Annotated in this window: 216 protein-coding genes, 4 tRNA genes and 1 riboswitch (1 of these 221 cut by a window edge); of the genes, 57 read left to right on the forward strand and 163 right to left on the reverse strand. The window is 61.0% G+C overall.

Annotated elements, in window-relative coordinates; genetic code table 11:
* From M5B44_RS28890 to M5B44_RS00040, 6 genes are all read right to left on the reverse strand, one after another.
* Window positions 1–3327 (reverse strand): DUF6531 domain-containing protein (locus tag M5B44_RS28890; RefSeq protein ID WP_412546955.1); only part of this gene is annotated, 3327 nt, incomplete at its 3' end.
* A 225-nt stretch (window positions 3328–3552) separates the two neighbouring features.
* Window positions 3553–3960: a sel1 repeat family protein gene (locus M5B44_RS00020; protein ID WP_248737893.1), complete on the reverse strand. Its 408-nt coding sequence runs from the start codon at window positions 3958–3960 to the stop codon at window positions 3553–3555.
* Window positions 3961–4332 carry a hypothetical protein gene (locus M5B44_RS00025; RefSeq protein WP_003223109.1) on the reverse strand — a complete coding sequence of 124 codons (372 nt, stop codon included), beginning with the start codon at window positions 4330–4332 and terminating at the stop codon, window positions 3961–3963.
* Window positions 4329–4670, reverse strand: coding sequence for a helix-turn-helix domain-containing protein (locus M5B44_RS00030; RefSeq protein WP_007950435.1), 342 nt, complete (start codon window positions 4668–4670; stop codon window positions 4329–4331). The genes M5B44_RS00025 and M5B44_RS00030 overlap by 4 nt, the downstream gene beginning before the upstream one ends.
* A gap of 114 nt (window positions 4671–4784) precedes the next feature.
* Window positions 4785–5240: a YkvA family protein gene (locus M5B44_RS00035; RefSeq protein ID WP_085732321.1), complete on the reverse strand. Its 456-nt coding sequence runs from the start codon at window positions 5238–5240 to the stop codon at window positions 4785–4787.
* 294 nt (window positions 5241–5534) lie between these two features.
* Complete coding sequence (locus tag M5B44_RS00040; protein ID WP_201227346.1) at window positions 5535–6251, reverse strand: FKBP-type peptidyl-prolyl cis-trans isomerase; 717 nt, start codon at window positions 6249–6251, stop codon at window positions 5535–5537.
* Between the two features lie 270 nt (window positions 6252–6521).
* Here M5B44_RS00040 and M5B44_RS00045 point away from each other — a divergent pair, with 270 nt between their 5' ends.
* A complete protein-coding gene (locus M5B44_RS00045) occupies window positions 6522–8330 on the forward strand; it encodes a di-heme-cytochrome C peroxidase (RefSeq protein WP_248737894.1) in 1809 nt (602 codons plus the stop codon).
* A 26-nt stretch (window positions 8331–8356) separates the two neighbouring features.
* Window positions 8357–9493, forward strand: coding sequence for a catalase family protein (locus M5B44_RS00050; protein WP_248738401.1), 1137 nt, complete (start codon window positions 8357–8359; stop codon window positions 9491–9493).
* 145 nt (window positions 9494–9638) lie between these two features.
* On the opposite strand, the gene M5B44_RS00055 is transcribed toward M5B44_RS00050, so the two are convergent.
* The 4 genes from M5B44_RS00055 to M5B44_RS00070 all read right to left on the reverse strand — a co-directional run bounded on the left by M5B44_RS00055 (window position 9639) and on the right by M5B44_RS00070 (window position 10173).
* Window positions 9639–9715, reverse strand: a tRNA-Asp gene (locus M5B44_RS00055).
* Between the two features lie 19 nt (window positions 9716–9734).
* Window positions 9735–9810, reverse strand: a tRNA-Val gene (locus M5B44_RS00060).
* 191 nt (window positions 9811–10001) lie between these two features.
* A tRNA-Asp gene (locus tag M5B44_RS00065) sits at window positions 10002–10078 on the reverse strand.
* Between the two features lie 19 nt (window positions 10079–10097).
* Window positions 10098–10173: transfer RNA gene (locus M5B44_RS00070), tRNA-Val, on the reverse strand.
* Between the two features lie 159 nt (window positions 10174–10332).
* Here M5B44_RS00070 and rdgC point away from each other — a divergent pair.
* The 3 genes from rdgC (at window position 10333) to sugE (ending at window position 12729) form a co-directional block, all read left to right on the forward strand.
* Window positions 10333–11253 (forward strand): recombination-associated protein RdgC, encoded by a 921-nt coding sequence (rdgC, locus tag M5B44_RS00075; protein ID WP_007950430.1) that lies wholly within the window; start codon window positions 10333–10335, stop codon window positions 11251–11253.
* A gap of 74 nt (window positions 11254–11327) precedes the next feature.
* Window positions 11328–12293, forward strand: a complete 966-nt coding sequence (locus M5B44_RS00080) for a bile acid:sodium symporter family protein (protein WP_248737895.1) — start codon at window positions 11328–11330, stop codon at window positions 12291–12293.
* Window positions 12294–12414: 121 nt separating this feature from the next.
* A complete protein-coding gene (gene sugE / locus M5B44_RS00085) occupies window positions 12415–12729 on the forward strand; it encodes a quaternary ammonium compound efflux SMR transporter SugE (RefSeq protein ID WP_085682912.1) in 315 nt (104 codons plus the stop codon).
* Between the two features lie 42 nt (window positions 12730–12771).
* Here the strand turns inward: sugE and M5B44_RS00090 are convergent, their stop codons facing one another.
* The 4 genes from M5B44_RS00090 to M5B44_RS00105 all read right to left on the reverse strand — a co-directional run bounded on the left by M5B44_RS00090 (window position 12772) and on the right by M5B44_RS00105 (window position 17553).
* Complete coding sequence (locus M5B44_RS00090) at window positions 12772–14646, reverse strand: MFS transporter (RefSeq protein WP_248737896.1); 1875 nt, start codon at window positions 14644–14646, stop codon at window positions 12772–12774.
* A gap of 98 nt (window positions 14647–14744) precedes the next feature.
* A complete protein-coding gene (locus tag M5B44_RS00095; protein WP_248738402.1) occupies window positions 14745–15896 on the reverse strand; it encodes a TDT family transporter in 1152 nt (383 codons plus the stop codon).
* 105 nt (window positions 15897–16001) lie between these two features.
* Window positions 16002–16313: a cupin domain-containing protein gene (locus M5B44_RS00100; RefSeq protein ID WP_085710604.1), complete on the reverse strand. Its 312-nt coding sequence runs from the start codon at window positions 16311–16313 to the stop codon at window positions 16002–16004.
* A 52-nt stretch (window positions 16314–16365) separates the two neighbouring features.
* On the reverse strand, window positions 16366–17553 hold the full coding sequence (locus M5B44_RS00105) for an MFS transporter (protein ID WP_248737897.1): 1188 nt from the start codon (window positions 17551–17553) through the stop codon (window positions 16366–16368).
* Between the two features lie 91 nt (window positions 17554–17644).
* Between M5B44_RS00105 and M5B44_RS00110 the strand changes: the two genes are divergently transcribed.
* Together M5B44_RS00110 and M5B44_RS00115 are read left to right on the forward strand one after the other, a co-directional pair.
* The gene (locus M5B44_RS00110; RefSeq protein WP_248737898.1) at window positions 17645–18187 is read left to right on the forward strand and encodes a TetR/AcrR family transcriptional regulator; all 543 of its coding nucleotides are present in this window, start codon (window positions 17645–17647) and stop codon (window positions 18185–18187) included.
* 136 nt (window positions 18188–18323) lie between these two features.
* Window positions 18324–21794, forward strand: a complete 3471-nt coding sequence (locus tag M5B44_RS00115; protein ID WP_248737899.1) for a hybrid sensor histidine kinase/response regulator — start codon at window positions 18324–18326, stop codon at window positions 21792–21794.
* Between the two features lie 9 nt (window positions 21795–21803).
* Here M5B44_RS00115 and rmuC read toward each other — a convergent pair whose 3' ends face one another.
* Window positions 21804–23168, reverse strand: coding sequence for a DNA recombination protein RmuC (gene rmuC / locus M5B44_RS00120; protein ID WP_170931591.1), 1365 nt, complete (start codon window positions 23166–23168; stop codon window positions 21804–21806).
* 175 nt (window positions 23169–23343) lie between these two features.
* Window positions 23344–23667: a sel1 repeat family protein gene (locus tag M5B44_RS00125; protein ID WP_248737900.1), complete on the reverse strand. Its 324-nt coding sequence runs from the start codon at window positions 23665–23667 to the stop codon at window positions 23344–23346.
* A gap of 952 nt (window positions 23668–24619) precedes the next feature.
* Between M5B44_RS00125 and M5B44_RS00130 the strand changes: the two genes are divergently transcribed.
* The 3 genes from M5B44_RS00130 to M5B44_RS00140 all read left to right on the forward strand — a co-directional run bounded on the left by M5B44_RS00130 (window position 24620) and on the right by M5B44_RS00140 (window position 27021).
* Window positions 24620–24844, forward strand: coding sequence for a hypothetical protein (locus M5B44_RS00130; protein ID WP_007950419.1), 225 nt, complete (start codon window positions 24620–24622; stop codon window positions 24842–24844).
* Between the two features lie 276 nt (window positions 24845–25120).
* Window positions 25121–25603, forward strand: coding sequence for a hypothetical protein (locus M5B44_RS00135; protein WP_085710598.1), 483 nt, complete (start codon window positions 25121–25123; stop codon window positions 25601–25603).
* Window positions 25604–25749: 146 nt separating this feature from the next.
* The gene (locus M5B44_RS00140) at window positions 25750–27021 is read left to right on the forward strand and encodes an OmpP1/FadL family transporter (protein ID WP_085710597.1); all 1272 of its coding nucleotides are present in this window, start codon (window positions 25750–25752) and stop codon (window positions 27019–27021) included.
* 97 nt (window positions 27022–27118) lie between these two features.
* Here M5B44_RS00140 and M5B44_RS00145 read toward each other — a convergent pair whose 3' ends face one another.
* From M5B44_RS00145 to cobO, 14 genes are read right to left on the reverse strand one after another with little or no spacing between them, the layout of a single operon-like run.
* On the reverse strand, window positions 27119–27679 hold the full coding sequence (locus M5B44_RS00145; RefSeq protein ID WP_085710596.1) for a glutathione peroxidase: 561 nt from the start codon (window positions 27677–27679) through the stop codon (window positions 27119–27121).
* Window positions 27680–27731: 52 nt separating this feature from the next.
* Window positions 27732–27857: a hypothetical protein gene (locus tag M5B44_RS28835; RefSeq protein ID WP_256576024.1), complete on the reverse strand. Its 126-nt coding sequence runs from the start codon at window positions 27855–27857 to the stop codon at window positions 27732–27734.
* A complete protein-coding gene (locus M5B44_RS00150; RefSeq protein WP_248737901.1) occupies window positions 27854–29062 on the reverse strand; it encodes an MFS transporter in 1209 nt (402 codons plus the stop codon). The genes M5B44_RS28835 and M5B44_RS00150 overlap by 4 nt, the downstream gene beginning before the upstream one ends.
* 54 nt (window positions 29063–29116) lie before the next feature.
* A complete protein-coding gene (locus M5B44_RS00155; protein ID WP_065260433.1) occupies window positions 29117–29521 on the reverse strand; it encodes a MarR family winged helix-turn-helix transcriptional regulator in 405 nt (134 codons plus the stop codon).
* A 56-nt stretch (window positions 29522–29577) separates the two neighbouring features.
* Complete coding sequence (locus M5B44_RS00160) at window positions 29578–30309, reverse strand: adenosylcobinamide-GDP ribazoletransferase (RefSeq protein WP_248737902.1); 732 nt, start codon at window positions 30307–30309, stop codon at window positions 29578–29580.
* Between the two features lies 1 nt (window position 30310).
* On the reverse strand, window positions 30311–30886 hold the full coding sequence (gene cobC, locus M5B44_RS00165; protein WP_248737903.1) for an alpha-ribazole phosphatase family protein: 576 nt from the start codon (window positions 30884–30886) through the stop codon (window positions 30311–30313).
* On the reverse strand, window positions 30883–31938 hold the full coding sequence (gene cobT, locus M5B44_RS00170) for a nicotinate-nucleotide--dimethylbenzimidazole phosphoribosyltransferase (protein WP_248737904.1): 1056 nt from the start codon (window positions 31936–31938) through the stop codon (window positions 30883–30885). The genes cobC and cobT overlap by 4 nt, the downstream gene beginning before the upstream one ends.
* On the reverse strand, window positions 31935–32456 hold the full coding sequence (gene cobU, locus M5B44_RS00175) for a bifunctional adenosylcobinamide kinase/adenosylcobinamide-phosphate guanylyltransferase (RefSeq protein WP_248737905.1): 522 nt from the start codon (window positions 32454–32456) through the stop codon (window positions 31935–31937). Before cobU ends, cobT begins: the two co-directional genes overlap by 4 nt.
* Window positions 32444–33910, reverse strand: a complete 1467-nt coding sequence (locus M5B44_RS00180; RefSeq protein ID WP_248737906.1) for a cobyric acid synthase — start codon at window positions 33908–33910, stop codon at window positions 32444–32446. The genes cobU and M5B44_RS00180 overlap by 13 nt, the downstream gene beginning before the upstream one ends.
* On the reverse strand, window positions 33907–34917 hold the full coding sequence (cobD, locus tag M5B44_RS00185; protein WP_248737907.1) for a threonine-phosphate decarboxylase CobD: 1011 nt from the start codon (window positions 34915–34917) through the stop codon (window positions 33907–33909). The genes M5B44_RS00180 and cobD overlap by 4 nt, the downstream gene beginning before the upstream one ends.
* Window positions 34910–35818, reverse strand: a complete 909-nt coding sequence (cbiB, locus tag M5B44_RS00190; RefSeq protein ID WP_248737908.1) for an adenosylcobinamide-phosphate synthase CbiB — start codon at window positions 35816–35818, stop codon at window positions 34910–34912. The genes cobD and cbiB overlap by 8 nt, the downstream gene beginning before the upstream one ends.
* Window positions 35815–36465, reverse strand: a complete 651-nt coding sequence (gene bluB / locus M5B44_RS00195; protein WP_085710584.1) for a 5,6-dimethylbenzimidazole synthase — start codon at window positions 36463–36465, stop codon at window positions 35815–35817. Before bluB ends, cbiB begins: the two co-directional genes overlap by 4 nt.
* Window positions 36462–37757, reverse strand: coding sequence for a cobyrinate a,c-diamide synthase (locus tag M5B44_RS00200; protein ID WP_248737909.1), 1296 nt, complete (start codon window positions 37755–37757; stop codon window positions 36462–36464). Before M5B44_RS00200 ends, bluB begins: the two co-directional genes overlap by 4 nt.
* Entirely contained in the window at window positions 37754–38365 is a 612-nt protein-coding gene (cobO, locus tag M5B44_RS00205; RefSeq protein WP_248737910.1) for a cob(I)yrinic acid a,c-diamide adenosyltransferase, read from the reverse strand. Before cobO ends, M5B44_RS00200 begins: the two co-directional genes overlap by 4 nt.
* Window positions 38366–38445: 80 nt before the next feature.
* A riboswitch (cobalamin riboswitch) is annotated at window positions 38446–38672 on the reverse strand.
* Window positions 38673–38838: 166 nt separating this feature from the next.
* Here cobO and M5B44_RS00210 point away from each other — a divergent pair.
* Both M5B44_RS00210 and M5B44_RS00215 read left to right on the forward strand, forming a co-directional pair.
* A complete protein-coding gene (locus M5B44_RS00210) occupies window positions 38839–39423 on the forward strand; it encodes a hypothetical protein (protein ID WP_085710581.1) in 585 nt (194 codons plus the stop codon).
* Window positions 39424–39489: 66 nt separating this feature from the next.
* A complete protein-coding gene (locus M5B44_RS00215; RefSeq protein WP_248737911.1) occupies window positions 39490–40803 on the forward strand; it encodes a PQQ-dependent sugar dehydrogenase in 1314 nt (437 codons plus the stop codon).
* A 68-nt stretch (window positions 40804–40871) separates the two neighbouring features.
* Here the strand turns inward: M5B44_RS00215 and M5B44_RS00220 are convergent, their stop codons facing one another.
* The 5 genes from M5B44_RS00220 to M5B44_RS00240 all read right to left on the reverse strand — a co-directional run bounded on the left by M5B44_RS00220 (window position 40872) and on the right by M5B44_RS00240 (window position 45548).
* Window positions 40872–41408 (reverse strand): C40 family peptidase, encoded by a 537-nt coding sequence (locus tag M5B44_RS00220; protein ID WP_085732293.1) that lies wholly within the window; start codon window positions 41406–41408, stop codon window positions 40872–40874.
* 218 nt (window positions 41409–41626) lie between these two features.
* Window positions 41627–42244 (reverse strand): C40 family peptidase, encoded by a 618-nt coding sequence (locus M5B44_RS00225; protein ID WP_248737912.1) that lies wholly within the window; start codon window positions 42242–42244, stop codon window positions 41627–41629.
* A 214-nt stretch (window positions 42245–42458) separates the two neighbouring features.
* On the reverse strand, window positions 42459–43163 hold the full coding sequence (hda, locus tag M5B44_RS00230) for a DnaA regulatory inactivator Hda (protein ID WP_025111852.1): 705 nt from the start codon (window positions 43161–43163) through the stop codon (window positions 42459–42461).
* Window positions 43164–43382: 219 nt separating this feature from the next.
* Window positions 43383–44456: an AI-2E family transporter gene (locus tag M5B44_RS00235; RefSeq protein WP_085710575.1), complete on the reverse strand. Its 1074-nt coding sequence runs from the start codon at window positions 44454–44456 to the stop codon at window positions 43383–43385.
* A 36-nt stretch (window positions 44457–44492) separates the two neighbouring features.
* Window positions 44493–45548, reverse strand: a complete 1056-nt coding sequence (locus M5B44_RS00240) for a DUF2066 domain-containing protein (RefSeq protein ID WP_248737913.1) — start codon at window positions 45546–45548, stop codon at window positions 44493–44495.
* A gap of 375 nt (window positions 45549–45923) precedes the next feature.
* Between M5B44_RS00240 and purM the strand changes: the two genes are divergently transcribed.
* From purM to M5B44_RS00255, 3 genes are read left to right on the forward strand one after another with little or no spacing between them, the layout of a single operon-like run.
* Window positions 45924–46982 carry a phosphoribosylformylglycinamidine cyclo-ligase gene (gene purM, locus M5B44_RS00245; RefSeq protein ID WP_248737914.1) on the forward strand — a complete coding sequence of 353 codons (1059 nt, stop codon included), beginning with the start codon at window positions 45924–45926 and terminating at the stop codon, window positions 46980–46982.
* The gene (gene purN, locus M5B44_RS00250; RefSeq protein ID WP_065260452.1) at window positions 46982–47632 is read left to right on the forward strand and encodes a phosphoribosylglycinamide formyltransferase; all 651 of its coding nucleotides are present in this window, start codon (window positions 46982–46984) and stop codon (window positions 47630–47632) included. Before purM ends, purN begins: the two co-directional genes overlap by 1 nt.
* A gap of 8 nt (window positions 47633–47640) precedes the next feature.
* Window positions 47641–48354 carry a DUF3108 domain-containing protein gene (locus tag M5B44_RS00255; protein WP_085710569.1) on the forward strand — a complete coding sequence of 238 codons (714 nt, stop codon included), beginning with the start codon at window positions 47641–47643 and terminating at the stop codon, window positions 48352–48354.
* 53 nt (window positions 48355–48407) lie between these two features.
* On the opposite strand, the gene M5B44_RS00260 is transcribed toward M5B44_RS00255, so the two are convergent.
* The 5 genes from M5B44_RS00260 to M5B44_RS00280 form a co-directional block, all read right to left on the reverse strand.
* The gene (locus tag M5B44_RS00260) at window positions 48408–49058 is read right to left on the reverse strand and encodes a TetR/AcrR family transcriptional regulator (RefSeq protein ID WP_114881947.1); all 651 of its coding nucleotides are present in this window, start codon (window positions 49056–49058) and stop codon (window positions 48408–48410) included.
* Window positions 49059–49169: 111 nt separating this feature from the next.
* Window positions 49170–50528 carry an MFS transporter gene (locus tag M5B44_RS00265; RefSeq protein WP_248737915.1) on the reverse strand — a complete coding sequence of 453 codons (1359 nt, stop codon included), beginning with the start codon at window positions 50526–50528 and terminating at the stop codon, window positions 49170–49172.
* Window positions 50529–50713: 185 nt separating this feature from the next.
* Window positions 50714–51571 carry a sugar phosphate isomerase/epimerase family protein gene (locus tag M5B44_RS00270; RefSeq protein WP_248737916.1) on the reverse strand — a complete coding sequence of 286 codons (858 nt, stop codon included), beginning with the start codon at window positions 51569–51571 and terminating at the stop codon, window positions 50714–50716.
* On the reverse strand, window positions 51559–52617 hold the full coding sequence (locus M5B44_RS00275) for a Gfo/Idh/MocA family protein (protein ID WP_248737917.1): 1059 nt from the start codon (window positions 52615–52617) through the stop codon (window positions 51559–51561). The genes M5B44_RS00270 and M5B44_RS00275 overlap by 13 nt, the downstream gene beginning before the upstream one ends.
* Before the next feature lie 349 nt (window positions 52618–52966).
* Window positions 52967–54592 carry a methyl-accepting chemotaxis protein gene (locus M5B44_RS00280; RefSeq protein ID WP_248737918.1) on the reverse strand — a complete coding sequence of 542 codons (1626 nt, stop codon included), beginning with the start codon at window positions 54590–54592 and terminating at the stop codon, window positions 52967–52969.
* A 377-nt stretch (window positions 54593–54969) separates the two neighbouring features.
* Between M5B44_RS00280 and M5B44_RS00285 the strand changes: the two genes are divergently transcribed.
* Window positions 54970–55386, forward strand: a complete 417-nt coding sequence (locus M5B44_RS00285) for an OsmC family protein (RefSeq protein WP_065260454.1) — start codon at window positions 54970–54972, stop codon at window positions 55384–55386.
* A 61-nt stretch (window positions 55387–55447) separates the two neighbouring features.
* Window positions 55448–56338: a pirin family protein gene (locus M5B44_RS00290; protein WP_248737919.1), complete on the forward strand. Its 891-nt coding sequence runs from the start codon at window positions 55448–55450 to the stop codon at window positions 56336–56338.
* A gap of 42 nt (window positions 56339–56380) precedes the next feature.
* Here M5B44_RS00290 and M5B44_RS00295 read toward each other — a convergent pair whose 3' ends face one another.
* The 4 genes from M5B44_RS00295 to M5B44_RS00310 form a co-directional block, all read right to left on the reverse strand.
* Window positions 56381–57109 (reverse strand): dienelactone hydrolase family protein, encoded by a 729-nt coding sequence (locus M5B44_RS00295; RefSeq protein ID WP_248737920.1) that lies wholly within the window; start codon window positions 57107–57109, stop codon window positions 56381–56383.
* 68 nt (window positions 57110–57177) lie between these two features.
* Entirely contained in the window at window positions 57178–59082 is a 1905-nt protein-coding gene (gene htpG / locus M5B44_RS00300; RefSeq protein WP_248737921.1) for a molecular chaperone HtpG, read from the reverse strand.
* An 81-nt stretch (window positions 59083–59163) separates the two neighbouring features.
* Complete coding sequence (locus M5B44_RS00305) at window positions 59164–59616, reverse strand: PaaI family thioesterase (RefSeq protein WP_248737922.1); 453 nt, start codon at window positions 59614–59616, stop codon at window positions 59164–59166.
* Entirely contained in the window at window positions 59613–60089 is a 477-nt protein-coding gene (locus tag M5B44_RS00310; protein WP_085732282.1) for a PaaI family thioesterase, read from the reverse strand. The genes M5B44_RS00305 and M5B44_RS00310 overlap by 4 nt, the downstream gene beginning before the upstream one ends.
* Before the next feature lie 158 nt (window positions 60090–60247).
* On the opposite strand from M5B44_RS00310, the gene M5B44_RS00315 reads away from it, so the two are divergent.
* The gene (locus tag M5B44_RS00315) at window positions 60248–60484 is read left to right on the forward strand and encodes a hypothetical protein (protein ID WP_011333123.1); all 237 of its coding nucleotides are present in this window, start codon (window positions 60248–60250) and stop codon (window positions 60482–60484) included.
* A gap of 77 nt (window positions 60485–60561) precedes the next feature.
* Here the strand turns inward: M5B44_RS00315 and M5B44_RS00320 are convergent, their stop codons facing one another.
* The 12 genes from M5B44_RS00320 to sdhC form a co-directional block, all read right to left on the reverse strand.
* Window positions 60562–60963, reverse strand: coding sequence for an MAPEG family protein (locus M5B44_RS00320; protein WP_248737923.1), 402 nt, complete (start codon window positions 60961–60963; stop codon window positions 60562–60564).
* Window positions 60963–61700 carry a DUF599 domain-containing protein gene (locus tag M5B44_RS00325; protein ID WP_248737924.1) on the reverse strand — a complete coding sequence of 246 codons (738 nt, stop codon included), beginning with the start codon at window positions 61698–61700 and terminating at the stop codon, window positions 60963–60965. The genes M5B44_RS00320 and M5B44_RS00325 overlap by 1 nt, the downstream gene beginning before the upstream one ends.
* Window positions 61701–61850: 150 nt before the next feature.
* Window positions 61851–63164, reverse strand: a complete 1314-nt coding sequence (gene brnQ, locus M5B44_RS00330) for a branched-chain amino acid transport system II carrier protein (RefSeq protein ID WP_085710552.1) — start codon at window positions 63162–63164, stop codon at window positions 61851–61853.
* Between the two features lie 329 nt (window positions 63165–63493).
* Window positions 63494–64378: a succinate--CoA ligase subunit alpha gene (gene sucD / locus M5B44_RS00335; RefSeq protein ID WP_011333119.1), complete on the reverse strand. Its 885-nt coding sequence runs from the start codon at window positions 64376–64378 to the stop codon at window positions 63494–63496.
* The gene (sucC, locus tag M5B44_RS00340) at window positions 64378–65544 is read right to left on the reverse strand and encodes an ADP-forming succinate--CoA ligase subunit beta (RefSeq protein WP_007959029.1); all 1167 of its coding nucleotides are present in this window, start codon (window positions 65542–65544) and stop codon (window positions 64378–64380) included. Before sucC ends, sucD begins: the two co-directional genes overlap by 1 nt.
* 199 nt (window positions 65545–65743) lie before the next feature.
* Window positions 65744–67180: a dihydrolipoyl dehydrogenase gene (lpdA, locus tag M5B44_RS00345; protein ID WP_093224724.1), complete on the reverse strand. Its 1437-nt coding sequence runs from the start codon at window positions 67178–67180 to the stop codon at window positions 65744–65746.
* A gap of 97 nt (window positions 67181–67277) precedes the next feature.
* Window positions 67278–68498 (reverse strand): 2-oxoglutarate dehydrogenase complex dihydrolipoyllysine-residue succinyltransferase, encoded by a 1221-nt coding sequence (gene odhB, locus M5B44_RS00350; RefSeq protein WP_114881938.1) that lies wholly within the window; start codon window positions 68496–68498, stop codon window positions 67278–67280.
* Window positions 68499–68540: 42 nt separating this feature from the next.
* Window positions 68541–71372 (reverse strand): 2-oxoglutarate dehydrogenase E1 component, encoded by a 2832-nt coding sequence (locus M5B44_RS00355; protein WP_085710549.1) that lies wholly within the window; start codon window positions 71370–71372, stop codon window positions 68541–68543.
* Between the two features lie 272 nt (window positions 71373–71644).
* Entirely contained in the window at window positions 71645–72349 is a 705-nt protein-coding gene (locus M5B44_RS00360; protein ID WP_065260469.1) for a succinate dehydrogenase iron-sulfur subunit, read from the reverse strand.
* A gap of 11 nt (window positions 72350–72360) precedes the next feature.
* On the reverse strand, window positions 72361–74133 hold the full coding sequence (gene sdhA, locus M5B44_RS00365) for a succinate dehydrogenase flavoprotein subunit (RefSeq protein WP_248737925.1): 1773 nt from the start codon (window positions 74131–74133) through the stop codon (window positions 72361–72363).
* A gap of 3 nt (window positions 74134–74136) precedes the next feature.
* Entirely contained in the window at window positions 74137–74505 is a 369-nt protein-coding gene (gene sdhD, locus M5B44_RS00370; RefSeq protein WP_085710546.1) for a succinate dehydrogenase, hydrophobic membrane anchor protein, read from the reverse strand.
* A complete protein-coding gene (sdhC, locus tag M5B44_RS00375; protein WP_011333113.1) occupies window positions 74499–74873 on the reverse strand; it encodes a succinate dehydrogenase, cytochrome b556 subunit in 375 nt (124 codons plus the stop codon). Before sdhC ends, sdhD begins: the two co-directional genes overlap by 7 nt.
* A 364-nt stretch (window positions 74874–75237) precedes the next feature.
* Between sdhC and gltA the strand changes: the two genes are divergently transcribed.
* Complete coding sequence (gene gltA / locus M5B44_RS00380; RefSeq protein WP_007959044.1) at window positions 75238–76527, forward strand: citrate synthase; 1290 nt, start codon at window positions 75238–75240, stop codon at window positions 76525–76527.
* An 840-nt stretch (window positions 76528–77367) separates the two neighbouring features.
* Here gltA and M5B44_RS00385 read toward each other — a convergent pair.
* From M5B44_RS00385 to M5B44_RS00395, 3 genes are all read right to left on the reverse strand, one after another.
* A complete protein-coding gene (locus M5B44_RS00385) occupies window positions 77368–79026 on the reverse strand; it encodes a cation acetate symporter (RefSeq protein WP_085710542.1) in 1659 nt (552 codons plus the stop codon).
* Window positions 79023–79334 (reverse strand): DUF485 domain-containing protein, encoded by a 312-nt coding sequence (locus M5B44_RS00390; protein WP_085710541.1) that lies wholly within the window; start codon window positions 79332–79334, stop codon window positions 79023–79025. The genes M5B44_RS00385 and M5B44_RS00390 overlap by 4 nt, the downstream gene beginning before the upstream one ends.
* 230 nt (window positions 79335–79564) lie before the next feature.
* A complete protein-coding gene (locus M5B44_RS00395; RefSeq protein ID WP_085710539.1) occupies window positions 79565–80416 on the reverse strand; it encodes a glycine betaine ABC transporter substrate-binding protein in 852 nt (283 codons plus the stop codon).
* Window positions 80417–80703: 287 nt separating this feature from the next.
* On the opposite strand from M5B44_RS00395, the gene M5B44_RS00400 reads away from it, so the two are divergent.
* On the forward strand, window positions 80704–82299 hold the full coding sequence (locus M5B44_RS00400) for a beta (1-6) glucans synthase (RefSeq protein WP_248737926.1): 1596 nt from the start codon (window positions 80704–80706) through the stop codon (window positions 82297–82299).
* A gap of 122 nt (window positions 82300–82421) precedes the next feature.
* On the opposite strand, the gene M5B44_RS00405 is transcribed toward M5B44_RS00400, so the two are convergent.
* Complete coding sequence (locus M5B44_RS00405) at window positions 82422–82790, reverse strand: hypothetical protein (RefSeq protein ID WP_134825917.1); 369 nt, start codon at window positions 82788–82790, stop codon at window positions 82422–82424.
* A gap of 223 nt (window positions 82791–83013) precedes the next feature.
* Between M5B44_RS00405 and M5B44_RS00410 the strand changes: the two genes are divergently transcribed.
* Both M5B44_RS00410 and M5B44_RS00415 read left to right on the forward strand, forming a co-directional pair.
* The gene (locus M5B44_RS00410; RefSeq protein ID WP_085710535.1) at window positions 83014–84312 is read left to right on the forward strand and encodes a serine/threonine protein kinase; all 1299 of its coding nucleotides are present in this window, start codon (window positions 83014–83016) and stop codon (window positions 84310–84312) included.
* Window positions 84305–85093 carry a VacJ family lipoprotein gene (locus tag M5B44_RS00415; RefSeq protein ID WP_085710534.1) on the forward strand — a complete coding sequence of 263 codons (789 nt, stop codon included), beginning with the start codon at window positions 84305–84307 and terminating at the stop codon, window positions 85091–85093. Before M5B44_RS00410 ends, M5B44_RS00415 begins: the two co-directional genes overlap by 8 nt.
* 64 nt (window positions 85094–85157) lie before the next feature.
* Here M5B44_RS00415 and M5B44_RS00420 read toward each other — a convergent pair whose 3' ends face one another.
* From M5B44_RS00420 to M5B44_RS00440, 5 genes are all read right to left on the reverse strand, one after another.
* Window positions 85158–86072: a DUF808 domain-containing protein gene (locus tag M5B44_RS00420; protein WP_134825915.1), complete on the reverse strand. Its 915-nt coding sequence runs from the start codon at window positions 86070–86072 to the stop codon at window positions 85158–85160.
* 66 nt (window positions 86073–86138) lie between these two features.
* Window positions 86139–87575, reverse strand: a complete 1437-nt coding sequence (locus M5B44_RS00425) for an efflux transporter outer membrane subunit (RefSeq protein ID WP_248737927.1) — start codon at window positions 87573–87575, stop codon at window positions 86139–86141.
* On the reverse strand, window positions 87576–90698 hold the full coding sequence (locus tag M5B44_RS00430; protein ID WP_248737928.1) for an efflux RND transporter permease subunit: 3123 nt from the start codon (window positions 90696–90698) through the stop codon (window positions 87576–87578).
* Window positions 90688–93771 (reverse strand): efflux RND transporter permease subunit, encoded by a 3084-nt coding sequence (locus M5B44_RS00435; RefSeq protein WP_248737929.1) that lies wholly within the window; start codon window positions 93769–93771, stop codon window positions 90688–90690. Before M5B44_RS00435 ends, M5B44_RS00430 begins: the two co-directional genes overlap by 11 nt.
* 12 nt (window positions 93772–93783) lie before the next feature.
* Complete coding sequence (locus M5B44_RS00440; RefSeq protein ID WP_248737930.1) at window positions 93784–94911, reverse strand: efflux RND transporter periplasmic adaptor subunit; 1128 nt, start codon at window positions 94909–94911, stop codon at window positions 93784–93786.
* Window positions 94912–95104: 193 nt separating this feature from the next.
* Here M5B44_RS00440 and M5B44_RS00445 point away from each other — a divergent pair, with 193 nt between their 5' ends.
* A complete protein-coding gene (locus M5B44_RS00445) occupies window positions 95105–95710 on the forward strand; it encodes a TetR/AcrR family transcriptional regulator (protein WP_085710525.1) in 606 nt (201 codons plus the stop codon).
* 79 nt (window positions 95711–95789) lie between these two features.
* Here M5B44_RS00445 and M5B44_RS00450 read toward each other — a convergent pair whose 3' ends face one another.
* Together M5B44_RS00450 and M5B44_RS00455 are read right to left on the reverse strand one after the other, a co-directional pair.
* Window positions 95790–96860: an alpha/beta hydrolase-fold protein gene (locus M5B44_RS00450; protein WP_248737931.1), complete on the reverse strand. Its 1071-nt coding sequence runs from the start codon at window positions 96858–96860 to the stop codon at window positions 95790–95792.
* A gap of 95 nt (window positions 96861–96955) precedes the next feature.
* The gene (locus M5B44_RS00455) at window positions 96956–97396 is read right to left on the reverse strand and encodes a GlcG/HbpS family heme-binding protein (protein ID WP_248737932.1); all 441 of its coding nucleotides are present in this window, start codon (window positions 97394–97396) and stop codon (window positions 96956–96958) included.
* Window positions 97397–97664: 268 nt separating this feature from the next.
* Here M5B44_RS00455 and gcl point away from each other — a divergent pair, with 268 nt between their 5' ends.
* The 8 genes from gcl to M5B44_RS00495 all read left to right on the forward strand — a co-directional run bounded on the left by gcl (window position 97665) and on the right by M5B44_RS00495 (window position 107051).
* Window positions 97665–99440 carry a glyoxylate carboligase gene (gene gcl / locus M5B44_RS00460; RefSeq protein ID WP_134825910.1) on the forward strand — a complete coding sequence of 592 codons (1776 nt, stop codon included), beginning with the start codon at window positions 97665–97667 and terminating at the stop codon, window positions 99438–99440.
* Between the two features lie 107 nt (window positions 99441–99547).
* Window positions 99548–100330 (forward strand): hydroxypyruvate isomerase, encoded by a 783-nt coding sequence (gene hyi, locus M5B44_RS00465; RefSeq protein ID WP_248737933.1) that lies wholly within the window; start codon window positions 99548–99550, stop codon window positions 100328–100330.
* A gap of 43 nt (window positions 100331–100373) precedes the next feature.
* Entirely contained in the window at window positions 100374–101267 is an 894-nt protein-coding gene (locus tag M5B44_RS00470) for a 2-hydroxy-3-oxopropionate reductase (protein WP_047292610.1), read from the forward strand.
* Window positions 101268–101355: 88 nt separating this feature from the next.
* A complete protein-coding gene (locus M5B44_RS00475) occupies window positions 101356–102630 on the forward strand; it encodes a glycerate kinase (RefSeq protein ID WP_114881924.1) in 1275 nt (424 codons plus the stop codon).
* Window positions 102627–104042, forward strand: coding sequence for a pyruvate kinase (gene pyk / locus M5B44_RS00480; RefSeq protein WP_085710519.1), 1416 nt, complete (start codon window positions 102627–102629; stop codon window positions 104040–104042). Before M5B44_RS00475 ends, pyk begins: the two co-directional genes overlap by 4 nt.
* A gap of 145 nt (window positions 104043–104187) precedes the next feature.
* Entirely contained in the window at window positions 104188–105102 is a 915-nt protein-coding gene (locus tag M5B44_RS00485) for an urea transporter (RefSeq protein WP_248737934.1), read from the forward strand.
* A gap of 21 nt (window positions 105103–105123) precedes the next feature.
* Window positions 105124–105948 (forward strand): ion transporter, encoded by an 825-nt coding sequence (locus tag M5B44_RS00490; protein ID WP_248737935.1) that lies wholly within the window; start codon window positions 105124–105126, stop codon window positions 105946–105948.
* A 104-nt stretch (window positions 105949–106052) separates the two neighbouring features.
* Window positions 106053–107051, forward strand: a complete 999-nt coding sequence (locus tag M5B44_RS00495; RefSeq protein ID WP_085710515.1) for a sulfate ABC transporter substrate-binding protein — start codon at window positions 106053–106055, stop codon at window positions 107049–107051.
* A 55-nt stretch (window positions 107052–107106) separates the two neighbouring features.
* Here the strand turns inward: M5B44_RS00495 and M5B44_RS00500 are convergent, their stop codons facing one another.
* A complete protein-coding gene (locus M5B44_RS00500) occupies window positions 107107–107727 on the reverse strand; it encodes a DUF5666 domain-containing protein (RefSeq protein ID WP_248737936.1) in 621 nt (206 codons plus the stop codon).
* Window positions 107728–107970: 243 nt separating this feature from the next.
* Between M5B44_RS00500 and M5B44_RS00505 the strand changes: the two genes are divergently transcribed.
* The gene (locus M5B44_RS00505; RefSeq protein WP_248737937.1) at window positions 107971–109158 is read left to right on the forward strand and encodes an MFS transporter; all 1188 of its coding nucleotides are present in this window, start codon (window positions 107971–107973) and stop codon (window positions 109156–109158) included.
* 37 nt (window positions 109159–109195) lie between these two features.
* Here the strand turns inward: M5B44_RS00505 and M5B44_RS00510 are convergent, their stop codons facing one another.
* Window positions 109196–109600, reverse strand: a complete 405-nt coding sequence (locus M5B44_RS00510) for a type II toxin-antitoxin system HicB family antitoxin (RefSeq protein ID WP_114881918.1) — start codon at window positions 109598–109600, stop codon at window positions 109196–109198.
* Window positions 109600–109812: a type II toxin-antitoxin system HicA family toxin gene (locus tag M5B44_RS00515; RefSeq protein WP_065261097.1), complete on the reverse strand. Its 213-nt coding sequence runs from the start codon at window positions 109810–109812 to the stop codon at window positions 109600–109602. Before M5B44_RS00515 ends, M5B44_RS00510 begins: the two co-directional genes overlap by 1 nt.
* A gap of 174 nt (window positions 109813–109986) precedes the next feature.
* Here M5B44_RS00515 and M5B44_RS00520 point away from each other — a divergent pair, with 174 nt between their 5' ends.
* The gene (locus tag M5B44_RS00520) at window positions 109987–110874 is read left to right on the forward strand and encodes a LysR family transcriptional regulator (protein WP_248737938.1); all 888 of its coding nucleotides are present in this window, start codon (window positions 109987–109989) and stop codon (window positions 110872–110874) included.
* Between the two features lie 44 nt (window positions 110875–110918).
* Here M5B44_RS00520 and M5B44_RS00525 read toward each other — a convergent pair whose 3' ends face one another.
* From M5B44_RS00525 to ccmA, 10 genes are all read right to left on the reverse strand, one after another.
* The gene (locus tag M5B44_RS00525) at window positions 110919–111326 is read right to left on the reverse strand and encodes a hypothetical protein (RefSeq protein ID WP_085710507.1); all 408 of its coding nucleotides are present in this window, start codon (window positions 111324–111326) and stop codon (window positions 110919–110921) included.
* A 25-nt stretch (window positions 111327–111351) separates the two neighbouring features.
* Window positions 111352–112551, reverse strand: coding sequence for a c-type cytochrome biogenesis protein CcmI (gene ccmI / locus M5B44_RS00530; RefSeq protein ID WP_248737939.1), 1200 nt, complete (start codon window positions 112549–112551; stop codon window positions 111352–111354).
* Window positions 112548–113018, reverse strand: coding sequence for a cytochrome c-type biogenesis protein (locus tag M5B44_RS00535; protein WP_085682970.1), 471 nt, complete (start codon window positions 113016–113018; stop codon window positions 112548–112550). Before M5B44_RS00535 ends, ccmI begins: the two co-directional genes overlap by 4 nt.
* The gene (locus tag M5B44_RS00540) at window positions 113015–113551 is read right to left on the reverse strand and encodes a DsbE family thiol:disulfide interchange protein (RefSeq protein WP_248737940.1); all 537 of its coding nucleotides are present in this window, start codon (window positions 113549–113551) and stop codon (window positions 113015–113017) included. The genes M5B44_RS00535 and M5B44_RS00540 overlap by 4 nt, the downstream gene beginning before the upstream one ends.
* The gene (locus M5B44_RS00545) at window positions 113548–115536 is read right to left on the reverse strand and encodes a heme lyase CcmF/NrfE family subunit (protein ID WP_085710503.1); all 1989 of its coding nucleotides are present in this window, start codon (window positions 115534–115536) and stop codon (window positions 113548–113550) included. The genes M5B44_RS00540 and M5B44_RS00545 overlap by 4 nt, the downstream gene beginning before the upstream one ends.
* Window positions 115537–115539: 3 nt before the next feature.
* Entirely contained in the window at window positions 115540–115995 is a 456-nt protein-coding gene (ccmE, locus tag M5B44_RS00550) for a cytochrome c maturation protein CcmE (protein WP_065261104.1), read from the reverse strand.
* Window positions 115992–116168, reverse strand: a complete 177-nt coding sequence (gene ccmD / locus M5B44_RS00555) for a heme exporter protein CcmD (protein ID WP_011333085.1) — start codon at window positions 116166–116168, stop codon at window positions 115992–115994. Before ccmD ends, ccmE begins: the two co-directional genes overlap by 4 nt.
* Window positions 116165–116920, reverse strand: coding sequence for a heme ABC transporter permease (locus tag M5B44_RS00560; protein WP_085733725.1), 756 nt, complete (start codon window positions 116918–116920; stop codon window positions 116165–116167). The genes ccmD and M5B44_RS00560 overlap by 4 nt, the downstream gene beginning before the upstream one ends.
* A 78-nt stretch (window positions 116921–116998) precedes the next feature.
* A complete protein-coding gene (gene ccmB, locus M5B44_RS00565) occupies window positions 116999–117667 on the reverse strand; it encodes a heme exporter protein CcmB (protein WP_085710502.1) in 669 nt (222 codons plus the stop codon).
* Window positions 117664–118299, reverse strand: coding sequence for a cytochrome c biogenesis heme-transporting ATPase CcmA (gene ccmA, locus M5B44_RS00570; RefSeq protein ID WP_248737941.1), 636 nt, complete (start codon window positions 118297–118299; stop codon window positions 117664–117666). Before ccmA ends, ccmB begins: the two co-directional genes overlap by 4 nt.
* A 198-nt stretch (window positions 118300–118497) precedes the next feature.
* Between ccmA and M5B44_RS00575 the strand changes: the two genes are divergently transcribed.
* Window positions 118498–120072 carry a flagellar hook-length control protein FliK gene (locus M5B44_RS00575; RefSeq protein ID WP_248737942.1) on the forward strand — a complete coding sequence of 525 codons (1575 nt, stop codon included), beginning with the start codon at window positions 118498–118500 and terminating at the stop codon, window positions 120070–120072.
* The gene (locus M5B44_RS00580) at window positions 120069–120398 is read left to right on the forward strand and encodes an EscU/YscU/HrcU family type III secretion system export apparatus switch protein (RefSeq protein WP_085710498.1); all 330 of its coding nucleotides are present in this window, start codon (window positions 120069–120071) and stop codon (window positions 120396–120398) included. Before M5B44_RS00575 ends, M5B44_RS00580 begins: the two co-directional genes overlap by 4 nt.
* 54 nt (window positions 120399–120452) lie before the next feature.
* Here M5B44_RS00580 and M5B44_RS00585 read toward each other — a convergent pair whose 3' ends face one another.
* The 14 genes from M5B44_RS00585 to flhA all read right to left on the reverse strand — a co-directional run bounded on the left by M5B44_RS00585 (window position 120453) and on the right by flhA (window position 134869).
* Window positions 120453–120848 carry a DUF2802 domain-containing protein gene (locus M5B44_RS00585; protein ID WP_085710496.1) on the reverse strand — a complete coding sequence of 132 codons (396 nt, stop codon included), beginning with the start codon at window positions 120846–120848 and terminating at the stop codon, window positions 120453–120455.
* Window positions 120849–121334: a chemotaxis protein CheW gene (locus M5B44_RS00590; RefSeq protein WP_007959223.1), complete on the reverse strand. Its 486-nt coding sequence runs from the start codon at window positions 121332–121334 to the stop codon at window positions 120849–120851.
* Window positions 121335–121419: 85 nt separating this feature from the next.
* On the reverse strand, window positions 121420–122373 hold the full coding sequence (locus M5B44_RS00595) for a CheW domain-containing protein (protein ID WP_248737943.1): 954 nt from the start codon (window positions 122371–122373) through the stop codon (window positions 121420–121422).
* A 2-nt stretch (window positions 122374–122375) separates the two neighbouring features.
* Entirely contained in the window at window positions 122376–123164 is a 789-nt protein-coding gene (locus M5B44_RS00600) for a ParA family protein (protein WP_007959220.1), read from the reverse strand.
* 43 nt (window positions 123165–123207) lie between these two features.
* Window positions 123208–124098 carry a flagellar motor protein MotD gene (motD, locus tag M5B44_RS00605; protein ID WP_248737944.1) on the reverse strand — a complete coding sequence of 297 codons (891 nt, stop codon included), beginning with the start codon at window positions 124096–124098 and terminating at the stop codon, window positions 123208–123210.
* A 12-nt stretch (window positions 124099–124110) separates the two neighbouring features.
* Entirely contained in the window at window positions 124111–124851 is a 741-nt protein-coding gene (locus M5B44_RS00610) for a flagellar motor protein (protein ID WP_085710490.1), read from the reverse strand.
* Window positions 124851–125987: a protein-glutamate methylesterase/protein-glutamine glutaminase gene (locus M5B44_RS00615; RefSeq protein WP_114881910.1), complete on the reverse strand. Its 1137-nt coding sequence runs from the start codon at window positions 125985–125987 to the stop codon at window positions 124851–124853. The genes M5B44_RS00610 and M5B44_RS00615 overlap by 1 nt, the downstream gene beginning before the upstream one ends.
* 49 nt (window positions 125988–126036) lie before the next feature.
* Window positions 126037–128322: a chemotaxis protein CheA gene (locus tag M5B44_RS00620; RefSeq protein ID WP_248737945.1), complete on the reverse strand. Its 2286-nt coding sequence runs from the start codon at window positions 128320–128322 to the stop codon at window positions 126037–126039.
* A gap of 39 nt (window positions 128323–128361) precedes the next feature.
* Window positions 128362–129150, reverse strand: a complete 789-nt coding sequence (locus M5B44_RS00625; RefSeq protein WP_007951961.1) for a protein phosphatase CheZ — start codon at window positions 129148–129150, stop codon at window positions 128362–128364.
* 17 nt (window positions 129151–129167) lie between these two features.
* On the reverse strand, window positions 129168–129539 hold the full coding sequence (locus M5B44_RS00630) for a chemotaxis response regulator CheY (RefSeq protein WP_003183998.1): 372 nt from the start codon (window positions 129537–129539) through the stop codon (window positions 129168–129170).
* A gap of 167 nt (window positions 129540–129706) precedes the next feature.
* Window positions 129707–130447, reverse strand: coding sequence for an RNA polymerase sigma factor FliA (fliA, locus tag M5B44_RS00635; RefSeq protein ID WP_007951959.1), 741 nt, complete (start codon window positions 130445–130447; stop codon window positions 129707–129709).
* Window positions 130444–131274: a flagellar synthesis regulator FleN gene (fleN, locus tag M5B44_RS00640; protein WP_003222917.1), complete on the reverse strand. Its 831-nt coding sequence runs from the start codon at window positions 131272–131274 to the stop codon at window positions 130444–130446. Before fleN ends, fliA begins: the two co-directional genes overlap by 4 nt.
* 113 nt (window positions 131275–131387) lie before the next feature.
* Complete coding sequence (gene flhF, locus M5B44_RS00645; RefSeq protein ID WP_085710485.1) at window positions 131388–132728, reverse strand: flagellar biosynthesis protein FlhF; 1341 nt, start codon at window positions 132726–132728, stop codon at window positions 131388–131390.
* Between the two features lie 11 nt (window positions 132729–132739).
* On the reverse strand, window positions 132740–134869 hold the full coding sequence (gene flhA, locus M5B44_RS00650) for a flagellar biosynthesis protein FlhA (protein ID WP_085710483.1): 2130 nt from the start codon (window positions 134867–134869) through the stop codon (window positions 132740–132742).
* Window positions 134870–135396: 527 nt separating this feature from the next.
* Here flhA and M5B44_RS00655 point away from each other — a divergent pair.
* Complete coding sequence (locus M5B44_RS00655; RefSeq protein ID WP_248737946.1) at window positions 135397–135771, forward strand: DUF6124 family protein; 375 nt, start codon at window positions 135397–135399, stop codon at window positions 135769–135771.
* Window positions 135772–135880: 109 nt separating this feature from the next.
* Here the strand turns inward: M5B44_RS00655 and flhB are convergent, their stop codons facing one another.
* The 54 genes from flhB to M5B44_RS00925 form a co-directional block, all read right to left on the reverse strand.
* Window positions 135881–137020 (reverse strand): flagellar biosynthesis protein FlhB, encoded by a 1140-nt coding sequence (gene flhB, locus M5B44_RS00660; protein ID WP_248737947.1) that lies wholly within the window; start codon window positions 137018–137020, stop codon window positions 135881–135883.
* Window positions 137021–137023: 3 nt separating this feature from the next.
* The gene (fliR, locus tag M5B44_RS00665) at window positions 137024–137809 is read right to left on the reverse strand and encodes a flagellar biosynthetic protein FliR (protein ID WP_114881905.1); all 786 of its coding nucleotides are present in this window, start codon (window positions 137807–137809) and stop codon (window positions 137024–137026) included.
* 3 nt (window positions 137810–137812) lie between these two features.
* Entirely contained in the window at window positions 137813–138082 is a 270-nt protein-coding gene (fliQ, locus tag M5B44_RS00670; protein ID WP_085710476.1) for a flagellar biosynthesis protein FliQ, read from the reverse strand.
* A complete protein-coding gene (fliP, locus tag M5B44_RS00675; RefSeq protein WP_085710474.1) occupies window positions 138079–138837 on the reverse strand; it encodes a flagellar type III secretion system pore protein FliP in 759 nt (252 codons plus the stop codon). The genes fliQ and fliP overlap by 4 nt, the downstream gene beginning before the upstream one ends.
* Window positions 138837–139322, reverse strand: coding sequence for a flagellar biosynthetic protein FliO (gene fliO, locus M5B44_RS00680; protein WP_248737948.1), 486 nt, complete (start codon window positions 139320–139322; stop codon window positions 138837–138839). Before fliO ends, fliP begins: the two co-directional genes overlap by 1 nt.
* Complete coding sequence (gene fliN / locus M5B44_RS00685) at window positions 139323–139781, reverse strand: flagellar motor switch protein FliN (protein WP_085710472.1); 459 nt, start codon at window positions 139779–139781, stop codon at window positions 139323–139325. It abuts the gene before it with no gap.
* A gap of 56 nt (window positions 139782–139837) precedes the next feature.
* Window positions 139838–140806 carry a flagellar motor switch protein FliM gene (gene fliM, locus M5B44_RS00690; RefSeq protein WP_003222890.1) on the reverse strand — a complete coding sequence of 323 codons (969 nt, stop codon included), beginning with the start codon at window positions 140804–140806 and terminating at the stop codon, window positions 139838–139840.
* Between the two features lie 9 nt (window positions 140807–140815).
* Window positions 140816–141319, reverse strand: a complete 504-nt coding sequence (gene fliL, locus M5B44_RS00695; RefSeq protein ID WP_065260765.1) for a flagellar basal body-associated protein FliL — start codon at window positions 141317–141319, stop codon at window positions 140816–140818.
* Window positions 141320–141464: 145 nt separating this feature from the next.
* On the reverse strand, window positions 141465–142841 hold the full coding sequence (locus tag M5B44_RS00700) for a flagellar hook-length control protein FliK (RefSeq protein ID WP_248737949.1): 1377 nt from the start codon (window positions 142839–142841) through the stop codon (window positions 141465–141467).
* 105 nt (window positions 142842–142946) lie between these two features.
* Window positions 142947–143294 (reverse strand): Hpt domain-containing protein, encoded by a 348-nt coding sequence (locus M5B44_RS00705; RefSeq protein WP_085710468.1) that lies wholly within the window; start codon window positions 143292–143294, stop codon window positions 142947–142949.
* 30 nt (window positions 143295–143324) lie between these two features.
* Entirely contained in the window at window positions 143325–145028 is a 1704-nt protein-coding gene (locus M5B44_RS00710; RefSeq protein WP_248737950.1) for a fused response regulator/phosphatase, read from the reverse strand.
* 5 nt (window positions 145029–145033) lie between these two features.
* Window positions 145034–145339 carry an STAS domain-containing protein gene (locus M5B44_RS00715; protein ID WP_248737951.1) on the reverse strand — a complete coding sequence of 102 codons (306 nt, stop codon included), beginning with the start codon at window positions 145337–145339 and terminating at the stop codon, window positions 145034–145036.
* A 101-nt stretch (window positions 145340–145440) separates the two neighbouring features.
* Window positions 145441–145890: a flagellar export protein FliJ gene (gene fliJ, locus M5B44_RS00720; RefSeq protein ID WP_248737952.1), complete on the reverse strand. Its 450-nt coding sequence runs from the start codon at window positions 145888–145890 to the stop codon at window positions 145441–145443.
* Window positions 145891–145896: 6 nt separating this feature from the next.
* Window positions 145897–147255 (reverse strand): flagellar protein export ATPase FliI, encoded by a 1359-nt coding sequence (gene fliI / locus M5B44_RS00725; protein WP_085710464.1) that lies wholly within the window; start codon window positions 147253–147255, stop codon window positions 145897–145899.
* Window positions 147245–148051, reverse strand: a complete 807-nt coding sequence (gene fliH, locus M5B44_RS00730; RefSeq protein ID WP_248737953.1) for a flagellar assembly protein FliH — start codon at window positions 148049–148051, stop codon at window positions 147245–147247. Before fliH ends, fliI begins: the two co-directional genes overlap by 11 nt.
* Window positions 148052–148055: 4 nt before the next feature.
* A complete protein-coding gene (fliG, locus tag M5B44_RS00735; RefSeq protein WP_007958288.1) occupies window positions 148056–149075 on the reverse strand; it encodes a flagellar motor switch protein FliG in 1020 nt (339 codons plus the stop codon).
* On the reverse strand, window positions 149068–150855 hold the full coding sequence (fliF, locus tag M5B44_RS00740) for a flagellar basal-body MS-ring/collar protein FliF (RefSeq protein WP_085710461.1): 1788 nt from the start codon (window positions 150853–150855) through the stop codon (window positions 149068–149070). Before fliF ends, fliG begins: the two co-directional genes overlap by 8 nt.
* 15 nt (window positions 150856–150870) lie before the next feature.
* Window positions 150871–151200 (reverse strand): flagellar hook-basal body complex protein FliE, encoded by a 330-nt coding sequence (gene fliE, locus M5B44_RS00745; RefSeq protein WP_085710460.1) that lies wholly within the window; start codon window positions 151198–151200, stop codon window positions 150871–150873.
* Between the two features lie 128 nt (window positions 151201–151328).
* Window positions 151329–152720, reverse strand: coding sequence for a sigma-54-dependent transcriptional regulator (locus M5B44_RS00750; protein ID WP_248737954.1), 1392 nt, complete (start codon window positions 152718–152720; stop codon window positions 151329–151331).
* Between the two features lie 5 nt (window positions 152721–152725).
* On the reverse strand, window positions 152726–153937 hold the full coding sequence (locus M5B44_RS00755) for a sensor histidine kinase (protein WP_119428823.1): 1212 nt from the start codon (window positions 153935–153937) through the stop codon (window positions 152726–152728).
* Window positions 153938–154047: 110 nt separating this feature from the next.
* Window positions 154048–155523, reverse strand: coding sequence for a sigma-54 dependent transcriptional regulator (locus tag M5B44_RS00760; protein WP_003222863.1), 1476 nt, complete (start codon window positions 155521–155523; stop codon window positions 154048–154050).
* A 172-nt stretch (window positions 155524–155695) separates the two neighbouring features.
* Entirely contained in the window at window positions 155696–155992 is a 297-nt protein-coding gene (locus M5B44_RS00765; protein ID WP_085710457.1) for a flagellar protein FliT, read from the reverse strand.
* A gap of 10 nt (window positions 155993–156002) precedes the next feature.
* Entirely contained in the window at window positions 156003–156401 is a 399-nt protein-coding gene (fliS, locus tag M5B44_RS00770; protein ID WP_085710456.1) for a flagellar export chaperone FliS, read from the reverse strand.
* Between the two features lie 129 nt (window positions 156402–156530).
* A complete protein-coding gene (gene fliD, locus M5B44_RS00775; protein WP_248737955.1) occupies window positions 156531–157994 on the reverse strand; it encodes a flagellar filament capping protein FliD in 1464 nt (487 codons plus the stop codon).
* An 80-nt stretch (window positions 157995–158074) separates the two neighbouring features.
* Complete coding sequence (locus M5B44_RS00780) at window positions 158075–158431, reverse strand: flagellar protein FlaG (protein WP_085710453.1); 357 nt, start codon at window positions 158429–158431, stop codon at window positions 158075–158077.
* Window positions 158432–158502: 71 nt separating this feature from the next.
* Entirely contained in the window at window positions 158503–159354 is an 852-nt protein-coding gene (locus M5B44_RS00785; RefSeq protein WP_007920059.1) for a flagellin domain-containing protein, read from the reverse strand.
* A 244-nt stretch (window positions 159355–159598) separates the two neighbouring features.
* Window positions 159599–159865: a hypothetical protein gene (locus M5B44_RS00790; protein ID WP_248737956.1), complete on the reverse strand. Its 267-nt coding sequence runs from the start codon at window positions 159863–159865 to the stop codon at window positions 159599–159601.
* Window positions 159862–161154, reverse strand: a complete 1293-nt coding sequence (locus tag M5B44_RS00795; RefSeq protein WP_248737957.1) for a motility associated factor glycosyltransferase family protein — start codon at window positions 161152–161154, stop codon at window positions 159862–159864. Before M5B44_RS00795 ends, M5B44_RS00790 begins: the two co-directional genes overlap by 4 nt.
* Before the next feature lie 86 nt (window positions 161155–161240).
* A complete protein-coding gene (locus tag M5B44_RS00800) occupies window positions 161241–162167 on the reverse strand; it encodes a ketoacyl-ACP synthase III (RefSeq protein WP_248737958.1) in 927 nt (308 codons plus the stop codon).
* A gap of 226 nt (window positions 162168–162393) precedes the next feature.
* The gene (gene pseI, locus M5B44_RS00805; protein WP_248737959.1) at window positions 162394–163446 is read right to left on the reverse strand and encodes a pseudaminic acid synthase; all 1053 of its coding nucleotides are present in this window, start codon (window positions 163444–163446) and stop codon (window positions 162394–162396) included.
* A complete protein-coding gene (gene pseG, locus M5B44_RS00810) occupies window positions 163443–164945 on the reverse strand; it encodes a UDP-2,4-diacetamido-2,4,6-trideoxy-beta-L-altropyranose hydrolase (RefSeq protein WP_248737960.1) in 1503 nt (500 codons plus the stop codon). The genes pseI and pseG overlap by 4 nt, the downstream gene beginning before the upstream one ends.
* Window positions 164942–165637, reverse strand: coding sequence for a pseudaminic acid cytidylyltransferase (gene pseF / locus M5B44_RS00815; RefSeq protein WP_248737961.1), 696 nt, complete (start codon window positions 165635–165637; stop codon window positions 164942–164944). The genes pseG and pseF overlap by 4 nt, the downstream gene beginning before the upstream one ends.
* Window positions 165634–166254 carry a pseudaminic acid biosynthesis-associated methylase gene (locus M5B44_RS00820; protein ID WP_248737962.1) on the reverse strand — a complete coding sequence of 207 codons (621 nt, stop codon included), beginning with the start codon at window positions 166252–166254 and terminating at the stop codon, window positions 165634–165636. Before M5B44_RS00820 ends, pseF begins: the two co-directional genes overlap by 4 nt.
* 31 nt (window positions 166255–166285) lie before the next feature.
* Complete coding sequence (gene pseC / locus M5B44_RS00825; RefSeq protein WP_248737963.1) at window positions 166286–167443, reverse strand: UDP-4-amino-4,6-dideoxy-N-acetyl-beta-L-altrosamine transaminase; 1158 nt, start codon at window positions 167441–167443, stop codon at window positions 166286–166288.
* Window positions 167440–168441, reverse strand: coding sequence for a UDP-N-acetylglucosamine 4,6-dehydratase (inverting) (gene pseB, locus M5B44_RS00830; protein ID WP_248737964.1), 1002 nt, complete (start codon window positions 168439–168441; stop codon window positions 167440–167442). Before pseB ends, pseC begins: the two co-directional genes overlap by 4 nt.
* A gap of 22 nt (window positions 168442–168463) precedes the next feature.
* Window positions 168464–171379, reverse strand: coding sequence for a glycosyltransferase family 2 protein (locus M5B44_RS00835; protein ID WP_248737965.1), 2916 nt, complete (start codon window positions 171377–171379; stop codon window positions 168464–168466).
* Window positions 171380–171433: 54 nt separating this feature from the next.
* Window positions 171434–172171 carry a cephalosporin hydroxylase family protein gene (locus M5B44_RS00840; protein ID WP_248737966.1) on the reverse strand — a complete coding sequence of 246 codons (738 nt, stop codon included), beginning with the start codon at window positions 172169–172171 and terminating at the stop codon, window positions 171434–171436.
* 17 nt (window positions 172172–172188) lie between these two features.
* Window positions 172189–173262 (reverse strand): class I SAM-dependent methyltransferase, encoded by a 1074-nt coding sequence (locus M5B44_RS00845; protein ID WP_085699495.1) that lies wholly within the window; start codon window positions 173260–173262, stop codon window positions 172189–172191.
* A complete protein-coding gene (locus M5B44_RS00850) occupies window positions 173259–174110 on the reverse strand; it encodes an NAD-dependent epimerase/dehydratase family protein (RefSeq protein ID WP_248737967.1) in 852 nt (283 codons plus the stop codon). Before M5B44_RS00850 ends, M5B44_RS00845 begins: the two co-directional genes overlap by 4 nt.
* Window positions 174107–175333, reverse strand: coding sequence for a class I SAM-dependent methyltransferase (locus tag M5B44_RS00855; RefSeq protein WP_248737968.1), 1227 nt, complete (start codon window positions 175331–175333; stop codon window positions 174107–174109). Before M5B44_RS00855 ends, M5B44_RS00850 begins: the two co-directional genes overlap by 4 nt.
* Window positions 175330–175890 (reverse strand): dTDP-4-dehydrorhamnose 3,5-epimerase, encoded by a 561-nt coding sequence (gene rfbC, locus M5B44_RS00860; RefSeq protein WP_085710436.1) that lies wholly within the window; start codon window positions 175888–175890, stop codon window positions 175330–175332. Before rfbC ends, M5B44_RS00855 begins: the two co-directional genes overlap by 4 nt.
* Window positions 175887–176969 (reverse strand): CDP-glucose 4,6-dehydratase, encoded by a 1083-nt coding sequence (rfbG, locus tag M5B44_RS00865; RefSeq protein ID WP_085710435.1) that lies wholly within the window; start codon window positions 176967–176969, stop codon window positions 175887–175889. The genes rfbC and rfbG overlap by 4 nt, the downstream gene beginning before the upstream one ends.
* The gene (gene rfbF, locus M5B44_RS00870; RefSeq protein ID WP_085605742.1) at window positions 176951–177724 is read right to left on the reverse strand and encodes a glucose-1-phosphate cytidylyltransferase; all 774 of its coding nucleotides are present in this window, start codon (window positions 177722–177724) and stop codon (window positions 176951–176953) included. Before rfbF ends, rfbG begins: the two co-directional genes overlap by 19 nt.
* A 247-nt stretch (window positions 177725–177971) precedes the next feature.
* Window positions 177972–179726: a calcium-binding protein gene (locus M5B44_RS00875; RefSeq protein WP_248737969.1), complete on the reverse strand. Its 1755-nt coding sequence runs from the start codon at window positions 179724–179726 to the stop codon at window positions 177972–177974.
* A gap of 109 nt (window positions 179727–179835) precedes the next feature.
* Window positions 179836–183477 (reverse strand): beta strand repeat-containing protein, encoded by a 3642-nt coding sequence (locus M5B44_RS00880; protein WP_248737970.1) that lies wholly within the window; start codon window positions 183475–183477, stop codon window positions 179836–179838.
* 217 nt (window positions 183478–183694) lie between these two features.
* Window positions 183695–187288 carry a glycosyltransferase gene (locus M5B44_RS00885; RefSeq protein ID WP_248737971.1) on the reverse strand — a complete coding sequence of 1198 codons (3594 nt, stop codon included), beginning with the start codon at window positions 187286–187288 and terminating at the stop codon, window positions 183695–183697.
* A gap of 116 nt (window positions 187289–187404) precedes the next feature.
* Window positions 187405–188976, reverse strand: a complete 1572-nt coding sequence (locus tag M5B44_RS00890) for a flagellar hook-associated protein 3 (protein ID WP_248737972.1) — start codon at window positions 188974–188976, stop codon at window positions 187405–187407.
* A gap of 13 nt (window positions 188977–188989) precedes the next feature.
* Entirely contained in the window at window positions 188990–191035 is a 2046-nt protein-coding gene (gene flgK, locus M5B44_RS00895) for a flagellar hook-associated protein FlgK (RefSeq protein ID WP_248737973.1), read from the reverse strand.
* A 21-nt stretch (window positions 191036–191056) separates the two neighbouring features.
* Window positions 191057–192349 (reverse strand): flagellar assembly peptidoglycan hydrolase FlgJ, encoded by a 1293-nt coding sequence (flgJ, locus tag M5B44_RS00900; RefSeq protein WP_248737974.1) that lies wholly within the window; start codon window positions 192347–192349, stop codon window positions 191057–191059.
* An 11-nt stretch (window positions 192350–192360) separates the two neighbouring features.
* Window positions 192361–193449 (reverse strand): flagellar basal body P-ring protein FlgI, encoded by a 1089-nt coding sequence (locus M5B44_RS00905; protein WP_065260802.1) that lies wholly within the window; start codon window positions 193447–193449, stop codon window positions 192361–192363.
* Between the two features lie 27 nt (window positions 193450–193476).
* The gene (flgH, locus tag M5B44_RS00910) at window positions 193477–194172 is read right to left on the reverse strand and encodes a flagellar basal body L-ring protein FlgH (protein ID WP_007965503.1); all 696 of its coding nucleotides are present in this window, start codon (window positions 194170–194172) and stop codon (window positions 193477–193479) included.
* A 53-nt stretch (window positions 194173–194225) separates the two neighbouring features.
* Window positions 194226–195011: a flagellar basal-body rod protein FlgG gene (flgG, locus tag M5B44_RS00915; protein WP_007958342.1), complete on the reverse strand. Its 786-nt coding sequence runs from the start codon at window positions 195009–195011 to the stop codon at window positions 194226–194228.
* 45 nt (window positions 195012–195056) lie between these two features.
* Entirely contained in the window at window positions 195057–195797 is a 741-nt protein-coding gene (locus M5B44_RS00920) for a flagellar basal body rod protein FlgF (protein ID WP_248737975.1), read from the reverse strand.
* 204 nt (window positions 195798–196001) lie between these two features.
* Window positions 196002–197564 (reverse strand): sigma-54-dependent transcriptional regulator, encoded by a 1563-nt coding sequence (locus tag M5B44_RS00925; RefSeq protein ID WP_085710425.1) that lies wholly within the window; start codon window positions 197562–197564, stop codon window positions 196002–196004.
* A 223-nt stretch (window positions 197565–197787) separates the two neighbouring features.
* On the opposite strand from M5B44_RS00925, the gene phhA reads away from it, so the two are divergent.
* The 6 genes from phhA (at window position 197788) to M5B44_RS00950 (ending at window position 202213) form a co-directional block, all read left to right on the forward strand.
* Entirely contained in the window at window positions 197788–198624 is an 837-nt protein-coding gene (gene phhA / locus M5B44_RS00930) for a phenylalanine 4-monooxygenase (protein ID WP_225739972.1), read from the forward strand.
* A gap of 110 nt (window positions 198625–198734) precedes the next feature.
* A complete protein-coding gene (locus M5B44_RS00935; RefSeq protein WP_003222798.1) occupies window positions 198735–199091 on the forward strand; it encodes a 4a-hydroxytetrahydrobiopterin dehydratase in 357 nt (118 codons plus the stop codon).
* Window positions 199091–200284: an amino acid aminotransferase gene (locus M5B44_RS00940; RefSeq protein WP_248737976.1), complete on the forward strand. Its 1194-nt coding sequence runs from the start codon at window positions 199091–199093 to the stop codon at window positions 200282–200284. Before M5B44_RS00935 ends, M5B44_RS00940 begins: the two co-directional genes overlap by 1 nt.
* 258 nt (window positions 200285–200542) lie before the next feature.
* A complete protein-coding gene (locus M5B44_RS28840; RefSeq protein ID WP_263860085.1) occupies window positions 200543–200674 on the forward strand; it encodes a hypothetical protein in 132 nt (43 codons plus the stop codon).
* Window positions 200675–200747: 73 nt separating this feature from the next.
* On the forward strand, window positions 200748–200930 hold the full coding sequence (locus M5B44_RS00945; RefSeq protein WP_085710421.1) for a hypothetical protein: 183 nt from the start codon (window positions 200748–200750) through the stop codon (window positions 200928–200930).
* Between the two features lie 95 nt (window positions 200931–201025).
* Entirely contained in the window at window positions 201026–202213 is a 1188-nt protein-coding gene (locus M5B44_RS00950; protein ID WP_248738403.1) for an MFS transporter, read from the forward strand.
* Here the strand turns inward: M5B44_RS00950 and arfB are convergent.
* From arfB to M5B44_RS00990, 8 genes are all read right to left on the reverse strand, one after another.
* Window positions 202210–202623, reverse strand: coding sequence for an alternative ribosome rescue aminoacyl-tRNA hydrolase ArfB (arfB, locus tag M5B44_RS00955; protein WP_007958352.1), 414 nt, complete (start codon window positions 202621–202623; stop codon window positions 202210–202212). The genes M5B44_RS00950 and arfB overlap by 4 nt on opposite strands.
* 91 nt (window positions 202624–202714) lie before the next feature.
* Window positions 202715–204133, reverse strand: coding sequence for an amino acid permease (locus M5B44_RS00960; RefSeq protein WP_114881869.1), 1419 nt, complete (start codon window positions 204131–204133; stop codon window positions 202715–202717).
* An 848-nt stretch (window positions 204134–204981) separates the two neighbouring features.
* Complete coding sequence (gene rluB / locus M5B44_RS00965; protein ID WP_248737977.1) at window positions 204982–206193, reverse strand: 23S rRNA pseudouridine(2605) synthase RluB; 1212 nt, start codon at window positions 206191–206193, stop codon at window positions 204982–204984.
* A gap of 155 nt (window positions 206194–206348) precedes the next feature.
* The gene (locus tag M5B44_RS00970) at window positions 206349–206540 is read right to left on the reverse strand and encodes a DUF1289 domain-containing protein (RefSeq protein ID WP_248737978.1); all 192 of its coding nucleotides are present in this window, start codon (window positions 206538–206540) and stop codon (window positions 206349–206351) included.
* Window positions 206541–206542: 2 nt separating this feature from the next.
* Window positions 206543–207562 carry an SMC-Scp complex subunit ScpB gene (gene scpB, locus M5B44_RS00975; RefSeq protein ID WP_248737979.1) on the reverse strand — a complete coding sequence of 340 codons (1020 nt, stop codon included), beginning with the start codon at window positions 207560–207562 and terminating at the stop codon, window positions 206543–206545.
* 11 nt (window positions 207563–207573) lie between these two features.
* On the reverse strand, window positions 207574–208272 hold the full coding sequence (locus M5B44_RS00980; RefSeq protein WP_170931588.1) for a segregation and condensation protein A: 699 nt from the start codon (window positions 208270–208272) through the stop codon (window positions 207574–207576).
* 120 nt (window positions 208273–208392) lie between these two features.
* The gene (locus M5B44_RS00985; protein ID WP_096822250.1) at window positions 208393–209022 is read right to left on the reverse strand and encodes an L-threonylcarbamoyladenylate synthase; all 630 of its coding nucleotides are present in this window, start codon (window positions 209020–209022) and stop codon (window positions 208393–208395) included.
* A 13-nt stretch (window positions 209023–209035) separates the two neighbouring features.
* Entirely contained in the window at window positions 209036–209899 is an 864-nt protein-coding gene (locus M5B44_RS00990) for a PHP domain-containing protein (RefSeq protein ID WP_134825861.1), read from the reverse strand.
* Window positions 209900–209986: 87 nt separating this feature from the next.
* Between M5B44_RS00990 and M5B44_RS00995 the strand changes: the two genes are divergently transcribed.
* From M5B44_RS00995 to M5B44_RS01020, 6 genes are all read left to right on the forward strand, one after another.
* A complete protein-coding gene (locus tag M5B44_RS00995; RefSeq protein ID WP_085710410.1) occupies window positions 209987–210583 on the forward strand; it encodes a septation protein A in 597 nt (198 codons plus the stop codon).
* Between the two features lies 1 nt (window position 210584).
* Window positions 210585–210884: a YciI family protein gene (locus M5B44_RS01000; protein WP_085733792.1), complete on the forward strand. Its 300-nt coding sequence runs from the start codon at window positions 210585–210587 to the stop codon at window positions 210882–210884.
* Window positions 210885–210993: 109 nt separating this feature from the next.
* A complete protein-coding gene (locus tag M5B44_RS01005) occupies window positions 210994–211404 on the forward strand; it encodes a translation initiation factor 2 (RefSeq protein WP_085710407.1) in 411 nt (136 codons plus the stop codon).
* A gap of 7 nt (window positions 211405–211411) precedes the next feature.
* Window positions 211412–212089 (forward strand): response regulator transcription factor, encoded by a 678-nt coding sequence (locus M5B44_RS01010; protein WP_085710405.1) that lies wholly within the window; start codon window positions 211412–211414, stop codon window positions 212087–212089.
* A gap of 141 nt (window positions 212090–212230) precedes the next feature.
* A complete protein-coding gene (locus M5B44_RS01015) occupies window positions 212231–212680 on the forward strand; it encodes an LTXXQ domain protein (protein WP_134825859.1) in 450 nt (149 codons plus the stop codon).
* 67 nt (window positions 212681–212747) lie between these two features.
* On the forward strand, window positions 212748–214088 hold the full coding sequence (locus M5B44_RS01020) for a sensor histidine kinase (RefSeq protein WP_134825858.1): 1341 nt from the start codon (window positions 212748–212750) through the stop codon (window positions 214086–214088).
* 14 nt (window positions 214089–214102) lie between these two features.
* On the opposite strand, the gene M5B44_RS01025 is transcribed toward M5B44_RS01020, so the two are convergent.
* Window positions 214103–214669 carry a nitroreductase family protein gene (locus M5B44_RS01025; RefSeq protein WP_115076968.1) on the reverse strand — a complete coding sequence of 189 codons (567 nt, stop codon included), beginning with the start codon at window positions 214667–214669 and terminating at the stop codon, window positions 214103–214105.
* Between the two features lie 121 nt (window positions 214670–214790).
* Here M5B44_RS01025 and M5B44_RS01030 point away from each other — a divergent pair, with 121 nt between their 5' ends.
* Window positions 214791–216245, forward strand: coding sequence for a TrkH family potassium uptake protein (locus tag M5B44_RS01030; RefSeq protein WP_248737980.1), 1455 nt, complete (start codon window positions 214791–214793; stop codon window positions 216243–216245).
* Here M5B44_RS01030 and M5B44_RS01035 read toward each other — a convergent pair.
* Entirely contained in the window at window positions 216202–217263 is a 1062-nt protein-coding gene (locus M5B44_RS01035) for an AraC family transcriptional regulator (RefSeq protein ID WP_205884480.1), read from the reverse strand. The two genes, M5B44_RS01030 and M5B44_RS01035, sit on opposite strands and share 44 nt — an antisense overlap.
* A gap of 167 nt (window positions 217264–217430) precedes the next feature.
* Between M5B44_RS01035 and M5B44_RS01040 the strand changes: the two genes are divergently transcribed.
* Both M5B44_RS01040 and M5B44_RS01045 read left to right on the forward strand, forming a co-directional pair.
* Window positions 217431–217742, forward strand: a complete 312-nt coding sequence (locus M5B44_RS01040) for a DUF962 domain-containing protein (RefSeq protein WP_119430022.1) — start codon at window positions 217431–217433, stop codon at window positions 217740–217742.
* A gap of 24 nt (window positions 217743–217766) precedes the next feature.
* Window positions 217767–218357 carry an HD domain-containing protein gene (locus M5B44_RS01045; RefSeq protein ID WP_248737981.1) on the forward strand — a complete coding sequence of 197 codons (591 nt, stop codon included), beginning with the start codon at window positions 217767–217769 and terminating at the stop codon, window positions 218355–218357.
* A 15-nt stretch (window positions 218358–218372) separates the two neighbouring features.
* Here the strand turns inward: M5B44_RS01045 and M5B44_RS01050 are convergent, their stop codons facing one another.
* The gene (locus M5B44_RS01050; protein ID WP_114881861.1) at window positions 218373–219188 is read right to left on the reverse strand and encodes a UDP-2,3-diacylglucosamine diphosphatase; all 816 of its coding nucleotides are present in this window, start codon (window positions 219186–219188) and stop codon (window positions 218373–218375) included.
* Window positions 219189–219320: 132 nt separating this feature from the next.
* On the opposite strand from M5B44_RS01050, the gene M5B44_RS01055 reads away from it, so the two are divergent.
* Window positions 219321–220085 (forward strand): helix-turn-helix transcriptional regulator, encoded by a 765-nt coding sequence (locus tag M5B44_RS01055; protein WP_134825854.1) that lies wholly within the window; start codon window positions 219321–219323, stop codon window positions 220083–220085.
* Between the two features lie 72 nt (window positions 220086–220157).
* Window positions 220158–221051 carry a DMT family transporter gene (locus M5B44_RS01060; protein ID WP_248737982.1) on the forward strand — a complete coding sequence of 298 codons (894 nt, stop codon included), beginning with the start codon at window positions 220158–220160 and terminating at the stop codon, window positions 221049–221051.
* Here M5B44_RS01060 and M5B44_RS01065 read toward each other — a convergent pair.
* Entirely contained in the window at window positions 221045–221332 is a 288-nt protein-coding gene (locus tag M5B44_RS01065) for a SelT/SelW/SelH family protein (RefSeq protein WP_192560071.1), read from the reverse strand. The genes M5B44_RS01060 and M5B44_RS01065 overlap by 7 nt on opposite strands.
* A 71-nt stretch (window positions 221333–221403) precedes the next feature.
* Between M5B44_RS01065 and M5B44_RS01070 the strand changes: the two genes are divergently transcribed.
* The gene (locus M5B44_RS01070; RefSeq protein ID WP_248737983.1) at window positions 221404–223593 is read left to right on the forward strand and encodes a patatin-like phospholipase family protein; all 2190 of its coding nucleotides are present in this window, start codon (window positions 221404–221406) and stop codon (window positions 223591–223593) included.
* 6 nt (window positions 223594–223599) lie between these two features.
* On the opposite strand, the gene M5B44_RS01075 is transcribed toward M5B44_RS01070, so the two are convergent.
* From M5B44_RS01075 to recQ, 3 genes are all read right to left on the reverse strand, one after another.
* The gene (locus M5B44_RS01075) at window positions 223600–225405 is read right to left on the reverse strand and encodes a FimV/HubP family polar landmark protein (protein WP_248737984.1); all 1806 of its coding nucleotides are present in this window, start codon (window positions 225403–225405) and stop codon (window positions 223600–223602) included.
* A gap of 127 nt (window positions 225406–225532) precedes the next feature.
* Window positions 225533–225967: a MarR family transcriptional regulator gene (locus M5B44_RS01080; protein WP_085710387.1), complete on the reverse strand. Its 435-nt coding sequence runs from the start codon at window positions 225965–225967 to the stop codon at window positions 225533–225535.
* 134 nt (window positions 225968–226101) lie between these two features.
* Complete coding sequence (gene recQ / locus M5B44_RS01085; protein WP_248737985.1) at window positions 226102–228231, reverse strand: DNA helicase RecQ; 2130 nt, start codon at window positions 228229–228231, stop codon at window positions 226102–226104.
* A gap of 277 nt (window positions 228232–228508) precedes the next feature.
* Here recQ and M5B44_RS01090 point away from each other — a divergent pair, with 277 nt between their 5' ends.
* The 3 genes from M5B44_RS01090 to M5B44_RS01100 form a co-directional block, all read left to right on the forward strand.
* Complete coding sequence (locus M5B44_RS01090; protein ID WP_085710385.1) at window positions 228509–229096, forward strand: YecA family protein; 588 nt, start codon at window positions 228509–228511, stop codon at window positions 229094–229096.
* Between the two features lie 10 nt (window positions 229097–229106).
* Entirely contained in the window at window positions 229107–229502 is a 396-nt protein-coding gene (locus M5B44_RS01095) for a YbaN family protein (protein ID WP_248737986.1), read from the forward strand.
* Window positions 229503–229626: 124 nt separating this feature from the next.
* A protein-coding gene (locus M5B44_RS01100; RefSeq protein WP_248737987.1) for an AAA family ATPase crosses the window boundary here: on the forward strand, window positions 229627–230686 show its 5' portion. It continues 341 nt past the right edge of the window; only the first 1060 of its 1401 coding nucleotides appear in the window; it begins with the start codon at window positions 229627–229629; its stop codon lies off the right edge, out of view.

A 230686-nucleotide genomic window follows, 5' to 3' on the forward strand; every position in this document is an offset into this window, starting at 1 on the left:
GCTGCGTTGATGGCCTACGGCGTGAGAATGCAAACGGCCTTGTTCGTCGTAGGCATATTCGCTGAGCAACAGGCCTTGCTGGCGCTGCTGCTCGCGGCCGTTCTGGTAGACGTGGCGGGTCAGCAAGGCGCCATTGAGGTCGATCGCGGTCAGCGCGCCGCCCTTGGCGTAGTGGTAATCGAGCTTGCTGTTGTCCGGCAGACGCATCCGGCTGAGCTGGCCGCAGGCGTCGTAGGTGTAACGCAAGGTGCCCCAGCCCTGATGCTCGCGTACCAGGCGGTCCTGCAGGTCGTATTCGAAGGCCAGCGGATGGTTCTGGCCGTCATCCACACCGACCAGCCGACCGAGGCGGTCGTAGCGGTATTCAACCGTGTTGCCATCAGGCAGTGTCTTGCGGAGCAGACGCCCGGCGCTGTCGCGCTCATAAGTGGTGACCAGCGTCGAGCCATCATCACCGTACTCGGTCTTTTCCAGCAGATGACCGTTTCGGTCGTAGGCGTACGCGGTGCGCCGCCCATCAAAACCGGTTTCCTGTCGGATCAGTCCGGTGGGCGTGTAGTCCAGAAGGTACTTTTCGCCGGACTCGTTCTCGATCTCCGTGAGCAACAGCTGCGCATGGTCGTAGCGGTATTGCAGCCGCGTGCCGTCAGGGTTGATCCGCCGGCTGACCAGATGCAGGTCGTCGTCATACTCGTAGCGGGTGATGCGCCCCAGTTCATCGCGTTCGGCGGTGATCTGGCCGTAGGCGCTGTAGGACCAGGCGCGGGTGGCGCCATTCGGCGAGGTGGTCTGGATCAGGCGGCCGACGGCGTCCCAGGCATGACGGGTGATCGCGCCGTGTTCGTCCTGCGCAGTAATCCGTCGCCCCAAGGCATCGTAGGAAAACTTGCGAACCCCACCGTCCGGCAGACTTTCCTCGACCAGTTGCCCAAGGTCGTTCCACACGAACACATGCCGACCACTGTCCGGATAACGAATCGACAGCAACCGCCCCTGCGGGTCGTAGTGGTAATGGGTGACATGGCCGTCGGGATCGACGACTTCGGTGATGTCGCCCTGGGCATTACGCCGGTAGGTCCACTCCGCCTCGCCCCGGCTACGGCGGTGCAGGAAACCGTTGCGGTATTCGTAGGATGTCGGCGCATCGTCCGGCGGAATCAGCGCAACTAACCGTCCGACATCGTCGTAGCGGTATTCGGTGACTGCCCCCAGCGCATCCTGCTCGGCGACCAGCCGGCCCTGCGCATCGTAGGCCTTGAGCTGCTCGCCACCGTCGGCGGCGACCTGACGCACCAGCCGCGCCGTGTCGTCGTGGACGTAAACCTCTTCGCGGCCATTGACGTAGCGCACCGTGACGCTGCCGGCATCGTCCCAGACATAACGCGTGTCCATCTGCGAAAACGACGCCCAGTGCCGCACGCACCGCGCGGCCTTGCCGGAACGCTCCCACTCCCAGAAGAAGCTCGCGCCGCCCGTCAACTGCCGCTGCAGGATGACGTGCTGGTCGTCGTAGTCGTAACGCTCGCTTTCGCCGACGGCGTTGGTCGCTTCGATCAACCGATGACGGGCATCAAAGCGGTAGCTGACCAGCGTCTGCTCGGTGCGCCAGGCAGCCTCACAAAAAACCTGATAATCGACCGCGACCAGATGCGCCCGCTCATAACGCAGCAGCAGCGAACGCCCGGCCCCGTTATCGAGGCGCTCAACGCGATCCAGACGATCCCGCATAATACGCAACCGGTTGCCGTACGCATCGCTGACAGCAGTCAGACGCCCAGCCCGAAAGTGATAAAACCGCGCCGCGTCCCCCGCCAGCGCAACGATCAACTCCTCCGGCTCATCCCCAAGAAAGATCGCCGCCCGCGACAGGCTGTTGTGAATCGCCCGCCGCTCGACACTTGGCAGCGGAAACCGCGTGCGCCGGTTCTCGTGGTCAACCCAGACCACGCCATCGCCTTCGACCTCCAGCCGATGCGCCAGAGAATGACTCCAGCCAAACCCCAACCCGACATCGATTTCCGCCGCACTGGTGCGATACAAGCGGCTGAACTCGAACGGCAGCACTCCGTCGAGCACGCCATCGGTCAGCGTCAGCAGCTCCTCGCCGGTGACCATCGACACCGGACACCCGTTGGTGCAGGTCAACGGCGCGCAATCGGCGCTGTCGCCGTTAGGGTTCTTCGCCTGATCCGGCGTGTCGTCGTGGCGCTCGTCCTTTTTCAGGGAGGCATTACGCCGGGCATCCCAACGCAGTTGCATGCGACCCTTTTTCACCCCGGCAGCGATGCCTCGTGCGGCGACAGATTTGTAGTGGTTCACGTAGTCGATGACGGCGCCGACAATGCCGAACATCGCCTTCACCAGACGCGTCACCGCCGACAACAACTGAGCGCCACGATCAACCAGGCGCAAGGTCAGATACGCAATCCCCGCCCCGGCGCCAACGAAGGTCAGCACAATGCCGATCAACACATCGATCAGCAGTTGCACCACCACCATCGAGACGGCTTCGGCGGTTTTCCCGGCGAGTTCGCCAGGCGGCAGCATCTCGAGCCACAGACTGGCCGTGCGCAACAACAGACACAGCGCCGCCTCGTCACTGACGAGCAGTTGGAGCTGCTCCATTTTCTCCGGCATCGACTGCGCGAAATCGGCCAACGCCGCCGCGCCGTCTCCCAGCCGACCCGCAAACTCAAGCGGATTCTTGAGAATCTCCGACAGCAACCCGATGCTGTCCCACACCCCCTCGATCGCCGCCCAGCTCCCGGCCAGCAGGCCGTTACCCGCCGCCGTCGCCACCGACTGCGACCACTGCGGCTTGAAACCCTGCCACTCGTTGCGCAACCAACTGTCCAGCTGCCGGGTCAGCCCATCGTAGGACTCGAAAAGCGCATCAACCTGTTTCTCTCGGGCCTCGCCGTGCACCACCACCCGATAGAACTTGCCCGGCTCACCGGTGAACAAACCCTTGCCCTGGGCATCGAGCGTGACGGACTTGACCTCGCCGCTATCCACCGTCACCACATCGACAGCGATGTCGCCCAACGGAATGTCGTACACCGATTCGAACTTGCTCTCGATCTCCATCAACCCGGTCGCCGGGCATTGCACGACAGCCGAAGAGAAACGCGTGTCGTCAATGGCGACCGCCGTGCTGTGTGCGCCGAAACGGATGATCCGCTCCATCCCCATCAACGACGGCAGATCGGCCGCATGGCTGATGCTGTCTGCCGAGCGACTGAGCCAGTGCCTGAGCTGTTCGCGATAGAGATCGAGGGTGCGGGGAAAGCTGTCGAGTTCTTGCTCGATGCGGGTGATGGCTTCCATCAGCGCATTCCCATGCGCATGACGAAATGAAAAACCGGGTCGAACATGGGCGTTCCCTCGCGCAAAAATCAGGCGAAGGACTTTGCGGGGGATCAAACAGAAAAGAAGTCAGGCGAGTAGGCGGTGGATGTAGGAGAAGTCTGTAACTGATCTTTATCGAATCGCAGACGCAAAAACGGGGCGGGAGGTTTCCCTCTCGCCCCGCTTACGGAACAGATGACTTGTTTACGAAGAAGAATCCCGGCCGGCCAGCTCTTTCAATTTAAGCTCTGCCAACGGATGTCCGGCCTTGGCGGCCATGGTCCACCAGCGAGCGGCTTCCAAAGGGTCCGGAGCTTTGCTCGGCGTACCTGCAAGACTGATGACACCGACTTGATACGCCGCCTTGCCATCCCCGGCCAGCGCCGCCAGCCGCAGCAACCGGACACCCTCCTCACGCGCCCCCAGGCCCACGCCGCGAAACGTCAGGATGTGCCCGTAAAAGCTTTGCGCGCCGACATCGCCCAGGTTGGCCATTCGCGCAAATTGCCCTTCGAGCCAACGCCAGCCTCGAGGCTGACGGACAAACCATGCCCAGTGAAACAGCCTGCGGGCCAGCCAGTAACTTGCCCGCGCCTTGAGTCGTAAAAACACTCAGGCCTCCGCCGATTCCGGGTACTCGTACTCAAAGACACGCACCACTTCCGAGGCATGCCATGAGGCGGCGGCAACCCCATCGGACGGCCCGGAAAAACGCCCCAGACGCTCGACACATTCAAAGAAACCGGTGCGTGGCAGGCGACTGGCGCCCTGGCTGATCACCAGCGAACTGCGCAACGGTTGTTCGGCTTTCGCGTCCAGCGCAGCCAGATGCTCCAGTGCAGCGGTCAGGGTCTGCATCGCCGGCGTGGGCAGTTGCAGACGTTCGAGCAAGGCTCGATAGGTCAGAAGATGGCGCTGCCTGCGCGCCTGGTCCAGCTCCCCCAGCAATCCGTCCCAATGTTGACGACTGATGCGTACGCTCACGATTGTTCCCTCCACCCTGGCACCGTCAACTCCCAGGCCAGGCTGCGGCGAATCGCGGCGTCGGGCAGACGCTCACCGCTTTCGATCATGGCCAGGTAAGACGGGCTGATGCCTACCGTGCGGGCGAGCGCCTCGATGGCGATGCCCTTCCCTTCGCGCAAACTGCGTAATTGATCCAGACCTGGAAGAATCGGGTCCGGTGTGGCCGCAAGCGGCGCTGGAGCCGGTTGCGACGGTGCTTCGTTAATGCCTGCTGCTTTCAGTAGAGCCTGATACTGAGCCCATGGCAGAACCGCATATTCGGGTTCGCCATCGCGTGCAATTATCTGAATATCCATGACTACCCCGTAGGACAACAACACTTAGCGAGTCGGCACTTTTCCCTAGAAGTGTAATCCTAACAGCGGCCAAGGTCGTGGGGGGTATCTATCTGTATAAGAGGCTGTCGCGATTCAGGACTTTTTCGGGCCCTGAAGCTGAAGTTGTTCGGGTGTATCGGGCAGGCGCTCGACAACCCTTAGCTTTTCCGGTGATTGCCGCTGACGCCACAGGCGGAAGGCGTTGAGCTCGTCGTCGAGAGTTTTCATTACCCAGGCAAGGACGGCAATGTCATCGAGCATGCCGAAAACGGGAATGAAATCCGGGATCGCATCCACCGGACTGAGGAAGTACATCAGGCCCGCAACGACCGAAATCATTGCCTTGGGACTGATCGCGCGATACTCGCCACGCCAGTACGCCAGGCACAGGGCCTGGAGCAATCGCAGGTCATCCTTCAGTTTGCCAAGACGATTGCCTTGGGCGGCGCCTTTGCTGGCCACGGCAAACAGCAGTGTCGGCAAGCGGCCACGAGCCAGCAGTCGTCCGGCCAATGGCAGGAACCGGGCGAAATTCCATGGAGCTTTCATCTATTTCTCCCGTTGAAATGTTATCCACACAAATTGTGGATAACCTTGTGAACAGAGCTGCATTTCAACGCTGAGAGCCCCGGTTCATAAGGGCTGCGCTCAGATCGGGCGTTTTTTACTCACATAAAAAACCCCAATATTTCATTGACTTGGCGGCTCAGGGCGTCTAGCGCGGGCAGCTACAAAGTCTAGGACTGTCGTGGTGCCTGTCAGTTCGCTCTGTTTACGCCGGGCGTCGACCAGATGCAACAACGCCCCGCATTAGCGAGGCGTTGTTGTCGAAACCGGGGCCAATTACTTGGCTGCGGCGTCTTCCTTGGCTGGATCCTTGATGGCCAGCAGTTCCAGGTCGAAAACCAGAACCGAGTTGGCCGGAATCGCCGGGCTTGGCGATTGGGCGCCGTAAGCCAGGTCGCTAGGGATGTACAGCTTGTACTTCTCGCCAACGTGCATCAGTTGCAGGCCTTCGACCCAACCCGGGATCACGCCGCTGACCGGCAGATCGATCGGGCTGCCGCGCTCGACGGAGCTGTCGAATACGGTGCCGTTGGTCAGCTTGCCGGTGTAGTGAACGGTCACTACGTCGGTAGGCTTGGGCTGTGGGCCATCGGCTTTCTTGACCACTTCGTACTGCAGACCGGAAGCGGTGGTGGTCACGCCGGCTTTCTTGCCGTTTTCTTCGAGGAATTTCTTGCCGGCGGCTGCCGACTCTTCACTCATCTTGGCCATGCGCTCTTCGGCACGCTTTTGCAGTGCAGCGAAGGCTTCGACCAGATCTTCATCTTTCAGCTTCTGTTCTTTCTTGCCGACGGCATCTTCGATGCCCTGGGCTACCGCTTTGGAGTCCAGATCATCCATGCCTTCCTGAGCAAGGCTCTTGCCCATGTTCAGGCCGATACCGTAGGAAGCTTTTTGCGCCGGGGTTTTCAGCTCTACGCTGGTCTGCGAATCACAACCCGCGAGGACCAGGCTAACCAGGGCAACCGCCGCCGCCAACCGATGCTGTTTCATGCTATTTCCTTGTTCATGCGCCGAAAGGGCAATCGAGTAAAGCCGCGAGCTTATCAGGCCGCCACGACCAATGGCTACCGGCATGAGAGCAGGAATCTTCCGATAAGTTCAGGGATTAAAAAGCATTTGGGCAAAGCCATGATGAAGCTTCTGTCATCTTGCCCTGACAGTGACCAATGCCCCTTCCCACAACACTTGGCGTAATGGCCACTTGCCGCACACGACTCGGCTCAGGCATAACAGCGCAACAACTCGACAAGGATGTTCATCTTGCGCCTCTTATTCCGTGTGCTGACGCTGATCGTGGTACTGCTGGGACTGGTCCTGGCGGTGGTTCTCTACTATGTCGCCAATCCAAAATTGCCCTTCCCCGACCCTGTAAAACAGGTGCATTACCTCCAGCAATGGAGCGATGAGCAGCGTCAGACCTATTACTTCACGCCGCAAGGCACCCAGGTCAAAGGGCTGCGTTATGAGTGGTTCCAGGCTCTGGAACTGCCGTTCTCGCAGCAACGTTTCGCGTCCCCGGAATACCTCGCACGCTTCGGTTTTCTGGTCGATCCGCAGCAAAAAGCCACACCGAACAATCCGGGGAATCTGCCGGTGGGTTTCACCCGACATCAGAATCCGGGTAGCTCCGAGCAATATCTGGACATCACCTGCGCGGCCTGCCACACCGGCGAACTGCATCTCAATGGCCAGGCCGTGCGCATCGACGGCGGCTCGGCGCAGCACGTGTTGCCTTCCAGCGTTCCTACGTTGCGCGGAGGCAGTTTCGGACAGGCCCTGGTCGCCAGTCTGGCCTCCACTTACTACAACCCGTGGAAATTCGAACGCTTCGCCCGGAACGTATTGGGTAACGACTACGACGCGCGCCACGAACAATTGCGCAATGATTTCAAAAGTTCGCTGAATACATTCCTGAAAGTGGCGTGGAACGACACCCATCGCGGCCTCTACCCCACCGAGGAAGGTCCTGGCCGAACCGATGCATTCGGACGAATCGCCAACGCGACCTTCGGCGATGCAATTTCCCCGAGCAATTACCGCGTGGCCAACGCTCCCGTGGATTACCCGCAACTGTGGGACATGTGGACCTTTGACTGGGTGCAATGGAACGGCTCGGCGCAGCAGCCGATGGCTCGCAATATCGGCGAGGCACTGGGGGTTGGCGCCACGTTGAATTTCTTCGATGCCAACGGCCAGCCGCTGCAGGGCGACGAACGTTATGCCTCGAGCGTGCGCGTGCGCGATCTGCACAAGATCGAAGAAACCCTGCAAAAACTTCAGCCACCCGCCTGGCCAGAAGAACTGTTTGGCAAAGTCGACAAACCACTGGCGGCCAAGGGTCGAGCCCTGTTTGCCGAAAACTGTGCCGGCTGCCATGTGCCTCGGGTGACGCAAGAAGGTGAACGCTGGGTCCAGCATCTGCACATGCTGCCGGTGGACGTCATTGGTACCGATCCGAATGCGGCCAACAACATCGCCAACCACCGTTTCGATCTGACGGCGCTGCAATGGAATCTGGCGGAACTGGAGAAAATGGACGTGAAACTGCATCCCACGCCCAAAGAACCACTCGACCTCAGCCAGTTATCCGTGGCCAAGGGCCTGGCTTACGTGACGGCGTTCGTTGAAAACCGCGCTTATCGTGAAGCGGGCGTCACAGCGCAGGAAAAACCAGAACTCGACGGTTTCGGCCTGCCCATCGGCGTCCGGGAAAAAGTCGCCTACAAGGCCCGGCCACTGGCTGGTGTGTGGGCCACCCCGCCGTTCCTGCACAACGGCTCGGTGCCGAGCCTGTATCAACTGCTGTCGCCGCAAGATGAACGCTCCACCACTTTTTATAAAGGCACTCTGGAATACGACCCTCGGCATCTGGGTTATCGTACTGAAGCCTTTACCAACGCTTTTCTGTTCGACACGCGCATCACCGGTAACCACAACAGCGGCCATGAGTTCCGCGCCGGCGAGCGTGGTAACGGGGTCATCGGACGATTGTTGCAGCCTGAGGAGCGCTGGGCGCTGCTGGAATATTTGAAAGTGCTGGGCGGACCGCTGGAGGCGCAACTGCCATGATCTTCAATTCGTTCAAGAAGCCATCGATGCTGGCGCGTTTCTGGTTGTGGCTGGGGCGGCTGCTGGGCAAAACCCTGCTGTTTTTGCTGGTGATCGGCATGATCGGCTGGGCTTTGGCGACCGCCTGGTTTGCCTGGCAGCACCGGGGACCGGTATCGGCACTGGAGCAGATTCCGGACGGCGAAGCGGCCATGACGCAGGACGTGATCCAGACTGCTGTGCGAATTGTCGACCAGCACCGGGAAAGCACGCGTTTTCTGCGCGACGCCCATGCCAAGGCTCACGGTTGTGTGAAGGCCGACGTACAAGTGCTGCCGGATCTGGCTCAGGATCTGCGGCGCGGTGTGTTCAGCGAGCCGGGCAAGATCTGGCAAGCAACCATGCGCCTGTCCAACGGCAACGCCTACCCGCAATTCGACAGCATCCGCGATGCCCGGGGCATGGCGATCAAATTGCTCGATGTGCCGGGCAAACAGTTGCTGGGCGACCGTCAGGGCCTGCACGAGCAGGATTTCGTGATGTTCAGCCATCCGAATTTCTTTGTCAGCGATGTCGCTGAATATCGTCAGAATGTGGCGGCGCAGGCTGACGGCAAGAAGGTCATGGCATTCTTTCCGGGCTGGGATCCGCGAAACTGGCAAATCAGGCATTTGTTCATTGCGCTGGCAACGCTTTCTCCGCCGCCCGAGAGCCCGACGCGTACGACCTACTTCTCGGTATCGCCCTACAAGTTCGGAGAGGCCAATGCGAAATTTCGGGTTATGCCGGATCCGGACAACTGCCCGGCCTACGCGCTGCCGAAGCAAAACCAGGATCTGCCGAACTTCCTGCGCAGTGCGCTGAATCAGCAGCTGTCCACGGATCGGGTGCCCGCGTGTTTCGTGTTGCAGATCCAGCGTCAGGACGCGAACAAGTACATGCCGATCGAAGACACCAGCATCGAATGGCGCGAACAGGACAGTCCATTCCAGACAGTCGCCAAAATCACCCTGCCCCCGCAGGACTTCGACACCCCGGCCCTGAACCTGCAATGCGACAACCTGTCGTTCAATCCCTGGTTCGGAATCGAGGCCCATCGCCCGATTGGTGGAATCAACCGCCTGCGCAAGGCGGTGTATGAAGCGGTGAGTGATTACCGGCATAGCCGCAACGCCAGCCAGTAACAAACCGCAGAAACGAAAAAAGCGACCCGCAGGTCGCTTTTTTCATGCCCGGACGAGCCAAAAGCCAATCGCCAGACAGCAAAAAGCCCGCACTAGGCGGGCTTTCCGTGGTGACCTGGCGTTCAGTGTTCCAGGTTACCTAATATGGCGCAGCGGACGGGACTCGAACCCGCGACCCCCGGCGTGACAGGCCGGTATTCTAACCGACTGAACTACCGCTGCGCGAAACGCTTGAAACGAATGGTGGGTGATGACGGGATCGAACCGCCGACATTCTGCTTGTAAGGCAGACGCTCTCCCAGCTGAGCTAATCACCCTTCGCTTCGTTACGGGACGCATTATGCCACAAGTTTTCGTAAAGTGTTGATTTAATTGAAGTTTTTTTTCAAATAAATCCGAAAACCGGTGAAACGACACATTCCGCATGTACAACTCGAGGCAGAAAAAAACCCGCCTTGGCGGGTTCTTCCGTGGTGACCTGGCGTTCAGTGTTCCAGGTTACCGAATATGGCGCAGCGGACGGGACTCGAACCCGCGACCCCCGGCGTGACAGGCCGGTATTCTAACCGACTGAACTACCGCTGCGCTAAACACTTGAAACGAATGGTGGGTGATGACGGGATCGAACCGCCGACATTCTGCTTGTAAGGCAGACGCTCTCCCAGCTGAGCTAATCACCCTTCGCTTCGGTGTGGCGCGCATTCTACGGAGCGACCCAACCTCTGGCAAGCACTTTTTTAAATAATTTTCTCAGGCCTTCCAAAGGCTTAGAGAAGGGTTGGCCTATGACCCGGCGAAGACAATAATGCCCCCCTTTGTATAAAGGAGAGACTCACCCCATGTGGTTCAAGAACCTGCTTATCTATCGCCTGACCCAAGACCTGCCTGTCGATGCCGAGGCGCTGGAAACTGCACTGGCCACCAAACTGGCGCGTCCATGTGCAAGCCAGGAGTTGACCACCTACGGTTTCGTTGCGCCGTTCGGCAAGGGCGAAGATGCGCCACTGGTGCACGTCAGCGGTGACTTCCTGCTGATCTCCGCCCGTAAGGAAGAACGCATTCTGCCGGGCAGCGTCGTGCGTGACGCGGTGAAGGAGAAAGTCGAAGAGATCGAAGCCGAGCAGATGCGCAAGGTCTATAAGAAGGAACGCGATCAGATCAAGGATGAAATCATCCAGGCGTTCCTGCCGCGCGCTTTTATCCGCCGCTCGTCGACCTTCGCCGCCATCGCGCCGAAACAGGGCCTGATCCTGGTCAACTCGGCCAGCCCGAAACGCGCCGAAGACCTGCTCTCCACCCTGCGCGAAGTGATCGGCACCCTGCCGGTTCGCCCGCTGACCGTGAAAACCGCGCCGACCGCCGTGATGACCGAATGGGTCACCACCCAGCAAGCCGCTCCGGACTTCTTCGTGCTGGACGAGTGCGAACTGCGCGACACCCACGAAGACGGCGGCATCGTGCGTTGCAAGCGTCAGGACCTGACCAGCGAAGAAATCCAGCTGCACCTGAGCACCGGCAAAGTGGTGACTCAACTGTCGCTGGCCTGGCAGGACAAACTGTCGTTCATGCTCGACGACAAGATGACCGTCAAACGCCTGAAGTTCGAAGACCTGCTGCAGGATCAGGCGGAACAGGACGGCGGCGATGAAGCCCTCGGCCAACTCGACGCCAGCTTCACCCTGATGATGCTGACGTTCGGCGACTTCCTGCCGGCGCTGGTTGAAGCACTGGGCGGTGAAGAGACGCCGCAGGGGATCTAAGCCTCTGCGCAGTCTTTGAGTTATCTTCAAACGCCACCGCTTCGGTGGCGTTTTCACATAATAAGGAACAGGCCATGCGCGCACTGGCTGCACTGAGTCGTTTTGTCGGCAACACCTTCGCTTACTGGGTTCTGATTTTCGCCGTGGTCGCCTTTCTGCAACCGGCGTGGTTCCTCAACCTGAAAGGCGCAATCGTGCCGCTGCTCGGGCTGGTGATGTTCGGCATGGGCCTGACCCTCAAACTCGACGACTTCGCCGCCGTCGCCCGCCATCCATGGCGCGTGGCCCTGGGTGTGGTTGCTCATTTCGTGATCATGCCGGGGATGGCGTGGTTGCTCTGCCAGATTTTCCATCTACCGCCGGAAATCGCCGTCGGGGTGATTCTGGTCGGTTGCTGTCCGAGCGGCACTTCTTCAAACGTCATGACCTGGCTGGCCCGGGGCGATCTGGCGCTGTCGGTGGCCATCGCCGCCGTCACCACCCTACTCGCCCCGCTGCTGACGCCGGCGCTGATCTGGCTGCTGGCCTCGGCCTGGTTGCCGGTTTCGTTCATGGAATTGTTCTGGTCGATTCTGCAAGTGGTGCTGCTGCCGATCGTACTCGGCGTGGTGGCGCAACGACTGCTCGGTGAAAGGGTTCGTCACGCAGTGGAGGTTTTGCCGCTGGTGTCCGTGGTCAGCATCGTGATCATCGTCGCTGCCGTGGTGGCTGCCAGTCAGGCGAAAATCGCCGAATCCGGTCTGCTGATCATGGCCGTGGTGATGCTGCACAACAGCTTCGGCTATTTGCTGGGTTACTTCACCGGGCGCCTGTTCGGCTTGCCGCTGGCTCAGCGCAAGTCCCTGGCGCTGGAGGTCGGGATGCAGAACTCGGGACTGGGTGCCGCGCTGGCCAGTGCGCACTTTTCGCCATTGGCGGCGGTTCCGAGTGCGCTGTTCAGTGTGTGGCACAACATTTCCGGGGCGCTGCTATCGACCTGGTTCCGGCGCATGAGCGAGAAGGAAGATCGTGAGGCTTTGGCTCAGCAGACTGCCGACTGACTGATCCCCATTGATCCCCGGCGCACATTTTTAGGTAGTATGTGCGCCACGCGGGGACGACCCTGCGGCTCAATCGAGTTTTCAATCAGGGGACGGCCCCGTCAATCGATGGAGGTCTTTCATGTCCTGGATCATTCTGTTTTTCGCCGGTCTGTTCGAAGTCGGCTGGGCCGTCGGCCTGAAATACACCGATGGCTTCACCCGTCCACTTCCGACCGTTCTCACCGTCGCCGCCATGGCGGTCAGTCTTGGCCTGCTGGGGCTGGCGATGAAGGAACTGCCGCTGGGCACGGCTTACGCGATCTGGACCGGCGTCGGTGCCGTGGGCACGGTGATTGCCGGGATCATTCTGTTTGGTGAGTCGATGGCGTTGATTCGGCTGGCCAGCGTTGCACTGATCATCACCGGATTGATCGGGCTCAAGGTCAGCGCCTGAGCCGTTGCCGCCATCCGTCAGGGATGGCGGCTTTCTAAACAACTACCTGACAGTCCCGCGCAACTCCCCGACCAACGCTTGCAACTCGGCAGGCTGCGCCGCCTCGACCGCCACCGGCGACCCCGCCACCAGCGTCACCCGCGACCACATGCGGTGAAACAGCCCCTTATTGGGATCGCGGCTGAAGAAACTCCCCCACAACCCCTGCAACGCCAGCGGAATCACCGGCACCGGTGTCTCTTCGAGAACCCGCGTCAGCCCGCCCTTGAACTCGTTGATCTCACCGTCAGCGGTCAACTTGCCTTCGGGGAAGATGCACACCAGTTCACCGTCCTTCAGATACTGGGCAATCCGGGTGAAGGCCTTTTCGTAGATCTGGATGTCTTCCTGGCGTCCGGCGATAGGAATGGTCCCCGCCGTGCGGAAGATAAAATTCAGCACCGGCAAGTTGTAGATCTTGTAGTACATGACAAAGCGAATCGGCCGACGCACCGCGCCGCCAATCAGCAAGGCATCGACGAACGATACGTGGTTGCACACCAGCAACGCCGCGCCCTCATCGGGAATCGCTTCAAGGTTGCGATGCTCGACGCGGTACATGGAATGGCTGAGCAGCCAGATCATGAAACGCATACTGAACTCGGGGACGATCTTGAAGATGTAGGCGTTGACGCCGATGTTCAGCAGCGATACCGCCAGGAACAACTGCGGAATCGACAGCTTGACCACGCTCAGCAACACGATGGAGACGATGGCCGATATCACCATGAACAGCGCGTTGAGAATGTTGTTGGCCGCGATCACTCGCGCCCGCTCGTTCTCGGGGGTGCGCGACTGGATCAGCGCATACAGCGGCACGATGTAGAAACCGCCAAAGATGCCAAGGCCGAGGATGTCGACCAGCACGGCCCAGGTGTGACCGAAGCCCAGCACCTCAGTCCAGCTGTGGCCAACGGCACTCTCCGGAATTCCGCCGGAATGCCACCACAGCAACAGCCCGAAAACCGTCAGGCCGAACGAGCCGAACGGTACCAGACCGATCTCGACCTTGCGCCCGGAAAGCTTCTCGCAAAGCATCGAACCGAGGGCGATGCCGACCGAAAACACCGTGAGAATCAAGGTGACCACGGTTTCGTCACCGTGCATCCATTCCTTGGCATAAGCCGGGATCTGCGTCAGATAAATCGCCCCGACAAACCAGAACCACGAGTTGCCGACAATCGAGCGCGACACCGCAGGCGTCTGGCCCAGACCGAGTTTCAGCGTGGCCCAGGACTGGCTGAAAATATTCCAGTTCAGGCGCATTTCCGGCGAGGCGGCCGCCGCCCGGGGAATGCTGCGACTGGCGAGGTAACCGAGTACGGCGATGCCGACAATCGCGGTCGACACCAGCGGCGCATAGTGCGACGAGGACATGATGACCCCGGCGCCGATGGTGCCCGCCAGAATCGCCAGAAACGTGCCCATTTCCACCAGACCGTTGCCGCCGACCAGCTCATCCTCATGCAAGGCTTGCGGCAGGATTGAGTACTTCACCGGCCCGAACAGCGCCGAGTGCGTGCCCATGGCGAACAGCGCCACCAGCATCAGCGACAGGTGATCGAACAGGAAACCGACGGACCCCACGGCCATGATGGCGATTTCCGCCAGTTTGATCAGACGGATCAGCGCATCCTTGGCAAACTTTTCGCCGAACTGCCCGGCCAACGCCGAAAACAGGAAGAACGGCAGAATAAACAGCAACGCACACAGGTTGACCCAGATCGAGCGGTCACCTTCGATGGTCAGCCGATAGAGAATGGCGAGGATCAGCGATTGCTTGAACACGTTGTCGTTGAACGCGCCCAGCGACTGGGTGATGAAGAACGGCAGGAAGCGCCGGGTACGCAGCAGGTTGAACTGTGAGGGGTGACTCATCTTCCGTGTGTCCCTGATGTTGGGTAACGAGTGGCCTGGATACGTTTATTGGAATGTCGATCCGCGATCCAGGCCACACCTTACCTAAACTTTTCAGGTTATTTCTTCAAACCTGCAATGCACGGTGAAACAAACAGCTCGCCGCGCCAGGCGCCTTGCAATGTGCGCTTGCCGACGATCAGCCACATCACCGCCAGCAACGTCACCAGCCCACAACCGGCCACGCTGAAGAACGTCAGGTTCAAGGTGCTGCCGAGTTTCAGGGTCGCCAGCGAATACACGCCCAACGGGAAGGTAAATCCCCACCAGCCAAGGTTGAACGGGATGCCGTCACGCAGGTAACGCACAGTGATCAGCAGCGCCATCAACATCCACCACAAGCCAAAGCCCCAAAGCGTGACCCCGGCCACCAGGCCCAGGCCCGAAGCGATTTCACCGATCCCCGGCAGGCCGTTGGCTGCGAAGATCGCTGGCGCATCGCCGCCCAGCAGCAACATGCCCAGGGCACCGGTGCCAATCGGCCCCAAAGCGAGCCAGCTCGAAGCGGCCATGTTTTCGTGAGGCAGTTTGTGCAGGGCCATGCGCAACAGCAGAATGGTCAGAATGCTGAACGCCACCGGCAGGGAAAACGCCCAGAGCACGTAGCTGGTCGTCAGCACTACCAGTTGCGAGTGCGCGTCGGCGAGATGCGGCGCGAGCAATCCACCGCTGGCCGCCGCCACTTCCGCCGCCACCACCGGCAACAACCAGACGGCGGTCATCTGATCGATGCTGTGTTCCTGGCGAGTAAACATCATGTAGGGAATCAGCACACCACAGGCCAGCGACATCGCCACGTCCAGCCACCACAGCACTTCAGCCAGATGAATGACGCCCTCGCCCCAGCGCGGCAGTCCGAACAACAGAAAACCGTTGATGATGGTCGCCAGGCCCATGGGAATGGTGCCGAAGAACATCGAAACCGTGGAGTGGCCGAAAATCCGCCGCGCTTCGTCGAAAAACAGAATCCAGCGTGCGGCATAGGCAGCGGTAAACAGCACGAACAACAGAATGTTGAACATCCACAGCCCTTCGGCCACGGCGTGCAGTCCCGGGATGGCGACGGGCAGTTGCGCCAGCGCCAACGCCAGCACACCGGTACCCATGGTCGCGGCGAACCAGTTCGGTGTGAATTGACGGATCACTTCACGGGGATGCTGAAGCTGGCTGAAAGGCTTGATACCGGGTTTGGCACTGTTGGGGCAAATCATCATGAACTCCTGTCCTCAGGTGAGGTTGAGTCCATGGTAGAACCGAATCGAATATCTATATAACGGGTAATTTCTCTAACTGTTATCTGTTTTGCAGATATAGGCCTAAACGCTGCCTTCGGTTTCGATCACCAGAATCCGCGCGGCCCCTTGTGGGTGGGCAACATGCTCGGTGCCGACGGACGCGTAGAAGATGTCACCGACATCGAGCTGCACCTGCTTTTCTTCGCCCTCTTCGCGGTAGTGCATGAGCACCTGACCGTCGAGCACCACGAACACTTCCTCGCCGTCGTTGACGTGCCATTTGTACGGCTGATCGGTCCAGTGCAGGCGCGTGGTGATGCCGTTCATGTTGGCAATGTCGAGCGCGCCCCAGGCACGCTCGGCGGTGAAGGACTTGCTGCGGATAATCTTCATGAATCGATCCGTGAGAAGAATGGGCTGGCCAAGGCTAACCGAATCCGCAGGCTTATGGCGCGCTGCAGGTCTTGGCCGCTTGCGGACGAAAACTCATCAACAGCGCACCGACCGCCAGTACGATCAGTACCGCGCCATACACATCGGTGGTCGCCGGCAGGCCGAGGCTGTGGGTGAAGTGCCCGGCCAGCAACGCCGGCAGACAGAACGCCAGGTAACTCAGTACATAGAATGCCGACATCAACCCTGCGCGCTCATGGGGCAACGCCAGCGGCACCAGACTGCGCACCGCCCCCAGAAACCCGGAGCCGAATCCACACCCGGCGACCAGCGTACCGAAGAAGAACAACGACAGACTGGCGCTGTGCACGCCCAGCAGCATCAGCACGATGCCGGTCGGCAACAGGCTTGCGCCAAGTTGCAGTGCCCGGGAGGCTGGACGATTGCGCAATGTGAAAATCATCAGCGCGCCGGTGACGGTCAACGCCGCCACGGTCGCGCCGCCGATCAGATTGGAAGTCGAACCGGTCGCCGTGCGTACCAGCGACGGAGCGAGCGAGGCATAGAAACCGCCGAGCGCCCAGGTCGCAGTATTCAATGGCAAGACGCGCCACAGTGTGGAACGCGCCTGAACTGGCACATGCAGGGTCGGCCGCAGCGAGGCCCATGCTCCGGCTTGAGGCGAGACACTTTCCGGCAAGCGCCAGACATAAACGCCCTGCAACACAAACAGCACGAGCAGCAGCCAATAGGTCAGTTGCAGTGGTGCAGGCGCGAATTCCACCAGCAAACCGCAGCCCATCGAACCGAGCGCCATGCCAAGCAATGGTGCCACGCTGTTGATCAGCGGCCCTTGTTGACGGTCAGTGTCCAGCAGCGTCGCGCTCAACACGGCGGTAGCCATGCCGGTGGCAAAACCCTGCAGCACTCGCGCGCCGATCAGCCAGCCGACGCTGTCGGCGTAGATAAAAAGCAGCATCGCCAGGGCATTCAGGACAACCGCGGTGAAAATCACCGGCTTGCGCCCTAAATGATCCGACAGCGAACCGACCGTCAGCAACGCGGCCAGCAGACTCAGCGCGTAAACGCCGAAAATCAGGGTCAGCACCGCTGCCGAAAAATGCAGGTGGTCCTGATACAGGTGATACAACGGCGTCGGCGCGGTGGATGCGGCGAGAAAACTGAGTAAGGTGATCGCCAGAAACCACAGGCTGGAACGGTTGGAAGCAAGGCCGGTCATGAGCACACTCCTTAAAAGCTATTTTTTTGCTTTTGCGGAGTGTGCGCCCGACTTGCGCTTAAAGCAAATTCTTTGTGTTAAGGTCTGACACATGCCTATTAAAGAAAGTAGCCGCCCCGGCGGCCGAAGCGCCCGGGTACAGGAATCGATTCACGGCGCCGTGCGCGCACTCCTCGAAGAACAGGAGCGCTCCAGTGTGACCGTCCCGCAGATTGCCGCGCGGGCCGGGGTCACGCCCTCGACCATTTATCGACGCTGGGGCGATCTGGCGGCGCTGCTCGCCGACGTCGCCCTCGCCCGCCTGCGCCCTGAAAGCGATCCTCTGGAAACCGGCAGCCTGCGCGGCGATATCCGCGCCTGGGCCGAGCAGTATCTGGATGAGATGAGTTCCGAGCCGGGGCGCAATGTCATGCGCGATGTGCAGGCCAGCGCCACACCGGGATTCTGCGTCGCGATCATTGCCGATCAGTTGCAGACCATTGTCGATCGCTTCCCGGATCAGTCGCCACCAAGCGTGGATCACCTGATCAACCTGGTGGTTTCGCCGACGGTGTTCCGCATTCTGTTTGCCGTGGAACCGCTGGAAGTCGAAGAACTGCACCGGCTGATCGACATCGCGCTGCGTCAGGACTGACAGCGCAGAACCGCCCGGTTCTGCGCCTGCGACACCCCGCCACGCCACGACCTTGGTCGACACTGACTAACCGCCGCGCACATGCGAGACTGTCTGGCCGGGCGCGAGTCCGGTCGTATTTTGTCGGGAGTGCTCCATGTCGTTGTCCACCGGGCTGATCGCCGCCGTCGCCCTGGCCTATATGGCCATCATGTTCGCCATCGCCTTCTACGGCGACCGTCGCAGCGCGCCGTTGCCGCCGCGGATGCGTGCCTGGGTGTACAGCCTGTCGCTGGCGGTCTATTGCACCAGCTGGACATTCTTCGGCGCGGTCGGTCAGGCCGCCGAACAACTGTGGTCATTCCTGCCGATTTACCTGGGGCCGATCCTGCTGTTGCTGGGCGCGCCGTGGGTCCTGCAAAAAATGGTGATGATCAGCAAGCAGGAGAACATCACCTCCATCGCCGACTTCATCGCCGCCCGTTATGGCAAATCCCAATCGCTGGCGGTGGTGGTTGCGCTGATCTGTCTGGTCGGCGTTCTGCCTTATATAGCCTTGCAACTCAAAGGCATTGTCCTCGGCGTAAACCTGTTGATCGGCGCCGGCGCCGACGCCATGGGCACCCGCGCCCAGGACACGGCACTGATCGTGTCACTGGTGCTGGCGCTGTTCACCATCGTTTTCGGCACGCGCAACCTCGACGCCACCGAGCACCACCGGGGCATGGTGCTGGCGATTGCGTTCGAGTCGCTGGTGAAACTGTTCGCCTTCCTCGCCGTCGGCGCCTTCGTCACCTATGGCCTGTATGACGGCTTCGACGACCTGTTCAATCAGGCAATGCTCGCCCCGCGCCTTGAGGAATACTGGAAAGAAACCATCAACTGGCCGTCGATGGTGGTGCAGACCGGTGTGGCGATGATGGCGATCATCTGCCTGCCTCGGCAGTTCCACGTTACCGTGGTGGAAAACATAGACCCGCAGGATCTTCGTCTGGCCAAGTGGGTGTTTCCGACTTATCTGGCCTTGGCCGCGCTGTTTGTAGTTCCGATCGCCCTGGCCGGTCAGATGATGTTGCCCAGCTCCGTCCTCCCGGATTCTTTCGTCATCAGCCTGCCGCTGGCCCAGGCCCACCCGGCGCTGGCGATGCTGGCGTTTATTGGTGGCGCCTCGGCAGCCACCGGCATGGTGATCGTCGCGAGTGTGGCGCTGTCGACCATGGTGTCCAACGACATGCTGTTGCCGTGGCTGCTACGCCGTAACAATGCCGAGCGGCCGTTCGAAGTGTTCCGTCAGTGGATGCTTTCGGTACGCCGGGTCAGCATCGTGGTCATTCTGTTGCTGGCTTACGTCAGCTATCGCCTGCTCGGCTCCACCGCGAGCCTGGCAACCATCGGCCAGATCGCTTTCGCTGCCGTGACCCAACTGGCCCCGGCCATGCTTGGCGCGCTGTACTGGAAACAGGCCAACCGCCGTGGCGTGTTCGCCGGTCTCGCCGCCGGCACGTTCCTGTGGTTTTACACTTTGATCCTGCCGATTGCGGCTCGCAGCCTTGGCGTACCGCTGGAGACATTCCCGGGACTTGCCTGGCTGCACAGCAATCCGCTGAACCTGCCGATCACCCCGCTGACCCAAGGCGTGGTGCTGTCGCTGGCGGGTAATTTCACGCTCTTTGCCTGGGTCTCGGTACTGTCGCGCACCCGAGTGTCGGAGCACTGGCAGGCCGGGCGCTTCATCGGTCAGGAAATCAGCGCCCGGCCGAGCGCACGCTCGATGCTGGCGGTGCAGATCGACGACTTGCTGCAACTGGCGGCACGGTTTGTCGGTGAAGAGCGTGCGCGGCAGAGCTTCATCCGCTTTGCCTACCGTCAGGGCAAAGGCTTCAACCCGAACCAGAACGCCGACGGTGAATGGATCGCCCACACCGAGCGCTTGCTGGCCGGTGTCCTCGGTGCTTCTTCGACACGGGCTGTAGTAAAAGCCGCCATTGAAGGTCGGGAAATGCAGCTGGAGGACGTCGTCCGGATCGCCGACGAAGCCTCGGAAGTGTTGCAGTTCAACCGCGCGCTGCTGCAAGGCGCCATCGAAAATATCACCCAGGGCATCAGCGTGGTCGACCAGTCGCTGAAACTGGTGGCCTGGAACCGGCGCTACCTGGAGCTGTTCAACTACCCGGACGGTTTGATCAGCGTTGGCCGACCGATCGCCGACATCATCCGCTACAACGCCGAACGCGGCTTGTGCGGCCCCGGAGAAGCGGAAGTCCACGTCGCCCGGCGCCTGCACTGGATGCGTCAGGGCCGCGCCCACACCTCCGAACGACTGTTCCCCAACGGCCGAGTGATCGAGCTGATCGGCAACCCGATGCCCGGTGGCGGTTTCGTCATGAGCTTCACCGACATCACCGCGTTCCGCGAAGCCGAACAGGCACTGACCGAGGCCAACGAAGGGCTGGAGCAACGGGTCAGCGAACGGACTCAGGAACTGTCGCAACTCAACGTCGCGCTGACGGAAGCCAAGGGCAACGCCGAGGCGGCCAACCAGTCGAAAACCCGCTTCCTCGCGGCGGTCAGCCACGACTTGATGCAACCCTTGAATGCCGCACGGCTGTTCTCCGCCGCCCTCTCCCATCAGGACGACGGTTTGAGCGGCGAGGCGCAGAAACTGGTGCAGCATCTGGACAGTTCGTTGCGTTCGGCCGAAGACCTGATCAGCGACCTGCTGGACATTTCCCGCCTGGAAAACGGCAAGATCAACCCGGATCGCAAGCCGTTCGCGGTCAATGAGCTGTTCGACGCCCTCGGTGCCGAGTTCAAGGTTCTCGCGCAGGAACAGGGTTTGACCTTCCGGGTGCGCGGCAGCCACCTGCGCATCGACAGCGACATAAAGCTGCTGCGACGGATCCTGCAAAACTTTCTGACCAATGCCTTCCGCTACGCCAAAGGCCCGGTCTTGCTGGGCGTGCGTCGGCGACAGGGCGAGGTTTGCCTGGAGGTCTGGGATCGCGGGCCGGGGATTCCGGAAGACAAGCAGCAAGTGATTTTCGAAGAGTTCAAACGCCTCGACAGCCACCAGACCCGCGCCGAAAAAGGCCTGGGCCTGGGGCTGGCGATTGCCGACGGCTTGTGCCGGGTGCTCGGGCATACCTTGCGCGTACGTTCTTGGCCGGGGCGCGGCAGCGTGTTCAGTGTGCGGGTGCCGCTGGCACGGACGCAGACTGCGCAGCCGAGCGCAGCGGTCGAACTCAACGGCAAGCTGCACAGCGGCGCGCAGGTGCTGTGCATCGACAACGAAGACAGCATCCTGATCGGCATGAACAGCTTGCTCACGCGTTGGGGTTGTCAGGTGTGGACGGCGCGCAACCGAGAGGAATGTGCAGCGCTGCTTAACGATGGCGTGCGGCCACAACTGGCGCTGGTGGATTTCCACCTCGATCACGGCGAGACCGGTACCGATCTGATGGCCTGGTTGCGCACGAGCCTGGGCGAACCGGTGCCCGGCGTGGTGATCAGCGCCGACGGGCATCCGGAAACCGTGGCGCGGGTGCACGCGGCGGGGCTGGATTATCTGGCTAAACCGGTGAAACCGGCGGCGTTGCGGGCGCTATTGAGTCGCTATTTGCCGCTCTAGAAGAGCGGCTTATTCAGGCAGCTCGACCAGACCGTCGGCATCGGTCATGGCGCGCTCCAGCAGATCCGCCGGCAGGCTCTTGCTCGCTCGTGCGCCGAGCAATTTCAGCTGTTCGCTGCGGCTGACCAGGTTGCCGCGCCCTTCTGTCAGTTTGTTTCGCGCTGCGCTGTAGGCTTTGTCCAGTTGCTGCAGACGATTGCCGACTTCATCCAGATCCTGAATGAACAGCACGAACTTGTCGTACAGCCATCCGGCACGCTCGGCGATTTCCCGGGCGTTCTGGCTCTGGCGCTCCTGTTTCCACAGACTGTCGATGACCCGCAGGGTGGCGAGCAGCGTGGTCGGGCTGACGATCACGATATTGCGGTCGAAGGCCTCCTGAAACAGCGTCGGCTCGGCTTGCAGCGCTGCGGAAAACGCCGCTTCGATGGGCACGAACAGCAAGACGAAATCGAGGCTGTGCAGGCCTTCCAGACGCTTGTAGTCCTTGCCGGCCAGGCCTTTGACGTGACTGCGCAGCGACAGTACGTGCTGCTTCATGGCGATCTGGCCGATGGCATCGTCGTCGGCCGCCACATATTGCTGGTACGCCGTGAGGCTGACCTTGGAGTCGACCACCACCTGCTTGTCGCCCGGCAGATAAATGATCACGTCCGGCTGGAAGCGCTCGCCGTCCGGCCCCTTGAGGTTGACCTGGGTCTGGTACTCGCGGCCCTTCTCCAGCCCTGCATGTTCCAGCACTCGTTCGAGGATCAGTTCGCCCCAGTTGCCCTGGGTCTTCTGGCCTTTCAGGGCACGGGTCAGGTTGGTGGCTTCATCGCTCAGGCGCAGGTTCAGTTGCTGCAGGCGCTCAAGCTCCTTGGCCAAGGAGAAGCGCTCGCGGGCTTCGGCCTGATAGCTTTCCTCGACCCGCTTTTCGAAGGACTGGATGCGTTCTTTAAGAGGATCAAGTAATTGGCCGAGGCGCTGCTGGCTGGTTTCGGCGAAACGCTGTTCTCGTTCATCGAAGATCTTCCCCGCCAGCTCGGCAAACTGGGCCCGCAACTCGTCGCGGGAACCTTGCAGGTCATCGAGACGTTGTTGATGGCTTTCCTGCTGCTCGCGCAACTCGGCATTCAATGAAGCCGCCTGAGCGTCCAGGCGCCGCAGTTCGGCTTCCTTGCTGGCGCGCTCGAGGTTCCAGGCATGGGCGGCATCACGGGCGTCGTCACGCTCGATCTGCAACAGTTCGACCTCACGGCGCACGGCCGCGAGATCGGCTTGTTTGGCGGCATTGGCCTGGCCGAGGTCGGCGATTTCGTCGCGACAGGCTTCGAGCTGGGCGTTGAGGCCATCCTGGGCCATCTGCGCCATGGCCAGTCGCTCTTCGAGCAACGCAACTTCGGACTCGCCATGACTGGCCCGGCGCTGCAGTTGCCAGGCCAGCGCCAGCAGCGGTAACGCCGCGCCTGCCAAGCCGAGCAAGATGCTGGTCAAGTCCATCGCCATAGTGATTCCCGCCGATCCGATAAAGCCTGAAGGTTAACCAAGGCGTCAGGTCTTGGACAGCTCAGTCTTCGATCAGGCCGAGTTCCTGTTGCGCACGCCGATCACCCGCACGGGCAGCCTGACGCAGCAGGTCCTGGCCGATACGACGATCCCGGGCGTTGCCGCACTCACGGCACATCAACTGACCGAGCCGACTTTGCGCCGCGACCACGCCTTCCCGGGCCGGTTGCTTGAGCAGGCGGCCGGCGAGGTGTTTGGCGTTCTGGTTGTCGCCCAGGCGCGGGCTGTCGAGCAGCCATTCGGCCACGCGCACGGAAAATCGCTTGGGAGCGGTAACACGAGGGGGTTGGGAAGTAACAGAATCTGGAGATGAACGAAACTTCATAAAGCACTGTGGGACAGATCGAAGGGCGCGCCACTCTACTCTTTTTTTCGCACAGGTAAAGTCGAAAAAAACCCGGCACGCCCGTGCTAGAGCAAGCGCTCGGGACAATCCACAGAAGCTGTGGATAACTCAGTGGACAACCGCCCCCGACTCGCCGCAAAGCCTTGTGGAATGGGGCCCGCAGTCAAACTGACGATTTTTTCACCAGTAAAAAAAAGCGATGTTTTTCATTGACTTAAACTTTCGTTACAGGCAGCCACCGGGGTCAGGTTCGATGTGACAGCGTCGTTACCGTCCGCGCAACTAATGTGCACAAGTACCTGTTACGCGGTTATATCGGTGCGCTTTTTCGGGTCGTTTTGCCAGCCGGGCTGGGGATAAGCCCTGGCGCTGTGCTTGTCAGGCTTGCCCACCGCGACGACCGACGGTCGGAATGTGAGCCAAATCAGGGCGGAGCCGGGGCTCAAGGAACAGTCCGCCTGTTCTTTTTAAAAATCAGGTTTGCCTTCCTCAACGTGTTCCGTTAGTATCCGCGGCGTTAGTACCAAGCTGAAAGTCAATTCCGGTCGAACAAACCCCACGGTCAGCCTTCTTTCAAAGAAGCCTCCACCGACAAAGCGGGACCGACCCCTCGATGGTTTCCAGGTAAATCTTGCGACGACACAGCCTTTGAATCGAATCAAAGGATGTTGCAAAGACCTCTTACTCTGACCGAACCAACCTGCAAATTGATCAGGATCTTCACCCCGGGCCCAGAACCTCTGCCCTCGATGTGTTGCCTGTCCTCCTAAGTACCTACCTGCCAGCCCAAGCGCGCCAACTTATCAGCGCTTCAAACTGGCTGCTTTGTTCCAGTCGGGTTCTTCGTTCGACCAATGGTGGTCTGCGTTACTGGAACGTTTTAACGTTGCACGGTTCTTATCCGTGTCATTTGTAGGAACACCTAATAACTATGTCTACTCAAATCCAGACTCAGGATGCCATTCGCACCCTAACCAACGCTTTTGCTCCAATGAACTGCCTGATCATGGCCGCTCGCAAAGGCTGCTTCAGCTTCACCGTGGTCAATGAACACGGGATCGCCCGCCACAGCGAGCGTCTGTACCCTGATCAATACTCCAGCGCCGAACCGCTGCAGGCCGTGATTGATCGCACCCGTCAGGCATTGATCGCCTGAGAGGCCGAAATGGCTGCAAAAGCAAAAGCCCCGCCTGAAACGCGGGGCTTTTTATTGCCCGATGTTTCTCTTTTTACCCTTCGCGGTTAAGCACCAACCGATATAACGGTTATAACTGCCTGCCGGAAATATTTTAAAAACAGGCCTTTACGTCGCGAATATGACACTACACTTCAACTCAAGCGGCGTGATCCGCTTCCGGCGGGCCTGATTCGATCCACAGCTGCCAAGCTCCCCTTCAGGTCTCGCCGCCCAATAACAAGATCCGAGGGTTATATGGGTATCGCTGCCAGCGAACTGTGCCGCTATGTGATCCGCCCCACGCTGATTTATCTGGGACGTCACTGCGCCACCGCCGAATCCCTGCTGCTGGGCATCGCCGCCAGCCAGTCCGCCCTGGGTTCAGCCCTGCATGACCGCCGTGGCCACGGCCTGTACCGGATTGCCGAGCACCGCCACCAGGCGCTTTGGGACCATTACCTGGCGCTCGATCCGGAGCGCGCCAGCCTGGTTCGCGGCCTTGCCAGCCAGCATGCCTTTCTCAGCAGCCCGCACCTCGAACTGACCGTCAACCTGCGTTACGCCACTGCCATTGCCTGGCTGCTGGTGGAAGAACAGACCCCCACCCTCCCCGACCCGGACGACCTGCTCGCAATGGCCCGTATCTGGCGTCAGACCTTTCAACCCCAGGGTCGTCTGCGTGACTTCACCTGTGCATGGCAGACCTGTGTTTCACCGCTGAATCAGGTCGCGTGCTGACTCACCGGTTTCGCAAGATCGGCCAACGGGTCGCGAATCTGGTCGGATTGTCCTACAAAACCGCTCTAACTCAAGCCATACGGACTATAGCGCTGGGACGAAAATGTTGGTAATTTTCGCCCCGGTGATCACCAGGAGTTCTAATAATGAAAAAAGTAATGCTCAAAACCACCATCAGCCTCGCCGTTTCCCTGGCATCCACGCAGATTTTCGCCGCTGGCTTTGCCATCAACGAACACAGCATCAGCGGGATGGGGACCGGGTACGCCGGGCGATCTTCTTCTGCCGACGACGCAAGCACTGTTTACGGCAACCCAGCCGGCATGTCGCGCCTCACTCGCGAACAAGTCACCGGTGGCGTTGCATTCCTCGATGCCAAGACCGATATCAGCGACGCCAGCTCCAGCCCCAACGGCGGCAGCAACAAAGGCGACATGGTGCCCTTCACCTCAGTTCCTATGGGTTTCTACGTCAAGCCGATCGATGAGCATTGGGCATTCGGCCTGGGTGTGTACGTACCCTTCGGCCTGATTACCGACTATGAAAAAGGCTTTGCCGGCCGCTACTTCGGCAGCAAGTCCGAAGTACAGGTCATTACTTTCCAGCCAACCGTCAGCTACAAGTTCAACGACGTGGTGTCGATCGGTTTCGGTCCGACCATCAACCGTATCGACGGCACCCTGGAATCCAACCTGTCGATCACCCAGGCCCTGCCGGACGGCAAGGTCAAGATCAAGGGTGATGACACCGCGCTGGGTTACAACATCGGTGTACTGGTACAAGCGACCGACACCACTCGCCTGGGCCTGACCTACCACTCGAAAGTCGACTACAAGCTCGAAGGCAACACCAAGGTCAACTACGGCGCACTGGCCGCAGTCGGCCTGGGCGCCAGCCAGAAGTACGACGCTTCGCTGAAGATCACTACCCCTGAGTCCGTGGACTTCTCGGTAACCCAGGCGATCAACGACCGCTGGAACGTCTACGCCGGTACCACCTGGACCCGCTGGAGCCAGCTGGAAAAGATCACCGTCAAGAACTCCGGTGTACAGCCTCTGCTGGCCGGTCAGTTCGGCGAGATCACCGAAGAGCAGAACTGGCATGACAGCTGGGCTTACGCCGTCGGTACTTCCTACCAGCTGAACAAGGAATGGGTACTGCGTACCGGTCTGACCTTCGACCAGTCGCCGACCAACAACGTCGACCGTTCGCCGCGCATCCCTACCGGCGACCGGACCATCTTCAGCATCGGTGCCGGCTGGAGCCCGACTGACGACCTGACCATCGACGTCGCCTACTCGTACCTGAAGGAAGAAGCCGTCAAGATCCGCAACGAAAACGATCGTGGCCAGACCTACGATGCCAAGTATGAAAACTCGGCAAACGGTTTCGGTGTCGGTGCGACCTACCGCTTCTGATGCTGCACGGCGAGGCTGAGCTCTTTACCATTTGAGGCCTCGCCCACTAAAAAGCCCCGCTCTCTTTGCAGAGGCGGGGCTTTTTAGTGGGCGTCGATCAGGGTTTCAGCGGTTTCGACGCAATGGCCTTCTCGATGGCCGCGAGAAACTCCGGATCATCCGGCTTGGTCAGGCTGGAGAAATTGGCGATCACCTTGCCCTGTCGATCGACCACGTATTTATAGAAATTCCATTTCGGCGCGCTGCTTTGCGCGGCCAGCACCTGGAACAGATGGGTGGCACCGTCACCACGGACTTTCTGCGGCTCGGTCATGGTGAAGGTCACGCCGTAGTTGGCGTAGCAGACCTTGGCGGTCTCGGCGCTGTCCTTGGACTCTTGCTTGAAGTCATTGGAGGGTACGCCGAGCATTTCCAGCCCTTGCGCCTTGTAGCGCTGGTTGAGCGCTTCGAGACCTTCGAACTGCGGGGCGAAACCACAGAAGCTGGCGGTGTTGATCACCACCAGCGGCTTGTCGGCGTAGCGCTGGCACAGGTCGATGGATTCCTTGGCCCGCAATTTGGGCAGCGAACCTTGCAGCAATTCCGGACAGTCCGCAGCCTGGGCCAATCCGGTCAACGCCATCAGCAACGCGGGAACAGCACACCAGCGCTTGAGCATGTCGGGCATCCTTGAGCAGTCGTCAGAACCCGACGTTACTCGCCCTCAGAGCCTACAGGCAAGCGCCCATGCCCAACTGCATCAGCGCCAGGCCGCCCTGATGCCAGCCCCACCACACCAGCGCCAGCAAGACAGCGCCGAGTGCGGTGATGGCGATTCGTGGCCAGATTCGCTTCATGCCGCGCTCGTACGGGCCTGCAGACGCTCGACCGGACGCTCGCGCACCGGCCAGTTCAGCGCGGCCGCCAACAGGCTCAAGAGAATCGCCACTTGCCAGATCAAGTCATAACTCCCGGTTCGGTCATACACCACCCCGCCCAGCCAGCCGCCGAGGAATGAGCCGAGCTGGTGGAAAAGGAACACGATCCCGCCGAGCATGGACAGGTTTCGCACGCCAAACAAGGTCGCCACCGTACCGTTGGTCAACGGCACCGTCGACAGCCACAGGAAACCCATAGCCATACCGAACAGATACGCCGTAGTCGTCGTCACCGGCAGCCACAGAAACAGCACGATCACTACCGCCCGCAGCAGGTACAGCCCGGTCAGCAAACGCGGCTTGGACATGCGCCCGCCGAGCCAGCCGGCGGTGTAGGTGCCGAAGATGTTGAACAGCCCGATCAACGCCAGCACGGTAGTGCCGACGGTAGCCGGCAGATGCTGGTCGACGAGATACGCCGGCAGGTGCACACCGATGAACACCACCTGGAACCCACAGACGAAGAAACCGAACGCCAGTAACCAGAACCCGGAGTGCGAGCAAGCTTCGCGCAGCGCTTCGGACAGGGTTTGTTCATGGCCGAGCACAGGCAGCGGCTTGTCCTTGAGCATGCTCACCAGTGGCACGATCAGCGCCACCAGCAGCCCCAGCACCAGCAACGCGGCTGACCAGCCCAACCAGCCAATCAGTCCGAGGGTGCCCGGCAGCATCACGAATTGGCCGAAAGAACCAGCGGCGCTGGCGATCCCCATGCCCATGCTGCGTTTTTCCGGCGGAACGGCACGACCGACCACACCGAGGATCACCGAGAAAGAAGTGCCGGACAGGCCGATACCGATCAGCAAACCGGCACTCAGGGACAGACCCAAAGCGGTCTCCGACAGCCCCATGAACACCAGGCCCAAGGCGTAAAGCACGCCGCCGATCAGCACCACTTTCGCCGCGCCGAAGCGGTCGGCCAGTGCGCCGGTGAAGGGTTGCGCCAGACCCCAGATCAGGTTCTGCAGGGCGATAGCGAAGGCGAACACCTCGCGCCCCCAACCGAACTGGATACTCATCGGCGACAGGAACAAGCCGAAGCCGTGCCGCACGCCCAATGACAACGCCAGAATCAGCGCACTCCCCAGCAACACCCAACCGCACGTACGCCACATCGAACTCATTGTTATTCTCCAGTCGCGGGTATATACCCGCTTAGATTCGGAAAAAACCGGCCCTCAGGCCAGTTCATCCAACAGCCGCAGCAAGGTTTCACGCTTCTCGGCACCCAGTCGGTCAATCAACCGCTGCTGCGCCGCTTCCCAGGCCGGCAGAGCCGCTGCCAGACGCTGTACGCCGGTTTCAGTCAGCCGGACGATACGGTTGCGCATGTCTTCGCCCTCCGCCAGCGCCACCAGCCCTTCGCCTTCCAGCACCCGCAGATTGCGCCCGAGGGTGCTGCGATCCAGGCCCATCGCTTCGGCCAGTTCGGAAATGCTCGGTTGATCCAGACGCTGCAGGTTGCACAGCAAAGAATACTGGGCAACGTTGATCCCGAAGCCGTCGAGAGCGCCGTCGTAATGCCTGCTGACGCCACGGGCGGCGCGACGCAGGTTGGTGCACAAACACTGAGAAGGAAGCATGATGCGTGTATATACCCGCGACTGTGTTAAATCAAGTTACAGATCAAAGTTACTTATCAAAACAAGGCCAGCCCGACCAGCACTGACATCTCCAGTAATTCCAGCAACGCACCCGCCGTATCGCCGGTGGTTCCCCCCAGACGCCGCACCATCAAATGCCGCAGCCAGATGAACACGACGACCGACAGCAGCAGCGCCACGACAGCGTTGAACCCGGCGATCAGCACGCATACCGCTGCGCTCACCACCAGCACTTGCCAACCCATCTTGCGCGGCAGATGATCGGCCAGCGCCTGCCCCAACCCGCCAGCCCGCACATAGGTGGTAGTGAGGAACAGCCCGAGCAGTGCTGCCCGACCAATCAGCGGCACGATGATCAACGCCATTCCTTGGTGCTTTTCGATCAAAGCCAACAACGCGGCGTATTTGAGCAGCAACACCAGCACCAGCGTCACCACCGCAATCGGCCCGCTGCGCGGATCCTTCATGATCGTCAGCGTGCGCTCACGATCACCGAAACCACCGAGCCACGCATCGGCGCTGTCCGCCAGCCCATCGAGGTGCAGCGCGCCGCTGAGCAGCACCCACACCGTCAGCAGCAACGCGGCATGCAGCAGCAATGGCGCGCCGGCCAGAGCACTGTTCAGCGCCCAGAGAATCACGCCGAACAGCAAACCCACCAGCGGATAAAACAGCAGCGAGCGCCCGAGTTGTTCAGGCGCCGGCATGCCCGGCAGACGAATCGGCAGGCTGCTGAGAAATTGCAGGGCGATCCACAGGGGCAGCATGTCAGCACACTTCCTTGAGCGAACCATCGGCCTCGACGATCAGCGAAAACAGCGCGCCGTGAGCGACTTCGACATTAAGCAATTGTTCACGAGGCAAACCACGGGCCCGCGCCAGCAACAGACGCATGACGCCACCATGACTGACCAGCAACACCCGCTCCCCCGCATGTGCCGCGTGCAAATGCATGACCGCCGCCAGCACCCGTGCTGAAAACTCGGTCACCGGCTCACCCTGCGGCGGAGTAAACGCATAGGGATCAGCCCAGAACAGCCCAAGCGCTTCGGCATCGGTTTCCATCAACGCCGCCGCGCTCTGCCCTTCCCAGGCTCCGAAGTGCAGCTCTTGCAGATCCTTGTCCAGAGACACCGACAGATCCCGTTGCGCGCCCAACTCTTCAGCAAACCGCGCGCAACGCTGCAACGGCGAACTGACCAGCCGATCCCACGGCCCCTGCCCGATCACCGCTTCGCGCATCTGCGCCCAACCCTTTTCGGTCAGTGCATCGTCGAGACTGCCGCGCAGGCCGCCGCCGAGTTCGGTTTCACCGTGTCGCATCAGGTCCAGACGCAAGGTCATGCCGGGCGGTCCGCCACCGCCGCTTCGGCGAAGGTCGCCATCTGCCCGTGCAGGTCGCAGGCCAGGCGCAGCAACGGCACCGCCAGCGCCGCACCGCTGCCCTCGCCCAGACGCAGGCCCAGTTCCAGCAGCGGTTCGGCGCCAAGGGTTTCCAGCACATGACGATGGCCCGGCTCGGCGCCGCGATGGCCGAACAGCAGCCATTCACGGCAGGCAGGATTCAGCCGCACCGCCACCAGCGCCGCAACGGTGCAGATAAAACCGTCCACCAGCACCGCCACACCTTCCTGAGCACACGCCAGATACGCGCCGACCAAAGCCGCAATCTCGAAGCCGCCGAGATTGAACAGGGTCTGCAACGCATCCCCACGTTGCGCCGCGTGCAGTGCCAGCGCCCGCTCGATCACCTGCGCCTTGTGGCTGACGCCTTCGGCATTCAGCCCGGTGCCGGGGCCGGTCAGGTGGGCTACCGGGCAATCGAGCAGCGCACAGGCCAGCGCACTGGCAGCCGTGGTGTTGCCGATGCCCATTTCGCCGCCGATGAACAATTGCGCACCCGCCGCCTTCGCGCGCAGCACGCTGTCGCGCCCGCCCTGCAAGGCCAGCTCGCCCTGAGCCTGAGTCATCGCCGCACCCTTGGCGAAATTCGCCGTGCCCGGGCCGATGCTCAGGTGACGCACACCCGGCAGGTTCAGCGACGGGGTCACGGTGCCCAGATCCACGACCTCAAGCTGCGCACCGAGTTGCCGCGCCAGCACGCTGATCGCCGCGCCACCGCTGACGAAATTCAGCAGCATCTGCCCGGTGACTTCCTGCGGGAACGCGGAAACGCCTTCGGCGACAACGCCGTGGTCGCCGGCAAAAATCGCGATCCAGACCTGATCGAGTTTTGGCTTGATCTGCCCCTGTAATCCGGCCAGTTGCACTGCTACAGATTCCAGTCGCCCGAGGGAGCCGGCAGGTTTGGTCAATTGCTGCTGACGCGCTGCCGCGTTTTCAACGGCGTCCGTATCCACCGGTTTGCACGGGTTCAGCCACCAGGCTTGGGTCATAACGCAGGTCCTTTCAGAGTCAGGGGCAGGCCGGCGACGGTCAGGACGACTCGCTGACAACGCTCGGCCAGAGCTTGATGCAGCCAACCGGCTTCATCGACGTAGCGGCGAGTCAATTCGCCCAGCGGCACGACACCCATTCCGGTCTCGTTGCTGACAAAAATGATTTCACCCGGCAGCGACGCCAGGCATTCAAGCAGGGATTCGCGTTCGGCGGCGAGACGTTCGGCGTCTTCGAGCATCAGCAGATTGGTCAGCCACAGCGTCAGGCAATCCACCAGCAGGCAACGCTCGGCGCTGGCGGTTTCGCGCAGCACCCGGGACAGTTCCAGCGGCTCTTCGATCAATGCCCATTCGGCAGGACGTCGCGCCCGGTGATGGGCGACGCGTTCATTCATCTCGCCATCCAGCGGCTGGCTGGTGGCGATGTACGTCACGGCCAGCGCGCTGTCAGTGGCGAGTTTTTCGGCCAGGCGACTTTTGCCGGAGCGGGCGCCGCCGAGGATCAACTGGAGCATGGGGACATTCCACAGAGTTCACGTAACAGCCCGGTATCCAGGTGCTTCTCCACCAGATCCGCCAGCCGCTCGATATCGCGCTCGCGCAAGCCGTGGTAATCCACCTCCTGCACATCGTTCAAACCGGCCCAGCGCAGCAACGCCACACTGGCCGCCGGCGATTCAAACAGACCGTGCAGGTAGGTGCCGAATATCTGGCCGTCAGAGCTTTGGGCGCCGTCGCAACGGCCATCGTCCAGATGGACAGCGGCGTTTTCCAGCGCAGATCCGGTCGTCACACCCGCATGAATTTCATAACCGCTGACCTCGGCATCTTCCAGCGCCAGACGCCCGCGCACATTGCGCAACTGCTTCTCGGCTTCGAGTTGGGTTTCAAACGCCAGCAGGCCCAGACCGGCGCTGGAGCCCGGCGCGCCTTCCAGACCGAGCGGATCATGCACCTGCTCGCCGAGCATTTGCAGACCGCCGCAGATTCCCAGCAGCTTGCCGCCATAGCGCAGATGCCGGCTGATGGCGGTTTCCCAGCCATTGGCGCGCAGATAGGCCAGATCGCTACGGACGCTTTTCGAGCCCGGCAGGATGATCAGGTCGGCTGGCGGAATCGCCTGCCCCGGACCGATGAATTGCAGGTCAACTTGCGGATGCAAACGCAGCGGATCGAAATCGGTGTGATTGCTGATGCGTGGCAGCACCGGCACTACTACTTTCAACACTTGCTCGGCCTTGTCGGTCTGACGCTGATCGATGCCGTCCTCGGCTTCCAGATGCAGATCCATCACGTACGGCAGCACGCCCACCACCGGTTTGCCGGTGCGCTGCTCCAGCCAGTCGAGGCCGGGCTGCAGCAAGGCGATATCGCCACGAAAACGGTTGATGATGAAGCCCTTCACCCGTGCCTGCTCGCTCGGCGACAGCAGTTCCAGCGTGCCCACCAGGTGAGCGAAGACGCCGCCCCGATTGATGTCGGCAATCAGCAGTACCGGGCAGTCCACCGCTTCGGCGAAACCCATGTTGGCGATGTCGCCGGCACGCAGATTGATCTCCGCCGGCGAGCCCGCGCCCTCGACCATCACCAGCGGATACGCGGCGCTCAAGCGCTCATGGGAGGCGAGCACAGCCTGCATGGCGATGGCTTTGTAGTCGTGATAGGCGACGGCGTTCATGCTGGTGACCGCGCGACCGTGGATGATGACCTGGGCGCCGGTGTCGCTGTTGGGCTTGAGCAGCACCGGGTTCATGTCGGTGTGCGGTTCAAGATGCGAGGCTTGCGCCTGCACCGCTTGCGCCCGGCCGATTTCGCCGCCGTCGGCAGTCACTGCGCTGTTGAGCGCCATGTTCTGCGGTTTGAATGGCACCACGGCAACACCCTGACGGGTCGCCCAGCGGCACAGCGCCGTCACCAGCGTACTTTTGCCGGCATCGGAGGTGGTGCCCTGCACCATTAAAGTGGTCATGCGCGTGTCTTTTCCATAGAGCGGTCAATGGCGAATGCTTGCAGAGCCTGCTCAAGACGCGCCTCATCGGCGGCATTGGCCGGCAGACCGAAACGCAGGCTGCTGTTGTGCGTGAAGAGACGCAGCAGGATGCCGCGACGGGCCATGAATTCGTGAAGTGCGTGAGCATGCTCGGTGATCAGCCACTGGAACAGCGCACAGCCACCCTGGGGCTTGAAGCCATGGCGTTCGAGCAGCGCAGCCAGTCGTTCGCTGGTTTCGTCGCTGCGGATCCGCTGGCGGGTATGACCTTCGGTGTCTTGCAGGCAGGCCTGCCCCAGCACGCGGGTCGGTCCGCTGACAGCCCACGGACCCACCTGCTCGGCCAGTAAACGGAGCAACTTGCGCTCGGCCAGCACGAACCCGAGCCGCACACCGGCCAGCCCGAAAAACTTGCCGAACGAACGCAACACGATCAGTCCGACCTGATGGGTATGCGGCGCCAGGCTCAATTGCGGGGTGTTGTCCATGAACGCTTCATCGACCACCAGCCAGCCGCCGCGCTGGGCCAGCCGCGCGTGCCAGTCGAGCAACTTCGCCGGCGTCAGGCTCAGGCCAGTGGGATTGTTCGGGTTGACCACCACCAGCACGTCGAGGCTGTCGAGGAAGAAATCGACTTCCTGCTCCAGCACCTCACGGACGATGTAACCACTGCGTCGCCAGGCCTCGGCATGCTCGGCATAACACGGCGACAGCACACCGACCTTGCCGGCCCGGCGCAATCGCGGCAGCAACTGAATGGCCATCTGCGAACCGGCCACCGGCAGCACCTGCGCGGCGCCGTAGTAGTCGCACGCCGCCTGCTCCAGACCGTCATCGGTTTCCGGCAAGCGCGCCCAGGCCCGCAGCGGGATCTCCGGGACCGGAAACGGCCACGGCGCAAGCCCCGTGGACAGGTCGAGCCAGTCTTCTTCGGCGATGCCGTATTCCAGCGCCGCCCTGCGCAGCCGGCCACCGTGCTCAAGCATAGAATTCAGCCCCCACACAGAGAATCAGCAGCCATAACCATACGCCGCGCTGGACCAATTGCCAGCCGCGATCGATGGAATCGGCATCCGCCGGCGCACCTTCGCCCAGTTGCGGACGCTCGTGCAGCTCGCCGTGATAGATCGCCGGCCCGCCCAGCTCGACGCCCAAGGCACCTGCGCCGGCAGCCATCACCGGACCTGCGTTCGGGCTGTCCCATTTTGGCGCCTGGGTGCGCCAGCATTTCAGCGCGAGTCGGGTCTTGCCCAGCAGCGCGTAGGTCAACGCCACCAGACGTGCAGGAATGTAGTTGAGGACGTCGTCGATTTTTGCCGCCGCCCAGCCGAAACGCTCGAAGCGTTCGTTGCGATAACCCCACATCGCGTCGAGGGTATTGCTCAGGCGATAGAGCACCACGCCCGGCGCACCAGCCACGACAAACCAGAAGATCGCGGCGAACACCGCATCGCTGCCATTCTCCAGCACCGATTCGGTGGCGGCGCGGGCGACGGCGGTACTGTCCAGTTCACTGGTCTGGCGGCTGACCAGATACCCCACACGTTTGCGCGCCTCCTCCAGATCGTCGCTGCGCAGGGCCTTGGCCACCGGCTCGACGTGCTCGCCGAGACTGCGCATGCCGAGGGCGCAATACAGCGCGACGATCTCGACGATCCAGCCCACATACGGCGCCCAGGACAATGCCGTGGCAAGCAGGGTCAGTGGCAGCACCGCGATCACCCAAGCGGTGACGCCATGGCTGCGCCAGCCGCGCCCGCCGGTGTTGAATCGTTGCTCGATGCGTCCGGCAAAATTGCCGAACGCCACCAGCGGATGCCAGCGTTTCGGTTCACCCAGCAGCGCATCCAGCGCAACCGCGGAGACACTCAGCAACGCCACACTCATTGACTCACTCCCCAGAAATTTTCATACAGCAACTCATTGAGCGGACGCGCCTGCGCCCACCCTTCGAGTACCAGCATCGGCGCCGGATAGAATTCCTTGACCGGCCCCAGACAAAGAACCGCCAGCGGCTTGGCCCCGGCCGGCAGTTGCAGCAGATCGGCCAGCGCCTGCGGCTCGAACAGCGACACCCAGCCCATGCCCAGGCCTTCGGCGCGCGCGGCCAGCCACAGGTTCTGGATCGCGCAGGACAATGAGGCCATGTCCATTTCCGGCAGCGTGCGGCGGCCGAAAATGTGCCGCTCGCGATCGTCCATCAAGGCTGCAACCAGCACTTCCGCGCAGTCATTGATGCCTTCGACCTTGAGCTTCATGAACTCGTCGCTGCGTTCGCCGAGGGCTTCGGCGGTGCGTACGCGCTCTTCTTCCACAAGATTCTGGATCTGTCCGCGCAAGGCGCGGTCGCTGATACGAATGAAGCGCCACGGCTGCATCAGGCCGACGCTCGGTGCCTGGTGCGCGGCTTCCAGCAGACGGCGCAGCAGTTCCGGCTCGACCGTGCCGCCACTGAAGTGGCGCATGTCGCGACGCTCGGCGATCGCGCGGTAGACCGCTGCGCGCTCGGTTTCAGTAAAGGCGTTGTCGGTCATGGCACCAACAGTGCGGCAATCGCCGACGGATTCGACGGGAAGTAAAAATGCACGTACGAGGCAGTCATCCGCCCTTCCCGGTACACCGCTTCAGCGCCGCGACCGCCATTGGGGCTGTGGCCACGGGCAATCGGCGTCAGTTCGGTGGTGGTCAGGGAGTGGTGATAGGTGTGGCCACGCAGCAAGCCTTCCGGCAATTCGACGGATTGCAGGGCCAGCGCCGCAAGACGTTTCTGCATCACGGCATCGCCACTCAGCAGGCCGACCAAATCAGCGCGGGTCCCTTCGACATCGGTCAACGAGTCGAGCAGGTACAACATGCCGCCACACTCGGCGAGCAGCGGTTTGCCGGCGGCGTGATGCGCGCGGATCGCTTTGAGCATGTCGGCATTCTGCGACAAGGCAACGTGGTGCAATTCCGGATAGCCGCCGGGCAGGTACAAGCTGTCGGCTTCGGGCAATTGCGTATCGCGGATCGGCGAGAAGAAACTCAACTCCGCGCCCATCGCCCGCAAGAGATCGAGACTGGCGCCGTAGGTGAAGGCGAAGGCTTCGTCACGGGCGACGGCAATCCGCACGCCTTCGAGCAGTCTTTCGGCCTTCACCACTTCAGGTGAAGCGAATTCCACGGCCGGTGGCAGCGCTACCTCGCAAGTGCCGGCCAGCGCTTCGGCGGCGGCGTCGAGACGTACATCGAGATCGTTCAGCTCACTGGCCTGCACCAGGCCGAGATGGCGGCTTGGCAGTTCGATCCCGGTTTCCCGGGACAACGCGCCATACCAGCGCAAACCTTCGGTGAGACTGCCTTCGAGTAATTGCGCGTGACGCACCGTGCCGACGCGGTTGGCCAGCACGCCGGCGAACGGCAAGTCCGGCTGATAACGCGCCAGGCCCAGCGCCAAGGCACCGAAAGTCTGGGCCATGGCCGTGCCGTCGATCACGCCGAGTACCGGCACGCCGAAATGCCGCGCCAGATCGGCGCTCGACGGCGTGCCATCGAACAAGCCCATCACGCCTTCGATCAGTATCAGATCAGCTTCCGCAGCGGCTTCCCACAGCAGACGACGGCTTTCCTGCTCGCCGACCATCCACATGTCGAGTTGGTAGACCGGCGCACCGCTGGCGCGCTCGAGGATCATCGGGTCGAGAAAGTCCGGGCCGCACTTGAACACGCGGACCTTGCGGCCCTGATTGCGGTGCAAACGGGCCAGTGCGGCAGTAACGGTGGTCTTGCCCTGGCCGGAGGCCGGCGCGGCGATCAGTACCGCCGGGCAGTGACGTGGTTGATTCAAAGTTCGACGCCTTTCTGCGCTTTGATACCAGCCTGAAAGGCGTGCTTGATCATGCCCATTTCGGTGACGGTGTCGCCCATCTCGATCATTTCCGGCTTGGCAGCGCGGCCGGTGACGATCACGTGCTGCATCGGCGGACGGGCCTGCAGATCGCTGAGCACCTGATCCAGGTCGAGGTAGCCGTGCTTGAGGGCGATGTTCAGTTCATCGAGCACCACCAGACCGATCGACGGATCACGCAGCAGTTCGCGGGAGACTTCCCATGCAGCCTCGGCGGCGGCGATGTCACGCTGGCGGTCCTGGGTTTCCCAAGTGAAGCCTTCGCCCATCACATGAAAACGCACCTGCTCGGGGAAGCGGCGGAAGAACAGCTCTTCACCCGTGCTGTTACGGCCCTTGATGAACTGCACCACGCCGCATTGCATGCCGTGGCCCATGGCGCGGGCAAGCATGCCGAACGCCGAGCTGCTTTTGCCTTTGCCGTTGCCGGTCAACACCAGCACCAGGCCGCATTCGTCGGGCGAGTTGGCGATGCGCTCGTCGATCACGACTTTTTTGCGCTGCATGCGCGCCAGGTGACGCTCGTCGCGTTCGGGGGAATCAGTCATGGGGGAGCTCTCCGTTGAGGCTGGATAACGGCGGGCAGGCACAAGAATAGACGGCAACAAGCCTGGCATCGCCCACCGTGATGCCGCTGGATGGATCAGGCCGGTCTCCGGGCTCATGAGCGGCGTTCGCCTGGCTGCGCGCCTTCCCGCTTTGCAGCAGTGGCATCCAACGCAGCTTTCACTCATTTACCGTTGCGGGGGCAGCGCCGGGATCGTGATGGTTCTTCGCTTGAAGACAATCCTCACCGGCTTCCCTGTTTCACTCTGTCGACAGCGGTCACAGAGCACCTGAAACAAGCCGCGAAGGTTAGAGGGTTGGGGGTGGAGCGTCAAATGAAGAGGGGGTCGTGCGGCAAATAACTGCCGTCGATCAATTATCTGACGCCAATCTTGTGCCACACTGTCAGCAGTGATATCAAAGAGCCATGCTTTTTGACTGCAGAGAGCACATCACAATAACAAGGGAGAGCACCATGCAAGGCATGATCATCAGCAATCCGCGGCTGGAATTCCTGCGCCCGGTGCTGGAACGATGGTTTGACTGTATCGACCGCTACAACGCCGTGCGCGGCGACAACGACACACCCTACTGGCACGACGAAAAAGCCAACCTCGGCCTGCTGTCCGCCGCCGCATGGATGGCCGAACTGGTCACCCTGCGCGACACCGCCACGCGCAAACAGAACGAGGAAGGCGAACGCAATGCCCGGGCCGACCTGTTCCTGGCCGGCGCCGAAGATCGCGCCTATATCCAGGCGACTCAGCGCTGGCCGCGCGTCAACAGCCTGAATCTGACCCAGGCCCTGGCCGATATCACCAGCGACGCCAAGCGCATCAGCTACGCCAGCGACCTCAAACTCGGCTGTCTGTTCGTCGCCCCACAGAAAGCCCAGCACAGCGCCAGCCCGGAAGAACTGCAGGACATGGTCGACGACCTGCAAAAGGAACACACCTGCGCCGTCGCCTGGTACTTCCCGTACGCTTATCGCAAATTGCGCAGCGAGGCTGGCAATTACCATCCCGGCATTGCCGTGCTGTTCAAGGAAGCACGCGGCTGAGGGGTTGAACCATCGGGCTGGTGTGCTTCTCTATGATTAGGAATGCATTCATAGGGAAGATCAGTAATGCGCAAGCCCCACCTCGTTTTCGTCATCGCACTCGCCGGAGGGCTCACCGCCTGTGGTGAATCCTCCAGCCTGCAAGTCTCGGACGGCACTGGCCCGTCCCCCAAACTCCCCGAACCGAACAAGACCCTGATCCCGACGGTGAATATCGCCCCGGCGATCGGCTGGCCGGCGGGCGCGAAACCGACGCCAGCGGCAGGCACTCAGGTGGCGGCGTTTGCCGAGAATCTCGATCACCCGCGCTGGCTCTACGTGCTGCCCAACGGCGATGTGCTGGTGGCGGAAACCAATGCCCCGCCAAAACCGGACGACGGCAAAGGCATACGCGGTTGGGTGATGAAAAAAGTCATGGGCCGCGCAGGTGCCGGCGTAGTAAGCCCGAACCGCATCACCCTGTTGCGTGATGCTGATCACGACGGCGTGGCCGAGACGCGCACGGTGTTTCTGCAGAACCTGAATTCGCCATTCGGCATGACGCTGGTCGGCAACGATCTGTACGTCGCCGATACCGACCGCCTGCTGCGCTTTCACTACGAACCCGGGGCAACCGAAATCAAGAGCCAGCCGATCAAGGTCGTGGATCTGCCGGGCGGCCCGCTCAACCATCACTGGACCAAAAACGTCATTGCCAGCAAGGATGGCAGCAAGCTGTACGTCACCGTCGGCTCGAACAGCAACGTCGGCGAAAACGGCCTGGATCAGGAAGAAGGTCGCGCGGCGATCTGGGAGGTGGATCGAGCGACCGGCAATCACCGGATCTTCGCTTCGGGCATCCGCAACCCCAACGGCCTGGCCTGGGAGCCGAAAAGCGGCGCGCTGTGGACAGCGGTAAACGAGCGGGACGAGATCGGCAGCGATCTGGTGCCGGACTACATCACCTCGGTCAAGGATGGCGGTTTCTATGGCTGGCCGTTCAGCTATTACGGCCAGCACGTCGATGTCCGCGTCGAGCCACAAAACCTGGACCTGGTGGCCAAGGCCATCGCTCCGGATTACGCCGTCGGCCCGCACACTGCCTCACTGGGCCTGACCTTCGCCGAGGGCAACACGCTGCCGGCGCAATTCAAGGAAGGCGCCTTCATCGGCCAGCACGGCTCGTGGAACCGCAAGCCGCACAGTGGCTACAAGGTGATCTTCGTGCCGTTTGCCGCCGGCAAGCCGAGCGGAACGCCGGTGGATGTGCTGACCGGTTTCCTCGACAAGGACGAAAACGCTTTGGGTCGCCCGGTTGGCGTGGTGATTGATCAGCAAGGCGGATTGCTGGTAGCCGATGACGTGGGGAACAAGGTGTGGCGGGTGTCGGCGGCCAAATAGCCCAAGCCCTGAAACAAAAAAACCGTGGGAGCCAATGTGCTCCCACGGTTTTTTATTGATTCGCAGCTTTACGGGTTGTGCGCCAGGTGCTCCGGCTGCAGAACGCGCTTGGCACTCAGATAGGCTTTCTGCCAATACGCTTTCGAAAGGCTGTCCAGCTTCACCGTACCGCCGGTGGCCGGGGCGTGAACGAAGCGCCCTTCCCCGACGTAGATCCCCGCATGACTGACCTGAGAGCCGCCGTTGGTGGCGAAGAAGATCAGGTCGCCGGTCTGCAGCCCTTCCTTGCCGACATTCGGCGCCTGCATGACGATCAACTCGCGCGTCGAACGCGGCAGGCTGATACCGGCCGCATCGCGGTAGACAAAACCAATCAGACCGCTGCAATCAAAACCCGAGTCAGGCGTGTTGCCGCCCCAGCGATAAGGCGTGCCCACCAGCCCGAGCGCGCGGAACAGCACGTCTTCGGCAGCGGGAGAAAAGGCCTGGGAGGATCCGAACACAATCGGCGCGCGAACCACGGGGGCTGGCGGCGGAGTGCGACTGGCGCAAGCGCTGAGCAGCGCTGCAAAGAACATCAGGGCAAGGCGGGCCGTCATCGTCATAAGCAGAACATCCTGATCTGGCTGCGGCTTTTACTGCCGATTCGACAGAAAACAAAACCGCCTGCGTTGGGACGCAGGCGGTTTGCCATCAATATAGATCAGGATTCTAGCGGCTACGCGGCAAACTTCAAGTAAGACTTTAACTTCACCTTGTAAAGTTTAAGTCTATTGCCCCTGAAGGACCGCTTGTCGCCACGAGCGTGGCGACCAAGGCGTGATTACTTGCGAGCGGTAACCACGGTTGGAGCGTTCGCCAAAGCGCGTTTGGCTTCGATGAAGGACTTGCTCCAGTAGCTGTCACCCAGGCTGTCGATACGGACACCGCCGCTGCGACGACTGCTGGAGTGAATGAACTGATTGTCGCCCAGGTAGATCCCGGCGTGGCTGACACGACCGCGACGACCATTGGTGGCGAAGAACAGCAGATCGCCCGGCTCGAGGTTGCCGCGCGATACCAGCGGAGCATCCACGTTGATCATTTCGCGGGTGGAGCGCGGCAGGTTCATGCCGGCTTCTTCGCGGAACAGGTAGCCGATGAAACCGCTGCAATCGAACCCGGCTTCAGAGGTACCGCCGAAACGGTAACGGGTACCGATCAGGGACATGCCGCGTTCAAGAATGCTGTCGGCCAGAACCGGAAGCTGGTAAGGCTTCTTGCCGTTGAAAGCGGCCAGTTCCTTTTCGGTGTCCAGCTCTTCCTGGTAAATAACGGAAGACTGGGCGGTGGCAGAATTTTTAGCCTGTTGTTGCTGCTCTTGAACAGGTGAATGAGCAGCGCAACCGAACAACAGGGTGACGAGTGCGAGAGGCACGAGGGGTGCGAAGCGCTTTAGCATGGGCACGACCGTGGCTGATAGTTGTAAAGAAGCCGAGACTATGCCCGCTATCAGCCTCATTTGCAAATTCAATCGATCTTTTTGTGACTTCCCGGTTTCTCGTTTACATCTAAGCGCTTAAGCCTATTTGAATCGAGACGCAGCCTGCGCAATGCACAGGAAAGCGGATTTTCTGGCGCCTGAAATATGCCGAAACCCGCTGAAAGCCCCGGTTTTACCAGCCCAGGGTTTCTTTCAGGAAGGGAATGGTCAGCTTGCGTTGAGCCTGCAAAGAGGCCTGATCGAGCTGCTCGAGCAGGTCAAAAAGCGCGCTCATGCTGCGAGTACCGCGAGTCAAAATAAAATGCCCGACCTCATCGGTCAGATGCAGACCTCGACGGGATGCACGCAATTGCAAGGCACGCAATTTGTCTTCATCGGAGAGAGGACGCATCTGGAAGATCAGCGCCAGGGTCAGGCGCGACTTCAAGTCAGCCAGCTTTACCGGCAATTCACGCGGCGAGGTGGAGGCGGCGATCAGCAATCGACGACCGCTGTCGCGCAGACGGTTGAACAGGTGAAACATCGCCTCTTCCCAGTCGGGCTTGCCGGCGATCACCTGCAAGTCGTCCAGGCAGACCAGTTCGTACTGTTCGAGGTTGTCGAGAATTTCGATGCCGCGATCCATCAACTCGGCCAGCGGCAGGTACACCGCCGGTTCGCCCATCTGCTCGAAACGCAGGCACGCGGCCTGCAACAGATGCGTACGCCCTACCCCGTGCTTGCCCCACAGATAGATCAGGCTTTCGGTCCATCCGGCGTCGGCTTCGCATAGACGCTCGACATAGCCGAGTGCAGCGGCATTGGCGCCTGGGTAGTAGTTGATGAAGGTGGCGTCGTCACGCAGACGCACACCTAGGGGCAGCTGAATCGGTTTCATGCTGACTGAACAGTTCCCAAGGAACCGTTAGTGGCCTCTGTGTAAAGTGTGCGAAGTTTATACCCGTGAAGCGGAGCGCACAATGCGACAGACCCCAAGCAAAATCAAAGGTTTGCGTTAACACACTGGTTTTATGACAGTTTCTTTGGCGCACAGGCGCCAGCATTGCCTGCACGAGACGGGCCAACCCGGCAATCCACCGGGCAGCCCTCCATCGCATCAGAGCTTCGGATCATCGACTCCGCTATACATTTCGGAGTCCTTGTACAAGTCATGGACGTGGCGCACCAACACCATGATCACCGCCGCCACCGGCAAGGCCAGCAGCACACCGGTGAAGCCGAACAGCTCACCACCGGCAAGGATCGCAAAGATCACTGCCACCGGATGCAGACCGATTCGGTCACCCACCAGCAACGGCGTCAGCACCATGCCTTCCAGGGCCTGACCGACCATGAACACTGCAACGATCCCGATCATCGGGTACAGGTCACCGCCAAACTGGAACAGCCCGGCAATCAGCGCCGCGCCGATCCCGATCACAAACCCCATATAAGGCACGATGGCCGCCAGACCGGCGATCAGACCAATCAACAGGCCCAGCTCCAGACCGACAATCATCAGCCCCGCCGCATAGATCACGCCCAGCGCCAGCATCACCAGCAACTGCCCGCGTACGAACGCCCCGAGTACCTCGTGACATTCGCCTGCCAGCGCCACCACACGCTCTTCACGATCACGCGGCAACAGGCTGCGGATCTTGGCCATCATCACGTCCCAGTCGCGCAGCAGGTAGAAACTCACCACCGGGATCAGCACCAGATTCGCCAGCCAGCCGATCAGCGCCAGACTGGAAGCGGTGGCCTGGCTCAGCACCACGCCGACGATGTCGGTGGTCTGGCCCATGTGCTCGGTGATCGCTGCCTTGACCTTGTCGAACTTCCAGAAGCCATCCGACAAACCCAGCTTCGACTGCGCCCATGGCAACGCCGTGTGCTGCAGCCAGTCGAGCATCTGCGGTGCCAGTTCGTACAGACGCAGCAACTGTTTGGCGAGCATCGGCACCAGCACCAGCAGCAACGTGGTGAAGATCAGGGTGAACAAGGCGAACACCGCAATCACGCCCCAGGTGCGGGACAAGCCGAGCCGCTCAAGACGATCCACCAAAGGGTCGAACAGATAAGCGAGCAACAGCGCCACCAGAAACGGCGTGAGGATCGGATGCAGCAACCAGACAAACGCGCAAAGCAGGAGCACCCCACCGAGCCAGAACCAACGCCGCGTATCGGCCATGTAACACTCCATTGCTTCTATATATGAAAGAAAAACCTACCAGCGGAATCGCAACGACGGTGCCGCAGGTGCCGGTGCCGGCGCAACGATAGGCGCACCGCCTGGCACTGCAGGCTGCGGAGCCACCGGAGCCGGCGCCTCGGCCGGCATTTCCTGCAACTTCGCCAGCGACAACTGCGCCCGCAACTGATCGGCACTGCCATTGACCCGATACACAATGCGATCGGCATCGACACTCTGCAGCCGCACACCAAAAGGTTCGAGCATCCGCAGCAACGTCGCGTAATGCTCCAGATTCATGCCCTGAACTTCCAGCGTCTGCTGCCCCGAAGCGCCAGGCTTGGCAACAAAGCGCGGCGCCAGCCGCTCGGCCACCGCCAGCATCACGGCATCGGCGACAGCGGCCTGATCAGCCCCCTGCACACTTCCCGCTTCCTTTTGATCACCCAGCCACAAATGCCATTTGGCTTGCCACTGACCACCCTCTTCGCGGGCATGCACAGCAAGCAAGGCGTCAGCGTTGTAACGTTCAGACGCTGCATGAAGCGGAGCTGGATCGGTGCCTTCGAGCGTCGGCGCGGTTGCGACCAGTTGCTCACTCAGATCCGCCAGCGGCAGGCGCAACGGCAACCCTCGGTGCTGGGCGGCACGTCGCAAGGGCGCCGCACTGGCCTGACCGTCGCCCACCAGGCTCGAGCCTTCGGTGGAGTCGTTCAGCCACCAGCTCAGAATCGACGGCCGACTCGCGCCCCACAGCGACAACCCGGCACGGCGCAGCGCCTGCTCAGTGGTGGCCGGATCGAAGTCGACCTTCAATACCTCCGGTGGCCCGGCATCGAAACCAAACTGGCTGATGATTTGTTGCGGATCCTTGCGAATCGGCGCCAACCCGGGATTCTGCGGTGCCTTCGGATCCCCCGTGAGACGCAGCACCAGCGTATCCAGCGCTGCTTGCGTGGCACGATCACGCTCCTCCGGTGACTGGCCGTTGACCGGTTCGCGCACCTGATAAAGCCCTTTGACGTTTTCGGCCTGGCTCGCCAGGCTGACCAGAGACAAGCAGCCCACTAACAGCAATTTACACAAACGCATGGAGAATTCCCGTCGACAAGAGCGGCTGGAACAGGCCGCGTGAACCGGATTGAGCAAGCCTGTGACCACTGGCCGTTGCAAAACATTCACACGCTGGCGATAAGTTTTTGCATAGCCCTAACGATAGACGGTTCCTTATACAGGCACCCGTGATGTCACCCACAGCTTCATTTGCAAAAAATTTCGGCCGATATGCCCCTGCCCGTCGGCGTGAGGATGGCCGCTGCCCCTCAAGCCTGATAAAATCGCGCGCCTTCGCAGACCGGCAACAGCCGGGCACCTCGAAACTCGCGTGAGGCCATCGCCCCCTCGATTTCGAAGTTCCCGCTGAACTCGGTCGTTACCCCTGAATCCCCTCCCCTAAAGGCCTGGATCATGAGCAAGCAACCCTCCCTGAGCTACAAGGACGCCGGTGTAGACATCGACGCCGGTGAAGCATTGGTCGAACGCATCAAGAGCGTCGCCAAGCGCACTGCGCGCCCGGAAGTCATGGGCGGCCTGGGCGGTTTCGGCGCCCTCTGCGAAATCCCGGCCGGCTACAAGCAGCCAGTACTGGTTTCCGGCACCGACGGCGTCGGCACCAAGCTGCGTCTGGCACTGAACCTGAACAAGCACGACAGCATCGGTCAGGACCTGGTCGCCATGTGCGTCAACGATCTGGTGGTGTGCGGCGCCGAGCCACTGTTCTTCCTTGACTACTACGCCACCGGCAAGCTGAACGTCGACGTTGCCGCCACTGTCGTCACCGGTATCGGTGCAGGCTGCGAACTGGCTGGCTGCTCGCTGGTCGGCGGCGAAACCGCTGAAATGCCTGGCATGTACGAAGGCGAAGACTACGATCTGGCCGGTTTCTGCGTCGGCGTCGTGGAAAAAGCGGAAATCATCGACGGCTCGAAAGTCGCCACCGGTGACGCCCTGATCGCCCTGCCATCGTCCGGCCCGCACTCCAACGGCTACTCGCTGATCCGCAAGATCATCGAAGTGTCCGGCGCCGACATCGAAACCGTTCAGCTCGACGGCAAGCCGCTGACCGATCTGCTGATGGCCCCGACCCGCATCTACGTGAAGCCGCTGCTCAAGCTGATCAAGGACACCGGCGCCGTCAAGGCCATGGCCCACATCACCGGTGGCGGCCTGCTGGACAACATCCCGCGCGTTCTGCCAAAAGGCGCTCAAGCCGTGGTTGACGTGGCCAGCTGGACTCGCCCGGCCGTCTTCGACTGGCTGCAAGAGAAAGGCAACGTCGACGAGACCGAAATGCACCGCGTACTGAACTGCGGCGTGGGCATGGTGATCTGCGTGGCTCAGGAGCACGTTGAAACTGCCCTGAACACCCTGCGTGAAGCCGGCGAACAGCCTTGGGTCATCGGCCAGATCGGTGTCGCCGCCGAAGGCGCTGCCCAGGTCGAGCTGAAAAACCTCAAGGCTCACTAATGCCTAATACCTGTGATGTCGTGGTGCTGCTGTCCGGCACCGGCAGTAACTTGCAGGCCCTGATCGACAGCACGCGGACCGGCGACAGCCCGGTCCGCATCGCTGCGGTGATTTCCAACCGCGCCGACGCCTACGGCCTGCAACGCGCCCGTGACGCGGGTATCGCCACCCGCTCGCTGGATCACAAGGGTTTCGAAGGTCGCGAGGCCTTCGATGCCGCCCTGATCGAACTGATCGACGAATTCAATCCGAAACTCGTGGTACTGGCCGGGTTCATGCGTATTCTCAGCGCTGACTTCGTCCGGCACTATCAGGGTCGCCTGCTCAATATCCATCCGTCGCTGCTGCCCAAATACAAAGGGTTACACACTCATCAGCGCGCGCTGGAAGCCGGCGACGCCGAACACGGCTGCTCCGTGCACTTCGTCACCGAGGAACTCGATGGCGGACCACTGGTCGTACAGGCAGTAATACCGGTAGAGTTGCACGATTCGCCGCAGAGTCTGGCGCAGCGGGTTCACGTTCAGGAACACCTGATCTACCCGATGGCCGTACGCTGGTTTGCCGAAGGACGGCTGACCCTCGGCGAGCAAGGTGCTTTACTGGATGGCCAGTTACTCGGGGCCAGCGGTCACTTGATTCGAAACTAGGAGATTTTATGCGTCGCGCCCTGCTCTTCGCTTGCGCTCTGCTCGCCCTGCCTTTCGCCCAGGCGGCAGACCTTCAACCGTTCTCCGCCAGCTACACCGCCGACTGGAAACAGTTGCCCATGAGCGGTACCGCCGAACGCAGCCTGACCAAGGAAGCCAACGGCGTCTGGAAGCTCAGCTTCAAGGCTTCGATGATGATCGCCAGCCTGTCCGAGGAAAGCACCCTGACCCTGGACAAGGACACCCTGCTTCCGCAGTCCTACCACTTCGAACGTGGTGGCCTGGGCAAGGCGAAAAAGGCTGATCTGGACTTCGACTGGAACAACAAACTGGTCACCGGCACCGACCGTGGCGACGCGGTCAAAGTCCCGCTGAACCGTGGCATGGTCGACAAGTCCACCTACCAGCTGGCGCTGCAGCATGATGTCGCCTCCGGCAAGAAGACCATGAGCTATCAGGTGGTCGACGGTGGCGATGTCGATACCTATGACTTCCGCGTCCTGGGTACCGAGAAAGTCGAGACCAAGGCCGGCAAGATCGACGCGATCAAGGTCGAGCGCGTGCGTGATCCGACACAAAGCAAGCGCACCACTGTCATGTGGTTCGCCAAGGACTGGGATTACCTGCTGGTCCGCCTGCAACAGGTCGAGACCGACGGCAAGGAGTACAACATCATGCTCCAGGACGGCACGGTCAACGGCAAGACAGTCAAAGGCAGCTGATCCAACGAAAAGCCCCGCAAACGCGGGGCTTTTTTTCGCCTTCGATTAGAGGCTCAGCGCACCAGAAAGCCCAGAATCACTTCCGTAACGTGGGACAAACGCTCATTGAGCGCCTTGGGCGTCACCAGATCGCGACCATGAATGGTCGACAGCGTGTGCTGATTGGCCAGATAGAAATAGGTCAGCCCCACCAGCGTGAAATACAGCTGAACCGGATCGACCCCTCCGCGAAAAACACCCTCGACACGCCCCTGCTCCAGAATCCGCCCGAGATTGTCCACCAGCGGAGACGCCAGCTCCGGCAAACGACTCGACCCCGCCAGGTGCCGCGCCCGGTGCAGGTTTTCATTGTTTACCAGCGCCATGAATTCCGGATGGTCGTTGTAGAAACGCCACGAGAACTCGATCAACCGGCGAATCGCATCCATCGGCGGCAACGCCTCCAGATCAAGTTCACGCTCGGCCTGACGCAACTGCAGATAACCTTCCTCCAGCACACACAGGAACAGTTCTTCCTTGTTGGCGTAGTAGTAATAGATCAGTCGCTTGTCGACGCCGGCACGCTCGGCGATCTCCTCAAAACGCGCGCCCTCCAGCCCCTGCTCGGCAAATACGCCACGGGCAGCCTCGAGGATGGTTTGCTGGGAGCGCTTGGCATTGCGTGAACGCTTGGTTTGCGTCACTTCATTGATAGAGTCGGTCATGGGCGAGTCGGTGGCCGAAATCCTGTGGAGTGAAGCCTTGGAGAATACCCGAAGTCCGTAGCGGCGGTGGAGGCCAAATCCCTGGCCACCCCCTCACAGCCCGGACGGGCCTCAGTCAACGCCTTCCAGAAACACACCCCGTGGTTTCACTTGTGGCTTGTCGCGCGGCGTGTCTCGCCCCAGGTCTTGCATGTCCACATCAAAGGTTTCCCGGGCGCTCCAGGTGGCCAGCGCCGCAATGGCACAGGCCAGCAACGTCAGACAGGCCGCCGGCAGCCAGGGGCGATGGATCGAAGTCATGAACGCCGCCGCAATGATCGGCGCGAATCCCGAGAGCGCAAAACCGACCTGAGTACCGATCGCCATGCCCGACAGACGCACGCGAGTACTGAACATCTCACCGAAGAACGCCGGCCAGATGCCGTTCGCCGCACTGAAGCAGATCCCGGACATCAGAACGCCAAGCACAAACATCAGCGGCAAATTGTGCTGCTCGATCGACCACAGGTAAGGAAACATCAGCAAACCGCTGGCCAGCACTCCGAACAGATAGACCGGCCGGCGCCCGATCAGGTCGGCAAGCATTGCCCACAGCGGAATGGCGAACAGAGCCACGATATTGGTCATGATCGTCAACCAGAGCATGGTGCTGCGCTCGACACCCGCAATGTTCACCGCATACGACAGGGAAAAGATCCCGAACACGGTACTGACCGTGGACACCATGGCTGCCAGCGCCACCCGCACCACATCACTGCGATAGTCGGCAAACAGGGTTTTCAGCGGCATCCGGGCTGTCTGATTGCGCTCACGCTCCTCCTGAAACACCGGGGTTTCCTCGATGTTGCGCCGGATCAGAAAACCCACGACCAACACCACCACGCTCAACCAGAATGGAATGCGCCAGCCCCAGGACAGCAATTGTTCTTCCGGCATCGCGGAAATCGGCAGAAACACCAGCGTCGCCAGAATCAGCCCGGCCTGGGTGCCGCTCAAGGTGAAGCTGGTGAAGAACGCCCGTTGTCGCGACGGTGCATGTTCGAGGGTCATCGAGTTGGCCCCCGCCTGCTCCCCTGATGCCGAGAAGCCCTGACACAGGCGCAGGATCACCAGCATGATCGGCGCCGCGATCCCGATACTGTCGTAGCTTGGCAGGCACCCGACCAGAAAGGTCGAAATACCCATCAACAGCAGGGTCAGCACCAGCACCCGCTTGCGTCCGAAGCGGTCGCCCAGATGCCCCAGAAACAAGGCACCCACCGGGCGCGCGATGTAACCCACGCCAAAGGTGGCCAAGGCCAGAAGAACGCCGGTGGCCGGCTCCGACGCCGGGAAGAAAACCTTGCCGAACACCAGCGCCGCCGCCGTGCCGTAGATGAAAAAGTCGTAGTACTCCATCGCACTGCCAATCCAGCCCGCCAATGCTGCCTTGCCCGGCGTTTTTTTGGTTTTTGTTGCCTGGGTATTCATTGCTACCTCCGCTACCGCTTTATCGACTGCCCGACGGCTGCCGGGAAAAACCGGCGCCGTGGATGCCTTGTTGTTTTTGTTGTTGAGTCTGGTGCGAGCCCGCAAGGCGCACCTGTGCGTCGATCGTCAGGTCAGTGGATGAAACCCTCCCCTTATGATCCGGCGTCTGGTCGTGATCGCGTACATCAGTGACAAACGGCGGGTGCCTCATCCAGATCACCCCAGGCGTCCAGCTCCAGGCTGACGAGCAGTGCCCGCGTCTTCTCCAGCATTCGCCTGGCTCGTTCCACTGCCGGCCATTGAGCGGCGAGACTGCGCATGGGCACCTCCAGGCTCAGCGGGATCTGACGCGGCATCGCCCTGAGCAGACGTTGCAGGTCCAGACCGCCATCCCCAGGCATCAACCGCTCGGCCCGCGCCTGATGCAGCAAGGTGTTCAGATCGACCGGACGCTGTGCCGGCGCGTCGCAAAGCTGCATCAACCGAAAGTACTGCGGTGGCAGCTCGGCAAGCGCCTCGACGCGGTCGCCGGCCCGGTCGAAGTGGATCGGATCGATCAGAATCCCCGCATTGGCACAATCCGCCGCCTCGATCAGACGCGCCGCCGCCGCCACACTGCCGACCGCCACCCAGGGTGTCGGCTCCAGGTTTGCGCTGATGCCATAGCCAGCCGCCATTTCGCAAAAACCGCCGAACAGATCGGTCATTTGCGAAAAATCCGCGACTTGCCCGGACACCACGGCATTTCGCGCACCGAGCAGCGCTCCGGTTTCCAGAGCTGCACGAAACGTCTTGAGATCCGTGGTCGGCTGCAGGCGGAACAGCTCGATGTCCGACACCACGATCCCGGTGTCGCGCAACCGGCGCGCGGTATCCCGGATCAACGCTGTATCGCCGACTGAATCCCACTGGGGTTCCTGATCCGTCGCCGGGATCAGGCGCAGCCCGACGCAGTCGTAACCGGCCACCGCCGCGCACTCGACCATTTCCACCGGCGACAGCTCCAGGTGCGACAGCGGCGCCAGGCCGATCAGGCGCCCCATGATGTCCCTCCTTCCAGGCGTACGACGGCACCGGTGCGAGCGGCGGCATGCACAGCGAGCGTCGCTTCAAGGGTGCGGAAGCCATCCTCGGCGGAGCAAACCGGGCGCTCGTTGCCGGCGATGACCGCACAAAAGTGGCGCATCTGTTCGGCATACGGGCAGCCGATATGTGGAACGGAGCGCTCCATGGTGATCGCGTCATGCCAGCCCTTTTGGCCGTGATAGCGCCACAGTTCCAGTCGCGGCAAGGTGAGCGACCCTTCGGTGCCCGAGAAGAAGTGCGAATTGACGTCATCCTGACGCGGGAAACGCTCGGCTTCGCCCGCCGACAGATCCCAGTTCCATGGCGCCGCCGTGGCATCGGAGACCGATACGGTGCCCAGCGCGCCGTTGCGAAAACGCAGCAGCACCGCCGCAGTGTCCTCTACCTCGAAGCGCCGGACTTTGCTGGACGTGATGGCTTGCAGGCTCTCGATCTCGCCGAACAGAAAGCGCAGCAGGTCGATGTCATGAATCAGGTTGATCAGCACCGGCCCGCCACCGGCCTGCCGGCGCCACGCAGTCTCGAAGTAGTCGTCCGGCTTGAGCCAGGTGCACAACGCCGTCACGCTGACCGGTCGCCCCAGCAACCCGGCATCCACGATCGATTTGGCATGCCGCATGATCGGGTTGTAGCGCCGCTGATGGCCGACCAGTGCGGGTACGCCGTGGGCGGCGGAGGCCGCGCAGATGCGCCGGGCGTTTACCAGTGTGTCGGCGATCGGTTTCTCGACCAGCACCGCCACCTTTCGCTCAAGGCAATCAACCGCCACATCGGCATGGGTGACGTTGGGCGTCGCCACCACTACGCCACGCGGTTTTGCCACTTGCAGCATGGCGTCGTAATGCTCGAACCACGGCACGCCAAGAGAAGCTGCCAGTGTCTGTGCGGCAGGTGTGGGATCGGCAATGCCGACCAGCTCCACGTTTTCCTGGGCCATGGCACGTTCGATGTGGGTCTTGCCAATCAAGCCTGCGCCAATGACGCCGATCGGGATCTTGTTCACGTTGTTTCCTTCATCGGGGAATGTCATATGCCGCTTTATTCACCAATACGTGAAATAAAGCTGATAACTCATCAACAATTGACGAGAAATGACAGACTATTTCCCTCAAAAAGGAATTTCAAATAATTATCTAGCCAGTTAAAAAATGAAAAAATGGAGTATTTTCAGCAATTTGCTGATTTTTTATTCCTATAACTTATTGATTAATTATTTTATAAAATAAAATCGAATAATTTAATTCACAATAAGGTGAAAAAAACACGATCTGTCATTCGAAATGAAAAACGCCCGATGCAAGCATCGGGCGTCTGGTCAGACAGGCATGAAATCCACAGAAATCGAGCAACGGTCAGACCGAAAACTTGGCCACCATGTTGTTCAGATCCACCGCCAGCCGTGACAATTCCTGACTCGCGGCACTGGTCTGATTGGCCCCCGCCGAGGTCTGCATCGCCAGATCGCGGATGTTCATCAGGTTGCGATCCACTTCCCGCGCCACGGCAGCCTGCTCTTCCGAAGCGCTGGCGATCACCAGATTGCGTTCGTTGATCAAGGTGAATGCGGAAGCGATTTCCTCCAGCGCCACGCCCGCCGCTTTCGCCAGCTCCAGCGTCGAGCGCGCACGAACATTACTTTGCTGCATCGAACTGACCGCCGAATCGGTGCCCTGCTGTATGCCGCCGATCATCTGCTCGATTTCCTGGGTCGACTGCTGGGTACGGTGGGCCAATGCCCGCACCTCGTCGGCCACCACCGCGAAGCCGCGCCCGGCATCACCGGCGCGGGCCGCTTCGATCGCCGCGTTCAACGCAAGGAGATTCGTCTGCTCGGCAATCGAACGGATCACTTCCAGCACTTTGCTGATGCTGTAGACCTTCTGCGCCAGATCCTCAACCTGCGTGGCGTTGGCGGTAACGTCATCCGCCAACAACTCGATGGACGACACGGTCTGCTGCACTTGCTCACGGCCATGCTGGGCAATGCGGTCCGACTCCCGTGATGCCTCGGAAGTCGCCACGGCGTTGCTGGCGACCTCTTCAACGGCGGCGGTCATCTGATTGACCGCGGTGGCGGCCTGCTCGATTTCCAGGCTCTGCTGATGCAACCCGCGCGTCGCATCTTCGGTGACGCAGCTCAGCTCTTCCGAGGCCGAGGCCAATTGGCTGGACGATTCCGAAATCTGCCGGATGGTGTCGCGCAGGCTGTGTTGCATGCTCTTGAGCGCATGCAGCAGCCGCGCCGGCTCATCTTTGCCGATGATGCTGATATCACCGGTCAGATCGCCGCCGGCCACCACTTCGGCGACCCCCAGCGATTGCGAGAGCGGTACCACGATGCTGCGGGTCAGCAGTAGCGCCAGGCCAATGGTGATCAACGCCGTGATGCCGATCATTACCCCGACCCAGACCCGCGAATTGATGAACACCAGTCGTGCGGCCTCGGTGGCGAGGTTGGCATTGTGTTTGTTCAACTCGACCAGTTCTTTGAGGGTCGCGGCGATGTCGTCGGCCAACGGGTTCATCTGGGTATTGAGAATACTTGCCGCGTCTTCCACCTTCCCCTGGGCAGACAACGTCATCACCTGAGCCTGCAACTCCAGATACTTGTGCTCCGCGACTTTGAAGCGATCAAACAACGCTCGCTCTTCGGGCAGCACGATCAATATGTCGTAACGTTGCTGAGCTTCGCTCAGCACACTGCGCAGCTCATTGAGCTTGGTGACATTCTGATCGAGAGCCTGCGGATCGCGATTGAGCAACAGACGCATGGTCAGGGCGCGCAGACGCAGCATGTCCTGACTCATTTCGCCTACCGCCATCACGCTGGGTAGCCAGTTCTTGTCGACCTCGTCGGACTGGGCCCGCATGTTCGACATCTGCAGCAGCGCGAACGCCCCGAGGGCAAACACCATCAGCGCCAACAGACCGAAGCCCAGCCCGGCACGGGGGGCAATATTGAGACTGCGGATACTCATTGCTCTGGTTCCTTCCAAAAGCGCTGCATCAACCCTGCAGCTGGCTGCTTTAGAAGGTATCGGCCCGGCGAAAATTTGCGTAAGACCAAAAGGTGATATCAAAAGGCCTTAATACTTCAAACCCTCGGCATTAACGATTCAGCGACGCTTTTGCCGGACTTGAGCGCTGTTCGCCGCAAGATCAACGGCAAGTTACCTGAAAACCTTGAAGCAGGTCGGCAGACGAAACACCAGCACAAGTATTCCTCAACTCACCGGCATAACCTGACGCCCTGCCGCACGCCGGCAAGAAAGTGGAACGCGCCCTTGCGGGAATGCTCTATACCTGCAAGGTCTTATTTGATCGAATGACTTTTCCTACTGCTTGCGAGGTTCACATGACCGTTACCGTCAATACCGTGTCCGCCGAAGGTTTCCGTCACACCGTACAGATCGATGAGCACGAACTGTTTACCGATGTCCCGACCACGGCTGGCGGCGAAGGCTCCGCGCCTGAACCCCACGATTATTTCGACGCCGCCCTCGGCGCCTGCAAGGCCCTGACCCTGAAGCTGTATGCCAAGAAAAAAGACATCCCGCTCACGGGCGTCGGCGTAGAGGTGAAACGCGACAACAGCCAGGAACAGAAAGGCAAATACGCCCTGCACGTCACCCTGACACTCAAAGGCGTGCTCACCGATGCCCAGCGTGAAGAACTGCTGCGTGTCGCCGACCGCTGCCCGATTCACAAACTGATGACCACCAGCGAAGTCACCATCGAAACCCACGCCCCACAAGGCTTCGATAGCCAGTAATCACCACGATGACACCGGCGGGTTATGCTCCACGCATCACCCGCCCAGCCTGGAATGGACCATGGACACCCAACCCCTGATCATCCGCCCGCGTGCCGAAGACGTCGAAGGCCAGCCGATCCTGCGTCCGCTGCCGTCAGCCAAATGCCGCAGCGTCGGGCCTTTCGTGTTTTTCGATCACATGCTTGAAACGCTTTATCCCGCAGGCAAAGGGATGAACATCCGACAGCATCCGCACATCGGTCTGTCGACGCTGACCTATCTGTTTGAAGGACAGATCCAGCACAAGGACAGCCTCGGCTCGGATCAGGTGGTCAATGCTGGCGATGTCAGCTGGATGACCGCGGGCACGGCAATCGCTCACGTCGAGCGCACCCCCGAACCACTTTGGGAACAAAGCTTCAAGATGCACGGGCTGCAGATCTGGCTTGCCTCGCCCAAGGATCACGAGCAAGGTCCGGGACATTACAGCCATCACCCGGCATCGACGCTGCCGGTCAGCGATAACCTCGGCGTGCAGATCCGCATGATTGCCGGGTCAGGCTTTTGCCTGGAATCGCCGGTGCCGGTACTTTCTCCGACGCTGTATGCCGAACTGAAGATGCAGACTGCAACCACCCTGCTGATCCCCACCGAACATGAGGAGCGGGCGCTGTATGTGTTGAGTGGTGATGTGCAATTGAATGGGGAAACCGTGGAGCCCCACGATCTGGTGGTGTTGCCGGCCGGGGAAGAGATGAGCCTGTTCGCCGAAAGCGACAGTCATGCCGTGCTGTTTGGTGGCGCGCCACTGGATGGGCCACGGCGGATCAACTGGAATTTCGTCGCGAGCGATCCGGCGGCTATCGATGAGGCCCGGCGCAAATGGGCGGCCGGGGAATGGCCGACGGTGCCGGGGGAAGTCGAACGGATTGAATTGCCGAAATCCCGTAGCGAGCCGACACCGCTGTAAACGAACACTCCCACGCCAGGCGTGGGAGTGCTTTCAACCGAATCAGCCTTTGAACACTTCTTCCAGCAAGTCATGCATCGACTTGAACGCCCGCGCAGCGGTCTTCGCGTCGTACATCATCTTGCCCGGCACATTGGCGTGCGGATCGGTGAACGAGTGCACCGCGCCGCCGTAGCTCAGCAACTGCCAGTCCACGCCAGCCGCGTTCATTTCGTCTTCGAATGCCGGCAGTTGCTCTTTCGGCACCAGCGGATCGGAAGCGCCGTGCAGCACCAGCACCGAGCCCTTGATGTTCTTCGCGTCCGCCGGGTTCGGCGAATCCAGTGTGCCGTGGAACGACACGGCAGCCTTGACCGCTGCACCGGTACGGGCCAGATCCAGCGCACAGCAACCGCCGAAGCAGAAACCGAACACCGCCAGTTTCGAGGTATCGACGGCGGCTTCGCCCTGCTTCTGCAATTGTTCGAACGCAGCCTGCATACGCTTGCGCAACAGTGCACGGTCATTCTTCAGCGGCATCATCGCCGCCCCCGCCTGATCGCCATTCTGCGGACGCACGGCTTGCCCGTACACGTCGGCGATCAGCACCACATAACCCTTGGCCGCCACGGATTTGGCGATCTCTTCCGCGCCAGCGCTGACGCCCATCCAGTTCGGTGCCATCAACAGGCCCGGACGCGCACTTTTGTGCTCGGTGTCGAACGCCAGACGACCTTCATAAGGCTGGCCGTCAATCTGATAGACCACGGAACGTACAGTGACTTGGCTCATTTCTGACTCCTGATGGGTTGAATACCAGAATGAAAAAACCCGCCGAAGCGGGTTTTTCTACATTTCGATCAAGCCGACAGCTCAACCAGCAGCTTGTTCAGACGGCTCACGTATGCGGCCGGATCTTTCAAGCTGTCGCCAGCCGCCAGAGCGGCCTGGTCGAAGAGGATGTGCGACAGGTCGCCAAAACGCTCTTCGCTGGTCTCGTTGTCGAGCTTCGCGATCAACGGGTGGCTCGGGTTGAATTCGAAGATCGGCTTCGAATCCGGCACCTTCTGCCCGCTGGCCTCGAGGATCTGACGCATTTGCAGACCCAGGTCCTGCTCGCCGATGGCCAGAATGGCCGGCGAATCGGTCAGGCGATGGGAAACGCGGACTTCGGCAACGGACTCGCCCAGCGCGGTTTTCAGGCGCTCGACCAGACCTTCCTTCGACTTGGCGACTTCTTCTGCGGCCTTCTTGTCCTCTTCCGAATCCAGGTTGCCCAAGTCCAGGTCACCGCGCGCGACGTCGACAAAGCTCTTGCCGTCGAACTCGCTCAGGTAGCTCATCAGCCACTCGTCGATGCGGTCGGTCAGCAGCAGCACTTCGATGCCTTTCTTGCGGAAGACTTCCAGGTGCGGGCTGTTCTTGACCTGCGCGTAGGTTTCGCCGGTGAGGTAGTAGATCTTGTCCTGACCTTCCTTGGCGCGAGCCAGGTAGTCGGCCAGACCGACGATCTGCTCGCCGTCGCCTTCGGTGGTCGATGCGAAACGCAGCAGACCGGCAATTTTTTCCTTGTTGGCGAAATCTTCTGCCGGGCCTTCTTTCATGACCTGACCGAAGTTTTTCCAGAAGCCCTTGTATTGCTCAGGCTCGTTTTTCGCCAGTTTTTCCAGCATGTCCAGCACGCGCTTGGTCAGCGCCGACTTCATCGAGTCGATGATCGGGTCTTTCTGCAGGATTTCCCGCGACACGTTCAGCGACAGGTCGTTGGAATCGACCACGCCCTTGATGAAGCGCAGGTACAGCGGCAGGAACGATTCGGCCTGATCCATCACGAACACGCGCTGCACGTACAGCTTCAGGCCTTTTGGCGCTTCACGCTGGTACAGATCGAACGGGGCACGGGCCGGTACGTACAGCAGCGAGCTGTACTCGAGCTTGCCTTCGACCTTGTTGTGGCTCCACGACAGCGGATTTTCGAAGTCATGGGCGATGTGTTTGTAGAACTCCTGGTATTCCTCATCCTTCACTTCGGTGCGAGGACGGGTCCACAGGGCGCTGGCGCGGTTGACGGTTTCCCATTCAACCTCTGGCTTCTCTTCGCCTTCGGCAGCGGCCACTTCTTTCGGCAGCTCGATCGGCAGCGCGATGTGGTCGGAGTACTTTTTGATGATGTTACGCAGACGCCAGCCATCGGCGAACTCGTCTTCACCGGATTTCAGGTGCAGGACGATACGGGTGCCGCGCTTTGGTTTGTCGATGGTGGCGACTTCGAACTCGCCCTCGCCTTTCGAAGACCAGTGCACGCCTTCGCTGGCAGGGGAGCCGGCGCGACGGCTGTACACGTCAACCTGATCGGCAACGATGAAAGCGGAATAGAAACCCACGCCGAACTGACCGATCAGGTGCGAGTCCTTCTTCTGGTCGCCCGACAGGTTTTTCATGAAGTCGGCGGTGCCGGATTTGGCGATGGTACCCAGGTGGGTGATCACATCGTCACGGTTCATGCCGATGCCGTTGTCTTCGAGGGTGACGGTCTTGGCGTCCTTGTCGAAGCTCACACGGATTTTCAGTTCAGCGCCACCTTCGAGCAACTCAGGCTTGGCCAGGGCTTCGAAGCGCAATTTGTCGACGGCGTCGGAGGCGTTCGAGATCAATTCGCGAAGGAAGATTTCCTTGTTGGAATACAGCGAATGGATCATGAGGTGCAGCAGTTGCTTCACCTCGGTCTGGAAGCCCAGGGTTTCCTTTTGAGTTTCCACACTCATGGTCATCAAACTCCAATCAGATGGCATTGGCCGCGACCCAGGTGGTCTGCGGCGGGTTGTTCACTGAGTTGGGGGCGGTGTTCAGGATTTCAAGGGCTCGTCGATTTTGAAGTGGGCGCGGGCAGTGGCAATCGGTTCACTTTCGGTGCTTTGCCAGGCCGTGACCGCGACGTTGGCCACCCGCCGTCCCTGGCGGCAGACCTGACACCGGGCCCAGGTATCGCGGAACTGCCCGGCCCGCAGGTAATCGAGGGAGAAATCGATGATCTTCGGCACACCGGGCGCACCGGTGAAAATCAGCAGGTGTAGCGCAGCGGACAGCTCCATGAACCCGGCAATCACCCCGCCGTGGATCGCCGGCAATAAAGGGTTACCAATGTTGTCCTTGTTCGCCGGCAGCTTGAACAGCAGGTCATCCCCGACTCGAGCGCATTCGACTCCGATCAGCCCGCCATAGGGAATCAACGCCAGCAGCGGCGCGTAGTCACCCTTCTCATGGGCTTCTTGCAGTTGCTGCTTGAAGTCATCGCTCATGGGTTTTCTCCCTTGATCGCGCCACCAAAGCCCTTGGTACCTTTGAGCCCCTTGCCCATGCGCATGAATGTTCCGACGACATGGGCAATGGGGTGCTCGGGATCGTCCTGATAGGCGAAGCCACGGGCGAAGATAACGTCGGTGGTGACCCGGTAGCACTGGGCGAAACCGTAGACGTCCTTGTGCGGTTCGGCGGCGTGCATATAGTCGATGCGTAAATCCAGGGTCGGGCAGACTTCGAATTCCGGTAAAACACACAAGGTGGCCATGCCGCACGCGGTGTCCATCAGCGACGTGATCGCCCCGCCGTGGACCACGCCGGTCAGCGGGTTGCCAACGATTTGTGCGCTGTACGGCAAGACCACCGTCAGGCCTTCGCTGCTGGCGCTGTGCACTTTCAAACCCAGCACCTGACAGTGGCGCAGGGCCGAGAGAAAGCGGGTCGCACGCTCAAAAACAGGGTTTTCGGCCATTTGATCATTACTCTTGTTAGTCACTGTTCCCGGTAGTGGAAAGAACAGCAAAAGTTCCATTGCAAAACAAACTTATATATCTGTGAGAAATGAGGAACTTAAACCTTGGGGCTGCGCTCTTAAGGCCAGTAGTTATTTTCCATAAGGAGAAACACCCCATGCGTAAGACTTTAGCTATTGCCTTGATGTTGACCGCTTCCCTCGGTCTCGCTGCCTGCGATAAAAAATCCGAGGACAAAGCTCAAGATGCCAATCAACATGCTGAACAAGCTCAGCAGAAAATGAATGAAGCTCAGGATAAAGTGAACGACGCGGCGAAAGAAAACGCCGAAGCCGCCAAAGATCAGGCCGAATCGAACGCTGCAGCGCAAGAAGAAGCTGCCAAGAAGCAATAAGCCGCTTCTCGATGCCCAAAAAGAAAACCCGCCAAGTGCGGGTTTTCTTTTGCCTGTCATTTTTTGGTAATGCCTTGTTAGAGCAATGCGGTTTTAAAAGTCGGACTAATCATCAGCAACAATGAACACACTAATCCGACCAGCCACACCAGACTGCGCAGCTTGGGAATATCGGCCAGGTAGAACCAAAGATAGAGAATCCGTGCGATCACAAAGATGATCGCCAACGTATCGATCAACCATCCCGCCGTTTGCGTCGTATGCGCCATCAGCACACCCACGGCAAACAGGATGAATGCTTCAATGCTGTTCTGATGTGCCGCCAGTGCCCGGGCGCCGTAACCGGTGAGTTGCGCCTGTTGCTGACGCGGCAGGTGATTGTTGTAACCGCCCTGCTCTTTCATGGCCTTGCCCACGGGCATGCGCGCCACGTAAATCAACAACGCACTGATAAACACACACCAGAACGGAATACTCATCAAGCAGCCTCTTTGATCGTTTCGGGCAACGGCGCCTCTGTAGGGGTATAGACCATTACATCGAGCACGTCGGAATGAAACTCGCGGCGATACAACACCAGCACCACCCCCGCACTCATCAGCATGAACAGCCACGGGCTGACGAACCACGCCAGCATGCTCATGCCGAAGTAATAGGAACGCAGACCGAAGTTGAACTGGTTGGCCGCCATCGAAATCACCCGCGCCGCCCGGGAAGCGAACGCCTTGCGCTCCAGCTCGGACACCTGACGCTCACCGATCATCGGCGCCGAGCCCACCAGAACGGCTGCAAAGTTGTACTGACGCATGCACCAGCTGAACGTGAAGAACGCATAGACAAACACCAGCGCCAGGCACAGCAACTTGATCTCCGACATGCCCTGAGAGGCCTGCTGCACCATCGGAATGTCCGCCAGCAACGATACCGCACGCTCCGAAGCACCGAGCACAGTCAGGATGCCGGCCAGGATGATCAGTGTGCTGGAAGCGAAGAACGAGGCGTTGCGCTCGAGGTTGCCGATCACGCTGGCATCGGCGATGCGGTTGTCACGCAGCAGCATGCGGCGCATCCAGTCTTCGCGGTACAGGTGCAACACGCTGGCCAGGCACGCCGTGTCACGGGCCTTCCAGGTGGCATAACGGGTGTAACCGCCCCAGCAGATGACGAACCAGAGCGCGGCAAGCAAGTGGATCAGGTTGGCTTGGATGAACGACATGCAAATTCCTGTGTGGAAGATTTCGGCTCCCCTTCGACGTTAGCCGAAAGGAAAAGACACTGCCTGACGCCCATAAAAAATGCCCCGTATCGATTGATACGGGGCATTTCTGTTTAATCGCTCAAGCCCGCTTGTGACGGGCCGGCAATCTTAAGCCAGGGCTTCGGCGCGCTTGCCCAGCAGGCGGTCACAAACCACTGCGACCACCAGGGTCATCACGCATGGCACCAGCCACGCCAGGCCCTGCTCGCTCAGCGGCAGATGGGACAGTTGCGATGGCATCCAGTCAGCCAGACCAGCGCCTTTCAACGCATCGATCGTGCCGAACACGAACGACACCAGCATCACCGGGCCCATGATGCGGCTCTGCTCATGCCAGAACGCTGCACAGAAGCTCAGGGCCACCAGCACGATGCACGGCGGGTAGATCGCGGTCAGCACCGGGATCGAGAACGCGATCAGCTTGGTCAGGCCCAGGTTGGACACCAGCAGCGAAAACGCCGCGAGGATGATGACCAGCGTCTTGTAGGACAGCGGCACGATGCGGCTGAAGTATTCGGCGCAGGCACAGGTCAGGCCGACCGCCGTCACCAGACACGCCAGAGAGATCAGCACCGCAAGGAAACCGCTGCCCAGCGAACCGAAGGTATGTTGCACATAAGCGTGCAGCACCGCCGCGCCGTTGGTAGCACCCGCAGCCACCTCATGACTGCCGGAGCCGAGACGGAACAGGCTGACGTACACCAGCGCCAGACCGACGCCGGCGATCAGCCCGGCGATGATCGCGTAACGGGTGATCAGCGCCGGCGATTCAACGCCACGGGAACGGATCGCGTTGACGATGACGATGCCGAACACCAGGGCGCCCAGGGTATCCATGGTCAGGTAACCATTGATGAACCCCTGGGAGAACGGTGCAGCGACGTATTCCGGAGTGGCCACGCCGATGTCACCGGCCGGCAGCGCGAACGCGGCAATGCCGAGCACCGCCAGGGCGATGATCTTCAGCGGCGCGAGGAAACGCCCCACGGTATCCAGCAGACGGCCCGGATAAAGCGAGATGAAGAACACCAGCAGGAAATACACCGAGCTGTAGAGGAACAGCGCCAGCGGGCTTTCGCCGGTCAGCGGCGCCAGACCCACTTCAAAGGACACGGTCGCGGTACGCGGCGTGGCGAACAACGGGCCGACTGCCAGGTAGCACGCGGCTGCCAGCACACCACCGGCAATCTTGCCGATCGGCGTGCTCAGCGCATCCATCGCCCCGCCGACCTTGGCCAGCGCGACAACGGTGATCACCGGCAGACCGACCGCCGTGATCAGGAAGCCCAACGCCGCCATCCAGACGTTTGGCCCGGACTGCAAACCGACGATAGGCGGGAAGATGATGTTGCCGGCCCCGACGAACAGGGCGAATGTCATAAAGCCAAGTGCCAGGATGTCCTGACCTTTCAAAACTTTCATTAAGGAAATACCACACTACTGAATCGGAATTTAGAGGGGGATTTCCCTGTGGGGTTAGGGAAATGCTGTCAATCCGTATAAGACTGACCCGTTTAGCGCGTTGCATGCCTTGTGGGCGGCAGACGCAAAAATGGCTGCTAGCCTAACGAATTTGTCTGACAAACGCACTGTTTGAGGGCGAACTATCCGATACGCGACGTGTCTGTGTCGCGTTTTTGCATGTAATTGGGCAGGTGCCTATAAATCGCCATCGTCAAACCGAACATCAGAAACGACAAAGGCCACCCGAAGGTGGCCTTTGTTGCTGGAGCTGAAAAGTCAGCCGAAGCTTACTTCTTCACTTCCCAGCCAGTCAGCTCGGCCAGGGCCTTGCCGATGTCTGCCAGCGAACGCACGGTTTTCACGCCTGCGTCTTGCAGAGCAGCGAATTTCTCGTCTGCAGTGCCTTTGCCGCCGGAGATGATTGCGCCAGCATGGCCCATGCGCTTGCCCGGAGGAGCAGTCACACCAGCGATGTAGGAAACAACCGGCTTGGTCACGTTGGCCTTGATGTAGGCAGCCGCTTCTTCTTCAGCCGAACCGCCGATCTCGCCGATCATTACGATCGCTTCGGTCTTCGGGTCTTCCTGGAACAGCTTCAAGATGTCGATGAAGTTCGAACCCGGGATCGGGTCACCGCCGATGCCGACGCAAGTCGACTGACCGAAACCGGCGTCAGTGGTCTGCTTCACAGCTTCGTAGGTCAGGGTGCCGGAACGGGAAACGATACCGACCTTGCCTGGCAAGTGGATGTGACCTGGCATGATGCCGATCTTGCACTCGCCCGGAGTGATCACGCCTGGGCAGTTAGGGCCGATCAGGGTAACACCCAGCTCGTCGCACTTAACTTTCGCGTCCAGCATGTCCAGGGTAGGAATGCCTTCGGTGATGCAGACGATCAGCTTGATGCCGCCGAATGCTGCTTCCAGGATCGAGTCCTTGCAGAAAGGAGCCGGAACGTAGATCACGCTGGCGGTGGCGCCAGTGGCTTCTACAGCTTCTTTCACGGTGTTGAACACAGGCAGGTTCAGGTGAGTGGTGCCACCTTTGCCTGGAGTCACGCCGCCAACCATTTTGGTGCCGTAGGCAATGGCTTGTTCGGAGTGGAAAGTACCCTGCGCGCCGGTGAAGCCCTGGCAGATTACTTTGGTGTCTTTATTGATCAGGACGCTCATTACTTGCCCTCCGCAGCTTTAACGACTTGTTGAGCAGCGTCGGTCAGGCTGGTAGCAGCGATGATGTTCAAACCGCTTTCTGCCAGTACTTTAGCGCCCAGTTCAGCGTTGTTGCCTTCAAGACGAACAACAACCGGGATTTTCACGCCGACTTCTTTCACTGCACCGATGATGCCTTCGGCAATCATGTCGCAACGAACGATGCCGCCGAAGATGTTAACCAGTACTGCAGCGACATTGCTATCGGACAGAATGATCTTGAAAGCTTCGGTAACGCGTTCTTTGGTAGCACCACCACCTACGTCGAGGAAGTTGGCTGGCTTGCCGCCGTGCAGGTTGACGATGTCCATGGTACCCATGGCCAGGCCGGCACCGTTCACCATGCAGCCGATGTTGCCTTCCAGCGCTACGTAGTTCAGTTCGAACTTGGCAGCGTGCGCTTCGCGCGGATCGTCCTGGGACGGATCGTGGAAAGTCTTCAGCTTAGGCTGACGGTACATTGCGTTGGCGTCGATGTTGATCTTGGCGTCCAGGCAGTGCAGATCGCCGTCAGCCTTGATCACCAGCGGGTTAACTTCCAGCAGAGCCAGGTCGTGATCCTTGAACAGCTTGGCCAGACCTACGAAGATCTTGGCGAACTGAGCAACCTGCTTGCCTTCCAGACCCAGCTGGAATGCCAGCTCGCGACCCTGGAACGGCTGAGCGCCAACCAGTGGATCGATAGTGGCTTTCAGAATTTTTTCTGGAGTGTCGTGAGCGATTTTCTCGATGTCCACGCCACCTTCGGTGGAGGCCATGAACACGATGCGACGGCTCGAACGGTCAACGACAGCGCCCAGGTACAGCTCTTTAGCGATATCAGTGCACGATTCAACCAGGATCTTGGTGACTGGCTGGCCATTGGCATCAGTCTGGTAAGTCACCAGACGCTTGCCCAGCCACTGCTGTGCGAAGGCTTTGGCGTCTTCTTTGCTGCGAACCAGCTTGACGCCGCCCGCTTTACCGCGACCACCGGCGTGAACCTGGGCTTTGACAACCCACTCGTTGCCGCCGATTTTGTCGCAAGCTTCTGCTGCTGCTTCCGGGGTGTCTACTGCGAAACCAGTGGAAACTGGCAGGCCGTATTCAGCGAACAGCTGCTTACCCTGATACTCGTGAAGATTCATGCTTTTTACCGTCTTCGTTAGGTACTGCGCATTCGGCGCTGCGCTCTTGATGAGTGCCGCGCCACCTGTGACTGCTGCTTGCGTAGCCTTTCCGGATACCCGGTGCAGCTACGCAAGGCTGCGTCCAGCGGACATTCCGCGGTGAGTCTTGCACGCAAGGCTCACGACGGGCCGTACCGCCGTGGTTTCTTATTGTGTCTTAACGCTTCTTGCGGTTGGCAATGTGGATGGCGCCGCCATTCACCGCCAGAGCTGCTTCGTGCAAGGCTTCGGACAGGGTCGGATGGGAGAAAACCATCATGCCCAGGTCTTCAGCGCTGGTGCCGAATTCCATACCGATCGCGCCCTGCTGAACCAGTTCTGCAGCGCTCGGGCCAATCACGTGCACGCCCAATACGCGGTCAGTCTTGGCATCGGCGATGACCTTGACGAAACCACCGGTATCGTTGGCGGCCATGGCACGGCCGGATGCTGCGAACGGGAAGGTGCCGACGTTAACTTCAACGCCTTCAGCTTTCAAGGCCTGCTCGGTTTTACCAACCCATGCGATTTCCGGGTGAGTATAAATAACCGAAGGGATCAGGTCATAGTTCATCTGGGCCTTGTGGCCCTTGATGCGCTCGACAACCATGATGCCCTCTTCCGAGGCTTTGTGAGCCAGCATCATGCCGCGAACCACGTCACCGATGGCGTAAACGCCCGGTACGGTGGTGGCGCAGTGATCGTCAACGTGCACGAAACCGCGCTCGTCCAGGGTCACGCCGCTGTCGGCAGCCAGCAGATCAGTGGTCACCGGACGGCGACCAACGGCTACGATCAGCTTGTCGAAAGTGATGGTCTGTTCGCCGTTGGCATCGGTGTAGTTCACAACGACTTCGTCGCCGTTCACTTTCGAACCGGTCACGCGAGCGCCCAGCTTGATGTCCAGACCCTGTTTGGTCAGGGTTTTCAGCGCTTCCTTGGAAACAGCGGTGTCCGCTGCCATCAGGAAAGTGTCCAGAGCTTCCAGAACAACTACTTCCGAACCCAGACGCGACCATACCGAACCCAGTTCCAGACCGATCACGCCAGCGCCGATCACGCCCAGACGTTTAGGTACGGTTTGGAATTCCAGTGCGCCAGTCGAGTCGACGATGACTTTCTGATCGACCGGAGCCGGTGGAATGTCGATCGGACGCGAACCTGGAGCCAGGATGACGTTTTCGGCTTCGATGACTTCAACCGAGCCGTCCGGCTTGGTGACTTCGACTTTCTTGCCGGCCAGCAGTTTGCCGTGGCCCTGGATCGAAGTTACGCCGTTGGCCTTGAACAGGGTGGCAACGCCGCCGGTCAGGTTCTTGACGATGCCGGCCTTGCGGCCAACCATCGCAGCGACGTCCATTTTGACTTCGCCGGTCGAGATACCGTGAACGTTGAAGCTTTCTTTGGCTTCCTTGTATTTCCAGGAGCTGTCCAGCAGCGCCTTGGACGGAATGCAGCCTACGTTCAGGCAGGTGCCGCCCAGGGCTTGCTTGCCTTCAGCATCGGTGTACTTCTCGATGCAGGCAGTGCTCAGACCGAGTTGCGCGGCCTTGATGGCAGCTACGTAGCCGCCAGGGCCGGCACCGATCACTACTACGTCAAATTTCTGCGACATTCAAAAAATCCTCTTTAGCGAAAAGCTTCAAGCCGCAAGCTGCAAGCCAGACTGCCGTCTCCGGCAGCCTGAAACCTGCAGCTCATGGCTGCTTCTATCAGATATCCAGCAACAGACGAGCCGGATCTTCCAGCAGGTTCTTGATGGTCACCAGGAAAGTCACAGCTTCTTTGCCATCGATCAGACGGTGATCGTAGGACAGTGCCAGGTACATCATCGGACGGATAACGACCTGACCGTTGATGGCCATCGGACGCTGGATGATGTTGTGCATGCCCAGAATCGCTGCCTGCGGCGGGTTGACGATCGGGGTCGACATCATCGAACCGAAGGTACCACCGTTGGTGATGGTGAAGGTACCGCCGGTCATCTCGTCCATCGACAGTTTGCCGTCACGGGCCTTCTTGCCGAAGGTGGCGATGCCGCCTTCGATTTCAGCCAGGCTCATGTGTTCGGCGTTACGCAGAACCGGAACTACCAGGCCACGGTCGCTGGAAACAGCAACGCCGATGTCGGCATAACCGTGGTAAACGATGTCGTTGCCGTCGATCGAAGCGTTGACCGCCGGGAAGCGTTTCAGCGCTTCGGTGGCAGCCTTCACGAAGAACGACATGAAGCCCAGGCGTACGCCGTTGTGGGACTTCTCGAACAGGTCCTTGTACTTCGAACGCAGGGCCATGACTTCGGTCATGTCGACTTCGTTGAAAGTAGTCAGCATTGCCATGTTCGACTGGGCTTCAACCAGACGCTTGGCAACGGTGGCACGAACGCGGGTCATCGGAACGCGCTTCTCGATGCGGTCGCCAGCGGCGAACACAGGAGCGGCAGCGGCCGGAGCAGCAGCTTTCGGTGCAGCAGCCGGAGCGGATTTCTTCGCTTCAACAGCGGCAACCACGTCTTCCTTGGTCACACGGCCGTCTTTGCCGGTGCCTTTTACGGAAGCCAGGTTGATGCCGTTTTCTTCGGCCAGCTTGCGAGCGGCCGGAGCAGCGATCGCATCTTCGTCAGCGCCGGCAGCAGCCGGGGCAGCGGCAGCAGCGGCCGGAGCAGCAGCGGCAGCCGGAGCAGCGGCAGCAGCGCCGCCTTCAACGATGGAGCCCAGCACTTCGTCGGACAGGACGGTGTCGCCCTCGCCCTTGACGATTGCGCCCAGCACGCCGTCGGCGGTGGCCAGCACTTCCAGAACGACCTTGTCGGTTTCGATGTCGACGATCAGTTCGTCACGCTTGACGGCGTCGCCCGGTTGTTTGTGCCAGGTGGCAACGGTGCCATCGGCAACCGATTCCGGGAAAGTGGGGGCTTTGATCTCGATAGCCATTGTCTGTGGTTCCTTAAATTCGGTTTCAGGTGCGCGAAGGCGTTAAACGGTAAACGCGTCTTGCAGCAGTTTTTCCTGCTGCTCGGCGTGCATCGATGCGTAACCACATGCAGGTGCAGCAGAAGCCTCACGGCCCGCGTACTCGAGTACGAGAGATTTGTTGAGGTTGCTGATGCTGCGACGCAGGTGGTGCTGGCTGCAGTACCAGGCGCCCTGGTTCATCGGCTCTTCCTGGCACCAGACAGCCGCTTTGGCGTTGGTGTAAGGAGCCAGGACTTCTTTCAAGTCGTCCTCAGGGAATGGGTACAGCTGCTCGATACGCACGATGGCGATATCTTCGCGGCCTTCGGCACGGCGTTTTTCCAGCAGGTCGTAGTAGACCTTGCCGCTGCACAGAACCACGCGCTCGACCTTTTTCGGGTCCAGTGCATCGATTTCCGGGATAACGGTCTGGAACGAACCTTCGGCCAGATCTTCCAGCGTCGAGATTGCCAGTTTGTGACGCAGCAGCGACTTCGGAGTCAGGACTACCAGCGGCTTGCGCAGCGGGCGGATCACCTGACGACGCAGCAAGTGGTAGATCTGCGCCGGAGTCGTCGGCATGCACACCTGAATGTTGTGCTCGGCGCACAGCTGCAGGTAACGCTCAAGACGTGCCGAGCTGTGCTCAGGGCCCTGACCTTCGTAGCCGTGCGGCAGCAGCATGGTCAGACCGCAGAGACGGCCCCACTTGTGCTCGCCGCTGGTGATGAACTGGTCGATAACAACCTGTGCACCGTTGGCGAAGTCGCCGAACTGGGCTTCCCAGATCACCAGCGCGTTTGGCGTGGTGGTCGAGTAACCGTATTCGAACGCCAGTACCGCTTCTTCCGACAGGAACGAGTCGTACAGGTCGAAGCGTGGCTGACCTTCGTACAGGTGTTTCAGCGGAATGTAGGTGCCGGCATCTTTCTGGTTGTGCAGAACAGCGTGACGGTGCGAGAACGTACCGCGGCCGATGTCCTGACCGGTCATGCGGATCGGGTGACCTTCGAACGCCAGGGTCGCGTACGCCATGGTTTCGGCGTAACCCCAGTTGATCGGCAGGCCGCCGGCTTGCATCTTCTGACGGTCTTCGTAGATCTTCGCGACCTGGCGCTGAACCACGAAGCCTTCCGGAATTTCCAGCAGCTTGGCGGACAGTTCCTGCAGGGTTTTCAGATCGAAGCGAGTGTCGTGACGCGCAGTCCAGGCGTGGCCCAGATACGGACGCCAGTCCACGAACAGCTCTTTGTTCGGCTCTTTGACCAGCGATTTCACTACGTGCAGACCGTTGTCCAGCGCGTTGCGGTATTCGTCGACTTTCGCCTGAACACGCTCTGCGTCAAGCACACCGCCCTGGGTCAGACGATCAGCGTACAGCTCACGGGTGGTGCGCTGCTTGGTGATCTGCTGATACATCAGAGGCTGGGTGCCGCTTGGCTCGTCGGCCTCGTTGTGGCCGCGACGACGGTAGCAGACCAGGTCGATCACCACGTCACGCTTGAACTGCATGCGGTAATCGATGGCCAGCTGGGTCACGAACAGTACGGCTTCCGGATCATCGCCATTCACATGGAGGATCGGCGCCTGGATCATCTTCGCAACGTCGGTGGCGTACTCGGTGGAACGCGAGTCCAGCGGGTTGCTGATGGTGAAACCGACCTGGTTGTTGATCACGATGTGCACGGTACCGCCGGTCTTGAAACCGCGGGTCTGCGACATCTGGAAGGTTTCCATCACCACGCCCTGACCTGCAAATGCAGCGTCACCGTGGATGGAGATCGGCAATACCTTCTCGCCGGTCGCGTCGTTACGACGGTCCTGACGGGCACGTACCGAACCTTCGACCACCGGGGAAACGATTTCCAGGTGGGACGGGTTGAACGCCATGGCCAGGTGAACTTCACCGCCGGCGGTCATCACGTTGGACGAGAAGCCCTGGTGGTATTTAACGTCACCGGAACCCAGCTCGACCTTCTTCTTGCCTTCGAACTCGTCGAACAACTCGCGCGGGTTCTTGCCGAAGGTGTTGACCAGCACGTTCAGACGGCCACGGTGGGCCATGCCGATGACGACTTCCTTGGTACCGTAGGAACCGGAACGCTGGATCAGTTCGTCGAGCATCGGAATCAGGCTTTCGCCGCCTTCCAGACCGAAACGCTTGGTGCCCGGGTATTTGGTGCCCAGGTATTTTTCCAGACCTTCACCGGCCGTCACGCGCTCGAGCAGGTGGCTCTTGATGTCGGCGGAGTATTCCGGACGGCCACGTACGCTTTCCAGACGCTGCTGGAACCACTGGCGCTGCTCGGAATCGGTGATGTGCGTAAATTCAGCGCCGATGGTGCGGCAATATGTCTGCTGCAACGCTTCGTGAATTTCGCGTAGGCTCGCTTCCTCTTTGCCGATGAACAGGTCGCCGGCACGGAAGGTCGTATCAAGATCGGCATTGGTCAAGCCGTAATGATTGATCGACAGGTCTGCAGGTGCAGGACGCTGCCACAGCCCCAGCGGGTCAAGCTGGGCTGCCTGGTGGCCACGCATACGGTAGGCCTGGATCAATCGCAGCACTTCAACTTGCTTCTTCTCGTGCTCACTGCTCACGCTGCCGGCGGAAACCGGTTGGGCGCGGCGCTGGTTCTTCGCCAGCAGCACGAAATGATCGCGAATTGTGGAGTGCGAAACATCGGTGGCAGAGCCGCCGTCGGCGGGCAGCTTCTGAAAGTAGGTGCGCCACTCTTCTGGCACAGCGTTAGGGTCGTGCAGGTAGAGCTCATAAAGCTCTTCCACATAGGCAGCGTTTCCACCTGAAAGGTAGGCGCTGTTCCACATGCGCTGCATCACGCTTTCTTGCATGCTTGGTCACCCTCGGTTAGGGGAACACCATCGGTGTCGACACCGAGCAAACTTGCAGAAGTCCGAATGCAGCGACCAAAACAAGCCACTTAGGATCACACTGATAGTCCGGGTACCAGCCCGGATGCCCCTGCTTGTCTCATTTCTTCAAAATAAGAGCCGCAGCTTATGGCTGTTGCTCTGGTTATAGCCAGGGCGCGGGTTGAAGCCCGCGCCTTGACCTGTACGGTGCAGCGATGCCGCTTTTTACAGCGGCAGTTACAGCTTCTGAATCACACGCCGCTCGAAAGCAGCATGTTACGGATGTGACCGATGGCCTTAGTCGGGTTCAGGCCTTTCGGACATACGTTGACGCAGTTCATGATGCCCCGGCAGCGGAAGACGCTGAACGGGTCATCGAGGGACGCCAGACGCTCGGACGTCTTGGTGTCACGGCTGTCTGCCAGGAAGCGGTACGCTTGCAGCAGAGCAGCCGGACCCAGGAATTTGTCCGGGTTCCACCAGAAGGACGGGCAAGAGGTCGAGCAGCAGGCGCACAGGATGCACTCGTACAGACCGTCGAGCTTTTCACGCTCTTCAGGGGACTGCAGACGCTCGATGGCCGGAGCCGGCGTGTCGTTCTGCAGGAATGGCTTAACCTTCTCGTATTGCTTGTAGAAGATGCTCATATCGACGACCAGGTCACGGATAACCGGCAAACCTGGCAGAGGACGGATGACCAGCTTGTTACCTTTGACGACAGCGGACAGCGGCGTGATGCACGCCAGGCCGTTCTTGCCGTTGATGTTCATGCCGTCGGAGCCGCAAACACCTTCACGGCAGGAGCGACGATAGGAGAAACCCTCGTCCTGCTCTTTGATCAGGGCCAGCACGTCCAGCACCATCAGGTCTTTACCACCGGTATCGACCTGGAATTCCTGCATGAACGGCGCAGCGTCCTGATCAGGGTTGTAACGATAAACACTGACTTTCAACATGGCGGTCACCCTTAATAAGTCCGGACTTTTGGTTCGAAAGTCGGAACAGTCTTCGGCGAGAAGTTCACGGCACGCTTGGCGACACGTTTCTCACCCGGGAAGTACAGGGTGTGGCACAGCCAGTTTTCGTCGTCACGGTCTTCGAAGTCTTCACGGGCGTGAGCACCGCGGGACTCTTTACGTACTTCGGCAGCAATGGCGGTAGCTTCAGCCACTTCCAGCAGGTTTTGCAGTTCCAGCGCTTCGATACGTGCAGTGTTGAACGCCTGCGACTTATCGTTGATCTTCACGTTGGCGATGCGCTTGCGCAGATCGGCCAGCTGGGCAATACCCTTCTGCATGTATTCGCCGGTACGGAATACACCGAAGTAGTTCTGCATGCAGCTTTGCAGCTCGCGACGCAGGGTAGCGACGTCTTCGCCGTCGGTACGGTTGTTCAGCGCGCTCAGGCGTGCCAGGGCAGCCTCGATGTTGGCTTCGGTGGCGTCATCGTATTCGATGCCGTCAGTCAGGGCTTTTTCGAGGTGCAGGCCGGCAGCGCGACCGAAGACCACCAGGTCGAGCAGCGAGTTGCCGCCCAGACGGTTGGCGCCGTGAACCGATACGCAAGCCACTTCACCGACCGCAAACAGGCCCGGGATGATGGTGTCTACGCCTTCGGCGTTCTGGGTGATTGCCTGGCCGTGAATGTTGGTGGCAACGCCGCCCATCATGTAGTGGCAGGTCGGAACAACCGGAACCGGAGCAACCACCGGGTCAACGTGTGCGAAAGTCTTCGACAGTTCGCAGATGCCTGGCAGACGGCTGTGCAGCACTTCCTCGCCCAAGTGGTCGAGTTTGAGCATTACGTGGTCGCCATTCGGACCGCAACCGTTGCCGGCGATGATTTCTTTAACCATCGAGCGGGCAACCACGTCACGACCGGCAAGGTCTTTGGCGTTCGGAGCATAACGCTCCATGAAACGCTCGCCGTGCTTGTTGATCAGGTAACCACCTTCACCACGGCAACCTTCGGTAACCAGTACACCGGCGCCGGCGATGCCGGTCGGGTGGAACTGCCACATTTCAATGTCTTGTACCGGCACGCCAGCACGCAGAGCCATGCCGACGCCGTCACCGGTGTTGATCAGGGCGTTGGTGGTGGACGCATAGATACGACCTGCACCGCCGGTCGCCAGCACGGTGGCCTTGGCGCGGATATAGGTGGTTTCACCGGTTTCGATGCAGATTGCGATCACACCGACGAAGTCGCCTGCGTCGTTCTTGACCAGATCGACAGCGTAGTACTCGTTCAGGAACGTGGTACCGGCTTTCAGGTTGCCCTGATAAAGGGTGTGCAGCAGCGCGTGACCGGTACGGTCGGAAGCGGCGCAGGTACGGGCAGCCTGCCCGCCTTTACCGTAATCCTTCGACTGACCGCCGAACGGACGCTGGTAGATACGGCCGGTTTCGGTGCGCGAGAACGGCAGACCCATGTGGTCCAGCTCGAAAACGGCAGCCGGGCCTTCCTGACACATGTATTCGATAGCGTCCTGGTCACCGATGTAGTCGGAACCCTTGACGGTATCGTACATATGCCAGCGCCAGTCATCGTTCGGGTCGGCCGACGCGATGGCGCAGGTGATGCCGCCCTGGGCGGATACAGTGTGCGAACGGGTCGGGAAGACCTTGGTGATCACGGCAGTCTTGTGACCGCCCTGTGCCAGCTGCAGCGCAGCGCGCATGCCGGCACCGCCGCCACCAATGATGATGGCGTCGAAAGAAATCGTTGGAATGTTAGCCATGAATCAGATACCCCAGAGAATCTGCACACCCCAGACGAAGTAAGCGAACATCGCGACGCCGCATACTGCCTGGAAAAGGAAACGTACTGCAGTCGCGGACTTGCCCAGCGCCATCGGCGTCAGGTAGTCGGTCGCGATGGTCCACATGCCGACCCAGGCGTGAGCGCCCAGGGCAACCAGTGCCAGCAGACTGAAGATACGCATTCCGTTGTGGGCGAACAGGCCATGCCATTGTTCATAGCCGATGCCCGGGTGAGCGGCGAGGTAGCCGATCAGGAAAATGAAATAAGCCGCGAGAACGACCGCAGACACGCGCTGTGCCATCCAGTCATAGAGGCCCGAACGCGAAAGGTTTGTAACGCTGGTTACCATATCCAAACTCCTGCCAGAACGATCAGCACCACGGAAACGGCGATGATCAGTTTCGAGCCCAGGCGGCCGCCTTCCAGCGTCTCACCGATGCCCATGTCCATGATCAAGTGGCGCACACCGGCAACCAGGTGATACAGCAGAGCGGACAGGAGGCCCCATGCTACGAACTTGGCCAGCGGGCTGGTCAAGCATGCCTTCACCTCGACATAACCTTCCTCGGAACCCAGGGATTTGCCCAATGCATAAAGCATGATGCCGAGGCCCAGGAAGAGGATGATGCCGGAAACACGGTGAAGAAACGACGTAACGCCGGTGATGGGGAGTTTGATGGTCCTTAGGTCTAGGTTTACAGGTCGTTGGCTTTTCACGGCTTTTTTTTCACACTGAAGAGCCCCTAACAATCAGGGCAAAGTTGTTGGGGAGTGCACTGGTCAGGTAACCACCACCCAGGGATGCGACCCCCAATGAAAGCAAGCCCAAAAGCCCTTGGCGGTCGGTCGCCGAGTATAGACAGTTAGGCTACTAATGACAACGCAATCGCCTACCCCCAATAGCTGATTGCACAAGTTGTATAAAAGGCGTAAATGGCAGGCAATTTCGAGGAAAAAGTGCGGTTAAAGCCTTCTGGAGCAAGACTTTAGGCAAATTGACATTCGAATTTATCTCACTATAGTGGTGCGGGCCCTGCGTGGGGGGTCTGTCTGATGATTTCAAGCATAAATAGGAGGCCACATGGCTGACAAAAAAGCGCAGTTGATCATCGAGGGCGCAGCCCCCGTCGAGCTGCCCATTTTAACCGGCACCGTTGGTCCCGATGTAATCGATGTTCGGGGCCTGACGGCCACGGGCCGCTTCACTTTCGACCCCGGTTTCATGTCGACCGCTTCCTGCGAATCGAAGATCACCTATATCGACGGCGACAACGGCATCCTGCTGCACCGCGGCTACCCGATCGAACAGCTGGCTGAAAAGTCGGACTACCTGGAAACCTGCTACCTGCTGCTGAACGGCGAACTGCCGACTGCAGAGCAAAAGGCCCAGTTCGTCGGCACCGTGAAGAACCACACCATGGTTCACGAGCAGCTGAAAACCTTCTTCAACGGCTTCCGCCGTGACGCCCACCCGATGGCCGTCATGTGCGGTGTAGTCGGCGCCCTCTCGGCCTTCTACCACGACTCCCTCGACATCAATAACCCGCAGCATCGCGAAATTTCCGCGATCCGCCTGGTTGCCAAGATGCCGACCCTGGCCGCGATGGTTTACAAGTACTCCATGGGCCAACCCATGATGTACCCGCGCAACGACCTGTCGTACGCGGAAAACTTCCTGCACATGATGTTCAACACCCCGTGCGAGATCAAACCGATCAGCCCGGTACTCGCCAAGGCCATGGACCGGATCTTCATCCTCCACGCCGACCACGAGCAGAACGCTTCGACCTCCACCGTGCGTCTGGCCGGCTCCTCGGGTGCCAACCCGTTCGCTTGTATCGCCGCCGGTATCGCTGCACTGTGGGGCCCTGCCCACGGCGGTGCGAACGAAGCCGTGCTGACCATGCTCGATGAAATCGGCGATGTCTCGAACATCGACAAGTTCATCGCCAAGGCCAAGGACAAGAACGATCCGTTCAAGCTGATGGGCTTCGGTCACCGCGTCTACAAGAACCGCGACCCACGTGCGACCGTGATGAAGCAGACTTGCGACGAAGTGTTGAAGGAACTGGGCATCCAGAACGATCCGCAACTCGAACTGGCCATGCGCCTGGAAGAGATCGCCCTGACCGACCCGTACTTCATCGAACGCTCGCTGTACCCGAACGTCGACTTCTACTCGGGGATCATCCTCAAGGCGATCGGCATTCCGACCAGCATGTTCACCGTGATCTTCGCCCTGGCACGTACTGTCGGCTGGATCTCGCACTGGAAGGAAATGCTCTCCAGTCCGTACAAGATTGGCCGTCCGCGCCAGCTGTACACTGGTTATGAGTCGCGGGATATCACCAAGCTGGAAGACCGCAAATAAGACCAGTCTTGCGATAACGTCTTAAGTTGTAACGGGAACGGCCTCCATGTGAATGGGGGCCGTTTTTGTTTGTTTCATCTCAGCGGCCTTCGGGCCGACTGTTTGTAGATTGGGTACATATCCGTTTCTTCGGGTGCTGCCGCTGGCGGTTTCGCTCTTACAGCGACTCACTTTTCCAAACGCCGAAAAGTAAGCAAAAGGCTTTGCCCCGGCGTACGGCACTTCGCTTAGGCTCAGTGTTCCCTCGCTACGGCGTCCATCAGGGGGCATCGCCTACGGTTTGCTTCGCTGCACCTCCTCTCGATGTATGCGGCTACGCCGCACGGCGCTGCGCGCCTACCCCCTGATGAACACCTCCGCTCGGCCTGCCGAAGGGGCAAAAAATCAAAAGCCAGAGCCAGAGCCAGAGCAAAAGCCAGATCAAGAGCCACTCACCACGATGAGCGTTAGCTCGAGAAAAGCTTTTGATCTTTTGGCGACGTCGGAAGGCTGAGTGGAGGGATTTATCCGGGGGTGGGAGCGCAGCGACCGTTTGGCGAAGCCAAACACATCGAGAGGAGGTGCAGCGAAGCAAACCGTAGGCGATGCCCCCCGGATGAATTCCGGAGCGAAGGAACCCCGAGCCCCAGCGAGCGGGCCGGACGTAGGAGCAAGCGTTTTTGGTTACTTTTGAGGCGTTTGTCAAAAGTGACCCGCCGTAAGGGCGGAACCCTAAGAAGCCGTTACCGCAGCAACGGATATACACCCAATCCCCAAGAACATCCGATAACCGCCCACAAAAAAACGCCCCAATCTCTCGACCAGGGCATTTTCCATTCAACTCAACCTACACAAAAAGCCTCAGTGCGAAACCGCCCCACTAGCCCCCAACCCCGTCTGCGAACGCACAAACTGCGGGAAGAACAGCGCCCGCTCGTTCTCTGCCGCCGCCGACTTGTCGGTGATCGAGAAGAACCAGATTCCGATAAACGCAATGATCATCGAAAACAGCGCCGGATACTCGTAAGGGAAGATCGCCTTCTCATGATGCAGAATCTGCACCCAGATGGTCGGGCCAAGAATCATCAGGCCCACCGCACTCACCAGACCCAGCCAGCCGCCAATCATGGCGCCACGGGTGGTCAGCTTCTTCCAGTACATCGAAAGCAGCAGCACCGGGAAGTTGCAGCTCGCCGCGATGGAGAACGCCAGGCCGACCATGAACGCAATGTTCTGGCTTTCGAACAGGATGCCCAGGCCGATGGCCAGCACGCCCAGTGCGACGGTGGTGATCTTCGAAACGCGGATTTCATCCTTCTCGTTGGCCTTGCCCTTCTTGATCACACTGGCGTACAGGTCGTGGGACACCGCCGAAGCACCGGCCAGAGTCAGGCCCGCCACTACCGCCAGGATGGTCGCGAACGCCACGGCCGAGATGAAGCCGAGGAAGATGCTGCCGCCCACGGCGTTGGCCAGGTGCACCGCCGCCATGTTGTTGCCGCCGAGCAGAGCACCCGCCGCATCTTTAAAGGCCGGATTGGTGCTGACCAGCAGGATCGCGCCGAAGCCGATGATGAAGGTCAGGATGTAGAAGTAGCCAATGAAACCGGTCGCGTACAGCACGCTCTTACGGGCTTCTTTCGCGTCGCTCACGGTGAAGAAGCGCATCAGGATGTGCGGCAGGCCGGCGGTACCGAACATCAGCGCCAGGCCGAGGGAGAACGCCGAGATCGGGTCTTTCACCAGACCGCCGGGGCTCATGATCGCTTCGCCCTTGGCGTGAACCTTGATGGATTCGGAGAACAGGGTGTTGAAGTCGAAGTTGACGTGCTTCATCACCATCAGCGCCATGAACGAGGCACCGGACAGCAACAGCACCGCCTTGATGATCTGCACCCAAGTGGTCGCCAGCATACCGCCGAACAGCACGTACAGGCACATCAGGATACCGACCAGAATCACCGCGACGTGGTAGTCGAGACCGAACAGCAGCTGGATCAGCTTGCCGGCACCGACCATTTGCGCGATCAGGTAGAACGCCACCACCACCAGCGAACCGCAGGCCGACAGCGTGCGGATCTGGGTTTGCCCGAGGCGGTAGGACGCCACGTCGGCAAAGGTGTATTTGCCGAGGTTGCGCAGACGCTCGGCGATCAGGAACAGAATGATCGGCCAGCCCACCAGGAAGCCGATCGAGTAGATCAGGCCGTCGTAGCCGGAGGTGAACACCAGCGCGGAAATCCCCAGGAAGGACGCCGCCGACATGTAGTCACCGGCAATCGCCAGACCGTTCTGGAAACCGGTGATCTTGCCGCCCGCCGCATAGTAGTCGGCAGCCGACTTGTTGCGTTTGGAGGCCCAGTACGTGATGCACAGGGTCGCGCCGACGAACACCACGAACATGACGATCGCGGAAACGTTGAGCGGTTGTTTGTGGACTTCGCCGGTCAGGGCGTCAGCGGCCCAGGCGGCCGGAGCGAACGCTGCGATGCTCAAAAGAGCCAGTAGACGCCGGATCATTGCTGAGCCTCCTTGAGAATCGCATTGTTCAGGTCGTCGAACTCGCCATTGGCGCGGCGTACGTAGATACCGGTCAGGATGAAGGCCGAGACAATCAGCCCGACACCGATGGGAATGCCCCAGGTGATCGATGAGCCGGCACTGATCTTGGTCCCGAGCACTTGCGGCCCGTACGCGATCAGCAGGATGAATCCGGAGTAGAGCCCTAGCATGATCGCCGAGAGTATCCAGGCGAATCTTTCCCTTTTTTTCACCAGCTCCTTGAAGCGCGGGCTGTTCTGAATAGAGAGGTAAATGCTGTCGTTCATTGTTTTTATCCTCGCAGCACAGATTTTTATTTTTGGAACATATCCACTGTATGCGGCTGCGAGCCGGCTTCCAGACGACCTTAGTAGTAGAACGCCATGGCGTTTTTGCCAATTTCCAGACGGCCCGAAAAAGGTGCGCATCCGCCATTAAAGGAAGGGCCATAAAAAAGGCCGTCCGACGTGAATGCCGGGCGGCCCTGGGAAGCGCAGACTAGACGCTTCGACTTATATTACTTGGTCCATTCAGCCACGCGGTCCGGGTGTTTGGCGACCCAGTCCTTGGCAGCGGCTTCAGGTTTGGCACCGTCCTGAATCGCCAGCATCACCTGACCGATTTCATCTTTGGAGGCCCACTGGAAGTTCTTCAGGAACTTCGCCACTTCCGGCGCCTTGGCATCCAGCTCTTTGCTGCCGATGCTGTTCACGGTTTCAGCCGCGCCATACACGCCTTTCGGGTCGTCGAGGAAGCGCAGCTTCCACTTGGCGAACATCCAGTGCGGCACCCAGCCGGTCACGGCGATGGATTCGTTCTTTTTCTCGGCGCGGGTCAGCTCGGCGATCATGCCGGCGCCGGAACTGGCCTTGAGGGTGTAACCGGTCAGGCCGTAATCCTTGATCGCCTGGTCGGTCTTGAGCATCACGCCCGAGCCGGCGTCGATGCCGACGATGCGATTCTTGAAGCTGTCGTCGGTTTTCAGGTCTTCGATGGATTTGGCTTTGACGTACTCGGGCACGATCAGGCCGATTTTCGCGTCCTTGAAGTTCGGGCCGTAATCGACGACCAGATCCTTGTTCTTCGCCCAGTATTCGCCGTGGGTCACGGGCAGCCAGGCCGACAGCATGGCGTCGAGTTTGCCGGTGGCAACGCCCTGCCACATGATCCCGGTAGCGACGGCCTGGAGTTTCACGTCGTAGCCGAGTTTCTGTTTGATGACTTCGGCCGCCACGTGGGTGGTCGCGACGCTGTCGGACCAGCCGTCAACGTAACCGATGTTCAGGGTCTGTTTTTCAGCGCTGGCGAAAGTTGAGCTCATCGCAAGCACCAGAGCGGCACCTGCGCCTAAAAGTCGTCGCATCTTCATCGTTACTTCCCCGAAATGCTGCGCCCGACGGATGCCGGGCATCGTCAACGTATTGTTATGGTGCACAGCGCCCCCATCACGCCTGACCGCAAACTCGTTCGAACATCAGCGGAGTACTGATGGCTTTGATCATCAACCTGACGCACACAGCGACCTGCTCTGCCAGCGACCTCGAAGCAACGAGAAACGACATCAGAAAGCCATTAACTGCGTCTGAATATTTGACGCCAGACAATCCGCCCGAACTTTGCATGTCAAAAACATGCAGGCCACCAACCCCTCTATAAATGCAGGTAACATGCGTCGCTTTGCAGCCACTCGGCCTGACCATGTCCGCATCCTCCCGCTTCCCTTTTCTTCCTTATCTGTTCGCCTGCCTGCTCGGCCTGTTTGCGCTTTGCGGCTTCTGGTACGGCCTCGGCAAACCGGTGATCCTGCCGGATGTCGCCACCCCGACCCACAAGTTGCAGTGCGCCTCCTACACGCCGTTCGACAAGGATCAGTCGCCGTTCGACGTGCCGTTCAAACTGCGCCCGGAGCGCATGGACGCCGACCTCGCCCTGCTCGCCACCCGCTTCGAATGCATCCGCACCTATTCCATGACCGGCCTCGAAGCCCTGCCGGAGCTGGCGCGCAAGCATGGTTTGAAGCTGATGATCGGCGCCTGGGTCAACAGCAACCCGGTGGACACCGAGAAAGAAGTCGATCTGCTGATCGCTTCGGCCAACGCCAACCCGGACGTGGTCAGTGCCGTGATCGTCGGCAACGAAGCCTTGCTGCGCAAGGAAGTCACCGGTGCGCAACTGGCGAAGCTGATCAACAAAGTCAAAAGCCATATCAAGCAACCGGTGACCTACGCCGATGTCTGGGAGTTCTGGCTCAAGCACCCGGAAGTCGCGCCGGCGGTGGACTTCCTGACCATTCATTTGCTGCCGTACTGGGAAGATGATCCTTCGAACATCGACGCTGCCCTGCAACACGTGGCCGATGTGCGCCAGGTGTTCGGCAACAAGTTCGCGCCCAAGGACGTGATGATCGGCGAAACCGGTTGGCCGAGCGAAGGTCGCCAGCGTGAGACTGCGCTGCCGAGCCGGGTCAACGAAGCCAGGTTCATTCGTGGTTTTGTCACCCTGGCCGAACAGCAGGGCTGGCATTACAACCTGATCGAAGCGTTCGACCAGCCGTGGAAGCGCGGCAGTGAAGGTGCGGTCGGCGGTTACTGGGGGCTGTTCGATGCGGATCGCCAAGACAAAGGCGTGCTGGCCGGGCCGGTGTCGAACGTGCCTGACTGGTCGCGCTGGCTGGCAATCGGCGGCTTGATCTTCTTCGGCACGCTGGCGCTTGGCGGCCGGGTTCGCACCACGGGTTCAGCGCTGGTGCTGCCATTGCTTGGCGCCCTCGCCGCTTGCTCGATCGGCGCCTGGGCCAACCTGGCATGGCTGACCACGCGCTTCGCCAGCGAATGGGTATGGGTCGGCCTGCTGACTGTGCTGAATCTGCTGGTGCTGGCCCATGCCGCACTGACCTTGAGCGCCCGCAGTGGCTGGCGTGAACGCGCCTTCAATGCCTTTGAACGACACGCCGGCTGGCTGGTTGCAGCGGCCGGTTTTGCGGCAGCGGTAATGGTGCTGGAGATGGTGTTCGATCCACGCTATCGCAGCTTCGCGAGTGCGGCGTTCATTCTGCCGGCACTGGTTTACCTGTGCCGCCCGGTGCCGGTGGCCCGCCGGGAAATTGCCCTGCTGACCTTCATCATCAGTGCCTGCATTGCGCCGCAGCTGTTCCGTGAAGGCTTGCAGAACCAACAGGCCTGGGGCTGGGCGCTGGTCAGCGGGTTGATGGTGGCCGCGTTGTGGCGCTGTCTGCGGGTTCGCAACCGCTGATCTTCAGAGGCTGAACCGGCCTCTTCGCTGGCAAGCCAGCTCCCACAGTGACCGAGTCAAGCTCGGGTTTTGTGTGCGCCACGCACCACTGTGGGAGCGGGCTTGCCCGCGATGACTGAGTGTCAGACGCTGCGAGACTCTCTGACCAACCGCAGCCCGGCAATCACTACCGCAAACACCGCCAGCGTGGTGTTGTACAACGCCAGCGCCGGAAACCCGAACACCAGCGCCAGCACCGCCAGCCACCACCCTGCCCGTCCCGGCACGACAAAACCGATCACGGCAGCCGCGACCGCCGCCCAGCCGAGCATCTGGAAATGAATCATCAGGCCCAGGTTCGAGCGCACCGAGCATTCCCAGCGGCTCGCCTCGTCAACGCAGATGCCCACCCACTGCGCGTCCTCCATGAAGCCATAACGCGCGCCATAACTGGCGGCCAGCCATAACGGCAACAGAACGAGCAGCAGAATCACGGGCAAGCGGCGGGACATGGAGCACTCCAATCGATGAAATCGGCGGCCAGCTTAATCGCCTGCCAGCCGTGTGCAAGAACTAACAACTCTTAACTGGTCTTTCGATCCGCGCAAAGTGTATCGTCCGGCTACTATTACCCCGAATTCCGTCTGATTGGTGCCGATGCATGGCACTTTGGCGCTAACCCAGTGGTCATAGCCTGCGAACCTCATTCGGCACCTTCCTTTAAGGGATTCACTCATGCTCCGATCCTTGCGCTTCGCCGCCCTGTTTGGCGGCCTTATCCTGAGTGCGTCCGCGCTGGCGGTGGATATCGACGCCGCCAGTTACGGCTATCCGCTGACCAACCCGTTTGAAGCGACCATCGCCACCACGCCGCCGGACCTGCGTCCGGAGTTGCCGTCGGACGACGACATCAATCAGACCGACCGCAGCGTCACCCTGCGTCCGGAACGCGAGTTCATCCTGCCGGACAACTTCTGGGCAGTGAAAAAACTCACCTATCGCATCGCCACCCAGGACAAGGCAGCCCCGCTGATTTTCCTGATTGCCGGCACCGGCGCGCGGTATGACAGCAGCCTCAACGAATACCTGAAAAAGCTCTACTACAAGGCCGGCTACCACGTAGTGCAGCTGTCCTCCCCTACCAGTTTCGACTTCATGAGCGCCGCCTCGCGTTTCGCCACTCCCGGCGTGACCAAGGAAGACGCCGAAGACATGTACCGGGTGATGCAGGCCGTGCGTGCGCAAAACCCGAAAGTGCCGGTCACCGACTATTACCTCAGCGGTTACAGCCTCGGTGCGCTGGACGCAGCGTTCGTCGCCCACCTGGACGAAACCCGCCGCAGTTTCAACTTCAAGAAAGTCCTGCTGCTGAATCCGCCGGTCAACCTGTACACCTCGATCACCAACCTCGACAAGCTGGTGCAGACCGAGGTCAAGGGCATCAACAACAGCACCACGTTCTATGAACTGGTGCTGGCCAAACTGACCCGCTACTTCCAGCAGAAAGGCTACATCGACCTCAACGATGCACTGCTCTATGACTTCCAGCAGTCCAAGCAGCACCTGAGCAACGAGCAGATGGCGATGCTGATCGGCACCTCGTTCCGCTTCTCGGCGGCGGACATCGCCTTTACTTCGGACCTGATCAACCGTCGCGGCCTGATCACCCCGCCGAAATTCCCGATCACCGAAGGCACCAGCCTCACGCCGTTCCTCAAGCGTGCGCTGCAATGCGACTTCGACTGCTACCTGACCGAACAAGTGATCCCGATGTGGCGCGCCCGCACCGACGGCGGCAGCCTGCTGCAACTGATCGATCAGGTCAGCCTGTACGCCCTCAAGGATTACCTGCACGACAGCCCGAAAATCGCCGTCATGCACAACGCCGACGACGTGATCCTCGGCCCTGGCGACCTCGGTTTCCTGCGCAAGACCTTCGGCGATCGCCTGACGGTTTATCCACTGGGCGGCCATTGCGGCAACCTTAACTACCGCGTCAACAGCGACGCCATGCTGGAGTTCTTCCGTGGCTAAATATCTCCTGCTGTTTGCAGCGTTACTCTGTGCAGGCGTGGCCCAGGCCGACAACAGCAAAGCCAACGCACCGGTGGTGGTCGACAGTGACGGCTTCAAGGAGCCACTGTCCAAACTCAAGTTCAACCCGGGGCTGGACCAGCGCGAGTTCGAGCGCTCGACGCTCAACGCGCTGAACGTGTATGACCCGCTGGAGTCGTGGAACCGTCGGGTCTACCACTTCAACTACCGCTTCGACCAATGGGTGTTCCTGCCGGTGGTCGATGGTTATCGCTACGTCACGCCCGGTTTCGTGCGCTCCGGTGTGAGCAACTTCTTCAACAACCTTGGCGACGTGCCGAACCTGGTCAACAGCCTGTTACAGTTCAAGGGCAAGCGCTCGATGGAAACCACCGCGCGTCTGCTGCTCAACACCACCATCGGCATCGCCGGCCTGTGGGACCCGGCCACCGCCATGGGCCTGCCGCGCCAGAACGAAGACTTCGGCCAGACCCTGGGCTTCTACGGTGTACCGGGCGGCGCCTACTTCGTACTGCCGATCCTCGGCCCGTCGAACATCCGCGACACCGCCGGCCTGGCCGTGGACTACACCGCCGAATCGGCGATCAATTACCTGAACGTGTCGAAAGTCAGCGAAAACCACCCGGAAATCTGGGCGCTGCGTGCGGTCGACAAGCGTTATCAGACCCGCTTCCGCTACGGTCAGATGAACTCGCCGTTCGAGTACGAGAAGGTGCGCTACGTGTACACCGAATCGCGCAAGCTGCAGATCGCCGAGTAACACCGGCAGCCACAAAAAAGGCCATTCGATGGGTATCGAATGGCCTTTTTTATTGAGCCGTCAATCAGCCCTTCAGGGCTTTCCAGAGCTTGCCGACGACCGACACAACAGCCAGCACCACCGCCCCCGCGACAACCCCCGCCACGCCATTGAGCAACACCGGCACTGCAAACCCTGCACTGCCCGCCGCTGCGGCAACGCTCTCGATCCAGTGATGCACCACCGGTACGCCGTGAGTCAGGATGCCGCCGCCGACCAGGAACATCGCCGCCGTGCCGATCACCGACAGGCCTTTCATCATGTACGGTGCGGCGCGCAGGATCGCGTTGCCGATGCGTTTCGCCGCAGCGCCGGGCTTCTGGGTCAGCCACAGGCCGAGGTCATCGAGTTTGACGATGCCGGCCACCAGACCATAGACGCCCACGGTCATGACGACCGCGATGCCCGACATCACGATCACTTGCTGGGTCAGCGAAGCCTCGGCCACGGTGCCAAGGGTGATGGCGATGATTTCCGCCGAGAGGATGAAGTCGGTGCGGATCGCGCCTTTGATCTTGTCCTTCTCGTAGGCCACCAGATCGGTCGCAGGATCGGCCACGGCCTCGGTCAGCTGCGCATGTTCGGCCTGATCTTCATCCTTGCCGTGCAGCAGTGGGTGCGCGAGTTTCTCGAAGCCCTCGAAGCACAGATAGGCGCCGCCGACCATCAACAGCGGCGTCACCAGCCACGGCACGAACGCACTGATCGCCAACGCCGATGGCACCAGGATCAGTTTGTTGACGAACGAGCCCTTGGCCACCGCCCACACCACGGGAATTTCCCGTTCGGCGCGCACGCCCGAGACTTGCTGGGCATTGAGCGCCAGGTCATCGCCGAGCACCCCGGCGGTCTTCTTGGCGGCCATTTTGCTCATCAACGCCACATCATCCAGAACGGTGGCGATGTCGTCGATCAGCACCAGCAAACTGCTTCCTGCCATGGGTCAGGCTTCCCTGTGTAAAAAAGTGCGCGCAGCATACCGTGCGCCACTCAAGGGAGCGAGAGGCTACGGCACCTGCCAGCCACCGCCCAGGCTCTGGAACAGCGCGACACTGCCCTGACTGAGCAAGCCCTGGGTATCGCGCAGATTCTGCTCGGCCTGCAACAGCACCAATTGCTGGGTCAGCACCGCTTGCTGGCTGACCGTCCCCGCCCGCTGCTGCGCCTGCTGACTGCCGAACAACTGCTGATTGCGCTGGAACATCTGATCAAAGGCTTGCGCCTGAATATGCAGATGATTGATCGCCGACAGATTGTCCTCGACGTTCTGCAACGCCCCGAGCACCGTGCCGCGATACGTGGCCACGTCCTGATCGTAAGTGGCTTCAGCTTCCTGTTTGGCCGCTTGCCGGGCACCGCCGTCGAAAATGGTTTCCGCCAGCGCCGGCCCTAGAGTCCAGATGCGGTTGGGCACAGAGAACAGGCCGCCCAGCGCCGAACCCCGGAAGCCACCTTCGGCGGTCAGGCTCAGAGTCGGAAAGAATGCCGCTTCGGCCACGCCAATCCGCGCGTTGGCCGCTGCTGCCAGACGTTCGGCGGACACCACATCAGGTCGACGTAGCAACAGATTCGACGGCAGCACCGGCGGCGGCATCGGCGTCGTGAAGCGATAGTCAGCGGCCTTGGGCAAATCGAACTGCGCCGGCGCCATGCCCACCAGCACCGCCAGCGCATGTTCGGCCTGCTCCCGCGAACGCTGGGCGGTTTGCAGCGCCGTGATCACCGTACTGAGCTGATCCTGCGCCACCAGCAATTGATCGTTGGTCGCCGTGCCTTGAACGGTTTGCGCCTGGATCATCGTCAGCAATTGCTGATTGATGGCATGCTGTTGCTGCAACAGGTCGATGTCGATATCCAGTTGCCGCAGCCCCAGATAATTGGTCGCCACGCTGGCGCCGATGGACAGCCGCACACCGGCCAGCAGCGCGTCGGAGGATTGCAGCGACGCCTGGCTCGACTCGATACCGCGTCGCACCTGCCCCCACAGATCCGGCTCCCAACTGGCCGTCAGGGTGGCGCTGACCGTTTGTTCGACGGTGCTGCCGCTGCTGCCGGTCAAACCGCTGGTGGTGCTGCCGCTGGCCCCGCCGCCAACACCGCGAGCGCCGGACAAACCCACACCCACCGTCGGCCACAACCCGGCACGGCTCGACGCCACCTGCGCCTGCGCCAGCCGATACGCCGCCTCGGCGCCGATGATCGACTGGTTGGCCTTGGCGGAGCGCTCGATCAGATTGTTGAGTACCGGATCCTGATAGATCCGCCACCATTGGCTGTCCAACGCGCCTTGCGGATTGGCCCGGGCGCGCTGCCATTGGGTGCCTTCCTTGAACGAAGTCGGCAATTCAATCGCTGGCTTGTGATAGTCCGGGCCGACCATGCAACCGCTCAGCAACAGGCTCAGCACAAGGCTGGCACCCACGGGAAACAGGCGACGTTTCATTTATCGCTCCTTACGCTTCAGGCGCTGCGACGCCCGGTCCAGCCAAAGGTAGATCACCGGCGTGGTGTACAGCGTCAGCAACTGGCTGAACAGCAGTCCGCCAATGATCGAAATCCCCAACGGCCGGCGCAGCTCCGAGCCATAACCGCTGCCCAGCACCAGCGGCAGTGCACCGAGGATCGCCGCCAGCGTGGTCATCATGATCGGCCGGAAGCGGATAAGGCAGGCGCGGCGGATCGCGTCCTTGGCGCTCAGGCCGAATTCGCGGCGCTCGGTGATGGCGAAGTCGATCATCATGATCGCGTTCTTCTTGACGATCCCGATCAGCAGAATCACCCCCACCAGCGCGATGATCGACAGTTCAGTGCCGGTCAGCAGCAAAGCGATCAGCGCGCCGACACCGGCCGACGGCAAGGTCGAAAGAATCGTCAGCGGGTGCACCAGGCTCTCGTAGAGCATGCCCAGCACCACGTACACCGACAGCAGCGCCGCGACGATCAGCAACGGCTCGCTGGCCACCGAAGACTGGAACACCTGCGCCGTCCCGGCGAACTGCCCGACCACACTGGCCGGCATGCGCAATTGTTTGACGGCATTGTCCACCAGGGCCGTTGCCTGGCCGATGGAGACGCCCGGCGCGAGGTTGAACGACGCGGTCACTGCCGGAAAAGTCCCTTGATGACTGATCGAAATCGCCGTGCGCCCCACGGAGTAATCAGCCAGCGCCGACAGCGGTACCAGCGTCTGCGAGACCTTGGCATTCAGGTTCGGCGCTGCCGCAGCGCCCTTGGTCGTGACCGCTGCGGTGCCCACCGGCACGTAAATGTTCTTCAGGGTCGCCGGGGACGCCCAGTACGCCGGCGCCACTTCCATCACCACGTGGTACTGGTTGGCGGAACGGTAAATGGTCGACACCTGGCGCTGGCCGAAGGCGTCATACAGCGTCTGGTCGATGGCCGACATGCTGACCCCGAGCCGGGCGGCAGCGTCGCGATTGACCGTCACGCTGGACATCAGACTGTTGTCCTGCTGATCGGTGTTCACATCAGTCAATTGCGGCAAGCCGTGCAGCACCGCGACGACTTTCGGCACCCATTCATCGAGGGTGCTCTGGTCGTCGGCGGTCATCGTGTATTGGTACTGCGCCCCGCTCTGCCGGCCGCCAACCGTGATGTCCTGCGCCGATTGCAGATACAGGCGAGTGCCGGGCATGTCGCCGAGGGTGTGGCGAATCTGGCCGATGACCTGATCGGCGCCGTCCTTGCGATCCGCCAGCGGCTTGAGGGTGATGAACAATTGCGCACTGTTGACCGCCCCGCCGATCCCGCCACCGCCGCCGACAAACCCGCCGACGGTCGCCACGTTCGGATTGCTCAAGACCTTTTTATTGATCTCGCTGAAGTTCGACTGGATCGCCCCGAAGGAAATGCTTTGCGCCGCAATGATGCTGCCGGACATGCGCCCGGTGTCTTCCTGCGGAAAGAAACCCTTGGGCACCAGCACATACAGCACGCACGCCAGCACGATCACCAGCAGCGTCAGCAGGCCCATCAAAAACGAATGCTCGACAACCCAACCCAGCGTGCGGTCGTAGAACCGGTGAAAGTACGAATCCGGATGATCATCGCCGTTGCCGCTCTGCTGTTGAGTGCGCAGCAGCACGCTGGCCAGCATCGGCGTCACCGTCAGCGACACCAGCATCGAAATCACGATGGCCACTGACAGCGAAATCGAAAACTCGCGAAACAACCGCCCGACCACCCCGCCCATCAGCAGCAATGGAATGAACACCGCCACCAGCGACACGCTGATGGTCATCACCGTGAAACCCACCTCCCGCGCCCCGGCCAGAGCGGCTTGCACGCGGCTTTCACCTTTCTCCAGATGTCGCATGATGTTCTCGACCACCACGATCGCATCGTCCACAACAAACCCGGTGGAAATGGTCAGCGCCATCAGCGACAGGTTGTTGAGGCTGTAGCCAAGAAAATACATCGCCCCGAAAGTGCCGAGCAGCGACAGCGGCACGACGATGGCCGGGATCAGCGTGCTGCGCCAGTCGCGGAAGAAACCGAAGGTCACCAGCGTCACCAGCGCGATCGAAATCAGCAGGGTCACTTCCACGTCGTGCAGCGAGGCGCGGATGGTGGTGGTGCGGTCCATCAGGATGTTGATCTTGATCGCCGAGGGGATCGAACTCTGCAGGAACGGCAGGTCGGCCTTCACCGCATCCACCGTGTCGATGACGTTGGCCCCGGGCTGCTTGAACACCACCAGCAACACCGCCGGTTTGCCGTTGGACAGGCCGAAGTTGCGCAGGTCTTCGACATCCTCGGTGACGTCGCCCACGTCCGAGATGCGCACCAGATCGCCGTTGCGTTGCTTGACCACCAGCGGCCCGTAATCGCTGCCCTGATAGAGCATGTCGTTGGCCTTCAGGCCATAGGACTGATCGCCGACCGACACCGTGCCCTTGGGCAGATTGACGTTGGACGCCTGAATAACCTGCCGAACCTGCTCCAGGCTGACGCCGTAGCGATTGAGCCGGTCCGGATTAAGCTCGATGCGCACCGCCGGCAGCGCCGCGCCGCCCACCGTGACATCGCCGACACCCGTGGTCTGCAACAGCCGCTGCTCGAGCAGGGTCGAGGCCACGTCGTACATCTGGCCACGGGTCGCCGAATCGGAAGTCAGGCTGAGAATCAGGATCGGCGAGTCGGCCGGGTTGACCTTGCGGTAGGTCGGGTTGCCGGACAGGTCGCTCGGCAGGCTGCTGCGCGCTGCGTTGATCGCCGCTTGCACGTCCCGCGCCGCGCCGTCGATGTCGCGATTGAGGTCGAACTGCAAGGTGATGCGGGTCGCCCCCAGCGAACTGGACGAGGTCATTTCGGTGACCCCGGCGATCTGCCCGAACTGGCGCTCCAGCGGCGTCGCCACCGATGACGCCACGGTGCTCGGGTCAGCACCGGGCAACGACGCGCGCACGCTGATGGTCGGGAAATCCACCTCCGGCAGCGGCGCCACCGGCAGCAGGTTGAACGCCAATACGCCGAACAGCGCCAGCCCGACCGCCAGCAACGTGGTGGCGATGGGGCGCTGAATGAACGGCGCGCTAAGGTTCATCGCGCAAGGCCTCGGCCGCCGCTGGACGGCGCCGGGTGAAGCGCTGCTCCAGGCCATGCATGGCGAGGAAAATCACCGGGGTCGAGAACAGCGTCAGCAACTGGCTCAGCAACAGCCCGCCGATGATCGCGATCCCCAGCGGATGGCGCAGCTCCGAGCCGATCCCGGTGCCCAGCGCCAACGGCACCGCGCCGAACAGCGAGGCCATGCTGGTCATCAAGATCGGCCGGAAACGCAGCTCGGCGGCCTGACGGATCGCGGCCACCGGATCGAGCCCGCCCTTGCGCTCCAGCTCCAGGGCGAAGTCGACCATCATGATGCCGTTCTTCATGACGATGCCGATCAGCAGCACGATGCCGATCAAACCGATGATGTCGAACTGCGTGCCGGTGATCAGCAACGCCAGCAAGGCGCCGAGCGCGGCTGACAGCAGGGTCGAGAGAATTGTCACCGGGTGCACGAAGCTCTCGTAGAGAATCCCCAGCATCAGGTACACCACGATGATCGCCGCCAGCACCAGAAACACCTGATTGGACAACGACGCCTCAAACGTCGCCGCCGCCCCTTCCAGATTGGCCTGCACCGACAGCGGCAGGCCGGCCCGGGTTTCGATGTCCTTGAGCCGTGTCACCGCCGCGCCGAGGGTCTGGCCGGGGGCGAGGTTGAACGAGACATCGGCGTAGGGAAACTGTCCCAGACGATTGATGGTTACCGGCGCGCGAATCACCTGCATCGTCGCCATGCTCGACAGCGGCGCCACCCCGCCGCCGGGAATGTCGACGTAGAGCCCGGTCAACAGATCCGCCAGATTGTGTGGCGGATGGTCGGTGGCGATCACCACGTGATACTGGTTGAGCTGGGTGTAGATGGTCGACACCTGGCGCTGTCCGAAAGCGTCATACAACACGTCGTCGATGGCCTGCGGCGTGATGCCCAGACGCGATGCGGTGGCGCGGTCGAAGTTGAGCTGGATCTGATTGCCGAACTGCATCGCCTGGCTTTGCACGTCGGTGAACATCGGGTCCTGTTTGATCGCCGCCAGCAGCTTGTTGGTCCAGGTTTCCAGTTCGCCCGGGTCAGTGGCTTGCAGGCCGAGACGGTAACTGGTGGTCGAGACCGTGGCGTCCAGCGTCAGGTCCTGCACGCTGTGCAGGTACAGGCGAATCCCGGCGTCGTCGGCATTGGCGTCGGAGAGCCGGCGAATCACCGCTGCGCTGCTGTCGCGCTCGCCGTGGGGCTTGAGGTTGATCAGAAGGTTGCCCTGATTGATCGTCGGGTTGGTCTGGTCGATGCCGACGAATGACGACAGGCTCGCCACTGCCGGATCCTTGAGAATCCGCGCAGCCAGCCGCTGCTGTTCGCTCTGCATCTGCTGGAAGGAAATGCCCGGCGAGGCCTGGGAAATGCCCTGGATCAGCCCGGTGTCCTGCTCGGGGAAAAAGCCCTTGGGCATGATCACGATGATCAACAGCGTCAGCAGCCCGGTGAGCACCACCGAGATCAGCGTCAGCCCGCGATGCAGCAGTACCCAGTCGAGGCCTTTGACGTAATAGCCGTTGACCCGGTCGAAGAAATCGACCCGGCGTTCCTCGTGTTTGTGCTTGAGCATCCGCGAACACATCATCGGCGTCAGGGTCAGGGTGATCAGCGCCGAGATGACGATGGTCACCGCCACCGTCATGGCGAATTCGCGAAACAGCCGGCCCACCACATCGCCCATGAACAGCAGCGGAATCATCACTGCGATCAGCGCCACCGACAGCGAAATGATGGTGAAGCCGATTTGCTCCGCGCCTTTGAGCGCAGCCTGCATCGGCGAGTCGCCGGCCTCGATGTAGCGGGTGATGTTTTCGATCATGACGATGGCGTCATCGACCACAAAACCGATGGCAATGGTCAGCGCCATCAGCGTCAGGTTGTTCAGCGAAAACCCCACCGCGTAGGCCACCGCCAGGGTGCCGACCAGCGTCAACGGCACGGTCACCGCCGGGATGATCGTCGCCGCCACGTTGCGCAGGAACAGAAAGATCACGATCACCACCAGCAACACCGCCACCGCCAGTTCGTATTGCACGTCGGTGACCGAAGCGCGGATGGTTTGCGTGCGGTCGGTGAGCACGTTGACCTTCAGCGTCGCGGGCAGGCTGGCACGCAGCTTGGGCAGCAGTTGTTGCACGCGGTCGACCACATCAATCACGTTGGCCCCGGGCTGACGCTGGATATTCAGGACAATCGACGGCGTGCTGTCGGTCCATGCCGCTTGCCGGGGGTTCTCCGGGCCCTGGGTCGACGAAGCGATCTGCGACAGGCGAATCGGCGCGCCGTTCTTGTAGGCGATCACCAGATCGCGGTACTCCTCGGCGGACTGCAACTGGTCGTTGGTGCCGATCGAATACGCCTGATATTTGCCGTCGATATTGCCCTTGGCCTGATTGACGTTGGCCGTGCCCAGCGAGGTGCGCAGGTCATCGAGGGACAGCCCCAGACTGTTCAGCGCCGAGGTGTTGGCCTCGACCCGCACCGCCGGGCGCTGACCGCCGCTGAGGGTGACCAGACCGACGCCGGTGATCTGCGAAATCTTTTGCGCCAGCCGCGTGTCGGCGAGGTCTTCAACCTTGGTCAGCGGCAACACGTCGGAGGTCAGCGACAGCGTCAGCACCGGCGCATCGGCCGGGTTGACCTTGCTGTAGACCGGCGGGTACGGCAGGTTCGCCGGCAGGAAGGTGCCGGCGGCGTTGATCGCAGCCTGCACTTCCTGCTCGGCGACATCCAGCGACAGCGACAGATCGAATTGCAGGGTCACCACCGAGGCGCCGTCGGAGCTGGTGGAGTTCATCGACTTGAGCCCCGGCATCTCGCCGAGCTGGCGTTCCAGCGGCGCAGTGATCGACGAACTGATGACCTCGGGACTGGCGCCGGGGTATTGGGTGAACACCTGAATGGTCGGGTAATCCACCTCCGGCAACGCCGACACCGAGAGCAAGTGATAACCGAGCAGACCGAGCAACAGTACGGCGACCATCAGCAGCGTGGTGGCCACCGGGCGTTCGATGAAGGGGCGCGAGACGTTCATGGGCTACGCCTCCTACGGCGCGACGACTTTCACCGCCGAGCCATCGTCGAGTTTGTCGGCGCCCTCGGTGACGACCTGCTCGCCCTCCTTCACCCCGTTGTCGAGTACCGCCGAAACATCGCCAGTCGCCGGCCCGGTCTTGATGTTACGCAGGCTGACCTTGTTGCCGGGATCGACCACGACGAAGACGAAATCGCCCTTGCTGCCGTGCTGGATCGCCCGGGTCGGCACCACGGGGTTCTGACTCAGAGTGTCAGCCTTGAGCCGGGCGTTGACGAACTGATTGGGAAACAGCGCCTTGGCCGAATCGTCGAACTGCGCCTTGACCTTGATCGTGCCGGTGCTGGTATCGACCTGGTTATCCAGCGCCAGCAGATTGCCGGTGGCCAGCAGGTTGTGTTTGTTGCGGTCGTAGGCCAGCACCGTGACTACGCCTTTGGCCATCGCCTGATTGATCGCCCCCAGATCGTCCTCGGGCACGGCGAACACCACGGTGGCCGGGGTCATCTGGGTGATCACGGCAATCCCGGTGGTGCTGGTGGTGGTCACATAGTTGCCGGGATCGACCTGGCGCAAACCGATCACGCCATCCACCGGTGAAGTGATCGTGCAGTAGCTCAACTGGACTTCGAGGTTTTGCACGCTGCCCTGATCCGAAGCGACCGTGCCTTGCAGTTGCTGCACCAGCGAGGCCTGGGTATCGAGGGTTTGCTGAGTGGTGGAGCCGACCTTGATCAGTTCGCGATAACGCGCCAGATCGCGCACGGAGTTGGCGAGCAGCGCCTGATCATGCATCAGCGTGCCTTTGGCCACCGCCAGTTGCGCCTTCAGTGCGCGGTCGTCGATGCGGGCGATGACCTGGCCTTTGGCGACGTGCTGGCCTTCCTTGAACTCGACCGAGCTGAGAATGCCGTTGACCTGGGTCACCACGGTCACGCTGCGGGTCGGGGTCACCGTGCCCAAGGCATCAATGTAGACAGGCACATCTTGAAGCTTGACGGCGACCGTTGCGACCGGCTCGGCGGCCGGCGGGGGTTTGACCCGATGCTGACCGGCGCTCAGGTAGAACCACAGGGCAAGCCCCAGCAACAGCACAATGCCGATGATCAACAGGACTTTGCCGCGCCTGCGTTTCGCCATGACCGCCCGCCTCTTGCCCCCGCGTCTGCCTTGACTCTAGCAGCGTCCCGACAGCCATCGCGGGGCATGGCGAATTTGTTCAGGCAGGCGACAGACTGACGCGACGAGCGCCACCGACGGGCATTGTTGAGCGGCGCGCGAGGCCGGTGCTACCATGCGCAACCGCCAGAACAGGCAAGGAACCACCGGGTTTATGAGCACAATCCGCGAGCGCAACAAAGAACTGATCCTGCGTGCCGCCAGTGAAGAGTTTGCCGACAAGGGCTTCGCTGCGACCAAAACCAGCGACATCGCCGCCAAGGCGGGATTGCCCAAGCCCAACGTCTACTACTACTTCAAGTCCAAGGAAAACCTCTACCGCGAGGTTCTGGAAAGCATCATCGTGCCGATCCTGCAGGCCTCGACCCCGTTCAACCCGGACGGCGTACCGAGCGAAGTGCTGAGCGGCTACATCCGCTCGAAGATCCGCATCTCCCGTGACCTGCCCTTCGCCTCCAAGGTGTTCGCCAGCGAAATCATGCACGGCGCCCCGCACCTGAGCGCCGACCTGGTCGAGCAACTCAACAGCCAGGCCAAGCACAACATCGACTGCATCCAGAGCTGGATCGACCGCGGCCAGATCGCCCCGATCGACCCCAACCACCTGATGTTCAGCATCTGGGCCGCGACCCAGACCTACGCCGACTTCGACTGGCAGATCTCCGCCGTGACCGGCAAGGAAAAGCTCGACGAAGCCGATTATGAGTCCGCGGCACAAACCATCATCCGGTTGGTGCTCAAGGGCTGCGAGCCGGACTGACAGCGCTACACACACGCAAAAAAACGCAGGCCTGGCCAAAGCGTCCTGAAGACGTGGCCCGACCTGCTTTTTTTTTGTTTCAGGCGTCGCTACCCATCAACCAGCGCAGCGCTTGCGGCAAGGAGGTGCTCCAGTCGTCCGGGAAGGAATGCCCGCCTTCATGGGTACGGGATTTGACTTCGTTGCCGTCACTGAACAGCTTGCGGAAGTCAGTGGCCATCTGCTGATTGCCCGCGCCCTCCATCTTGCCGTTGATCACAAACACTCTTTTGCCATGCGCCTTGCTCACCGTCGGTGTCGGCTGCCGGCCGCCAGGTGACAGCAACAGAGCACCCGCGTAGTCATCCGGATGTTGCGCCAGCAAGGCGCCCGCGTGTTGTGAACCTTGAGAGAAGCCCATCAGGTAGACGTGCTTGCGATCGATGCATTGCTGCGCCGCCAATTGCTTCAAGCCGTTCTGCACCGCTTGATGGGTGCCTTCGAAGCCCGGGCCGATCCAGCGGAAGCTGTCGACCGCATTGATCATCTCTGTACCGTTGATGCCAAGAATAATGGCCCCGGTATCAGCGAGTGGTTGGTAGCTTTCGTCGAGCTCACCATTGATGCCGTAGCCGTGCAGCCAGACCACCACCGGACGGCACGCCTTGGGCGCGGGAATATCCGCCGACGGATTGAGCACTGAAATGGCGCCAACCTTGCCGGGAGCGATGGTCTTGTAGCGCTGCTGCGCGTTGGCCAATACGGTTTTGTAGGTGGCTGTCTCGCGCAGATCGGAAAAATCTTCGTCGCCGGCCAGCAATGGGCCGAACCACATACCACGATCATCAGCCTCTTGCAGGAAGCGCAGGGCCAGTTTGTCGTCGCCACGGCGGGCAAACAGCGCAGCGACCTGATAAGGCGCGAGCATCTGTTCGGGATCTTCACGAGTGGCCGCCAGATAAACCGCAATGGCCTGCAAGGTGTCGGTGTCTTCGAGCTTCTCGGCTCGCGCCATCAACTCCGGAACATCGTCGGCATTGATCAATGCGGTGACCACCGGGCTCAGCGCCTGGAACGCGATGTCTTCGGCGTCCAGCGGTTCGGCGGCGTGCAGAATGGGAGTGATGAGGGTCATGGCCGTGGCCAGAGAAAAGCCAAGTAGCGTCTTCACGCTGATCTTCCTTGATACAAAAACGGGGCGGCAGTCTATCGACGCCACCCCGATTCGTCATCACCCCAAACCCAACCGGGGTGATTCAGTTCCCGTCAGGCCGCCCCCCCCGCATCCGCCCGCAGGTCCAAAGCCTCCACAGCCTTGATCGCGACCTGCTCATCGACATCCGACAGATCGCCGCTGATGCCGATCGCTCCCAGCACGTTGCCCGCCTGATCACGGATCAACACGCCGCCCGGTGCCGGCACGACGCTGCCCTGCCCCATGCTGTTGAGCGCGGCGATGAACGCCGGGCGTTGTTGTGCGTCCAGCGCCAGCAGGCGTGAGCCCTTGCCCAGGGCGATGGCGCCCCAGGCTTTGCCGATGGCGATGTTCGGGCGCAGCAGGCTGGCGCCGTCTTCGCGTTGCAAGGTGACCAGGTGGCCGCCGGTATCCAGTACCGCAATGGTCAGCGGCGCAGCGGAAATAGCCCGCCCGGCGTTGATGGCTTCGTTGACCAGGTTGACTGCGACTTTCAAGGTTAAAGCGCTCATGGTGCCGTCCTCATTTTGTTATTGGGAAAGCCGTTGGGCTGCGCTTTTCTGCCGCAGCCCGACGCAACAAATAGAACACAATGAATTATTTTTTTGTATACAATAATTATCGAAAAGCGCTCAATGCGACGAAAAGCCACAGCAGAACAGGCTTCCGACGAATGAAACAGCCGCTTGAGAAAATGGATTGACCTGCGCCGTCCGCCGTGAATACACTCTGCGCAAAGCCACTTGTATACAATTACAAAACGTAAAGAGGCACAAAACCATGAGCAAAATGAGAGCAATCGAAGCCGCCGTTCTGGTGATGCGCCGTGAAGGGGTTGATACCGCTTTTGGCATTCCGGGTGCTGCGATCAACCCGCTGTATTCCGCCCTGAAGAAAGTCGGTGGCATCGATCACGTCCTCGCTCGCCACGTTGAAGGCGCCTCGCACATGGCCGAGGGCTACACCCGCACCAAGGCCGGCAACATCGGCGTGTGCATCGGCACTTCCGGCCCGGCCGGCACCGACATGGTCACCGGTCTGTACAGCGCCTCCGCGGACTCGATCCCGATCCTCTGCATCACCGGCCAGGCGCCACGTGCCCGTATGCACAAGGAAGACTTCCAGGCCGTCGACATCACCAGCATCGTCAAGCCAGTGACCAAGTGGGCAACCACCGTTCTGGAGCCGGGCCAGGTGCCTTACGCGTTCCAGAAAGCCTTCTACGAAATGCGCTCCGGCCGTCCGGGCCCGGTGCTGATCGACCTGCCGTTCGACGTTCAAATGGCCGAAATCGAATTCGACATCGACGCCTACCAGCCGCTGCCGCTGGCCAAGCCGAGCGCCACTCGCGTGCAGGTTGAAAAGGCTCTGGCGCTGCTCGATCAGGCTGAACGTCCATTGCTGGTCGCCGGTGGTGGCATCATCAACGCCGACGCCAGCGATCTGCTGGTGGAATTCGCCGAGCTGACCGGCATTCCGGTGATCCCGACCCTGATGGGCTGGGGCACCATTCCGGACGATCACCCGCTGATGGTCGGCATGGTCGGTCTGCAGACTTCGCACCGCTACGGCAACGCCACGATGCTGAAATCCGACGTGGTGCTGGGCATCGGTAACCGTTGGGCTAACCGTCACACCGGTTCGGTCGACGTGTACACCGAAGGTCGCAAGTTCATTCACGTCGACATCGAAGGCACCCAGATCGGCCGCGTGTTCACCCCGGACCTGGGCATCGTTTCCGACGCCGCCGCCGCGCTGACCGTATTCATCGAAGTCGCCCGTGAATGGCAAGCCGCCGGCAAACTGAAAAACCGCAGTGCATGGCTGCAGGACTGCCAGCAGCGCAAGTCCAGCCTGCAACGCAAGACCCACTTCGACAACGTGCCGGTCAAGCCGCAGCGCGTGTACGAAGAAATGAACCAGGTGTTCGGCAAGGACACCTGCTACGTCAGCACCATCGGTCTGTCGCAGATTGCCGGCGCGCAGTTCCTGCACGTCTACAAGCCGCGTCACTGGATCAACTGCGGCCAGGCCGGCCCGTTGGGCTGGACCATTCCGGCAGCGCTGGGCGTGGTGAAGGCCGATCCGAACCGTAAAGTCGTGGCCCTGTCGGGGGACTATGACTTCCAGTTCATGATCGAGGAACTGGCGGTCGGCGCCCAGTTCAATCTGCCGTACATCCACGTCGTGGTGAACAACTCATACCTGGGTCTGATCCGTCAGGCACAGCGCGGGTTCGAAATGGACTACTGCGTGCAGCTGTCCTTCGATAACCTGAACGCGCCGGAACTCAACGGTTACGGTGTCGACCACGTCGCAGTCGCCGAAGGCCTGGGCTGCAAGGCGCTGCGTGTGTTCGAACCGGCTGACATCGCCCCTGCCCTGCGCAAGGCCGAAGAGCTGATCGAAGAGTTCAAGGTGCCGGTGATCGTCGAGATCATTCTGGAGCGTGTGACCAACATCTCCATGGGTACCGAGATCAACGCCGTCAACGAATTCGAAGACCTGGCGCTGGTCGGCAACGATGCGCCTACCGCGATTTCGCTGCTCGACTGAACGTAACCTGCTCCCTCTCCCTTTGGGAGAGGGTGGCTACATGTCCCTCTCCCCCAGGAGAGGGGACTGATTGCGTTGTGTCAGACATTTTGTTTTAGGAGACCACCATGCCGCGTTTCGCAGCCAACCTGTCCATGCTGTTCACCGAACAGGATTTCCTTGCCCGTTTCGACGCCGCCGCCAAGGCGGGCTTCAGCGGTGTCGAGTACCTGTTCCCGTACGATTTCAGCTCCGCCGAAATCAAGGCCAAACTCGACGCCAACGGTCTGACCCAAGTGCTGTTCAACCTGCCGGCCGGTGACTGGGCCAAGGGCGAGCGCGGTATCGCGAGCCTGCCGGACCGGGTCGAAGAGTTCCGCGCCGGTGTCGATCTGGCCATCGCTTACGCACAGGTGCTGGGCAACACCCAGGTCAACTGCCTGGCCGGTATCCGTCCGCAGGGCGTGGACGATGCCACCGTTGAAAAGACCTTCGTCGCCAACCTCAAGTACGCCGCCGAGAAGCTGCAAGCCGTCGGCATCAAACTGGTGATGGAAGCGATCAACACCCGCGACATCCCGGGCTTCTACCTGAACAACACGGCGCAGGCCCTGTCGATTCGCGAGCAGGTCGGCAGCGCCAACCTGTTCCTGCAATACGACATCTATCACATGCAAATCATGGAAGGCGATCTGGCCCGCACCCTGCAATCGCACCTGGGCGAGATCAACCATGTGCAGTTGGCCGACAACCCGGGCCGCAACGAGCCGGGCACTGGCGAGATCAACTACCGCTTCCTGTTCGAACACCTCGATCGCATCGGTTATCAGGGCTGGGTCGGCTGCGAGTACAAACCGCTGACCACCACTGAAGCGGGCCTCGGCTGGCTGAAATCCCACAACGCGATCTGACCCCCTATTTGCTTGAGCAAGACAAAAACAAGAGGAATTTCTCATGGCTAAAATCGGATTTATCGGCACCGGCATCATGGGCCACCCAATGGCTTCGAACCTGCAGAAAGCCGGTCACAGCCTGTTCCTGTCGGCACACCACGACGCCGCTCCTGCCGATCTGGTCGCCGCTGGCGCCGTGGCCCTGGCCAACCCGCGCGAAGTGGCCCAGGAAGCTGAATTCATCATCGTCATGGTGCCGGATACCCCGCAGGTCGACGACGTCCTGTTCCGCGCCGACGGCGTTGCTGCCGGCATCGGCAAAGGCAAAGTCGTGATCGACATGAGCTCGATCTCGCCGACCGCCACCAAGGCTTTCGCCGCGAAGATCAACGAAAAAGGCGCGCAATACCTCGACGCTCCGGTGTCCGGTGGCGAAGTCGGCGCCAAGGCCGCGACACTGAGCATCATGGTCGGTGGCGATGCCGATGCCTTCGAACGCGCACTGCCGCTGTTCCAGGCCATGGGCAAGAACATCACCCTGGTCGGCGGCAATGGCGACGGTCAGACCGCCAAGGTGGCGAACCAGATCATCGTTGCCCTGAACATTCAGGCCGTCGCCGAAGCCCTGCTGTTCGCTTCGAAAAACGGTGCCGATCCGGCCAAGGTGCGTGAAGCGCTGATGGGTGGTTTCGCTTCCTCAAAGATCCTCGAAGTACACGGCGAGCGCATGATCAAGGGCACCTTCGATCCGGGCTTCCGCATCAGCCTGCACCAGAAGGACCTGAACCTGGCCCTGCAAGGCGCCAAGGAGCTGAACATCAATCTGCCGAACACCGCCAACGCCCAGCAAGTGTTCAGCACCTGCGCGGCCATCGGTGGCAGCAACTGGGACCACTCGGCGCTGATCAAGGGCCTGGAACACATGGCCAACTTCTCGATTCGCGACAAGAAGTAAGCCCTGCCCCGCCCCCAGTGTGGAAGCAGCCCTGCTTCCACACTGGACCGAGTTGCCCTTCCAATAACAAGAATTCCGGGAGCCCGCCATGTCGGTCGATCCGCAACAACTGCTGCGCGAGCTGTTTGCCACAGCCATCGACGCGGCCCATCCGAACCAGGTCCTCGAAGCCCATTTGCCGGCCGATCGCACAGGTCGCGTGATCGTCATCGGCGCCGGCAAGGCTGCCGCTGCCATGGCGCAAGTGGTCGAGCGCTGCTGGGAAGGTGAAGTCTCGGGCCTTGTGGTGACCCGCTACGGTCACGGCGCCCCGTGCGAAAAAATCGAAGTGGTCGAAGCCGCGCACCCGGTGCCGGACGCTGCCGGTCTGGCCGTGGCCAAACGCGTGCTGGAACTGGTCAGCAATCTGACCGAAGACGACCGCGTGATCTTCCTGCTGTCCGGCGGCGGTTCTGCCCTGCTGGCGCTGCCGGCCGAAGGCATAACCCTGGCCGACAAACAGTCGATCAACAAAGCCCTGCTCAAATCCGGCGCGACCATCGGCGAGATGAACTGCGTGCGCAAGCACCTCTCGGCGATCAAGGGCGGACGCCTGGGCAAGGCCTGCTGGCCGGCAACTGTTTATACCTACGCGATTTCCGATGTACCGGGCGACCTCGCCACGGTCATCGCCTCCGGCCCGACCGTGGCCGACCCGAGCACCAGCGCCGAAGCACTGGCGATCATCAAGCGCTACGGCATCGAGATCCCGGCCTCCGTGCGCACCTGGCTGCAAAGCCCGGAATCGGAAACCGTCAAACCCGGTGATCCGAGCCTGGCCCGCAGTCACTTCCAGCTGATCGCCCGCCCTCAGCAATCGCTGGATGCGGCGGCAGTGAAATGCCGTCAGGCCGGTTTCAGCACGCTGATCCTCGGCGACCTGGAAGGCGAATCCCGGGAAGTGGCGAAAGTCCACGCCGGCATTGCGCGCCAGATCATCCATCACGGCCAGCCGCTGGCAGCACCGTGCGTGATTCTCTCCGGCGGCGAAACCACGGTGACCGTGCGCGGCAATGGCCGTGGCGGACGCAACGCCGAATTTCTCCTCAGCCTCACCGACAGCCTCAAGGGCCAGCCCGGCGTCTATGCGCTGGCCGGCGACACCGACGGCATCGACGGCTCGGAAGACAACGCCGGCGCGATCATGACCCCGGACAGCTACGCCCGCGCCGCCGCCCTCGGCCTGAGCGCCAGCGACGAGCTGGATAACAACAACGGCTACGGCTACTTCGCGGCGCTCGATGCGCTGATCGTCACCGAGCCGACCCGCACCAACGTCAACGACTTCCGCGCCATCCTGATCCTCGAGAGCTCTAAATCATGACGCCTGACAAAAAGGTCAAAATCCTCGCCACCCTCGGGCCTGCCGTCGACGGCATCGAAGACATCCGCGAGCTGGTCGAGGCCGGGGTCAATATCTTCCGCCTCAACTTCAGCCACGGCGATCACGCCGACCACGCCAAGCGCTATCAGTGGATCCGCGAAGTCGAGCGCCAGCTCAACTATCCGCTCGGCATCCTGATGGACCTGCAAGGGCCGAAACTGCGGGTCGGCAAGTTCGCTGACGGCAAGGTTCAACTGCATCGCGGCCAGGCCTTCCGCCTCGATCTGGACGCGACACCGGGCGACGAACGCCGGGTGAACCTGCCGCATCCGGAGATCATCGCGGCGCTGGAAGCCGGGATGGACCTGCTGCTCGACGACGGCAAACTGCGCCTGCGGGTCGTCACCAAATACAGCGATGCGATCGACACCACCGTGCTCAACGGTGGCGAATTGTCGGATCGCAAAGGCGTGAACGTTCCGCAAGCGGTGCTCGACCTGAGCCCGCTCACCACCAAGGACCGCCGCGACCTGAGCTTCGGTCTGGAACTGGGTGTGGACTGGGTCGCGCTGTCGTTCGTGCAGCGTCCGCAAGACATCATCGAAGCCCGCGAGCTGATCGGCGACAAGGCGTTCCTGATGGCGAAAATCGAGAAGCCGTCGGCTGTCGAACAACTGCGCGAAATCGCCGAGCTGAGCGACGCGATCATGGTTGCCCGCGGCGACCTGGGCGTGGAAGTGCCGGCCGAAAGCGTGCCGCAGATCCAGAAAAACATCATCACCACCTGCCGTCAGCTCGGCAAACCGGTGGTGGTGGCGACGCAGATGCTCGAGTCGATGCGCTTCTCGCCTGCCCCGACACGCGCCGAAGTCACGGACGTGGCCAACGCCGTGGCCGAAGGCGCCGATGCGGTGATGCTGTCGGCGGAAACCGCGTCCGGCGAATACCCGCTGGAAGCCGTGCAGATGATGAGCAAGATCATCCGCCAGGTGGAGAACGGTCCGGACTACCAGACCCAACTCGACGTCAGCCGGCCGAAAGCCGAAGCGACCGTGTCCGATGCGATCAGCTGTGCGATCCGCCGCATCAGCAACGTGCTGCCGGTGGCGGTGCTGGTCAACTACAGCGAGTCCGGTGCATCGAGTCTGCGTGCGGCGCGGGAGCGGCCGAAAGCGCCGATCCTCAACCTGACGCCGAACCTGCAGACCGCTCGCCGCTTGAGCGTGGCGTGGGGCATTCACTCGGTGGTCAATGATCGGCTGCGTCAGGTGGATGAAGTGTGCTCGACCGCGCTGGAAATCGCTCAGGCTCAAGGAATGGCCGAGCGTGGCGATACGTTGCTGATCACCGCGGGTGTGCCGTTTGGGCAGCCGGGGTCGACTAATTCGCTGCGGATCGAAACATTGATTTAAGCAATACCTGTGTGGCGAGGGAGCGTGCTCCCGTCGCTCGGCATGACGGTTTCCACAAGAGACACCGCATTCACCGGGCATGAGCTCCCTCGCCACAGCTTCAAGCAAGACCTTTTGATTGTCCTACTGCCCAGATTGTCCAGACATGCCTGCCAACCATTTCAACACCCACTGCCCCGACTGGGCCGAAGCCTTGCTCAACGGCTTCAGTCAGATCTTCCTCCAGCGCCACCCGTTGTGTGGCCTGCTGTGCCTTTTGGCCATTTTATTCACCGCACCGGTGCTGTTTGCCGGCGCGCTGCTCGGCGCGGTCGCCGGGTTGCTCACCGCGCAACGACGCAACTACGCCAAGGCTGATCGCCAGGCCGGACTGTTCAGCTACAACGGCGTGCTGGTCGGCCTGTTGTTGAGCCTGTATTTCCCCTGGTCGCCGATGCTGCCACCGCTGATTCTGGCGGCCGGTGGTCTGAGCGCGATGATCACGCAACAGTGGCTCAAACGCGCACGCCTCACCGAATACCTGCCGGCCTACACTGCGCCGTTCGTGTTGCTGAGCTGGGTGTTCCTGTGTTTCGCCGAGCCTTCGGCGCCGGCTCCGGCGCTTGAATTGAACACGCTGAACCTGCTTGGTGCCGCCCTGAAAGGGCTGGGCCAGGTGATGTTCCTCGACCATCCGCTGGCCGGTGCATTGATCGCTGCCGGTCTGCTGATCGCCGATCGCCGGGCATTTGCCTGGGCAATGGCGGCCTCGGCGATCGGTCTGGGCTCCAGCCTGTTGCATCACGACAGCCAGGTCGCGCTGCTCGGCCTGGGTGGCTACAACGCGGTGCTCGCCGCCCTCGCCTTCAGCACCCAGCGCCAGCAACCGTGGCTGCCACTGTTCGGCATCGGCCTGGCGCTGCTGGTGACACCGCTGTTCAGTGCCCTGGGCCTGGCGACGCTCACCGCACCGTTCATTCTCGCCTGCTGGCTGCTGCGCACCGGCATCCGCCTGATGCGCCAACCCGAGTTGAACGCGGCGCCTTGCGCTGACGGGGAGAATCAACCTAGGCTGCGCTGATTTATGGCCAGGGCGATTCGCATGAACGGCAACAACACGTGGCGTGATCGCCTGTACGTGATCATCTTTCAGACGGACACAGTAGCAGGACGTCGTTTCGACAAGACCCTGCTGCTGATCATCCTCGCCAGTCTGGTGACGGTGATCCTCGACAGCATCGATGACGTCCACCAGAACTATGCCGATGTGCTGGCGTACATCGAGTGGGGCTTCACCGTCATCTTTCTCGGCGAGTACCTGCTGCGCCTGTACTGCTCGCCCAAGCCGCTGCGCTACGCCTTCAGTTTCTACGGGCTGGTGGATTTGCTGGCGATCGTGCCCGGGATCCTCGCGCTGTATTACAGCGATGCCCAGTACCTGCTGATCATCCGGGTGATCCGGATGCTGCGGATCTTCCGTGTGCTCAAGCTCGGCCCCTACCTGAAACAGGCGCATTACCTGCTCGACGCCCTGCGCGGCAGCAAGCAGAAAATCCTCGTGTTCCTGCTCAGCGTCTGCACCCTGGTCACCGTGTTCGGCACCCTGATGTATGTGGTGGAAGGCCCGGAGCATGGCTTTACCAGCATTCCCAAAGGCATCTATTGGGCTATTGTGACCCTGACCACCGTGGGTTATGGCGACATCGTGCCGAGGACCGTGCTGGGCCAGGTGATTTCGTCGCTGGTGATGATCACCGGTTATTCAATCATCGCCGTGCCCACGGGGATTTTCACCGCTGAACTGGCCACGGCGATGCGCGGCGGTCAGCTGCAGCACGATTGCCCGGTGTGCAAGAAAGACAGCCACGAACAGGACGCGTCGTTCTGCTCCCGTTGCGGCAATGCGCTGTTCAAGAAAATGGAATAAGCAAAGTTCTTTTTAATCTTTAAGCGACTATGCGCGCCCCGCTATAGTCGCTGGCAAATGGCCTCACCTTTGTAAAAACACCCCCACAGAACAAGGAATGCGCAGTGAAAAAACTCTTTGGCGCCTCACTTCTCGCCGCTGGTCTTGCCTTCGGCAGCGTGGCTCAGGCCGCACCGACCCTGCTTAACGTTTCCTACGACGTGATGCGCGATTTCTACAAGGACTACAACACTGCGTTCCAGAAACACTGGCAGGCCGAACACAACGAAAACATCACGGTGCAGATGTCTTTCGGCGGTTCGAGCAAGCAAGCCCGCTCCGTAATCGACGGTTTGCCGGCCGATGTCATCACCATGAACATGGCGACCGACATCAACGCCCTGGCCGACAACGGCAAACTGGTCCCGGAAAACTGGGTCACTCGTCTGCCGAACAACAGCGCACCGTTCACCTCCGCGACCGTGTTCATCGTGCGCAAAGGCAACCCGAAAGCCCTGAAAGACTGGCCGGACCTGCTCAAGGACGGCGTGCAAGTAATCGTGCCGAACCCGAAAACCTCGGGTAACGGCCGCTACACCTACCTGTCGGCCTGGGGCTACGTGCTGAAAAACGGCGGTGACGAGAACAAGGCCAAAGACTTCGTCGGCAAATTGTTCAAGCAAGCGCCAGTGCTGGACACCGGTGGCCGTGCCGCCACCACCACGTTCATGACCAACCAGATCGGCGACGTGCTGGTGACCTTCGAGAACGAAGCCGAAATGATCGCCCGCGAATTCGGCCGCGACCAGTTCGAAGTCATCTACCCAAGCGTCTCCGCCGAAGCCGAGCCACCGGTGTCGGTAGTCGACAAAGTCGTCGAGAAGAAAGGCTCCCGCGCCGCCGCCGAGGAATACCTGAAGTACCTGTGGTCGCCGGAAGGTCAGGAAATCGCTGCCGCCAACTACCTGCGTCCGCGTGACCCGGCGGTCCTGGCCAAGTACACCGACCGCTTCCCGAAAGTCGACTTCCTGTCGGTCGAGAAAACCTTCGGTGACTGGCGCACCGTGCAGAAGACCCACTTCAACGACGGCGGGATCTTCGACCAGATCTACAACGGCCAGTAAGGCGTGAGCTGACATGAAAAAGGCGACCTGCAGAGGTCGCCTTTTTTGTGGTCGGCTACATGGGCGGCTTGACGCCATCCTTGCCGGCCGAAATCGATTGCGCGGTCAATGTACCGTCCGCGCTCTGGGTTACGAAGGTGACGATCTTCACCCCGACCTTGAGCAGGCTGCGATCCCCCGGCGTCAGATTGACGATCGGCACGTCCTCCGGCACCAGGATCTTCTGCTGGCCGCCCTTGTAGTTGACGGTCAGCACCCGGCCGTTGCTCACCACCAGATCGCCGACGCTGCCATTGGTCATGCTGCTGCCCTTGGCCAGGTCGAACGGCCGGTGGCCATCGCCGCTGCCGGCCAGCTCCGGCGGGAAGACGTGAACCTCCAGCGCCTTGAGCGTGCCATCCTCCTGGGGAATGGCTGCCGAACCGATGTAACTGCCGGGCTTGATGTCTTCGATGTTGGCCAGGGTGACGGCGCGGACCTTGGTGTCCGGGGTCAACTGGACCACCACATTTTCACCCGTGTTGACGTGCACCTTGAGGGAGTCGGAGCTAACCCCGGTGATTTCGCCACGCACACCGATGCGCATGCCCGGGGCTTCGCCGGCGTAGACGCTACCGGCACTCAGTACGCCGACCATCAAAAGAGTCGTGGTGTGGCGAAGCAGCTGACGAAACATCGCAATCCTCCCGTTGAGTGCACATGGAAATCCAGACGCAACATAAGCACGCTATCGAACAAGATGTAAGTGAATGTATCATCGCCCCTCTTCGGTCGGACGCAAGGTTCGCCGATGGACGACGGATTGTTCGACGCGATCTATTCCGCAACGGAATAACTGATATCGATCCAGGGCTTCTACCGCCCGCCCGTTTCGTCCCTTAGCCTCACCGCATTCCTTTTCGCTGGATCGAGAAACCCTATGACCGCCACAACTCACGCAATGACCCGAGGCATGGTGCTGCTGTTCGCTTTCTGCTGCGGCGCCATCGTTGCCAACATCTACTACGCCCAGCCGATCATCGGCCTGATTGCCCCGGACATCGGCCTGACCGACACCATGGCCAGTTTCATCGTGTCGCTGACCCAGATCGGTTATGCGCTGGGCCTGTTCTTCCTGGTGCCGCTGGCGGACCTGCTGGAAAACCGCCGCCTGATGATCATCACCACGGTGGTGGCGATTGCCAGTCTGCTGGGGGCGGCGTTTACCGATCAGCCCAATGTGTTCCTGTTGATTTCGCTGCTGGTGGGTTTCAGTTCGGTGTCGGTGCAGATCCTGATTCCGCTGGCCGCGCATCTGGCGCCCGAGGAGTCCCGTGGCCGGGTGGTCGGCGGGATCATGGGTGGTCTGCTGCTGGGCATTCTGCTGGCACGGCCGGTGTCCAGCGTCGTTGCCGACCATTTCGGCTGGCGGGCCATGTTCATGATCGCGGCGGCGTTGATGGCGGCGATCAGCATCGTGCTGGCCCTGACCGTGCCCAAGCGCCAACCGGATCACAGCGCTTCCTACGGCCAGTTGATCGGCTCGCTGTGGACGCTGCTGCGCCAGCAACCGGTGCTGCGTCAGCGGGCGTTCTACCAGGCCTGCATGTTCGCCACCTTCAGCCTGTTCTGGACCGCAGTGCCGCTGGAACTGGCTCGCAACCATGGCCTGTCACAGAGTGAAATCGCGATCTTCGCCCTGGTCGGCGCCATCGGTGCCATCGCCGCCCCGATCAGCGGACGCCTGGCCGACGCCGGCCACACCCGCGTCGCCTCGCTGTTGGCCATGCTGTTCGCCAGCCTGAGCTTCCTGCCCGCCTTCATCCACCCGGCCTACAGCGTGATCGGCCTGGCCGTTACCGGCGTGGTACTCGACTTCTGCGTGCAGATGAACATGGTGCTCGGCCAGCGTGCGGTCTACTCCCTCGACGCCAAAAGCCGTGGCCGCCTCAACGCGCTCTACATGACCAGCATCTTCATCGGCGGCGCCTTCGGCTCGTCGGTGGCCAGTGCGGTGTACGAACATGGCGGCTGGTTGTGGATCGTGATTGTTGGCAGTGCGTTTCCGCTGCTGGCGCTGGTGCGGTTTCTGAGTGCGTCCCAGAAAGCAGTGATGGCGACTGCTTGAAAGGTACGAGGCGCTGCCAACCGGCAGCGCCCGACGCTCAATGCCGGACCAGTTTTTCCATGGCAGCATCCGCCAGAAAGGATGAACGGCTTTTGACGTTGTGCTCGCGCACATAACGGTCGATCCGCTGGATGACATAACCGGGCAAGGTCACGTTGACCTTCTCGGTCTTGCCCATGTACGGCGAGATGTCCAGCTCCAGCATGCCCCAGCCCATGTCGGCAAATTCCGGGTTGTTGCGGTGGGTGGCCGCCGAGGTCGGCATCGGAATCGGATCACCATCCGCCGCAATCTCCTGCAGCATGATGTGGGCAATCTCGACGGCTGCGTTGTAGGCATCCTCAAACGTATCACCGGCCGTTACCGCGCCGGGAATATCGGGGATCTGAATACCGATGGCGGTGTTCTCGTCGCCCCACTCGATGCAGATTGGGTATTGCATTACGAATCTCCTGTGTCACTGGCTGGCGGGTTGTATAACCCGGCGCGCCTCCTGATGCTCTTGACCGTCCCGACCGGCAAATCCTTCTTCGGATGAGGAACGGGAATCGTGTAAGGGTTGTAACGGTGCGTGAAGATGTGATGACTGCCGGTAATCCGATCCAGCGTCCAGCCTGCTTCCTCCAGCTCCTTGATCAATAACCTGCTCTGCACCAACCGCCTCCTTGCTTCGGCTCAATAAAAGTAACTCTAGAGTTATCTTTACTCAAGCACAGAAATCCGCAGGACGACGTTCGGTTGTTTTGCAGCATGTGATTGATGCACTGTCCTCGGACCCGATTAAACTCGGCTGTCATGCTTGCTCCTCTCTATTCTCAAGGACCACCGATGGACCGCCTCGCCGCCATGGAAACCTTCGTCTACGTCGTGGAAACCGGCTCGTTTTCCGCCGCCGCCCGGCGACTGGATATCGGCCAGCCCGCCGTGTCGAAAACCATCGCGCAACTCGAAACCCGCCTCGGCGTGCGCCTGCTGTTGCGTTCGACCCGAGGTCTGACGCCGACCGAGGCCGGGCTGGCATTTTTCGAACGGGCCAGGCGTGCGCTCGAAGAAGCCGACGAGGCTGACAACGCTGCCCGTGGCGTAGCGGGCGGCCTGAGCGGCAATCTGCGGGTCAGCACGGCCGTCACCTTTGGCCGGATGCATGTGGTGCCGCACCTGGGGCCGTTCCTCGATCAACACCCGCAACTCAATGTCGATCTGTTGCTCGACGACCAGAACATCAACCTCGTGGAAGAAGGCATCGACGTCGCCCTGCGCCTGGGGCCGCTCAGTGACTCCGGCCTGACCGTGCGCAAGATCGCCGAATGCCGGCGCGTCATCGTTGGCACTCCGGCCTACTTCACCAGTCACGGTGAACCTGCCTGCCCTGCCGATCTGAGCCGACACCGCGCCGTCATCTACAACCGCGGTGGTGGTGCGACCTGGCACTTCAACAAGGATGGCGAAGAACAGACCGTGACCGTCAATGGCCGCCTGCGCGTCAGCGCGGCCGAAGGTTTGCGTGAGGCGGTTCTGACCCATCAGGGTCTGGCGCTGGGCTCGGAGTGGATGTTCGCACCGGAACTGGCCAGTGGCGCAGTGAAGGCTGTCATGGGCGACTGGGTTTTGCCGAAGCAGGAGCTGTGGGCGGTGTTTCCGACGGGCAGGATGGCCAGCGCCAAGGCGCGGGCGTTTGTTGAATATGTGCAGGGGTTGTTGGCGCGAGCGTTGTAAAAACCCACACAGCAAAACGGCGATCCAAAGATCGCCGTTTTTCATTACTCCCCGAACTGCTTGCCCAACCCCGCCGGTACGCCGTGGATGTTGGTGTCCTCCCACGGCCCGTTCGGGCTGATCGAGCGGCTCCAGCCGTTGTTCCAGCGGTAATAGGTGCGCTGGCGGTAGAAGGTGTTGGGCTGGTCATCCAGCACGTACACGCCCAGCTTCTGGTCCCAGTGGCTGTTGCCGCCCGGTGGCGGGGCGAAGCTGGCTGAGGTGCGCGGGGCGGGTTTCGAGGGTTTGGCCGGGATACCCGGTTTGCCCGGCGTCGGACTGGTCGACGGGGTCGGGCTCGGCTGTGACGGCGGGATCGGCGGCAGCCGTGTCGTCGGCTCCGGCCGTTGCACCGCACATGCGCTCAAACCCAGGGCCAGTGTGAGGACTGTGATTCGGGCGATGGCGTTCATGGCGGTGCGTTCCTGATGGTTCCGGCTATTTGTCCGGGCTGTCGATGGTCAGTTTTTGTGGCGCGGTGGTGCTGCTGGCCAGAGGCCCGCTGCGGCCTACCCACTCACCGGCGGTCGGCTGACCGGCACGGGAGACGCGCGCAACCAGTTGGACTTCAGGAAAGTTCGACAGTTTCAACTGCGGCATCATTGCATCGGCATCGCCCAGCTCGACGGTTACCGGCAGGTCAGCGACGGTCAGACGCTTGGCGGCCAACGGCGCTGGAGGACCGGAAACGGCGCGGGCGAAGATGAACACACTGTCACCCGGTTGCACCTTGCCCTTGAGTTCGCTGGCCAGATCGACGCTGACCTTCAGCAATGCAGTTTTCGCCACTGGCGCCTGAGCCACCTTGCCGCCGCTGGCTTCAAGTTTCTCGGTCGCTCGCGCGATACCGCCCTGCAGGGCTTCGCGGGATTTGTCATTCGCCGGCAGTTGCTCCAGCAAGCGGTTCCAGTAGTCGATAGCTTGCTGATAGCGCTCGCCTTCGAACGCGGCGATACCGAGCAGGCCGAGGCTGGTGACTTCTTTCGGATCAGCCTTCAGCGCTTCGTCGGTCAAGGCCTGGATCTTGTCCGACCACTTCTTGCCATCGGCGAAGTACTGCGCCTGCGCCCACTGGCCGAGCAGTTCCGGTTGACGACCGGCCAGGTTGGCGGCGCGCTCGAACATCTTCGCCGCATCCGCCGGACGATCCTGAGCCATGTAGGTGCGACCGAGGAAATACAGGCCCTCGGCCGAATCCGGTTGCGCTGCCACGGCGCGTTCCAGGCGCCGGGTCATCTCTTCCATTGACTGCGGTGCCTGGGCGAACTCGCGGGTCAGCTCGACTTTGTCGGCAGCACCGAAATGCAGGTACAGACCGAGGCCCAATACCGGCACCAGCAAAGCTGCCAGCAACGGCAACGGCTTGCCCAGTCTAGAAACCCGGGTCGGCGCCACACCTTCGGTGTCGGCCAGCAGCTCACGGGCCGCTTCAGCACGGCCGCTGTCCATTTGCGCGGCATCGAGCACGCCTTCAGCCTGCTGCGCTTGCAGTTCGGCGACACGCTCCTGATACAGCGCGACGTTCAGGGCAGTCCGATCCTCTTCACGCTGGGCACGACGTTCGCGCAAAACAGGGATCAGCAGAAAACTCAGGGCGACCAGAAGCAACAGCCCTGCGGCAAGCCAGAAATCAATCATTCTTGGTTTTTATCCAACAGTTGGTCGAGGCGCTGACGCTCTTCGGGGGACAGCGATTGCGGAGTCTCGGCGCGTTGCCCGCGACGGCGACGGACGATCACGGCGATGACGACAAAACCGCCGAGCAGCAATCCCGCCGGGCCGAACCACAGCAGCGCGGTCTTGGCATTCAGCGCCGGTTTGTAGCGGACGAAATCACCGTAGCGATCGACCATGAAGTCGATGATCTGCTGATTGTCCTTGCCCTCGCCGAGCATGCGGAAAATCTCTTTGCGCAGGTCGGCGGCAATCGGCGCGTTGGAGTCGGCGATATCCTGGTTCTGGCACTTGGGGCAACGCAGTTCCTTGGTCAGTTCGCGGAAACGCTCGCGATCACCCTCTTTGGCAAACTCGTAGGTGTCGATGGCGGCGTGGGCCACGCCGGCCAGACTCAAGCCCAACACCATGGCGGCGAAAAAGCGCTTCATGGCTTGGCCTCATCGACCAGCGCCTGATACTTGGCCGCCAGTTTTTCGCGCCAGACCTGCTCGTCGATCACGCCGACGTACTTGTCGCGGATGATGCCCTTGGCGTCGATGAAGAAGGTTTCCGGCGCGCCGTAGACACCGAGGTTCAGGCCCAGGGAGCCTTCGTCATCGCGGATGTCCAGTTGATACGGGTTGTGGAATTCGGCCAACCACTTCAACGCATCGGCGTTGGTGTCCTTGTAGTTGATGCCGTAAATCACCACGCCGCGCTCGGCGAGTTTGTTCAGCACCGGATGCTCGACCCGGCAGGAAATGCACCAGGTGCCCCAGACGTTGACCAGCGCCGGTTTGCCGAGGATGTCGGCCTTGGTCAGGGTTTTTTCGCCCTGCACCGCCGGCAGGGAAAACTCCGGGAACGGCTTGCCGATCATCGCCGACGGCAGTTCCGCCGGATCCAGGTACAGACCGCGATAAAGAAATACTGCCACCAGCAGGAAAATCGCCAGCGGCACCAGCATCAACCAACGTCTCATGCAGCGGCTCCTTCCATGCCCAGCGCTTCACGCACCTTGGCTTTGACCTTGACCCGGTAACGCCGGTCCAGCGCTGCCAGCATCCCGCCCAGACCGGTCAGCAGACCGCCGAACCAGATCCAGCGCACAAACGGTTTCACATGCACCCGCACCGCCCAGGCGCCGTCGCCCAGAGGTTCACCCAGTGCGACATAGAGGTCGCGGGTGAAACCGGCGTCGATCCCGGCTTCGGTCATCATCGAACTCTGCACGGTGTACAGGCGTTTTTCCGGGTGCAGCACGCTGACTTCGCGGCCATCGCGGATCACCCGGATGGTGCCTTTGTCAGAGGTAAAGTTCGGGCCCTCGAAGTGTTTGGCACCTTCGAACACGAACTGATAACCGGCCAGTTCCATCGACTCGCCCGGCGCCAGACGCAGGTCGCGCTCTGCACTGTTCTGGCTCGACAACACCACGCCCAGCGCGCACACGGCGATGCCGATGTGGGCCAGTTGCATGCCCCAGTAGCTGCGGGTCAGGGTCGGCAGGCCTTTGATCAGGCCTTTGTGGCGCGTCTTGTCGAAGATGTCGCGCACACCGGCCAGCAACACCCAGGCCGCCAGCAGGAAGGTCGCGATCACCGCCCAGTTGAAATCGCCGTAGGCGACACCGGCAACGACTGCCAGTGCAACGCTGCCCAACAACACAGGGGTCAGCATGTTGGCCAGCCATTTCACCGGCGTGTCTTTCCAGCGCACGATCACGCCGACCGCCATCACCACCATCAGCAAGGCCATCAACGGAATGAACAGCGCGTTGAAGTACGGCGGGCCGACCGACAGCTTGGCGCCGCTGATCGCATCGAGAATCAGCGGGTACAGCGTGCCGAGCAGGATCATCGACGCGGCCACCACCAGCACCAGGTTGTTGCCCAGCAGCAGGGTTTCCCGCGACCACAGGTTGAAACCGACCTGGCTCTTGACCACCGGGGCGCGCAAGGCAAATAGCGTCAGCGAACCGCCGACCACGAACAGCAGGAAGATCAGGATGAATACGCCGCGCTCAGGATCCGAGGCAAACGCATGCACCGAGGTCAGCACGCCGGAACGTACGAGGAAGGTGCCGAGCAGGCTCAGGGAGAACGCGGCAATCGCCAACAACACCGTCCAGCTCTTGAACACGCCACGTTTCTCGGTGACCGCCAGCGAGTGGATCAGCGCCGTGCCCACCAGCCATGGCATGAACGAGGCGTTTTCCACCGGGTCCCAGAACCACCAGCCGCCCCAGCCGAGTTCGTAGTAAGCCCACCACGAACCGAGGGTGATGCCGATGCCGAGGAAGGCCCAGGCGACGATGGTCCATGGACGCGACCAGCGTGCCCACGCGGCATCCAGACGGCCGCCGAGCAGTGCGGCGATGGCGAATGCGAAGGCCACGGAGAAACCGACGTAGCCCATGTACAGCATCGGCGGATGCACGATCAGGCCGATATCCTGCAGCAATGGATTGAGGTCACGACCGTCGGCCGGGATCTGCGGCAGGATTCGCGAAAATGGGTTGGAGGTGAGGATCAGGAACAACAGGAAACCGGTGCTGATCATGCCCATCACCGCCAGAACGCGAGCAAGCATGACTTGCGGCAACTGCCGGGAGAACACCGACACCGCGAAGGTCCAGCCACCGAGGATCAACGCCCACAGCAGCAGCGACCCCTCATGGGCGCCCCACACCGCGCTGAACTTGTAGTACCACGGCAGCGCGCTGTTGGAGTTCATCGCGACGTAGGCCACGGAGAAGTCGTCGGTCATGAACGCGTAGGTCAAGACGCCAAAAGCGAACAGCAGGAACGCGAACTGCCCCCACGCTGCCGGTTGCGCCAGGCCCATCCACAGACGGTCGCCGCGCCAGGCACCGAGCAACGGCACCACGGCCTGCACCAGCGCGAAACACAGCGCCAGGATCATGGCCAGATGGCCAAGCTCGGGAATGAAAATGGTGGACGTCATCGATCAACCCTCCTTCGCTTGGGTCGGCGCGGATTGACCGCTGTCCTTCAGGGCCTTGGTCACTTCCGGCGGCATGTATTTCTCATCGTGCTTGGCCAGCACTTCATCGGCCACTACGACGCCGTCGGCGTTGAGCTTGCCCAGTGCGACGATGCCCTGCCCTTCGCGGAACAGGTCCGGCAGGATTCCACGATAGGTGATGGTCACGGATTTGTTGAAGTCAGTGACCACGAATTTCACGTCCAGGGAATCCGGGGAACGTTGCAGCGAACCTTTCTCGACCATGCCGCCCGCACGGATGCGGGTGTCCTGCGGCGCTTCGCCGTTGGCGATCTGGGTCGGGGTGTAAAACAGGTTGATGTTCTGCTGCAGGGCGCTCAGGGCCAGGCCGACGGCAGCGCCGACCCCGACCAGAATCGCCAGAATGATGATAAGACGCTTTTTGCGCAGCGGATTCACTTGCCGTTCTCCCGGCGCAGACGACGCGCCTCTTGTTGCAGATAACGCTTGCGGGCCGCAATCGGCGCCGCCACGTTGAGGATCAGTACCGCCAGACAGATGCCGTAGGCCGACCAGACGTACAGGCCGTGATGGCCCATGGCGAGGAAGTCGCCGAATGACGCGAAACTCATCGAGCGGCCTCCAGGCTGTTCTGCACTTCTTCTTTCACCCAACTGGCGCGGGCTTCGCGCTTGAGCACTTCAAGGCGCATGCGCAGCAACAGCACGGCGCCGAAGAAACAGTAGAAACCCAGCACGGTCAGCAGCAGCGGTAGCCACATTTCGGCGGGCATCGCCGGTTTTTCGGTGAGGGTGAAGGTCGCGCCCTGGTGCAGGGTGTTCCACCACTCCACCGAGTATTTGATGATCGGGATGTTGATCACGCCGACGATGGCCAGCACCGCGCAGGCCTTGGCGGCGCTGTCGCGGTTGCTGATGGCGTTGCCCAGGGCGATCACGCCGAAGTACAGGAACAGCAGAATCAGCATCGAGGTCAGCCGCGCGTCCCAGACCCACCACGAACCCCAGGTCGGCTTGCCCCAGATCGCCCCGGTGACCAGCGCCACGGCGGTCATCCAGGCACCGATCGGCGCAGCGCATTGCAGGGCGACGTCGGCCAGTTTCATCTTCCACACCAGCCCGACCACACCGCACACCGCCAGCATCACATAGATCGACTGGGCGAGCATCGCGGCGGGAACGTGGATGTAGATGATGCGAAAGCTGTTTCCTTGCTGATAGTCCGGCGGCGCGAAGGCCAGGCCCCAGACGACGCCGACAGCGATCAGCAGCAACGCTGCAATGCTCAGCCACGGCAGAAACTTGCTGCTGATGCCGTAGAACCACTTGGGCGAGCCGAGCTTGTGAAACCAGGTCCAGTTCATACTGTTTCCATCACGGGTGCCGCTCATCGGTGTGAGCAGTCTCAGGGTCTTTGCTGGTTAAATTTTAACCAGACCTCATTATTCGCCGACGCTGATCTTCAGGCCAGCAGCTATTGCAAAAGGTGTCAGGGTTATCGCCAGGGCGGTCAGGCTGCCAAGCCACAACAGATAACCCGTCGCCGGCATGCCTTGCAGTGCCGCCTGCAAGGCGCCACTGCCGAGGATCAACACCGGGATGTACAACGGCAGAATCAGCAGCGCCAGCAACAGGCCACCGCGTTTCAGACCGACCGTCAGCGCCGCGCCCACCGCGCCGAGCAAGCTCAGCACCGGTGTACCCAGCAACAACGAAAGCAGCAATACCGGCAGACACGCAGCCGGCAACCCGAGCATCAACGCCAGTAACGGCGAGAGCAAAACCAGTGCCAGCCCGGAAAAAAGCCAGTGTGCCAGCACCTTGGCCAACACCAGAAGTGGCAGGGGGTGCGGCGAAAGGACCCACTGTTCAAGGGATCCGTCTTCGAAATCACTGCGGAAAAGCCCGTCCAGCGAGAGCAGGACCGACAAAAGCGCCGCCACCCAGACTAACCCCGGGGACAAGTTTTGCAATACTTGAGTTTCCGGTCCGACGGCCAGCGGGAACAGCGCGATGACGATGGCGAAGAAAATCAGCGGATTGGCCAGCTCCGCCGGGCGGCGAAACAGCAGTCGGGATTCACGGGCAACCAGCAGGCCGAACACACTCATACTGCCCAGTTCCCCAGATCGATGTCGCGATAACCGGCCGGCATCCGGCTCAGCGTGTGGTGCGTGGTCAACACCACCAGACCGCCCTGCTCGCAGTGATTGGCCAGGTGTTCTTCGAGTTGCGCCACGCCTTGTTTGTCCAGTGCGGTGAACGGCTCATCGAGGATCCACAGCGGCGGGCTGTCCAGATACAACCGCGCCAGCGCCACGCGGCGCTGCTGACCGGCGGACAGGCTATGACAGGGAACATCCTCGAAACCGCGCAATCCAACCGCCGCCAGTGCCTGCCAGATCGCCTCGCGTCCGGCAGGTTGATGCAGGGCGCAGAGCCAGGCGAGGTTTTCTTCCGGGGTGAGCAAGTCCTTGATCCCGGCAGCATGGCCGATCCACAGCAGGTTGCGCGCCAGCTCGCTGCGTTGCTCGGCCAGGGGTTGACCGTTGAGCAGCACCTGACCGTCGGTCGGTTGCATCAGGCCGGCGAGCAAACGCAAGAGACTGGTCTTGCCGCTGCCGTTGGGACCGCTGATCTGCACCATATCGCCACTGGCCAGTCTCAATTCGAGATTCTCGAAGAGCAGTCTGAGATCGCGCTCACAGGCGAGGCCGACGGTTTGCAGGACAGGGCTGGTCAAGGGTTCACGGGCCTTATACGGTTCAAGTCGGCTCTGGGGCGGCCGTTAAAGAGTTGCAGCATAAATGCAATGACGGCTCAATCCAGAGAGCTGCGTCAAACAATTGCTATGTTTTTTTGAACGAACGGAAGGACGGGCGGCATTATACATGGCGTCCCCTGCTCTCCCGAGTGCATTTTCCTCAGGTTGTGTCCGCGTATGACAGGCGAAATGAACATCCTCCCGCTCCCGCCAACCACCCCGGCGACCGCTCGCCCGCAGGTCGGTGAGCTGCTCAAGTTGCTGACGCCGATGGACGGGCTGATTGCCGCCGGCCAGAGCGCCAAGGCCGAGGTGTTGTCGCTGAAACCGGCGGACCAGGCCTTTCAGGTGCTGCTCAAGGTCACCCTCGACGGCGGCCGTCAGACCACCGTGCAGGCGACCAGTCCCCTGCCGCTGCCGCAAGGCACCAATCTGGCGGTCACCCAGCCGTCGGCGGGTAATCTGGCGATCACCGTGCAGCAAGCCATCGCCACGGCTGTCGCCACCCTCACCCGCATCGACACGGCGCAATTGCCGGTCGGTACGCTGCTGCAAGGCAAGGTGCTGACCAATCAGGCCTTGCCGCAGGTGCCGGGGCAGCCGACGGTGTTCCGCTCGACGGTCAGCCTGCTCAACACGGTGTTGAGCGGCAGTACCCTGAGCATCGACAGCCCGCAGCCATTACGCATCGGCACCCTGCTGTCAGCGCTGGTGCAGGATTCCCAGACCCTGAAATTCCTGCCGCTGAGCAATCGCCAGGAACAACTGGCGGTCAGTCAGCAGCTGGTCAGCCAGCAAAGCCGCCAGGGTTCGCTGGATGGCTTGTTGAAAATGCTCCAGAGCCTGCCACCCGCCGACGACCAGACCTCCAGTGATCTGCGCGCGGCCGTGGACCGGCTGCTGGCGAACCTGCCGGACGTCGAGCAACTGAGCACACCCAGAGGCCTGGCCCAGGCGCTGCTCAACAGCGGCGCGTTTCTTGAAGCCAAATTGCTCGCCGGGCAAAACCCGACGCTGACCCCGGACATGAAAGGCGATCTGCTCAAGCTGATCGCGCAACTCACCCCCGGTCTGCCCGGCAATACCAATCTGAATGCAATCATCGCCGCCAACACTTTGGCCCAGGCAATGCCGAGCTTCGTGCGCAATGCCCTCGGCATGCTCGGTCAGGTCAGCGCCAAACCGCTGCCGAGCAGTTTCCCGCTGCCGGACCGGCTGCTGCAGAGCCTGGAAGGTGAAGGCGATCTGGAACACTTGCTGCGCCTCGCCGCCGCCGCGGTCTCGCGCCTGCAAAGCCATCAACTGTCGAGCCTGGAACAGACCGGCGTGACCGACGACGGGCGCCTGCTCAGCACCTGGCAACTGGAAATCCCGATGCGCAACCTGCAGGACATCGTGCCGTTGCAGGTCAAGTTCCAGCGCGAAGAAGCGCCGCAAGAAGAAAAACAGAACGACCGCCGTGACAGCGAGCGCGAAACCAAACAGCAACTGTGGCGCGTCGATCTGGCGTTCGACATGGAGCCACTGGGGCCGATGCAGGTTCAGGCGCAACTGATCAACGGCAGCCTGTCGAGCCAGCTATGGGCCGAACGGCCGTACACTGCCGACCTGATCGAAACCAATCTGGCCGCACTGCGCCAACGCCTGCTGGATCGCGGACTCAACGTCGGCGATCTCGACTGCCACCTCGGCACCCCGCCGCAAGGCATCCAAACCCGTCTCGAACACCGCTGGGTCGACGAAACCGCATGAACGATTCCACTGCACCACGCCAGGCCATCGCCCTCAAGTACGACGGCAGCCACGCCCCGACCCTCACCGCCAAGGGCGACGACGAACTGGCCGAGGAAATCCTGCGCATCGCCCGCGACTGTGAAGTGCCGATCTACGAGAACGCCGAACTGGTCAAGTTGCTGGCACGCATGGAGCTGGGCGACAGCATCCCGCAGGAGCTGTACCTGACGATTGCCGAGATCATTGCATTTGCCTGGAACCTCAAGGGCAAGTTCCCGCAAGGACATGATCCGGATGCACCGATGGTCGAGAAGGACATCACCGATCGCGGCGACGATTACTGAGGGCAAAAAAAATCGCAGTCATCGACTGCGATTTTTTTGTTCCGCTCGAAACTCTCAACTGCTTCTGTGCAGCTTGCGCATCAACTCCGCCTCAGCCTGGGTCAACCCGCAGGACTGAGTCAGCTCATCGACACTCGCGCCCATCCCGACCAGTTTCGCCGCCTGGGCGAATGACAGGCTGGACGGGTCGCGTTGTTCGAGCTGGGTGATCTTGTCCGGGATCGGACTGACGACCGCGCGCAGCTCGTGCAGGGCTTCGCCCATGCGCACGTTGCCGTTCTGGTAATCGTCGACACGCTTGGCCAGGTCCTTGATGCGCTGGTCACGCAGCGCATCGCCCTGGGCCTGTTGCGCAGCGATCACGCGCTGCGCCTTGATGTACGCCAGAAACATCGCCAGCGTGCCTGCCCAGAACAGGAACAGGACAATGACCGCTACCTCGAGAATCAATCAGATATTCTCCAGTTCCGACCATTCTTCTTCGCTCATCATCTTGTCCAGCTCGACCAGGATGAGCAACTCGTTGTTCTTGTTGCACACGCCCTGGATGAACTTGGCCGACTCTTCGTTACCGACGTTCGGTGCGGTCTCGATCTCCGACTGACGCAGGTAAACCACTTCAGCCACGCTGTCGACCATGATGCCGACCACTTGCTTGTCGGCTTCGATGATGACGATACGGGTGTTGTCGCTGATCTCGCCGCTCATCAGGCCGAAGCGCTGACGGGTGTCGATCACGGTCACCACGTTGCCGCGCAGGTTGATGATGCCCAGCACGTAGCTTGGAGCACCCGGAACCGGAGCGATCTCGGTGTAGCGCAGGACTTCCTGAACGCGCATCACGTTGATGCCGTAGGTTTCGTTGTCCAGCTTGAAGGTCACCCATTGCAGGATCGGATCTTCGGAACCCTTTGCCGCAGTAGCCTTGTCGTTCATACCCTAGCCCCTCGAAAAACCGCGCCTGGCGGTGTGTGTTCTGTGCGCCGCCATGCGTATGCCGGTGCTGTCTGTTATGTAAGTGTTATGTCGGTTTGTGGTTCGGCTTACTGCCGGACATGTGCTTTGCCCCACCGCTGGCGATCAGCTCGGCCAGTGCGGAAACATCGAGCAAGGCGCACATGTGTTCAATCACCGTGCCCGCGAGCCATGGCCGCTGACCCCGGTGACTTCTCCATTTGATTTCATTCGGGTCCAGGCGCAACGAGCGGCTGACCTGATGCACCGCCAGCCCCCACTCGTAACCTTGTACCGAAATCACGTATTGCAGGCCCTGACGGAAGTCATCGCGATAGCGATCCGGCATGACCCAGCGCGCGGTGTCCAGCACCTTCAGGTTGCCGGCCTGGCTTGGCAAGATGCCGAGGAACCATTCCGGCTGACCGAACAGCGGCGTCAGCTCATGGCCAGCCAGCGAATAGATCGAACCGAGGCACACCAGCGGCACGGCCAGGGTCAATCCGGCCACGTCGAACAGCAGGCATTCAAAGGCTTCCGACGCCCAGGCCGGACGACCGTCGGTTTCCACCGGTGGCGGCGTATTGCTCGGTGGCAGATGCACTTCCACCAGTGGCGCAACCAGAGTCGGCTCGACCGGGGCTGGCGCAGGCGCTTCAGGCTCGGGCGCTGGCGCCGCCGGAACCGCAGGCGTTTGCAGAAGCTGGGTTTGCAGCAGCGGTGCCAGGGTCGAGACCACGCGCACCGGCTCAGGCTCTTTGATCAAAGTCGCAGGAGCCTTCGCCACCACAGCCGCAGGCGCTGCAACCGGGGCGACCGGCCGGGCAGCTTGCTGCGCATCCCGGGCCTGTTCTTCAAGCACGGCGGCCTGGAATTCATCGAGTACGGCGGTGTTCTCGACCACCTCGACCGGCGCTGCGATTTCCTGCTCGACCTCGTCCGTCACTTCCTGCAGCAAGCCGTCCAGATAGGACTGCAGCGCCAGTTGCGGCTTCGATGTCAGCTTGATCGGCCGATTCATGCTCAGGCCACCTGCGGAACGAGTTGTTGCGCCAGCAGATGCTTGAGCAGCGCGCGATAGGCCAGCACGCCACGGCTCTTGCCGTCGAATTGCGAAGGCGTGACACCGGCACGGCTGGCGTCGCGCAGACGGGTATCGACCGGGATGTAACCCTGCCAGATCTCGTCGGGGAATTTGTCACGCAGCACGCGCAAGGTGCCCATCGACGCCTGGGTGCGGCGGTCGAACAGGGTCGGCACGATACTGAACGGCAGCGCCTGTTTGCGCGAACGGTTGATCATCGCCAGGGTGTTGACCATGCGTTCCAGGCCTTTGACGGCCAGGTGTTCGGTCTGCACCGGGATCACCAGTTGCTGACTGGCGGCCAGGGCGTTGACCATCAGCACGCCGAGCAACGGCGGGCTGTCGATGATTGCGTAATCGAAGTCCTGCCACAGCTGCGCCAGACTCTTGGCGATCACCAGGCCCAGTCCACTCTGCCCCGGCGACTGACGCTCGAGGGTTGCCAGCGCGGTGCTCGACGGCAGCAGGGAAATGCGTTCATCGCTGGTGGACAGCAGCAACTGGCCCGGCAGGCCTTGCGGCACACTGCCCTTGTGCAGAAACAGGTCGTAGTTGCTGTGTTCCAGGCTGTCGGGGTCGTAACCGAAATAGCTGGTCATCGAGCCGTGCGGGTCGAGATCGACCACGACCACGCGTTTGCCCGCCTCGGCCAGCAAACCGGCTAAAGCGATGGAAGAAGTGGTTTTACCAACACCACCCTTTTGATTGGCGACTGCCCAGACTCTCATTCGGATTGTTCCTCCCGGCCGAGATGCTCGGCCGAGACATGGCTCAGCGTATTAATGCGGGCGACGGAGAATTGACGGCACTCTCGCGTCCCGGCGTCTTGACCGGGGTCGGTGCAGTTTGTGTGCCAGCACGCTTCAACGCGGCGTCCGGTGTTGCATTGGCGGTTCCGGTGCCTGTGAGGCTGCGACGAACATCGAGATTGCGCGACACCACCAGCACCACGCGACGGTTCTTCGCCCGGCCTTCGGCAGTGGCGTTGTTGGCCACCGGCTGGAATTCGCCGTAACCCACCGAAGCCATGCGGCCAGGGTTGACGCCCTGCATCGCCAGCATGCGCACGATGCTCGCCGAACGCGCCGAAGACAGTTCCCAGTTGGTCGGGTACTGCGCGGTGCGGATCGGTTGATCGTCGGTAAAGCCTTCGACGTGGATCGGGTTGTCGAACGGTTTGAGGATCGTTGCAACCTTGTCGATGATGTTGAACGCGATGTCGCTCGGCATCGCATCACCGCTGCCGAACAACAGGCTGGAGTTGAGTTCGATCTCGACCCACAGCTCATTGCCGCGCACGGTCATCTGGTTGCTCGCGATCAGGTCGCCGAACGCGGCGCTGATATCGTCGGCGATGCTTTTCAGCGGATCGCTGGCCCCGGCAATGCCGGCATCGACCTGTTCGGAGTCCTTGACCAGCGGCTTGGCCGGGGTCACGGTTTTCGGGCGCTCTTCACCGATCGGGATCGGCTTGAGCGAGCGGTCGGAGTCGGTGAAGACCCCGATCAACGCTTCGGAGATGACCTTGTACTTGCCTTCGTTGATCGACGAGATGGAGTACATCACCACGAAAAAGGCAAAGAGCAAGGTGATGAAGTCGGCGTAGGAAACCAGCCAACGTTCATGGTTTACATGCTCTTCATGCTGGCGACGACGTGCCATGAGGTTAGTCCCTTAATCCATGAAGCCCTGAAGCTTCAACTCGATGGAGCGTGGGTTTTCACCTTCAGCGATCGACAAAATACCTTCCAACAACATTTCGCGATAACGCGACTGCCGCAACGCAATTGACTTGAGCTTGGCAGCGACCGGCAGCAACACCAGGTTGGCACTGGCCACACCGTAGATGGTGGCGACAAATGCCACGGCGATGCCGTTGCCCAGTTGCGACGGATCGGCCAGGTTGCCCATCACATGGATCAGGCCCATCACCGCACCGATGATACCGATGGTCGGCGCGTAGCCGCCCATGCTTTCAAAGACCTTGGCGGCTTCGATGTCGCGGGCTTCCTGGGTGTAGAAATCCACTTCGAGAATGCTGCGGATCGCTTCCGGCTCGGCACCGTCGACCAGCAGTTGCAGGCCCTTGCGCGAGTAGGCGTCGGGTTCGGCATCCGCCACGCCTTCCAGGCCCAGCAGACCTTCCTTGCGTGCGGTGAGGCTCCAGTTGACGACGCGGTCGATGCCGCCGGCCAGATCCACACGGGGCGGGAAAAAGATCCAGGCGAGGATTTGCATGGCACGCTTGAACGCGCTCATCGGCGATTGCAGCAAGGCGGCACCGATGGTCCCGCCGAGCACGATCAGCGCCGCCGGGCCGTTGGCCAGTGCGCCGAGGTGACCACCTTCAAGGAAGTTGCCGCCGATGATGGCGACAAACGCCATGATGATCCCGATAAGGCTTAGAACATCCATCAGATACACGCCTCGACGATGTGCTTGCCGATATCGTCCAGACCGTACACCGCATCCGCGAGGTCAGCTTTGACGATCGCCATCGGCATGCCGTAGATCACGCAACTGGCTTCGTCCTGGGCCCAGACGGTGCTGCCGCCCTGCTTGAGCAGACGCGCGCCTTCGCGACCGTCGGCGCCCATGCCGGTCAGTACGACCGCCAGAACTTTGTCGCTGTAGGATTTCGCTGCGGAACCGAAGGTGATGTCCACGCAAGGCTTGTAGTTCAGACGCTCGTCGCCCGGCAGGATTTTCACCGCGCCACGGCCGTCGATCATCATCTGCTTGCCACCCGGTGCCAGCAGCGCCAGGCCCGGACGCAGGATGTCGCCATCCTCGGCTTCCTTGACGCTGATGCGGCACAGCTTGTCCAGACGCTCGGCGAAGGCCTTGGTGAAGGCCGCCGGCATGTGCTGGATCAGCACGATCGGCGCCGGGAAGTTGGCCGGCAACTGGGTCAAAACCCGTTGCAGCGCAACCGGGCCACCGGTCGAGGTGCCGATCGCCACCAGTTTGTAGGCCTTGCGTTTCGGCGCCGGCGACGAAGCGCTGGCGGCCGGAGCGCGAGCCGGGGCAGGCGCGGGTGCCGGACGAGCCGGAGCACTGTGGCTGCCAAAGCTCGACGGTGCCGCAGCCGGAGTCGGCGCAGGTGCCGGTGCAGCGGCTGGCGCCGGCGCACTGTAGGCACTGAAACGACGGTTGCTGCGCGAGATGCTGTGCACCTTCTCGCACAGCAGTTGCTTGACCTTCTCCGGATTGCGCGAGATGTCCTCGAAATTCTTCGGCAGGAAATCCACCGCGCCGGCATCCAGCGCATCCAGGGTCACCCGGGCGCCTTCATGGGTCAGCGAGGAGAACATCAACACCGGGGTCGGGCAGCGCTGCATGATGTGCCGCACCGCCGTGATGCCATCCATCATCGGCATCTCGTAGTCCATGGTGATCACGTCCGGCTTGAGGGCCAGGGCCTGATCGATCGCCTCTTTACCGTTGGTTGCCGTACCGACAACCTGGATGCTCGGATCCGCTGAAAGAATTTCCGAGACGCGGCGGCGGAAAAAACCCGAATCGTCCACCACCAGGACTTTGACTGCCATAAACACTCCATTAGGTGCAGCGGGACGTTGTCGCCCCGCTGCCCCGGATTCAAATACGCCGTGCGGCGTAACGCTTGAGCATGCTTGGAACATCGAGAATCAGCGCAATGCGGCCGTCACCGGTAATGGTGGCGCCGGACATGCCCGGGGTTCCCTGCAGCATTTTGCCCAATGGCTTGATGACCACTTCTTCCTGGCCGACCAGTTGATCGACGACGAAGCCGATCCGCTGGGTGCCCACCGAAAGGATCACCACATGGCCTTCGCGCTGCTCTTCGTGAGCGGCGGAGCTGACCAGCCAGCGCTTGAGGTAGAACAATGGCAGCGCCTTGTCCCGCACGATCACCACTTCCTGGCCATCCACCACGTTGGTGGTCGACAGGTCGAGGTGGAAGATTTCGTTGACGTTCACCAGCGGGAACGCGAACGCCTGGTTGCCGAGCATCACCATCAGGGTCGGCATGATCGCCAGCGTCAGCGGTACCTTGATGACGATTTTCGAGCCGGCGCCCTTGGTCGAGTAGATGTTGATCGAACCGTTGAGCTGGGAAATCTTGGTCTTCACCACGTCCATGCCGACACCACGGCCGGACACGTCGGAGATCTCGGTCTTGGTCGAGAAGCCCGGGGCGAAGATCAGGTTGTAGCACTCGGTGTCGCTCAGGCGATCGGCGGCATCCTTGTCCATCACACCGCGTTTCACGGCGATGGCGCGCAGGACGTTCGGGTCCATGCCTTTGCCGTCATCGGAAATCGACAGCAGGATATGGTCGCCTTCCTGTTCAGCGGCCAGGATCACCTTGCCGCCACGGGCCTTGCCCGACGCTTCGCGTTCTTCCGGCGACTCGATGCCGTGGTCGACCGCGTTGCGCACCAAGTGGACCAGCGGGTCGGCCAGTGCCTCGACGAGGTTCTTGTCGAGGTCGGTCTCTTCGCCCACCAGTTCCAGGTTGATTTCTTTCTTGAGCTGACGCGCGAGGTCGCGAACCAGACGCGGGAAGCGGCCGAAGACTTTCTTGATCGGCTGCATCCGGGTCTTCATGACAGCGGTCTGCAGGTCGGCGGTAACCACGTCGAGGTTCGACACGGCCTTCTGCATCGACTCGTCGCCGCTGTTCAGGCCCAGACGCACCAGACGGTTACGCACCAGTACCAGCTCGCCGACCATGTTCATGATTTCGTCGAGACGCGCGGTGTCTACACGCACGGTAGTCTCGGCTTCGCTCGCCGGTTTTTCCGGTGGCGGAGTCGCCGGAGCACGGGCCGGAGCCGGTGCGGCAGCGGCAGCCGGTTTGGCCGGTTCGGCTTTTGGCTCAGGCGCTTTTGCAGCAGGTTTCGCCGCAGCGGCCGGGGCCTTGGCGGCAGGCGCTGCAACCGCCGAAGCATTGCCGGCCGTCACGACGGCACCGGTGGCGACGTCAGTGAACTTGCCTTTGCCATGCAGATCGTCGAGCAGCGATTCGAACTCGTGGTCGGTGATCAGATCGCTACCGGCTGCAGCCGCTGCCGGGGCAGCATTTGCATTCGCAGGGACGGAAGCAATCGCCGACTCCAGCGCATCGACAGCAAAGTTGCCCTTGCCGTGCAACTGATCGAGCAAGGCTTCGAATTCGTCGTCGGTGATGTCCGAGCTGTCACCCGCCGCCGGAGCAGCAGGCGCAGCGGCCGCCGGTGCCACGGCGTCCGCCGCGAACTGGCCCTTGCCGTGCAACTGGTCGAGCAGCGACTCGAACTCGGCGTCGGTGATTTCATCGCTGGCCGCTTCGTCGGAAGCCGGCGCAGCGGCAGCCGCCGGGGCTTCGGCTTCGGCCTTGACGGCGTTCAGCGAGTCCAGCAGCTGTTCAAATTCGTTATCGGTGATGTCGCCGGAGTCGCCGGTTTCGTTTTCAACGACCAGCTCTTCGATCATCTCGGCCACGGGCGAAGCCGGAGCTTCATCCGCCGATTGCGGTTCGGCCAGGCGCGCCAGAGCGGCCAGCAGTTCCGGGGTTGCAGCGGTAATCGGGCTGCGATCGCGGACTTCGCTGAACATGCTGTTCACCGCGTCCAGCGCTTCAAGCACCACGTCCATCAGTTCTGCATCTACGCGACGCTCACCCTTGCGCAGGATGTCGAACACGTTTTCGGCGATGTGACAGCACTCCACCAGCTCGTTGAGCTGAAGGAAGCCGGCGCCCCCTTTTACAGTGTGGAAACCGCGAAAAATTGCGTTGAGCAGATCTGCGTCATCCGGGCGGCTTTCCAGCTCGACCAGTTGTTCGGACAGTTGCTCAAGAATCTCGCCGGCCTCAACCAGGAAATCCTGAAGGATCTCTTCATCGGCGCCGAAGCTCATTAATGGGGTGCTCCTACAGGTCTAAAAACCCAAAAAAACTCAAAATCCAAGGCTGGATAGCAAATCGTCCACATCGTCCTGACCGGACACAACGTCTTCTCGTTTATCGGCATGAATCTGCGGACCTTCACCCTGCGAGAGATGTTTTTGTGGATCTTTTTCAGCGAGCATCGCCGCACGGTCATGTTCGATACCCGCAAAGCGGTCAACCTGACTGGCCATAAGGACGAGTTTGAGCAAATTGCTTTCGACTTCGGTGACCAGTTGGGTCACGCGCTTGATCACCTGACCGGTGAGATCCTGGTAATCCTGGGCCAGCAGAATGTCGTTGAGGTTGCTCGACACCGCGCGGTTGTCCGCGCTGCTGCGTGCCAGAAAACCGTCGACCCGACGCGCCAGTTCGCGGAACTCTTCAGCCCCGACTTCGCGGCGCATGAAACGTCCCCAGTCGGCACTCAACGCCTGGGCTTCATCAGCCAGACCATTGACCACCGGCGTGGCGCTTTCCACCAGATCCATGGTGCGGTTGGCCGCAGCTTCGGTCAGCTTGACCACATAGCCCAGGCGCTCGGTCGCATCAGTGATCTGCGACACTTCCTCGGCCTGCGGCATGTGCGGGTCGATCTGGAAGTTGACGATTGCACTGTGCAGTTCGCGCGTGAGCTTGCCGACTTCCTGGTACAGGCCACGGTCACGGGTCTGATTGAGCTCATGGATCAGTTGCACAGCGTCGCCGAACCTGCCTTTTTCAAGGCTTTCGACCAGTTCGACCGCGTGTTTTTTCAGCGTCGACTCGAAGTCGCCCTGTGAAGATTCTTTATGCTCCATAGCTCCCCCGCGCGTCATCAGCCGATGCGTTCGAAAATCTTCTCGATTTTTTCTTTCAGCGCCTGAGCCGTGAAAGGTTTGACCACGTAGCCGTTAACGCCGGCCTGGGCCGCTTCGATGATCTGCTCGCGCTTGGCTTCAGCGGTCACCATCAGCACTGGCAAGTGCTTGAGTTTTTCATCGGCGCGCACGTGACGCAGCAGGTCGATACCGGTCATGCCGGGCATGTTCCAGTCGGTCACCAGAAAGTCGATGCTGCCGCTGTTGAGCACCGGAATGGCGGTGGTGCCATCGTCGGCTTCAACGGTGTTGGTGAACCCGAGGTCACGCAACAGGTTCTTGATGATCCGCCGCATCGTTGAGAAGTCATCAACGATGAGGATTTTCATGTCTTTGTTCAATTCGACCTCCAAGCAGTCTTAAACGCGTCCAGCACCTGAACGCGCCATTTCAATCAATCCGGCAAAGCACTCGATGACTGTCTGGAGCACAACAGAGCAAGACCGGTGCCGTTCACCACCGCACCAGCCTCGTTCGCAGTGTCCCCACACTGCCTTCAGCGCGCTCGCCACTCCCCCAAACGCCCCCGCAAGCGGGCCGCGCACTGGCTGTGTAACTGGCTGACCCGCGATTCACTGACGCCAAGGACTTCACCGATTTCCTTGAGGTTCAGTTCTTCGTCGTAGTACAGCGCCAACACCAGTCGCTCACGCTCCGGCAAATTGGCAATCGCGTCCGCCAGCGCCGCCTGGAAGCGTTCATCTTCCAGATCGCGTGACGGCTCAAGATGAGCACTGGCGCCATCCTCGTGCAGCCCTTCGTGTTCGCCGTCCTGCAACAGGTCGTCGAAACTGAACAGTCGGCTGCCCAGGGTGTCGTTCAAAATCCCGTAGTAATCGTCGAGACTCAACTGGAGTTCGGCCGCAACCTCGTGATCTTTAGCGTCACGGCCGGTTTTAGCTTCAATCGAGCGAATCGCGTCGCTGACCATACGGGTATTGCGGTGAACCGAGCGCGGTGCCCAGTCCCCCTTGCGGACTTCATCGAGCATCGCGCCGCGGATCCGGATGCCCGCGTACGTTTCGAAACTGGCGCCCTTGCTGGCGTCGTATTTGGTCGAGACTTCGAGCAGGCCGATCATCCCGGCCTGGATCAGGTCTTCGACCTGCACACTGGCCGGCAACCGCGCCAGCAAGTGGTAGGCGATGCGTTTGACCAGTGGCGCGTAACGCTCGATCAGCTCGTACTGCGCGTCACGCGCCGACTTTTTGTAAAGGTTCATACCGCTGGCGGTCATAGCACAGGTCCTGCCGTTTGCTGCACGAGGCGCTCGACGAAAAATTCGAGATGGCCGCGCGGGTTGGCGGGCAGCGGCCAGGTGTCGACCTTTTGCGCGATCGCCTTGAATGCCAGTGCGCACTTGGAACGCGGGAAGGCTTCATAGACCGCACGCTGCTTCTGCACCGCCTTGCGCACGCTTTCGTCGTAAGGCACCGCACCGACGTATTGTAAGGCGACGTCGAGGAAGCGATCCGTGACCTTGGTCAACTTCGCGAACAGGTTGCGACCTTCCTGCGGGCTCTGGGCCATGTTGGCCAGGACGCGGAAGCGGTTCATGCCGTAATCGCGGTTGAGCAGCTTGATCAGCGCGTAGGCGTCGGTGATCGAGGTCGGCTCGTCGCAGACCACCAGCAACACTTCTTGCGCCGCGCGAACGAAACTGACTACCGAGTCACCAATACCCGCAGCGGTGTCGATCACCAGCACGTCGAGATTGTCGCCGATGTCGCTGAACGCCTGAATCAGACCGGCATGCTGGGCCGGGCTCAGGTGAACCATGCTTTGCGTGCCGGAAGCGGCCGGCACGATGCGGATCCCGCCGGGACCTTGCAACAGCACGTCGCGCAGCTCGCAGCGGCCCTCGATCACATCGGCCAGAGTACGTTTGGGCGTCAGGCCCAGCAGAACGTCGACGTTCGCCAGACCCAGGTCGGCATCCAGCAGCATGACCCGACGGCCAAGCTCTGCCAGCGCCAGGGACAAGTTCACTGACACGTTAGTCTTGCCGACGCCACCTTTGCCGCCGGTCACCGCGATCACCTGTACGGGATGCATGCTGCCCATGTTATTTCTTTACCTTGTCTTGCATAGACGGAGGCCACATTACTGGCTGCGCGTTCACAACCGGAACAATGCGTGGCAGACCATCGATGTAGGTACAAAAACTGTTCATTACCTCAGCCAACCTGCTTGGTCGGGCTGTGGTAGATATCAGCGAACATGTCAGCCATGGCTTCTTCGCTGGGTTCTTCCTGCATTTGCACGCTGACGGCGCGGCTGACCAATTGATGACGGCGCGGCAGATGCAGATCATCCGGAATCCGTGGGCCATCGGTCAGGTAGGCGACCGGCAGTTCATGACTGATCGCCAGGCTCAGCACTTCGCCAAGGCTGGCCGTCTCATCCAGTTTAGTCAGGATGCACCCGGCGAGCCCGCAACGCTTGTAACTGTGATAAGCGGCGGTTAGAACCTGTTTCTGGCTGGTGGTTGCCAGCACCAGATAATTTTTCGACCGAATGCCACGACCGGCCAGACTTTCCAGCTGCATGCGCAGTGCCGGATCGCTGGCCTGCAGGCCGGCGGTGTCGATCAGCACCACGCGTTTGCGCAGCAGTGGATCCAGCGCCTGCACCAGGGACTGGCCCGGGTCGACGTGGGTCACCGACACATTGAGGATCCGGCCCAGGGTTTTCAACTGTTCCTGAGCGCCGATGCGGAAACTGTCCATGCTCACCAGCGCAATGTTCTGCGCGCCGTACTTGAGCACGTAACGGGCAGCCAGTTTGGCGAGGGTGGTGGTCTTGCCCATGCCGGCCGGGCCGACCATGGCAATCACACCGCCCTCTTCCAGCGGCTCGACTTCCGGTGTGGCGATCATCCGCGCCAGGTGCGCGAGCAACATGCGCCAGGCCTGACGAGGTTCTTCGATATCGCTGGTCAGCGCCAGCAGGTCGCGGGACAACGGGCCGGACAGACCGATGCGTTGCAGACGACGATACAGATTGGCCTGGGCCGGACGGCTGCCTTGCAGCTGATTCCAGGCCAGGGTGCCGAGCTGAACTTCCATCAGCTCGCGCAGGCTGTTGAGTTCGAAACGCATCGAATCCAGCGCACGCGGATCGACGCCAGCGGCAGCCGGCGCAGGTGCCGGGGCTGGACGGGCCGGTGCGGCGTACGTCGGTTCTGTCAGAGGCTCGGCAGCCGTCAGCGGCAGGCCGGCGGTCAATGGCAGACCGGAGAACAACTGGCGATTGGTGTTGCCGTCGGCCTCACCACGCATGCTCAGCTCGGCCTGGGCGGTGACGATGCGCGACTGGGTCTTGCGCAGCTCGTCTTCGAGTTCCATGTTCGGAACCCGTGGCGCCAGCGCCGACAGTTTGTAATCCAGCGCCGCCGTCAGCTCGACGCCGCCGGCAATGCGGCGGTTGCCAATGATGGCGGCATCAGCGCCCAGCTCATCACGAACCAGCTTCATGGCCTGACGCATATCGGCGGCGAAAAAACGCTTAACTTGCATAAACCACTACCTCAGCCGTTGGGCCCTACTGTCGCAACGATGGTCACTTGCTTGTTGTCCGGAATTTCCTGGTAGGCCAGCACATGCAGTCCGGGAACTGCCAGGCGACCAAAGCGCGAGAGCATCGCGCGAACCGGGCCTGCTACCAACAGGATCACCGGCTGACCTTGCATTTCCTGACGCTGCGCCGCTTCGATGAGCGAACGTTGCAGCTTCTCGGCCATGCTTGGCTCCAGCAGAACGCCCTCTTCCGAGCCTTGTCCTGCCTTCTGCAGACTATTGAGCAATATTTGTTCCAACCTTGGCTCCAGCGTGATGACTGGCAGCTCGGACTCAGTCCCTACAATGCTTTGGACGATTGCACGGGATACGCCAACCCGCACAGCGGCCACCAAAGCGGCGGTATCTTGACTCTTGGCGGCATTGTTGGCGATAGCTTCGGCAATACTGCGGATGTCGCGCACCGGCACGTGTTCGGCCAGCAGCGCCTGCAACACTTTCAGCAGCTGCGACAACGTGACCACACCCGGCACCAGCTCTTCCGCCAGTTTCGGCGAGCTCTTGGCCAGCAATTGCATGAGTTGCTGCACTTCCTCGTGGCCGATCAGCTCGCTGGAGTGCTTGTACAGAATCTGGTTCAAGTGGGTGGCGACCACGGTACTGGCGTCCACCACGGTGTAACCGAGCGATTGCGCCTGGGCGCGCTGGCTGACTTCGATCCACACCGCCTCCAGGCCGAAAGCCGGATCTTTGGCGGTGATGCCGTTGAGCGTGCCGTAGACCTGCCCCGGGTTGATCGCCAGTTCGCGATCCGGGTAGATCTCGGCCTCGGCCAGAATCACGCCCATCAGGGTCAGGCGATAGGCGCTCGGTGCCAGGTCGAGGTTGTCGCGGATGTGCACGGTCGGCATCAGGAAGCCCAGATCCTGCGAGAGCTTCTTGCGCACGCCCTTGATCCGCGCCAGCAACTGGCCGCCCTGGTTGCGGTCCACCAGCGGAATCAGGCGATAGCCTACTTCCAGGCCGATCATGTCGATGGGTGTCACGTCGTCCCAGCCCAGCTCTTTGGTTTCCATGGCGCGAGCCGGCGACGGCAGCAGCTCCTGCTGACGTTTGACCTCTTCCAGCGCCTGCACCTTGGCCACGTTCTGCTTCTTCCAGAACAGGTATGCGCCACCGGCAGCCAGTGCGGCCATGGTCAGGAACGAGAAATGCGGCATGCCCGGCACCAGGCCCATGACCGCCATCAGACCGGCCGCTACCGCCAGCGCTTTCGGCGAGGCGAACATCTGGCGATTGATCTGTTTGCCCATGTCTTCCGAACCGGAAGCACGGGTCACCATGATCGCTGCAGCTGTAGATAACAACAGTGATGGCAATTGCGCCACTAAACCGTCACCGATGGTCAGCAAGGCGTAAACCTTGCCGGCGTCAGCGAAGGACATGTTGTGCTGGAAGATACCGACCGCCATGCCGCCGATCAGGTTGATGAACAGAATCAGCAGGCCGGCGATGGCGTCACCGCGCACGAACTTGCTGGCACCGTCCATCGAACCGTAGAACTCTGCTTCCTGGGCCACTTCCTGACGGCGGGCCTTGGCCTGGGTCTGGTCGATCAAACCGGCGTTGAGGTCGGCGTCGATGGCCATTTGTTTGCCGGGCATCGCGTCGAGGGTGAAGCGCGCGCTCACCTCGGAAATACGCCCCGCACCCTTGGTCACCACGACGAAGTTGATGATCATCAAGATCGCGAAGACTACGATACCGACCACGTAGTTACCGCCGATCACCACCTCACCGAAGGCCTGGATCACCTTACCGGCAGCGGCGTGGCCGTCCTGACCGTGGAGCATCACCACCCGCGTCGACGCCACGTTCAGCGCCAGTCGCAACAGCGTCGCCACCAGCAGGATCGTCGGGAACACCGCGAAATCCAGCGGCCGCAAGGCGTACACGCAGACCAGCAGCACGACGATGGACAGGGCAATGTTGAAGGTGAAGAACACGTCGAGCAGGAACGGCGGCACCGGCAACATCATCATCGCCAGCATGACCAGCAGCAACAGCGGCACACCCAGATTGCCCCGACTGAGATCGGCAATGTTCGAGCGAGCACTGTTGATTAACTGAGAGCGATCCACCGGTTTTCCCCGTTCCTTTAAAGCAAACTTTTGACGCCCAGAGCGGACGCACGGCGGCTACTGCAAGAAGCCTTCCAACTTTTGCCGATGATTGAAACAGAGGGGTTTGAGTGTGGTTTTTTCTGCTGGGCGGGATGCCGCCTTCGCAGGAAGTCAGCAAAAAGTGCCTTCTAAACTCGGGTGTTTAAAAGACACCTTCAGACACGCCTTGGAGGCTACGAATTCTTGCGCCATTGCCTACAGCTACGCCAGAATCCGCCGGCTTGTGCGCCTTGGGGTCGGGTTCTATTGTGGGTCGGTCGCTGACGAATCAGCGATCGGGTTTAGCGACTCGCTCAGATTAAAGGTGCACCAGCGTTCCAGGCTTCGTTGCGGATCTGTATGTCTGCAATTTCGTTATGGTGGCTGTATGCGGGAGACCCTTGCGGTCTGCCGGGTGCCTTTGACCGGTTCGCTAACCTGCGTACAGCCGCCACCTTCCTGTTTAGCGACTGGATCTGGCGGCTCCACCCCAAAGGAGCTTCACCATGATCAAACCAACACCCAACCCACCTGAAACCGACCCCGCCTCGCCCTACGAATCGCTCGACTCCAGAAAGCTTCACGAAGCCGCCGACCGCGCCCTCGATCACTACCTCTGCCCGCCCGGCTCCACACCACCACCGCGCATAACCCGCCGAATGTTTGCCGTCACCGCAGACTTCAAAAACGAAGAGCTGCTGGTCGAGCTTTGCGAAACCCTCGCTTCCGCCAGAACCATCGCCAATGACTTCGCCCATCTCATGCCCGCCTCGCAACGCAGGACGCTGACGGGTATCGGGCAACTGATCATGCTCGGGGAACTGGCTGCGAATCGGGTGTTGAATAATCTGGAACTAACGCCGTCGCAGACCTCCGTGTAAAGGCTTGAGAAATGCGTCGTGGCGGCCTCAATGCCAACGCATGTCATCGGGCATAAAAAAACCGCCACCGGGTTCAACCGGAAGGCGGTTTTTTTTCATCACCACAAAGTCAGGAATCGCGCCGCAGATCCGGCGGAATCGGCAAGTCATCCTTGAGCGGCTCGGGGAACTTGCCCTTGCCCGCGCGGTGCTGGCGGATCTGGTAGACGTAGGCCAGCACCTGAGCGACCGCCAGGTACAGGCCGCCGGGAATTTCTTCTTCCAGCTCGGTGGAGTAGTAGATCGAACGCGCCAGGGCCGGCGATTCGAGCAGCATGACTTCGTTGGCCACGGCGATTTCGCGGATCTTCAGTGCCAGGAAGTCGCTGCCCTTGGCCAGCAGTACCGGCGCCCCGCCCTTCTCCGAGTCGTACTTGAGCGCCACGGCGTAGTGGGTCGGGTTGGTAATGACCACGTCGGCATCCGGGATTGCCGCCATCATCCGCCGCTGCGACATCTCGCGCTGCACCTGACGGATCCGCTGCTTGACCTCCGGCCGGCCTTCCTGGTCCTTGTGCTCGTCGCGCACTTCCTGCTTGGTCATCTTGAGCTTTTTGATGCTCTCCCAGAGCTGCACCGGGACGTCGACGGCCGCGATGATGATCAGACCGCAGGCCATCCACAGCGTGCTCCAGCCCACCACTTGCAGGCTGTGAATGATGGCCCGGTCGATGGGTTCGTGAGCGATGCGCAGCAGGTCATCGACATCTCCGGACAGCACCACCAGCGCCACGGCCAGAATGATCAGGAATTTGGCCAGCGCCTTGAGCAGTTCGATCACCGACTTCGCGGAGAACATGCGCTTGATGCCGGAGGCGGGATTCATCCGGCTGAACTTGGGCGCCAGGGAGCCGGCGGCGAACAGCCAGCCACCGAGGGCGATCGGCCCGAGAAACGCCGCCAGCAGCAAAGTGATCATGATCGGCTGGATCGCCACCAGCGCAATCAGCCCGGAGTTCATCAGAAACTTGCCCATGGCGCCCTGATCCATGATCACTTCCCGCGACAGCGTGAAGTTCATGCGCATCAGCTCCATCAGGTCCTGCGCGAGCATGCCGCCGAACACCAGCAGCGCGCCGGAACCGGCAAGCATGATCGCCAGGGTGTTGAGCTCCTTGGAGCGCGCAATCTCACCCTTTTCCCGGGAGTCCTTTTTGCGCTTCTCCGTGGGGTCTTCTGTCTTGTCCTGACCGCTCTCGCTCTCTGCCATGACTCAGCGCGCCTGTGCCAGTTCGCGTAGCAGCTGCAAGGCCTCGACGGCCAGCGGCTGATACTGGTTGAGAATGTCCGCCAGACCGACCCAGACAATGAACAGGCCGAGCACAAGGGTCAGCGGGAAACCGATGGAGAAGATGTTCAGTTGCGGCGCCGCCCGGGTCATCACGCCGAACGCAATGTTGACCACCAGCAGCGCAGTGACCGCCGGCAGCACCAGCATCAATGCCGCGCCAAGCACCCAGCCGAGCTTGCCGGCCAGCTCCCAGTAATGCGCGGTCATCAGGCCGGCGCCGACCGGCAGCGTGGTGAAGCTTTCAGTCAGCACCTCGAAGACCACGAGGTGACCGTTCATGCCGAGGAACAGCAACGTCACCAGCATGGTGAAGAACTGCCCGATCACCGCCACCGACACGCCGTTGGTGGGGTCGATCATCGAGGCGAAGCCCATGCCCATCTGAATCGCAACGATCTGCCCCGCGATCACGAACGCCTGGAAGAACAGCTGCAAAGAGAACCCGAGCACGGCACCGACCAGGATCTGCTCGGCAATCAACAACAAGCCGCTGAGATCGAGAGGACTGACCGCCGGCATGGGCGGCAGGTTGGGCGAGATCACCACGGTGATCGCCAGTGCGAGGTACAGGCGGATGCGCTTGGGAACCAGCGTGGTGCCGAAGACCGGCATCACCATCAGCATCGAGCCGATGCGAAACAGCGGCAACATGAACGTCGCCACCCAGGTACTGATCTGGGTGTCGGTCAACTGAAGCAGCGACTGCATGGCCTAGCCGATGACCAGCGGAATGTTTTTGTACAGCTGGATGATGTATTCCATGAAGGTCTGGATGATCCACGGACCGCCGACGATCAGGGTCACCAGCATCACCAGCAGACGCGGCAGAAAGCTCAGGGTCTGTTCGTTGATCTGCGTCGCCGCCTGGAACATCGACACCAGCAGGCCCACCAGCAGACTCGGGACCACCAGGATCGCGACCATCATCGTGGTCAGCCACAAGGCCTCGCGAAAGATGTCGACCGCTACTTCTGGGGTCATGGCGAAACACCTCCGAAACTGCTGGCCAGGGTGCCGATGATCAGTGCCCATCCGTCAACCAGCACGAACAGCATGATCTTGAACGGCAGGGAAATGATCAGCGGCGACAGCATCATCATACCCATCGCCATCAGCACACTGGCCACGACCAGGTCGATGATCAGGAACGGGATGAAAATCATGAAGCCGATCTGGAACGCGGTTTTCAGCTCGGACGTAACGAACGCCGGCACCAAAATGGTCAGCGGCGCCTGATCCGGTGTCGCGATGTCAGTGCGTTTGGACAGGCGCATGAACAGCTCCAGATCGCTGGAGCGAGTCTGCGCGAGCATGAAGTCCTTGATCGGCACCTGGGCCTTTTCCACCGCTTGCTGGGCGGTGAGTTTCTCCGCCAGATACGGTTGCAGCGCATCGTTGTTCACCCGGTCGAACACCGGCGCCATGATGAACAGGGTCAGGAACAGCGCCATGCCGGTGAGGATCTGGTTCGACGGCGTCTGCTGCAGACCGAGGGCCTGACGCAGGATCGAGAAGACGATGATGATCCGGGTGAAGCTGGTCATCAGGATGACGGCGGCCGGGATAAAGCTCAGCGCCGTCATGATCAGCAGGATCTGCAGGCTGACCGAATACTCCTGCGCCCCGTTGGCGTTGGTGCCCAGGGTGACCGCCGGGATCGACAACGGATCGGCGGCGAACGCCAGTGGCGCGGCCAACATCAAGGCCAGGGTCAAGACGATGCGCAACGCACCCATTACTTCTTATCCTTCTGATCCTTGCCGAGGATCTTCAACAGATGCTGGGCAAATTCCGGAGTCGCTTTTTCGGAGGTGGCCGGGACGTCCACCGGCTCCTTGAGTACGTGCAGCGCGGTGATCGTGCCGGGACTCAGACCAAGCAGGATCTGCTCGTTGCCGACCTGAACCAGCATCAAGCGGTCACGCGGCCCGAGCGCCCGGGAACCGATCAGTTCGATCACCTGCCCCTTGCCCGCCGGCCCTGCGTTCTGCACCCGGCGCAGCAGCCAGGCGAGGAAGAAGATCAACCCCAGCACCAGCAGCAGGCCGAACACCAGTTGCGTCAATTGCCCGGCGACACCGCTGCTGACTGCCGGAGCAATCACGGGCGCCGCAGGAGACGCAGGAGCCACAGCAGCAGTCGCAGCCGCAGGCTCGGCGGCCATGACCGTCAATGGCAGCGCCAGCACCGCGGCCAGCAAGGAACCCAGAACCTTTTTCACTCAGCGCAGCTTCTTGATGCGTTCGCTTGGGCTGATCACGTCGGTCAGGCGGATGCCGAACTTTTCGTTGACCACGACCACTTCGCCGTGAGCGATGAGGGTGCCGTTGACCAGCACGTCCAGCGGCTCACCGGCCAGACGATCGAGCTCGATCACCGAACCCTGGTTGAGTTGCAACAGGTTGCGGATGTTGATGTCGGTGCTGCCCACTTCCATCGAGATCGACACCGGGATGTCGAGGATCACGTCCAGGTTCGGACCGTCCAGGCTGACCGGCTCGTTGCTCTTCGGCACGCTGCCGAACTCTTCCATCGGCAGACGGTTGGAGCTCGAAACGCCAGCGTCGGCGGCCAGCAGCGCGTCGATGTCGGCCTGCCCGGCTTCACCGGTTTCTTCCAGGGCGGCAGCCCACTCGTCAGCCAGTGCCTGATCGTCCTGGGCGTTCATTTCGTCGTTCATCATTTGTCCTCGGCGGGCAACAATTCAGTTAAAGGCGTAAGGGGTGTTGCGCCGCTTCAGCGGCGCTCGATCGGCTCGATCACCTGCAACGCGAGGTTGCCTTTGTGCGAGCCCATCTTGACCTTGAAGGCCGGCACGCCGTTGGCGCGCATGATCATGTCTTCCGGCATCTCGACCGGGATCACATCACCCGGCTGCATGTGCAGGATGTCGCGCAGTTTCAACTGGCGGCGAGCCACGGTGGCGCCGATCGGCACGTCGACATCCAGCACGTCCTGGCGCAGGGCGTTGACCCAGCGCTCGTCCTGATCGTCGAGGTCCGACTGGAAACCGGCGTCGAGCATTTCGCGCACCGGCTCGATCATCGAGTACGGCATGGTCACGTGCAGGTCGCCGCCACCGCCGTCGAGTTCGATGTGGAACGTGGAGACCACGATCGCTTCGCTCGGGCCGACGATGTTGGCCATGGCCGGGTTCACTTCCGAGTTGATGTACTCGAAATTGACTTCCATGATCGCCTGCCAGGCTTCTTTCAGGTCGACGAACGCCTGCTCCAGCACCATGCGCACCACGCGCAGTTCGGTCGGGGTGAATTCACGCCCTTCGATCTTCGCGTGACGGCCGTCGCCGCCGAAGAAGTTGTCCACCAGCTTGAACACCAGTTTGGCGTCGAGGATGAACAGCGCGGTGCCGCGCAGGGGTTTGATCTTGACCAGGTTGAGACTGGTCGGTACGTACAGCGAGTGCACGTATTCGCCGAACTTCATCACCTGCACGCCACCGACGGCAACGTCCGCCGAGCGGCGCAGCATGTTGAACATGCTGATGCGGGTGTAGCGGGCAAAACGCTCGTTGATCATCTCCAGAGTCGGCATGCGTCCACGGACGATGCGATCCTGGCTGGTCAGGTCGTAGCTTTTGACACTGCCGGGTTCGGCAGCGTTATCGGTCTGTACCAGACCATCGTCGACGCCATGCAACAGCGCGTCGATTTCATCCTGGGACAGCAGATCCTGCACGGCCATGTCGTGTTCCTACTGCAGTACGAAATTAGTGAAAAGCAACTGTTCGATCACCACTTTGCCCAGCTCTTTCTGCGCCACTTCCTGGACGCTGGCCGTGGCCTTCTGGCGCAACATCTCCTGACCGACCGGCGTCGCCAAAGTGGCGAAATCCTGACCGGAGAAGAGCATCACCAGGTTGTTGCGGATCACCGGCATGTGCACTTTGAGCGCGTCCAGATCAGCCTGGTTGCGCGCCAGCATGGTAATGCTCACCTGCATGTAGCGCTGACGGCCGTTCTGGTTGTAGTTGGCCACGAAGGCCGGCGCCATCGGCTCGAAAATCGCCGGCTGCTTGCCGACCGGAGCGGTTTCCACGGCAGCCGCAGGTTTGCTCTGGGCGCTGTGCATGAAGAACCACGTCGCCCCCACAGACGCGCCGATGGCCAGCAGCAACCCGAGCACGATCGCGATGATCATCTTGAGTTTGCCTTTGGTTGCGGGGTCTTTTACTGCTGCTGCTTCGCTCTTCGCCATGCCAATAATCCGTCACTAATCGGGTTTTCACAGTCGCACGGCAAGGCAAGAGCAAGTGTTATGCCAGAAGTGTCGGAGGGGAATGGAGAGCGGTGGCAAAACAGGTGAGGGAGCGGACAGGGCCGCTCCCTCGGGGAAGGATGAATCAGGCGTAATAGTCGACGGCGCTGGAGCCGATCACGTGAGTAGTCGCGGCAGCCGCTTCAGCCACGGCCGCAGACGTCAACTCTTCTTCCGAAGAGTCCAGGCGACCGCCGGCGGCGCTGGTGCGCCCCGTCTGGCCCTGCTGGGCCTGCTCCTGCCCCTGCCCTTGCCAGCCACGGTTCTGGTCGGAAACATTGACATCGACCTGCCCCATGCCCTGCTGGGTGAACATGTCACGCAGGCGATGCATCTGGCCGTCGAGGGCTTCGCGAACGCTCGGGTGAGCACTCATGAAGGTCACCTGGGTTTGCTGGTCCGGCACCATGTTCACCCGGATATCCAGGCGACCCAGCTCAGCCGGCTGCAACTGGATATCGGCAGACTTCAGGTTGTTGCTCGACAGGTACATGACGCGGTTGACCACTTCCTCGGTCCAGCCGTTCTGATGCATGGCGATCGGCTGGTTCACCGGCACCGCGTTGGCGGTTTTCGGTGTGGCCGCCTGGGTCAGTGCCGCCAGACGGTTGGCGAAATCATCGACGCGGGTATCGCTGGTGGCGGATTTCAGGTCTTTCAGACCATCGTCGATCAGACCACTGAAGGCCTTTTCGCCGCCCTGACTGGTGCTGTCCTTGTCGGCCTGCACATCCAGCATGCTGGCCATGCCGGCGGCGAAGGTCTGGGCCGAGGTCAGTTCGCCGTCAGCCTGGGTCTGGGCCGGCGTCGCCTTGGGCTGCGACTGGCTGGAAGCGGAAATGTGACCGCTCTGCTCCATCGCCATGCGCAAGGCCGGCATCGAATCGAGTGGATCAGCCTCGGGATCGAAATCACTGTCAACGGCAGGCGTCGTCGCAGTAGCGGCAGCCGGCAATGCCGCCACCGCCGGCGCCTGGGCCTCTGGCTTCACCGGAGGTGTTTCAACGACCGGCGCAGCGACAACCGGCGGCGTGACGACCGGCTGCACGACCTGCATCAGCGCCGGGTCCAGCGTCGGATCCACAACCGGGGTGGTGTCGGCGACCGGCGTGGTAGGCGTATCGGACGTATCGTCACTGGCTACCGGGTCATCCGTTGCAGCCGACGAGGTTTTGTCGGCGGGCAAGGCTTTGCCGCTATCGGCAACCGTCGCGTCCGGAGCGGCAGACTGATCCTTGCCGGCGTCTTTCTTGCCGCTGTTGTCGGCGACCTTGTCGCGTGCGGGTTTTACCGAGTTATCGACCGTGACGGAAGGCTTGTTCTGCCCCTGATCGGCAAACACCTGAGCGAAGCTCGAAGCCTTGTCCCCGGGGCCTGCGGCCACCACTGACGGTTTGGCAGAGGCGGCTTGCGCCTTGGCCTGGGCGGCAGTCTGAATAAGAATGTTAGGGGTTGCAGGCATGGCACGGTCTCCGCTGCACTGGGATCGTAGGTACAGTTGAACGAGATGACTGCAAGTGCCGGGCCAGTTTCGTCCGACGCCGGATAAAAACGCCGGACGGTTGACTCAATGGGCGGGAGAGCGCTGTCGCTCGGCTTCATAGACGGGGCGCACATCCGCAAACTCGTCATGGATGTCGGCCACCAGCTTGATGATTTCGGACGGGCTCTTGTCCCTGGCGTGCTGCTCCAGCTCCTGACAAAGTTCAGCAAGACGGGTCGCCCCCATATTGCTGCTACTGCCTTTGAAGCTATGAGCCACCGACGACAAGGCGTCGGCATCGGCGGTTTTTTGCAGTTCACGCAGGCGCGCTTCGGAATCTGCCAGGAACGTATCCAGCAATTCCGGATAGCCATCCTCCATGACTTCTTGCAACGCACTCAGTACGTCGCGATCTACACAGGCATCAGTCACTTGTTCACTCCTTGATCAAGAATGCGCGGATTATGCCAGAGCCTCCCAGAAAAACTCCACGCGAGCACTACGACCATCGTCCGACCAGCTTGGATTCCTGCTCAATTGCCGGATCAGACTGACGCCACGCCCCGACAGGCGGACATCATCGAGCGGCCGCTCCATCACCCGAGCCACGTCAAAGCCCTGGCCACTGTCTTCGACACGCACGACCAGACAACCGCCCTCGCCCTCTGGACGAACCTCCAGATGCACGCGCACATATCCATCCTGCAGGGCATCGAGGCGCGCATTGCGTTGCTCATAGTAACGGGCGAAACCCGAAGCGTCGCGCTTGAGGCTGGAATCCAGCCCCAGCACCCCATGCTCCAGCGCATTGGAATAAAGCTCGGCGAGCACGCTGTACAGTGCGCCACTCTGCGTGCGCAAGCCATGCACTTCGAGCAGCAATTGCAGCAGGTAGGGTAGCGGATTGAAGCGCTTGAGCGTGGCGCCGCGAAATTCGAAACTCACCGACCAGTCCAGCGGGCACGACTGGCCACTGTCGGAGTACACCGGTGCCGACGGGTTGACCTGCGCCATTTCCAGCAGGCTGACCTCGACCATGCTCACATCGTCCCGGGCTTCGCCGCGAAAATCCTGCAACGCCTGTTCGATCTCGGCGAACAACCGATCCGGCTGGCGATTGCCGGCAAACACCCGCTGCAGGCGCTCGACACCGAACAGCTGATCATTGGCGTCACAGGTGTCGATCACCCCGTCGGACAACAGGAACACCCGATCGCCCACCGCCATCGACAGCACTTCGGTTTGATCGTCAAAGGCTTGCGGGCTGAGCACACCCAGCGGCAGGTGCCGCGCCGCCAGCGGTACCCTCTCGCCCGTAGCGATGCGATGCAGATAACCGTCGGGCATGCCGCCATTCCAGATCTCCACGCTGCGCCGCTGAAAGCTCAGGCAGAGCAGCGTGGCGCAGCAGAACATGTCCACCGGCAGGATGCGCTTGAGCTTGGCGTTCATTTCCCGCAGGGTTTCGGCCAGCCCGTAACCCTTGGCAGTCATGCCGTAAAACACTTCCGCCAGCGGCATGGCCCCGACCGCCGCCGGCAGACCGTGACCGGTGAAGTCACCGAGCAATACATGCATGTCGCCGGCCGGCGTGTAGGCCGCCAGTAGCAGATCGCCGTTGAACAGCGCATAGGGCGATTGCAGGTAACGGATATTCGGCGCACTCAGGCAACCGGAATGCGCGACTTTATCGAAAACCGCCTTGGCGACCCGCTGCTCGTTAAGCAGGTAGTCGTGGTGCCGGGCAATCAGGTCGCGCTGCTCCAGCACCGTGGCTTGCAGGCGACGCAAGCGATCCATCGCCTTGATTTTGGCGGACAGGATCACCTGGTTGTACGGCTTCGCCAGAAAGTCGTCACCGCCAGCCTCAAGGCATCGCACCAAAGCTTCGCTCTCGGTCAGCGACGTGAGGAATATGATCGGCACCAGGTTTTCACCCGCCAGCACCTTGATCTGCCGCGCGGCTTCAAAGCCGTCCATGACCGGCATCATGGCATCCATCAGCACCAGGTGCGGCTGCTGACGGGAAAACACTTCGACCGCTTCGGCCCCATTGGTGGCCGTCAGCACCTCGTGCCCCTGGCGTCGCACGATGGTCGACAACAGCAGCCGGTCAGCGGCGCTGTCCTCGGCGATCAGGATCGTCAGGGGTTCTTGCGGCTGCATGGCCGTCAACTGATGTCGAACAGTTTGTCGAAGTTGGAGATGGCGAGGATCTTGCGCACATCCGAATTGCTGTTGACCACCCGCACATCCGAGTCGTCGCCGCCGGCATGGTCACGCAGCAGGAGCAGCATGCCCAGGGCCGAGCTGTCGAGATAGGTGGCATCCTTGAGGTCGACAACGATGGAGTCGGGCCTTCTGGCGAGTCGCTCATAGGACTCGCGAAACTCCTGATGGCGACCGAAATCGAATCGGCCCTTGATCGAGATCGTCAGCTTTTGGCCATCCGGAGAAACTTCTGTAACGACTGACATGTACTGGCTTCCTTGTCATTGACGAACCTGTACAAGGTTTAGCACTTGCAAGGGTAAGGGGCAAGGCAGGAAGTCACTGCAAACTGTCAGAGATCAACCCGTCAGTAGGCGTCACGGCGCGGCAGGCGCTGGGACAACTCGTCCAGCAATTTCTGTTCGCGTTTGTCTTCGACGCGCTGGGCTTCGTCGCGGTAGCGTTGTACAAGTTTTCGCAGCCCCTCGACCCGGGCAAACGCCTGTTGCCAGGCCTCGCGAGCCTTGTCCAGATTGTTCTGGTGCCACTGCAGGCTTTGCCGTTGCTGGTCGACCGCCGTATCGAGCTGGGTCAGAAATCCCTGGAACCCGAGCAACCACTGCCCGGACACGCCCGTGCTGCCGCGCACGATCCATTGCTCGGAGTAATCCAGACGAAAGGCATGCAGGTCGGCGAGTTTGCTTTCGGCCACTTTCACCTGCCCCTGGAAATACCCGAGACGCTGCACGGCGGTTTTTTCGGCCTTTTCGGCCATTTCAACCACCGGTGCCAGACGCGCGGCGCGGCTCAGGGCCATGGCCGGTTACCCGCCGGTCGCAGGGGCGAGAATTGTTTCGAGGTAGGCCTCGCTTTCGCCCAGGCTGATGCTGTCGTTCAGACCCTGGCGCAGGTATCTGACCAGTTGTGGCTGCAGATTGATGGCAAGGTCAGTCTCGCGATCACCACCGGCGACATAGGCACCGACACTGATCAGGTCGCGACTCTGCTGATAACGCGACCACAGCTGCTTGAAGAATTGCGCCCGGACCATGTGATCAGGCGGCACCACGGCCGGCATGACCCGGCTGATCGAGGCTTCGATATCGATGGCCGGGTAATGCCCTTCTTCGGCCAGACGCCGGGACAACACGATGTGGCCGTCGAGCACGCCCCGCGCCGAGTCGGCAATCGGGTCCTGCTGGTCATCGCCCTCGGACAGCACGGTATAGAACGCGGTGATCGAACCACCGCCCTTCTCCGCGTTACCGGCGCGCTCCACCAGTTTCGGCAGCTTGGCAAAAACAGAAGGCGGATAACCCTTGGTCGCCGGCGGCTCGCCGATGGCCAGGGCGATTTCCCGCTGCGCCTGGGCGAAACGGGTCAGGGAATCCATCAGCAACAGGACATTCTTGCCCTTGTCGCGGAAATATTCGGCGATACGCGTGCAGTACATCGCCGCGCGCAGACGCATCAGTGGCGCATCGTCCGCAGGGGACGCGACAACCACGGAGCGCTTGAGGCCTTCTTCACCGAGAATGTGCTCGATGAATTCTTTAACTTCTCGACCCCGCTCGCCGATCAGGCCGACGACGATGATGTCGGCCTCGGTGAAGCGGGTCATCATGCCCAACAGAACGGATTTACCGACACCGGTACCGGCGAACAGGCCCAGACGCTGGCCGCGACCGACCGTCAACAAACCGTTGATGCAACGAATGCCGACGTCCAGCGGTACGCTGATCGGGTCACGATTGAGCGGGTTGATGGTCGGGCCGTCCATCGGCACCCAGTCTTCGGCCTTCATGCCGCCCTTGCCGTCCAGCGCACGCCCGGCGCCGTCCAGCACACGACCGAGCATGCTCATACCCATCGGCAAACGACCGGTATCGGCCAGCGGCACCACACGGGCACCCGGCGCAATACCGGCAACACTGCCGACCGGCATCAGGAAAACCTTGCTGCCGGAGAAACCCATCACTTCGGCTTCAACCTGCGACGGGTGATAGCTGTCGTCGTTGATCACCATGCAGCGCGTGCCCATGGCGGCGCGCAGGCCTTCGGCTTCGAGGGTCAGGCCGACCATGCGCAACAGGCGCCCTTCGAGGATCGGCGCACCGGGGATCTCGGTGGCCTCCGCATAGGTGCTCAGGCGCTTGGCGAAACTGGTGCGTTCAAGGCGCATCGGGGGCGTCCGCGAGCGGCTCGTCGGTGACAGGGGCCGGTTTCGGCGCTTCCGGCAAGTCGAGGCTCAGATCCGGTTCGGCCGGGTGCAAGGCTTGTTCGTGCAGTTGATCGAACAGCTTGGCCATGACCTGGCCGACACGGGTTTCGATGCTCGCATCGATCCGGCTGTGTTCGGTTTCAACCCGGCAACCGCCCGGCAGCAGCGACTCGTCCTCGACGATGCGCCAAGATTCCTCATGGCGTTCGCGCAGGGCTTTGACCTGCTCGAAATCCTGCGGATTGACGTACAGCCGCACATTGCCCACGCCCAGCGGCAACAGCTTGAGCGCGTCGCGCATGACGTGTTCGATCTGCGTCGAGTCGATGGCCAGTTCGCGCTGGATCACCTGGCGGGCGATGTGCTGCACGAGGTCGACCAGCGACTTTTCAATCTGCGTGTCTTGCTCGGCGATGGGCTCGAACAGGTTCGCCATCAACTGCTCAAGGCTGTTGACCTTGGCGGTGAGGACCACTTCGGCTTCCTGGCGCACCTTGAGGGTGGCGCTGTGGAAACCTTCTTTTTCGCCGATGGCGAAGCCCTCGTTGTAAGCCTCCTGACGGATGCTTTCGAGTTCTTCCAGGGTCAGTGGCTGGACTTCCTCCAGCGGCACTTCTTCCATTTCCGGCGGTTCGGGCTCCGGTTCCGGCTCGGGTTCCGGTGGTGGCGGATCGAAACTCGGGATGGCCCAGGTTTCGAAGCCGCGCACGTCCCGGGCACGGATCAGGTCCGTCACATCGTCGTCGTTCTTGCCCATGGTGTTAGATCATTTCCTCGCCACCCTTGCCACCGAGCACGATTTCTCCGGCTTCGGCCATACGGCGGGCGATGGTGAGGATTTCCTTCTGCGCGGTTTCCACGTCGCTGACGCGCACCGGGCCTTTGGCCTCGAGATCGTCGCGCAGCAGTTCGGCAGCACGTTTGGACATGTTCTTGAAGATCTTTTCCTTGACGCCTTCGTCCGAACCCTTGAGGGCCAGCACCAGCACATCGGAAGACACTTCGCGCAACAGCGCCTGGATACCGCGGTCGTCGACATCGGCCAGGTTGTTGAACACGAACATGAGGTCTTCGATCTGACCGGACAGGTCTTCGTCGACTTCGCGGATCGAGTCCATGAGCTGGCCTTCGATCGAGCTGTCGAGGAAGTTCATGATGTCCGCCGCCCGCTTGATGCCACCCAGGGTGGTGCGCGAGGCGTTCGAGTTGCCGGAGAACTGCTTCTCGAGGATCTGGTTCAATTCTTTCAGTGCGGCCGGCTGCACGGTGTTCAACGACGAGACGCGCAGGATGATGTCCAGACGCACCTTGTGGTCGAAGTTGCCCAGCACTTCACCGGCCTGGTCCGGATCGAGGTACGCGACCACGATCGCCTGGATCTGCGGGTGTTCGTAGCGGATCACGTCGGCTACGGCGCGCGGCTCCATCCATTTCAGGCTGTCGAGGCCGCTGGTGTTGCCGCCCAACAGGATGCGGTCGATCAGGCCGTTGGCCTTGTCTTCACCCAGGGCCTGGGTGAGCATTTTGCGCACGTAGTCGTCGGAGCCGACGCCCAGGCTGGTCTGGTCGCCGACGATGTCGACGAACTCGCTCATGACCTGCTCGACCTGCTCGCGGTGGACGTTGCCCATCTGGGCCATGGCCACGCCGACTCGCTGAACCTCTTTCGGGCCCATGTGGCGCAGCACTTGTGCAGCATCGGTCGACCCCAGGGACAGCAGCAGAATCGCGGCTTTATCGACCCGGGACAGTTTGGCGACGGCGGCTCGGTTATCACTCATCTGCGTTAATCCACTCTTTCACGACCTGGGCCACACGACCCGGGTCTTCTGCCACCAGACTCTTGATTGCGTTCAACTGAGCGTCATAGCCTTCGCTCGGGCTCGGCAGCAGGATGCTGGTCGGGCCGCCGAGGCTGACGCGATCGTTGGACAGTTCACCGTCCAGACCGCCCATGCCACCCAGTTCCACGTCACCGCCCAGACCGGCCAGTTCCTTGCCTTTGCCGCCGCCGGTGATGTTGTTGAGCACCGGACGCAGCACGCCGAACACCAGCACCAGGATGAACAACACACCCAGCACTTGTTTGACGATGTCCCAGAACCATGGCTGGGAGTAGAACGGAATGTCGGCAATCACTTCGCCGCGCTCGGCGGAGAACGGCATGTTGATCACGCTGACGCTGTCGCCACGGCTGGCGTCGAAGCCGACCGCGTCCTGCACCAGACGCGTGAAGCGCGCCAATTCGTCGGCGCTCCACGGCGCACGGGTGGTTTCGCCGTTGGCCGGGTTGATCTTGACCTGATCGTCCACCACTACCGACACCGACAGGCGATTCAGGCGACCCTGCTGCTGTTTGGTGTGGCTGATGGAACGGTCGAGTTCGAAGTTCTTGGTGGATTGTTGACGCTTGTCCGCCGGATACGGCGCGAGCATCGGCTGGCCGGTGGCCGGGTCCATGATCTGCTGACCGTTGGCATCGACCAGTGGCTGGCCAGGTTGCACCATGCCGGTCGAAGCCTGGGCACCGCCGGTGGTTTGCGGCGCGGAGGCTGGCGACGGCGGCTGGTTGCTCAGGGCACCCGGTACGCCTTGCGGGCCATTGCTGGCGGTACGTTGTTCGTTGACCGACTGCTCGCTGCGCAGCGCCGGCTGATCCGGGTTGAACTGCTCGGCGGTGGATTCGACGGCACTGAAATCGATGTCGGCCGACACTTCAGCCTTGTAGCGATCGTTACCCAGTACTGGTTGCAGGATATTGTGCACACGCTGGGTCAGCATGCTTTCCATGCGGCGGCTGTAATCGAACTGCTTGCCGGCCATGGTCATTTCGGAATTTTCCGCCTGATCCGACAGCAGGTTGCCCTTCTGGTCGACGACGGTGATCTGCGACTTGCTCAGCTCGGGTACGGAAGTGGCCACCAGATTGATGATGGCAACCACCTGGCCCGGCTCCAGCGAACGGCCGGAGTACAACTCGACCAGTACCGAAGCGCTTGGCTTGCGCTCGTCACGTACGAACACCGAGCTTTTCGGGATCGCCAGGTGAACGCGCGCGCCCTTGACGTTGTTCAGGGCGGAGATGGTGCGGGCCAGTTCGCCTTCGAGGCCGCGACGGTAACGGGTCGCTTCCATGAACTGGCTGGTGCCCAGACCCTGTTCCTTGTCGAGAATCTCGAAACCGATGTTGCCGTCGCTGGGAGTGACACCAGCAGCGGCGAGTTTCAGTCGCGCACGGGACAGGTCATCGGCCTTGACCAGCAAGGCACCGGAGTTAGGTTCAACGGTGTAGGGAATGTCGGCGGAGGCCAGGGTGTCCATGACCTGCTTGGCGTCCATACCGGCAAGGCTGCCGTACAGAGGCCGGTAGTCCGGTTGCTGCGACCACAGCACCACGGCAAAGCCAATCGCCACGCTCGCGGCCAGGCCGACCAACAGGCCCACCTGACGCAGCATGGTCATCTCGGAGAGGTTTTCCAGGAAGGACAGGCCGAACAGCGGCGGTTTGCCGTCTATCGGGGTGGCCTTGGCCGGAACGTTATCGGCGACTGCTTCTGCCATGACTCAATCTCGTCCTTAAACCGGCATCTGCATGATGTCTTGATAAGCCTGAACCAGTTTGTTGCGCACCTGGGTCAGAGCCTGGAACGACACGCTGGCCTTCTGCGAGGAAATCATCACGTCCGTCAAATCGACGCCGCTCTTGCCGATTTCGAACGCGTTGGCCAATTGGCTCGAAGCCTGTTGGGTATCGTTCACTTTGTTGATGGCCTGACCGAGCATGTCGGAAAAGCTGCTGCCCGCCACTTCAGGGACGGCGGCAGTCGATTTCGGCTTCGACATGGCGTCCATTTGCATGGCCTTCATGTCCATCATCAACCGATTAAATTCAATACCTTGGCTCATGGTCTACTCTCTTGGGCGGCCCGCAATTTTTTGACACTCACTCGGCGGGTACTCAGGTGTTAGCAACAACGGTGCCAGCTCACGGGCACCGCTTCGAGAAATGCGTTTTCAAACGTTTGCGCCACCGCTTACGTGGCGAACAGATACCCTTCGACGTCCATTCCGGCATCGCGCATTTGCGCCAGTTTGTAGCGCAATGTACGCGGGCTGATACCGAGTTTTTCCGCGGCTTCCTTGCGTCGACCGCGTTCGGTGCGCAGGGTGTCGATGATCATCTGGAACTCGCGACGACGCAGGTCATCGCCCAGCGCCCCGGCCGAATCCGCTTCGATCTCGACCTCACGAATGACCGCCGCTGCCGGCACTGCCACCGGCAATGGAGCGAACAGCGCAGGCCCGGAGAGACAGAAATCCTGCGGCTGGATCAACCCGCCCTGCTGGAGGATCAACGCCCGCTGGACCGCGTTGTCCAGCTCGCGCACGTTGCCCGGCCATGGATAACCGATCAGACACGCCTGCGCCTCGGGCGAGAACTTCGCCATCGCATGCTTCATTTTATTGACGTGTTTGGCCAAAAGACGCTCGGCCAGCGGCAGGATGTCGGCGGTCCGCTCACGCAGCGGACGCCAGGCCAGCGGAAACACCGACAGGCGATAGTAGAGGTCTTCACGGAACCGCCCCGCCGCCACTTCGCCGGCCAGATCACGGTTGGTGGTCGCAACCACACGGATATCGAGAGTGATCGGCTTGCGTGCGCCGACCCGCTCGACCTCACGCTCCTGCAGCACCCGCAGCAATTTGGCCTGCAGCCCCAGGGGCATTTCGGAAATCTCGTCGAGCAGAATCGTGCCGCCGTCGGCCTGCTCGAACTTGCCGGCCTGCGCCGCGATGGCGCCGGTGAACGAACCTTTCTCGTGACCGAACAGTGTCGCTTCAAGCATGTTGTCCGGGATCGCCGCGCAGTTGATCGCAATGAACGGCTGACTGGCGCGATGGGATTGCTGGTGAATGTAGCGCGCCAGCACTTCCTTGCCGGTACCGGACTCGCCGGAAATCAGCACAGTGGAATCACTGCGGGCGACCCGCGCCGCCAGATCCAGCAACTGCGCACTGGCCGGCTCGACCGCAACCGGCCCTTCTGCGTCGGCTGATCCGAGGTTGCCCAAGGCATGACGCGCGACCAGATCCAGCAGCGCCTTGGGCTCGAATGGCTTGACCAGATAGTCCGCCGCGCCCTGGCGCATGGCATCGACCGCGCGCTCGACGGCGCCGTGAGCCGTCATCAGCAGCACCGGCAATTGCGGCTGGCGCGCGCGCAGCAGGCCGAGCAACTGGTGACCGTCCATGCCCGGCATGTTGACGTCGCTGACCACCAGGCTGAACGCCTCGCACTCCACGGCTTTCAGCGCCTCCTCGGCAGAACCCACGGCGTGATAGTCGTGACCGGCCAGCAGCAGCGTATCGGCCAGCGCCTCGCGCAATGAACGGTCATCCTCGACCAGCAGAACCTTGATGCCCATGACCTTCACTCAGCTCCCTGTACAGCGGAAAACATCGGCAGGACGACCTGCGCGCACGTGCCGCGCCCGACCCGCGAGCGCAGCTGCAATTCTCCCTGATGCGCACGGGCCACGGCCTTGACCACGGTCAGCCCCAGGCCGGTGCCGGTGACCTTGGTGGTGAAAAACGGCTCGCCCAGCCGCGCCAGCACCGCCGGCTCGATGCCGCCGCCGTTGTCACTGACGCAAAGGCGCAGGGTGTTGTCGCGGGTGTAGCAATGCACTTTCAAACGCACATCACCGCCACCGGCCTGAATCGCGTTCTCGATCAGATTGAGGATTGCCCCGACCAGCGTGTCGCGATTGCACAGCAACTCGCCTGCGTGGCTGTCGCACTGCCAGCGAATTGGCAGATCCTGCACGTGGGTCAACGCTGCCGCCTGCAACGACTGCATCAGGGCATTGGGCGTGATGCGGTCGGTCAGCGGCAATTCACCGCGAGCGAACACCAGCATGTCGCGCACCTGATGCTCCAGTTCATGCAGACGCTCCTTGAGGCGCCCGGCAAACCGCTGCTGGGTGGCGACCGGCAGCGCCTGCTCGGTCAAATGACTGGCATAGAGCAGCGCGGCGGAAAGCGGCGTGCGAATCTGATGAGCCAGCGAGGCGACCATGCGCCCCAGCGACGAGAGGCGTTCGTGACGCGCGAGCTGATCCTGCAAGTGACGGGTTTCAGTCAGGTCGTTGAGCAGCACCAGTTGCCCCGGCTCGGCATCCAGCGAACGGGTGGCAATCGACAGGCGTCGACCGTTTCTCAGGGAGATTTCATGACCGTCGTCTTCTCGGGGCGCGAAGCAACGGGCAATGACATGGCGCCACAGCTCGCCTTCCAGCGGCAGGCCCAGCAGATCGATGGCGGCCGGATTGGCCTCGCACACGATGCCGTGACCGTCGATGACGATGACACCACCGGGCAACAGATCGAGGAGGTTTTGCAGACGGTTGGCCAGACGTTCTTTTTCCGCCAGTTCCTGCATGCGCTGAGCGCTGACCACTGCCAGCTCGCCCTTGAGCTCGGTGACCCGCGCTTCGAGCATGCTGTAGGAGTCGGTCAATTGACTCGACATCTGGTTGAACAGCGCGAACGCCTGCTCAAGCCCCTGCCGACTGGCCTGCTCTACGGACGGCAGTTGCCCCGAGGACTCGGGAACAGAAGACATCTGGGAGGCTTGGGGCATTGTGCTCTCTCGCTTGGCTGACCGTCAGTTAAACGGAACGTTGCGAGGGACGTAGCAATACCCGTGCCTAAAAAAAACGGCTTATAAATGAAGGAGTTGAAAAACAGGCGTCAATCATCCGCCTGTTCATCACCTTCACGCCGGCTCATGCCGTACTTGCGCATCTTCTCCACCAGTGTGGTACGGCGGATGCGCAGGCGTTCGGCGGCACGGGCCACGATGCCGTTGGCATCATCCAGCGCCTGCTGGATCAGGCCCTGCTCCAGACCACCGAGGTAGTCCTTCAGATCCAGGCCTTCCGGCGGCAGCATGGCGTTGGCGGTGAAGTCCGGCGTGTGGCCGTTGATTGCCACGCGCTCTTCCAGATCGCTGCGCAGGCTGTCGACCATTTGCTCGTCTTCGTCGTCGACGTAGCGGAATTTCTTCGGCAGTTCGACCACGCCGATCACCCCGTACGGGTGCATGATCGCCATGCGCTCCACCAGGTTGGCCAGTTCGCGGACGTTGCCCGGCCAGCCGTGACGGCACAGGGACATGATGGCCGCGGAATTGAAACGGATCGAGCCGCGCTTCTCGTGCTCCATGCGCGAAATCAGCTCGTTCATCAACAGCGGAATGTCTTCGACGCGCTCACGCAGCGGTGCCATCTCGATCGGGAACACGTTCAGGCGATAGTAGAGATCTTCGCGGAAGGTGCCGATCTCGATCATGCTTTCGAGATTCTTGTGGGTCGCGGCAATGATCCGCACGTCGACGCTCTGGGTCTTGTTGCTGCCCACGCGCTCGAAGGTGCGTTCCTGCAGCACACGCAGCAGCTTGACCTGCATCGGCAGCGGCATGTCACCGATTTCGTCGAGGAACAGCGTACCGCCGTTGGCCAGCTCGAAGCGGCCGGCACGGCTGGTGATCGCGCCGGTGAAGGCGCCCTTCTCGTGGCCGAACAGTTCGCTTTCCAGCAGCTCTGCCGGGATCGCCCCGCAGTTGACCGGCACGAACGGCGCGTCACGACGCTTGGAATGGTAATGCAGGTTACGCGCAACCACTTCCTTGCCGGTGCCGGACTCACCGAGGATCAGCACGCTGGCGTCGGTGTCGGCCACCTGCTGCATCATCTGGCGCACATGCTGGATCGCCCGGCTGGTGCCGACGAGGCTGCGGAACAGGTTGGGTTCGCGATGACGACCGCGCTCGCGGGCCTGGTCGTACATTTCGCGATAGACCTGGGCACGGTGCAGGGAGTCCAGCAATTTGCTGTAGCTCGGCGGCATTTCGAGAGTCGAAAGTACCCGGCGGCGTTGGTCTTCGGGCAAGTCCACCGAAGAATTATCGCCCATCAGCAAAACCGGAAGGAACTCATCCCAGGTCGAGAGTGTCTTTAACAGGCCCAAAAGCGCACCAGGAGCATTGACCGTCCCGATCAGTACGCAAATGACCTCACGACTAGACGACAAAGAGCCGACTGCCTGCTGCCAGTCATGGCTTCCGCAGGGTAAATTTTCTTCGCCAAGAAAATTTAAAATCACCGCCAGGTCGCGGCGGCGGACGCTATCGTCATCAATCAGCAGAATTTTGGTTTCACGCCACATGCAATAGCAACTTCCCTAGTCAACTCAATGCCCGAAACGAGGGGCAAGCGAGACGCTTGCAGGACACTTCGTGCCTGTAGACGCCTGAAATCTGAAAACAGCCACTAGTTAAGTCAAAAAACCGTGCACAGTCAAATTTATGGCGCACATGTCTGGATTAACTGAGGGTTAATTAACCAAACAGATGGTAAACCTTTGCCGCGTTCTGCGCTTGGGTGATCTGCGACATCTCGTCGACTATCGCCTGACGCTCACCCATGGCGACTTCAAGAAGCTCTTTGTAGACATGCAGCAGCTCCTCGAGATTGTCACGCAGCGCGACCTCATCCAGCGAAGCCTCACTCAAGACATCTTCCATGCAGGAACGGCAATCGAGGTCCAGTTGACCGATCGCCTCCCAGTTGCGCTCGGCCAAAGCACCGACCAACGCCACTCGGGTTTCTTCGATTCGCTGCAATACAAGACTCATGGTGATCTCCTTAAAACTGAGGAGCAGGCGTAGGAGCAATGGCATCCCAGCCTTCTTTTACCGTGCTCAGCAAGCCGGCGACTTCATCCAGAATGCGCGGATCGCTGTTGATGTTGGCCTCGGCAAGACGCTTCATCATGTAGATATACAGCCCGTCCAGATCAGCCAGCGTATCGGCGGAATTCTCCAGATCCAGGCCTTCACGCAAGCCGCTGACGATACCAATGGCCTTGCTGATCGCCGTGCACTTGGCAGGAATGTCCTTGCGCTCGATCGCGCCTTTGGCCTGGGCAATACGTGCCAGGCCACCTTCCATCAGCATTTGCACCAGACGGTGAGGGCTCGCTTCGGACGTCTGAGCGTGGGCACCCACTTTCTGGTATTGCCGAAGGGCTAACATCGGATTCATGTTCTACCTCATTTGCCACAATGACTCGTATGACCAGTGTATCGCCAGCGAGCCGAAAAACTTTAGACCATAAGACAAAAACCCGGCACACGCTCGAAAGCGTAGCCGGGTTTTTGTCGCTCTTACATGTTACTTCGCGGATTGCTGAGCGTTCAGCGAGCTGAAGAACGACGTGATGTTGCTGGCCGTTGCCTTCATCTGCCCTACCAGCAAGTCCATGGCGTTGTACTTGGCTGTCAGGGTCTTGGTCAGGTTGGCAACACGCAGATCCAGCGCCAGCTGTTGGCTGGTCAGGCTCTTGGTGTTGTTGTTCAAAATGGCCATGCGCTGATCAAGCAAGCCCGTGGCGGTAGGGAGGCTACCGGCAGGCGCTTTCAGATACGGGTCCACCGCCTTGCTCATGCGCGCCAGCAGACCGTTGCTGTCAGTGGTGCCGGTGAACAGCTGCTGAACCTGACCGGTCATGCCCGGCGTCGACATGGTCTTGTTGAATGCAACCGTGTCAAACGTCAAGTTACCGGTGAGCTTGTCGGTCATCACACCCAACTGCGACAAGTAAGACATCGGTCCTTTGGTATCGCCGCTCGGCATGGTCAGCTGGCTGCGAATATCGGCAATCAACGAACGCGGCAGGGAGTCACCGGTGAATGCCGCCTGAACGGTCAGCTTGCCATCTTCATCCGGCGTCGCCTTGCTCAAGGTGTCGATGGTGGTCTTCAGGGTGTTGTAGGCATCAACGAAAGACTGAACCGAGGCCTGCAGGTTCTTGGTGTTCGCATCCACACTCACCACGACAGGCGTGCCAGGCGGATTGGGAACCGTCAGCAGGTTCATGGTCAAACCACTGATCGCGCCGGTCACCGTGTTGCTCTTGCTGGTCACTGTCAGGCCGTCGATGGTCAGCGACGCATCCTTGGCGAGTCCGTTTACCGCTCCGGAATCACCCGCAGCCGGCGTGGCACTCATCGGTTTGGTGCCATCGATTTCCAGACCGGCAATACCACTGACGGTCATGTCCGAGCCCGCGCCAGTCTTGCTGGAGCTGATGACCAGGCGCGATGCACCGGTGCTGTCGGTCACGATGTTGGCGGAAATGCCATTGACACCCTGAGCCGTGTTGATGGCGTCACGAGTACTCTGCAGGGTCGCGTTGGCCGGGATCGTGACATTGTAATCAGTGCCATTCTGACTGATTTTCAGGGTACCACTCGGAATGGCACTGGCAGCACCGCCGGCAAAGGACGCACTGGCTATTTTCGAGCCGGTAGCCAGATTATTCACAACAACACTGTAAGTGCCCGAGACTGCGGTGTTATCCGAAGTCGCACCCAAAACGGTAGGCGTGCCCGAAGTCGCCACGTAACCGGAAAACGCTGGACTGGTCTTGCTGCCCAGGTTGTTCATCGCCGTCTGGAATGCAGTCAGTGCACTCTTCAGCGTGCCGACACCGGAAATCTTCAGCGTGTTGGTTTTTGTCGCATTGTCGATCTGCGTCTGTTTCGGCGACTTGTCGGCGTTGACCAGCGCAGTAACGATCGCACCGATGTCCAGGCCGGAACCCAGGCCGGAACCCGGTAAAATTGGACTTGCCATGTGCATCTCCCTTGGGGTTGTTGCCAGTCTTTTGACCCTTGTGGGGTCTAAAGAACTTCAAACACGATTCATGCCAGCTATCAGACTTTGGCGTCGAACAACACGTGACTCGCGTTGGCCAGGCTGTCTGCCAGCTTGAGAGCTTCCGCGGAAGGGATCTGTCGTACGACCTCGCCCGTCTCGCTTGCGATCACCTTGACGATGACCTTTCCGGAATGCTCATCGATCGAGAATTCCAGGTTGCGCTTGATCGATTGAACGAACTTCTCGATCTCCTGCACCGCCAGCTTCAACTTGGTTTCATCCGATTCCTGGCTTTTTTTCGAGTCAGAAACGGCATCAACGGCTTGAGGCTTGGTCTCCGACGGCTTGTCGGGGACGGTGTTGGCTGGCTTCGGAGCCGGATAAGACACGTTAAGCTTTACGCTCATGTCCATGCTCATCACCTCTTGACGTGAAAAAGCGAGAGAGCACGCAAGCGCACTCCCCCGCCAAACTCATTCCGAAATTACTGAAGCAGCTTCAGTACAGCGGAAGGCAGTTGGTTGGCTTGAGCCAGAACAGAGGTCGAAGCCTGTTGCAGGGTTTGCTGCTTGGTCAGGTTAGCAGTCTCTGCGGCGAAGTCGGTATCTTGTACGCGACCTTGTGCAGCAGTGGTGTTCTCGGTGATGTTCTGCAAGTTCTGGATGGTGCTGGTCAGACGGTTTTGCGAAGCACCCAGGCTGGCACGAGTTGCACCGATTGCAGCGATAGCGGCGTCGATTGCAGTGATCGCGTTGTCGATGTTCTGCGAAGCGCCAGTTACGGTAGCACCGGTCAGGGACAGAGTACCGCTGCCAACCGACAGGCTGACGGCGTCGAACTTGGAGCTCAGTACCAGGTCGATGTGGTTAGCCGAACCGGTGTTTGCGCCCACTTGCAGGGTCACAGTACCAGCCGAACCGTCCAGCAGGTTTTTGCCGTTCAGGTTGGTCGAAGCCGAGATACGGGTGATCTCGTCGGACATCTGAGCGAATTCAGCGTTGGTAGCGGTCTGGTCAGCAGTGCCGTTGGTACCGTTACGTGCTTTAACAGCCAGTTCACGCATACGCTGCAGGATGTCGGTAGTAGCTTGCAGAGCGCCTTCAGCGGTCTGGGCAACGGAGATACCGTCGTTGGCGTTCTGGATAGCCTGGGTGTTACCGCGGATCTGGGAAGACATACGGTTGGAGATCTGCAGGCCAGCGGCGTCGTCTTTAGCGCTGTTGATTTTCAGGCCGGAAGACAGGCGCTGCATCGAAGTCGACAGAGCGTCGGAGGCGCGGTTCAGGTTTTTCTGAACGTTCAACGACGTGGTGTTGGTGTTTACTGTTAAAGCCATGACGAATTCCTCGTTGGTTGGGTACTGCGGCTTCCGGCCCTGGCAACCGCCGGGTATGGCCTAGAGAACCTTCGTAATAGTTATCGTCGGGTTTGCAGGTTGCTTGAGGGCTTTTTTGAAAATTTTTGCCATCACCCTGCCACCCCCGAGAAAACAAAGACTTAGCAGCACTTCACCCTCGAAAAAATGACGCCATAAAACCGTCCGCCGCGCAAAGCTGCGGGCCAGTGCGGTCGGTGCTCTTTTATGCCGAAGAACTTTCCAGCAGATGGATCAATTCGTACTCCATGAAATCGGCGAGCCCGAGCCAGTCCTGGCGCTCCTGACATTCGAGCATTTGCGTGAGCACTTGCGCCCACGACTGCTGGATATCCGGCGGAGCGGACACCAGCAACAGCTGCGCACCTTCGAACACTTCAACCATCTCCAGCGCCGCTTCGACATCCCGCCCCAGGCGAAACAGCCCGGCACAGCGTCGACATTCGTCGACACAACCTTGCAACGCACTCATTGCACGAACTCCTGATTGAAACGCGTCCCGGCAATCAATGCGCCTGAGCGGCTGCTGTTGAAAAACTCGACGTGCGGCTGACTGGCGATGTATCGCTCAAGCACACACAGATAACCGCGAAAATTGAGCTGCGTACTGACCCGCTCACCGAACCCGTCGCGCACCCAGTGCCGTGCCTGATTCACTGAAGGCCCCAGGTCACCGTCATTCCAGCCGGCGTGGGTCTTGTTCATCGGAAACGCGAAATCGGCGCCAAACAGCGTGATCCGCGCCGCGCCCATCTTCACCGCCAGATCCACCGCCGGATGAATCACACTGCCGCCCACATGCAGCAGCGCCCTCGGATGCTGCTCACGCAACGCCGCATAAACCGGGCTGAGCGAATAACCGCCGTAGCGCTTGCCCTTCCAGGCCCGCAGCACCTCGGGGTCGCTCATGGGCAGATACACCAGCGGGATGCCGTCGGACTCTTCAAAGGGCAAATGCCGAAAGCTGATGCGCTGATCAATACTCACCACGTAGTCGGGCACGATCCCGTGCTCACGCAGCGGCCGGTAAGCGGTATCGACACAAATGAACAGCGGCCGCTCTTCTCGCCCGCGAATCGCAGCCAGACGCTCGAAATGCTGTTCAAGGGTCGGCCCGGTGCCGATCACATAGATCTCCCGACCAACGCAGGTGCCGAACAATTGCGCCACATCATCGTCAGCGAGCAACACCGGCAGGCAGTCCTGCAGACGCTGTTGAATGAACGGCGACTGCGGATCGAACTCTCGATTGTTGAAGCTCAGGTGCACTTCGCTGACCAGCCGATCACGGATCTTCGCGTTGAAGTCGTCGGCCAGCAGCATTTCGGCGGGCAAGCCAAAAAACGGCGTGCAGATGTCCGGCAGGTCACCGGCGTACAAAAGCTCTACCCGCGGATCTTCCAGCCATTGCTGCTGATCGATCAGTTGCAACACCAGGGCGAACAGCGCGCCATTGAGAATGTGCACGTACAGGCGCTCTAGCCCGGCACGCTCCAGCAGCACGGTCGGCAAATCTCCGAGGCCGGTGCCATAGACGTGCAGTCGCGACTTGTCCGCCGGCAGGCTGGCGGCCTGAACCCGGGCCTCATGGACGCGGTCGTGGCGACTGGTGAGCTGAATGCCGTTGATGCTCAGCGTCGAACCCAGCCCCTGCGTCAATCCGGCGTCGATCACCGAACTGTCTTCGTTCAGCAATCGCGCGAACAGCGCCGGCCAGCGTCGCTCAATGACGTTGGCATTGGCTTGGAAAAACTCGCTCATGGCGCCTCGCGCTCCTTTCAGGCAAAAAAATAGCGTTCAAGGTTACCCCTTGAACGCTATTTTTGTATCCGTCGTTTTGGGTAGGTTCAAGGACGATAGATAATCGCCGAACCCCACGAAAGACCGACGCCGAAACCGCTGAGCGCCACTCGGTTCCAGCTGGAATCCAGCGCGTGTTTCTCCAGCAGCAGCGGAATGCTCGATGACACGGTGTTGCCGGTCTCGACCATGTCCTTGATGAACTTCTCCGGTTCGCCTTCGAAGCGCCGCGCCACGGCATCGACAATCGCCGCGCTGCCCTGGTGAATGCAGAATGCATCGATGTCATCGGCGTTGAGGCCGGAATCGTCGAGCAACTCATGCAAGTGCGCCGGGACTTTCAACAATGCAAAGTTGAACACCTGGCGACCGTTCATGAAGAACACGCCATCGGTGACTTTCAGGTGCGGCGCACCCGAACCGTCGGTGCCGAACTTGGCCTTGCCCAGTGCCCAGACAGGGTCTTCACCCATCCAGGTCGCGGTGGCGGCGTCGCCGAACAGCATCGTGGTGTTGCGATCTTCCGGGTCAACGATCTTGGAATACGGGTCGGCAGTGATCAGCAGGCCGTTCTTCAGGCCGGCGGCTTCCATGAAGCCCTTGATCGCGTAGATGCCGTAGACGTAACCGGAGCAGCCCAGGGAAATGTCGAACGCGGCGACATTGGTCGGCAGACCGAGCTTGTCCTGGACGATTGCAGCAGTATGCGGCAAGCCTTCTTCGTCACCGTTCTGGGTGACGACGATCAGCGCATCGATGGATTCACGTTTCAGTTCAGGGTTGCTGGCAAACAGCGCATTGGCCGCTTCAACGCACAGATCGGAAGTTTCCTGATCTGCGTCTTTACGTGGCAGGAAGGCCGAACCGATCTTGCCGAGGATGAATTCCTCATCCTTCTCGAATTTTGCACCTTGTGCGTAATTGTCCACGCCGGCTACAGGAACGTAGCTCGCAATGCTTTTTATGCCAATCATTACGGCTTCCCAATAATAAACAGCCCAATACCACCGCTCGCAAGGATTTCGAGGGGCGCCGACAAACAGAAAACGGCCGCCACAACGGGCAGCCACGGGGAGCGCAAAGGGCTATCACTGGAGCCGCTAACGGGCCAGGCGCCATCTCCCCGGTCAATACAATACAGTGAAGATGCGCGTTATGACTCGCAGGTCACGCTATTTTGCCGAATCGGTGCAGATCGGGTTATTCGACCAGCGACCAGTCCAGCGGCGTGCCACGTTTGATCGGTGCGCGCGCGCGGCGGCCGAGGACGGCGTCGGTGTGCTTGGGCGGCAGACCGAGACCGGGACGGATGGCGCGAAGATTGGCCGCCGTGAAGGGTTCACCGGCCGCCATGTCGGCCGTGACATACAGCGACCGACGGTAAACCAGAGACTTTTTCTCAGCCTCGGTCACGCCGTAATGTACTTGCCCCATGGCCTGCCAGGCGCGCTCGGTTTCGACCACCAGGCTGGCCATTTCCGCTGGCTCCAGCGAGAAACTGGCGTCCACCCCGCCCGCCGCGCGGTCAAGGGTGAAGTGCTTTTCAACCACCGTAGCCCCGAGCGCCACAGCCGCCACCGACACACCAACACCCATCGAATGATCGGACAGCCCCACCTGACAGCCGAACAGCTCACGCAGATGCGGTATGGTGCGCACGTTGCTGTTGAGCGGTGTCGCCGGGTAGGTACTGGTGCATTTGAGCAGCACCAGATCCTTGCACCCGGCTTCACGGGCAGCACGCACGGTTTCGTCGAGCTCGGCGATGCTGGCCATGCCGGTGGAAATGATCATTGGTTTGCCAGTCGCCGCGACGCGACGAATCAGCGGCAGATCCGTGTTTTCGAAGCTGGCGATCTTGTAGGCCGGCACGTCGAGGCTTTCCAGAAAGTCCACGGCGCTGTCATCGAACGGTGTCGAAAACGCGAGCATGCCCAGCTCCTTGGCCCGGGCGAAGATCGGCGCGTGCCATTCCCACGGCGTGTGGGCCTTTTCGTACAAATCGTACAGCGACGTGCCGGCCCACAGACTGTTCGGATCCTTGATGAAGAACTCACCTTCAGCCAGATCCAGGGTCATGGTGTCGGCGGTGTAGGTTTGCAGCTTCAAGGCATGGGCACCGGCCTTGGCCGCCGCCTCGACAATCTGCAGGGCGACGTCCAGCGACTGGTTATGGTTGCCGCTCATTTCAGCAATGATGAATGGCGGTGCGTCGGCACCGATCAGGCGATCGCCAATCTTGAAACTGTTCATGAACGCTGTTCCTTCAAATCCCTGGTAAACGCGCAGGCAGTTTGGGTGAACCCGGCGTCACGAAATACATTCAATGAGGCCTGATTGGCCGGCAAGACCTGTGCGCTGATCGCGGTCAGTTGCGGCCTGTGCGCAGTGACGAATGCCTCGCCTCGAGCCAGCAGCGCCCTGCCCCAGCCGAGACCGAAACGCCCCTCCAGCAGATACAGCGAAACCTCGGCCTCGAAACCGCGAAGATCGTAGCGCAACACCCCGACCGGGCCGTCATCGGCCTCGGCGATCAACAACAGTCGTTGAGGATTGCGCAGACTGGCGTTCAACCAGTTCAGATGCTGCGACCACTCGATCACGCCGCTTTCCAGCGACCAGCGACGCACCGCTTCGGCATTGCGCCCGTCAAACAGCAACTGCGCATCGTCCAGTGTTGCCTCACGCACCTTGAGCACTGCACCCGCCAATGCCGCGGCGACCCGCAACGCCCCACGCCCGTCGACCAGTTGTCGTGAACGCTCGGCCAGGCTCTGGCGCAGGTAAAAATTGTCGACGACAAAACCGATGGCATCACGCAGTTGCTCAACACTGACCTGCTCCCGCGCGCCCATAAACACATGAGCCCCGGCCGCTGCCATCACCTCGCCGTTGTTCTGCTGGTTGTTCGATACCGCGATGCAGATCGTCGGCAGGCCCAAGGCTGCGCGCTCCCAACTGGTGCCACCACCGGCGCCGATGAACAGGTCGACTTCGGTCATGCGTCGATGAAAATCGCTGACGAAACTGTGCAGGCGCCAGTTCGGCCGACATTCGGCCAGTGCCTGCATTTCCGCCCATGCCGGGTTGTCGGCTCCCGCGACAAAGTCCACTTCCAACCCGGAAAAATCCGCCAGCGCCAGCATCGCGTGATGGGTCTGGCGGGCAGCGTCGAAGCCGCCGAAATTCACCAGCACCCGTCGCGCAACGGGTTTGATCCCGATGGCCGGGCCGCTGAACTCTTCGCGCAACATGGCAAAGCGCGGACCGAGCAACGTCCGGCAGCCTGCCGGCAGCAGCGGCTGATAGTTTTCACTGAGGCCGGAGAGGTTCTGATTGAGCAGCAGATCCACGCTGTAGCGACGGGTCGCCAGATCGTCCACGGCGGCGATCCGTGGCGCGAAGCGCCGGGCAGCGGTCTGCCAGTGATGATCGAGGCCGTAATGGTCGGCGATGACCCAGTCGAACTCGGCCTGCCCTTCCAGCTGCGTCGCCAATGCATCGATATCCGCCTGCCACGGCAGCATCGACTCGATGGCCTGCTCCGGATCTTCACCGGCGTAGCGATCCGGCAACGCGAACGTCTCGAAACCTTCAGCCTGCAACGCATCGAGACGATGCCCCGGCAAGCGCCGACAGGCAAATGCCACATGACTGCCCTGGGCGCGCAACACTCGCGCCAGCGTCAGGCATCGGGCGATATGGCCGCTGCCAATGGTCGGCGAGGCGTCGGCGCGAATCAGTACTCTCATTGCAGCTCCCCGCCGGCCTTGAGTGCCGCGTAGAGGTACTCGGCGCGCTTCCAGTCCTCGGCAGTGTCGATGTCCTGCACCAGATGCCGGGGCAGGATCACCGGCAGGCTGGCCGGCGAATAAAGAATCTCGCCACACAACCAGGCCTCGCTGCGCCCCCAGTAGAACTGGCCGGCATCCTGAAAGGCAGCGGGCAGATCCTGCGAACGGGTATTGCGAAACTCGGGGTACAACGCCGTCAGCGCGCCCTGCCCGTCCAGGGTCAAGGCACGCTGTACCGGAAAGCCGAAATCGGTGACCGTAAAAGCAAAGGACTTGTCGGGATGCTGCTCCAGCAACTCGAGCCCCTGACGCAGGAAGCGCGCCTGCAACAACGGCGCCGTGGCGTACACGCAACAGGCGTAATCAAAGTGCGGCAATTGCTGCAAGGCATGCACGATCACCGCTGCGGTGCCGGTGAAGTCATCGGCCAGATCCGCCGGGCGCAAGAACGGCACTTGCGCACCATGAGCCTGCGCCAGCTCGGCAATCTCCTTGTCATCGGTGCTGACCACCACCTGGTCGAACAACCCCGAATCCAGTGCCGTGCGAATCGAACGGGCAATCATCGGCACACCGTCGAACGGTTTGAGATTCTTGCGCGGAATGCGTTTGCTTCCGCCGCGGGCCGGGATGATTGCGACGTTGCTCAAGGGCGTTTTTCCAGCAGGAACCAGGTGACGTCATCCAGCGGAAATTGTGGATCACGGTGATAACCGAAGCCGTAATCCAGCAGTTGCAGATCCGGATAGCGATCGAGCATTTCCCCGGCGAAATCACGCTTGAACAGCTTGCCGCTGTTGCCGCGATAGGACACTTCCACCGGTGAGGGATTGTAGTATTCGGCGATCAGAATGTAGCGCTGGCTCAGTTCGTACAACTGCGCATAAGCGGTCGGCAACAGCTCCGGCGCCAGATGAATCAGCACGCCTTTGCTGAGCGTCAGGTCGTATTGGCGTTCACGGGGAAAGTCGAACAGCGATCCGTGCCAGATCTGCGCAATGTCCAGCGCCCGGGCCTGGGTACAGGCGCTGGCGTTGATTTCGACACCGAACAGCTCGCAGCGCGGCAACAACTGACGCAACGCCTGCAAGTTGTTGCCGGCGTTGGTGCCCAGCTCCAGCAGACTGTCGATCCGCCCGGCCCGGGTCAGCGCCTTGGCGAACAACGCCAGGTTGGCCGCCACCAGCGGTTGCCCGACGTTGCGATCGACGTACTGGTTACCGAATTCGCCCTGCCAGAATTGTTCCTGTTCGCTCAGATCACGCATTGCCGTTTTCCATCCACCGCCGCAGCGGCACTCATTCAGTCAATCGACGCAATTGCTCGACCACGTAATCCTGTTGCTGATCGCTCAGCAACGGAAACAGCGGCAGGCTGATCGCTTCGGCGTAGTAACGCTCGGCTTCGGGAAAGTCTCCCTCGGCGAAACCCAGTTCACGATAGTAAGGCTGCAGGTGCACTGGAATGTAGTGCAGGTTCACGCCGATACCGGCCGCGCGCAAGCCTTCGAACACCTGACGGTGGCTGAGGCTGATGCGATCGGTCTGCAAGCGCACCACGTAAAGGTGCCAGGCCGATGCGACGTCCGGCTGGATGCCCGGCACGGTAACCGGCAAGTACGCCAGCAAACGGTCGTAGCGTGCGGCCAGTTCCCGGCGACGGGCGATGAAGTCGTCCAGTTTGCCCAGCTGTGACAGGCCCAGCGCCGCTTGCAGATCGGTGATCCGATAATTGAAACCCAGCTCGACCTGCTGGTAATACCACGGCCCGTGGCTGGGTTCGGTCATCTGCTGCGGATCGCGGGTCATGCCGTGGCTGCGCAGGCGTTGCAGACGCTCGGCCAGTTCCGGGCGATTGGTCAGCACCATGCCGCCTTCGCCGCTGGTGATGATCTTTACCGGGTGGAAGCTGAACACCGTCATCGCCGCGAATTCGCCACAACCCACCGGACGCCCGGCGTAGCTGGCGCCAACTGCATGGGAGGCATCTTCGATCACGGTGAAGTTGTAGCGCTCGGCCAGTTCGGCAATGCGCCGCATGTCGCAGCTCTGCCCGGAGAACGCCACCGCCACCAACACTTTGGGCAAGGTGCCGTCGCGCTCGGCAGCATCGAGTTTGCTGGCCAGAACTTCGGCATCGAGGTTCCAGGTCAGCGGATCGATGTCCACGAAATCAACGTCGGCGCCACAGTAACGGCCGCAGTTGGCCGACGCGAGAAAGGTGTTCGGCGTGGTCCACAAGCGGTCGCCCGCTCCCAGTCCTGCGGCCAGGCAGGCAATGTGCAGCGCCGCCGTGGCGTTGCACACCGCGACCGCGAAATCCGCCTGGCAACGCTCGGCCATCGCCTGCTCGAAGCGCTCGATGGTCGGCCCCTGAGTCAGCCAGTCGGACTGCAACACCTCGACCACCGCGTCGATGTCCGCCTGGTCGAGGCTTTGCCGACCGTAGGGAATCATACCGACAGCTTCGCGTGCAGGTCGGCGATCTGCCCCACCGAAAGAAAGTGCGGGTTGGTGTCGGAGCGGTACTCAAAGTCCTCGCCCACCGGCCGCCCGTGCTCGCCGAGTTTATCGACGGCAAAATCGACATCGACGCTGGTGAAGCGGATCGAAGGCTGGATCGTATAGTGATCTTCGAACTCCAGGGTCATCCGCGCATCGTCCAGCGGCACCATCAGTTCGTGCAGCTTCTCGCCTGGACGGATACCGACGTTCTTGTGCGGCAGATGTTCGGCCATGCCGCGGGCCAGATCGACTACACGAATCGACGGGATCTTCGGCACGAACACTTCTCCGCCGTGCATCCGCGCAAAACTGTCGAGGACGAATTGCACGCCGTGATCGAGGGTGATCCAGAAACGGGTCATGCGCTCGTCGGTGATCGGCAGTTCGGTCGCGCCATCGGCAATCAGCTTGCTGAAGAACGGCACCACGGACCCTCGCGAACCCGCCACGTTGCCGTAGCGCACCACGGCAAAACGCGTCTGTTGCTCACCGGCAATGTTGTTGGCGGCGACGAACAACTTGTCCGACAGCAACTTGGTGGCGCCGTACAGGTTGATCGGGCTCGCGGCCTTGTCGGTGGACAGTGCGACAACTTTCTTCACGCCGTTGTCGATGGCAGCGGCGATGATGTTCTCCGCGCCATTGACGTTGGTACGGATGCATTCAGTCGGGTTGTATTCCGCCGCCGGCACCTGCTTCAACGCCGCGGCATGCACCACGTAATCGATGCCGCGCATGGCCTGGCGCAGACGCTCGGCGTCGCGCACGTCACCCAGGAAGTAACGCATGCACGACGCGTTGAACGTCTGCTGCATTTCGTATTGCTTGAGTTCATCCCGGGAGAACACCACCACGCGCTTGGGCTGGTATTGCTCGAGCAGGCGCGCAATGAACTTGCGCCCGAAGGAGCCGGTGCCGCCTGAGATGAAAATCGATTTACCGTTGAACATGTCGTAGTCCTGTGCGGCGAGCTCAAGCGAGCAACTGCGCCCAATTGATCGAGGCACTCTCACCCAGCGTGAAACCTTTGCCGGTCAGGGCCAGGTTGGCGTTGTAGGCTGGGTCTTGCGCGAAGGCCGCGCTCCATTTCTCGCGCAATGCCGCCAGCGCTTGCGGTGCCTGCGGCAGCTCACCGGTATGCAGCACCTGAACCAGTGGGGTCCAGACGGTGAGGTAGCCGACCTGACCGGCCTTCAGGCACAGATCAACATCGCTGAAGCCGTCGGCAAAGGTCACCTCGTCGAGACCGCCCAGTGCATTGAACAGCTCCCGACCGACCATCAGGCACACTTTGGACACGGCCGAGTAATTCTGCTCGACGGCAAGCCGCTGCATGTAGCCCTCGGCGTTGTGCTTCTCGCCGACGAAGGGCGAGTCGACGCCATCGTTGAGGCCGAGGATCAGACCCGCCTGAGCGATCTTCCCGTCGCGGCTCACCAGTTTGGCGCCGACGACGCCCACTTCCGGACGCAAGGCGTGGTTGAGCAGCAAGTCGATCCAGTTCGGATTGACCACCTCACTGTCAGCCGCCAGCAGCACCAGGTACTCGCCTTGCGCCTGCTCACTGGCCGCGTTGATAAGCGCTGCGTCGTTCAATGGCTGATCGGCATATAGCACGCGCACCTTGGGGGATCGCAGTGAACCCAGCCAATCGTTGACCTCGGCCGACTCGTTCGGATTGGCCGCCACCAGCACTTCAAAACGGCTGTAGCGGGTTTTGAGCACCACACTTTCCAGGCAGCGTTGCAGCGCAGGCACATCATTGATGGTCGGCACAATGATCGAAACCAGCGGTTGCTCGGCATGACGGTAGTCAATCTGCCAGGTCCCCGGCAGCGTCGAATTGACCTTGGCCTTGTAACCGCGATTACCCAGATGACGCAGCAGCGCCTGGCGCTCGTGGGCGTTTTCTTCCGGTGCCGCGGCCTGAGTGATCAGCAACGGCTCGTCAAGATGCGCCAGGCCGTCCAGGCCACCCTGTTCAATGATGCGCAGCAACAAGTCCAGTTCCAGCGCCTTGTTGAAGTCCGCCTGATAGCCACCCGACTCGAGCAGAACGTCACGCCGGATCAGCCAGTGGCGCGCCATCAACGACGGTACGCTTTGCAACAGATCGAGATTGAAGCCGGGACGGAACACATCAACCAGCGCACCGCTGTCCTGGCGCTGGATCTCGTCGGTGGCAACGGCACGGACATGGGTCGCGTTCATCAGTTCCAGGCTGGCGCGCAACAAGCCACTGGCGGTGAACTGGTCGCCGGCCTGAGCCAGCAACAGCCAATCGCACTGAGACTGCTGGGCACTCTGGTTGAGCTTGTCGACAAAATTGCTCTGGGTCACCCGGACAAAGTGCAGGGTGTTCTGCGCTGTGGTCGCGCTCGGAGCCTCACCGGTGGTGAACACTACAATCCTGAACGCTTTGCAGTGACCTTCAAGCAGGCTGTCGAGCGAGGCTTGCAGCTTGTCGATGTCGTTATCCAGATCCAGCAGGAAAATGCCGAACTGCGGACCGCCGCCGTTGACCGCCAGATGACCGGCAATCGCTTGCAGTTGCTCGGCAGAGGGCTCGCGCGCAGCCAGCCACTTGAGCAGGCGCCCGGACTTCGTCTTGTCAAACATGGCCTGCTGGTCATCGTCGGCAAACGCCTCGAGACGAGCGATCCAGTCGTTCATGGTCTGCGCCGCTTCGTCCTGACCCAGTGTCTGCAACTGCGCCGACAGGCGCTTGACGACAGTCTGGTTGAACGCATTGAGGTCATGGGCTTGCCACAAACGGTCGACCACACTTTCTGCGGTATCGTTATTGCGCGCCTGCAGCAGGTGCGCCTGGCGGGTCCAGACACCTTCCAGCCCGTCCAGCTGAACGCGTCCGGCAGGTCTGGCGTGGAGCATGAATTCGAACTGTTCCAGACGGTCGAAAAACGCTTTGTTGTAGAACGGCATTTCGACGTATTGCAGCGGTCCGAAACGACGGTCCGGCGCTTTCAGTTCCTGGTTCCAGGTCGACTCGAATATCAGCTCCGCGGTCAGTGCACGACCACTGCGCAGGCTGTCGGCCATGGCCTCGAAACTTTCAAGGGCAAACGCTTTGCCTTGCTTGGCGTCGAGGCCGTCGATAGCACACGGCAACCCGGTGAGAAATTCGGCAAAAGCCTCCCGCTCGGCGACCGATTTGGCATCGACGTGAGTCAACGAATGGAACACATCGGTATTGTGCTCGGAGACTTGATAGTTGATCTCGCGCACCACGTATGGAATCGGCAGGATCCGCGCCTTGGCGCTGGCCAGCAGGAAATACACGTGGCCGATTTCCTGCCATTGGAAATTGGTGCCGGCCGGCAATGCCGAATGCCAGGTCTGCATCAGGTCGGTACGGGTCACCGCGTAGAACGGCGGGATGTACTGGCTCATGTAATCGATCACTCGATCCTGAGCCCGTTCGGACGCGTAGTCTTCCTGGACTTTCTTGTCGCGACGGTAGTAGTTCACACCGTTGGTGAGCGTCAGGTACATCAGGCAATAGCCGTGGCACATGCCATAGTCCTGGTTCGCTTGCAGGAAGCTCACGGACTCGGTCAGCGAATCGTGCAGGATGAAGTCGTCATCGGCGGCCAGCACCATATACGGTGTTGTCAGTCGTTCTACACCGTAGGCCAGCTTGGCCTGCATGCCCCAATAGGCGAACTGCGGCACGTGATGATAATCAACGGTGGAAAAATCCCCGTCCGGACGCTCGACCGTCGAGTCCAGCACCATGATCTTGCAGGGCAAGCTGCTGTAATACTTCACCGCCCGGCGCAGAAACGCCGGACGATTGTGAGTAATCAGCACCACGGTCAACAGCTCATTGAGCGGCAGCGCTTGTTCAGAACTGTACTTGCCTTGCATAACCTCTCCCCACAACCGGCAATTTGCCAAAATGACGCTCTGTTGATTTGCGAATTAACGAACGCGACGCAGGTAGCCGTCCGGCGCCACGGTGATCAGCAGCTTGTTCTGCAGCTGAACGTCGATTTCGAAATCCTTGTTCTCTTCCAGGTATTTCCACACGGCGGTCTTCGGGTTGTCGCCCGGGCCCCATGGACGATCCGGGAAGAAATCGGCCGGCATGTCTTCAACCACGGTGTCCATCACCACGCAGTAGCTGCCCACCGAAACCAGTGGTGCGTAGAGACGCAGCTCTTCAAGCACGTGGTCGTGGGTGTGGTTGGAGTCGAGTACCAGAATGACCTTCTTGCCTTCGGCGGCAGCACGCACCTGAGCGGCGATGGCCGGGTCGATGCTCGAACCTTCGATCATCTTGATGCGCTTGCTCATCGGGTGGCTTTCGATGGCTTCACGGTTGTGGGCGCGGATGTCGAGGTCGATGCCCAGCACTTCGCCGTGACCTTGCAGTTCCAGCAGGGATGCGTAGTAGATGATCGAACCGCCGTGGGCGATGCCGCACTCGATGACCAGATCCGGTTTCACCTGCCAGATGATTTCCTGCATCGCCATCATGTCTTGCGGCAACTGGATGATCGGACGGCCCATCCACGAGAAGTGGTAGCTGTACTTGTGCTTGGCCGATTCGTTGAAGAAGTCACGGGCCAGACCGGTGAGTTTCTGGTCGTCACCCTGCTGGGCGATCTGCTCGCGGCATTCGGCTTCGAAAGCTTTGTTGATGCTGTTGTCGGTCATTTTCAAAATCTCAAGGGTCACTGGAACGAAGCGCTGTCGACGGCGTGATAGACGTAACGTCCACCGGTCATCCGCTTGATCTCTTCGAGGTAATTGGAATTCATCACAAACAGGTTGGCGCCTTCGGGCAACGCGTCCATCGCCTCTTGCGGTGAAGACACGCGAGCGCCGCTCAGGGGCAGGTAACGCCCCTGCTTGGCCGGGTTGATATCGACCACGCGATCCACCGCCACACCGGCCCGCTGCAGGAACAGCGAATAGATCACGCCTTTGGACGAGGCGCCCCAGATCGCCGAACCCTGCTCGGGCGCGCCCTGGATGATCTGCACCGCGCGCTCGAGGCTGGCGGTGAAATCGTCCGGCAACGCCAGGCGCGGCACCGGTTGTTCCGGGGTCAGACGCAACGTGGCAAGGTCGGCGACGATATACAGGTATTGGCCACCGAACAGGTGGCCGGCCTCGTGCACGGTGCCGAACATCCGGCGCAGGTCGTCGAGGCGGAAGTAATTGACGTGCTCGTAGAACAGGTCGAACCAGGCGCGGTGTTCGAGGATCCAGTCGAAACACGGCACCTCGATGTAGATCTGCCCGCCGCCCTGATTGGCCTCGGCGATCACCGCCAGAAAACTCAGCGGATCCTGAATGTGTTCCAGCACATGACGCAGCACGATAGCGTCTGCTTCCAGGCCCAGACCCCGGGTGAACGGCGCCTTGATCACGTCGGCGTTTTCGCCTTCGTAGGCCGGATCGATGCCGGTGATGCGGTAGCCCAGACCTTTGAGCAGCTCGAGGAAATAGCCTTTGCCGCAGCCGACTTCGATCAGTTCCTGCCCCTTGAAGTGCCGGGCAATGATGCCTTCGACATCGCTCAGGTGCTTCTGGAACTGGCCGGAGTGTGCCTGTTCGTTCTGGTAGTCGGCGTCGTAGCTGAGCTTGTCGGCGTCGAACGCCGCGTTGAAGATCAGACCGCTGCGCTCATCCTGCACCAGCAGCATGTCGGCGCTGGCCGATGCCTTCGCCGACTCGGGATCGGCAAAGGTGCGGTTCTGCAGCACCGGCAGGTCGGTGACCCGATACAACTCGTGCCTCATTGCAGCTCTCCCAATAACTGTTGCAGACGCTCGGTCACCGCCCAGAACGCCAGCGGTTCGTGGGTCGGATACGGGTAGTGGCCGAGGTTCAGGCCGATGGTCGCGCCGCGCTCACGCACGCGCTGCTCGACCAGCGCCCGCACCGAAACCGGCTGGCCGCTGGCGCAATTGATCGTGCCGTCGAAATCGCGTTTGTGCAGGATCGCGGCGAGATGACCGGCAGCGGTTTCAATCGCCAGAAAATCGCGCAGTTGCTCACCGGCCGACATGTTGAACGTCGCATCGCCGGCATCGATTGCCCGGTCCAGCGCCGCCAGCAGACTGTTGGGGTTTTGCCCCGCGCCGTGCAGATAAAACAGTCGCGCCCATTGCAGAGTGAACGGATGTTCCTGCTGCAGATTTTGCAAAAACAGATGCAGGGTGTGCTTGGCCAGGCCGTAGGGGTTGGCCGGCTGCGCGTCGTTCTGTTCGCTCAGCGGGCCACTCTGCATGCCGTACTCGAAGCAGGTGCCGGTCACCAGCACCTGCTTGATGCCCGCCTCTACCACGCCTTTGATGAAGCGGTAGTCGGCCATCAGGTTGTGCTCGAAATGGAACAGCGCCCGATAGTTCGGCAACCCCGGCCAGGCCAGGTGTGCGAGTGCATCCACGCCTTCGGTCAGCGCGCCGATGTTCAGGTCGGCGGCGTGAATATCCGCGCTGACGAACTCGACGTCATTGATCCACGGCATGCTCGCGGCGGTTTGCTCATTGCGCGCAACCGCCCGCACCGAGCAGCCACGGCTCAGCAATGCCGCGACCAGATGACGACCGACGAAGCCCGTGGCTCCGGTGACCAGAACCTTCACAGCACGCTCAACTCAGGCACGGCGATCACGAAGCGGCCGTCCCACTGGCGTACCTGGGCCAGTTGCTGACTGACTTCGTGCAGCAGGTTCCATGGCAGCACCAGCACGTAGTCCGGTTTTTCGATATCGATTTGCGCCGGCGCCACGATCGGAATGCGGCTGCCCGGCAAATACTTGCCCTGCTTGTGCGGGTTGGCGTCGGCGACCCAGGCCAGCAGATCCGGCTTGACCCCGGCGTAGTTGAGCAGGGTGTTGCCCTTGGCAGCGGCGCCGTAGCCGACCACACGCTTGCCATCGGCCTTGGCCTGCAACAGGAAGCGCAGCAGGTCATGCTTGATGCGTTCGGCGGCAGGCGCCAGCGTGGCGTAGTACTCGGTGGTTTTCACACCTGCGTCGAGTTCGGCCTGCAACTGCTGTTGTACCGCTGGCTGCACGGCGCGGCGTTCGCCGTCCTTGCGCTGCACGAACACCCGCAGCGATCCGCCGTGGGTGCTCAACTGGCTGACGTCGAACACTTCCAGCCCGTTGCGCTCGCACAACGTCTGCACGGCGGTCAGGGACAGGTAGGAATAGTGCTCGTGATACAGCGTGTCGAACTGTGCGCCGGCCATCAGCGTCAGCAGTTGCGGGAATTCGAAGGTGGCAACGCCGGTCGGTTTGAGCAGCGCGGCGAAACCACCGAGGAAATCGTTGATGTCCGGCACGTGGGCCAGCACGTTGTTGGCAGCCATCAGGTCGGCGGCCCAGCCTTCGCTTTTCAGCTGCGCGGCGGTGTCGCGACCGAAAAACAGCTCACGGATCTCCAGGCCTTTTTCCCGTGCTGCCTGCGCGGTGCTGCGGGTCGGCTCGACACCCAGGCACGGGATGCCGCGACCGGCGACGTATTGCAGCAGGTAGCCGTCATTGGCAGCGACCTCAACAACGCGGCTGTCAGCCGTCAGGCCAAAGCGTTCGACCATCTCGGCCACATAACGCTCGGCGTGGGCCAGCCAGGTGCTGGAGAACGAACTGAAATAGGCGTACTCGGCGTCGAAGAGGCTGTCGGCGGAGGTGTAATCCTCTGTTTGCACCAGCCAGCACTGCTGGCACACGGCAACCTTCAGCGGCACCCATTGTTCGGCCTGTTCCAGCCGATCGGCATGCACGTAGGCGTTGGACGGTGGCGAGGTGCCGAGGTCGATCAGCGGCAGGCTCAGCGGTGCGGCGCACCCACGGCAATTCATAGACGCACTCCAGCAAAGTGTTGATCGAGCGCGGGATGGCTGGAATCACGCGCTGACAAATTATTGACAGGCAACGGCCAGGCAATCGCCAGCCGTGGATCGTTCACCGACAGCCCGCCCTCGTGCTCCGGCGCGTAATCGGCGCTGTGCAGGTAAAGCAGCTCGGCATCGTCGGTGAGGGTCTGGAAACCGTGGGCGAAGCCGGCCGGAATCAACAAGCTGCGACCATCGCCAGCCTTCAGGTGCTCCGCGTGCCAGTGCAGGAAAGTCTCGGAGTCCGGGCGCAGGTCCACCGCCACGTCCCACACTTCACCGCGCAGGCAGGTGATCAGCTTGGCTTCCGGCGCGTTGGCATTCTGATAATGCAGACCGCGCACACTGCCCTTCTCGCGGGTGCAGGAATGGTTGATCTGGCGGATGTGAAACTCGCTGCCAAACGCCTTCAGGCTGCCCTCGCAGAACAGCCGGGCGAAGTGCCCGCGCTGATCTTCGAAGCGTTTGTGCTGGACGCTGAACAACCCGGCCAGCGGTAATTGTTTCAAGGAAAACTCGCTCACAGCGCGCCCCGGTACAGGTTCAGTTGGCCGAGGGTCACGGTGCGCATGTCGTCACCGTTCTGCCAGGCCAGATGCCAGTCGAGGGTCTGGGTCAGGCATTGCTGCAACGACCAGCGCGGTTGCCAGCCGAGCACCTGACGGGCGCGGCTGCTGTCCAGGCGCAGCAGGCCGGCTTCGTGCAGTTCGCTCGGTTCGATGCGCAGGCCACGGGCCTGAGGCCAGCGGTTGGCGAGCAGTTCGACCACTTCGCCGACGCTGCACATGTCCGCTTCGCCCGGGCCGAAGTTCCACGCCCCGGCGTATTCCGGGCCTTCTTCGTAAAGCCCGGCGGCCAGTTGCAGGTAGCCGGCCAGCGGCTCCAGCGCGTGTTGCCATGGGCGCACGGCTTGCGGATAACGCAGGGTCACCGGCTCGTCTGCAGACCAGGCCTTCAGTACATCGGGAATCAGCCGCTCAGGCGCGAAGTCACCGCCGCCCAACACATTGCCCGCACGCGCCGTAGCCAGGGCCAGACCGTGTTCGGCGTACTTGTCGGCCGGGAAGAACGATGCCGCGTAAGACTGCGCCAGCAACTCGCAGCAGGCCTTGCTGCTGCTGTAGGGGTCGTGGCCACCGAGGGCTTCGTCCTCGCGGTACGGCCACAGCCATTCCTTGTTGGCGTAAACCTTGTCGGTGGTCACCAGCACACAGGCCCGCACGCAACCGACCTGACGAATCGCTTCGAGCAGGTTCAGGGTGCCCATGACGTTGCTGGAATACGTGCCGAGCGGATCGCGATAGCCTTCGCGTACCAGCGGCTGGGCCGCCAGGTGCAGGACGATCTCCGGCTCGGTGTCGGCGATGATCTCGAGCAAGGCGCCAAGGTCACGCAGGTCGCCGCGCTGATCGTCGATGCCTTCGTGCACCCGCGCCAGTTCGAACAGGCTCGGCTCGGTCGAAGGATCGAGGGAGAAACCGCTGACTTGCGCGCCGAGGCTTTGCAGCCACAGGGTCAGCCAGCTGCCCTTGAAACCGGTGTGACCGGTGACCAGAACCCGCTTGCCGCGCCAGAATTCCGGACTCAGGCCCATTGCTTCCATGGGGCCTCCCCGCTCTGCCACAGCGCTTCGAGATGGTTCTTGTCGCGCAGGGTATCCATCGGATGCCAGAAGCCTTCGTGTTCGAAGGCTTTCAGTTGTTCATCCTGAGCCAGTTGCGCCAAAGGCTCCGCTTCCCAGGTGGTTTCGTCACCAGCAATGTAGGAAAGCACTTTCGGCGACAGCACGAAGAAGCCGCCGTTGATCCAGCCGCCGTCGCCGCGCGGTTTTTCGGTGAAGCCGAGGACCTGGTCGCCGTGACGCTCAAGGGCGCCGTAGCGGCCCGGCGGCTGCACGGCAGTGACGGTCGCCAGACGGCCGTGACCTTTGTGGTAGTCCACCAGTTGCGCAATGTTGATGTCGGAGACGCCGTCGCCGTAGGTGAAGCAGAACGCCTCTTCATCCTTGAGGTAACGGCCGGCACGCAGCAGACGGCCACCGGTCATGGTTTCCTCGCCGGTGTCGATCAGGGTGACGCTCCACGGCTCGCTGTAGTTCTGGTGCACGTCCATGCGGTTGTTGCGCATGTCGAAGGTGACGTCTGAGGTGTGCAGGAAGTAGTTGGCGAAGAAGTCCTTGATCGCGTAGCCCTTGTAGCCGAGGCAGATCACGAAGTCGTGGATTCCGTGGGCGGAATACTGCTTCATGATGTGCCAGAGAATTGGCTTGCCGCCGATCTCGATCATCGGCTTGGGCTTGAGGTGCGACTCTTCACTGATGCGCGTGCCGAGGCCACCCGCCAAAATAACTGCCTTCATCGTCTCCCCTCTTCTACGTCACAGGGCTCGGCCTCGCTATTGCGGGCCTTTGCGGCTGAACCTTTGCCAGTCCGGGCGCAGGTGAATCACCGCGAGCGCTCGTTTTATGGCGATTTGAGGGGGACTTGCAGGAAACGCGCCAGCTCCGCCAGCCCTGTGTCGGCGAGGAAATGCAGGCATGAAAAAAGGGATGAAGCCGTTGCCGGACTCATCCCTTTCTCAGGCTCGTTTCAACGGATCGAAGGGATCAGCCGAACATCGCAAACCCGTCGACCGTCGCCGGCAGGTCGTAGACCTGGCCGTCGGCCGTCTGCAGGTGCTCGATGTTGTTGTAACCGGCGTACCAACCCTGCAGCTTCACGCCGCTGGACGGAACACCGACGCTGCCGTCGTTGGCGCCATGCAGATAGGCGTCATCACCGACGCGAGTGACGTTCAGCTGACTGAGATTGGCGACGGTGTTCAGGATCAGCGTGTCGTTGAGATCCCAGCCTTCATCCTGGATCGTCACCAGGCCGGCAGTATTCACCACGTAGGTGTCATAACCCTCGCCACCAAACAGGGAATCGTTCTGTGACCCCTCGCCATCCAGACCGGATGCCAGCCCGCCATAAAGAATGTCCGCACCGGCACCGCCGTGAATGACATCGTCGCCGGCACCTCCTTCCAGAATGTTGTCGCCCGAGTCACCCTCCAGCACATCATTGAAATGACTGCCACGCAGGCCTTCGATGTCGATGAAGGTGTCGTAAAGCGCAATACCGCTCTGCGCGCCCCAGTTGAGGGAAGCGCTCAAACCTTCGGTGCTGTCCTCGTAGCTGACGATGTCGATACCGGCCCCGCCTTCAAAGCGGTCACCGCCCGCGCCACCCGACAGGACGTCATTGCCGGCGCCCGAAACGATGACGTTGTTCCCGTCATTGCCGTAGCCGGTGAAGTCCGCCGTGCCGGTGTAGGTCATGTTTTCAATGAACGGATCCATGTGCATCGACGACAGGCTGGTGTACACGTGGTCGGTACCACCAAAGAGGTCCGTCTCGACGATGCTCACACCGGCGCTGTTGATGATGTACACATCGTCGCCTCTTCCGCCTTCCAGCGTCACGCCCGCGGCGTTGGCGGTGAGTCGGTCATCGAACGAAGTACCGATGACTTTCTCGACGTTCAGCAACGTGACATCCGGACCAGCTTGCTGACCAATGCCGATACTGACGCCATCAAAGGAGTGACGGTAGCTCACGGTGTCGTAGCCATCGGCGCCATCCACGATCATGGCGTTATCGAGCAGATACACCACGTCATCGAAATTCGACCCCTGAATCGCCTCGATGCCGGTGAAGGTGTCGCCAGCGGCGATGGTCAATGCGTCGTAGTTCTCGAAGTCCTGGACTCTCACACCCTCGAGGCTGTCGGAATAGCTGACGGTATCGAAGCCTTCGCCACCCACGAAGTGATCAGCGCCGGCACCACCCCACAGCCAGTCGTTGCCGGCACCACCGATGATCTCGTTGTCGCCGGCATTGCCGTAACCCTTGAAGTCGCCCGTTCCGGTAAAGGTCAGCTTCTCGATGAACGGGTCCATCTTGAGGGTGTTGAGGCTGGTGCGCAGCTCGTCGTAACCACCGTTGTTCTCCTCAATGATGGTCACACCTTCGGCGGTGACGTTGTACACATCATCACCACCACTGCCGTCCAGCGTCACGCCACCCACGGAAGCGGTAAAGGTGTCGTTGTAGAAACTGCCGACCACCTTCTCCACCGAAACCAGCGTGTCGACCTTGCCATCAGCCCCTGTGACCGTAGCGGCGCCAGCGCCAACCTCGACACCGACTCCCGAACTCATTCCGTAATAGGTCGCCGTATCAAACCCTTCACCGCCGTCCAGCACGTCCGATCCCGCGCTGGCCAGCAGTTGATCATCCGACTCCAGTCCATAGAGTTGGTCATTGCCCTGGGTGCCAATCAAGACATCCGCTTCACTCGTTCCATTCACGACTGCCATTTGTCTCTTCCTTGTGTTGTTGATTCTGAAACCCGGCCCTTGCGGACCGGATTGCCTTCCCCTGCGCACCTGCACCGCATGACACGATTACAGGTGCATGAATCAGAAGTCAGCCAAACATTGCGAACGCATCACTGCTGGCAGGCAGATTGATGATCTGATGATCAGCCGTCTCGATCTTCTCGATAGTGTCGGAACCGGCAAACCAATTCTTCAGACGCACACCGTCCTCCGGCGCCTGTCCGGCGGAAAAAACGTACTGGTGCAGATAGAGATCATCACCGACACGGTCGACCAGCAGTTCCGAACCGCGAATGAACGACAGCACAATCTTGTCGCCACGGCTGGTGCCATCGTCCTGGATGGTTACCAATCTCGTAGTATCGATGGTGTAGATATCGTCACCCTCCCCCCCGAACGCCGAACCGCTCGACTGCAAGATCAGAGTGTCATTGCCCGCGCCACCGAACAGCGAAAAGCCAAATCCGGTACCGATCAGCTTGTCATTGCCCTCACCGCCATCGGCGAGGCCATGGACCACGGTGATGTTGTCATCACCTGCTTCGCCATATGCCCGGCTGCCGACATCATTAGCGGCGGTAATCAGATAATCCCCACCGTTACCACCGTACAATGTATCGGCCTGTGGCTCGCTGGCCACGCCATTTAAAGTGAGCGGTCCGATGGCTGAAACCAGCCCCCCGTAGATCGTGTCTGCGCCGTCACCGCCGTTGATCACGTCATTGCCCAGCCCGCCCTCGAAAATGTTGCCGGCGGCGTCGCCCGTCAGCAGATCGTCGAACTGGCTACCCACGATACGCTCGATGTTAAGCAGCACATCGCCCTGAGCATCGCCACCTTGGTTGACGCCGGTCTGCAGGTTGATGTTTACCGCGGCTGTGCTGGTGACATACCAGGCGCTGTCCTGCCCCTCACGACCGTCGATGACATCCGCACCGGCCCCACCGATAAAAATGTCGGTGGTGGCGGATCCATACAGGCTGTCGTTGAAGGCGCTGCCCTGGAAAATTTCGATCCCGGTGAAGGTGTCTCCAGCTGCGTCGCCGGTATTGGCGTTGGTTTTCAGATCGATGGTCACGGCACTGTCGGATTGCTCATAACTGACCATGTCCTGGCCTTTCAGGCCGATCAGCCCCATGACCGTACTGCCGCCGATGAAGGTGTCGTTGAAATCGGTGCCCTCGACAAACTCGATGCCGAAATAGGTATCGCCTGCGGCAATCCCTGAATGGATGCCGGTTTTGAGGTTGATGCTGACCGCCACAGGACTTTCGGTGTAACTCACGGTATCGATACCGGCACCGCCGATGAGTTGGTCTGCACCGCCGCCGCCGTGCAATGTGTCATTGCCAGTGCCACCGGTGATGATGTTGTCGCTGGCATTGCCCCAGCCGATGAATGAAGCGTTGCCGGTATAGGTCAGGCGCTCGACGTTGGCGCTCAGGTAGATCTGGCCGAAGTTGCTGCGCACTTCATCGTTACCGCCATCCGCCTGCTCGATGACCGTGCCGCCACTGCCGTTGAGAACGTAGACATCATCTCCCGCGCCGCCCTCGAACGTCGCGGTAGCCGAATCGAGGTTGAAGGTGTCGTTGAACGCGGTGCCGATCACCTTTTCGATGTTCTGCAGGGTGTCACCCTCTGCATCGCCGCCGATACCGGCACGTCCCGGGCCGGTACTACGGATATCGACGTTGATTGCCTCGGCGGAGGTCGAGTAATCCACCACGTCAGCCGTTCCGGCGCCGCCGTCAAAGGCGAACACCCGGCTATCGGCAATGAAGGTGTCATTGCCATTCGAGCCGAGGATTCTTTCGATACCGGTATAGGTATCCCCTGCTGCAATTCCGGAATTGACACCGGTTTTCAGGTTGATGCTGACGCCGACCGCACTGTCGCCGTAGCTGACGGTATCGATGCCTGCACCGCCGATGAACTGGTCGGCACCCGCACCGCCATACAGCAAGTCATTGCCGGCACCACCGGTAATGATGTTGTCGCTGGCATTGCCCCAGCCGATGAATGAAGCGTTGCCGGTATAGGTCAGGCGCTCGACGTTGGCGCTCAGGTAGATCTGGCCGAAGTTGCTGCGCACTTCATCGTTACCGCCACCCGCCTGCTCGATGACCGTGCCGCCACCGCTGTTGAGAACGTAGACATCATCCCCCGCTCCGCCTTCGAACGTCGCGGTAGCCGAATCGAGGTTGAAGGTGTCGTTGAACGCGGTGCCGATCACCTTTTCGATGTTCACCAGGGTGTCACCCTGTGCGTCGCCGCCGATACCCGCCAGACCGACACCACTAGAGCGGATATCGACATTGATCGCCTCGGCGGACGTCGAATAATCCACCACGTCAGCCGTTCCGGCACCGCCGTCAAAGGCGAACACCCGGCTATCGGCAATGAAGGTGTCATTGCCATTCGAGCCGAGGATCCTTTCGATACCGGTATAGGTATCCCCCGCCGCAATCCCGGAATTGACACCGGTTTTCAGGTTGATGCTGACGCCGACCGTACTGTCGCCGTAGCTGACGGTATCGATGCCGGCGCCACCGATGAACTGATCGGCACCCGCGCCGCCATACAGCAAGTCATTGCCGGCACCACCGGTAATGATGTTGTCGCTGGCATTGCCCCAGCCGATGAATGCTCCGGTGCCCGTATACGTCAGGCGCTCGACGTTGGCGCTCAGGTAGATCTGGCCGAAGTTGCTGCGCACTTCATCGTTACCGCCACCCGCCTGCTCGATGACCGTGCCGCCACCGCTGTTGAGAACGTAGACATCATCCCCCGCTCCGCCTTCGAACGTCGCGGTAGCCGAATCGAGGTTGAAGGTGTCGTTGAACGCGGTGCCGATCACCTTTTCGATGTTCACCAGGGTGTCACCCTGTGCGTCGCCGCCAATACCCGCCAGACCGACACCACTAGAGCGGATATCGACATTGATCGCCTCGGCGGACGTCGAATAATCCACCACGTCAGCCGTTCCGGCACCGCCGTCAAAGGCGAACACCCGGCTATCGGCAATGAAGGTGTCATTGCCATTCGAGCCGAGGATCCTTTCGATACCGGTATAGGTATCCCCCGCCGCAATCCCGGAATTGACACCGGTTTTCAGGTTGATGCTGACGCCGACCGTACTGTCGCCGTAGCTGACGGTATCGATGCCGGCGTCACCGATGAACTGATCGGCACCCGCGCCGCCATACAGCAGGTCGTTACCGGCACCACCGGTAATGATGTTGTCGCTGGCATTGCCCCAGCCGATGAATGCTCCGGTGCCCGTATACGTCAGGCGCTCGACGTTCGCACTCAGGTAGATCTGGCCGAAGCTGGAGCGCACCTCGTCGTCACCGCCGCCTGCCTGCTCAATCACCGTTCCGCCATTGTCGAGAATGTAGACATCATTGCCGGCACCGCCTTCGAAGGTGAGACCGCCCTTCGGTGCCGTGAACGTGTCGTTGAATGCGCTACCGATAACCTTCTCGATATTGGTCAGGATGTCGCCCTGGGCATCGCCTCCTGTACTGGCAAGACCTGCGAGGTTTACGTTGACCGCCTCTGAGGACGCCGAATAATCGACGGTATCGGCGTTTCCATCACCGCCATCGATCTTGTCTGCCCCGGCACTCCCCTTGATCAGGTCATTGCCGGCCAGGCCATTGATTTCGTCATCTCCGCTGGTACCGGTGAGCGTATCCGCGCCGTTTGTTCCGTTAATAACTGCCATTACTTCTTCCTTGCCTTGTTATGAATCAGTCCCTGCTTGCGTGGCGCTCACACCTCATCGCGGCACGCTGATCGATCGAGGAATAGGTGGATATCGACAGAAAAAACCCAAAGCTTTAATCCGCGCGCAAATCCGTCGGGATTTAATGTAAACACGCATTTCATGGCCGAAAAAAAAGCGACCTTCAGGTCGCCTTTTTTCGGTAGCCGAACGCGGTTCAATCCGCCAGCCAGCCATATTCCCAATACCGCAGGTTATCGCCGCGCAGTACATAGTCACGCAAGACCACCTCGCGCAATTCGTCACCCATGCGGTAACTGGCATCGGGATCGGCCAGGTGCATGCGGATCGCTTGCAGCCACTCGTCCGTACTGTTGGTCTTGATCCGAGTGCACGGCAAATAACCGCGATACGCCTCGGTGTCGGTGCAGATCACCGGATAACCGCAGGCACCGTACTCCAGCAGTCGCAAATTGCTTTTGCAGTCGTTGAACACGTGGAATTCCAGCGGGGCCAGGGCCAGATCCAGGTTGAGGCTGGCCAGCTTCGCCGGGTAAATCTCCAGATCGATCACGCCGTGGAATTCATGCATGTAAGGAAGCAGATCATCCGGACACATGCCGAAGAAGACCCAATCGACTTCGTTGGCCAACTCGCGTACCACATCGGCGATCACGGCCAGATCACCGTGGTGACTGGTGCCGCCACCCCAACCGACCCGCGGTTTTTTCGAGGTACGACGCTGGCTGCGCAAATGGCTCCACAAATCCTTGGACAGCATGTTCGGTACGACACGAATGTCGTGATGCATGTCTGACAGCACGTTAGCCAGTGGCTGGGTCGAAACGACCACTCGATCACACAGACCGATGGCACGCCGCACCATACGCTCCATGTCCTGTTTGCTCGGCATGTTGCGGATGTGCGCATTGCGATGCGGAACGTCGATCACATAGTCATCGAGTTCGAAGATGCGTCGCGCATTGAAATACTTTTTCAACGGCGGAATTTCATCGATGGCGTGTTCCGAATAACGCCCCTGCAACACGATCACGTCAGGCGACTGACGCTCGATATCGATGATCGACGGCAAACCGTAGCAAATGCGCCCTTCGACTCGATTGGCCGCCTGCAGCTCGATCATCGGCTGGCTCATGCGGTAATGCCCGATGGCAGAGGCATTGATCGGTACGACCAGTACATTCGGCAACTGCGCCTTGGAAAAGGCGCTCCAACCGGTACGCAGGCCAGGCTCAAGGCTGAAGTTGGTGGCGCCTACACCGTGCAACGTCAGGTTGGTGTTGTAAGCCGGATCACGGGCGATGGCCGGCAGCCAACGCTGATAGAAGGTGTCCCGCTCCTCGGCAATCAGCGTTTCCTCTTCAATCGTCGCCGCAACGTTCGGGCGCGCACCCACTGCCAGTATGGCGTGGGGGTTCATCACCACCAGGTAGCCATCGCGACCGACCCGCAGACACAGATCCACAATGCTCAATGTCTGCTTCAGATCCTGCTCGTCGAGCCCACCCGCACCGTCGAAGACCGACTTGCGGATCAACACGCAATCACCACCCACGGCACTCAGGTCATGCACCGCTTGCAGGCGGAACATGTACCCGTCCGACTGCATGGGCTGGCCATAGAACGGCAGCCCGACCGGTCCGTTCAGGCCGAGAATCAGACCGGCGTGCAACACACCACCGTCCGGATTGAACAGCTTTGCACCGACCACGCCGACTTCCGGGCGCTGCGCATGATTGAGCAGCTCATCGAGCCAGTCGGCCTGGGTGATCACTGCAAAGGCATTGAGCAGCAGAACGTACTCGCCACGTGCCTGGCTTACCGCAAAATTGTGTACGGCCGCAGCATTGCCCTTATCCGGATAGCTCAGCACGCGAATCCGGTCGCTGCCCAATTGCGCCATGCCGTCCAGCCATGCCCGCGCCTCGGCGCTTTCACTACCGTTGTCGACCAGGACTATTTCGTACTCGGTGTAAGCGGTCTTTTCCAGGAGCGTTTCGACACAGCGTTGCAATGCAGCCGTCTGGTCCTGGGTGACAATGAGCACCGATACCAACGGGCGTCGGGCATGGTGATAATCCACACGGTTGAGCAGTTCGCTGCCGCCACGACGGATTTCATGGGCAACCCCCAGCCGCTGCAGATGCGCTTCGAGAATCCGCGAGCTCTGCGCCACGACACCCGGTTCGGTAAGCCACTGGGAGAGGTCGAATTTGGACTCCAGCAACACCTCGGCAATATGCCCTACCACTTGCAGACCGTCGCTTTCGACCATTCGCCACAGCACATCATGCGCAGCCAGCTCGGCAAACGCCGGCGCAAAACCGCCGAGTGCCAGGAATCGCTCGCGCTTGAATGCCAGAGCCCGGCCGACGTAGGGGTAGCTGCGCATGAGGTCCAGGTTGAAATCCGGCTTGAACGCGGGTTCAGCCGACTCGCCGTTGCGCAGGCTGCCCTCGTCGCTGTAAAGACAGGTCAGGGACGGGGAATGCGCGATCCGGTCGGCCATGACCAACAGCGCCGGTGCAGTCAGGCGATCACCCGGCTGCAACAGATAGAACCAGTCGGCCCCATCGAGCTGCGGCAGCAGGGCGTTGATCTGCTCCAGCCCGTCATCCTGCAACGGCATATGGAAAACCCGCCCGTCCAGGCGTGCCTCGTGACACGAAACGGACAGCACCAGGGTCAGCTCTGGCGGGTAATCCTGAGCTGCGAGCGCTTCCAGTGTCCGCTCCAGACCATCGCGACTGCCCTGCTGGTCAATGACGACCGGCACAATCCGTGGCTGATGCGGCCAGCTGGCGAGTGTTTCCGGCAGCCACTGACGCTGCGACTCGGTGAGCGCCCGGCATGCCAGCCACTGCGAGTACAGTTCGCCGAAGCTGTAGCTGTTGACGCCGACGCCCCACTCCTGGCGGCTCTGCTTGGAGCCCAGGGTTCGACTCAGGGGCAGCTCCTGCCAGACACGGGGCGATTCATCGACCCCGGTCAACGGAACATAGCGTACCCAGCCCGGTGCCGGCGCCGACTCACCACTGCGCGCCTTGAGCATTTGCGAAATCCACTCGCGCTCGACTTCTGTGGCATCTTTCATTGGCTGCTGTGCGCTCAACCGCTCCGGATAGAGGCGTTCGGCACTCAGAACGTTGTTGGAAACCGCCAGGTTGCCGCGTCGCAGCAGGCAGACATACAAGGCAAAATCCAGTGTCGCGACGAAGCAGGCAGCGTCTTCGGTCAATGCCGGCAACAGCTCGAGCACATCGGCACGACGCATCAGGACGTTGCTGAACCCACCGAGAACGTTGACCGGGAATTTTTCAAAGATGCCCAGAACATCGTCGCCCTTGAGCAATGCACTGACGGGCGACAACGGGGTGTTTTCAATACGCGCCGGCAGAATGATGTCGTTCGCATCCCAGAGCAGCCGCTGCGCCACCACCAGGCTGACTTCGTCATGCCGCATCTCATGGACCTGCTGCTCGATGCAGGCGGAATAGAGCAGGTCGTCATCGCACAGAAACTTGATGAACTCACCCTGCGCCTGCCCGAGACAGGCCTTGAGGTTGCCGACCAGCCCCAGCGTCCGTGGATTGCGCACATAACGTACGGCCACGCCGGACTCACCGCTCACTGACACTACGATATCTTCAATCTCGTTGCCGCGACTGTCATCGCACACGATTATTTCGAGATTGCCGTAGTTCTGGCTCACGGCACTGTTCAAGGCACGTTCGAAAAAACGCGGATTGAAGGCGGGAATGACGAGACTGACAAGGGGGAGTGAATTCACGGCGGACTCGCAAGCGGCGGGAACCCGCCCGGAACAGCGAGCCCTTTGAAACCGCAAAAGAAAACAGAAAATACAGAACGGTCAGAGCAACCGGGCGCTCGCGCGCCCGGCCAGTGTCAGATCTTGTTGAACAGGCCTAGCTGGCTGATTTTGCTGAACGCCAGTTGCGAGGCCTGCAGCATGGTCTGCTGCAAGGTCAGACGCGTCATCACGTCGGCAGGATCCGAATCACGGATCGAACCCTGAGTCGTGGTGTTGGCCTGGATCAGACTCTGGTTGGTGGTGTTCTGGTCGTCGAGCGACTGCCCGCGCGCACCGATCGACGTCACCGCCGTACCAATCTGATTGGCCGCGCTGTCGATGTTGCCCAGCGCAGACTCCATCTGGCCCTGGAATTTCTGTTTGGCGACCGGATCGCCATCGATCGGCGCTTTCAGTGCAGTGACCATCTGGCCCAGGGTATCGAGCACGTTCTGGGTCTGGTGGTTGTTGGACTGGATCGAGAACTGATCACCTGCGCCCGGCGTACCGCCGATGGTGAAGGTCACGCCCGCCGCCGTGGCGTTTGCGCCAACCATGGTGCCCGACGAAATCGGCTTGCTGTCAGCGGTGACCGGCGCCGCGTACAGATCGAAGTCGGTGGCGCTGGTGAACTTCAGGATCGCACCGCCGCCCGACGGGAACGTGGCGTCGTAGGCGCCCTGGTTGGTCACGCCGGAGCCGGTGATGACCGCGGTGGACGGGTTGCCCGGGCTGCGCGCGGTGGTGAACGAGTCAGGCGTGGCCGACAGCTGGAAGCTGTGACCGGCGATGACGGCATCCGGGTTGGTGTCGCCGGCCTTGAGGTTGATGTTCAACTTCAGATCGACGCCGCGGAAGCTGACGGTCTGGTTCGCACCGTTGCTGTTGCTGATCAGACCGTTCTGGCTGGCTTCAGTAGTCACGTCGTTGCCCAGGGCATCGGTGATTTTCAACTGGGTGCTGCTGACAAAGCTGACGGTATACGGCTGGCCACCGGCAAACTTGGCGTTATAGGTAGCGCTGGAGCCGACGATACCGTCGGTCAATACCACGCGACCGTCATCGACAGCCGGAGCGGTCATGGTGGTCTGAGTGCGGTTGGTATTGATGGTCTGCTGGAAAGCATCCCAACCGGTGGTGTTGGTGCCGACCGACATGCCATCGCCGATGTTCAGGTTGATCTGGGTCTGGTCACCGTTATAGGTGTAGGTGCCATCGGCATTCTGCGAGTACGGCGCAGTATCGGTCTTGGAACCGGAAAACAGGTAGTTGCCGTTGGCATCCTTGGAGTTCATCAGGCCCAGCACCTGCTGCTGGATCTGGCTCAACTCGTCGGCGTAGGCCTTGCGGTCAGCGTCGGTGGCAATGCCGTTGTTGGCGGCCAGGCCGATTTCCTTGGCGCGCTGCAAGGCCGTGGTGATCGAGCCCAGCGTGGACTCCTGCACGGTCAGCGCACTCTTGGTGGTATCGATGTTGCCCTGGTATTGCTCGAGCATAGAAGCTTGCTGACCGAGCTTGAGCAGGCGCCCGGCGCCGATCGGATCGTCGGCGGCGGTGTTGATGCGTTGCAGGCTGCTCGCCTCGTTCGCAGTGGCGACAGCCTTGCTGTAGTTGCGCTGATATTGAGCAGCTTGTGTCGCGTAATACTGAGCGGTGGAAATGCGCATGAATTACGACTCCTTAAAGACTGTTGATCAGCGTTGCGAAGGTTTCCTGCGCAGCCTTGATGATTTGCGAAGAGGCGGTGTAGTACTGCTGATACTTGACCAGGTTGCCAGTTTCTTCGTCCAGGTTGACCTGGGACAGCGAATCGCGCGCGCCTTGTGCCTGATCCAGAATCACCGTGGTGGCTGCGCTGTCGGACTTGCTCTGAGCCGCCTTGGTACCAACGTTGGTCACCAGTTTGTTGTAGGCGTCGGTCAGGCTGATGCCCTTGCTCGCCGTGCCGGTATCCACGGTCTGTTTGGTCTGCAGGCCGACCAGCGCCTGCGCGTTGCGGTTGTCCGAAGAGGCCGCGCCGGTCAGATTGATCGTGAAGGTTTCGCCTGGCTTCGGCGTCGCGCCCACGGTGGTCTGCACGGTGAAGGTTTTCTGCACATTCGGCGTGACCGAGGTATCCATCACCGGAGCACCGGTGGAATCGACCATGCCGATTTTCAGGTTCAGGGTGTTGGCCTGACCCGGCACGATGGTGCCGGTACCGATGGTGTTGCCCTTGGCGTCGACCATGTTGTACGACTGGCTGCCGCTGGCGACCGCCCCCATGACCAGTTTGACCGGCGTCGAATACTTGAGCGCATTCTGCAGCTCGGTCTGGGAGGCCGGGTTGGTGATGTCGAGGGTGTCGACCAGCGTCGGCTGGGTGTAAGTGCCGGAGTTGTTGGCACTGGCCACGCCAGTCAATGGTGCCGCCGCCGCGATTTTCTTCGGATCGGTGAGCACGGTCTGAATCGTGGATCCTGCGTTGCGGGTCGGCGTCACCTTGAAGGTGTCACCGGCACTCAGCGCACCGCCATTGAGGGCCAGGGTGAAACCGTCGATCACTGGCGGTGGCGTGGTGGTGGTGCTGAACGACCCCATGTCAGTCCCGTCCGAGCGCTTTACCGAATAGTTGGTGGCGCTGGTGAAGGTGACCTGGTAATCGCTGGTGGTCAGCTTGCCGGTGTCCTTGATGGTGACATTCAGGTTGCCCGAACCCGCGCTGTTGCCTGGCGAAGCAATGCTGCGCTGGCTGACCAGTGCGGCACTGTTGATGTCATTGAAGATCGGCGCGCCGAAGTCACCGTTCTTGTCGATGCCCTGGGCTTGCTGGCGATTCATCTGGTCGGCAATGACCAGTGCTACACGGCCCAGCTCGTTGAGCGAAGGGTTCAGCACTTCATTGCGATAGGTCAGCAGACCGCCGATTTCGCCGCCGCTCATCGCCGAGGTGATGTCGATGGTGCTTGAACCACGGTCCATCTGGATACCCATGCGCGTCGGGTCATCCTTGCCTGGAACGGTGCTCAGGGTGTTGGTGGTGTTACCGACGACCAGTGGCTGGCCGGTGCCGATATACACGTCGAAACTGGTGCCACGCTCGACGACTTGTGCACCGGTCAACTCGGAGAGCTGGCGCACGGCTTCGTTACGGGTGTCGAGCAGATCGTTCGGCTGGCCGCCGCTGGTGGAAATCTCGCCGATCTTCTGGTTCAAGTTGGCAATCGAAGTGGCCAGCTTGTTCACCTGGGAAGCCATGTCCGACAGGTTGCCGTTGATCGTGGTGTTCTGATCGTTCAGCTGTTTGGCCAGGGCGTTGAAGCGACTGGTCAGCGCCTGCGCACCGGTCAGCACCGACTGACGGGAAGTGTCGTCGGTCGCCGAGGTCGCTACACCTTGCATCGAAGTGAAAAACTTCTGCAGTACACCGGTCAGGCCAGTGTTGGTGTCGGACAGCGAGGCGTCCAGCGCGGTCGCCTGGGCACCGTAAGCGGCCGCTTCGCTGTTGAGCGAGGTAGCGGTGTGCAGTTGAGTTTCGAGGTAAGAGTTGTACACCCGGCGCACGTCGGCCAGGGTCGTGCCCGTGCCGATGAAAACGTTGCCGACCTGCTGCGAGGCCTTGGTGCCCTGCACGGTTTGCTGGCGTGAATAACCGGCGGTGTCGACGTTGGCAATGTTGTTACCTGTCACAGCCAGAGAGGACGAACTCGCGGCCAACCCCGACATCCCGATATTGAGCAAACTCATGATTCAAACCTTACCTTGTGTTTATAAAGGCGTTGTTGAAACGCCGGCCGCAGCGTAGTTCTGATTTACCGTCATCTGCCTGGCAATCTGCGAAATCTTGCTTGCGTAGTTCGGGTCGGTTGCGTAACCGGCCTTTTGCAACTCGCGTACAAACTGTTCTGGGTTATCGGCCGACTTCAGCACATCTTGATAGCGATTGTTGCTCTGCAGCAAAGTCACCAGATCGTGGAAGCTGTCCTTGTACGAGGCGTAGGAACGGAACTCGGCCGTCTCCTTGACCATCTGCCCGTTGCGGAACTCGCTGGTGATCGCCCGGGCCGAATCGCCCTTCCAGTTGCTGCTGGCCTTGATGCCGAACAGGTTGTGGCTGCTGGTGCCGTCCTGGGCACGCATGACCGATTTGCCATAACCGGTTTCCAGTGCGGCCTGAGCCACCAGATAACGCGGATCGACGCCAATGCGCGCCGCCGCCTCTTTGGCCATCGGCAGCATGGTGTTGACGAATTCGTCGGCGTTGCTGAACGCCTTCTTCGCCGGCGCCAGCGGAATCTGCGCCATGGCCCGACCGTAAATCTGCATCTGTCCGCCGGAGGCCTTTTCCGCCTCGGCGCGGGCCAGCCAGTCGCCGTTGTACAGCGGACCGGAACCGGTGGCGGCAGCCATCGTGTCGCGCTGCGGCAATTGAGTGGCTGTGGTGTTCGTAGCCGAAGGCACCAGACCGGCGAGCAGGCGATCAGCCAGTTTCGGCGGCAGCGCCAGGCGACGCTGGTTGATCATTTCCATGTCATTGCGATGGGCCAGCTGGGTGTTCGGCGCATGCACCGAACGCGAAGCCCACAACGGACGCTCGCCATTGAGGCGCGACAGCGGACCATTGGTGGCCACGGTGCCGGCGGCAATCGGCGTTTCCACCGCAGCGGCCTTGGCCAGCGCTTCCTGCTGCTTGGCAGCGGACGCGGCGGCGGCCTCGCCCGGCGCCATCGGTTTGTTCTTCGACATCTGCTTCATCAGCACGTCGGCCAGACCGATACCACCACCCTCGCGGGACAGGGAAACGGCCAGTTGCTGGTCGTACATTTCCTGATATTGCTTGGCTGCCGGGGTGTTGAGCGGGTTGTCCTGGCCCAGCGCTTCAGTGGCCGAGCGCATCGACTTGAGCATCTCGCCCAGGAACAGCGATTCGAATTCCTGCGCCACCTTGCGCATGTTGCCGTCGCTGTTCTTGTCGCCGACCTTGAGCTGGTTCAGGCGATTGAGGTCGGAGTACGAACCCGAATCGCTGCTGCTGACCAGACCGCTTTTGCGCATATCCATGGGCGGCGTCCTCAGATCACGATCAGGTCGGCTTGCAACGCGCCGGCCTGCTTCAGTGCTTCGAGAATGGCCATCAGGTCACCCGGTGCCGCGCCGACCTGGTTCACCGCCCGCACGATTTCGTCGAGGGTGGTGCCCGGGCCGAACTTGAACATCGGCTTGGCTTCCTGCTGGGCGTTCACGCGCGAGCGCGGCACCACGGCGGTCTGGCCGTTGGACAACGGGCCAGGCTGGCTGACGATCGGGTCTTCGGTGATGGTCACGGTCAGGCTGCCGTGGGTCACGGCGGCCGGCGAAACCTTCACGTTCTGGCCGATGACGATGGTGCCGGTACGGGAGTTGATGATGACTTTCGCCACCGCCTGACCCGGATCGACTTCGAGGTTTTCCAGGATCGACAGATAGTCGACGCGCTGGCTCGGATCAAGCGGCGCGGTGACACGGATCGAACCGCCGTCGATGGCCTGAGCAACGCCAGGGCCGAGCATGTCGTTGATCTTGTCGACGATGCGCTTGGCGGTGGTGAAGTCGGAACGGTTGAGGTTCAGCGTCAGGCTGTTGCCCTGGTTGAAACCGCTCGGCACCGAACGCTCGACCGAGGCACCGCCGGGGATGCGACCGGCCGACGGAACGTTGACGGTGATCTTCGAACCGTCACGACCTTCGGCGTCGAAACCACCCACCACCAGGTTGCCCTGAGCGATGGCGTAGACATTGCCGTCGATACCCTTGAGCGGAGTCAGCAACAGGGTGCCGCCACGCAGGCTCTTGGAGTTACCGATGGACGAAACGGTGATGTCGACCTGCTGACCCGGCTTGGCGAACGCCGGCAGATCGGCACTCACCGATACCGCCGCGACGTTTTTCAACTGCACGTTGCCCGATCCCGGCGGCACCTTGATGCCGAACTGCGAGAGCATGTTGTTGAAGGTCTGCAGGGTGAACGGGGTTTGCGTCGTCTGGTCGCCGGTGCCGTTAAGCCCGACCACCAGACCGTAGCCGATCAACTGGTTGGAACGCACGCCGGAAATGCTGGCGATGTCCTTCAGCCGCTCGGCTTGTGCGTTGAAGGCCGCCGACAACAAAACGGCAGCCACCATGAGGCTCTTGAAATTCAACTTGGCCACCTAGAAAGGGAACAGCGGGCTGAGGAAGAAACGGTCGAACCAGCCTGGCTGACTCGCATCGGCGAACGAACCGGTGCCCGAGTAGGTGATGCGCGCATCGGCGACCCGGGTCGACGACACGGTGTTGTCGGTGGCGATGTCATCGGCACGTACGAGGCCGGCGATTCGCACCAGTTCATCACCGGTGTTGAGGGTCATCCACTTCTCGCCGCGCACGGCGATGATGCCGTTGGGCAACACGTCGGCGACGGTCACGGTGATCGAGCCGGTCAGGGTGTTGCCCTGGGCCGCCTTGCTGTCGCCCTTGGTCGCGCGGTCGCCGCTATAGCCGACGTCCAGGCTCAGATCGTTACCGCCCAACGGGTTGTTGGTGGTGCCGCTGCCGCCGAACAGCGAAGTCAGGCCGATGCCGGTCTTGCTGTTCTTGGCCACTTGCGAGTTGGCGTTCTTGCTGGCCTGAGTCTTCTCGTTCAGGGTGATGGTGATGATGTCACCGACCCGGAACGCCTTGCGGTCGCTATACAGGTTCTGTTCGAAACCGGCCTGATAGATCGAGCCGTTGTTGGCGGCCGCCGGCAACGGCGTACGCGGCAACACCGGGGCGTAGTAAGGGTCATTGGGCTTGGGCGTCGGAGCGACGCAGCCCGCGAGCGAGACGACCCCACCCAATGCCAGAACAGATACGAAGCGTTTCATGACCCTTACCTCACGGTGTTGCAGGCGGCCTCATGGCCGCCTCATAGACTTGATTACAGATTCTGCGTTACGAACGAGAGCATCTGGTCGGCGGTGGAGATCACCTTGGAGTTCATCTCGTAAGCGCGCTGAGTGGTGATCATGTTGACCATCTCTTCCACGGTGCTCACGTTGGAGGTTTCCAGGGTGTTCTGCAGGGTGGTGCCGAAACCGTTCAGGCCCGGAGTACCGACTTGCGGCGCACCGGAAGCGGCGGTTTCCAGGAACAGGTTGTTGCCCACGGCTTGCAGGCCGGCCGGGTTGATGAAGTCGGCGGTCTGCAGGTTGCCGATCACTTGTGACGCGGCGTTGCCGGCAACGGTGATCGACACGGTGCCGTCACGGCCGACGGTGAAGGTCTGGGCGTTGTTCGGGATGACAATCGCCGGCTCCAGTGCGAAACCGCTGGCGTTGACGATCTGGCCGTTGGAATCGAGGTGGAACGTACCATCACGGGTGTAGGACGTGGTGCCGTCCGGCTGCAGGATCTGGAAGAAACCACGACCGTCAATGGCCATGTCCAGCGGCTGCTCGGTGGTTTGCAGGCTGCCGGCGGTGAAGTTTTTCTGGGTGCCGACGATGCGCACACCGGTACCCACTTGCAGACCCGACGGCAGTTCGCTGTCCTGGGTCGACTGGGCGCCTGGCTGACGTTTGATCTGATACAGCAGGTCCTGGAACTCGGCGCGGTCACGTTTGAAACCCGTGGTCGACACGTTGGCCAGGTTGTTGGAAATGGTGGTCAGGTTGGTGTCCTGGGCGGACAGACCGGTTTTGGCAACCCATAGAGCCGGAAGCATTCGATTCTCCTCGTGCGCCTGTTTTACGGCGCGACGTTCTGATAATTAGCTGATCTGCAAGACCCGAGCCATGGCCTGGTCGTCGTCTTTGGCGGTGTTCATCATCTTGACGTGCAACTCGAACTGCTTGGCCAGGGCCAGCACCGAGGTCATCTCTTCCACGGCATTGACGTTGCTCGACTCCAGGAAACCCGACACCAGTTTGACGTTGGCATCGGCCGGCGCAGGCTGGCCGTCCTTGGTGTAGATCGAACCGTCCAGGCCCTTGTTCATGTTCTTGATGTCCGGGTTGACCAGCTTGATCCGGTCGACTTCGGCCATGACGCGCGGGCCTTCGCCCATCGCACGGATACTGATGGTGCCGTCTTCACCGACTTCCACCTGCTGCTCCGGCGGAATGGCAATCGGACCGCCATTGCCCATGACCGGCATGCCGTTGCCGGCACGCAGCACGCCAAGGGCGTCGATATTCAGGCTGCCGGTGCGCACGTAGCTTTCGCCGCCATTGGGGTTCTGCACGGCAATGAAACCGTTGCCACTGACGGCCACGTCGAGGTCACGCCCGGTCTGCACCAGCGAACCCGGAGTGAAATCGGTGGCAGGCCGTTCGCTCATGGCAAACGCACGCGCCGGAAAGCTGTCACCGAACACCGGCATCGAACGCGCCTGCTCCAGGTCGCGCTGAAAACCATTGGTGGAGATGTTCGCCAGGTTGTTGGCATGAGCCTTTTGCGCCAGTGCGTTCTGGCTGGCGCCGGTCATTGCCACATAAAGGTACTTGTCCACACTCTTTCCTCTGCATGCCGGACGTTTGCCGCCCACCGCTGTACTGCTGAGCCACAAGCAATTTGCAGACCAACTTTTTTCTGGCGGCCAGGGACCCGATAAACAAAGGACTTGAGGGGTTTTGCGGGAAAGAAGGAAATGTATCGAAGACGAAAAACCGGCGGTGTCATGCCGCTTCGCGGCAATCAACCAGGCCGGTCGGGATCACTCGGACGCGTCTTTGCCGACTTCGTATTCACGCAACTTGTTGGCAATGGTCGTATGGGAAACCCCAAGCCGCTTGCCCAGTTGCCGACTGCTCGGGTGCTCGGAATACAAACGCTCCAGCACCGCTTTCTCGAAGCGCCCGACAATCTCGTCCAGCCCGCCTTCGAGGGAGAAATCGCCAAGCGGCTGACGCACTCCATAGTCCGGCAGACGAATATGCTCGGCCTTTACCGTCCCGCCATCACACAGCGAAACCGCCTGGAACAGCACGTTCTCCAGTTGCCGCACGTTGCCCGGCCAATGGTAATGGCTGAGCCGGTCCATCGCCGCCGGTGCCAGTTTCGGCAGCGGGCAACCGATCTGCCGACTGGCCTGATCGAGGAAGTGCTCCACCAGCGGCGTCAAACCGTCGAGGCATTCGCGCAATGGCGGAATGTGCAGGGAAAGCACGTTGAGGCGGTGATACAAATCCTGGCGGAACTCCCCTCTCGCACACAGCTCCGACAGATCCACCTGAGTGGCGCAGATCACCCGCACATCCAGATAAACCTCTTCATCACTGCCTACACGCCGGAAGCAACCGTCCTGCAGGAAGCGCAGCAATTTCACCTGCAGGCGCGGGCTCATTTCGCCGACGCCATCGAGGAACAGCGTGCCGCCCGCCGTCAGTTCCAGCAGCCCGAGCTTGCCTTCGGCCCGCGCACCCTCAAAGGCACCGGGGCCATAGCCGAACAGTTCGGTCTCGGCCATCGACTCCGGCAACCCAGCGCAGTTGAGCGCCATCAACGGCGACTGGCCGCGCGGGCTCGCCAGGTGACAGGCCCGCGCCAGCAACTCCTTGCCGGTTCCGGTTTCGCCTTCTATCAATAGCGGCGCATCCAGTGGCGCCATGCGCCGGGCTTCGCGCACCACCGCCGCCATCACTTTCGAGCTCTGGAAGATGCTGTCGAAGCCACGCAACTCCTGCTTGCGCACGTTATAGATGCGCTCACCGACCCGATCCGCCCGGTGCAAGGTCAATACCGCACCGGCCATGGCCTCGCTGTCATCGTGCTCCGATTGGAGGGGAGCGATGTCGGCCAGAAAGATGTCGCCCTTGACCTTGACCCGCATGCCGTTGATTCGCGACTTGTTGGCGCGCACCAGTTCCGGCAGGTCGAAGTCTTCGGCGTAACGCGACAGCGGAATCCCCGGCACCTCATCCACCCGCACGCCGAGCAACTGCGCCGCCGCACGGTTGGCGGCAACGATCGAGCCGCCCATGTCGATCGACAGCACCGGAAACTCCAGTGCACCGAGCAACGCGTTCAGCTCCATGTGCCGGCGCTCGCTGGGCATCAGCCCTACCCGCTTCACACCAAACACCCCGGCGATGGCTTCGAACTTCGGCCGCAACGCCTGGAACTGCAGGTTGATCAGATTCGGGCAATGCAGATAGATCGCGTTGCCGTGCTCACCGCCGACCTCGCCGCGGGCGACGTTGATCCCGTACTCCACCAGCAGATTGAGAATGTCGCGCAGGATGCCGATGCGGTTCTGGCAATGGACTTTGATACGCATATAAAGGCCCGAAACAGGTAAAGGGGCGGATTTTTCTCTGCCGCCCGCAAGATAGTCGTCAAGATTATGTGACAGACACAGGTCGTTTCAAACCCGCGAATCACCGCAATCACGACTTATCGCACAAAGCGTAACGATAATTTTACGATTTAAAGAGACTTTTCCTACTCGAGCGATCTTCAACCTGCTGCAACACGGCACGCTCTGGGTTATTTCTCAGTCCATAGCAGGACATAACAAGAACGAATTCCCCTCGCAGGAGAGCAGTATGAAGCAGACGCAATACGTGGCCCGCGAGCCCGATGCGCAAGGTTTTATCGACTACCCCGCCGAAGAACACGCGGTGTGGAACACGCTGATCACCCGCCAGTTGAAAGTGATCGAGGGTCGGGCGTGCCAGGAATACCTGGACGGTATCGAAAAACTCGGCCTGCCCCACGACCGCATCCCGCAACTGGGCGAGATCAACAAGGTGCTCGGCGAGACCACCGGTTGGCAGGTTGCCCGCGTCCCGGCACTGATTCCCTTCCAGACCTTTTTCGAATTGCTCGCCAGCAAGCAGTTTCCGGTGGCCACCTTCATTCGTACCCGTGAAGAACTGGACTACCTGCAAGAGCCGGACATTTTCCACGAGATCTTTGGCCACTGCCCGCTGCTGACCAACCCGTGGTTCGCCGAATTCACCCACACCTACGGCAAGCTCGGCCTGCAAGCGACCAAGGAAGAACGCGTTTATCTGGCGCGCCTGTACTGGATGACCATCGAGTTCGGCCTGGTCGACACCCCGCAAGGCAAACGCATCTACGGCGGCGGCATCCTGTCTTCGCCAAAAGAAACCGTTTATTCGCTGTCGGACGAACCTGAACATCAGGCCTTCGATCCGCTGGAAGCGATGCGCACGCCGTATCGCATCGACATCCTGCAACCGCTGTACTTTGTCCTGCCGAACCTCAAGCGCCTGTTCGATCTCGCCCACGAAGACATCATGGGCATGGTCAAGCAAGGCATGCAGCTGGGTCTGCACGCACCGAAATTTCCGCCGAAACCAAAAGCTGCGTGAACCGTGGCTTTTACTTACAAGTGAGTCTGTCAGTCGTCGCGGCTTTGGTTTAGCGTGACGACATTGTCAGCCAATATAAAAAAACACCTCTAGATTTCAGGAAGTACACCATGTCCACCTTGAACCAAGCCCATTGCGAAGCGTGCCGTGCCGATGCTCCACAGGTCAGCGATGAAGAATTGCCGATCCTGATCAAGCAGATCCCTGACTGGAACATCGAAGTACGTGACAGCATCATGCAGCTGGAAAAAGTCTTCCTGTTCAAGAATTTCAAGCACGCCCTGGCCTTCACCAACGCCGTCGGCGAGATCTCCGAGGCCGAAGGTCACCACCCGGGCCTGCTGACCGAGTGGGGCAAAGTCACCGTGACCTGGTGGAGCCACTCGATCAAGGGCCTGCACCGCAACGACTTCATCATGGCCGCGCGCACCGACGAAGTGGCCAAGACTGCAGAAGGACGCAAGTAATGCACTTCGACGCCATCGGCCGGGTGCCCGGCGACCCGATCCTCGGCCTGATGGAGGCCTACGCGCAGGATTCCAACCCGCGCAAGTTCGACCTCGGCGTGGGCGTCTACAAGGATGCCCAGGGCCTGACGCCGATCCCCGAGGCGGTGAAAATCGCCGAGGCGCGCCTGGTCGAGAGCCAGGACACCAAGACCTACATCGGTGGCCACGGCAATCCGCTGTTCGGCAAGGTCATCAATGAGCTGGTGCTCGGTGCCGATTCGGCACTGATCGCCCAGCAGCGCGCCGGTGCCACCCAGACCCCGGGCGGCACAGGTGCGCTGCGTCTGGCAGCGGATTTCATCGCGCAATGCCTGCCGGGCAAAGGCGTATGGCTGAGCAACCCGACCTGGCCGATCCACGAAACGATTTTCGCGGCCGCCGGGGTCAAGATCAGCCATTACCCGTACGTTGGCAGCGACAACCGTCTCGACGTCGATGCGATGCTCGCCGTGCTCAATGAAGTGCCGAAAGGCGATGTGGTGCTGCTGCACGCGTGCTGCCACAACCCGACCGGTTTCGACCTGAGTCACGACGACTGGCACCGCGTGCTGGACGTGGTGCGCAGCCGCAATCTATTGCCACTGATCGACTTTGCCTACCAGGGTTTCGGCGACGGTCTGGAGCAGGACGCATGGTCAACCCGGCTGTTCGCCGCCGAGTTGCCCGAGCTGCTGATCACCAGTTCCTGCTCGAAGAACTTCGGTCTGTACCGGGACCGCACCGGTGCGCTGATCGTCTGCGCGAAAACCGCCGACAAGCTCATCGACATCCGCAGCCAGCTGGCGCATATCGCACGCAACCTGTGGTCGACTCCGCCTGATCACGGCGCGGCTGTGGTTGCCACGATCCTCGCCGACCCGGAGCTGAAACGCCGCTGGGCCGACGAAGTGGAAGCCATGCGTCTGCGCATCGCCCAGTTGCGCAGCGGTCTGGTGGAAGCGCTGGAACCGCACGGCTTGCGCGAGCGCTTTGCGCACATTGGCGTGCAACACGGGATGTTCTCCTACACCGGCCTGTCGCCGGAACAGGTGAAAAACCTGCGCGAGCATCACAGCGTGTACATGGTCAGCTCGGGCCGGGCCAACGTCGCCGGGATTGATGCGACGCGTCTGGATCTGCTGGCCGAAGCGATCGCCAACGTCTGCAAATAAACACAATTGTGGGAGCGAGCCTGCTCGCGATAGCGGTGTATCAGTCAGCACAAATGTAGACTGACACGCACTCATCGCGAGCAGGCTCGCTCCCACACTTGTCCTGCGTCACCCTGTCGCACTTGTCTAGACAATCCCGCCCGTCGCAACAAGCGGAATTAAAAATCTGTTTGTCATTTTTACTGCTGTATCCTTCGCAGGCTTTCTGAAAGCGCGGATCTACCAGATCTATCAACAGACTTAGCGAGGAGCGCAACCATGCACGAGATTCCCAATCTCCCCTTCCCAAGCCTGCACGTACCTGAGCAGACGACCACGCAACAAGCCGGCGCCCAACAGCCCGAGCCGAAAGAAGCCGCCGAGAGCCGCCAGGCCGACAGCGAAGAGTAAGTAACACCCGCCGTACAGACCGTGTGGAAAGCGCTAACATGCGCTTTCCACACTGCCTGAAACCGAGCCCGCCATGACCGACGAATCCTTCAACGAACACCAGGCTGAAATCCTCATCGGCGCCACCGAGAAGATGATCGAGATCTGGAGCCGCCTCTCGCCGGAGAAACAGGCCGCCCTGCTCGCCCGTTTCGGCAGCGAAGAAAACGCCCTCGCCGCACTGGTCACCACGCAACTGGTCGCCCCGGCCAAATAGTTTTACTTTTCCCCGCCGCAGAATCGTCCACGCCGGTATCATGAGCAGCCTATCTATTCTGCTCTCCCCGTGGATCGTTACCCATGTCGTCCTCTATGCCAGAACCCCAGCGCCCCCTGGCGGTCACGCTGCAAGTCGTTTCCATCGTCCTGTTCACCTTCATCGGCTATTTGAACATCGGCATTCCGCTGGCGGTGCTGCCCGGCTATGTGCATAGCGACCTGGGCTTCGGCGCGGTCATCGCCGGGCTGGTGATCAGCGTGCAATACCTCGCCACCCTGCTCAGCCGTCCGTATGCCGGCAAGATCATCGACAACCAGGGCAGCAAACGTGCGGTGATGATTGGTCTGGCCGGGTGCGGCTTGAGCGGTGTGTTCATGCTGATTTCGGCTTGGACACCGAACCTGCCGATGCTCAGCCTGATCAGCCTGTTCGTCGGGCGACTGGTGCTGGGCAGCGCGGAAAGTCTTGTCGGCTCCGGATCGATCGGCTGGGGCATCGGCCGCGTCGGCGCGGCCAACACGGCCAAAGTCATCTCGTGGAACGGCATCGCCAGTTATGGCGCGTTGGCCATCGGGGCGCCGCTGGGGGTGTGGTTGGTCAGTCATTTCGGTCTGTGGAGCATGGGCGTGAGCATTCTGTTGCTCGCATCGCTGGGCCTGCTGTTGGCCTGGCCGAAGACTGCTGCGCCGATTGTCGCCGGCGAGCGCTTGCCTTTCATGCACGTGCTGGGTCGCGTTTTCCCGCACGGCTGCGGACTGGCGCTGGGCTCGATCGGTTTCGGCACCATCGCCACTTTCATCACCCTGTATTACGCCACCCAGCATTGGGATAACGCCGTGCTGTGCCTGAGCCTGTTCGGCGCCAGCTTCATCGGTGCGCGACTGCTGTTCGGCAACCTGATCAACCGCCTCGGCGGCTTTCGCGTGGCGATTGCCTGCCTGTCGGTGGAAACACTGGGCCTGTTGCTGCTATGGCTGGCGCCGGACGCACACTGGGCACTGGCGGGCGCGGCATTGAGCGGTTTCGGCTTCTCACTGGTGTTCCCGGCACTGGGCGTGGAAGCGGTGAACCTGGTGCCGGCCTCCAGCCGAGGCGCGGCGGTCGGCGCCTATTCGCTGTTCATCGACTTGTCGCTGGGGATCACCGGGCCGCTGGCCGGGGCGATTGCGGCGGGCTTCGGTTTTGCCTCGATCTTCCTGTTTGCCGCGATCGCTGCGTTGAGCGGTCTGGCGTTGAGCGTCTATCTGTACCGCCACACATCGAAGTACCGCGAAGACTAGAAATCCACCTTGCCGCGCCCGGCCTTGATGCTGCCGCGCTTGGTCTTCGACTCCAGCCGGCGCTTCTTCGAACCCAGCGTCGGCTTGGTCGGGCGGCGCTTCTTCTCGACCTTGGTGGCGCTGAGGATCAGCTCGGTCAGACGCTCCAGCGCATCGGCGCGATTCTGCTCCTGCGTACGGTATTGCTGGGCCTTGATGATCAGCACGCCATCGCTGGTAATGCGACTGTCGCGCAGCGCCAGCAGCCGTTCCTTGTAGAACTCGGGCAAGGACGAGGCCGGAATGTCGAAGCGCAGGTGCACGGCGCTGGAGACCTTGTTGACGTTCTGCCCACCGGCGCCCTGGGCGCGGATGTACGTCAGTTCGATCTCGGCATCCGGCAGATGCACATTGTTGGAAATCACCAGCATGGAAAAGCGTCCGTAATCAGAACCCGCAGGATACCGCGAAAGCACAAAAAACCCGGCACTTGGCCGGGTTTGTTGTTTTTTGCAACGGCGCTTACTTGGCAGCGTTCGCCGCGTGCAGCGCCTGCTGTGCGCCGCGCTTGTTCTTGATCACGTAGCAGACCCACATGAACACGACCCACACCGGAATCGCATACACCGAGATCTGGATACCCGGGATCAGCAGCATCACGCCGAGGATGAACGCCACGAACGCCAGGCAGATGTAGTTGCCGTACGGGTACCACAGCGCCTTGAACAGCGGCGTCTGGCTGGTCTTGTTCATGTGCTGGCGGAACTTGAAGTGCGAGAAGCTGATCATCGCCCAGTTGATCACCAGCGTTGCAACCACCAGCGACATCAGCAATTCCAGCGCGTGCTGCGGCATCAGGTAGTTGAGCAGCACAGCCACCAGCGTTACTGCTGCCGAAGCCAGGATCGAACGCACCGGCACGCCGCGCTTGTCGATTTTCGCCAGACCTTTCGGCGCATCGCCCTGCTCGGCCATGCCCAGCAACATGCGGCTGTTGCAGTAGGTGCCGCTGTTGTACACCGACAACGCTGCGGTCAGGACCACGAAGTTCAGGATGTGCGCCGCGGTGTTGCTGCCGAGCATCGAGAACACCTGCACGAACGGGCTGCCGCTGTAGGAGTCGCCCGACGCGTTGAGGGTTTCCAGCAGGCTGTCCCACGGAGTCAGCGACAGCAGGATCACCAGTGCACCGATGTAGAAAATCAGGATCCGGTAGATCACCTGGTTGATCGCTTTCGGGATCACGGTTTTCGGCTTGTCGGCCTCGGCTGCGGTGAAACCGAGCATTTCCAGACCGCCGAAGGAGAACATGATGATCGCCATGGCCATCACCAGCCCGCTGACGCCGTTCGGGAAGAAGCCGCCGTGAGACCACAGGTTGCTCACCGATGCCTGCGGGCCGCCATGACCGCTGACCAGCAGGTAGCTGCCCAGGGCAATCATGCCGACGATCGCCACGACCTTGATGATCGCGAACCAGAACTCGGCTTCACCGAAGACTTTGACGTTGGCCAGGTTGATCGCGTTGATCAGCAGGAAGAACGCCGCCGCGGTGACCCAGCTCGGGATATCCGGGGCCCAGTAGTGGATGTACTTGCCGACTGCCGTCAGCTCCGACATGCCCACCAGGATGTACAGGATCCAGCAGTTCCAGCCCGACAGGAAACCGGCGAAGCCGCCCCAGTATTTGTGCGCAAAGTGGCTGAAGGAACCGGCCACCGGCTCTTCGACGATCATCTCGCCGAGCTGGCGCATGATCATGAAAGCGATGAAGCCGCAGATGGCATAGCCGAGGATCATCGACGGGCCGGCGGATTTCAGCACCCCGGCCGAGCCGAGGAACAATCCGGTACCGATCGCGCCACCGAGGGCGATCAGTTGAATATGGCGATTTTTCAGGCCGCGTTTCAGCTCGCCTGATTGCGAGTTTTGTCCACTCATGAAAAAGGTCTCACGCAAGGTTTGATGATGTTCAGTAGACGTTGCTGCAAGGTTGCGATTTCAACCAACCTTGATCAAACCCCAGCGCAGGCACCAGGAATTCAGCTTTCTTACAACGGTCATGCGTCACCTGTTTGTTTTTATCTGTGACGAAATCGAACCCGACACGCTTGTGACGCGGCGGAGTGAACAAGGTGGATAATCCTTGAGGTTTGCGCGATTACGCAGAGGGTCACAGTTAAAACGCGGCGCATTGTACACCGCTAACCCCCTGCTGCCAGACCCCGCTGGATCAGCGTGTCGGTTGCCGGGATTGCGTGTGTCCGCCCCGAGAGGCCCGGGCGGCTGCAAAAATTGAGTCAGGCCTTTGCAGGCCATCGGCGTGGACGATGGAAAATCCGCCCCACGTGGAGAAGTGAAAATGGATATCGGCGTTCATTGCGCCTCCTTCTTGTTATGCACCTGCACGACAGGCATGGGGCGCATCTCACCTCTCAAACGACCCTGAAACAAGCGCGCCAGAGCCCTGTGCCAGGCCCGGCGGACGGGGCTTCGGCAGATTTTCCTTACAGCCTGGCAGAGGCGCACGATTCACGGGACTTCGCGGACTTTTCCGTAAACATTCACTGACAGCGCGTAACGTAAAGTTTCCACTCCAGACCCGTTGAAGCCGAGAGCGATGTTTGACGTTAGCTGGCTAACTATCTGAAAGACGTCAATTTTTTTGTTTTAAAACAAGAAAAAAACACCCCAAAAAAAGAAATAAAAAGTCCAAAAAAAAACGCCAACCCTGAGGTTGGCGTTTCTGTTTTCAGCTTGAAGCGTGCCGCTCGAAGCTTACAACTGCCTTATTCCGGCTTCTTGCGACCGAAACCCGGGCGTTGGCCGGAGCCGGCCGGGGCGCCACGACGCTTGCCCGACGGCTTGTCATCATCAGCCAGCTTGATACCTGGACGCTTCGGTGCCGGCTTGGCCGGACGCTTGGTCTCGGCTGGACGATCCGCCACTGGCGTACCACGACCGGCCGGTGCACGACCTTCACCGCGCTCGGTGCGGCCGCGTGGAGCGCGTTCGCCATCCGGACGCGCTGCCGGCTTGCGACCCGGACGCTCGCCTTCGATCTGCGGCTCACGCACGGTACGCGGGCCGGCAGCCGCCGGTGCGCCGTTGGCCGGACGCAAGGTACGCACGCGCTCGGTACGAGGCATCGGACGCGACGACTTGCGCTGCATGCGGTCCAGCTTGTCTTTGCTCTTGGCGTTCAGTTGCGGCATGGCCACCGGGGTCAGGCCGACTTCGGCGCTCAGCACGTCGACTTCGTACTGGCTCATTTCGCGCCAGCGGCCCATCGGCAGGTCGGAGTTGAGGAACACCGGACCGAAACGCACGCGCTTCAGGCGGCTGACCACCAGGCCCTGGGATTCCCACAGACGACGCACTTCACGGTTACGACCTTCCATCACCACGCAGTGATACCAGTGGTTGAAGCCTTCGCCGCCCGGTGCCTGTTGAATGTCGGTGAAACGCGCCGGGCCGTCTTCCAGCACGACGCCGGCCTTCAGGCGCTCGATCATCTCGTCATCGACTTCGCCGCGAACACGGACTGCGTACTCACGGTCCATCTCGTAGGACGGGTGCATCAGGCGGTTGGCCAGCTCACCGTCGGTGGTGAACATCAGCAGACCGGTGGTGTTGATGTCGAGACGGCCGATGTTGATCCAGCGACCTTCTTTCGGACGCGGCAGCTTGTCGAACACGGTCGGACGGCCTTCCGGGTCGTCACGGGTGCAGATCTCGCCATCGGGCTTGTTGTACATGATCACGCGGCGGACCGACTCGGCGGCCTCTTCGCGCTTGATGACCTTGCCATCGATGGTGATTGCATCGTGCATATCGACGCGCAGGCCGAGGGTCGCCTCTGTGCCGTTGACCTTGATCCGGCCCTGGCTGATCCACGCTTCCACGTCACGGCGCGAGCCGACGCCGATACGGGCAAGGACTTTCTGCAGTTTTTCGCCTGCTGGGCCGATTTCCTGGTCGTCTTTCTGGTTGTCACTCATCTGTGCACCTCCCGGTGTGATCTGTTCAGCGGCTCTGGATGGGGCCTGCCGAAGCATTGAAATCTGGGTTTTCGGGCGAAGGGATCGCCGAAGGGTCGCGAATCATACGCGGATGTGTTCGTTCGCGCATCAGAGACTAGTCGATCGAGGCCAGGTTATTTCTTTTTCCGCCGACCGGTGGCGCCGAGCTTGACCAGGCGCAACTCGGCTTCGGCCAGCACCGTGCGCTTGTCGTCCTTGTCGAGTTTCTTCCAGGCCCTGATCTCGCGCTTGCTGCGGCCGCAGCCGAGGCAGATGTCATCGCTGAACTTGCAGAGGCTGATGCACGGGTCCTTGGTCGAGCTCATGCTCAATCTTCGAACTCGCGGCGTTCGGCTTCGATGGCTTCGGCCAGGGCGCGGGCTTCGGCTTCTTCTTCGCTCAGTTCTTCCTCAGGTTCCGGTGCAGGTTGTTCGAGGCGAGCAACGGCGGCCAGCAGCTTTTCCCGGGCTTCGGCCAGGCCGAGCACATCGTCTTCCTGCTCAGGCTCAGGCTCGGACTCAAATTCCGATTCAGGCTCAAAATCGACCTCCGGCTCTGCTTCGAACTCAACGTCGGCTGGCGGCTCGACCGGATCGGACTCAAACCCGGACGGCATCGGCTCGCCATCCGCGACATCACGCAGCAAATCGTCGAAGTCGGTCTTGATCCCCTCCTCCATGCTGTCCAGTTCCAGCAGCAGCGAGTGGAAACTGGTTTCCTCCTTCGGCTCTTCCGGCTCGGCGTTGGCATCGGCCAGTTCCTGCAAGCCCGGTGGCACGGGGGCGTCGTCGAAGTCGAGTACCGGATCCGGCTCGATCTCGCGCAACTCCGCCAGCGGCGGCAATTCGTCGAGGCTCTTGAGGTTGAAATGATCGAGGAACAGCTTGGTGGTGGCGAACATCGCCGGTTTGCCCGGCACGTCGCGGTAGCCGACGACGCGGATCCACTCACGCTCCATCAGCGTCTTGACGATGTTGGTGTTGACCGCCACGCCCCGCACGTCTTCGATCTCGCCACGGGTGATCGGCTGGCGATAGGCGATCAGCGCCATGGTTTCCAGCAGGGCCCGGGAATAACGCTGCGGGCGTTCTTCCCACAGTCGGCCAACCCATGGCGCGAACTTCTCGCGAATCTGCAGGCGGTAGCCGGAGGCAACCTCCACGAGCTCGAACGCCCGCCCCTCGCAGGACTTGCCGAGCAGGGTCAGGGCTTTCTTGAAGACCGGCGGCTCCGGCCGTTCGCCTTCCTCGAACAATTCGTACAGGCGTTCAAGGGTTTGCGGCTTTCCCGAGGCCAACAGAAAAGCTTCAAGCAGGGGCGCCAGCTCGCGGGGTTCACTCAGGTTCATGTTCGGACTCGTTATTCGACTCGGGCTCGCACGTGGATCGCGGCGAACGGCTCATTCTGCACCAGCTCGACCAGGGATTCCTTGACCAGTTCAAGGATCGCCATGAAGGTCACCACCACACCGAGCCGGCCTTCCTCGGCGGTGAACAGCTCGACGAACGGCACAAAGCCGCCGCCCTTGAGCCGCTCCAGCACATCGCTCATGCGTTCGCGGGTGGACAGTGCCTCGCGGCTGACCTGGTGGCTTTCAAACATGTCGCCACGGCGCAGCACTTCGGCCATGGACATCAGGATTTCTTCCAGCGCCACATCCGGCAGCAACTTGCGCACCGTGACCTGCGGGGCGTCGAGCTTGGGCACGATCACGTCGCGGCCCACCCGGCTCAGGCCATCGATGCCCTCGGCGGCGGCCTTGAAGCGTTCGTATTCCTGCAGGCGGCGGATCAGTTCGGCGCGCGGGTCTTCCTCTTCCTCTTCGACGGTTTCGGCCCGGGGCAACAGCATCCGCGACTTGATCTCGGCCAGCATCGCGGCCATCACCAGGTATTCGGCGGCCAGTTCCAGGCGCACCGACTGCATCAGCTCGACATAGCCCATGTACTGGCGGGTAATTTCCGCCACCGGGATGTCGAGGATGTTGATGTTCTGTTTGCGGATCAGGTACAGCAGCAGGTCGAGCGGCCCTTCGAAAGCTTCGAGGAAGACTTCCAGGGCGTCCGGCGGGATGTACAGGTCCAGCGGCATTTCCGTGACGGCCTGGCCATAGACCATGGCAAACGGCAGCTCCTGCTGGGCACCGGCCTGGGGATCAACGGTTTCTACTGCAGACATTCAGGCCTCGACCATGAACGGCGCAGGATCGCCGCAACCGACGCGGACCACTTCCGGATCGTCGCCGGTCAGGTCGATCACGGTCGACGCTTTGATACCGCCGAAACCGCCGTCGATGATCAGGTCCACCTGATGCTCCAGCAACTGGCGCATTTCGTACGGATCGCTCAACGGGTCTTCATCACCGGGCATGATCAGGGTCACGCTCATCAGCGGTTCGCCCAGTTCGGCGAGCAGCGCCAGGGCGATCGGGTGGCTAGGCACGCGCAGGCCGATGGTGCGTTTCTTTGGATGCAGCAACAGCCGGGGCACTTCGCGGGTGGCGTTGAGAATGAAGGTGTAAGGACCCGGCAGGTGGGCTTTCAGAATACGGAAGGTGCCGGTGTCGATCTTGGCGTAATTGCCCAGTTGCGACAGGTCGCTGCAGATCAGCGCGAAGTTGTGCTTTTCGTCGAGCTGACGCAGGCGTCGAACGCGCTCGATGCCGTTCTTGTCACCGATCTGGCAGCCGATTGCGTAGGAAGAGTCCGTTGGATAGACCACCACCCCGCCCTTGCGGATGATCTCGACCGCCTGTTTGATCAGGCGCGCTTGCGGGTTTTCCGGATGGATCTGGAAAAATTGACTCACATTCTCTACCTGTTCAGACGGCGGCAATAACTGTGTCATGTTTGAACCGACACCACAGGGGTGGAAGGTCCTCAGGGAGCGGCCGGTACTGGCCGATCTCCGACCAGCCTCCAGGGCCATGAAAATCACTGCCGGCGCTGACCAGCAGACCGAACTCACGGGCAAGGATCGCCAGGCTGCCCACCTGTTCCGCAGGCTGATGACCGTTGACCACCTCGAGCGCCTGCCCGCCCGCTTGAATATAGTCGGCAATCAGCTTTCGGCGCTTGCTGCGCGTGAAATCGTAGTGCCAGGGGTGCGCCAGGCTGACCCAGGCCCCGGCGGCGCGCAGCGTGCCGACGGTGTCTTCGAGGGTCGGCCAGTGTTGCTTGACGTCCCCCAGCTTGCCGGCGCCGAGCCATTTGCGAAACGCCTCGGCGCGATCCTTGACGAACCCTTCACGCACCATCCAGTCGGCGAAATGCGGACGGGCCGGGGCGTTGCCGCTGTCGCCCAGTTCCTGCTGGATCTGCCGCGCGCCGTCGAGGGCGCCGGGCATGCCCTTGAGGGCGAGCTTGCGGCTTATTTCTTCAGACCGCAGCCAGCGGCCATCGTGCAGACTGGCGATCGCCTCGACCAACGGCGCGGCGTTGACGTCGAAACCGTAGCCCAGCACATGAATGGTCGCGCCGCCCCAGGTGCAGGACAGTTCGACGCCGTTGACCAGTTGCATGCCCAGCGCTTCGGCGGCCGTGCGCGCTTCGGCGAGGCCTTCGAGGGTGTCATGATCGGTCAGGGCCAGGACTCGCACGCCGTTTTCGAACGCACGCGCAACCAGTGCCGCAGGCGCCAGGGCGCCATCGGAGGCCGTGCTGTGGCAGTGCAAATCAACATTCACGGGGATGTGTAACCTCAAATCAGCTGGCGCTATCGCGCGCCCATATGTTTGTTATTATGCCGCCACATCCAGCTTCTGGCTCTCACTGTGAAACAATTCATCGATTTCATCCCGCTTCTGCTGTTTTTCATCGTCTACAAACTCGATCCCCGCACCGTCGACGTTGCCGGCCATGAGTTGACCGTTGGCGGCATTTACAGCGCCACCGCCGTGCTGATCATCAGCTCCCTGGTGGTCTATGGCGCGCTCTTCATCAAGCAGCGCAAGCTGGAAAAGAGCCAGTGGCTGACCCTGATCGCCTGCCTCGTGTTCGGCAGCCTGACTCTGGCCTTCCACAGCGAAACCTTCCTGAAGTGGAAAGCCCCGGTGGTCAACTGGCTGTTCGCCCTGGCCTTCATCGGCAGTCATTTCATCGGTGATCGCCTGCTGATCAAGCGCATCATGGGCCACGCGCTGACCCTGCCGGATGCGGTCTGGACGCGTTTGAACATCGCCTGGATCGGCTTCTTTCTGTTCTGCGGCGCCGCCAACCTGTTCGTCGCGTTCACCTTCCAGGACTACTGGGTGGACTTCAAGGTGTTCGGCAGCCTGGGCCTGACCGTGCTGTTCCTGGTCGCTCAGGGCATCTACCTGTCCCGTCACCTGCACGACGCCGATACCACAACACCAAAAACCGAGGACTGACATGCTCTACGCAATCATTGCCACCGACGTCGCCAACTCCCTGGACGCGCGCCTCGCCGCCCGCCCGGCGCACCTTGAACGCCTGCAAGTGCTCAAGGGCGAAGGCCGTATCGTCCTGGCCGGCCCGCACCCGGCGGTCGACAGCAATGATCCGGGCGCAGCGGGTTTCACCGGCAGCCTGATCGTTGCCGAATTCGAATCCCTGAGCGCGGCACAGGCCTGGGCCGACGCCGATCCGTACATTGCCGCCGGCGTCTACGCCAACGTTGTCGTGAAGCCGTTCAAGCAAGTCCTGCCGTAATCCTTCCCCACGCGATGAACCTTGTCGGTTCATCGCGTTCTCAATCGCTCATTATTCTCGTTTGCCGGCCGACAACCTGCCCAATATCCATTTGGTAACAGGAGTCGCGATGCGCAAGGGTCCGTTGTGTCTGATGCTGGTCACGTTGTCGATCATGGCGCCCGCCCATGGTGAAGAAAGCACCGAAAGCGGCAATTCCACGCCGCTGTCGTTGAGCGCCGGCAGCCAGATCACCGAGTTGCAGCAGCGCCTGAAGGCCAGCGAGCAACAGCGGGAAGAACTGAGCAAACAACTGCAGAATGCCGACAACACCCGCGAAAGCGCCCAGCTTGCCCGGTTGCGCCAGGAGAACCAGCGCTTGAAGCTGCAACTCAAGGAAGCCCAGGCCAGCCCGCTGCCGCGTCTGCTGACCGAACAGCAGCAATGGTTTGTCACCGGCGCCGGGGTAGCGCTATTGGCCCTGCTCTGCGGTATCTTTGCCAGTGGTGCAAGTCGAAAACGTCGACAATGGCTAAATTGAGTGAGTCATGAGCGAGCTGTTACTGATTGATGATGACCAGGAGCTGTGTGAGCTTCTGAGCAGTTGGCTGAGCCAGGAAGGCTTTCAGGTCCGTGCATGCCACGACGGCCAGAGCGCCCGCAAGGCTTTGGCCGAATCCGCCCCCGCCGCGGTGGTGCTGGACGTAATGCTGCCCGATGGCAGCGGTCTGGAACTGCTCAAGCAATTGCGCAGTGAACATGCCGATCTGCCGGTGGTGATGCTTTCGGCCCGTGGCGAACCGCTGGACCGGATCCTCGGCCTGGAACTGGGTGCCGACGATTACCTGGCCAAACCCTGCGACCCGCGAGAGCTCACCGCCCGCCTGCGCGCCGTGCTGCGCCGCAGTCATCCGGCCGCCGTGTCGACCCAGCTCGAACTGGGCGATCTGAGCTTCAGCCCGGTACGTGGCGTGGTCAGCATCGACGAAAAGGAATTCACCCTCACCGTTTCCGAAAGTCGTCTGCTCGAAGCTTTACTCAAGCAGCCGGGCGAGCCGCTGGACAAGCAGGAACTGGCGCAGATCGCCCTCGGCCGCAAGCTGACCCTCTACGACCGCAGCCTGGACATGCACGTCAGCAACCTGCGCAAGAAGATCGGTCCCCACGCCGACGGTCGCCCGCGCATCGTGGCCCTGCGCAGCCGTGGCTACTATTACAGCCTCTGAAGCCCCGCACGTGGACGCTTTGTCAGTTCGATGACAAAGCGTCTTTACCCAAGCTTTACCCAGCGCTGACCGCCGCTGACCTTGATCTCCGTAATCTGTACTCATCCGGAACGTACCGGGAACGAGACAAGGAGATACACCATGCGCAAGACTCTTATCGCTCTGATGTTCGCTGCCGCTCTGCCAACCGTCGCCATGGCCGTGCCGCAAGATGGTGGCCCGATGGGTGGGCCGGACGGCGGCTGGAGCCACGGCGGTCAGATGCACCGCATGCACGGCAAAGGCCCGTACAGCCAGCTGGACCTCTCCCGTGAACAGCGCGAGCAGATCCGCAAGATCATGGGCGAGCAGATGCACGAACGTAAGCAGACGGTCGAGAAGTACCTGGAGAAACTCTCGCCAGCCGACCAGAAAGCCATGAAGGACGAGATGGCGGCCAACCACAAGAAAGCCGAATCCGATGTCCGCGCCGTGCTGAAACCGGATCAACAGAAGAAATTCGACGAGATCCAGAAGAAACAGGCCGAGCGTCGTGCTGAATGGGCCGAGTTCAAGGCCTGGAAAGCGCAACAGCCGCAAAAGGCGCAATAATGTTCTAGCGTCACGCCCCGACCCAACGGCTAACTGCCGTTGGGTTTTCTTTGTTTGAGGATTTTCTGTGCGTTCATTGTTCTGGCGTATTCTCGCGAGCTTCTGGCTGGCCATCGCTCTGGTTGCGGGGCTTTCCATTCTGCTGGGGCACATGCTCAATCAGGACGCATGGATCCTCAGCCGCCATCCGGGCCTGAATACGCTGGCCGCAGACTGGACGCAGACCTACGAATCCCAGGGCGAGGACGCCGCTCAAGACATCCTCCAGCAGCGCAAACGCCAGTATCACATCGACGTCCAGGTGCTGAACGAAAGCGGCGACCCGGTGGTGCGCGGCACCTTCCCCCGTCGCGCGGCGGCGTTCGAGGCCCGGCAGAACAACGACGACCGACGCCTGCCCTGGCGGCGCCTGACCGATGAGTTCACCAGCGAAAAGACCGGTGACACCTACCTGTTCATCTATCGCATCCCGCACCCGGAACTCGACGCCTGGCACCGCGAAAGTCTGCTCTGGCCATTGAGTGCGCTGGGGATCGCGCTGGTGGTGCTGACCCTGTTCAGCCTGCTGGTGACACTCTCCATCACCCGCCCGCTCAACCGCTTGCGCGGCGCAGTGCATGATCTGGGACAGACCACCTATCAGCAGAACAGCCTGGCGAAACTGGCCAACCGCCGTGATGAATTCGGCGTACTGGCCAACGATTTCAACCGCATGGGCGCACGCCTGCAAAGCCTGATCGGCAGCCAGCGCCAGTTGCTGCGCGACGTGTCCCACGAATTGCGCTCCCCGCTGGCACGGCTGCGCATCGCCCTGGCACTGGCCGAACGGGCAAGCCCGGAAGAACGGGAAAAACTCTGGCCACGCCTGACCCGCGAATGCGACCGGCTGGAAGCGTTGATCAGTGAAATCCTGGTGCTGGCGCGGGTCGATGCCGACAATGCCAGCGCCGAAGCCGTGGATCTGAATGCCCTGCTGGGCACTCTGCAAAAAGACGCGCAACTCGGCTCCCCGGAGCAGACCGTACGCCTGGAAGCCGAACCGCAGCTCAATCTGACCGGCTGGCCGACCATGATCGAACGCGCCGTGGACAACCTGCTGCGCAACGCCCAGCGCTTCAACCCGGTGGGGCAGTCGATCGAAATGCAGGCTTCACGTCAGGGCGAGCGAATCGTGGTCAGTGTGCGCGACCATGGCCCTGGGGTGCAGGCCGAGCATTTGAGCCAGTTGGGTGAACCGTTTTATCGGGCACCGGGGCAGACCGCTGCCGGCCATGGACTGGGCCTGGCGATTGCCCGGCGGGCGGCGGAGCGCCATGGCGGGACGCTGGTACTGGCCAATCACCCGCAGGGCGGGTTTGTGGCCAGTCTTGAGTTGCCGTTGGAGCCGGGTGCGATTGTCCAGCCCTGATGGGGTTTTCAGTGTCAGGCTTTACCCGGCCAGGCACTGACAAACTCAGCCAGATCAACCTTCTCCGCCACGCGCGGTTCTTTCTGCGGCGTACCAAGGTAAAGGAACGCAATCACCTCTTCGTCGTCCGTCAGGCCCAGGCCTTTGGCGACATGTTTCGAATAAGCCAGATCACCCGTACGCCACACCGCGCCAATCCCCTGCGCGTAAGCCGCCAGCAGAATCCCGTGGGCGGCACAGCCTGCGGCCAGCAACTGCTCGGCCTTCGGGTATTTGACGTGATCCTGCAACTTGGCGATGACCACGACCACCAGCGGCGCCCGCAACGGGCCGTTGCGCGCCTTGTCGATCATCGCTTCGGTCACTTCGCCTTCCTGCATCTGCGCCGCTTCGGCCAGCAACTCGCCCATCTGCTCACGCGCCGCGCCTTCGACGGTCAGGAAACGATACGGCTGCAAATGGCCGTGATCCGGTGCACGGGTCGCGGCGGCAAACAGCACTTCGCGCTGTTCGGCGGTGGGGGCCGGGTCGATCAGTCGTGGAACGGAAACACGGTTGAGCAAAGCGTCGAGAGCCTGCATCGGCCACCTCCTGAAAAAAATGTCCGGCTATTCTAGCTGCAAGTGATCCGGCCGCGTCGGTTTACATGCCTTGCCCCGCAGGTAGAATGGCGCCTTTCCCACATCAGCCCGAGCGGACTTCATGGCGTTGCCGACCTTACGGATCATTGGTTTCATCATCGGCATCTTCCTGATCACCCTGGCCATCGCCATGGTCGTGCCCATGGCCACCCTGGTGATTTTCGACCGCACCGGCGATCTGCCGTCGTTCCTCTGGGCGAGCATGATCACCTTCGTCGCCGGCCTGGCGCTGGTGATCCCGGGACGCCCGGAACACATTCACCTGCGCCCCCGCGACATGTACCTGCTGACCGTCACCAGCTGGCTGGTGGTGTGCATTTTCGCCGCGCTGCCGTTTCTGCTGACTCAGCACATCAGCTACACCGACTCGTTCTTCGAAAGCATGTCCGGCATCACCGCTACCGGCTCGACCGTACTCAGCGGCCTGGACACCATGTCTCCCGGCATCCTGATGTGGCGCTCGCTGCTGCACTGGCTCGGCGGCATCGGCTTCATCGGTATGGCGGTGGCGATTCTGCCGCTGCTGCGTATCGGCGGCATGCGTCTGTTCCAGACCGAGTCCTCGGACCGCTCGGAAAAGGTCATGCCCCGTTCGCACATGGTGGCGCGGCTGATCGTGGTGACCTACATCGGCATCACCATTCTCGGCAGCCTGGCGTTCTGGTGGGCCGGGATGAGCCAGTTCGATGCGATCAACCACGCGATGTCGGCGATTTCCACCGGTGGTTTTTCCACCTCCGACCAGTCCCTGGCCAAGTGGACGCAACCGGCGGTGCACTGGGTGGCGGTGGTGGTGATGATCCTCGGCAGCCTGCCGTTCACCCTGTACGTGGCCACGTTGCGTGGCAACCGCCGGGCGCTGATCAAGGATCAACAGGTGCAGGGCTTGCTCGGCATGTTGCTGGTGACCTGGCTGGTGCTCGGCACCTGGTACTGGTGGACCACCGACCTGCACTGGCTGGACGCACTGCGCCATGTGGCGCTGAACGTGACCTCGGTGGTCACCACCACCGGTTTTGCCCTGGGCGACTACAGCATGTGGGGCAACTTCTCGTTGATGCTGTTCTTCTATCTGGGTTTTGTCGGTGGCTGTTCCGGCTCAACGGCTGGCGGGATCAAGATTTTCCGCTTCCAGGTCGCCTACATCCTGCTCAAGGCCAACCTCAATCAGCTGATTCACCCGCGCGCGGTGATCAAGCAGAAGTACAACGGTCATCGCCTCGACGAAGAAATCGTCCGTTCGATCCTGACTTTTTCGTTTTTCTTCGCCATCACCATCTGCGTGATCGCCCTGCTGCTGTCACTGATCGGTGTGGACTGGATGACGGCGCTGACCGGCGCGGCCAGTACCGTGTCCGGTGTCGGCCCGGGGCTGGGTGAAACCATCGGGCCGGCGGGCAACTTCTCGACCTTGCCGGATGCCGCCAAGTGGATCCTGTCGTTCGGCATGCTGCTCGGCCGACTGGAGATCATTACGGTGTTTGTGCTGTGTATTCCGGCGTTCTGGCGTCACTGATCGCGTTCGGCGCCTCCAGCAAACGCGCCCGGTAATCGCCGGGCGTGGTGTCGAACCAGCGGCGGAAGGCACGGAAGAAATTGCTCGGGTCGGCAAACCCCAGCAGATAGGCGATTTCCAGCAGGGTCATGCTCGGCTGCGCCAGGTATTGCTCGGCGAGTTCTCGGCGGGTGTCATCGAGCAACTGCTGAAAACTGGTGCCCTCCTCCTGCAGACGCCGTTGCAGGGTGCGCTGGGACAGGTGCAGGGTCTGCGCCACCGTGTCGCGCTTGGGCTCGCCCTGGGGCAGCAAACGACACAATACCTGGCGCGCCTTGTGGGTCACGCGGCTTTCGGAAAACCTTGCCAGATATTCCCCGGCAAACCGGTCATGCAGCAGCGCCATCGCCTCGTTGGCGGTGGGCAGCGGCGCTTCCATGTCGGCCCGTTCGAAGATCAGCGCGTCATACGGCGCGTTGAACACCAGCGGTGCATGGAAGGCTTGTTTGTAGGGTTCAAGATCATCGGGCTCATCGCCCTGCACCAGCACTTTGCGCGGGTGCAACGTGCGCCCGGTCAACCAGCCGCACAGCGCCAGCGCGCAGGCCAGCGAGGCTTCGGCACTTTGCCGGGTCGGCGGCAGATGATCGCCGTGCACCGTCAGGATCAGCGCATAACCTTCGTCGAGCAGGCGAAAACTCAAGTCGGCACTTTCGGCAATGATCCGCTGATACCGCACCAGTCGCTGAAAACCTTCGGCCAGGGTGTTGCTGGACATCAGCGCATAGCCCGCGACATGGAACGAGGCCGGTCGCACCACCTTGCCCATGTTCAGGCCGATCGCGGGATTACCGGACAGCTCGACCGCCCGCTGCCAGAGTCGGGTCATGGAATCCTGCGGGAAGCGTGCGTCCGGATCCTCCAGCGCCGCGTAATCAAGCCCCAGCTGCCTGAACAGAACCCGACAATCCAGGCCGTCCATTTCCAGTGCCTTGACAATCCCCATTGCCCAGCTTGCAGATGTCGTTCGTTCGCTCATGGCGTTTATTCTTGGATGACATGGTGAGCCGCATACTACGGCCGATTTCCCAAGGATAGTAAAGTGGCGCCGATTGTCACTGGCCGACGCCACTGTTCACTCTAGACTCAAATAAGCTACCCGCCGAACAACTTGCAATCAGAACAATAACCACAGAGATCGCAGTCGTGGAAACCATCAGACATTTCAACAGTTTCGCCGAGTTCTATCCGTACTACCTCAGCGAACACAGCAACAGCACCTGCCGTCGCCTGCATTTCATCGGCACGACACTGGTGATCTTCATTCTCGCCATGACCATCGCCAAGGGCGCCTGGCTGCTGTTGCTGGCCCTGCCGCTGGCCGGTTACAGCTTCGCCTGGGTCGGCCATTTCTTCTTCGAGAAGAACCGGCCGGCGACTTTCCAGCATCCGTTCTACAGCCTGCTGGGCGACTTCGTCATGTACCGCGACATGATCCTGGGCCGCGTGGCGTTCTAGAAACCCTGACCAAGAGGATTGCCGATGCATGTCACTGCCCGTTTCACCCACATGAAGGATGGCACGCAGGAAGACTGGGCGATCATCGCGGCGGATTTCAGCGCCTACGCCCGTCAGTTGCCAGGCCGGATCATGGCGCACCTGAAACTGCTCGAAGGTGATTTCGGCGGGTTCCCGGTGGATCGCCTGACCCACTCGCTGCAGACCGCGACCCGTGCCCATCGCGACGGGCGCGACGAGGAATACGTGGTCTGCGCCCTGCTCCACGACATCGGCGACACCCTCGGTTCCTACAATCACCCGGACATCGCCGCCGCGATTCTCAAACCGTTCGTCAGCGCCGAAAATCTGTGGATGGTGGAAAAGCACGGAATCTTCCAGGGCTATTACTTCTTCCATCACCTGGGCATGGATCGGCACCTGCGCGAGCAGTTCAGCGGTCATCCGCAGTATCAGGCGACCGCTGAATTCTGCGCGAAATATGATGCAGCGGCATTCGACCCTGACTACGACACCCTGCCGCTGAGCTTCTTCGAACCGATGATGGAGCGGCTGTTCGCCCAGCCGAAAAACTCGATCTACAAAGCGGCAATGGAAGAGCATTCCCCGGCTTGAGTTGATTTGAAAAACTCAAGCCAGCTCGGCAACCTTGGCCGCTTTCAGTTCGGCTTCCCGCGCCTGCGCATCGGCCAGGCGATACAGCTCGATCGTGCCGTCCCAGTGCTCAATCAGCGCCGTGCACGACTCCACCCAATCGCCACAGTTGAGGTAATCCACCTCGCCGACCTTGCGGATCTCGGCGTGGTGAATGTGCCCGCAGACCACCCCGTGCAACTCGCGCTTCACGCACTCGTGGGCGATGGCTTCTTCGAAGTCGCTGATGAAGCTCACTGCGGTCTTCACCTTGTGTTTGAGATAGGCCGACAGCGACCAGTAGCCGTAACCGTATTTCGCCCGCCAGTGATTGAGCCAGCGGTTGAGGGTCAGGGTGAATTCGTAGGCCGAGTCGCCGAGGAATGCCAGCCAGCGGTGATAGCGGGTGATCACGTCGAACTGATCACCGTGGATCACCAGCAGATGCCGGCCATCAGCAGTGACGTGCACCGCTTCGTCGACCAGCTGGATGTTGCCCAGGATCAGCTTCGAATAACGACGCAGGAATTCATCATGGTTGCCGGTGACGTAGATCACCTCGGTGCCGCGCTTGCTCATGGTCAGCAAACGGCGGATCACGTTGGTGTGCGCCTGGGGCCAGTACATGCCGCTGCGCAGTTTCCAGCCGTCGATGATGTCGCCGACCAGGTAGATCTTGTCGGCGTGATAGCCCTTGAGAAATTGCGACAGATGCTCGGCCTGGCAATCCCGCGTGCCCAGATGCACGTCGGAAATCCACAAGGTGCGAACCCTTTGTTTACGGCTGGGTCTGGCGAGCTCGGCGCTGGTCATGGGCAACCCTCTGCGATGTTTTCGCCACTGTGCGCGAGCCCGGTTAATCGACCATGACAGGCGTGCGTCAGTCTTGTGACAAACGCGGCGCTCTCGCGCCGGTGTAGACTGGCGGCTCGCCCGGAGACCGCCATGCAACCGATCCTGACCCTGCGCCATTACACCCACGACCTGATCGTTCACAGTCACGACCACGCGCAACTGGTGTTCGGCCTGTCGGGTGCGCTGGATTTCGAGGTCGAAGGGCATGGCAGTCAGGTCTTGCAACAGAGCTTCGTGGTGATTCCTTCCGGTGCGCATCACGCCTGCGGCAGCCCCAAGGGCAGCCGTTGTCTGGTGCTGGATGTGCCCGACGAGCAGTGGCTGGCCCGTTCGCTGGGCGATCACGCCGAGGCCAGCCGCCGTCTGCTGGATAACACCGCACGCCTGTCGCTAAATGCCGGCCAGGGCCAACTGGTCAATTGGCTGGCGAACAGCCCGGTGGACGATCCCCTGATTGCGCAACAGGGCGCGGTGCTGTTGCTGGCGAGCCTGAATCACGCGCAACCTGCCGAAGTCTGCGCCCGTCGCCTGCCCTACGCGGCACTCGATGCGCACATCGAGCAGTACGCGGCCTATCCACTGCAAGTCGCGGATCTGGCGCGCATCGCCGGATTGTCCAGCGCCCGCCTGCATGCCCGGTTCGTCGCCGAATGCGGGCAGACACCCATGGACTACATCCGCAGTCGACGCCTGCACAAGGCCGTCGCGCTGTTACGGGAAACCACACTGCCCATCGGTGAAGTGGCCAGCCGTGTCGGTTATGGATCTCAAAGTGCGTTCTCGGCCGCCGTCCTGCGCGAGTTCGGGACCTCTCCTACACAATTGCGACGCGAGGCTGACGACAAAAGTCGATAGTCTGCCGACAGACTTTTCGACGGGTACACGCTTCAATGTGTGCCTGAAATGGTGTTTGGAAATAGGACCGCAATGACTCCCCGTACCGCCCTTGGCGCCCTGCATATCGGCGCATTGATGTTCGGCCTGACCGGCGTCTTCGGCAAACTCGCCGCCGCAACCCCGGCGGTCATCGTCTTTGGACGGGCCGCCTTTGCCGTTCTCGCGCTGGCATTTTTTGCCCGTTTCGCCAGTCAGCACGGCTGGCAAAAACTGCAAGCCGTGGACTGGCGACGGCTGGCCTTGAGCGGTGTTTTGCTGGCGGGGCACTGGGTGAGTTTCTTCATTGCCGTGAAGGTGGCCGGTGTCGCGGTGGCCACCCTGGGTTTCGCCAGTTTCCCGGCCTTCACGGTGATTCTCGAAGGACTGATTTTCCGCGAACGTATCCGCGCCAACGAAATCATTCTGGTGGCACTGGTCAGTGTCGGTCTGGTGCTGGTGACCCCGGCGTTCGACCTGGCCAGCGGTGCGACCACCGGGTTGCTCTGGGCGATCCTGTCCGGCCTGCTGTTTTCCCTGCTGTCGCTGACGAACCGCGCCAGTTCCGGGCGCATTCCGGCGGTGCAGGCAGCACTGTGTCAGAACGTGGTGGTGGCGCTGTGTCTGCTGCCGGTGGCGGCGCCGCAACTGAGTGATGTGCGTGCCATCGACTGGCTGTGGATCGGTTTGCTCGGGGTGTTCTGCACCGGCGTCGCCCACAGCCTGTTCGTTGCCAGTCTCGCCGTGATCAAGGCGCGCACCGCCGCGGTGGTGTTCGCCATGGAGCCGGTGTACGGCATCACCGTCGCGTGGTTGTTGTTCGACGAAAACCCGACCCTGCGCATGCTGCTCGGCGGCGCGCTGATCATCGTCGCCATCGTGGTGTCGAGCCAGATGTCAGGCAGCGCCAGCAAAAAAACGGTTGAGGCCGAGGCCGCGTCTCATTGAGTGCGATCGTTGTGGCCGAGGTCACGCTCAGGGTCGATCTGGTCGCGTACCCGTTGCTTGAGCACCTTGGCTTCGGGGAAACCACCGTCGGCCTTGCGCTCCCAGATCTGCACACCGTCGCAACTGATGTGAAAGATCCCGCCGGTGCCCGGCACCAGTGACACCTTGCCAAGGTCATCGCCAAAGGTGCTGAGCAGCTCCTGCGCCAGCCATGCGGCGCGCAACAGCCACTGGCATTGCGTGCAATAGGTGATGACGATTTCCGGTTTTGTCGCGGTCATGATCGCTGAAACTCCTGAGCCAGAGGGCGCCGCTATAATAGCCGGCTTTAACGCTTGCCCCGAGACTCACAATGCGTCGTCTGCTGATCTGCCTTTTGCTTGGTTTCCTCCCGCTGCTTGTTCATGCCAGTGAAGCGGCTCGGCCAAAAGTCGGCCTCGTGCTGTCAGGTGGCGCGGCCCGTGGGCTGGCACACATCGGCGTGCTCAAGGCGCTGGAAGAGCAAGGCATCAAGATCGATGCGATTGCCGGTACCAGCATGGGCGCGGTGGTCGGTGGGCTGTATGCCTCGGGGTACAAGATCGACGAACTGGAAAAACTCGCCCTTAACATCGACTGGCAACAGGCGCTGTCCGATGCGCCGCCCCGGGAAGACGTACCGTTTCGGCGCAAACAGGATGACCGCGACTTTCTGGTGAAGCAGAAACTGAGCTTTCGCGACGACGGCAGTCTCGGTTTGCCATTGGGCGTGATTCAGGGCCAGAACCTCGCGCTGTTGCTGGAGAGCCTGCTGGCCCACACCAGCGACACCCGTGATTTCGACAAGCTGCCGATCCCGTTCCGCGCCGTGGCCACCGACATCGCCAACGGCGAAAAAGTAGTGTTTCGCAAAGGCCACCTGCCCCAGGTGATTCGCGCCAGCATGTCGATCCCGGCGGTGTTCGCCCCGGTCGAGCTGGATGGCCGGCTGCTGGTGGACGGCGGCATGACCGACAACATTCCCCTCGATGTGGCCCGGGAAATGGGTGTCGATGTGGCCATCGTGGTCGACATCGGTACCCCGCTGCGCAACCGCAAGCAACTGACCACCGTGGTCGATGTGCTGAACCAGTCGATCACCCTGATGACCCGGCGCAACTCCGAGGAGCAACTGGCGGCGCTGCACCCGGACGACGTGCTGATCCAGCCGCCGCTGGCCAGTTTCGGCGCCACCGATTTCGGTCGCGCCGAGGAAATGATCGATGCCGGCTATCGTGCAGCCAAGGCCCTCGACGCCCGCCTCGCCCGTTTGAAGCCCGCAGAATCTCAGGACGCCGAGCTCAACGCTGCCCGCGCACCGGGCCAGCGCACGCCGATCATCACCGCGATCAAGGTCGAGAACGACTCGAAAGTCGGCGACGACGTGATCCGCTACTACATTCGCCAGCCCATCGGTGAACCGCTGGACCTCGGGCGTCTGCACTCGGACATGGGCACCCTGTACGGCCTGGATTACTTCGAACAGGTGCAGTACCGCGTCGTGCACAAGGGCCAGGAACACACACTGGTGATCAGCGCCCGAGGCAAGCGCAGCGGCACCGACTACTTGCGGGTCGGCTTGAACCTGTCGGACGACATGCGCGGTGACAGCGCCTTCAACCTCGGCGCCAGTTACCGAATGAACGGCATCAACCGCCTCGGCGCGGAATGGCTGACCCGGGCACAGATTGGTGACAAGCAGGAACTCTACACCGAGTTCTACCAGCCGCTGGACGTCGGGTCCCGCTACTTCGTCGCGCCCTATGCGGCCTTCGAAGCCCAGAACGTCGATTCGGTGCTCGACAACGATCCGATCGCCCAATATCGCGTCGAGCGCTATGGCTTCGGCCTCAATGTTGGTCGCCAGATCGGCAACAACGGCGAAATCCGCTTTGGCGTTGGTGAGGCCTGGGGCAAGGCTGACGTACGGATCGGCGATCAGAATCTGCCGAGCGAACATTTCAACGAAGGTTTCTACGCGCTGAAATATTCGTTCGACTCACTGGATAACGTGTACTTCCCCCACGACGGCAAGGACGTCAGCCTGACCCTGATGCAATTCGAACCGAGCCTGGGTTCCGACACGCGCTATCGACAGTGGGAATTCAAACTGGACAAGGCCATGAGCAGCGGCCCGAACACACTGATTCTGGGTGGGCGTTACGGCCGCACGCTGGACAATGCGAATGTGGTGACATCGAGCTTCCTGCTCGGCGGCGCCCGACAGCTGTCCGGCTTCCGCGAAGATGCCATCTCCGGGCAGAACGTCAGCCTGATGCGGGCCGTGTACTACCGCCGCCTGACGCCACGCGCCTACCTGCCGCTGGACTTCCCGTTGTATGCCGGCGGCTCGCTGGAGCGTGGCCGGGCCTGGAACAACGACAACGAGTTCGACAGCGGCTACATCAACGCGGCCAGTGTGTTCATCGGTTTCGACACACCGCTGGGGCCGCTGAACTTCAGCTATGGCCTGAACGATGCCAATGAACAGGCGGTTTATCTGAATCTGGGGCAGACCTTCTGACCCGGATCAGCGAATCCCCGCCAACAGGGTGCGGGCGGTCTGCCTGAGCGGCTCATCGCCCTCTTTCAGCAACTCATTGAGCAAGGCGATCGCACTGTCGAGGTCGCCATCGTCGATGCAGGTCTGGGCCTGTTCGAGCTTGCCGGCGTTGGCGGCTTCTGTCGGATCCAGCTCGGGCTCCGGCGCCTGCAGGTCCAGCGGTTCCAGGGCCAGTGACTGACCGGGATCGCCAAACTCGTTGAGAAAGTCTTCATCGATAGCCTGGACTTCCGGCTCGGCGATCCACTCCAGCTCTGTCGTTTCAACGTCATCGCCGGTGGTTTGCGGCAATTCGAAATCCTGCGGCAGGACTTGCAGGCTCGAGCCAAGTGCCGATGGCGCCAAGGACTGTGGGTTCGTTGCCGGGCGACTGTCTTCCAGATCCCAGCTGGAATCCATCGACAGTTGCTCCAGATTCAGCTCGAAATCATCCTCGGCCAGCGGTGTTGTGGGTGCGGCCTGCTCAATGGGTGACGCGGCAATGACCGGAGCCGCTGCAACCAAAGGTTCAGTCCTGGCCAGTTTCGGATATCGGGCGCGAATCTCCTGCAACCGTTGCTCCTCGACACCGAGCTGGCGCAAGTGGTTTTCCTGATCGTCATAGGCCACCTGATCGCCCTGGCGCCCCAGCACCTCGAGCAACTGCACGCCGAGATCAATGCGCTCCGGTTCTTTTTGCAAGGCGTCGCGCAGCAATCCGAGCGCTTCGCCCAGTCGTCCGTAAGCCAGATAAATGCCCACGGCTTCCAGCACATCGCCGTTTGTCTGCTCGTCTCGATGCTCGACGGCGCCATGGGCAGCATTCGGACGAACATGTTCGCTGTCATTGAGCTCCGGTTCGCTTCGCTGCGGCAGCACGCGTGCCGGCACGTCCGGGATCACTGCCGGCTGACGTCGGCGGCGAACGATCAGCCCCGCCACCAACCCTCCCAGTAGCACCAGCAAGCCTCCGAGCAATGGCCAACTGACGGAGTCGTCTTGATTCTCCGCCGGCGCAATGACCGGCGCCGGGATCGAGGCAGGCGCCGCCGGGGTTGCGGGTGCCGGAGGTGCCTGCTGAACCTGTGCGAGATGCGCCTGCAGATCGGCCAGCTGTTTCTTGCCGTCGGCGATTTGCACATCCTGCGCCTGAAGCTTCAGGTTCAGCTCATCGATGGTTTTCTGCAGTTGCTGGTTCAGCAACACGCTGGCCGCCAGCTGTTCCGCTTGGGCGTCGTTGGTTGCGGACGTTTGAGGCGTCGGCGCGGCCGGTGCTGCAGCAGGTTTGTTCTGGGGGGTGGCGGCAGGCGCCTCGGGCGTTGGAAACTCCGAAGACTGCGCATGGACATCAGGTTCGTCGGTGGCCGGCACGATGCCCGGCGAACCCGGCGGATCGATCAGCACTGTGTATTCGCGCAGCACATGGCCGTTGGGCTGATTGAGCTGCACCAGGAAGTTCAGGAAAGGTTCGTTGACCGGTTTGGTCGAGGTCACCCGGATCAGGTTGCGATTGCCATGCAGGATCGGAGTGAATTTGAGGTCGTTGAGAAAGAACACCCGCTCGACCCCGGCACGGCCGAATTCGTCCGCCGAGGCCAGGCTGGCCGACAGCTCGCCGGCACTGAGCCCTGCGGCGTCCAACAGGGCGATGTCGGCCTTGAGCGGTTGATTGAGCGCTGAATGCACGGTGATGTCACCGAGACCCAGCGCCAGTGATGCCGTGGACCAGGTGAGTACACCGGCCACCAGCAGCGAATTGGCGCAACGCAGTACTACGTGCCGACTGTCGAGCATGAGCATCCCTTAAATAAGCAAAACCGACTTCTATGGGTTCGCACATCCGGTACGAACACGATATTGCCCAGTAGTTCTTATAGTCTGCCCAGCGCGATCCCTCAAAAAAACGGCACGTCGTTGTGCCTCAAGATTTTTCCAGGTTGGCCAGAATGTGCCCGTGAACCCGCATGCACACCTTCATGTCAGCCTCATCGATGCCCTCGAACAACTCCGTGCGCAGTTGCGTGGCGATGGTTTCGATCTGTTCGATCAACGGGCGGGCCGGGGCACACAGTACGATCTTTTTCGCCCGACGGTCTTCCATCACGGACTGGCGTTGCACCAGCCCCTGGCTTTCCAGGCTGTCGAGCAATCGTGCGAGGGTCGGTCCTTCGACGCCGACGCTTTGCGCCAGCTCCCGTTGGGTCGGCGCCTCTTCGAAACGAGCCAGATGCAGCAGCACCAGCCAGCGCGCCTGGGACAAACCCAGACCGGCCAGCCGGCGATCCAGTTCGGCACGCCAGCCACGGGACATCTGGGCCAGTTGCATGCCAAAGCGGTGTTGATCGGTTAACGGCATAAAACACTCATGGTTAGACTGAAGAAATAGAGAAAAACTAATTATTAGTCAGCTAAGCATGACATTTGGCTATAGGCAAGAGCTGCCCTGTACTGAATCGTTACATCCGTATAACGGTTTGTGTAAGCAAATGCTCACATCTCGAATTCAGATTGCAGCGCGGCCCGTACGCAGTACAGCACACCTTCCGGTACGCGACCGGCAAACAGCTCCGCCACTTCGGCGACCGACGGCAACTCGCCCTCGCCGTCGAGGAACGCATCCTGGACTTCGCCCATCAAGTCTTCCGGCAAATCCAGCGCCTGCTCCAGCGACAATTGCTGCTTGCCGATGGCTTCGGCGAGCATGGTGTAGACGTTCTTTTCCGAGCATTGCAACTGACCGGCAATCTGCAGCGGCGTCATGCCGGCGCGGGCCAGGGTGATCAGTTCGTGGCGCACGTCGGCCACCACTTTCGGCGCCTCGGCCTCGCCGCCCAGCACCTCGAGGAAGGCCTCGCCGTAGCGTTCCAGCTTGCGTGCGCCGACGCCGCTGACCCGGGCCATATCCGCCAGCGAAGCCGGCTGGCTGCGGAGCATTTCCAGCAGGGTCGAGTCGGGGAAGATGACGTACGGCGGCACACCGTGTTCTTCCGCCAGTTTGCGCCGCAGGGCGCGCAAGGCTTCCCACTGTTCGCGCTCTTCGCCACGCACCAGCTGGCTGGCCTGGCTCTTGCTGCCGCTCTTGGCGGTGATTTGTGGCTTGAGGTCGCGGCGCAGTTCCAGGCTCACCTCGCCCTTGAGCAGCGGTCGGCAGGTATCGCTCAGACGCAGCCCCCCGTAGCCTTCATGGTCGACATCGGCCAAGCCGCGCGCAACCAACTGGCGGAACAGCGAACGCCATTCGCTCTCCCCCAGCACCTTGCCCACGCCAAACACCGACAGGTGCTGATGGCCGAAGCTGCGAACCTTTTCGTTGTCCTTGCCCAGCAACACGTCCACCAGATGACCAACACCGTAACGCTGGCCGGTGCGATAGATCGCCGACAGCGCCTGACGCGCAGGCTCGGTGGCGTCCCAGGTCTGCACGCCGTCGATGCAGTTGTCGCAGTGGCCGCAAGGCTCCGGCATGTCTTCGTCGAAATACGCCAGCAGCGCCTGACGGCGGCAACGGGTTTCTTCGCAGAGCGAGAGCATGGCGTCGAGCTTGTGCTGCTCCAGACGCTTGTGGCGTTCGTCGCCTTCGGAGTTCTGTAGCATCTGCTTGAGCATCACCACGTCTTGCAGACCGTAGGCCATCCAGGCGTCCGCCGGCAGGCCGTCACGGCCGCCGCGTCCGGTTTCCTGGTAATAGGCCTCAAGGGATTTCGGCAGGTCGAGGTGAGCGACAAAGCGCACGTTGGGTTTGTCGATGCCCATGCCGAACGCCACGGTGGCCACCATGATCAGACCTTCCTCGTTGAGGAAGCGCTTCTGATGGTAGGCGCGCAGATCGTTGGGCAGACCGGCATGGTACGGCAGCGCCGGGAAGCCCTGCTCGGTGAGAAACGCGGCCACCTCCTCCACCTTCTTGCGCGACAGGCAGTAGACGATGCCGGCATCGCTGCGTCGCTCGGCGAGGAACGCCAGCAACTGCTTGCGCGGCTGCTCCTTGGGCACGATGCGGTAGAAGATGTTCGGCCGGTCGAAGCTCGACAGGAAACGCTCGGCGTTCTGCAGGTGCAGACGGGTGACGATTTCTTCCCGGGTGCGCTTGTCGGCGGTGGCGGTCAGGGCGATGCGCGGCACGTCGGGGAACATTTCCGCCAGCTGCCCCAGTTGCAGGTATTCCGGACGGAAGTCGTGGCCCCATTGCGATACGCAGTGCGCTTCGTCGATGGCGAACAGCGCGATGTTCAAGCCTTGCAGGAACGACAGCATGCGCGGCTGCACCAGACGCTCCGGCGCCAGATAGAGCATTTTCACTTCGCCGCGCTTGATCCGGTTGGCGAGGTCGCGCTGCTGTTCGGCACTCAACGTGGAGTTCAACGCAGCCGCCGCCACGCCCAGCTCTTCGAGGGTGGCGACCTGATCGTCCATCAGTGCGATCAGCGGCGACACCACCACCGCCAGGCCGTCGCGCAACAGCGCCGGCACCTGGAAGCACAGGGACTTGCCGCCGCCGGTCGGCATCAGGACAAGGGCATCACCACCACTGGCCACGCGCTCAATGATTGCACCCTGACGGCCACGGAAACTGTCGTAGCCGAAGATGTCCTTGAGGACGCGTTGAGCCTGTTCGAGCATAAAAACTCCAAAAATCCACCGAAACATCCCTGCACAGGCTGGTTCAAGACAGCCGAGGCTGCTTTAAACAAAACGTAAGGGCGCATTGCATGACGCCGTACGGATTCAGCCGCGACACCGGCAGGGATCGCAAAGCGCGGCAGTATACCCGAGCCCTCCCCGGCAAAGGGCACCGCCGATAAGAAGCTTGTGCGGGCAAATCTGCCGTGCGGCTGGCTTGAGGGCTCAAGAAGGCCTAGAATTCCCGCATTGTTTATTCCCCCAAGGTAGCCCTTTAATGTCCTTCGCCGAGCAACTAACCCGCCTGCAAGTCTTCCTCGACGCCGACGAGCTGCATGAAGAGGCGCTGGACTACGTGGCCGCTCACGGTTACCTGACCGCGCTGTCGATCTGCGCCGACGTGGTGCCGGACCGTGAGTGGATCGACGCCCTGTTCGCCGAAGAGCCGCATTACAGTAGCGAAGCCCAGCGTGAAGAGATCGAAGCCACGCTGATCGGCCTCAAGGCCCACATCGCCCGTCAACTGGCGTCCGATGAAGAGTTCGAGCTGCCATGCGAACTGGACCTGGGCGACGAGCCGGACGATTCGGAACTGCGCGGCTGGTGCATCGGCTTCATGGAAGGCGTGTTCCTGCGCGAAGCGGCCTGGTTCGAAACCGCCGAAGAAGAAGTCAGCGAAATGCTCCTGCCGATCATGGTCGGTTCGGGCCTGTTCGACGAACAGCCTGAATTCGAAGACATCGCCAAGGACGCCAACCTGATGGACGACATGATCGTGCAGATTCCGGAAGCCCTCACCGCGCTGTACCTGCTGTGCCAGGCACCCGACGAAAAACCGGCGATCCTCAAGCCACGTCACCACTAAGATCCAGCCTATGGACAGCCCCATAGGCAACCGCCCCCTGATGTTGCGCTACATCCTGCTGGCCATCGGCTGGCTCAGCGTGGCATTGGGGGTGATCGGGATTTTCCTGCCTGTTCTCCCCACTACCCCTTTCCTCCTGCTGGCAGCCGCCTGCTTCGCCCGCAGCTCTCCGCGTTTCTACCAATGGCTGGTCGAGCACCCACGGCTCGGGCCATGGATCCGTGACTATCTTGATGGCAACGGCATTCCGCTCAAGGGCAAGGTCTACGCGATCGGGCTGATGTGGGCGAGCATTCTGTTCTCGTGCTACCTGGTGCCTCTGCCGTGGGCGCGGGGGTTCATGTTGACGAGTGCGGTGTTGGTGACGGTTTATATCTTGCGGCAGAAGACGTTGCACAAACCCTGAATCACAGCGACATCAGCTCGCAGGTATTCACCTGTTTTCATTCAAAGTAGAATTTGCGCCAAATCTGTTCTTCTGAACATCACCATTGCCGCAGCCTGGCATCGGTCCACATGGAGGAGAGTCTGTGAAACTGATCAGGCTGGAGCTGGAAAATTACCGCTGTTTCCCATCGCTGACGCTTGAACTCGACTCCCAGTTGACTTTGCTGGTTGCGCGCAATGGTCAAGGCAAGACAAGCCTGCTGGATGCCATCAAGGTGGCGTTGTGGCCATATGTTCGCGGGTTTGACCTCGGCAGCACTACCAACGACATCACCGGAATTCACCCGGAAGATGTTTTTTTGCGCCCCCTCCAAGCGCACCAAATGGAACCATCTCTCCCTGCTCGACTGTCTGCTCAAGCAACCCTATATGGGGAAGTCTGGAAATGGTCTCGACGCCGCGAAAGCATCCGTAAGGGCACACAGACCCGTGGTGATGCAGCAGCCAACAAGCTTGAGGCAACCGCCGAAGCGCTGGAATTACAGATTTTCAACCGAGCGGTCTCAGCCCAGTCTCCATTCGACTTGCCTGTTCTCGCGTACTACGGCACCGGTCGGCTCTGGAGTCAGAAAAAACTGACCGCTGCATTCGAAAAAGCGGAAAACGCCGAGTTTTCCAGAACGTATGCCTATCGCGATTGCCTGGACCCAGCATCCAGCTATAAGCACTTCGCAAAGTGGTACACAAGAATTTTCCGTAGTTACCGCGATGAGCAAATTCGTAACATTGAACGCGGAAATCTGAGCATCGACGTCAAGGACGAATTCGCTCATCCCGTTTTGGCTGTTCAGAATGCGGTGAATGCTGTCCTCGCAAATCAAACAGGTTGGCGAAATCTGGCTTACAGCAGTGAGTTTTCCGATGTTGTGCTCGAACACCCGATTCATGGCGTACTTAAAGTCAGCCAGCTCAGCGACGGAATCCGAAACATTGTCGCTTTGGCGGCCGATATCGCCTATCGCTGCATAAAGCTGAACCCTCACTTGGGAATCATCGCGCCGCGTGAATGCACTGGCGTGATTTTGATCGACGAAGTCGATATGCACCTTCATCCCGCGTGGCAACAGACTGTCATACCTGATTTGCTTAACGCGTTCCCCAAAATTCAGTTCATCGTCACAACTCACAGTCCTCAGGTCATCA

It is taken from the genome of Pseudomonas sp. MWU12-2029, from assembly GCF_023242425.1.
GTDB lineage: Bacteria > Pseudomonadota > Gammaproteobacteria > Pseudomonadales > Pseudomonadaceae > Aquipseudomonas > Aquipseudomonas kribbensis.

Bases quoted from the DNA above. Each gene is read 5' to 3' on its own strand.
- M5B44_RS00890 (WP_248737972.1), bottom strand. From the start codon at position 188,976: ATGCGCATTTCCACCGCTCAGTATTACGCGACACAAGCTGCTCAATAT.
- M5B44_RS00655 (WP_248737946.1), top strand. From the start codon at position 135,397: ATGATCAAACCAACACCCAACCCACCTGAAACCGACCCCGCCTCGCCC.
- rdgC (WP_007950430.1), top strand. From the start codon at position 10,333: ATGTGGTTCAAGAACCTGCTTATCTATCGCCTGACCCAAGACCTGCCT.
- fliP (WP_085710474.1), bottom strand. From the start codon at position 138,837: ATGGGTGCGTTGCGCATCGTCTTGACCCTGGCCTTGATGTTGGCCGCG.
- M5B44_RS00445 (WP_085710525.1), top strand. From the start codon at position 95,105: ATGAGCACAATCCGCGAGCGCAACAAAGAACTGATCCTGCGTGCCGCC.
- M5B44_RS00630 (WP_003183998.1), bottom strand. From the start codon at position 129,539: ATGAAAATCCTCATCGTTGATGACTTCTCAACGATGCGGCGGATCATC.
- M5B44_RS00405 (WP_134825917.1), bottom strand. From the start codon at position 82,790: ATGTCCCGCCGCTTGCCCGTGATTCTGCTGCTCGTTCTGTTGCCGTTA.
- M5B44_RS00315 (WP_011333123.1), top strand. From the start codon at position 60,248: ATGCGTAAGACTTTAGCTATTGCCTTGATGTTGACCGCTTCCCTCGGT.
- M5B44_RS00485 (WP_248737934.1), top strand. From the start codon at position 104,188: ATGCCTGCCAACCATTTCAACACCCACTGCCCCGACTGGGCCGAAGCC.
- M5B44_RS00180 (WP_248737906.1), bottom strand. From the start codon at position 33,910: ATGACCACTTTAATGGTGCAGGGCACCACCTCCGATGCCGGCAAAAGT.
- M5B44_RS00880 (WP_248737970.1), bottom strand. From the start codon at position 183,477: ATGGCAGTTATTAACGGAACAAACGGCGCGGATACGCTCACCGGTACC.
- M5B44_RS00715 (WP_248737951.1), bottom strand. From the start codon at position 145,339: ATGTCAGTCGTTACAGAAGTTTCTCCGGATGGCCAAAAGCTGACGATC.
- rluB (WP_248737977.1), bottom strand. From the start codon at position 206,193: ATGAGTGACAACCAGAAAGACGACCAGGAAATCGGCCCAGCAGGCGAA.
- M5B44_RS00105 (WP_248737897.1), bottom strand. From the start codon at position 17,553: ATGACCGGCCTTGCTTCCAACCGTTCCAGCCTGTGGTTTCTGGCGATC.
- pyk (WP_085710519.1), top strand. From the start codon at position 102,627: ATGACGCCTGACAAAAAGGTCAAAATCCTCGCCACCCTCGGGCCTGCC.
- M5B44_RS00765 (WP_085710457.1), bottom strand. From the start codon at position 155,992: ATGAGTCTTGTATTGCAGCGAATCGAAGAAACCCGAGTGGCGTTGGTC.
- M5B44_RS00080 (WP_248737895.1), top strand. From the start codon at position 11,328: ATGCGCGCACTGGCTGCACTGAGTCGTTTTGTCGGCAACACCTTCGCT.
- rfbF (WP_085605742.1), bottom strand. From the start codon at position 177,724: ATGAAGGCAGTTATTTTGGCGGGTGGCCTCGGCACGCGCATCAGTGAA.
- sdhA (WP_248737925.1), bottom strand. From the start codon at position 74,133: ATGGCTAACATTCCAACGATTTCTTTCGACGCCATCATCATTGGTGGC.
- flgK (WP_248737973.1), bottom strand. From the start codon at position 191,035: ATGAGTTTGCTCAATATCGGGATGTCGGGGTTGGCCGCGAGTTCGTCC.
- M5B44_RS00820 (WP_248737962.1), bottom strand. From the start codon at position 166,254: ATGCGTGATCTGAGCGAACAGGAACAATTCTGGCAGGGCGAATTCGGT.
- M5B44_RS00610 (WP_085710490.1), bottom strand. From the start codon at position 124,851: ATGGATGTTCTAAGCCTTATCGGGATCATCATGGCGTTTGTCGCCATC.
- M5B44_RS00575 (WP_248737942.1), top strand. From the start codon at position 118,498: ATGACAGGCGAAATGAACATCCTCCCGCTCCCGCCAACCACCCCGGCG.
- M5B44_RS01035 (WP_205884480.1), bottom strand. From the start codon at position 217,263: ATGAGCGAACGAACGACATCTGCAAGCTGGGCAATGGGGATTGTCAAG.
- M5B44_RS00845 (WP_085699495.1), bottom strand. From the start codon at position 173,262: ATGAGGCACGAGTTGTATCGGGTCACCGACCTGCCGGTGCTGCAGAAC.
- M5B44_RS00430 (WP_248737928.1), bottom strand. From the start codon at position 90,698: ATGAACCTTAGCGCGCCGTTCATTCAGCGCCCCATCGCCACCACGTTG.
- M5B44_RS00390 (WP_085710541.1), bottom strand. From the start codon at position 79,334: ATGAACGACAGCATTTACCTCTCTATTCAGAACAGCCCGCGCTTCAAG.
- flhF (WP_085710485.1), bottom strand. From the start codon at position 132,728: ATGCAAGTTAAGCGTTTTTTCGCCGCCGATATGCGTCAGGCCATGAAG.
- scpB (WP_248737979.1), bottom strand. From the start codon at position 207,562: ATGAACCTGAGTGAACCCCGCGAGCTGGCGCCCCTGCTTGAAGCTTTT.
- hda (WP_025111852.1), bottom strand. From the start codon at position 43,163: ATGAAACCGATTCAGCTGCCCCTAGGTGTGCGTCTGCGTGACGACGCC.
- M5B44_RS01015 (WP_134825859.1), top strand. From the start codon at position 212,231: ATGCGCAAGACTCTTATCGCTCTGATGTTCGCTGCCGCTCTGCCAACC.
- M5B44_RS00710 (WP_248737950.1), bottom strand. From the start codon at position 145,028: ATGCAGCCGCAAGAACCCCTGACGATCCTGATCGCCGAGGACAGCGCC.
- M5B44_RS00800 (WP_248737958.1), bottom strand. From the start codon at position 162,167: ATGATTGGCATAAAAAGCATTGCGAGCTACGTTCCTGTAGCCGGCGTG.
- fleN (WP_003222917.1), bottom strand. From the start codon at position 131,274: ATGGGCAGCATGCATCCCGTACAGGTGATCGCGGTGACCGGCGGCAAA.
- M5B44_RS00150 (WP_248737901.1), bottom strand. From the start codon at position 29,062: ATGAGTTCGATGTGGCGTACGTGCGGTTGGGTGTTGCTGGGGAGTGCG.
- fliM (WP_003222890.1), bottom strand. From the start codon at position 140,806: ATGGCCGTGCAGGATCTGCTGTCCCAGGATGAAATCGACGCGCTGTTG.
- M5B44_RS00130 (WP_007950419.1), top strand. From the start codon at position 24,620: ATGTCTACTCAAATCCAGACTCAGGATGCCATTCGCACCCTAACCAAC.
- cobO (WP_248737910.1), bottom strand. From the start codon at position 38,365: ATGACTGATTCCCCCGAACGCGACGAGCGTCACCTGGCGCGCATGCAG.
- M5B44_RS00290 (WP_248737919.1), top strand. From the start codon at position 55,448: ATGGACACCCAACCCCTGATCATCCGCCCGCGTGCCGAAGACGTCGAA.
- M5B44_RS00960 (WP_114881869.1), bottom strand. From the start codon at position 204,133: ATGAGTGGACAAAACTCGCAATCAGGCGAGCTGAAACGCGGCCTGAAA.
- M5B44_RS00140 (WP_085710597.1), top strand. From the start codon at position 25,750: ATGAAAAAAGTAATGCTCAAAACCACCATCAGCCTCGCCGTTTCCCTG.
- cobD (WP_248737907.1), bottom strand. From the start codon at position 34,917: ATGCTTGAGCACGGTGGCCGGCTGCGCAGGGCGGCGCTGGAATACGGC.
- M5B44_RS00595 (WP_248737943.1), bottom strand. From the start codon at position 122,373: ATGAATCGGCCGATCAAGCTGACATCGAAGCCGCAACTGGCGCTGCAG.
- fliN (WP_085710472.1), bottom strand. From the start codon at position 139,781: ATGAACGACGAAATGAACGCCCAGGACGATCAGGCACTGGCTGACGAG.
- M5B44_RS00125 (WP_248737900.1), bottom strand. From the start codon at position 23,667: ATGAAGTTTCGTTCATCTCCAGATTCTGTTACTTCCCAACCCCCTCGT.
- pseB (WP_248737964.1), bottom strand. From the start codon at position 168,441: ATGTTCAACGGTAAATCGATTTTCATCTCAGGCGGCACCGGCTCCTTC.
- pseG (WP_248737960.1), bottom strand. From the start codon at position 164,945: ATGAGAGTACTGATTCGCGCCGACGCCTCGCCGACCATTGGCAGCGGC.
- pseI (WP_248737959.1), bottom strand. From the start codon at position 163,446: ATGAACAGTTTCAAGATTGGCGATCGCCTGATCGGTGCCGACGCACCG.
- brnQ (WP_085710552.1), bottom strand. From the start codon at position 63,164: ATGAAAGTTTTGAAAGGTCAGGACATCCTGGCACTTGGCTTTATGACA.
- M5B44_RS00160 (WP_248737902.1), bottom strand. From the start codon at position 30,309: ATGCTGCCCCTGTGGATCGCCCTGCAATTTCTCAGCAGCCTGCCGATT.
- motD (WP_248737944.1), bottom strand. From the start codon at position 124,098: ATGGCACGTCGTCGCCAGCATGAAGAGCATGTAAACCATGAACGTTGG.
- M5B44_RS00785 (WP_007920059.1), bottom strand. From the start codon at position 159,354: ATGGCTTTAACAGTAAACACCAACACCACGTCGTTGAACGTTCAGAAA.
- M5B44_RS00400 (WP_248737926.1), top strand. From the start codon at position 80,704: ATGCAGGTAACATGCGTCGCTTTGCAGCCACTCGGCCTGACCATGTCC.
- hyi (WP_248737933.1), top strand. From the start codon at position 99,548: ATGCCGCGTTTCGCAGCCAACCTGTCCATGCTGTTCACCGAACAGGAT.
- M5B44_RS01065 (WP_192560071.1), bottom strand. From the start codon at position 221,332: ATGACCGCGACAAAACCGGAAATCGTCATCACCTATTGCACGCAATGC.
- M5B44_RS01095 (WP_248737986.1), top strand. From the start codon at position 229,107: ATGGACAGCCCCATAGGCAACCGCCCCCTGATGTTGCGCTACATCCTG.
- M5B44_RS00760 (WP_003222863.1), bottom strand. From the start codon at position 155,523: ATGTGGCGTGAAACCAAAATTCTGCTGATTGATGACGATAGCGTCCGC.
- M5B44_RS00385 (WP_085710542.1), bottom strand. From the start codon at position 79,026: ATGATCCGGCGTCTACTGGCTCTTTTGAGCATCGCAGCGTTCGCTCCG.
- cobT (WP_248737904.1), bottom strand. From the start codon at position 31,938: ATGACCCAAGCCTGGTGGCTGAACCCGTGCAAACCGGTGGATACGGAC.
- M5B44_RS00310 (WP_085732282.1), bottom strand. From the start codon at position 60,089: ATGGCCGAAAACCCTGTTTTTGAGCGTGCGACCCGCTTTCTCTCGGCC.
- ccmD (WP_011333085.1), bottom strand. From the start codon at position 116,168: ATGAGTTTCGCGTCATTCGGCGACTTCCTCGCCATGGGCCATCACGGC.
- M5B44_RS00750 (WP_248737954.1), bottom strand. From the start codon at position 152,720: ATGGGCATCAAGGTTCTGCTGGTCGAGGATGACCGTTCATTGCGCGAG.
- gcl (WP_134825910.1), top strand. From the start codon at position 97,665: ATGAGCAAAATGAGAGCAATCGAAGCCGCCGTTCTGGTGATGCGCCGT.
- M5B44_RS00110 (WP_248737898.1), top strand. From the start codon at position 17,645: ATGCCTATTAAAGAAAGTAGCCGCCCCGGCGGCCGAAGCGCCCGGGTA.
- ccmB (WP_085710502.1), bottom strand. From the start codon at position 117,667: ATGAGTGTGTTCGGCCTGCTGGTTGCCCGTGAATCCCGACTGCTGTTT.
- sucD (WP_011333119.1), bottom strand. From the start codon at position 64,378: ATGAGCGTCCTGATCAATAAAGACACCAAAGTAATCTGCCAGGGCTTC.
- bluB (WP_085710584.1), bottom strand. From the start codon at position 36,465: ATGACCGACAACGCCTTTACTGAAACCGAGCGCGCAGCGGTCTACCGC.
- M5B44_RS00875 (WP_248737969.1), bottom strand. From the start codon at position 179,726: ATGGCAGTCGTGAATGGAACGAGTGAAGCGGATGTCTTGATTGGCACC.
- M5B44_RS00505 (WP_248737937.1), top strand. From the start codon at position 107,971: ATGACCGCCACAACTCACGCAATGACCCGAGGCATGGTGCTGCTGTTC.
- M5B44_RS00935 (WP_003222798.1), top strand. From the start codon at position 198,735: ATGTCCACCTTGAACCAAGCCCATTGCGAAGCGTGCCGTGCCGATGCT.
- M5B44_RS01050 (WP_114881861.1), bottom strand. From the start codon at position 219,188: ATGACCAGCGCCGAGCTCGCCAGACCCAGCCGTAAACAAAGGGTTCGC.
- fliA (WP_007951959.1), bottom strand. From the start codon at position 130,447: ATGACCGCCAGCGGTATGAACCTTTACAAAAAGTCGGCGCGTGACGCG.
- M5B44_RS00560 (WP_085733725.1), bottom strand. From the start codon at position 116,920: ATGAACTGGACCTGGTTTCACAAGCTCGGCTCGCCCAAGTGGTTCTAC.
- M5B44_RS00115 (WP_248737899.1), top strand. From the start codon at position 18,324: ATGTCGTTGTCCACCGGGCTGATCGCCGCCGTCGCCCTGGCCTATATG.
- M5B44_RS00395 (WP_085710539.1), bottom strand. From the start codon at position 80,416: ATGAAGATGCGACGACTTTTAGGCGCAGGTGCCGCTCTGGTGCTTGCG.
- M5B44_RS00535 (WP_085682970.1), bottom strand. From the start codon at position 113,018: ATGAAGCGCTTTTTCGCCGCCATGGTGTTGGGCTTGAGTCTGGCCGGC.
- fliG (WP_007958288.1), bottom strand. From the start codon at position 149,075: ATGAGTGATAACCGAGCCGCCGTCGCCAAACTGTCCCGGGTCGATAAA.
- M5B44_RS00590 (WP_007959223.1), bottom strand. From the start codon at position 121,334: ATGAACGACAAGGCTACTGCGGCAAAGGGTTCCGAAGATCCGATCCTG.
- M5B44_RS00305 (WP_248737922.1), bottom strand. From the start codon at position 59,616: ATGAGCGATGACTTCAAGCAGCAACTGCAAGAAGCCCATGAGAAGGGT.
- flgG (WP_007958342.1), bottom strand. From the start codon at position 195,011: ATGCTTCCGGCTCTATGGGTTGCCAAAACCGGTCTGTCCGCCCAGGAC.
- arfB (WP_007958352.1), bottom strand. From the start codon at position 202,623: ATGCTGGTGATTTCCAACAATGTGCATCTGCCGGATGCCGAGATCGAA.
- M5B44_RS00255 (WP_085710569.1), top strand. From the start codon at position 47,641: ATGCGTCGCGCCCTGCTCTTCGCTTGCGCTCTGCTCGCCCTGCCTTTC.
- M5B44_RS00145 (WP_085710596.1), bottom strand. From the start codon at position 27,679: ATGCTCAAGCGCTGGTGTGCTGTTCCCGCGTTGCTGATGGCGTTGACC.
- lpdA (WP_093224724.1), bottom strand. From the start codon at position 67,180: ATGTCGCAGAAATTTGACGTAGTAGTGATCGGTGCCGGCCCTGGCGGC.
- M5B44_RS00600 (WP_007959220.1), bottom strand. From the start codon at position 123,164: ATGAGAGTCTGGGCAGTCGCCAATCAAAAGGGTGGTGTTGGTAAAACC.
- M5B44_RS00780 (WP_085710453.1), bottom strand. From the start codon at position 158,431: ATGGACATGAGCGTAAAGCTTAACGTGTCTTATCCGGCTCCGAAGCCA.
- purM (WP_248737914.1), top strand. From the start codon at position 45,924: ATGAGCAAGCAACCCTCCCTGAGCTACAAGGACGCCGGTGTAGACATC.
- rfbG (WP_085710435.1), bottom strand. From the start codon at position 176,969: ATGGAAGCAATGGGCCTGAGTCCGGAATTCTGGCGCGGCAAGCGGGTT.
- M5B44_RS28835 (WP_256576024.1), bottom strand. From the start codon at position 27,857: ATGAAGCGAATCTGGCCACGAATCGCCATCACCGCACTCGGCGCTGTC.
- M5B44_RS01025 (WP_115076968.1), bottom strand. From the start codon at position 214,669: ATGCAGGCTCTCGACGCTTTGCTCAACCGTGTTTCCGTTCCACGACTG.
- M5B44_RS00835 (WP_248737965.1), bottom strand. From the start codon at position 171,379: ATGCAAGGCAAGTACAGTTCTGAACAAGCGCTGCCGCTCAATGAGCTG.
- M5B44_RS00420 (WP_134825915.1), bottom strand. From the start codon at position 86,072: ATGGCAGGAAGCAGTTTGCTGGTGCTGATCGACGACATCGCCACCGTT.
- odhB (WP_114881938.1), bottom strand. From the start codon at position 68,498: ATGGCTATCGAGATCAAAGCCCCCACTTTCCCGGAATCGGTTGCCGAT.
- M5B44_RS00050 (WP_248738401.1), top strand. From the start codon at position 8,357: ATGCTGGCGCGTTTCTGGTTGTGGCTGGGGCGGCTGCTGGGCAAAACC.
- M5B44_RS01030 (WP_248737980.1), top strand. From the start codon at position 214,791: ATGGCGTTGCCGACCTTACGGATCATTGGTTTCATCATCGGCATCTTC.
- fliF (WP_085710461.1), bottom strand. From the start codon at position 150,855: ATGGCAGAAGCAGTCGCCGATAACGTTCCGGCCAAGGCCACCCCGATA.
- M5B44_RS00945 (WP_085710421.1), top strand. From the start codon at position 200,748: ATGACCGACGAATCCTTCAACGAACACCAGGCTGAAATCCTCATCGGC.
- M5B44_RS01090 (WP_085710385.1), top strand. From the start codon at position 228,509: ATGTCCTTCGCCGAGCAACTAACCCGCCTGCAAGTCTTCCTCGACGCC.
- M5B44_RS00700 (WP_248737949.1), bottom strand. From the start codon at position 142,841: ATGCCTGCAACCCCTAACATTCTTATTCAGACTGCCGCCCAGGCCAAG.
- M5B44_RS00950 (WP_248738403.1), top strand. From the start codon at position 201,026: ATGCCAGAACCCCAGCGCCCCCTGGCGGTCACGCTGCAAGTCGTTTCC.
- M5B44_RS00435 (WP_248737929.1), bottom strand. From the start codon at position 93,771: ATGAACGTCTCGCGCCCCTTCATCGAACGCCCGGTGGCCACCACGCTG.
- M5B44_RS00470 (WP_047292610.1), top strand. From the start codon at position 100,374: ATGGCTAAAATCGGATTTATCGGCACCGGCATCATGGGCCACCCAATG.
- M5B44_RS00840 (WP_248737966.1), bottom strand. From the start codon at position 172,171: ATGACCGACAACAGCATCAACAAAGCTTTCGAAGCCGAATGCCGCGAG.
- cobC (WP_248737903.1), bottom strand. From the start codon at position 30,886: ATGACCTTGCGTCTGGACCTGATGCGACACGGTGAAACCGAACTCGGC.
- M5B44_RS00795 (WP_248737957.1), bottom strand. From the start codon at position 161,154: ATGAGCGAGTTTTTCCAAGCCAATGCCAACGTCATTGAGCGACGCTGG.
- M5B44_RS00090 (WP_248737896.1), bottom strand. From the start codon at position 14,646: ATGAGTCACCCCTCACAGTTCAACCTGCTGCGTACCCGGCGCTTCCTG.
- M5B44_RS00755 (WP_119428823.1), bottom strand. From the start codon at position 153,937: ATGCCCCAAGCCTCCCAGATGTCTTCTGTTCCCGAGTCCTCGGGGCAA.
- sugE (WP_085682912.1), top strand. From the start codon at position 12,415: ATGTCCTGGATCATTCTGTTTTTCGCCGGTCTGTTCGAAGTCGGCTGG.
- M5B44_RS00940 (WP_248737976.1), top strand. From the start codon at position 199,091: ATGCACTTCGACGCCATCGGCCGGGTGCCCGGCGACCCGATCCTCGGC.
- M5B44_RS00475 (WP_114881924.1), top strand. From the start codon at position 101,356: ATGTCGGTCGATCCGCAACAACTGCTGCGCGAGCTGTTTGCCACAGCC.
- M5B44_RS00855 (WP_248737968.1), bottom strand. From the start codon at position 175,333: ATGAATTGCCGTGGGTGCGCCGCACCGCTGAGCCTGCCGCTGATCGAC.
- M5B44_RS00100 (WP_085710604.1), bottom strand. From the start codon at position 16,313: ATGAAGATTATCCGCAGCAAGTCCTTCACCGCCGAGCGTGCCTGGGGC.
- M5B44_RS01000 (WP_085733792.1), top strand. From the start codon at position 210,585: ATGCTCTACGCAATCATTGCCACCGACGTCGCCAACTCCCTGGACGCG.
- M5B44_RS00360 (WP_065260469.1), bottom strand. From the start codon at position 72,349: ATGTTGAAAGTCAGTGTTTATCGTTACAACCCTGATCAGGACGCTGCG.
- fliD (WP_248737955.1), bottom strand. From the start codon at position 157,994: ATGGCAAGTCCAATTTTACCGGGTTCCGGCCTGGGTTCCGGCCTGGAC.
- M5B44_RS01060 (WP_248737982.1), top strand. From the start codon at position 220,158: ATGACTCCCCGTACCGCCCTTGGCGCCCTGCATATCGGCGCATTGATG.
- M5B44_RS00580 (WP_085710498.1), top strand. From the start codon at position 120,069: ATGAACGATTCCACTGCACCACGCCAGGCCATCGCCCTCAAGTACGAC.
- M5B44_RS00260 (WP_114881947.1), bottom strand. From the start codon at position 49,058: ATGACCGACTCTATCAATGAAGTGACGCAAACCAAGCGTTCACGCAAT.
- M5B44_RS00620 (WP_248737945.1), bottom strand. From the start codon at position 128,322: ATGAGCTTCGGCGCCGATGAAGAGATCCTTCAGGATTTCCTGGTTGAG.
- M5B44_RS00320 (WP_248737923.1), bottom strand. From the start codon at position 60,963: ATGAGTATTCCGTTCTGGTGTGTGTTTATCAGTGCGTTGTTGATTTAC.
- flgH (WP_007965503.1), bottom strand. From the start codon at position 194,172: ATGAAACGCTTCGTATCTGTTCTGGCATTGGGTGGGGTCGTCTCGCTC.
- M5B44_RS00455 (WP_248737932.1), bottom strand. From the start codon at position 97,396: ATGAGCGCTTTAACCTTGAAAGTCGCAGTCAACCTGGTCAACGAAGCC.
- cbiB (WP_248737908.1), bottom strand. From the start codon at position 35,818: ATGAGTGTGGCGTTGCTGAGTGTCTCCGCGGTTGCGCTGGATGCGCTG.
- sdhD (WP_085710546.1), bottom strand. From the start codon at position 74,505: ATGGTAACCAGCGTTACAAACCTTTCGCGTTCGGGCCTCTATGACTGG.
- flhB (WP_248737947.1), bottom strand. From the start codon at position 137,020: ATGGCAGAGAGCGAGAGCGGTCAGGACAAGACAGAAGACCCCACGGAG.
- M5B44_RS00285 (WP_065260454.1), top strand. From the start codon at position 54,970: ATGACCGTTACCGTCAATACCGTGTCCGCCGAAGGTTTCCGTCACACC.
- M5B44_RS00355 (WP_085710549.1), bottom strand. From the start codon at position 71,372: ATGCAAGAAAGCGTGATGCAGCGCATGTGGAACAGCGCCTACCTTTCA.
- pseC (WP_248737963.1), bottom strand. From the start codon at position 167,443: ATGATTCCCTACGGTCGGCAAAGCCTCGACCAGGCGGACATCGACGCG.
- M5B44_RS00545 (WP_085710503.1), bottom strand. From the start codon at position 115,536: ATGACGTCCACCATTTTCATTCCCGAGCTTGGCCATCTGGCCATGATC.
- fliS (WP_085710456.1), bottom strand. From the start codon at position 156,401: ATGAATCCGATGTTAGCCCTTCGGCAATACCAGAAAGTGGGTGCCCAC.
- M5B44_RS00970 (WP_248737978.1), bottom strand. From the start codon at position 206,540: ATGAGCTCGACCAAGGACCCGTGCATCAGCCTCTGCAAGTTCAGCGAT.
- M5B44_RS00235 (WP_085710575.1), bottom strand. From the start codon at position 44,456: ATGGCCGATACGCGGCGTTGGTTCTGGCTCGGTGGGGTGCTCCTGCTT.
- M5B44_RS28840 (WP_263860085.1), top strand. From the start codon at position 200,543: ATGCACGAGATTCCCAATCTCCCCTTCCCAAGCCTGCACGTACCTGAG.
- M5B44_RS00925 (WP_085710425.1), bottom strand. From the start codon at position 197,564: ATGCGTATCAAAGTCCATTGCCAGAACCGCATCGGCATCCTGCGCGAC.
- M5B44_RS00425 (WP_248737927.1), bottom strand. From the start codon at position 87,575: ATGAAACGTCGCCTGTTTCCCGTGGGTGCCAGCCTTGTGCTGAGCCTG.
- M5B44_RS00790 (WP_248737956.1), bottom strand. From the start codon at position 159,865: ATGAGTGCGTTGCAAGGTTGTGTCGACGAATGTCGACGCTGTGCCGGG.
- M5B44_RS00540 (WP_248737940.1), bottom strand. From the start codon at position 113,551: ATGAGACGTTGGTTGATGCTGGTGCCGCTGGCGATTTTCCTGCTGGTG.
- M5B44_RS00520 (WP_248737938.1), top strand. From the start codon at position 109,987: ATGGACCGCCTCGCCGCCATGGAAACCTTCGTCTACGTCGTGGAAACC.
- fliR (WP_114881905.1), bottom strand. From the start codon at position 137,809: ATGCAGTCGCTGCTTCAGTTGACCGACACCCAGATCAGTACCTGGGTG.
- M5B44_RS00490 (WP_248737935.1), top strand. From the start codon at position 105,124: ATGAACGGCAACAACACGTGGCGTGATCGCCTGTACGTGATCATCTTT.
- M5B44_RS00040 (WP_201227346.1), bottom strand. From the start codon at position 6,251: ATGAAACAGCATCGGTTGGCGGCGGCGGTTGCCCTGGTTAGCCTGGTC.
- M5B44_RS00095 (WP_248738402.1), bottom strand. From the start codon at position 15,896: ATGATTTGCCCCAACAGTGCCAAACCCGGTATCAAGCCTTTCAGCCAG.
- M5B44_RS01045 (WP_248737981.1), top strand. From the start codon at position 217,767: ATGCATGTCACTGCCCGTTTCACCCACATGAAGGATGGCACGCAGGAA.
- M5B44_RS00905 (WP_065260802.1), bottom strand. From the start codon at position 193,449: ATGGTGGCTGCCGTTTTGTTGTCGGCGGCCTTCAACGCACAAGCCGAG.
- fliL (WP_065260765.1), bottom strand. From the start codon at position 141,319: ATGGCGAAGAGCGAAGCAGCAGCAGTAAAAGACCCCGCAACCAAAGGC.
- M5B44_RS00225 (WP_248737912.1), bottom strand. From the start codon at position 42,244: ATGCTAAAGCGCTTCGCACCCCTCGTGCCTCTCGCACTCGTCACCCTG.
- fliJ (WP_248737952.1), bottom strand. From the start codon at position 145,890: ATGGCCCTGAGCCGCGCCGCGCGTCTGGCACCGGTGGTTGAAATGGCC.
- M5B44_RS00440 (WP_248737930.1), bottom strand. From the start codon at position 94,911: ATGGCGAAACGCAGGCGCGGCAAAGTCCTGTTGATCATCGGCATTGTG.
- gltA (WP_007959044.1), top strand. From the start codon at position 75,238: ATGGCTGACAAAAAAGCGCAGTTGATCATCGAGGGCGCAGCCCCCGTC.
- M5B44_RS00510 (WP_114881918.1), bottom strand. From the start codon at position 109,600: ATGCAATACCCAATCTGCATCGAGTGGGGCGACGAGAACACCGCCATC.
- M5B44_RS00625 (WP_007951961.1), bottom strand. From the start codon at position 129,150: ATGGAGCATAAAGAATCTTCACAGGGCGACTTCGAGTCGACGCTGAAA.
- M5B44_RS00035 (WP_085732321.1), bottom strand. From the start codon at position 5,240: ATGAAAGCTCCATGGAATTTCGCCCGGTTCCTGCCATTGGCCGGACGA.
- M5B44_RS00265 (WP_248737915.1), bottom strand. From the start codon at position 50,528: ATGAATACCCAGGCAACAAAAACCAAAAAAACGCCGGGCAAGGCAGCA.
- M5B44_RS00280 (WP_248737918.1), bottom strand. From the start codon at position 54,592: ATGAGTATCCGCAGTCTCAATATTGCCCCCCGTGCCGGGCTGGGCTTC.
- sucC (WP_007959029.1), bottom strand. From the start codon at position 65,544: ATGAATCTTCACGAGTATCAGGGTAAGCAGCTGTTCGCTGAATACGGC.
- htpG (WP_248737921.1), bottom strand. From the start codon at position 59,082: ATGAGTGTGGAAACTCAAAAGGAAACCCTGGGCTTCCAGACCGAGGTG.
- M5B44_RS01075 (WP_248737984.1), bottom strand. From the start codon at position 225,405: ATGCTCGACAGTCGGCACGTAGTACTGCGTTGCGCCAATTCGCTGCTG.
- M5B44_RS00155 (WP_065260433.1), bottom strand. From the start codon at position 29,521: ATGCTTCCTTCTCAGTGTTTGTGCACCAACCTGCGTCGCGCCGCCCGT.
- M5B44_RS01080 (WP_085710387.1), bottom strand. From the start codon at position 225,967: ATGCCGTTAACCGATCAACACCGCTTTGGCATGCAACTGGCCCAGATG.
- fliE (WP_085710460.1), bottom strand. From the start codon at position 151,200: ATGAGCCAAGGTATTGAATTTAATCGGTTGATGATGGACATGAAGGCC.
- M5B44_RS00135 (WP_085710598.1), top strand. From the start codon at position 25,121: ATGGGTATCGCTGCCAGCGAACTGTGCCGCTATGTGATCCGCCCCACG.
- M5B44_RS00215 (WP_248737911.1), top strand. From the start codon at position 39,490: ATGCGCAAGCCCCACCTCGTTTTCGTCATCGCACTCGCCGGAGGGCTC.
- M5B44_RS01055 (WP_134825854.1), top strand. From the start codon at position 219,321: ATGCAACCGATCCTGACCCTGCGCCATTACACCCACGACCTGATCGTT.
- M5B44_RS01070 (WP_248737983.1), top strand. From the start codon at position 221,404: ATGCGTCGTCTGCTGATCTGCCTTTTGCTTGGTTTCCTCCCGCTGCTT.
- fliI (WP_085710464.1), bottom strand. From the start codon at position 147,255: ATGCGCCTTGAACGCACCAGTTTCGCCAAGCGCCTGAGCACCTATGCG.
- M5B44_RS00210 (WP_085710581.1), top strand. From the start codon at position 38,839: ATGCAAGGCATGATCATCAGCAATCCGCGGCTGGAATTCCTGCGCCCG.
- fliQ (WP_085710476.1), bottom strand. From the start codon at position 138,082: ATGACCCCAGAAGTAGCGGTCGACATCTTTCGCGAGGCCTTGTGGCTG.
- M5B44_RS00410 (WP_085710535.1), top strand. From the start codon at position 83,014: ATGCTCCGATCCTTGCGCTTCGCCGCCCTGTTTGGCGGCCTTATCCTG.
- M5B44_RS00270 (WP_248737916.1), bottom strand. From the start codon at position 51,571: ATGGGGCGCCTGATCGGCCTGGCGCCGCTGTCGCACCTGGAGCTGTCG.
- recQ (WP_248737985.1), bottom strand. From the start codon at position 228,231: ATGCTCGAACAGGCTCAACGCGTCCTCAAGGACATCTTCGGCTACGAC.
- flgJ (WP_248737974.1), bottom strand. From the start codon at position 192,349: ATGGATATGCGCAAAAGCGGTCTGGTCAGCAGCAGCGATTCGGGTTCG.
- M5B44_RS00030 (WP_007950435.1), bottom strand. From the start codon at position 4,670: ATGGATATTCAGATAATTGCACGCGATGGCGAACCCGAATATGCGGTT.
- M5B44_RS00500 (WP_248737936.1), bottom strand. From the start codon at position 107,727: ATGTTTCGTCAGCTGCTTCGCCACACCACGACTCTTTTGATGGTCGGC.
- M5B44_RS01005 (WP_085710407.1), top strand. From the start codon at position 210,994: ATGCGCAAGGGTCCGTTGTGTCTGATGCTGGTCACGTTGTCGATCATG.
- purN (WP_065260452.1), top strand. From the start codon at position 46,982: ATGCCTAATACCTGTGATGTCGTGGTGCTGCTGTCCGGCACCGGCAGT.
- M5B44_RS00240 (WP_248737913.1), bottom strand. From the start codon at position 45,548: ATGCGTTTGTGTAAATTGCTGTTAGTGGGCTGCTTGTCTCTGGTCAGC.
- M5B44_RS01010 (WP_085710405.1), top strand. From the start codon at position 211,412: ATGAGCGAGCTGTTACTGATTGATGATGACCAGGAGCTGTGTGAGCTT.
- M5B44_RS00325 (WP_248737924.1), bottom strand. From the start codon at position 61,700: ATGTCGTTCATCCAAGCCAACCTGATCCACTTGCTTGCCGCGCTCTGG.
- M5B44_RS00525 (WP_085710507.1), bottom strand. From the start codon at position 111,326: ATGAACGCCATCGCCCGAATCACAGTCCTCACACTGGCCCTGGGTTTG.
- M5B44_RS00615 (WP_114881910.1), bottom strand. From the start codon at position 125,987: ATGGCAGTCAAAGTCCTGGTGGTGGACGATTCGGGTTTTTTCCGCCGC.
- M5B44_RS00295 (WP_248737920.1), bottom strand. From the start codon at position 57,109: ATGAGCCAAGTCACTGTACGTTCCGTGGTCTATCAGATTGACGGCCAG.
- M5B44_RS00220 (WP_085732293.1), bottom strand. From the start codon at position 41,408: ATGACGATGACGGCCCGCCTTGCCCTGATGTTCTTTGCAGCGCTGCTC.
- fliH (WP_248737953.1), bottom strand. From the start codon at position 148,051: ATGGGCAAGAACGACGACGATGTGACGGACCTGATCCGTGCCCGGGAC.
- cobU (WP_248737905.1), bottom strand. From the start codon at position 32,456: ATGCTCCAGTTGATCCTCGGCGGCGCCCGCTCCGGCAAAAGTCGCCTG.
- ccmI (WP_248737939.1), bottom strand. From the start codon at position 112,551: ATGATTGATTTCTGGCTTGCCGCAGGGCTGTTGCTTCTGGTCGCCCTG.